The sequence below is a fragment of the Dokdonella aquatica genome (assembly GCF_051987395.1).
Classification (GTDB): domain Bacteria; phylum Pseudomonadota; class Gammaproteobacteria; order Xanthomonadales; family Rhodanobacteraceae; genus Dokdonella.
On the sequence record NZ_CP197094.1, the window covers coordinates 3,587,515 to 3,811,999 of the forward strand.

The 224,485-nt window shown below is 69.3% G+C and carries 200 protein-coding genes, 5 tRNA genes, 1 other RNA gene and 2 pseudogenes (1 of these 208 cut by a window edge); 112 read left to right on the plus strand and 96 right to left on the minus strand.

The window, feature by feature from the left end:
• Positions 1-13: 13 nt before the first annotated feature.
• Positions 14-271 (minus strand): acyl-CoA-binding protein, encoded by a 258-nt coding sequence (locus tag ACQQ2N_RS15920; RefSeq protein ID WP_440222558.1) that lies wholly within the window; start codon positions 269-271, stop codon positions 14-16.
• Positions 272-465: 194 nt separating this feature from the next.
• On the opposite strand from ACQQ2N_RS15920, the gene ACQQ2N_RS15925 reads away from it, so the two are divergent.
• Positions 466-2,457 (plus strand): SDR family oxidoreductase, encoded by a 1,992-nt coding sequence (locus ACQQ2N_RS15925; protein ID WP_440222559.1) that lies wholly within the window; start codon positions 466-468, stop codon positions 2,455-2,457.
• A gap of 47 nt (positions 2,458-2,504) precedes the next feature.
• Here ACQQ2N_RS15925 and ACQQ2N_RS15930 read toward each other — a convergent pair whose 3' ends face one another.
• The 3 genes from ACQQ2N_RS15930 to ACQQ2N_RS15940 all read right to left on the minus strand — a co-directional run bounded on the left by ACQQ2N_RS15930 (position 2,505) and on the right by ACQQ2N_RS15940 (position 4,782).
• Positions 2,505-3,134 carry a phasin family protein gene (locus tag ACQQ2N_RS15930; protein WP_440222560.1) on the minus strand — a complete coding sequence of 210 codons (630 nt, stop codon included), beginning with the start codon at positions 3,132-3,134 and terminating at the stop codon, positions 2,505-2,507.
• Positions 3,135-3,213: 79 nt separating this feature from the next.
• Entirely contained in the window at positions 3,214-4,503 is a 1,290-nt protein-coding gene (locus ACQQ2N_RS15935; RefSeq protein ID WP_440222561.1) for a patatin-like phospholipase family protein, read from the minus strand.
• 3 nt (positions 4,504-4,506) lie between these two features.
• Positions 4,507-4,782, minus strand: a complete 276-nt coding sequence (locus ACQQ2N_RS15940; RefSeq protein WP_440222562.1) for a polyhydroxyalkanoic acid system family protein — start codon at positions 4,780-4,782, stop codon at positions 4,507-4,509.
• A gap of 105 nt (positions 4,783-4,887) precedes the next feature.
• Between ACQQ2N_RS15940 and ACQQ2N_RS15945 the strand changes: the two genes are divergently transcribed.
• Positions 4,888-5,769: an FHA domain-containing protein gene (locus ACQQ2N_RS15945; RefSeq protein WP_440222563.1), complete on the plus strand. Its 882-nt coding sequence runs from the start codon at positions 4,888-4,890 to the stop codon at positions 5,767-5,769.
• 7 nt (positions 5,770-5,776) lie between these two features.
• Here ACQQ2N_RS15945 and ACQQ2N_RS15950 read toward each other — a convergent pair whose 3' ends face one another.
• Positions 5,777-6,394: a sulfite oxidase heme-binding subunit YedZ gene (locus tag ACQQ2N_RS15950; RefSeq protein ID WP_440222564.1), complete on the minus strand. Its 618-nt coding sequence runs from the start codon at positions 6,392-6,394 to the stop codon at positions 5,777-5,779.
• A complete protein-coding gene (gene msrP / locus ACQQ2N_RS15955; RefSeq protein ID WP_440222565.1) occupies positions 6,394-7,386 on the minus strand; it encodes a protein-methionine-sulfoxide reductase catalytic subunit MsrP in 993 nt (330 codons plus the stop codon). Before msrP ends, ACQQ2N_RS15950 begins: the two co-directional genes overlap by 1 nt.
• Positions 7,387-7,615: 229 nt before the next feature.
• Here msrP and serC point away from each other — a divergent pair, with 229 nt between their 5' ends.
• Genes serC through aroA form a run of 4 tightly spaced genes read left to right on the plus strand, consistent with a single transcriptional unit; the run spans position 7,616 to position 12,242 of the window.
• Positions 7,616-8,701 (plus strand): 3-phosphoserine/phosphohydroxythreonine transaminase, encoded by a 1,086-nt coding sequence (gene serC, locus ACQQ2N_RS15960; RefSeq protein ID WP_440222566.1) that lies wholly within the window; start codon positions 7,616-7,618, stop codon positions 8,699-8,701.
• Positions 8,702-8,731: 30 nt separating this feature from the next.
• The gene (gene pheA / locus ACQQ2N_RS15965) at positions 8,732-9,838 is read left to right on the plus strand and encodes a prephenate dehydratase (RefSeq protein WP_440222567.1); all 1,107 of its coding nucleotides are present in this window, start codon (positions 8,732-8,734) and stop codon (positions 9,836-9,838) included.
• Entirely contained in the window at positions 9,835-10,938 is a 1,104-nt protein-coding gene (gene hisC / locus ACQQ2N_RS15970) for a histidinol-phosphate transaminase (protein WP_440222568.1), read from the plus strand. The genes pheA and hisC overlap by 4 nt, the downstream gene beginning before the upstream one ends.
• Complete coding sequence (gene aroA, locus ACQQ2N_RS15975) at positions 10,935-12,242, plus strand: 3-phosphoshikimate 1-carboxyvinyltransferase (RefSeq protein ID WP_440222569.1); 1,308 nt, start codon at positions 10,935-10,937, stop codon at positions 12,240-12,242. The genes hisC and aroA overlap by 4 nt, the downstream gene beginning before the upstream one ends.
• Positions 12,243-12,273: 31 nt before the next feature.
• On the opposite strand, the gene ACQQ2N_RS15980 is transcribed toward aroA, so the two are convergent.
• Positions 12,274-12,705 (minus strand): universal stress protein, encoded by a 432-nt coding sequence (locus ACQQ2N_RS15980; RefSeq protein ID WP_440222570.1) that lies wholly within the window; start codon positions 12,703-12,705, stop codon positions 12,274-12,276.
• Positions 12,706-12,880: 175 nt separating this feature from the next.
• Here ACQQ2N_RS15980 and cmk point away from each other — a divergent pair, with 175 nt between their 5' ends.
• From cmk to ACQQ2N_RS16030, 10 genes and pseudogenes are all read left to right on the plus strand, one after another.
• Positions 12,881-13,567 carry a (d)CMP kinase gene (gene cmk / locus ACQQ2N_RS15985; RefSeq protein WP_440225783.1) on the plus strand — a complete coding sequence of 229 codons (687 nt, stop codon included), beginning with the start codon at positions 12,881-12,883 and terminating at the stop codon, positions 13,565-13,567.
• Positions 13,568-13,733: 166 nt separating this feature from the next.
• Positions 13,734-15,416 (plus strand): annotated as a pseudogene (gene rpsA, locus ACQQ2N_RS15990) (30S ribosomal protein S1); the annotation flags it as partial.
• Positions 15,417-15,513: 97 nt separating this feature from the next.
• The gene (locus ACQQ2N_RS15995) at positions 15,514-15,825 is read left to right on the plus strand and encodes an integration host factor subunit beta (protein WP_440222571.1); all 312 of its coding nucleotides are present in this window, start codon (positions 15,514-15,516) and stop codon (positions 15,823-15,825) included.
• Between the two features lie 43 nt (positions 15,826-15,868).
• Positions 15,869-16,159, plus strand: coding sequence for a lipopolysaccharide assembly protein LapA domain-containing protein (locus ACQQ2N_RS16000; protein ID WP_440222572.1), 291 nt, complete (start codon positions 15,869-15,871; stop codon positions 16,157-16,159).
• Positions 16,156-17,325 (plus strand): lipopolysaccharide assembly protein LapB, encoded by a 1,170-nt coding sequence (lapB, locus tag ACQQ2N_RS16005; RefSeq protein ID WP_440222573.1) that lies wholly within the window; start codon positions 16,156-16,158, stop codon positions 17,323-17,325. The genes ACQQ2N_RS16000 and lapB overlap by 4 nt, the downstream gene beginning before the upstream one ends.
• Positions 17,326-17,334: 9 nt before the next feature.
• On the plus strand, positions 17,335-18,429 hold the full coding sequence (locus ACQQ2N_RS16010; protein ID WP_440222574.1) for an MraY family glycosyltransferase: 1,095 nt from the start codon (positions 17,335-17,337) through the stop codon (positions 18,427-18,429).
• Between the two features lie 62 nt (positions 18,430-18,491).
• A complete protein-coding gene (locus ACQQ2N_RS16015) occupies positions 18,492-20,315 on the plus strand; it encodes a polysaccharide biosynthesis protein (protein WP_440225784.1) in 1,824 nt (607 codons plus the stop codon).
• Between the two features lie 25 nt (positions 20,316-20,340).
• Positions 20,341-21,219 carry a UTP--glucose-1-phosphate uridylyltransferase GalU gene (galU, locus tag ACQQ2N_RS16020; protein WP_440222575.1) on the plus strand — a complete coding sequence of 293 codons (879 nt, stop codon included), beginning with the start codon at positions 20,341-20,343 and terminating at the stop codon, positions 21,217-21,219.
• A complete protein-coding gene (locus ACQQ2N_RS16025) occupies positions 21,216-21,698 on the plus strand; it encodes a hypothetical protein (protein WP_440222576.1) in 483 nt (160 codons plus the stop codon). Before galU ends, ACQQ2N_RS16025 begins: the two co-directional genes overlap by 4 nt.
• 2 nt (positions 21,699-21,700) lie before the next feature.
• On the plus strand, positions 21,701-22,867 hold the full coding sequence (locus ACQQ2N_RS16030; protein ID WP_440222577.1) for a trans-sulfuration enzyme family protein: 1,167 nt from the start codon (positions 21,701-21,703) through the stop codon (positions 22,865-22,867).
• Between the two features lie 15 nt (positions 22,868-22,882).
• On the opposite strand, the gene ACQQ2N_RS16035 is transcribed toward ACQQ2N_RS16030, so the two are convergent.
• A complete protein-coding gene (locus ACQQ2N_RS16035; RefSeq protein ID WP_440222578.1) occupies positions 22,883-23,389 on the minus strand; it encodes a pyridoxamine 5'-phosphate oxidase family protein in 507 nt (168 codons plus the stop codon).
• Between the two features lie 127 nt (positions 23,390-23,516).
• Between ACQQ2N_RS16035 and ACQQ2N_RS16040 the strand changes: the two genes are divergently transcribed.
• The 3 genes from ACQQ2N_RS16040 (at position 23,517) to ACQQ2N_RS16050 (ending at position 26,677) form a co-directional block, all read left to right on the plus strand.
• Positions 23,517-24,755 carry an FAD-dependent oxidoreductase gene (locus ACQQ2N_RS16040; protein WP_440222579.1) on the plus strand — a complete coding sequence of 413 codons (1,239 nt, stop codon included), beginning with the start codon at positions 23,517-23,519 and terminating at the stop codon, positions 24,753-24,755.
• Positions 24,756-24,796: 41 nt separating this feature from the next.
• Positions 24,797-25,921 carry a pyridoxal-phosphate-dependent aminotransferase family protein gene (locus ACQQ2N_RS16045; protein WP_440222580.1) on the plus strand — a complete coding sequence of 375 codons (1,125 nt, stop codon included), beginning with the start codon at positions 24,797-24,799 and terminating at the stop codon, positions 25,919-25,921.
• Between the two features lie 90 nt (positions 25,922-26,011).
• A complete protein-coding gene (locus ACQQ2N_RS16050; protein WP_440222581.1) occupies positions 26,012-26,677 on the plus strand; it encodes a hypothetical protein in 666 nt (221 codons plus the stop codon).
• A 178-nt stretch (positions 26,678-26,855) separates the two neighbouring features.
• Here the strand turns inward: ACQQ2N_RS16050 and ACQQ2N_RS16055 are convergent, their stop codons facing one another.
• From ACQQ2N_RS16055 to ACQQ2N_RS16070, 4 genes are all read right to left on the minus strand, one after another.
• Positions 26,856-27,134, minus strand: a complete 279-nt coding sequence (locus tag ACQQ2N_RS16055; RefSeq protein ID WP_440222582.1) for a DUF1161 domain-containing protein — start codon at positions 27,132-27,134, stop codon at positions 26,856-26,858.
• A gap of 152 nt (positions 27,135-27,286) precedes the next feature.
• Positions 27,287-30,454: an error-prone DNA polymerase gene (locus ACQQ2N_RS16060; protein WP_440225785.1), complete on the minus strand. Its 3,168-nt coding sequence runs from the start codon at positions 30,452-30,454 to the stop codon at positions 27,287-27,289.
• Positions 30,455-30,540: 86 nt separating this feature from the next.
• A complete protein-coding gene (locus ACQQ2N_RS16065; RefSeq protein ID WP_440222583.1) occupies positions 30,541-31,974 on the minus strand; it encodes a Y-family DNA polymerase in 1,434 nt (477 codons plus the stop codon).
• A 199-nt stretch (positions 31,975-32,173) separates the two neighbouring features.
• The gene (locus tag ACQQ2N_RS16070; RefSeq protein ID WP_440222584.1) at positions 32,174-33,874 is read right to left on the minus strand and encodes a PQQ-dependent sugar dehydrogenase; all 1,701 of its coding nucleotides are present in this window, start codon (positions 33,872-33,874) and stop codon (positions 32,174-32,176) included.
• Between the two features lie 239 nt (positions 33,875-34,113).
• On the opposite strand from ACQQ2N_RS16070, the gene ACQQ2N_RS16075 reads away from it, so the two are divergent.
• Both ACQQ2N_RS16075 and ACQQ2N_RS16080 read left to right on the plus strand, forming a co-directional pair.
• Positions 34,114-34,473, plus strand: coding sequence for a hypothetical protein (locus ACQQ2N_RS16075; protein WP_440222585.1), 360 nt, complete (start codon positions 34,114-34,116; stop codon positions 34,471-34,473).
• Between the two features lie 90 nt (positions 34,474-34,563).
• Positions 34,564-35,247 carry a hypothetical protein gene (locus tag ACQQ2N_RS16080; RefSeq protein ID WP_440222586.1) on the plus strand — a complete coding sequence of 228 codons (684 nt, stop codon included), beginning with the start codon at positions 34,564-34,566 and terminating at the stop codon, positions 35,245-35,247.
• A gap of 72 nt (positions 35,248-35,319) precedes the next feature.
• On the opposite strand, the gene ACQQ2N_RS16085 is transcribed toward ACQQ2N_RS16080, so the two are convergent.
• Entirely contained in the window at positions 35,320-36,225 is a 906-nt protein-coding gene (locus ACQQ2N_RS16085) for an NAD(P)/FAD-dependent oxidoreductase (protein ID WP_440222587.1), read from the minus strand.
• Positions 36,212-36,679, minus strand: coding sequence for an Rrf2 family transcriptional regulator (locus tag ACQQ2N_RS16090; RefSeq protein ID WP_440225786.1), 468 nt, complete (start codon positions 36,677-36,679; stop codon positions 36,212-36,214). Before ACQQ2N_RS16090 ends, ACQQ2N_RS16085 begins: the two co-directional genes overlap by 14 nt.
• A 439-nt stretch (positions 36,680-37,118) precedes the next feature.
• Here ACQQ2N_RS16090 and ACQQ2N_RS16095 point away from each other — a divergent pair, with 439 nt between their 5' ends.
• The 6 genes from ACQQ2N_RS16095 (at position 37,119) to ACQQ2N_RS16120 (ending at position 42,643) form a co-directional block, all read left to right on the plus strand.
• On the plus strand, positions 37,119-37,487 hold the full coding sequence (locus ACQQ2N_RS16095; RefSeq protein WP_440222588.1) for a hypothetical protein: 369 nt from the start codon (positions 37,119-37,121) through the stop codon (positions 37,485-37,487).
• Between the two features lie 211 nt (positions 37,488-37,698).
• Positions 37,699-38,190 (plus strand): RNA polymerase sigma factor, encoded by a 492-nt coding sequence (locus tag ACQQ2N_RS16100; RefSeq protein ID WP_440222589.1) that lies wholly within the window; start codon positions 37,699-37,701, stop codon positions 38,188-38,190.
• Complete coding sequence (locus ACQQ2N_RS16105; protein ID WP_440222590.1) at positions 38,187-38,747, plus strand: hypothetical protein; 561 nt, start codon at positions 38,187-38,189, stop codon at positions 38,745-38,747. The genes ACQQ2N_RS16100 and ACQQ2N_RS16105 overlap by 4 nt, the downstream gene beginning before the upstream one ends.
• Before the next feature lie 130 nt (positions 38,748-38,877).
• Complete coding sequence (locus ACQQ2N_RS16110) at positions 38,878-40,773, plus strand: transglutaminase-like domain-containing protein (protein ID WP_440222591.1); 1,896 nt, start codon at positions 38,878-38,880, stop codon at positions 40,771-40,773.
• Between the two features lie 216 nt (positions 40,774-40,989).
• Positions 40,990-42,060: an RDD family protein gene (locus tag ACQQ2N_RS16115; protein WP_440222592.1), complete on the plus strand. Its 1,071-nt coding sequence runs from the start codon at positions 40,990-40,992 to the stop codon at positions 42,058-42,060.
• Between the two features lie 64 nt (positions 42,061-42,124).
• Positions 42,125-42,643 (plus strand): hypothetical protein, encoded by a 519-nt coding sequence (locus ACQQ2N_RS16120; protein ID WP_440222593.1) that lies wholly within the window; start codon positions 42,125-42,127, stop codon positions 42,641-42,643.
• A 98-nt stretch (positions 42,644-42,741) separates the two neighbouring features.
• Here ACQQ2N_RS16120 and ACQQ2N_RS16125 read toward each other — a convergent pair whose 3' ends face one another.
• Complete coding sequence (locus tag ACQQ2N_RS16125; protein WP_440222594.1) at positions 42,742-44,484, minus strand: hypothetical protein; 1,743 nt, start codon at positions 44,482-44,484, stop codon at positions 42,742-42,744.
• Between ACQQ2N_RS16125 and ACQQ2N_RS16130 the strand changes: the two genes are divergently transcribed.
• Positions 44,471-44,644 (plus strand): hypothetical protein, encoded by a 174-nt coding sequence (locus ACQQ2N_RS16130; protein ID WP_440222595.1) that lies wholly within the window; start codon positions 44,471-44,473, stop codon positions 44,642-44,644. The two genes, ACQQ2N_RS16125 and ACQQ2N_RS16130, sit on opposite strands and share 14 nt — an antisense overlap.
• Positions 44,645-44,809: 165 nt before the next feature.
• On the opposite strand, the gene ACQQ2N_RS16135 is transcribed toward ACQQ2N_RS16130, so the two are convergent.
• A complete protein-coding gene (locus ACQQ2N_RS16135; RefSeq protein ID WP_440222596.1) occupies positions 44,810-47,707 on the minus strand; it encodes a ligand-binding sensor domain-containing diguanylate cyclase in 2,898 nt (965 codons plus the stop codon).
• Between the two features lie 140 nt (positions 47,708-47,847).
• Between ACQQ2N_RS16135 and ACQQ2N_RS16140 the strand changes: the two genes are divergently transcribed.
• Both ACQQ2N_RS16140 and ACQQ2N_RS16145 read left to right on the plus strand, forming a co-directional pair.
• Positions 47,848-48,780: a M14 family metallopeptidase gene (locus ACQQ2N_RS16140; RefSeq protein ID WP_440222597.1), complete on the plus strand. Its 933-nt coding sequence runs from the start codon at positions 47,848-47,850 to the stop codon at positions 48,778-48,780.
• A 186-nt stretch (positions 48,781-48,966) separates the two neighbouring features.
• Positions 48,967-49,950, plus strand: coding sequence for a DUF1028 domain-containing protein (locus ACQQ2N_RS16145; RefSeq protein WP_440222598.1), 984 nt, complete (start codon positions 48,967-48,969; stop codon positions 49,948-49,950).
• 9 nt (positions 49,951-49,959) lie between these two features.
• On the opposite strand, the gene ACQQ2N_RS16150 is transcribed toward ACQQ2N_RS16145, so the two are convergent.
• A complete protein-coding gene (locus tag ACQQ2N_RS16150; protein WP_440222599.1) occupies positions 49,960-51,477 on the minus strand; it encodes a M20/M25/M40 family metallo-hydrolase in 1,518 nt (505 codons plus the stop codon).
• A 175-nt stretch (positions 51,478-51,652) separates the two neighbouring features.
• Between ACQQ2N_RS16150 and pip the strand changes: the two genes are divergently transcribed.
• The 3 genes from pip (at position 51,653) to ACQQ2N_RS16165 (ending at position 55,733) form a co-directional block, all read left to right on the plus strand.
• On the plus strand, positions 51,653-52,606 hold the full coding sequence (pip, locus tag ACQQ2N_RS16155; protein WP_440222600.1) for a prolyl aminopeptidase: 954 nt from the start codon (positions 51,653-51,655) through the stop codon (positions 52,604-52,606).
• Positions 52,607-52,798: 192 nt separating this feature from the next.
• Positions 52,799-54,745: a reprolysin-like metallopeptidase gene (locus ACQQ2N_RS16160; RefSeq protein WP_440222601.1), complete on the plus strand. Its 1,947-nt coding sequence runs from the start codon at positions 52,799-52,801 to the stop codon at positions 54,743-54,745.
• A 70-nt stretch (positions 54,746-54,815) separates the two neighbouring features.
• A complete protein-coding gene (locus tag ACQQ2N_RS16165) occupies positions 54,816-55,733 on the plus strand; it encodes a GNAT family N-acetyltransferase (RefSeq protein WP_440222602.1) in 918 nt (305 codons plus the stop codon).
• Between the two features lie 190 nt (positions 55,734-55,923).
• Here ACQQ2N_RS16165 and ACQQ2N_RS16170 read toward each other — a convergent pair whose 3' ends face one another.
• A complete protein-coding gene (locus ACQQ2N_RS16170) occupies positions 55,924-56,778 on the minus strand; it encodes a class I SAM-dependent methyltransferase (RefSeq protein ID WP_440222603.1) in 855 nt (284 codons plus the stop codon).
• Between the two features lie 117 nt (positions 56,779-56,895).
• Between ACQQ2N_RS16170 and ACQQ2N_RS16175 the strand changes: the two genes are divergently transcribed.
• A complete protein-coding gene (locus ACQQ2N_RS16175; RefSeq protein ID WP_440222604.1) occupies positions 56,896-58,731 on the plus strand; it encodes an ABC transporter ATP-binding protein in 1,836 nt (611 codons plus the stop codon).
• 148 nt (positions 58,732-58,879) lie between these two features.
• The gene (locus ACQQ2N_RS16180; RefSeq protein ID WP_440222605.1) at positions 58,880-59,788 is read left to right on the plus strand and encodes a dienelactone hydrolase family protein; all 909 of its coding nucleotides are present in this window, start codon (positions 58,880-58,882) and stop codon (positions 59,786-59,788) included.
• A 130-nt stretch (positions 59,789-59,918) separates the two neighbouring features.
• Here the strand turns inward: ACQQ2N_RS16180 and ACQQ2N_RS16185 are convergent, their stop codons facing one another.
• Positions 59,919-63,521 carry a S8 family serine peptidase gene (locus ACQQ2N_RS16185; protein WP_440222606.1) on the minus strand — a complete coding sequence of 1,201 codons (3,603 nt, stop codon included), beginning with the start codon at positions 63,519-63,521 and terminating at the stop codon, positions 59,919-59,921.
• Positions 63,522-63,783: 262 nt separating this feature from the next.
• Here ACQQ2N_RS16185 and ACQQ2N_RS16190 point away from each other — a divergent pair, with 262 nt between their 5' ends.
• A complete protein-coding gene (locus tag ACQQ2N_RS16190) occupies positions 63,784-64,815 on the plus strand; it encodes an aldo/keto reductase (RefSeq protein ID WP_440222607.1) in 1,032 nt (343 codons plus the stop codon).
• Between the two features lie 165 nt (positions 64,816-64,980).
• Here ACQQ2N_RS16190 and ACQQ2N_RS16195 read toward each other — a convergent pair whose 3' ends face one another.
• A complete protein-coding gene (locus tag ACQQ2N_RS16195; RefSeq protein WP_440222608.1) occupies positions 64,981-65,442 on the minus strand; it encodes a DUF4410 domain-containing protein in 462 nt (153 codons plus the stop codon).
• A 294-nt stretch (positions 65,443-65,736) separates the two neighbouring features.
• On the opposite strand from ACQQ2N_RS16195, the gene ACQQ2N_RS16200 reads away from it, so the two are divergent.
• On the plus strand, positions 65,737-66,264 hold the full coding sequence (locus tag ACQQ2N_RS16200) for a hypothetical protein (RefSeq protein ID WP_440222609.1): 528 nt from the start codon (positions 65,737-65,739) through the stop codon (positions 66,262-66,264).
• Between the two features lie 569 nt (positions 66,265-66,833).
• Here ACQQ2N_RS16200 and ACQQ2N_RS16205 read toward each other — a convergent pair.
• Positions 66,834-67,343 carry a hypothetical protein gene (locus ACQQ2N_RS16205; protein WP_440222610.1) on the minus strand — a complete coding sequence of 170 codons (510 nt, stop codon included), beginning with the start codon at positions 67,341-67,343 and terminating at the stop codon, positions 66,834-66,836.
• 219 nt (positions 67,344-67,562) lie between these two features.
• The gene (gene ppsA / locus ACQQ2N_RS16210) at positions 67,563-69,935 is read right to left on the minus strand and encodes a phosphoenolpyruvate synthase (protein ID WP_440222611.1); all 2,373 of its coding nucleotides are present in this window, start codon (positions 69,933-69,935) and stop codon (positions 67,563-67,565) included.
• Between the two features lie 288 nt (positions 69,936-70,223).
• Between ppsA and ACQQ2N_RS16215 the strand changes: the two genes are divergently transcribed.
• The 5 genes from ACQQ2N_RS16215 (at position 70,224) to ACQQ2N_RS16235 (ending at position 77,875) form a co-directional block, all read left to right on the plus strand.
• On the plus strand, positions 70,224-72,596 hold the full coding sequence (locus ACQQ2N_RS16215; RefSeq protein ID WP_440222612.1) for a winged helix-turn-helix domain-containing protein: 2,373 nt from the start codon (positions 70,224-70,226) through the stop codon (positions 72,594-72,596).
• Between the two features lie 186 nt (positions 72,597-72,782).
• Entirely contained in the window at positions 72,783-75,362 is a 2,580-nt protein-coding gene (locus ACQQ2N_RS16220; protein WP_440222613.1) for an LVIVD repeat-containing protein, read from the plus strand.
• A gap of 16 nt (positions 75,363-75,378) precedes the next feature.
• Positions 75,379-76,323 carry a hypothetical protein gene (locus ACQQ2N_RS16225; protein WP_440222614.1) on the plus strand — a complete coding sequence of 315 codons (945 nt, stop codon included), beginning with the start codon at positions 75,379-75,381 and terminating at the stop codon, positions 76,321-76,323.
• 179 nt (positions 76,324-76,502) lie between these two features.
• Positions 76,503-77,318 (plus strand): posphoenolpyruvate synthetase regulatory kinase/phosphorylase PpsR, encoded by an 816-nt coding sequence (gene ppsR, locus ACQQ2N_RS16230; protein WP_440222615.1) that lies wholly within the window; start codon positions 76,503-76,505, stop codon positions 77,316-77,318.
• 62 nt (positions 77,319-77,380) lie between these two features.
• Positions 77,381-77,875, plus strand: a complete 495-nt coding sequence (locus ACQQ2N_RS16235) for a DUF1249 domain-containing protein (protein ID WP_440222616.1) — start codon at positions 77,381-77,383, stop codon at positions 77,873-77,875.
• A gap of 6 nt (positions 77,876-77,881) precedes the next feature.
• On the opposite strand, the gene ACQQ2N_RS16240 is transcribed toward ACQQ2N_RS16235, so the two are convergent.
• The 8 genes from ACQQ2N_RS16240 to ACQQ2N_RS16275 form a co-directional block, all read right to left on the minus strand.
• On the minus strand, positions 77,882-78,592 hold the full coding sequence (locus tag ACQQ2N_RS16240; protein WP_440222617.1) for an alpha/beta hydrolase: 711 nt from the start codon (positions 78,590-78,592) through the stop codon (positions 77,882-77,884).
• A gap of 174 nt (positions 78,593-78,766) precedes the next feature.
• A tRNA-Asp gene (locus tag ACQQ2N_RS16245) sits at positions 78,767-78,843 on the minus strand.
• Positions 78,844-78,975: 132 nt separating this feature from the next.
• Positions 78,976-79,052: transfer RNA gene (locus tag ACQQ2N_RS16250), tRNA-Asp, on the minus strand.
• A gap of 74 nt (positions 79,053-79,126) precedes the next feature.
• Positions 79,127-79,202 (minus strand) — tRNA-Glu (locus tag ACQQ2N_RS16255).
• A 21-nt stretch (positions 79,203-79,223) separates the two neighbouring features.
• A tRNA-Ala gene (locus ACQQ2N_RS16260) sits at positions 79,224-79,299 on the minus strand.
• Between the two features lie 108 nt (positions 79,300-79,407).
• On the minus strand, positions 79,408-81,222 hold the full coding sequence (locus tag ACQQ2N_RS16265) for an ABCB family ABC transporter ATP-binding protein/permease (protein WP_440222618.1): 1,815 nt from the start codon (positions 81,220-81,222) through the stop codon (positions 79,408-79,410).
• 50 nt (positions 81,223-81,272) lie between these two features.
• A complete protein-coding gene (locus tag ACQQ2N_RS16270) occupies positions 81,273-82,781 on the minus strand; it encodes a choice-of-anchor Q domain-containing protein (protein WP_440222619.1) in 1,509 nt (502 codons plus the stop codon).
• Positions 82,782-82,895: 114 nt separating this feature from the next.
• The gene (locus ACQQ2N_RS16275; protein ID WP_440222620.1) at positions 82,896-84,899 is read right to left on the minus strand and encodes a bifunctional 2',3'-cyclic-nucleotide 2'-phosphodiesterase/3'-nucleotidase; all 2,004 of its coding nucleotides are present in this window, start codon (positions 84,897-84,899) and stop codon (positions 82,896-82,898) included.
• Between the two features lie 228 nt (positions 84,900-85,127).
• Here ACQQ2N_RS16275 and gltX point away from each other — a divergent pair, with 228 nt between their 5' ends.
• From gltX to ACQQ2N_RS16290, 3 genes are read left to right on the plus strand one after another with little or no spacing between them, the layout of a single operon-like run.
• Positions 85,128-86,531 carry a glutamate--tRNA ligase gene (gene gltX / locus ACQQ2N_RS16280; protein ID WP_440222621.1) on the plus strand — a complete coding sequence of 468 codons (1,404 nt, stop codon included), beginning with the start codon at positions 85,128-85,130 and terminating at the stop codon, positions 86,529-86,531.
• A gap of 2 nt (positions 86,532-86,533) precedes the next feature.
• On the plus strand, positions 86,534-86,896 hold the full coding sequence (locus ACQQ2N_RS16285; RefSeq protein ID WP_440222622.1) for a hypothetical protein: 363 nt from the start codon (positions 86,534-86,536) through the stop codon (positions 86,894-86,896).
• Between the two features lie 49 nt (positions 86,897-86,945).
• Complete coding sequence (locus ACQQ2N_RS16290) at positions 86,946-87,422, plus strand: transcriptional repressor (protein WP_440222623.1); 477 nt, start codon at positions 86,946-86,948, stop codon at positions 87,420-87,422.
• Between the two features lie 37 nt (positions 87,423-87,459).
• Here ACQQ2N_RS16290 and ACQQ2N_RS16295 read toward each other — a convergent pair whose 3' ends face one another.
• Positions 87,460-88,206 carry a class I SAM-dependent methyltransferase gene (locus ACQQ2N_RS16295; RefSeq protein WP_440222624.1) on the minus strand — a complete coding sequence of 249 codons (747 nt, stop codon included), beginning with the start codon at positions 88,204-88,206 and terminating at the stop codon, positions 87,460-87,462.
• Positions 88,207-88,210: 4 nt separating this feature from the next.
• Positions 88,211-90,334 (minus strand): TonB-dependent receptor domain-containing protein, encoded by a 2,124-nt coding sequence (locus ACQQ2N_RS16300; protein ID WP_440222625.1) that lies wholly within the window; start codon positions 90,332-90,334, stop codon positions 88,211-88,213.
• A gap of 174 nt (positions 90,335-90,508) precedes the next feature.
• Between ACQQ2N_RS16300 and ACQQ2N_RS16305 the strand changes: the two genes are divergently transcribed.
• The 3 genes from ACQQ2N_RS16305 to ACQQ2N_RS16315 all read left to right on the plus strand — a co-directional run bounded on the left by ACQQ2N_RS16305 (position 90,509) and on the right by ACQQ2N_RS16315 (position 92,272).
• Positions 90,509-90,925 (plus strand): MerC domain-containing protein, encoded by a 417-nt coding sequence (locus ACQQ2N_RS16305; RefSeq protein ID WP_440222626.1) that lies wholly within the window; start codon positions 90,509-90,511, stop codon positions 90,923-90,925.
• A gap of 63 nt (positions 90,926-90,988) precedes the next feature.
• Positions 90,989-91,969 (plus strand): cation diffusion facilitator family transporter, encoded by a 981-nt coding sequence (locus ACQQ2N_RS16310; protein ID WP_440222627.1) that lies wholly within the window; start codon positions 90,989-90,991, stop codon positions 91,967-91,969.
• A gap of 117 nt (positions 91,970-92,086) precedes the next feature.
• Positions 92,087-92,272 carry a 30S ribosomal protein THX gene (locus tag ACQQ2N_RS16315; protein ID WP_440222628.1) on the plus strand — a complete coding sequence of 62 codons (186 nt, stop codon included), beginning with the start codon at positions 92,087-92,089 and terminating at the stop codon, positions 92,270-92,272.
• A 122-nt stretch (positions 92,273-92,394) separates the two neighbouring features.
• Here the strand turns inward: ACQQ2N_RS16315 and ACQQ2N_RS16320 are convergent, their stop codons facing one another.
• Complete coding sequence (locus tag ACQQ2N_RS16320) at positions 92,395-93,402, minus strand: patatin-like phospholipase family protein (protein ID WP_440222629.1); 1,008 nt, start codon at positions 93,400-93,402, stop codon at positions 92,395-92,397.
• The gene (gene hutI, locus ACQQ2N_RS16325; protein ID WP_440222630.1) at positions 93,399-94,646 is read right to left on the minus strand and encodes an imidazolonepropionase; all 1,248 of its coding nucleotides are present in this window, start codon (positions 94,644-94,646) and stop codon (positions 93,399-93,401) included. The genes ACQQ2N_RS16320 and hutI overlap by 4 nt, the downstream gene beginning before the upstream one ends.
• 81 nt (positions 94,647-94,727) lie before the next feature.
• On the opposite strand from hutI, the gene ACQQ2N_RS16330 reads away from it, so the two are divergent.
• Positions 94,728-96,167 carry a formimidoylglutamate deiminase gene (locus ACQQ2N_RS16330; protein WP_440222631.1) on the plus strand — a complete coding sequence of 480 codons (1,440 nt, stop codon included), beginning with the start codon at positions 94,728-94,730 and terminating at the stop codon, positions 96,165-96,167.
• Here ACQQ2N_RS16330 and ACQQ2N_RS16335 read toward each other — a convergent pair.
• Positions 96,128-97,435 (minus strand): alkaline phosphatase family protein, encoded by a 1,308-nt coding sequence (locus ACQQ2N_RS16335; protein ID WP_440222632.1) that lies wholly within the window; start codon positions 97,433-97,435, stop codon positions 96,128-96,130. The genes ACQQ2N_RS16330 and ACQQ2N_RS16335 overlap by 40 nt on opposite strands.
• A 481-nt stretch (positions 97,436-97,916) precedes the next feature.
• Between ACQQ2N_RS16335 and ACQQ2N_RS16340 the strand changes: the two genes are divergently transcribed.
• The 4 genes from ACQQ2N_RS16340 to hutU all read left to right on the plus strand — a co-directional run bounded on the left by ACQQ2N_RS16340 (position 97,917) and on the right by hutU (position 101,998).
• Positions 97,917-98,321: a protease inhibitor I42 family protein gene (locus tag ACQQ2N_RS16340; protein ID WP_440222633.1), complete on the plus strand. Its 405-nt coding sequence runs from the start codon at positions 97,917-97,919 to the stop codon at positions 98,319-98,321.
• A gap of 217 nt (positions 98,322-98,538) precedes the next feature.
• Positions 98,539-99,357, plus strand: coding sequence for a DUF2167 domain-containing protein (locus ACQQ2N_RS16345; RefSeq protein WP_440222634.1), 819 nt, complete (start codon positions 98,539-98,541; stop codon positions 99,355-99,357).
• A gap of 2 nt (positions 99,358-99,359) precedes the next feature.
• On the plus strand, positions 99,360-100,106 hold the full coding sequence (locus ACQQ2N_RS16350) for a hypothetical protein (RefSeq protein WP_440222635.1): 747 nt from the start codon (positions 99,360-99,362) through the stop codon (positions 100,104-100,106).
• A gap of 215 nt (positions 100,107-100,321) precedes the next feature.
• Entirely contained in the window at positions 100,322-101,998 is a 1,677-nt protein-coding gene (hutU, locus tag ACQQ2N_RS16355) for a urocanate hydratase (RefSeq protein WP_440225787.1), read from the plus strand.
• A 14-nt stretch (positions 101,999-102,012) separates the two neighbouring features.
• On the opposite strand, the gene ACQQ2N_RS16360 is transcribed toward hutU, so the two are convergent.
• From ACQQ2N_RS16360 to ACQQ2N_RS16380, 5 genes are all read right to left on the minus strand, one after another.
• Positions 102,013-103,044 carry a hypothetical protein gene (locus tag ACQQ2N_RS16360; RefSeq protein ID WP_440222636.1) on the minus strand — a complete coding sequence of 344 codons (1,032 nt, stop codon included), beginning with the start codon at positions 103,042-103,044 and terminating at the stop codon, positions 102,013-102,015.
• Between the two features lie 119 nt (positions 103,045-103,163).
• The gene (nth, locus tag ACQQ2N_RS16365) at positions 103,164-103,799 is read right to left on the minus strand and encodes an endonuclease III (protein WP_440222637.1); all 636 of its coding nucleotides are present in this window, start codon (positions 103,797-103,799) and stop codon (positions 103,164-103,166) included.
• Entirely contained in the window at positions 103,796-104,431 is a 636-nt protein-coding gene (locus tag ACQQ2N_RS16370; RefSeq protein WP_440222638.1) for an RnfABCDGE type electron transport complex subunit B, read from the minus strand. Before ACQQ2N_RS16370 ends, nth begins: the two co-directional genes overlap by 4 nt.
• A 28-nt stretch (positions 104,432-104,459) precedes the next feature.
• Positions 104,460-106,616, minus strand: coding sequence for a methionine--tRNA ligase (metG, locus tag ACQQ2N_RS16375; RefSeq protein ID WP_440222639.1), 2,157 nt, complete (start codon positions 106,614-106,616; stop codon positions 104,460-104,462).
• A gap of 76 nt (positions 106,617-106,692) precedes the next feature.
• Entirely contained in the window at positions 106,693-107,154 is a 462-nt protein-coding gene (locus ACQQ2N_RS16380; protein ID WP_440222640.1) for a hypothetical protein, read from the minus strand.
• A 142-nt stretch (positions 107,155-107,296) separates the two neighbouring features.
• On the opposite strand from ACQQ2N_RS16380, the gene apbC reads away from it, so the two are divergent.
• Positions 107,297-108,388: an iron-sulfur cluster carrier protein ApbC gene (apbC, locus tag ACQQ2N_RS16385; RefSeq protein WP_440222641.1), complete on the plus strand. Its 1,092-nt coding sequence runs from the start codon at positions 107,297-107,299 to the stop codon at positions 108,386-108,388.
• Positions 108,389-108,418: 30 nt separating this feature from the next.
• On the opposite strand, the gene ACQQ2N_RS16390 is transcribed toward apbC, so the two are convergent.
• Positions 108,419-109,219, minus strand: coding sequence for an SDR family oxidoreductase (locus ACQQ2N_RS16390; RefSeq protein WP_440222642.1), 801 nt, complete (start codon positions 109,217-109,219; stop codon positions 108,419-108,421).
• 59 nt (positions 109,220-109,278) lie between these two features.
• A complete protein-coding gene (locus tag ACQQ2N_RS16395) occupies positions 109,279-110,271 on the minus strand; it encodes an SDR family NAD(P)-dependent oxidoreductase (protein ID WP_440222643.1) in 993 nt (330 codons plus the stop codon).
• 355 nt (positions 110,272-110,626) lie between these two features.
• Between ACQQ2N_RS16395 and ACQQ2N_RS16400 the strand changes: the two genes are divergently transcribed.
• Together ACQQ2N_RS16400 and ACQQ2N_RS16405 are read left to right on the plus strand one after the other, a co-directional pair.
• Complete coding sequence (locus ACQQ2N_RS16400) at positions 110,627-111,751, plus strand: PQQ-dependent sugar dehydrogenase (protein WP_440222644.1); 1,125 nt, start codon at positions 110,627-110,629, stop codon at positions 111,749-111,751.
• Positions 111,748-112,236 carry a putative toxin-antitoxin system toxin component, PIN family gene (locus ACQQ2N_RS16405; protein WP_440222645.1) on the plus strand — a complete coding sequence of 163 codons (489 nt, stop codon included), beginning with the start codon at positions 111,748-111,750 and terminating at the stop codon, positions 112,234-112,236. Before ACQQ2N_RS16400 ends, ACQQ2N_RS16405 begins: the two co-directional genes overlap by 4 nt.
• A gap of 36 nt (positions 112,237-112,272) precedes the next feature.
• On the opposite strand, the gene ACQQ2N_RS16410 is transcribed toward ACQQ2N_RS16405, so the two are convergent.
• The 4 genes from ACQQ2N_RS16410 to ACQQ2N_RS16425 all read right to left on the minus strand — a co-directional run bounded on the left by ACQQ2N_RS16410 (position 112,273) and on the right by ACQQ2N_RS16425 (position 118,275).
• Entirely contained in the window at positions 112,273-113,406 is a 1,134-nt protein-coding gene (locus tag ACQQ2N_RS16410; RefSeq protein WP_440222646.1) for a Kelch repeat-containing protein, read from the minus strand.
• Positions 113,407-113,523: 117 nt separating this feature from the next.
• Positions 113,524-115,005 (minus strand): delta-60 repeat domain-containing protein, encoded by a 1,482-nt coding sequence (locus ACQQ2N_RS16415; RefSeq protein WP_440222647.1) that lies wholly within the window; start codon positions 115,003-115,005, stop codon positions 113,524-113,526.
• A 262-nt stretch (positions 115,006-115,267) separates the two neighbouring features.
• Complete coding sequence (locus ACQQ2N_RS16420) at positions 115,268-117,130, minus strand: N-acetylmuramoyl-L-alanine amidase (RefSeq protein ID WP_440222648.1); 1,863 nt, start codon at positions 117,128-117,130, stop codon at positions 115,268-115,270.
• Positions 117,131-117,294: 164 nt separating this feature from the next.
• Positions 117,295-118,275, minus strand: a complete 981-nt coding sequence (locus ACQQ2N_RS16425) for an NAD-dependent epimerase/dehydratase family protein (protein ID WP_440222649.1) — start codon at positions 118,273-118,275, stop codon at positions 117,295-117,297.
• A 122-nt stretch (positions 118,276-118,397) separates the two neighbouring features.
• Between ACQQ2N_RS16425 and ACQQ2N_RS16430 the strand changes: the two genes are divergently transcribed.
• From ACQQ2N_RS16430 to ACQQ2N_RS16440, 3 genes are all read left to right on the plus strand, one after another.
• The gene (locus ACQQ2N_RS16430; RefSeq protein WP_440222650.1) at positions 118,398-118,934 is read left to right on the plus strand and encodes a DUF2058 domain-containing protein; all 537 of its coding nucleotides are present in this window, start codon (positions 118,398-118,400) and stop codon (positions 118,932-118,934) included.
• Between the two features lie 40 nt (positions 118,935-118,974).
• Positions 118,975-121,116, plus strand: coding sequence for an ATP-dependent DNA helicase DinG (gene dinG, locus ACQQ2N_RS16435; RefSeq protein WP_440222651.1), 2,142 nt, complete (start codon positions 118,975-118,977; stop codon positions 121,114-121,116).
• A gap of 200 nt (positions 121,117-121,316) precedes the next feature.
• Positions 121,317-121,637 (plus strand): energy transducer TonB, encoded by a 321-nt coding sequence (locus ACQQ2N_RS16440; RefSeq protein ID WP_440222652.1) that lies wholly within the window; start codon positions 121,317-121,319, stop codon positions 121,635-121,637.
• Between the two features lie 28 nt (positions 121,638-121,665).
• Here ACQQ2N_RS16440 and ACQQ2N_RS16445 read toward each other — a convergent pair whose 3' ends face one another.
• Positions 121,666-121,938 (minus strand): hypothetical protein, encoded by a 273-nt coding sequence (locus ACQQ2N_RS16445; RefSeq protein WP_440222653.1) that lies wholly within the window; start codon positions 121,936-121,938, stop codon positions 121,666-121,668.
• 207 nt (positions 121,939-122,145) lie between these two features.
• On the opposite strand from ACQQ2N_RS16445, the gene ACQQ2N_RS16450 reads away from it, so the two are divergent.
• Positions 122,146-124,749 (plus strand): DUF3857 domain-containing protein, encoded by a 2,604-nt coding sequence (locus ACQQ2N_RS16450; protein ID WP_440222654.1) that lies wholly within the window; start codon positions 122,146-122,148, stop codon positions 124,747-124,749.
• Positions 124,750-124,755: 6 nt separating this feature from the next.
• On the opposite strand, the gene ACQQ2N_RS16455 is transcribed toward ACQQ2N_RS16450, so the two are convergent.
• The 3 genes from ACQQ2N_RS16455 to ACQQ2N_RS16465 all read right to left on the minus strand — a co-directional run bounded on the left by ACQQ2N_RS16455 (position 124,756) and on the right by ACQQ2N_RS16465 (position 129,495).
• Positions 124,756-125,262, minus strand: a complete 507-nt coding sequence (locus ACQQ2N_RS16455) for a DUF1697 domain-containing protein (RefSeq protein ID WP_440222655.1) — start codon at positions 125,260-125,262, stop codon at positions 124,756-124,758.
• A 116-nt stretch (positions 125,263-125,378) separates the two neighbouring features.
• Positions 125,379-128,747 carry a S8 family serine peptidase gene (locus ACQQ2N_RS16460; RefSeq protein WP_440222656.1) on the minus strand — a complete coding sequence of 1,123 codons (3,369 nt, stop codon included), beginning with the start codon at positions 128,745-128,747 and terminating at the stop codon, positions 125,379-125,381.
• 94 nt (positions 128,748-128,841) lie between these two features.
• The gene (locus tag ACQQ2N_RS16465; protein WP_440222657.1) at positions 128,842-129,495 is read right to left on the minus strand and encodes a glutathione S-transferase family protein; all 654 of its coding nucleotides are present in this window, start codon (positions 129,493-129,495) and stop codon (positions 128,842-128,844) included.
• A 253-nt stretch (positions 129,496-129,748) separates the two neighbouring features.
• On the opposite strand from ACQQ2N_RS16465, the gene ACQQ2N_RS16470 reads away from it, so the two are divergent.
• The gene (locus ACQQ2N_RS16470) at positions 129,749-131,914 is read left to right on the plus strand and encodes a CotH kinase family protein (RefSeq protein ID WP_440222658.1); all 2,166 of its coding nucleotides are present in this window, start codon (positions 129,749-129,751) and stop codon (positions 131,912-131,914) included.
• 167 nt (positions 131,915-132,081) lie between these two features.
• On the opposite strand, the gene ACQQ2N_RS16475 is transcribed toward ACQQ2N_RS16470, so the two are convergent.
• The 4 genes from ACQQ2N_RS16475 to ACQQ2N_RS16490 all read right to left on the minus strand — a co-directional run bounded on the left by ACQQ2N_RS16475 (position 132,082) and on the right by ACQQ2N_RS16490 (position 137,108).
• On the minus strand, positions 132,082-133,317 hold the full coding sequence (locus tag ACQQ2N_RS16475) for an alpha/beta hydrolase family protein (RefSeq protein ID WP_440222659.1): 1,236 nt from the start codon (positions 133,315-133,317) through the stop codon (positions 132,082-132,084).
• Positions 133,318-133,562: 245 nt separating this feature from the next.
• A complete protein-coding gene (locus ACQQ2N_RS16480) occupies positions 133,563-134,996 on the minus strand; it encodes a M56 family metallopeptidase (RefSeq protein WP_440222660.1) in 1,434 nt (477 codons plus the stop codon).
• Positions 134,996-135,382, minus strand: coding sequence for a BlaI/MecI/CopY family transcriptional regulator (locus ACQQ2N_RS16485; RefSeq protein WP_440222661.1), 387 nt, complete (start codon positions 135,380-135,382; stop codon positions 134,996-134,998). The genes ACQQ2N_RS16480 and ACQQ2N_RS16485 overlap by 1 nt, the downstream gene beginning before the upstream one ends.
• A gap of 259 nt (positions 135,383-135,641) precedes the next feature.
• Complete coding sequence (locus ACQQ2N_RS16490; RefSeq protein ID WP_440222662.1) at positions 135,642-137,108, minus strand: right-handed parallel beta-helix repeat-containing protein; 1,467 nt, start codon at positions 137,106-137,108, stop codon at positions 135,642-135,644.
• 203 nt (positions 137,109-137,311) lie between these two features.
• Between ACQQ2N_RS16490 and ACQQ2N_RS16495 the strand changes: the two genes are divergently transcribed.
• Positions 137,312-137,578 carry a DksA/TraR family C4-type zinc finger protein gene (locus tag ACQQ2N_RS16495; protein ID WP_440222663.1) on the plus strand — a complete coding sequence of 89 codons (267 nt, stop codon included), beginning with the start codon at positions 137,312-137,314 and terminating at the stop codon, positions 137,576-137,578.
• A 21-nt stretch (positions 137,579-137,599) separates the two neighbouring features.
• Here the strand turns inward: ACQQ2N_RS16495 and ACQQ2N_RS16500 are convergent, their stop codons facing one another.
• Positions 137,600-137,959, minus strand: coding sequence for a YkgJ family cysteine cluster protein (locus tag ACQQ2N_RS16500; RefSeq protein ID WP_440222664.1), 360 nt, complete (start codon positions 137,957-137,959; stop codon positions 137,600-137,602).
• 200 nt (positions 137,960-138,159) lie between these two features.
• On the opposite strand from ACQQ2N_RS16500, the gene ACQQ2N_RS16505 reads away from it, so the two are divergent.
• Positions 138,160-138,924, plus strand: a complete 765-nt coding sequence (locus tag ACQQ2N_RS16505; RefSeq protein WP_440222665.1) for a ThuA domain-containing protein — start codon at positions 138,160-138,162, stop codon at positions 138,922-138,924.
• A 33-nt stretch (positions 138,925-138,957) separates the two neighbouring features.
• Here ACQQ2N_RS16505 and ACQQ2N_RS16510 read toward each other — a convergent pair whose 3' ends face one another.
• Positions 138,958-139,530, minus strand: coding sequence for a mechanosensitive ion channel domain-containing protein (locus tag ACQQ2N_RS16510; RefSeq protein ID WP_440222666.1), 573 nt, complete (start codon positions 139,528-139,530; stop codon positions 138,958-138,960).
• 155 nt (positions 139,531-139,685) lie between these two features.
• On the opposite strand from ACQQ2N_RS16510, the gene ACQQ2N_RS16515 reads away from it, so the two are divergent.
• Entirely contained in the window at positions 139,686-140,030 is a 345-nt protein-coding gene (locus ACQQ2N_RS16515; protein ID WP_440225788.1) for a RidA family protein, read from the plus strand.
• 12 nt (positions 140,031-140,042) lie between these two features.
• Here ACQQ2N_RS16515 and ACQQ2N_RS16520 read toward each other — a convergent pair whose 3' ends face one another.
• Complete coding sequence (locus tag ACQQ2N_RS16520) at positions 140,043-140,537, minus strand: hypothetical protein (RefSeq protein WP_440222667.1); 495 nt, start codon at positions 140,535-140,537, stop codon at positions 140,043-140,045.
• Between the two features lie 128 nt (positions 140,538-140,665).
• Here ACQQ2N_RS16520 and ACQQ2N_RS16525 point away from each other — a divergent pair, with 128 nt between their 5' ends.
• Complete coding sequence (locus ACQQ2N_RS16525) at positions 140,666-140,935, plus strand: DUF3297 family protein (protein WP_440222668.1); 270 nt, start codon at positions 140,666-140,668, stop codon at positions 140,933-140,935.
• A 10-nt stretch (positions 140,936-140,945) separates the two neighbouring features.
• Here the strand turns inward: ACQQ2N_RS16525 and ACQQ2N_RS16530 are convergent, their stop codons facing one another.
• Positions 140,946-143,288 (minus strand): GH92 family glycosyl hydrolase, encoded by a 2,343-nt coding sequence (locus ACQQ2N_RS16530; protein ID WP_440222669.1) that lies wholly within the window; start codon positions 143,286-143,288, stop codon positions 140,946-140,948.
• A gap of 186 nt (positions 143,289-143,474) precedes the next feature.
• Between ACQQ2N_RS16530 and ACQQ2N_RS16535 the strand changes: the two genes are divergently transcribed.
• On the plus strand, positions 143,475-143,828 hold the full coding sequence (locus ACQQ2N_RS16535) for a hypothetical protein (protein WP_440222670.1): 354 nt from the start codon (positions 143,475-143,477) through the stop codon (positions 143,826-143,828).
• 99 nt (positions 143,829-143,927) lie between these two features.
• Positions 143,928-145,049, plus strand: coding sequence for a GGDEF domain-containing protein (locus ACQQ2N_RS16540; protein ID WP_440222671.1), 1,122 nt, complete (start codon positions 143,928-143,930; stop codon positions 145,047-145,049).
• A gap of 4 nt (positions 145,050-145,053) precedes the next feature.
• Here ACQQ2N_RS16540 and ACQQ2N_RS16545 read toward each other — a convergent pair whose 3' ends face one another.
• Positions 145,054-145,482 (minus strand): YkgJ family cysteine cluster protein, encoded by a 429-nt coding sequence (locus tag ACQQ2N_RS16545; protein WP_440222672.1) that lies wholly within the window; start codon positions 145,480-145,482, stop codon positions 145,054-145,056.
• Between the two features lie 5 nt (positions 145,483-145,487).
• On the opposite strand from ACQQ2N_RS16545, the gene ACQQ2N_RS16550 reads away from it, so the two are divergent.
• A complete protein-coding gene (locus tag ACQQ2N_RS16550) occupies positions 145,488-146,090 on the plus strand; it encodes a 2'-5' RNA ligase family protein (protein WP_440222673.1) in 603 nt (200 codons plus the stop codon).
• A gap of 17 nt (positions 146,091-146,107) precedes the next feature.
• On the opposite strand, the gene ACQQ2N_RS16555 is transcribed toward ACQQ2N_RS16550, so the two are convergent.
• From ACQQ2N_RS16555 to ACQQ2N_RS16570, 4 genes are all read right to left on the minus strand, one after another.
• Entirely contained in the window at positions 146,108-146,674 is a 567-nt protein-coding gene (locus tag ACQQ2N_RS16555; RefSeq protein WP_440222674.1) for a gamma-glutamylcyclotransferase, read from the minus strand.
• Positions 146,675-146,735: 61 nt separating this feature from the next.
• Positions 146,736-147,059: a DUF2218 domain-containing protein gene (locus ACQQ2N_RS16560; RefSeq protein WP_440222675.1), complete on the minus strand. Its 324-nt coding sequence runs from the start codon at positions 147,057-147,059 to the stop codon at positions 146,736-146,738.
• 116 nt (positions 147,060-147,175) lie between these two features.
• Positions 147,176-149,029 (minus strand): choice-of-anchor Q domain-containing protein, encoded by a 1,854-nt coding sequence (locus ACQQ2N_RS16565; RefSeq protein ID WP_440222676.1) that lies wholly within the window; start codon positions 149,027-149,029, stop codon positions 147,176-147,178.
• A gap of 67 nt (positions 149,030-149,096) precedes the next feature.
• A complete protein-coding gene (locus ACQQ2N_RS16570; RefSeq protein ID WP_440222677.1) occupies positions 149,097-151,583 on the minus strand; it encodes a winged helix-turn-helix domain-containing protein in 2,487 nt (828 codons plus the stop codon).
• 101 nt (positions 151,584-151,684) lie between these two features.
• Here ACQQ2N_RS16570 and ACQQ2N_RS16575 point away from each other — a divergent pair, with 101 nt between their 5' ends.
• A complete protein-coding gene (locus tag ACQQ2N_RS16575) occupies positions 151,685-152,131 on the plus strand; it encodes a hypothetical protein (protein ID WP_440222678.1) in 447 nt (148 codons plus the stop codon).
• Positions 152,132-152,143: 12 nt separating this feature from the next.
• On the opposite strand, the gene ACQQ2N_RS16580 is transcribed toward ACQQ2N_RS16575, so the two are convergent.
• Positions 152,144-153,058 carry a DUF808 domain-containing protein gene (locus ACQQ2N_RS16580; protein WP_440222679.1) on the minus strand — a complete coding sequence of 305 codons (915 nt, stop codon included), beginning with the start codon at positions 153,056-153,058 and terminating at the stop codon, positions 152,144-152,146.
• A 150-nt stretch (positions 153,059-153,208) separates the two neighbouring features.
• Here ACQQ2N_RS16580 and ACQQ2N_RS16585 point away from each other — a divergent pair, with 150 nt between their 5' ends.
• Both ACQQ2N_RS16585 and ACQQ2N_RS16590 read left to right on the plus strand, forming a co-directional pair.
• Entirely contained in the window at positions 153,209-154,402 is a 1,194-nt protein-coding gene (locus ACQQ2N_RS16585; RefSeq protein WP_440222680.1) for a DUF1624 domain-containing protein, read from the plus strand.
• A gap of 91 nt (positions 154,403-154,493) precedes the next feature.
• Positions 154,494-157,757: a S41 family peptidase gene (locus ACQQ2N_RS16590; RefSeq protein ID WP_440222681.1), complete on the plus strand. Its 3,264-nt coding sequence runs from the start codon at positions 154,494-154,496 to the stop codon at positions 157,755-157,757.
• A gap of 51 nt (positions 157,758-157,808) precedes the next feature.
• Here ACQQ2N_RS16590 and ACQQ2N_RS16595 read toward each other — a convergent pair whose 3' ends face one another.
• On the minus strand, positions 157,809-158,198 hold the full coding sequence (locus tag ACQQ2N_RS16595) for an MAPEG family protein (protein ID WP_440222682.1): 390 nt from the start codon (positions 158,196-158,198) through the stop codon (positions 157,809-157,811).
• A gap of 59 nt (positions 158,199-158,257) precedes the next feature.
• Positions 158,258-159,100, minus strand: a complete 843-nt coding sequence (locus ACQQ2N_RS16600) for a glutaminyl-peptide cyclotransferase (RefSeq protein ID WP_440222683.1) — start codon at positions 159,098-159,100, stop codon at positions 158,258-158,260.
• Positions 159,101-159,249: 149 nt separating this feature from the next.
• Between ACQQ2N_RS16600 and ACQQ2N_RS16605 the strand changes: the two genes are divergently transcribed.
• Positions 159,250-161,967: a S8 family serine peptidase gene (locus tag ACQQ2N_RS16605; protein WP_440225789.1), complete on the plus strand. Its 2,718-nt coding sequence runs from the start codon at positions 159,250-159,252 to the stop codon at positions 161,965-161,967.
• Positions 161,968-162,014: 47 nt separating this feature from the next.
• On the plus strand, positions 162,015-162,737 hold the full coding sequence (trhO, locus tag ACQQ2N_RS16610; protein ID WP_440222684.1) for an oxygen-dependent tRNA uridine(34) hydroxylase TrhO: 723 nt from the start codon (positions 162,015-162,017) through the stop codon (positions 162,735-162,737).
• Here the strand turns inward: trhO and ACQQ2N_RS16615 are convergent, their stop codons facing one another.
• A complete protein-coding gene (locus tag ACQQ2N_RS16615) occupies positions 162,738-162,917 on the minus strand; it encodes a hypothetical protein (protein WP_440222685.1) in 180 nt (59 codons plus the stop codon).
• Between the two features lie 209 nt (positions 162,918-163,126).
• Between ACQQ2N_RS16615 and ACQQ2N_RS16620 the strand changes: the two are divergent.
• From ACQQ2N_RS16620 to ACQQ2N_RS16665, 10 genes and pseudogenes are all read left to right on the plus strand, one after another.
• A pseudogene (locus tag ACQQ2N_RS16620) lies at positions 163,127-163,474 on the plus strand (histone H1-like repetitive region-containing protein); the annotation flags it as partial.
• A gap of 303 nt (positions 163,475-163,777) precedes the next feature.
• Positions 163,778-164,032 carry a hypothetical protein gene (locus ACQQ2N_RS16625; RefSeq protein ID WP_440225822.1) on the plus strand — a complete coding sequence of 85 codons (255 nt, stop codon included), beginning with the start codon at positions 163,778-163,780 and terminating at the stop codon, positions 164,030-164,032.
• 83 nt (positions 164,033-164,115) lie between these two features.
• The gene (locus tag ACQQ2N_RS16630; protein ID WP_440222686.1) at positions 164,116-165,153 is read left to right on the plus strand and encodes a YncE family protein; all 1,038 of its coding nucleotides are present in this window, start codon (positions 164,116-164,118) and stop codon (positions 165,151-165,153) included.
• Complete coding sequence (locus ACQQ2N_RS16635) at positions 165,153-165,926, plus strand: dimethylarginine dimethylaminohydrolase family protein (protein WP_440222687.1); 774 nt, start codon at positions 165,153-165,155, stop codon at positions 165,924-165,926. Before ACQQ2N_RS16630 ends, ACQQ2N_RS16635 begins: the two co-directional genes overlap by 1 nt.
• A gap of 63 nt (positions 165,927-165,989) precedes the next feature.
• Positions 165,990-166,970 carry an LLM class flavin-dependent oxidoreductase gene (locus ACQQ2N_RS16640; protein ID WP_440222688.1) on the plus strand — a complete coding sequence of 327 codons (981 nt, stop codon included), beginning with the start codon at positions 165,990-165,992 and terminating at the stop codon, positions 166,968-166,970.
• Between the two features lie 100 nt (positions 166,971-167,070).
• Positions 167,071-167,778, plus strand: coding sequence for a hypothetical protein (locus ACQQ2N_RS16645; RefSeq protein WP_440222689.1), 708 nt, complete (start codon positions 167,071-167,073; stop codon positions 167,776-167,778).
• Positions 167,779-167,938: 160 nt separating this feature from the next.
• A complete protein-coding gene (locus ACQQ2N_RS16650; protein ID WP_440222690.1) occupies positions 167,939-168,589 on the plus strand; it encodes an EscF/YscF/HrpA family type III secretion system needle major subunit in 651 nt (216 codons plus the stop codon).
• Positions 168,590-168,595: 6 nt separating this feature from the next.
• Positions 168,596-169,588 carry a hypothetical protein gene (locus ACQQ2N_RS16655; RefSeq protein WP_440222691.1) on the plus strand — a complete coding sequence of 331 codons (993 nt, stop codon included), beginning with the start codon at positions 168,596-168,598 and terminating at the stop codon, positions 169,586-169,588.
• Between the two features lies 1 nt (position 169,589).
• A complete protein-coding gene (locus ACQQ2N_RS16660; protein WP_440222692.1) occupies positions 169,590-170,252 on the plus strand; it encodes a GNAT family N-acetyltransferase in 663 nt (220 codons plus the stop codon).
• On the plus strand, positions 170,249-170,794 hold the full coding sequence (locus tag ACQQ2N_RS16665) for a hypothetical protein (RefSeq protein ID WP_440222693.1): 546 nt from the start codon (positions 170,249-170,251) through the stop codon (positions 170,792-170,794). The genes ACQQ2N_RS16660 and ACQQ2N_RS16665 overlap by 4 nt, the downstream gene beginning before the upstream one ends.
• A 35-nt stretch (positions 170,795-170,829) precedes the next feature.
• Here the strand turns inward: ACQQ2N_RS16665 and ACQQ2N_RS16670 are convergent, their stop codons facing one another.
• Positions 170,830-171,519 (minus strand): hypothetical protein, encoded by a 690-nt coding sequence (locus ACQQ2N_RS16670; protein WP_440222694.1) that lies wholly within the window; start codon positions 171,517-171,519, stop codon positions 170,830-170,832.
• Positions 171,520-171,530: 11 nt separating this feature from the next.
• Positions 171,531-171,842, minus strand: coding sequence for a hypothetical protein (locus ACQQ2N_RS16675; protein WP_440222695.1), 312 nt, complete (start codon positions 171,840-171,842; stop codon positions 171,531-171,533).
• 150 nt (positions 171,843-171,992) lie between these two features.
• Here ACQQ2N_RS16675 and sctU point away from each other — a divergent pair, with 150 nt between their 5' ends.
• The gene (gene sctU / locus ACQQ2N_RS16680) at positions 171,993-173,066 is read left to right on the plus strand and encodes a type III secretion system export apparatus subunit SctU (RefSeq protein WP_440222696.1); all 1,074 of its coding nucleotides are present in this window, start codon (positions 171,993-171,995) and stop codon (positions 173,064-173,066) included.
• 16 nt (positions 173,067-173,082) lie between these two features.
• Here the strand turns inward: sctU and sctT are convergent, their stop codons facing one another.
• Genes sctT through ACQQ2N_RS16710 form a run of 6 tightly spaced genes read right to left on the minus strand, consistent with a single transcriptional unit; the run spans position 173,083 to position 177,604 of the window.
• Positions 173,083-173,865: a type III secretion system export apparatus subunit SctT gene (sctT, locus tag ACQQ2N_RS16685; protein WP_440222697.1), complete on the minus strand. Its 783-nt coding sequence runs from the start codon at positions 173,863-173,865 to the stop codon at positions 173,083-173,085.
• Positions 173,865-174,134, minus strand: a complete 270-nt coding sequence (sctS, locus tag ACQQ2N_RS16690; protein ID WP_440222698.1) for a type III secretion system export apparatus subunit SctS — start codon at positions 174,132-174,134, stop codon at positions 173,865-173,867. Before sctS ends, sctT begins: the two co-directional genes overlap by 1 nt.
• A gap of 7 nt (positions 174,135-174,141) precedes the next feature.
• Complete coding sequence (gene sctR / locus ACQQ2N_RS16695) at positions 174,142-174,807, minus strand: type III secretion system export apparatus subunit SctR (protein ID WP_440222699.1); 666 nt, start codon at positions 174,805-174,807, stop codon at positions 174,142-174,144.
• Positions 174,794-175,879 (minus strand): FliM/FliN family flagellar motor switch protein, encoded by a 1,086-nt coding sequence (locus tag ACQQ2N_RS16700; protein ID WP_440222700.1) that lies wholly within the window; start codon positions 175,877-175,879, stop codon positions 174,794-174,796. The genes sctR and ACQQ2N_RS16700 overlap by 14 nt, the downstream gene beginning before the upstream one ends.
• Positions 175,876-176,481, minus strand: a complete 606-nt coding sequence (locus tag ACQQ2N_RS16705; RefSeq protein ID WP_440222701.1) for a response regulator transcription factor — start codon at positions 176,479-176,481, stop codon at positions 175,876-175,878. Before ACQQ2N_RS16705 ends, ACQQ2N_RS16700 begins: the two co-directional genes overlap by 4 nt.
• A 13-nt stretch (positions 176,482-176,494) precedes the next feature.
• On the minus strand, positions 176,495-177,604 hold the full coding sequence (locus ACQQ2N_RS16710; protein WP_440222702.1) for a sensor histidine kinase: 1,110 nt from the start codon (positions 177,602-177,604) through the stop codon (positions 176,495-176,497).
• Positions 177,605-177,813: 209 nt separating this feature from the next.
• Here ACQQ2N_RS16710 and ACQQ2N_RS16715 point away from each other — a divergent pair, with 209 nt between their 5' ends.
• The 12 genes from ACQQ2N_RS16715 to ACQQ2N_RS16770 all read left to right on the plus strand — a co-directional run bounded on the left by ACQQ2N_RS16715 (position 177,814) and on the right by ACQQ2N_RS16770 (position 189,155).
• Entirely contained in the window at positions 177,814-178,092 is a 279-nt protein-coding gene (locus ACQQ2N_RS16715; RefSeq protein WP_440222703.1) for a FliO/MopB family protein, read from the plus strand.
• A 338-nt stretch (positions 178,093-178,430) separates the two neighbouring features.
• A complete protein-coding gene (sctV, locus tag ACQQ2N_RS16720; protein WP_440222704.1) occupies positions 178,431-180,515 on the plus strand; it encodes a type III secretion system export apparatus subunit SctV in 2,085 nt (694 codons plus the stop codon).
• A 142-nt stretch (positions 180,516-180,657) separates the two neighbouring features.
• Positions 180,658-182,529: a type III secretion system outer membrane ring subunit SctC gene (gene sctC, locus ACQQ2N_RS16725; protein WP_440222705.1), complete on the plus strand. Its 1,872-nt coding sequence runs from the start codon at positions 180,658-180,660 to the stop codon at positions 182,527-182,529.
• A gap of 73 nt (positions 182,530-182,602) precedes the next feature.
• Positions 182,603-183,835, plus strand: coding sequence for an FHA domain-containing protein (locus ACQQ2N_RS16730; protein WP_440222706.1), 1,233 nt, complete (start codon positions 182,603-182,605; stop codon positions 183,833-183,835).
• Between the two features lie 50 nt (positions 183,836-183,885).
• Entirely contained in the window at positions 183,886-184,224 is a 339-nt protein-coding gene (locus tag ACQQ2N_RS16735) for a hypothetical protein (RefSeq protein WP_440222707.1), read from the plus strand.
• A 69-nt stretch (positions 184,225-184,293) separates the two neighbouring features.
• Positions 184,294-184,698, plus strand: coding sequence for a hypothetical protein (locus tag ACQQ2N_RS16740; protein ID WP_440222708.1), 405 nt, complete (start codon positions 184,294-184,296; stop codon positions 184,696-184,698).
• Between the two features lie 13 nt (positions 184,699-184,711).
• Positions 184,712-185,494: a type III secretion system inner membrane ring lipoprotein SctJ gene (gene sctJ, locus ACQQ2N_RS16745; RefSeq protein WP_440222709.1), complete on the plus strand. Its 783-nt coding sequence runs from the start codon at positions 184,712-184,714 to the stop codon at positions 185,492-185,494.
• Positions 185,487-186,140 (plus strand): hypothetical protein, encoded by a 654-nt coding sequence (locus ACQQ2N_RS16750; protein ID WP_440222710.1) that lies wholly within the window; start codon positions 185,487-185,489, stop codon positions 186,138-186,140. The genes sctJ and ACQQ2N_RS16750 overlap by 8 nt, the downstream gene beginning before the upstream one ends.
• Complete coding sequence (locus ACQQ2N_RS16755; RefSeq protein WP_440222711.1) at positions 186,115-186,744, plus strand: FliH/SctL family protein; 630 nt, start codon at positions 186,115-186,117, stop codon at positions 186,742-186,744. Before ACQQ2N_RS16750 ends, ACQQ2N_RS16755 begins: the two co-directional genes overlap by 26 nt.
• A 5-nt stretch (positions 186,745-186,749) precedes the next feature.
• Positions 186,750-188,084, plus strand: coding sequence for a FliI/YscN family ATPase (locus ACQQ2N_RS16760; protein WP_440225791.1), 1,335 nt, complete (start codon positions 186,750-186,752; stop codon positions 188,082-188,084).
• Entirely contained in the window at positions 188,081-188,563 is a 483-nt protein-coding gene (locus ACQQ2N_RS16765) for a hypothetical protein (protein WP_440222712.1), read from the plus strand. The genes ACQQ2N_RS16760 and ACQQ2N_RS16765 overlap by 4 nt, the downstream gene beginning before the upstream one ends.
• Positions 188,564-188,567: 4 nt before the next feature.
• Positions 188,568-189,155, plus strand: a complete 588-nt coding sequence (locus ACQQ2N_RS16770; RefSeq protein ID WP_440222713.1) for a hypothetical protein — start codon at positions 188,568-188,570, stop codon at positions 189,153-189,155.
• 205 nt (positions 189,156-189,360) lie between these two features.
• Here ACQQ2N_RS16770 and ACQQ2N_RS16775 read toward each other — a convergent pair whose 3' ends face one another.
• Both ACQQ2N_RS16775 and ACQQ2N_RS16780 read right to left on the minus strand, forming a co-directional pair.
• Entirely contained in the window at positions 189,361-191,196 is a 1,836-nt protein-coding gene (locus ACQQ2N_RS16775; RefSeq protein ID WP_440222714.1) for a hypothetical protein, read from the minus strand.
• A gap of 178 nt (positions 191,197-191,374) precedes the next feature.
• Entirely contained in the window at positions 191,375-192,565 is a 1,191-nt protein-coding gene (locus tag ACQQ2N_RS16780; RefSeq protein ID WP_440222715.1) for a DUF1521 domain-containing protein, read from the minus strand.
• Positions 192,566-192,810: 245 nt separating this feature from the next.
• Here ACQQ2N_RS16780 and ACQQ2N_RS16785 point away from each other — a divergent pair, with 245 nt between their 5' ends.
• Positions 192,811-194,478, plus strand: a complete 1,668-nt coding sequence (locus ACQQ2N_RS16785; protein WP_440222716.1) for a LysM peptidoglycan-binding domain-containing protein — start codon at positions 192,811-192,813, stop codon at positions 194,476-194,478.
• 267 nt (positions 194,479-194,745) lie between these two features.
• Here the strand turns inward: ACQQ2N_RS16785 and ACQQ2N_RS16790 are convergent, their stop codons facing one another.
• Complete coding sequence (locus ACQQ2N_RS16790; protein WP_440222717.1) at positions 194,746-195,174, minus strand: hypothetical protein; 429 nt, start codon at positions 195,172-195,174, stop codon at positions 194,746-194,748.
• Positions 195,175-195,344: 170 nt separating this feature from the next.
• Between ACQQ2N_RS16790 and ACQQ2N_RS16795 the strand changes: the two genes are divergently transcribed.
• Positions 195,345-196,379, plus strand: coding sequence for a metal-dependent hydrolase (locus tag ACQQ2N_RS16795; protein WP_440222718.1), 1,035 nt, complete (start codon positions 195,345-195,347; stop codon positions 196,377-196,379).
• Between the two features lie 6 nt (positions 196,380-196,385).
• Here ACQQ2N_RS16795 and ACQQ2N_RS16800 read toward each other — a convergent pair whose 3' ends face one another.
• From ACQQ2N_RS16800 to ACQQ2N_RS16835, 8 genes are all read right to left on the minus strand, one after another.
• A complete protein-coding gene (locus ACQQ2N_RS16800) occupies positions 196,386-196,685 on the minus strand; it encodes a PepSY domain-containing protein (RefSeq protein ID WP_440222719.1) in 300 nt (99 codons plus the stop codon).
• Between the two features lie 97 nt (positions 196,686-196,782).
• The gene (locus ACQQ2N_RS16805) at positions 196,783-197,490 is read right to left on the minus strand and encodes a YbaY family lipoprotein (RefSeq protein WP_440222720.1); all 708 of its coding nucleotides are present in this window, start codon (positions 197,488-197,490) and stop codon (positions 196,783-196,785) included.
• Between the two features lie 30 nt (positions 197,491-197,520).
• Positions 197,521-200,988: a transcription-repair coupling factor gene (mfd, locus tag ACQQ2N_RS16810; protein WP_440222721.1), complete on the minus strand. Its 3,468-nt coding sequence runs from the start codon at positions 200,986-200,988 to the stop codon at positions 197,521-197,523.
• Positions 200,989-201,081: 93 nt separating this feature from the next.
• Positions 201,082-202,215 (minus strand): TIGR03032 family protein, encoded by a 1,134-nt coding sequence (locus ACQQ2N_RS16815; RefSeq protein ID WP_440222722.1) that lies wholly within the window; start codon positions 202,213-202,215, stop codon positions 201,082-201,084.
• A gap of 134 nt (positions 202,216-202,349) precedes the next feature.
• Complete coding sequence (locus ACQQ2N_RS16820) at positions 202,350-203,909, minus strand: IPTL-CTERM sorting domain-containing protein (protein WP_440222723.1); 1,560 nt, start codon at positions 203,907-203,909, stop codon at positions 202,350-202,352.
• A 159-nt stretch (positions 203,910-204,068) separates the two neighbouring features.
• Complete coding sequence (locus ACQQ2N_RS16825) at positions 204,069-204,629, minus strand: hypothetical protein (protein WP_440222724.1); 561 nt, start codon at positions 204,627-204,629, stop codon at positions 204,069-204,071.
• 65 nt (positions 204,630-204,694) lie between these two features.
• Positions 204,695-205,303: an N-acetyltransferase family protein gene (locus ACQQ2N_RS16830; protein WP_440222725.1), complete on the minus strand. Its 609-nt coding sequence runs from the start codon at positions 205,301-205,303 to the stop codon at positions 204,695-204,697.
• Between the two features lie 61 nt (positions 205,304-205,364).
• A complete protein-coding gene (locus tag ACQQ2N_RS16835) occupies positions 205,365-206,447 on the minus strand; it encodes a glycosyltransferase family 9 protein (protein WP_440222726.1) in 1,083 nt (360 codons plus the stop codon).
• A 56-nt stretch (positions 206,448-206,503) separates the two neighbouring features.
• Here ACQQ2N_RS16835 and ACQQ2N_RS16840 point away from each other — a divergent pair, with 56 nt between their 5' ends.
• From ACQQ2N_RS16840 to moaA, 3 genes are read left to right on the plus strand one after another with little or no spacing between them, the layout of a single operon-like run.
• Positions 206,504-207,256 carry a 3-deoxy-D-manno-octulosonic acid kinase gene (locus ACQQ2N_RS16840; protein WP_440222727.1) on the plus strand — a complete coding sequence of 251 codons (753 nt, stop codon included), beginning with the start codon at positions 206,504-206,506 and terminating at the stop codon, positions 207,254-207,256.
• Entirely contained in the window at positions 207,253-208,023 is a 771-nt protein-coding gene (locus ACQQ2N_RS16845) for an MBL fold metallo-hydrolase (protein WP_440222728.1), read from the plus strand. Before ACQQ2N_RS16840 ends, ACQQ2N_RS16845 begins: the two co-directional genes overlap by 4 nt.
• On the plus strand, positions 208,020-209,066 hold the full coding sequence (moaA, locus tag ACQQ2N_RS16850) for a GTP 3',8-cyclase MoaA (RefSeq protein ID WP_440222729.1): 1,047 nt from the start codon (positions 208,020-208,022) through the stop codon (positions 209,064-209,066). Before ACQQ2N_RS16845 ends, moaA begins: the two co-directional genes overlap by 4 nt.
• 24 nt (positions 209,067-209,090) lie before the next feature.
• Here moaA and ACQQ2N_RS16855 read toward each other — a convergent pair whose 3' ends face one another.
• Both ACQQ2N_RS16855 and ACQQ2N_RS16860 read right to left on the minus strand, forming a co-directional pair.
• A complete protein-coding gene (locus ACQQ2N_RS16855) occupies positions 209,091-210,095 on the minus strand; it encodes a hypothetical protein (RefSeq protein ID WP_440222730.1) in 1,005 nt (334 codons plus the stop codon).
• On the minus strand, positions 210,095-211,162 hold the full coding sequence (locus ACQQ2N_RS16860; protein WP_440222731.1) for a hypothetical protein: 1,068 nt from the start codon (positions 211,160-211,162) through the stop codon (positions 210,095-210,097). The genes ACQQ2N_RS16855 and ACQQ2N_RS16860 overlap by 1 nt, the downstream gene beginning before the upstream one ends.
• Between ACQQ2N_RS16860 and moaC the strand changes: the two genes are divergently transcribed.
• The 3 genes from moaC to ACQQ2N_RS16875 are packed head-to-tail and all read left to right on the plus strand — an operon-like array spanning position 211,142 to position 212,309.
• Entirely contained in the window at positions 211,142-211,633 is a 492-nt protein-coding gene (gene moaC, locus ACQQ2N_RS16865; RefSeq protein WP_440222732.1) for a cyclic pyranopterin monophosphate synthase MoaC, read from the plus strand. The genes ACQQ2N_RS16860 and moaC overlap by 21 nt on opposite strands.
• A complete protein-coding gene (locus tag ACQQ2N_RS16870; protein ID WP_440222733.1) occupies positions 211,630-211,869 on the plus strand; it encodes a MoaD/ThiS family protein in 240 nt (79 codons plus the stop codon). The genes moaC and ACQQ2N_RS16870 overlap by 4 nt, the downstream gene beginning before the upstream one ends.
• Positions 211,866-212,309, plus strand: coding sequence for a molybdenum cofactor biosynthesis protein MoaE (locus tag ACQQ2N_RS16875; protein ID WP_440222734.1), 444 nt, complete (start codon positions 211,866-211,868; stop codon positions 212,307-212,309). Before ACQQ2N_RS16870 ends, ACQQ2N_RS16875 begins: the two co-directional genes overlap by 4 nt.
• Before the next feature lie 31 nt (positions 212,310-212,340).
• Here ACQQ2N_RS16875 and ffs read toward each other — a convergent pair.
• Together ffs and ACQQ2N_RS16885 are read right to left on the minus strand one after the other, a co-directional pair.
• Positions 212,341-212,437, minus strand: an RNA gene (ffs, locus tag ACQQ2N_RS16880) — signal recognition particle sRNA small type.
• A gap of 77 nt (positions 212,438-212,514) precedes the next feature.
• Positions 212,515-212,607: transfer RNA gene (locus ACQQ2N_RS16885), tRNA-Ser, on the minus strand.
• A gap of 170 nt (positions 212,608-212,777) precedes the next feature.
• On the opposite strand from ACQQ2N_RS16885, the gene dnaX reads away from it, so the two are divergent.
• The 4 genes from dnaX (at position 212,778) to ACQQ2N_RS16905 (ending at position 215,823) form a co-directional block, all read left to right on the plus strand.
• Positions 212,778-214,475 carry a DNA polymerase III subunit gamma/tau gene (gene dnaX / locus ACQQ2N_RS16890; protein ID WP_440222735.1) on the plus strand — a complete coding sequence of 566 codons (1,698 nt, stop codon included), beginning with the start codon at positions 212,778-212,780 and terminating at the stop codon, positions 214,473-214,475.
• Position 214,476: 1 nt separating this feature from the next.
• The gene (locus ACQQ2N_RS16895; protein WP_440222736.1) at positions 214,477-214,800 is read left to right on the plus strand and encodes a YbaB/EbfC family nucleoid-associated protein; all 324 of its coding nucleotides are present in this window, start codon (positions 214,477-214,479) and stop codon (positions 214,798-214,800) included.
• A gap of 70 nt (positions 214,801-214,870) precedes the next feature.
• Positions 214,871-215,482, plus strand: a complete 612-nt coding sequence (gene recR, locus ACQQ2N_RS16900) for a recombination mediator RecR (protein ID WP_440222737.1) — start codon at positions 214,871-214,873, stop codon at positions 215,480-215,482.
• Entirely contained in the window at positions 215,479-215,823 is a 345-nt protein-coding gene (locus ACQQ2N_RS16905; RefSeq protein WP_440222738.1) for a histidine triad nucleotide-binding protein, read from the plus strand. The genes recR and ACQQ2N_RS16905 overlap by 4 nt, the downstream gene beginning before the upstream one ends.
• A 7-nt stretch (positions 215,824-215,830) precedes the next feature.
• Here the strand turns inward: ACQQ2N_RS16905 and ACQQ2N_RS16910 are convergent, their stop codons facing one another.
• The 4 genes from ACQQ2N_RS16910 to ACQQ2N_RS16925 form a co-directional block, all read right to left on the minus strand.
• Complete coding sequence (locus tag ACQQ2N_RS16910) at positions 215,831-216,424, minus strand: Slp family lipoprotein (RefSeq protein ID WP_440222739.1); 594 nt, start codon at positions 216,422-216,424, stop codon at positions 215,831-215,833.
• A 74-nt stretch (positions 216,425-216,498) separates the two neighbouring features.
• Positions 216,499-218,460 (minus strand): transglutaminase TgpA family protein, encoded by a 1,962-nt coding sequence (locus tag ACQQ2N_RS16915; RefSeq protein ID WP_440222740.1) that lies wholly within the window; start codon positions 218,458-218,460, stop codon positions 216,499-216,501.
• Complete coding sequence (locus ACQQ2N_RS16920) at positions 218,447-219,430, minus strand: DUF58 domain-containing protein (RefSeq protein WP_440222741.1); 984 nt, start codon at positions 219,428-219,430, stop codon at positions 218,447-218,449. The genes ACQQ2N_RS16915 and ACQQ2N_RS16920 overlap by 14 nt, the downstream gene beginning before the upstream one ends.
• Entirely contained in the window at positions 219,427-220,386 is a 960-nt protein-coding gene (locus ACQQ2N_RS16925; protein WP_440222742.1) for an AAA family ATPase, read from the minus strand. The genes ACQQ2N_RS16920 and ACQQ2N_RS16925 overlap by 4 nt, the downstream gene beginning before the upstream one ends.
• A 69-nt stretch (positions 220,387-220,455) precedes the next feature.
• Between ACQQ2N_RS16925 and ACQQ2N_RS16930 the strand changes: the two genes are divergently transcribed.
• A complete protein-coding gene (locus tag ACQQ2N_RS16930) occupies positions 220,456-222,033 on the plus strand; it encodes an ArnT family glycosyltransferase (RefSeq protein ID WP_440222743.1) in 1,578 nt (525 codons plus the stop codon).
• On the opposite strand, the gene ACQQ2N_RS16935 is transcribed toward ACQQ2N_RS16930, so the two are convergent.
• Positions 222,010-222,597, minus strand: coding sequence for a Maf family protein (locus tag ACQQ2N_RS16935; RefSeq protein ID WP_440222744.1), 588 nt, complete (start codon positions 222,595-222,597; stop codon positions 222,010-222,012). The genes ACQQ2N_RS16930 and ACQQ2N_RS16935 overlap by 24 nt on opposite strands.
• Positions 222,594-223,025 carry a hypothetical protein gene (locus tag ACQQ2N_RS16940; RefSeq protein WP_440222745.1) on the minus strand — a complete coding sequence of 144 codons (432 nt, stop codon included), beginning with the start codon at positions 223,023-223,025 and terminating at the stop codon, positions 222,594-222,596. The genes ACQQ2N_RS16935 and ACQQ2N_RS16940 overlap by 4 nt, the downstream gene beginning before the upstream one ends.
• Positions 223,026-223,180: 155 nt before the next feature.
• On the opposite strand from ACQQ2N_RS16940, the gene ACQQ2N_RS16945 reads away from it, so the two are divergent.
• From ACQQ2N_RS16945 to ACQQ2N_RS16955, 3 genes are all read left to right on the plus strand, one after another.
• The gene (locus ACQQ2N_RS16945) at positions 223,181-223,702 is read left to right on the plus strand and encodes a YceD family protein (RefSeq protein WP_440222746.1); all 522 of its coding nucleotides are present in this window, start codon (positions 223,181-223,183) and stop codon (positions 223,700-223,702) included.
• Between the two features lie 103 nt (positions 223,703-223,805).
• Positions 223,806-224,000 carry a 50S ribosomal protein L32 gene (rpmF, locus tag ACQQ2N_RS16950; protein WP_440222747.1) on the plus strand — a complete coding sequence of 65 codons (195 nt, stop codon included), beginning with the start codon at positions 223,806-223,808 and terminating at the stop codon, positions 223,998-224,000.
• 54 nt (positions 224,001-224,054) lie between these two features.
• Positions 224,055-224,485, plus strand: the start of a protein-coding gene (locus ACQQ2N_RS16955; protein ID WP_440222748.1) for a beta-ketoacyl-ACP synthase III. Its footprint extends 553 nt past the window's final position; the window shows 431 of its 984 coding nt (coding positions 1-431); the start codon lies at positions 224,055-224,057; the stop codon falls past the right edge of the window.

Consider the following 224,485-nt stretch of genomic DNA (forward strand, 5'->3'; position numbering starts at 1 on the left):
CGTCGCTGCGCGGTCAGGCGCGCAGCTTGGCGACGAGGTCGATGTACTTCTGCATCGCGTCCTCGGCCTTGGTGCCCTTGAGCTTGGTCCAGGCCTCGTACTTGGCCGTGCCGACGAAGTCGAAGAAGCCCGGCTTGGGGCCCGAGACGTCGCCTTCGGCACCTTGCTTGTACAGCGCGTAGAGCTTGAGCAGCGTGTCGTTGTCGGGACGCTCGGACAGCTGCTTGACGTCTTCGGCGGCCTTCTCGAAACGGGCTTTCAGGTCGGACATGGTGCCCTCGTTCTCATGATCCGCGTCCCCACGCGTCCGGGCGTTCTATCACGCGCCGACGACGAGGGTCAACGCGATCCATGGCGTGCATGGAAACCGCGAGGGCGGACGACTATGCTCGACCGCACAAGGTGCGTCGCCGACCTGCCGACGGCAGGCGAGCGGCGCGATGCAACACCCACGGGAGGGATCACATGACGTACTTCGTGACCGGCGCGACCGGTTTCATCGGGCGCCGCCTCATCGAGCGCCTGCTCGCGCGCAAGGGCAGGATCCACTGCCTCGTGCGCAAGGAATCGCTCGCGCGCTTCGAGGCGCTGCGCGAGCAGCTCGGCGTCGGCGAGGACCGCCTCGCCGCGGTCGTCGGCGATCTCGCCAAGCCGAAGCTCGGCATCGCGCCGGCGACGCTGCGCGCACTCTCCGGCAAGGTCACGCATTTCTTCCATCTCGCCGCACTGTACGACCTCGCCGCCGACGAACAGGCGCAGGTCGCCGCGAACGTCGAAGGCACGCGCCACGCGCTCGAGCTCGCCGCCGCGATCAAGGCCGGCTGCTTCCACCACACCAGTTCGATCGCCGCGGCCGGCCTGTACCCGGGCGTGTTCCGCGAGGACATGTTCGACGAGGCCGAAGGGCTCGACAACCCGTACTTCCGCACCAAGCACGATTCCGAAGGCCTCGTGCGCAAGGAGTGCACGGTGCCGTTCCGCATCTATCGACCGGGCATCGTCATCGGCGATTCGCAGACCGGCGAGACCGACAAGATCGACGGTCCGTACTACTTCTTCCGTCTCATCAAGAAGATGCGCCAGGTGCTGCCGCCGTGGATGCCGACCATCGGCCTCGAGGGCGGGCGCATCAACCTCGTGCCGGTCGACTGGGTCGCCGCCGCGATGGACCACATCGCGCACAAGCCCAAGCTCGACGGCCACACCTTCCACCTGACCGATCCCGCGCCGCGGCGCATCGGCGAGGTGCTCAACATCTTCGCGCGTGCAGGCCATGCACCCGAGATGACCATGCGCCTGGACGCGCGCATGTTCGCGTTCGTGCCCGGCGCGGTGCGCCAGGCGCTGTCGAGCCTGCCGCCGGTGCGGCGCATGGTCGGCATGTTCCTGCGCGATTTCGGCATCCCCGCGCAGGTCATGAAGTTCGTCAACTACCCGACGCGCTTCGACTCGCGCGAGACCGAGCGTGCGCTGCGCGGCTCGAAGATCGTGCTGCCCAAGCTCGAGACCTACGCGTGGCGCCTGTGGGACTACTGGGAGCGCCACCTCGATCCGGACCTGTTCGTCGACCACTCGCTGTCGGGCAAGGTGCGTCGCAAGGTCGTCGTGATCACCGGCGGTACGTCCGGCATCGGCCGTGCGGTCGCGCTCAAGGTCGCCGCGGCGGGCGCCAAGGTGGTCGTCTGCGCGCGTGGCGAGGAAGAGCTCGAGGCCACGCAGAAGGAGATCACCGAGGCCGGCGGCACCTGCCATATCTACAAGGTCGACCTCGCCGACCTCGCCTCGTGCGACGCGTTCGTCGCCAAGGTGCACGAGGAGCACGGCGGGGTCGACATCCTCGTCAACAACGCGGGGCGCTCGATCCGCCGCGCGATCGCGTCGAGCTACGACCGCTTCCACGACTTCGAGCGCACGATGCAGCTCAACTACTTCGGCTCGCTGCGCCTGATCATGGGCGTGCTGCCGAAGATGGCCGAGCGCCACCGCGGCCACATCATCAACATCTCGTCGATCGGCGTGCTGACCAATGCACCGCGCTTCTCGGCGTACGTCGCCTCGAAGGCCGCGCTCGACGCGTTCTCGCGCTGCGCGCAGGCCGAGTTCTCCGACCAGGGCATCAACTTCACGACGATCAACATGCCGCTCGTGAAGACGCCGATGATCGCGCCGACCAAGATGTACGACTCGGTGCCGACGCTGACGCCGGACGAGGCCGCCGACCTCGTCGTCGAGGCGATCATCGAGCGCCCGGTCCGCGTGGCGACGCGCACGGGCATCTTCGCGCAGCTGTTCTACGCGGTGTCGCCGCGCGCCTACGAGATCGTCATGAACACGGCGTTCCGGCTGTTCCCGGACTCGGCCGCGTCGAAGGGCATCAAGGGCGTGCGCGAGGAAGCGCAGGGACCGTCGAGCGAGCAGGTCGCATTCGCCGCGCTCATGCGCGGCGTGCACTGGTAAGCGTGCATCGCACGGGGACGCCGTCGGCGTCCCCGTGCGGGAAGGCCTCAGGCCTTCTTCGCGGCCTTGGCGGCCGGCTTGCGCGCCGCCTTCTTGAGGACGGGCTTCTTCGCCGGCGTGACCGTCGCCTTGCTGAGCTGGGCGGTTTCGAGTTCGCGTGCGACATCGGCGAGCTCGTCCTTCACGCGCGACACCGAGCGCGCCGCGGCGGCCTTGGCCGTGGCCGGCTTGGCCGCGGCCTTGCGCGTCGAGCCGCCGTTGAGGGCGTGGACTTCGCGCGCGAGCTCCTCGACGCGCGCCGTCAGCGCCTTGATCTCGCCGCTGCCCGGCACGCCGAGGCGCGACAGGGCACGCGACACGCGCGTCTCGAACACCTTCTCGAGCTTGTCCCAGGTCTCCTGGCTGCGCTCGCGCACCTGGCCGACCGCCGCCTCGACGGCGCTGCGCGCCTCGTCGGACTTGCCTGCGGTGAACTTGCGCGTCTTCTGCTCGAGCGCCGAGCCTTCGCGCACGAGCGCCTCGAACATGCGCGTGCCTTCCTCCTGCGCCTTGGCGAACGCGCCGAGGCCGGCCAGCCAGATGTGCTGGGCCGATTCGACGAGCTTGCCGCCGCCGCGGCCGGACTTCGGGGCGGGCGCTTCGGACGTGGCGCGCGACTTCAACTTCGGCTTGCTCATGCTTCCCTCCATCAAGGACTTCGCGTGCGGGTGCACCCGAAAGTGAAAAAGACTAGCGCTTGCGCCTAGAGTTTCGTGCCTAGGCGGCCGGCTCCGGTCGCCGTGCCTTGCGCCCGGGGCGCTTCGCGGCACGCGCACGGTCCGGTGCGAGCGCGCGGTCGAGGTCGTCGAGGGCACGATGCAGGCTCGTCGTGGCCGGCGTGCGACGGGCCGGCTTGTCGCGCAGGCCCGACAGCAGCGTGCGGCTGTCGTCGGCGAGCACGTCCTCGCGCAGGCGCAGTCCGTGCCGCGCGAGCAGCGGGGCGAGGCGCGCGGCGTCGCGGCGCAGGTCGGCGCGCGTCGTGCGGTAGGCGTTCTCGGCCAGGCGCTCGCGATGCGCGAAGCTGAAGACGTTGGTGAAGAACATGTCGGCGTCGTCACGATCGGGCTGCAGCAGCACGAGGTCGGCGTGGGCGTACTCGCGCTCGTAGCGCGGCAGGCCGGCCTGCATGCGCGACTGCAGCAGCGTGCGGAAGGTCTGCGACATCACCGCGGGCAGGCCACCGTCGACGAGGCTCGCGCTGGCCGCCTTGCCGAGCGTGTGCGCGTGCGCGGCGTCGATCGGCACGAGCGGGTTGATCGCGAAGAGGAGATCGGCGCCCGCGTCGAGCGCGACGGAGGCGTGCAGGGTGTGGCGCAGCGCGCCGTCGACGTAATACGTGCCGTCGATCTTCACGGGCGGGTAGACGCCCGGCAGCGCCGCACTGGCCTCGATCGCGCGCGAGATCGGCACGTGGTCGTGGCCGGGCGCGCCGAAGTGCACGGCGCGGCCGCTGTCGAGCTCGACCGCGACCACGTAGAGCTTGCGTGCCAGCGTGCGGAAATCGTTGCTGCGCCCGTGCGAGGTGAACACCTCGCGCAGGAAGCGCTCGATTGCCTCGTTGTCGAACAGGCCGGTCGGCAGCATGCCGCCGAGGCGCATGAGCTGGTCGGACAGGCGCAGCTGCAGGGGATGGCGCGCGGCGTCGACGAGCCACTCGAGCACGAGGCGCGGCACGCCCGCGGCACGGCGCAGGTACTCGAACAGGGCAGGGCGCACGAACGCCTCGGGGGCGAAGCGGAACTGGTCCGAATCACCCGTGATGAAGGCGCGGCACATGTCGGCCGTGTCGAGCCGGTTGGCCAGCGCGGCGGCGACGAAGGCACCCGAGCTCACGCCGACGTAGACGTCGAGCGCGTTCATGTCGAGGCCGTCGATGGCCTCGTCGAGCGCACGCAGCGCGCCGACTTCATAGATGCCGCCGATCGGGCCGCCGCCGGCGACGGCGAGGCCGATGCGCGGCGGGCGCGAGGCTTTGCCCGGTGCGCGGGCCGTGCGCAGGTCCAGCATCGGTCAGTCGATGTGCTCGTCGAGGTATTCGTTGATCTCGGCCTCGATCTGCGGCTTGAGCATGCCCATGAGGAAACCGAGTTCGGCGAACACGTGGATCTCGCCCTTGGTCAGCGCGATGTGGCCCTTGACGCCGCTGCGCGAGAATTCGAGGGTGTTGTCCTGCCAGGCACAGTCGAGGCTGTGCTCCCTGGCGAGCTTCTTGGCGAGGGCGTCGACCGCCTTCTTCGCGTCCTTGAGGGTGTAGCCGTGCTTGCGGCGGATGTCGATGCGCGCCATGGGGGTCTCCTGTGGGTCTGCCGGCGCCGCGCGCGGCAGCGACCGCTATGATGCCCGACTCGCGGGGCGGCCCGACAGGGGCCTGCGCGAGCACGTCGCGCCCGGATGTCAGTCCTGTCACATCCTGATAGAGTGCGCCGACTTTCTGGAACTGGTGCATCGATGCGCCTGAGTTTTCCCAACGGCGAGCATGCCGACGTGACGGTCGGCGAGGGCGTCGTCAGCATCGGAAGCGCGGAAGGCAACTCGATCGTGCTCGCATCGGGCGCGTTGCAGCCGCGCCATGCACGCATCCTCGTCGATCCGCGCGGCCTCATCCTCGAGGTGACCGACGCCGCCGCGCGCACCCACGTCAACGCACGTCCCATTGTGGAGAAGGCGTTGTTGCGGCTCGGTGACGTCGTGAACGTCGGCTCGGCCGCGATCCTGCTCAAGCCCGACCGCGACGAAAGCATCGTCACCACGCTGCCTTCCGGTTCGCGCGCCGCACCGCGGCAGGGGCCGGTCTCCGTCGTGCTTCGCGGCGTCTCCGGCGCGCATTTCGGCAAGACCATCGCGATCACGGATGCCCTCGTCATCGGCCATGGGCGTGCTGCCGGGCTCGACATCGACGAGGCCGACGTGGCCGAGCGCCATGTCGCGATCGAACTGAGCGGCGACGCGATCCACCTGCGCCGCCTCGACGCACGGTCCGGCGTGACCGTCAACGGCGTCGACGTGCTCGATGCCGTTCTGCACCCTGGCGACCAGATCGCGTTCGGCCGGAACCGCTTCGTCCTCGAGGCACCGGGTTACCCGCAGCGCGGCCAGGTCGCGCTCACGCCGGCGCACGCTGCCCCCGCGATCACGCAGACCATGCAGGCGATCACGCTGCCGTCCGACGCCGTCGATACCGACGACGGCGGCAACGGCGTGTGGTGGCTGATCGCGGTCGCGGGCCTGATCGGCCTCGGCATCGCCGGGCTGATCTGGTTCGGCAGCCGCTGATACCCGATCAGGCCGCCACGCGCCGCGTGCGCAGCCATGCCGGCACGCGTGCCGCCATGAGCGCGAGGAACACGCCGGCGTAGACCAGCGGCTCGACGACCGCGATCGTCTCGCCCCACTTGACCTGCCACAGGTAGTGCAGCACGGCGGCGAGCCCGGACACATAGACGAGTTTGTGCAGGGACTGCCAGCGTCGGCCGAGGCGCCGCATCATCCCGCGCGTCGAAGTCACCGCGAGCGGCACGAGGATCAGCCAGGCCAGCACGCCGGCCGTGATGTAGGGCTTCTTCGCGATCTCGCCGAGCAGCTGCGACCAGAAGCCACCGAGATCGACGACGACGTACACGACGAGGTGCAGCGTCGCGTAGAAGAATGCGAACAGGCCGAGCATGCGCCGGTAGCGGATCCAGCCGGGCCAGCCGGTCGCGCGCCTCAGCGGGGTCATCGCGAGCGTCGCGAGCAGGAAGCGCAGCGCCCACGCACCAGTGGCGTGCTCGAGCTGGGCGACCGGGTCGGGGCCGAGCGTGCCGCGCACGCTGTCGAGCACGAGCAGCGCGAGCGGCACGAGTGCCGCCGCGAACACGAACGGCTTGCTCCAGGCGATCGCGTCGCGACGTGCGGTCATCAGTAGTTCCGGCGCAGGTCGAGGTCGGTGTACAGCGAACCGACCTGCTCGGCGTAGCCGTTGAACGGCAGGGTCTTGAGGCGGTTGCCGAACAGGTTGAAGCCGTCGCCGGCGATGCGCCGTTCGGTGGCCTGGCTCCAGCGCGGATGGCTCACGTCCGGATTGACGTTGGCGTAGAAGCCGTATTCCTCTCTCGCCGAGAGGTTCCACGAGGTCGCCGGCTGCTTCTCGGTGAAGTCGATGCGCACGATCGACTTGATGCTCTTGAACCCGTACTTCCACGGCACGACGAGGCGCAGCGGCGCGCCGTTCTGCGGCGGCAGCGTGCGGCCGTACAGGCCGACCGCGAGGATCGCGAGCGGATGCACGGCCTCGTCGATGCGCAGGCCTTCGCGGTACGGCCAGTCCAGTACGGGATAGCGCAGGCCCGGCATCTCGCCGCGGCGTTCGACGGTCGTGAAGGCGACGTATCGGGCCTTCGAGGTCGGCTTGAAGCGCTTGAGCAGCTCGCCAAGCGGGATGCCGATCCACGGGATCACCATCGACCAGGCCTCGACGCAGCGCAGCCGGTAGATGCGTTCCTCGAGCGCGTGCGGTTTGAGGATGTCCTCGAGCGTGAACGTGCCGGTGACCTCGGCCTCGCCGGCGATCTCGACACTCCAGGGCTCGGATTTGAACTTGCCGCTCGTGCGCGCGGGATCGGCCTTGTCGGTGCCGAACTCGTAGTAGTTGTTGTAGGTGGTCGCGTCGCGTGCACGCGTCGGTGCCTCGCGCGTGCTGTACGGGCTGCCGGTGGTCGCCGACAACGGACGCCCCCATTCGGGCTCGGCTTCCGGTGCCGCCGCCGCGGCTTCGGCCTCCGAATCACGCGAGCAGCCGGCGAGCAGGGCCGGCGCGAGCAGCATGCTCTTGAGCAGCTCGCGGCGCCGAGTCCAGACGGCCTCGGGCGTGATCTCGGATGACGGGATGCGGGGCGGGCGGTAAGCGGGCATGGGCGACTCCGGCAGGCGTCGGGGTTGGAACGCAGGGTACGACGCCGGTTCCCCTCCTGCGCGCACGTGATCGCAAAACCTTCATGTGTACGTCAGGCGGCGCGCCACGGATGCGGCGTCGGACCGCCCCGCGCCGGCTTGCCGCGATGCATCATGCGGCATACGCTTCCGCGTCCTCCGGCACGTGCCGGTTCGCGGCCCCGCCGCACGCCTGCCGGCGGGAGTGATCGTGAGTCGAGCCTACAACTTCAGTCCAGGTCCCGCGGCGCTGCCCGAGGAGGTCCTGCGCCAGGCGCAGGCCGAACTGCTCGAGTGGAACGGCGAGCGCGCCTCGGTCATGGAAGTGAGCCACCGCGGCAAGGCCTTCATGGCGCTGGCCGAGGAGTCCGAGGCCGACCTTCGCGACCTCGTCGGCATCCCGGCCGATTACGCGGTGCTGTTCCTGCAGGGCGGCGCGACCCAGCATTTCGCGCAGATCCCGATGAACCTCGCCGCGCCTGACCGTTCGGCCGACTACATCGTGTCGGGCGCCTGGGGCGAGAAGGCCGTGCGCGAGGCCGCGCCGTACGTCGGCGTGCGCGTCGCCGCGACGTCGGAGGCGAGCGGCTTCACCGACCTGCCGCCGCGTGCCGACTGGCAGCTCGATCCCGGCGCGGCCTATGTGCACGTGACGAGCAACGAGACCATCCACGGCGTGCAGTTCCACGCCGATCCCGACGTCGGCGACGTGCCGCTGGTCGCCGACATGTCCTCGGACATCCTGTCCAAGCCGCTCGACATCACGCGCTACGGCCTCGTCTATGCCGGCGCGCAGAAGAACATCGCCGCGGCCGGACTCGTCGTCATGATCGTGCGGCGCGACCTGCTCGCGCGGCGTCCGGTAGGGCTGGCCAAGATCCTCGACTACGCCGAGCACGCCGCGCAGGGTTCGTTGCTCAACACGCCGAACACGTTCGGTTGGTACCTCGCCGGGCTCGTGTTCAAGTGGCTCAAGGTGCAGGGCGGCCTCGCCGCGATGGGCGAGCGCAATCATGCCAAGGCGACGCTGCTGTACGACGCGATCGACGGCTCGGGCGGCTTCTACACGAATCGTGTCGCGCCCGCGGCGCGCTCGTGGATGAACGTGCCTTTCACGCTGCCGCGTGCCGAACTCGATGCCGCGTTCCTCGCCGAGTCGAAGGATGCCGGCCTGCTCGCGCTCAAGGGCCACAAGGCCGTCGGGGGCATGCGCGCCTCGCTCTACAATGCGATGCCGGTCGAGGGCGTGCGCGTGCTCGTCGATTTCATGCGCGACTTCGCGCGCCGCCACGGCTGAGCCGTCGCTTCCCACGTTTTCCGGATCCCCATGAGCCAAGAACCCGAATCCAGCGCCACGCCCTCGCTCGCCGAAGTGCGCGCGCGCATCGACGGCATCGACCGCAGCATCCAGTCGCTGATCGCCGAGCGTGCGCGCTTCGCGCACCAGGTCGGCCTCGCCAAGGGCCCGCTGGCCGCCGCGATCGACTACTACCGGCCCGAGCGCGAGGCGCAGGTGCTGCGCATGGTCGTCGACCGCAACGAGGGCCCGCTCAGCGACGAGGTGCTCGTGCACCTGTTCCGCGAGATCATGTCGGCCTGCCTCGCCCAGCAGGAACCGCTCAAGATCGGCTTCCTCGGTCCCGAGGGCACCTTCAGCCAGCAGGCCGTGCTCAAGCACTTCGGCCGTTCCGCGCACGGCATGCCGATGGCGAGCATCGAGGAGGTCTTCCAGGAGGTCGAGAACGGCAACGCCGATTTCGGCGTGGTGCCGGTCGAGAACTCGGGGCAGGGCACGATCCAGGTCACGCTCGACATGTTCCTGACCTCGAACCTCAAGATCTGCGGCGAAGTCGAGCTGCGCGTGCACCAGTTCCTGCTGTCGCGCTCGGGACGCATCGAGGACATCGAGCGGATCTACTCGCATCCGCAATCGTTCGCGCAGACCCAGGGCTGGCTGCGCGGCAATCTGCCGAAGGTCGAGAAGGTGCCCGTATCGAGCAACGCCGAAGGCGCGCGCCGCGCGCGTGCCGCCGACGACGCCGCGGCGATCGCGGGCGAGGCCGCGGCCAATGTCTACGGCCTGCGCAAGGTCATCATGAGTCCGATCGAGGACAACAAGGACAACACCACGCGCTTCCTCGTGATCGGCCGCCAGCTGTTTCCCGCCTCGGGCCACGACCGCACCTCGGTGCTGGTCTTCATCAAGGACCAGCCCGGTGCGCTGTTCAACGTGCTGAGCCCGTTCGCGCGCCACGGCGTCAGCATGAGCCGCATCGAGTCGCGGCCGTCGCACCAGGCCAAGTGGGAGTACGCGTTCTTCATCGATCTCGCCGGCCACGTCGAGGATGAGCCGATGCGCCAGGCGTTCGCCGAACTCGAGGAGCACGCCGCGCAGGTCAAGGTGCTCGGTTCCTACCCGGTGGCGGTGCCGTGAGTTTCGACGCGCTCGCGCGGGCGATGCCCGCGATCGCCAGGCTGCGCGCCTACGACACAGGTTCGGACAAGCAGGGCGCGCGCGAGCGCACCCGGCCGCCGGCCGAACTCGGCTCGAACGAGAATCCGTACGGCCCGTCGCCGCGCGCGGTCGAGGCGATGACGGCGGTGCTCGCGAACGCGCACCGTTATCCCGATCCCGACGGCAGTGCGCTCAAGCGCACGCTCGAACGCCGCTTCGGCGTCGCGCCGGCCGGCATCACGCTCGGCAACGGGTCGAACGAACTGCTCGTGCTGCTCGCGCAATGCTTCGCCGGTCCGGGGCGTTCGGTGGTGTTCTCGCAGTACGCATTCGCGGTCTACGCGATCGCGACGGCTGCGGTCGGCGCCGAGGCGATCGTCGTGCCGGCGCTGCCGCGCGACCACGCGACGATGCCGCTCGGCCACGATCTCGAGGCGCTCGCCGCCGCGGTGCGCGAGGACACGAGCCTCGTGTTCCTCGCCAACCCGAACAACCCGACCGGCACCTGGTTCGACGACGCGGCACTGGCCGCGTTCCTCGCCAGGGTGCCGCGCGAGGTCATCGTCGTGCTCGACGAGGCCTACCTCGAATTCGCGACCGCACCGGGCCTCGGCCCCGCGACCGCGTTGCTCGCGCGTCATCCCAATCTCGTCGTGGCGCGCACGTTCTCGAAGGCCTACGGGCTCGCCGCGCTGCGCCTCGGCTATGCGGTCAGTGACCCGTCGGTCGCCGGCGTGCTCGCGCGGCTGCGCCAGCCGTTCAACGGCAACGCGCTCGCACTCGCCGCGGCGACCGCCGCGCTCGAGGACACGGACTACCTCGACGACACCGTCGCCCGTGTCGTCGCCGACCGCGACGGGCTTGCCGATGCATTGCGTGCGCGCGGCTTCGGCGTGCTGCCGTCGCAGGGCAACTTCCTCATGCTCGACGCGGGCGACCGTGCCGCGGCGATCGCGCAGACCTGGTACGACGCCGGCATCATCGTGCGCCCGATGGGCGCGTACGGCCTGCCGCAGATGCTGCGCATCAGCATCGGCACGCGTGCCGAGAACGAGCGCCTGCTCGAGGCCCTCGCATGAGCGCGCTGCGCTGGACCAGTCGCCGCGGACGCGCGCTGGCGGGCGAGATCCGCGTGCCGGGCGACAAGTCCGTCTCGCACCGCGCGGTGATGTTCGCCGCGCTCGCCGAAGGCACGTCGCAGGTCGACGGCTTCCTTGAAGGCGAGGACACGCGTGCGACCGCCGCCGCGTTCGCGCGCATGGGGGTACGCGTCGAGACACCGTCGCCGTCGCGCCGCATCGTGCACGGCGTCGGCCTGCACGGGCTGCGCGCGGCCGATGGCGCGATCGACTGCGGCAACGCGGGCACCGGCATGCGCCTGCTCGCGGGCGTGCTCGCCGCGCAGGCCTTCGACAGCGTGCTCGTCGGCGACGCCTCGCTGTCGAAGCGCCCGATGGGGCGCGTCATCGATCCGCTCGCGGCGATGGGGGCGTCGATCACGGCGGGCGACGGCGGTCGTCCGCCGCTGCATGTCGCCGGCGGTCGTGCACTGCGTGGCATCGCGTACACGCCGCCGGTCGCGAGTGCCCAGATCAAGTCCGCGGTACTGCTCGCCGGTCTCTACGCCGAAGGCGAGACCGAGGTGCGCGAAGTGCACCCGACGCGCGACTACACCGAGCGCATGCTCGCCGCGTTCGGCTGGCCGATCGCGTTCGGCGACGGCTGGGCGAAGCTCACGGGCGGCCACCGCCTGCACGCGACCGACGTCGTCGTGCCGGCCGACTTCTCGTCGGCGGCGTTCTTTCTCGTCGCGGCGACGCTGGTGCCGGGTTCCGACCTCGTGCTGCGCGCGGTCGGCCTCAACCCGCGCCGCACCGGCCTGCTTGAGGCACTGCGCCTCATGGGCGCCGACATCACCGAGGAAGGCCGCAGCACGCAGGGAGGCGAGGTCGTCGCCGACCTGCGCGTGCGCCATGCGCGCCTGCGTGGCATCGACGTGCCGGTCGAGCTCGTGCCCGACATGATCGACGAGTTCCCGGTGCTGTTCGTCGCCGCGGCCGCCGCGAGCGGGACCACGCGCGTGACCGGCGCGGCCGAGCTGCGCGTCAAGGAATCGGACCGCATCGCGGTCATGGCCGACGGCCTGCGGGCGCTAGGCGTGCGCATCGACGAGACGCCCGACGGAGCGGTCATCGAAGGCGGCAGGCTCGGCGCGGGCGAGGTCGAGAGCCACGGCGACCATCGCATCGCGATGAGCTTCGCGGTCGCCGGGCTGGTCGCCGAAGGCACGATCGGCATCGGCGACTGCGCCAACGTGGCGACCTCGTTCCCGGGCTTCGTCGCGCTCGCCAACGGCTGCGGATTCGCGATCGACGCACCGTGATGCCACCACGGCGCGCCGCGCGCGCCGTGGTTCAGCGGTAGACCAGCACCGGCACCTTCGAGTGCGTGAGCACCTTCTGGGTCTCGCTGCCGAGCAGCACGGCCGACAAGCCCTTGCGGCCGTGCGAGGCCATGAGCACGAGGTCGCAGCCTTCGCGTGCCGCCGCGTCGACGATGCCGCGCCAGACCGCCTCGCAGTCCTCGGCGACACCTTCGCAGGGCACGCCGGCCGCCCTGGCGCGCTCGACGACGGCCTGCACGCGCCGCTTCGCGCCGGCCAGCGCCTGTTCGCGGAAGGCAGCCTGATCCACGAACGCACCTTCGGCGTAGGTCATCGCATAGACCTCGGCACCGGCCCAGGCGGTGAGGCGCGCGCCGAGCGCGGTGGCGAGGCGGATCGCGTTGTCGACGGCGAGGTCGGACAGTTCGCTGCCGTCGGTCGGAACGAGCAGATGCGTGTACATCGCGGAATCTCCGGGGGGGACGATGCCCGCAGTCTCGCCGTGCGTGGATGACTGTGCGTTGACGCCGGTCAAGCCAGGGCCCCAGGCGCTACAATGACGGTTTGCGCGGCAGCACACGCGCGGCACCCCACGCGTGCCGTGCGCCGCCGCGCCCGAGACCCGAGGTCGCGACCCGATGCCCAAGAGCGCCACGCCGATTCCCGTCCTCACGATCGACGGCCCGTCCGGGTCCGGCAAGGGCACGATCAGCCGGCTCGTCGCCGACCGGCTCGGCTGGCACCTGCTCGATTCGGGGGCGCTGTATCGCGCGGTCGGCTACGCGGCCGGGATGTCGGGTGTGGACCTGACCGACGAGGCCGCGGTCACGCGCAGCGCCGAGGCGACCCGCATCGTGTTCCGCGATCCCGGCGACGGCGGCGAGACCCGCGTGGTCGTCAACGGCCACGACGCCACCGACGAACTGCGCACCGAGACGGCCGGTGCCGCGGCGTCCGCGATCGCGGCGTTCCCGGGCGTGCGCGCGGCGCTGTTCGACAAGCAGCGCGGCTTCCGCAAGGGACCCGGACTGGTCGCCGACGGCCGTGACATGGGCACCGTGATCTTCCCCGATGCACCGTTCAAGGTGTTCCTCACCGCGAGTGCCGACGAGCGTGCGCGCAGGCGGTATAAGCAGTTGAAGGATAAGGGGTTGAATGTTACCCTCTCCGCCCTCCTGCGCGAGATCCAGGCGCGCGACGAGCGCGATGCCGCCCGAGTGGTGGCGCCGCTACGCCCGGCAGACGACGCCCTGACGATCGATACCACAGGTATCCCGGTCGACGGCGTGGTCGCTGCCGTGCTTTCCGTCGTTCGTCCCGCCTGATCGCGGGCAGGAGGAAAACCGTCCCGGCGCACGTCGTGCTCCGGTTTCAACCCATGGCATGCCTGCATGCCCCTGACAGGTGGACCGAACCCGTTTTCGTGCGCCAGCGTGCCACACCGGTGTTGCGGTCTGTTGTCTCCCACTGGAATCCAACATGAATGCAAGTCTCGCCGAAACCATGACCGAAAGCTTTGCCGAACTCTTCGAGCAGAGCCAGCAGTCGATCGCCAAGCTCAAGCCTGGCTCGATCGTGCTCGGTACGGTCGTGGAAATCCGCTCCGACGTGGTCGTGATCAATGCCGGCCTCAAGTCCGAGGGCGTCGTTCCGATCGAGCAGTTCCGCAACGATCAGGGCGAACTCGAAATCAACGTCGGTGACGAGGTCAAGGTCGCCCTCGACTCGATCGAAAACGGCTTCGGCGAGACGGTCCTCTCGCGCGAGAAGGCCAAGCGCTCGCTCGTGTGGGACGAGCTCGAGGAGATCCACTCGAAGAACGAGAGCGTCGTCGGCCGCATCTCCGGCAAGGTCAAGGGCGGCTTCACGGTCGACATCAAGGACGTCCGCGCGTTCCTGCCGGGTTCGCTCGTCGACGTGCGCCCGGTGCGCGACCCGTCGTACCTCGAGGGCAAGGAACTCGAGTTCAAGATCATCAAGCTCGACCGCAAGCGCAACAACGTCGTCGTCTCGCGCCGCGCGGTCGTCGAGAGCGAGTTCAGCGTCGAGCGCGAGCAGCTGCTCGACCGCCTGCAGGAAGGCGCGGTCGTCAAGGGCGTCGTCAAGAACCTCACCGACTACGGCGCGTTCGTCGACCTCGGCGGCATCGACGGCCTGCTGCACATCACCGACATGGCGTGGAAGCGCGTCCGTCACCCGAGCGAAGTCGTCAACGTCGGCGACGAGCTCGACGTGCGCGTCCTCAAGTTCGACCGCGAGCGCAACCGCGTCAGCCTCGGCCTCAAGCAGCTCGGCGAGGATCCGTGGGTCGCGATCAGCCGCCGCTACCCGAGCGGCACGCGCATCATCGGCAAGGTCTCCAACGTCACCGACTACGGCTGCTTCGTCGAGCTCGAGCCGGGCGTCGAGGGCCTCGTCCACGTGTCCGAGATGGACTGGACGAACAAGAACGTCAACCCGTCCAAGGTCGTGCAGGTCGGCGACGAGGTCGAGGTCATGGTGCTCGACGTCGACGAAGAGCGTCGTCGCATCTCGCTCGGCATCAAGCAGACCCGCGCCAACCCGTGGGAAGCGTTCGCGGCCATCTACAAGAAGAACGACAAGGTCGTCGGCAGCATCAAGTCGATCACCGACTTCGGCATCTTCATCGGTCTCGACGGCGGCATCGACGGTCTCGTCCACCTGTCCGACATCTCGTGGCAGGCCTCGGGCGAAGACCTCGTTCGCAACTTCAAGAAGGGCGACGAGATCGAGGCGGTCGTGCTCGCGGTCGATCCGGAGCGCGAGCGCATCTCGCTCGGCATCAAGCAGCTCGAGCAGGATCCGTTCGGCCAGTTCATGGCGAACCACCCGCGTGGCAGCATCCTCAACGGCACCGTGAAGGAAGTCGACGCGCGCGGCGCGACGATCGAGATCGCGGACGGCATCGAGGGCTACCTGCGTGCGAACGACATCGCCAAGGAGCGCATCGAGGACGCCACGCTGCACCTGAAGGTCGGCGATGCGGTCGAGGCCAAGTTCATCGGCATGGACCGCAAGGGCCGCACGCTGCAGCTGTCGATCCGCGCGAAGGACGAGGAAGAGCTGCAGTCGGTGCTCGACGAGTACTCGGGCAGCACCGGTGCGACGACCCAGCTCGGCGCGCTGCTCAAAGAGAAGTTCAACCGCGATTGATCGCGGTCCGGTGCCGCCCGCGAGGGCGGCACCTGCTGGATACGTGGCGCCCACCTCGCGGTGGGCGCTTTTTTGAACCCCGCCATTCCGTACCGCGATGACCAAATCGGAACTGATCGAAGCCCTGTCCGCACGCCAGCAGCACCTCGCTGCGAACGACGTCGAACTCGCGGTCAAGAGCCTGCTCGAGCAGATGACGCATGCGCTCGCGGAAGGCGACCGCATCGAGATCCGCGGTTTCGGCAGTTTCTCCCTCCATTTCCGCCCGCCGCGCATGGGCCGCAACCCGAAGACGGGTGATGCGGTCGCGTTGCCGGGCAAGCATGTGCCACACTTCAAGCCGGGCAAGGAACTGCGCGAGCGCGTCAACGGCAGCACGGCGCCGATCGTCGAGTCCGAGGACGAGTAAGCCGCTCCGACCCCGTCCCGCGGCCTCTCCGGAGATCCTCCCCATGCGCCTGGGCGCCGTCGTGCTGGTCCTGCTGTTCGCCGTGTTCGGCGCCACGTTCGGTGCGCTGAACGCCGAACGCATCGCGCTCGATCTCTACCTCGTCGATGTCGAGGTGCCCAAGGGCGCTGCTCTGCTCGCCGCGCTGCTCGCCGGCTGGGTGCTCGGCGGCCTCGTCGTGTGGACGTTGCGCGTGCCGCGCCTCAAGCGCGAGGTGCGTGCGGCCCGTCGCAGCGCGGCCGAACTGCGCACGCGCCTGGAGTCCTCCGAAGGCACCGCCACCGACCGCGCATGACCACGCTGCTGCTGGTCCTCCTGCTCCCGGTCGCCGCATTGTCCGGCTGGTATGTCGCGCGTCGCGGCAGCGAGCGCACCTCGGGCGCGCGCGTCAGCGAGCTGTCGACCAACTACTTCCGCGGCCTCAACTACCTGCTCAACGAGCAGCAGGACAAGGCGATCGAGGTGTTCCTCAAGGTCGCCGAGTACAACCGCGACACGATCGAGACCCACCTCGCGCTCGGCAACCTGTTCCGCCGCCGCGGCGAGGTCGATCGCGCAATCCGCGTGCACCAGAACCTCATCGCGCGCCCCGGCCTGAGCGGCGAGGAGAAGACCGTCGCGCTGCTCGAGCTCGGCGAGGACTACATGCGCGCCGGCCTTCTCGACCGCGCCGAGACCCTGTTCACCGATCTCGTCGCGATGGACGCGCTCGCGCCGCCGGCACTGCGCCACCTCGTGTCGATCTATCAGCACGAACGCGACTGGGCCAAGGCGATCGACCATGCGCGCAAGCTCGAGCAGCTGACCGGCGAGTCGCAGGGCACGCTCATCGCGCAGTTCCAGTGCGAGCTCGCCGAGCAGGCGCGTGCGCGCGGAGCCTGCGACGAGGCGCGCGCCGCGCTCGACGCGGCGTTCGAGGCGCAACCCGACAGCGTGCGCGCGAGCATCGTGCTCGGCCATCTCGAGGCCGCGCAGGGCAATGTCGATGGAGCGATCGCGGCCTTCGAACGTGTCGCCGTGCGCGACCTCGACTACGTGCCCGAGATCCTCTCGCCGCTGCTCGACTGTTACGCCCGTGCGGGCCGCATGCAGCGCGCCGAGGAGTTCCTGCTGCAGATCAACGAGCGCTACCAGGGTGTCTCGCCCGTGCTCGCGCTGGCCAAGCTCTACGCGCGCACGCAGGGCGAACCGGTCGCGATCGAGTTCCTCACGCGCCAGCTGCGCCAGCGCCCGTCGGTGCGCGCGCTCATGGCGCTCATCGACGTCAACCTGCATACCGCGCAGGGCGAGGCACGCGAGGGCTTCCTGATCCAGCGCGACCTCGTGCGCAAGCTGCTCGAGGGCCAGGCCATGTACCGCTGCTCGCGCTGCGGCTTCGGCGCGCGCGCGCACCACTGGCAATGCCCGAGCTGCAAGAGCTGGGCGTCGGTGCGCCCGATCCACGGCGTGGTCGGCGAGTAGGCGGGCAGGGTGGAGGCCTGGTCGATCGCGGCCTGGGGCATCGTCGCGCTGTGCGTGCTCGCCGCGTCGGCCGGCGTGACCGCATGGAGCCTCGCCTACGCGCGGCGCCGCAACCTGCTCGACCAGCCTGGCCAGCGTCGTTCGCACACGATGCCGACGCCACGCGGTGGCGGCATCGGCATCGTCGCGGGCGTGCTCGTCGCCAGTCTGCTCGTGCTCGTGGCGAGCCACGGCGTGGATGTGCCCGCGCTGCTCGCGATTTCGGTCGCGACGCTGCTCGTCGCGGCGGTCGGCTGGATCGACGACCACCGCGGGCTCGGCGCACGGCCACGCCTGCTCGCACACCTCGCCGCGGCGATCGTGCTGCTCGTGGCGACGCCGCTCGCCGGTCTCGTGGTCGCGGGAAGCGCACTGTGGATCGCGTTGTCGGTGATGCTCGTGGTCGCGATCGCCTGGTCGGTCAACCTGCACAACTTCATGGACGGCATCGACGGCTTGCTCGCGACCCAGGCGCTGTTCGTGTTCACCGTGCTCGCGGCGCTCTGCGCGATGGCCGGACGTGTCGTCGAGGCCGAGCGCATCGGCCTTTTCGCGGCCGCGACGCTGGGCTTCCTGCCGTTCAATTTCCCGCGCGCGCGCATCTTCATGGGTGACGTCGGCAGTGGCGTGCTCGGGCTGCTCGTCGCGGTCGCGATCGGCTGGCAGATGCTCGCGCCTCCGGTCGCCGTGGCGAGCGGGCTGGTCGCGTGCTCGGTGTTCGTCGTCGATGCCACGGCCACATTGCTGTGGCGCATGGTGAACGGGCGTCGTTGGTATAGTGCGCACCGCGAACACCTCTACCAGTGGCTCGTGCGCGGCGGTCGTTCGCACAGGCGGGTGACCGGCATGTACATGGCGTGGAACCTCGTGGTGGTGGTGCCTGTCCTTGCATGGATGAACCACGGGTTGGCCATGCCTGCGACGAACGCTCCCGTCACGGCGTCGTCGTACACCGGCCTGGGCGTCGAGGGTCTCGTCGTCGCCTACGGGCTGGCGACGCTGGCCTGGCTCATCGGCAAGCGTCATTGCATCCGTGCGGCGCGTCACCGTCTCCCGAGGTCGTAGTGCCCAATCCGCTCATCGCCAAGATCCACCCGCGCTTCGCCGTCGTGCTGCACGACCTCGCGATGGTGTGGCTCGCGTGGGCGGCGATCACCTCGTTCCGCTGGTCGTTCGAGTCCTGGCGGCCCGACGTGCCGATGTTCGGGCCCGAGATGGCGCTCGTGCTCGCCGCGCAGGGCGCGGTGTTCTGGGTGACGGGTCTGTACAAGGGGTTGTGGCGCTTCGCGAGCCTGCCGGATCTCTGGAACATCCTGCGCGCGACCATCCTCGGCGCGCTCGCGATCGCGGTCACGCTGTTCCTCTACAACCGCCTCGCCACGGTCCCTCGCACGGTGCTGCTCGTGTATCCGGTCGCGCTTGCCGTACTGCTCGGTGTACCGCGCCTGGCGTACCGATACTGGAAGGACAGCCGGCTCGATTTCCTGTCGCGCTCGCCTGCTCTGCGCGTGCTCGTGCTCGGCGCCGGTCGGGCCGGCGAGACGCTCGTGCGCGACCTGCTGCGCGAGAACCGATACCGTCCGGTCGGCGTGCTCGACGACAACACCCAGGTGCGCGGTGCGCGCCTGCACGGCGTGCCGGTGCTCGGCACGCTCGAGCAGCTGCCCGAGCTCGCGCGCGAGACGGCTGCGCAAACCGTGCTGATCGCGATGCCGTCGGCCAACAACGCGCAGATGCGCCGGGTCGTCGCGCTGTGCGAGGCCAGCGGACTGCCGTTCCGCACGATGCCGCGACTCGCCGATGTCGTCGCCGGGCGCTCGACGTTCGGCGAACTCAAGGAGGTCGCGATCGAGGACCTGCTCGGTCGCGAAGAGGTCCAGCTCGACTGGACCTCGATCCGTGGCGGCATCTCGGGCAAGCGCGTGCTCGTCACGGGCGGTGGTGGCTCGATCGGCTCGGAGCTGTGCCGCCAGGTCGCGCGCCTCGGCGCGTCGTCGCTGACCATCTACGAGATCTCCGAGTACAACCTCTACCGCATCGAGCAGGAGCTGCACCGTGAGTTCCCGGACCTGATCCTCGAGGCACGCATCGGCGACTGCGGTGACGCGATCGCCTGCGAACGCGCGTTCGCGACGGCACGCCCGCAGGTCGTGTTCCACGCGGCCGCGTACAAGCACGTGCCGCTGCTGCAGGATCAGGTGCGCGAGGCGTTCCGCAACAACGTGCTCGGCACGCAGATCGTCGCCGAAGCGGCCGACCGCCACGGCACCGAATGCTTCGTGCTGATCTCGACCGACAAGGCCGTCAACCCGAGCAGCACGATGGGCGCGTGCAAGCGTGCCGCCGAGATCTTCTGCCAGAACTTCGCCGCGCAGTCGCACACGCGCTTCATCACGGTGCGCTTCGGCAACGTGCTCGATTCGGCAGGATCGGTGGTGCCGCTGTTCCGCGAGCAGATCCGCGCGGGCGGTCCCGTCACGGTCACGCACCCCGAGATCACGCGCTACTTCATGACGATCCCCGAGGCCTGCCAGCTGATCCTGCAGGCCGGCGTGCTCGGCAAGGGCGGCGAGATCTTCGCGCTCGACATGGGCGAGCCGGTCAAGATCACCTACCTCGCCGAGCAGATGATCAAGCTCGCCGGCAAGCAGCCTGGTCGCGACATCGCGATCGCCTTCACCGGCCTGCGCTCGGGCGAGAAGCTGTTCGAGGAACTGTTCCATCCGCTCGAGAACTACCAGGCCACGACGCACGCGAAGATCTTCCTCGCCCAGCCGCGCAGCATGGGCTGGAGCCTGCTCGGCACGCTGTTGCGCCAGGCCGAGCTCGCCGTGCGCGACTATGACGAGGACATGCTGAGGCGCGTGCTCGTCCAGCTGCTGCCCGAATTCGACGCGCGTCCCGCCGACACGGAAGCCACCGTGCTGCCGTTCGCCGCGCGCCCCTCCTGAATCCCTTCGACACAAGGACTCCCCGATGTCCAACGGACCCCTGCGCAAGGTAGTGTTCCCGGTCGCCGGCCTCGGCACGCGCTTCCTTCCCGCGACCAAGGTCGTGGCCAAGGAAATGCTGCCCGTGCTCGATCGCCCGCTGATCCAGTACGCGGTCGACGAGGCCGTCGATGCCGGTGCCGACACGCTGATCTTCGTCACCAACCGCTACAAGCACGCGATCGCCGACTACTTCGACAAGGCCTACGAGCTCGAGAGCAAGCTCGCGCAGTCGGGCAAGGACGAGCTGCTCGCACTCGTGCAGGGCACGCTGCCGCGCCACGTGCGCTGCGTGTTCGTGACCCAGCCCGAAGCGCTCGGCCTCGGCCATGCCGTGCTGTGCGCGAAGCCCGTCGTCGGTGACGAGCCGTTCGGCGTGGTACTCGCCGACGACCTCATCTGGAACGCCGGCGCGGGTGCGCTGCGCCAGATGGCCGAGGTCGCGCAGCGCGAGAACGCCGGCGTGCTCGCGGTCGAGGAGGTGCCGCGCGAGCAGACCAACAAGTACGGCATCGTCGATGCCGAGCCCGTGTCGGAGCGCGCGGCGCGCGTGCGTCTCGTCGTCGAGAAGCCCAAGCCCGAGGTCGCGCCGTCGAACCTCGCGATCGTCGGCCGCTACGTGCTGCCGGGCCGCATCTTCTCGCTGCTCGAGAACACGAAGCCCGGCGCAGGCGGCGAGATCCAGCTCACCGACGCGATCGAGGAACTCCTCAAGGAAAGCCCCGTACTCGCCTACCGGTTCGAGGGCGAGCGCTTCGACTGCGGCAACAAGCTCGGCCTGGTGCAGGCGACGCTGCACATGGCTCTCAAGGACCCGCAGATCGCCGGCCACACGGCCGAACTCGTGCGCAAGCTCGCCAAGTGAAGGCCCTCGTCGCGATGCTCGCGCTGGCCTGCGCGGGTGACGCGCAGGCCGCCGGTGCCGACGCGCTCGATCGCCTCGGCGAGGCGATCGGGGGTCGCTGGACCTCGTCCGTCGATGGGGCAGCCGGCGTGCGCATCGACTACGCGGCGATCTCGCGCGGCTCCGCGCTGACCGAAGCCTGGCAGCCCGGCACCCCGGGCGAGACCTTGTCGGTGTTCCATCGCGACGGCGCACGCGTGCTCGCCACGCACTACTGCGCGCAGGGCAACCAGCCACGCCTCGCGTTGCGCGAAGGGCAGGGCTTCGTGTTCGAGTTCGCCGACGCGACCAACCTCGCCGACGCCTCGCGTTCCCACCTGCATCGCCTCGAGTTCGTGCCGAACGCCGACGGCAGCCTCGATCGCATCGAGACCTACCGCGAGCAAGGTCGCGACGGGACCTCGCGCCTGCACCTCGTGCGCGTCGCAGGTACGCGCTGACCATGGACCTGAGTTACATCCTCAACCATCTCGGCGAGGAGCGCGCGCGTTACGACGGCGCCGTCGCGCCACCGCTCGTGCAGTCGTCGATCTTCGCATTCCCGACCGTCGCGGCGATGCGCGAGGGCTTCCGCGACGAGTACGCCGAGCACCTCTACACGCGCGGCAACAACCCGACCGTCGCGATCCTGCGCAGGAAGATCGCCGCGCTCGAAGGCGCCGAGGATTGCCTCGCCTTCGGTAGCGGCGCGGCCGCGGTCGCCGCGGGCGTGGTCGCCTGCGTCAAGGCCGGCGACCACGTCGTCTGCGTAGCGAAACCCTACAGCTGGACGCGCGGCCTGCTGCGCGACCTGCTCGCGAAGTTCGGGGTGACCACGACGTTCGTCGACGGCACGGATGCGGCGAACTTCGAGGCCGCGATCACGCCGGCGACGACGCTGATCGTGCTCGAGAGCCCGAACTCGATGACCTACGAGCAGCAGGATCTCGCCGCCGTCGCCGCGATCGCGCGGCGGCGCGGGATCCGCACGCTCTGCGACAACAGCCACGCGACGCCGCTCAACCAGTCGCCGATCGCGCTCGGCATCGACCTCGTCGCGCATTCGGCGACCAAATACCTCAACGGGCACAGCGACGTCGTCGCGGGCGTGCTGTGCGGCAGCGAGGCGCTGCTGCGCGAGGTGTTCAAGGGACCCTACATGACGTTCGGCGCGATGCTGTCGCCGCACGATGCCTGGCTCATGCTGCGCGGCCTGCGCACGCTTGGCGTGCGCATGGAACGCATCGCCGCGACGACGCGCGAAGTGCTCGCGTTCCTCGAGACGCATCCGCGCGTTCGCCACGTGCACGCACCGCACGCGAGCGCGAATCCGCAGCTCGGCCTCAGCGAGCGCCAGCTCAAGGGCGCCAGCGGCCTCGTCACGATCGAGCTCGATGCCGTCGACGTCGCCGCGGTCGAGCGCTTCTGCGACGGGCTCGAGCGTTTCCTCATGACCGTATCGTGGGGCGGCTACGAGTCGCTCGCGTTCCCGGTCTGCGCGGTGTTCCCCTCGGACGCGCCGCTGCGTGCAGCGGGCACGTCGTCGCTCGCCCTGGTACGCCTGTCGATCGGACTCGAGGAGCCTGCCGTGCTGATCGCCGATCTCGAGCAGGCGCTGGCACGGCTCTGAGCGCGACGTCGGGTTTCAGGGCAGGCCGGCCACGCGCCCATGCGTGCCGAGATCGGCCGGTTCGTCGCTGACGATCGCGCGCGTGAAATCGAGCGCGCGACTCACGAAGTTGCTCGGTGCCTCCCAGTAGTCGGCATCGCGTACCCGCACGCTGAGCACGACGAGGTTCGGATCGTCCTTGCCGTCCGGGAAAAAGGGTTTCTGGGCGAACGACCACAGCGCGTCGATGCGCGCGCGATCGCGCGTCACGAAAGCGGTGCCGCGCACCGACACGTAGCGCTGCGTGCCCGGATGCGCGTAGGCGAGGTTGACCTCGGGGTCGCGCAGCAACTGCTCGATCTTCGCGCTGTCTGCGGCCGTGAAGAAGTGCAGGTCACCCTTGCGGTCGAACTGCAGCGTCTGCAGTGGACGGCTGACGAGGCTGCCGTCGGCTGCGCGAGTCGTCAGCATCGCGATCTCGATGCCGTCGATGAGTTCGCCGAGCGTGTTGAGGTCGTCGCTCGGTGTCGTTTCGGTCTTCATCGTGGCTCCTCGTCGTCGTCGATCGGGCGACCCTCGCACCACCGCGATTAATCCGTGGTGACCATGGTGATTGCCGTGCGGCGATGGCTGTGGTCGACTCCACCGCCTCGCTGCCTGCGGAACGCCCTTGGCCGCCACGCCGCTCCACATCGCCATCGTCGGCTACGGCACGGCCGGCCAGGCCCTCGCGTTGCTGCTCGCGCGCGACGGTCATCGCGTCGAGGTGTTCGAGCAGGCCGAACGTCCTGGGCCGGTCGGCGCCGGTGTGCTCGTGCAGCCGACCGGACTGTCGGTGCTCTGGGAGATGGGCCTGCTCGATGCGGCGCTCGCGCACGGGCGGCGCATCGATCGCCTGCACGGCGACAATCCCTGCGGTCGGCGCGTCATGGACATGCGCTACGCCGATCTCGATACGCGCCTGTACGGGCTCGCGATGCAGCGTGGCGCCCTGTTCGCGATCCTCGCCGGTGCGAACGGCATGCCCGACACGCTGCATGCGGGGTGCCGCATCACCGCGATCGAGGACGACGACCGCTGGCTGCGCGACGCGGGCGGCCGGCGCCACGGGCCGTTCGACCTCGTCGTTGCGGCCGATGGCGCGCAGTCCTGCCTGCGCGCGCGGCTCGGCCCGCCGCGGCTCGACCGTCCGTATCCGTGGGGGGCCTTGTGGTGCCTCGTGCCCGAGGCTGACTGGTCGTTCCCGAACGAGTTGCGCCAGCGCTACCGGCTCGCCAACCGCATGATCGGCATGCTGCCGGTCGGCACGCGCCCCGGTGACGCGACGCCGAAGGTGAGCTTCTTCTGGAGCCTCCCGTCCGCTTCGACCGTGGCCGGCACGCGCGAGGCGATGGCGGCCTGGCGTGACGAGGTCGGCGCCCTGTGGCCCGAGCTGGTGCCCTACGTGGCCGATCTCGTCGAACCCGTGCAGCTCGCGCGCGCGGCCTACCGCGACAGCCTGCCGGCGCGCTGGCACCACGGGCGCGTCGTGCTCGCCGGCGATGCCGCACACGCGATGAGTCCGCAGCTCGGGCAGGGCGTCAACATGGCCTTGCTCGACGCGCTCGCGCTGCGCGACGCGTTGCGCGCGCAGGACGATGTCGGTGCAGCGCTCGCGGCCTACGCCGACGTGCGGCGCCGCCATGTCGCGATCTACCACCGCTGGAGCCGCTGGCTGACGCCGCTGTTCCAGTCGGATCGCGGTCTGGCCGCGCGCCTGCGTGACCTCGCGTTCCTGCCGATGGGCCGCCTGCCGCCGGGCCGGACCCAGATGCTGCGCGTGCTCAGCGGCACCCAGCATGGATTCTTCGGCCAGCTGCGGCTTGCTGACGCATTCCTCGAGACGCTCGCCGGGGCCCGCCGCGGCTGACGTAGACTGGCCCGATCCGTCCCCCGGCGAAGGTGCCCGCGATGCCCCGTTTCGATCCGCCCGACGTGCTCCTCCTCGGCCCCGGCCCGTCGCCGGTGCCGCGCCGCATCCTCGATGCACTCGCGCGCCCGACCATCGGCCATCTCGATCCGCGCTTCGTGGGCATGATGGACGAGCTCAAGGAACTGCTGCGTTTCGCGTTCCAGACTGGCAACGCGCTCACGCTGCCCGTGTCCGCGCCCGGTTCGGCCGGCATGGAGACCGCATTCGTCAACCTGATCGAACCCGGCGACACGGTCGTGGTCTGCCGCAACGGCGTGTTCGGTGCGCGCATGCGCGAGAACGTCGTGCGTGCCGGCGCGACCGCCGTCATGGTCGAGGACGCCTTCGGCACCGCGATCGACCTCGACAAGGTCGAGGCCGCGCTGCGCGCGAACCCGGGCGCGAAGGCGCTCGCGTTCGTGCACGCGGAAACCTCGACCGGCGTGCAGTCCGACGCGGCGGCGCTGTGCCGGCTCGCGCGCGAGCACGGCGCGCTCGCGATCGTCGACGCCGTCACGAGCCTCGGCGGCATCCCGGTGCTGGCCGACGCCTGGGGCGCCGACGCGATCTACTCGGGCTCGCAGAAATGCCTGTCGGCACCGCCGGGCCTGTCGCCGGTGACGTTCAGCGCGCGCGCGGTCGAGGTCATCACCTCGCGCAAGACGCCCGTGCAGAGCTGGTTCCTCGATCTCGGCCTCGTCATGGGCTACTGGCAGGGCAGCGGTGCGCGTGCGTATCACCACACCGCGCCGATCAACATGCTCTACGCGCTGCACGAAGCCCTGCTGGGCCTGCAGGAAGAAGGCCTCGAGGCTGCGTTCGCGCGCCATCGCGACAACCACCTGCGCCTGCGCGACGGCCTCGCCGCGATCGGCCTGGACCTGCTCGTCGCGGAAGCCGCGCGCCTGCCGCAGCTCAACGCGGTCAAGGTGCCCGACGGCGTCGACGAGGCCGGCGTGCGCCGTCGCCTGCTCAGCGATTTCTCGATCGAGATCGGCGCCGGTCTCGGCGAACTCGCCGGCAAGATCTGGCGCATCGGCCTCATGGGCGCAGGCAGCACGCCGGGCAACGTCGATCGCGTGGTCGGCGCGCTCGCCGAGTGCCTCGGCCGCAAGGCGGCCTGAACCGGCACGCGCCCGGATCGGCCGTGTTCACGGCGGGTTCGCGCGGCATCGGCGACAACGGCCCGGTCATCGCCGTTCGAGGATCCGACCATGCCGACCCTGTCGACCAGCACGCGCTTCGCTTCGCGCGTCCCGCCCGAGCAGACCCCGTACACCGAACAGATCCTGGAGCTCGTCGGGAGCGTGCCGCCGAGCCGTGAGGCGGTGCACGAGGATCCGGCTTCGCGGTCGCGCATCATCGCCTCGCGCGCCTCGATCGCGACCGCCTCGCTGGCCGGTGCGCTGTCGCTGCCGCCCGGCGCGCTCGGCTGGCTCACGATCGGACCCGAGCTCGTCTCGGTGTGGCGCATGCAGCGCCAGATGGTCGCCGACATCGCCGGTGCCTACGGCCGCACGGACCTGCTGACGCGCGAACACATACTGTACTGCCTGTTCGGCCACACGGCCGCGGGCGCGTTCCGCGACATCGTGATCCGCGCCGGTGAACGCTACCTGGTACGTCGCGCACCGCTGTCGGTGCTGTACGCGATCGCCAACAAGATCGCGCTGCGCATCGCCCAGCGCGGCGCGAGCCGCATCGTCACGCGCTGGTTCCCTATCCTCGGCTCGGTCGGCATCGCCGGTTACGTCTATCTCGACACGGCCAAGGTCGCCGACGCGGCGATCGCGATGTGCGATGCCCGCGAGGTCGTCGACGACGGGGCCTGGGAAGAGGCGCGCCGCATGACGCGCCGAGGACGCTCCGCGCTCAACTGAGCGCGGGCGTGGACCGCCGTCCGGGCGGTGTCGGGCCTTCCTTGGCGATGCGGATCGGTGATGGCCATGGCGTCCAAGGCATGGGGTCAGAGTCATTTTCCCTGGCGGTTCGCGGCGATGCGGAGAGGCGCCAAGGGGGAAATGACTCTGACCCCGGTCTTGGTCGAGCGTCGTCGCGTCAGTCGCGCGTGGCCTGCACCGCGGCGAGCGCGCGCGGCGCCTCGACAGCCTGGCGCACATATGTGATGCGGCGCGTGCCACCGTCGCAGCTGCCGACCACGCGTGCCTCGCCGACCGCGTCGGGCGTCACGACCTCGAGCGTGTAGGCGGCGACGCCTCGTGCGTCGATCTTCGCGGCGATCTCGCGTTGCAGGTCCTCGCACGGCTTGCGCTGGCCGGCGGCATGCGCTTCGAGGCTCGCGAGCATGAGCAGGGACAGCAGGCACGACGTCTTCATGGAATCCTCTCCGTTGGGTGATGCGGCCGCCGTTGCGGCCGACGGAGATCAGGATCGCGTGCGCAGATGGCGCGGCGGCGCGCGTTTGTGGCGGATCGCGGGCGGGTTCGTGGAAAGCTCGTGGAGCACGCGGCGTGTGCGGGCGTGCATCCTCAATGGAAATCGCGCGAAGCCGATCCGACGCCGGGCAGCAGCGCGCCGAGGTCGAGCAGGCGATGCGCGACGACGTGGCGCACGCCCTGACTCGCCTGCATGACGCCTTCCACGCCGAGCACGACGCTGTCGAGCAGCACGCGACGCTGCTCGCGCGCGACATCCTGCCAGACGATCACGTTGACGACGCCGGTCTCGTCTTCGAGCGTCACGAAGGTCACGCCTTTCGCGGTGCCGGGGCGCTGCCGCACCGTGACGAGGCCCGCGCAGCGCACGTGGCGCCCGTGCGGGGTGGTCTGGATCTCGCGTGCACGCAGCATGCGCTGCCGCGCCAATGCCTCGCGCACGAACGCGAGCGGATGGCGGCGCAGCGAGAAGCCCTGCGCGGCCCAGTCGGCGTGCACGTCGTCGCGCAGCGTCGGTGCGACGAGGTCGACCGCGTCCTCGTGCACGGCGGCGCCGTCGAGCACGGGCGGAGGTGGTTCCGCGCCGCCGACGGCCCAGCGCGCCTGATGGCGGTGCGTGCCGAAACCGCGCAGCGCATCGGCATCGGCGAGCAGGCCGCGTTCGCGTACCGACAGGCGTGCGCGCCGCACGAGGTCGGCGACGTCGCGGAACGGGGCATCGGCGCGTGCTTCGACGATGCGCCGCGCGAGCGGCTCGCCGCAGCCGGTCAGGCGCGAGAAGCCGAGCCTCAGCATCAGCGCGCCATCGGCTTGCGGATCGCCCTCGCGCGACCTGGCGCGCTCGAGCGTGCAGTCCCATTCGCTCGCCGTGACGTCGACCGGCAGCACGCGCACGCCGTGGCGCTGCACGTCGCGCACGAGCTGCGCAGGCGCGTAGAAGCCCATCGGCAGCGAGTTGAGCAACGCGCAGGTGAAGATCGCCGGATGGTGGCACTTGATCCACGACGAGGCGTAGGCGAGGTACGCGAAGCTGGCCGAATGCGATTCGGGAAAGCCGTATTCGCCGAAGCCGAGGATCTGCTGGAAGATGCGCTCGAAGTAGTCCTCGTCGTAGCCGTTCGCGAGCATGCCTTCGCGGATCTCGTCGCGGAACGGTTCGAGGCCGCCCTTGCGCTTCCATGCGGCCATCGCGCGGCGCAGCGCGTCGGCGCGGCCCGGCGTGAAACCGGCGATGACCTGGATCAGCTTCATGACCTGCTCCTGGAAGATCGGCACGCCGAGCGTGCGCCCGAGCACTTTCATCACCTCGGGATTGACGACGCCACGCTCGCGCTCTTCGCGCGACTGCGGGTATTCGGCATCTTCACCCTGCCGGCGGCGCAGGTACGGATGCACCATGCCGCCCTGGATCGGGCCGGGCCGCACGATCGCGATCTGCACGACGAGGTCGTAGAACTCGCGCGGACGCAGGCGCGGCAGCATCGACATCTGCGCGCGCGACTCGATCTGGAACACGCCGATCGTATCGGCGCGGCAGATCATGGCGTACGTCGCCTTGTCGTCGTCCGGGATCCTGTAGAGCTCCAGTTCCAGCGCCTCGTGGCGACGCAGCAGGTCGAAGCAGCGGCGCAGGCAGCTCAGCATGCCGAGCGCGAGGCAGTCGACCTTGAGCAGCTTCATCGATTCGAGGTCGTCCTTGTCCCACTGGATGATCGTGCGTTCGGCCATCGCCGCGTTCTCGACCGGCACGAGCGTGTGCAGCGCGTGCTCGGAAATGACGAAGCCGCCAACGTGCTGCGACAGGTGGCGCGGAAATCCACGCAGTTCGCCGACGAGCACGGCGAAGCGCCGGATCGCCTCCGACGAGGGATCGAAGCCGCGCTCGGCGAGCAGTTCGCCGAGCGGCGCCTCGCCGTTCGCGTAGGCGTAGGCCTCGCTGAGCGGACCGAGTTCGTCCTCGCCGAAACCGAGGGCACGGCCGACGTCGCGCGCGGCGCTCTTGCCGCGGTAGCGGATCACGGTCGCGGCGATCGCGGCACGCTCGCGGCCGTACTTGCCGAACACGTACTGGATCACTTCCTCTCGACGATCGTGCTCGAAGTCGACGTCGATGTCGGGTGGTTCGTTGCGCTCGTTGGAGAGAAAGCGTTCGAACAGCGTGTTGCCGTTCTCGGGATTGACGGCCGTGATGCCGAGCGCATAGCAGACCGCTGAATTCGCCGACGACCCACGTCCTTGGCACAGGATGGGATGTGGCTGCGATCGCGCCCATTGCACGATGTCCGCAACGGTCAGGAAGAAGTGTTCGTATTCCTTCAGCTTGATAAGCGCGAGTTCGTGCTCGAGCTGTGCGGCGACATTCTCGGGCACGCCTCCAGGCCACCGCTTTGCGGCACCTTTGCAGGTCAACGTACGAAGATGATCGATGGCGCTCAGGTCTTCCGGCACGAGTTCGCTCGGATAGACGTAGTTGATTCCCCTGAGCCGGAACGCGATGCACCGCTCCGCAATCCGCACGCTCTCGTCCAGAAGCTCCTGCGGATACAGCGCAGCGAGGTCACGACGCCGGCGCAGATGGCGCTCGCCGTTCGGGAACAGCGCATGGCCGGCTTCGGCGACCGTGCAGCCGAGGCGGATCGCGGTCATGACGTCCTGCAGCGCGCGCCGGCCGCGTGCGTGCATGTGCACGTCGCCGCTCGCGACGAGCGGCAGCGCGTGGTGTTCGCCGAGTGCGCGCAGGCGCGCGAGTCGGGCCGCGTCGTCGCCGTCGCGGTGGAGCTCGACCGCGATCCATGCGCGCGTCGCGAAACGCGTCGCGAGCCACGCGGCTTCCGCATCGGCATCGTCGAGTCCGTCGCGTGGCGGCCACAGCACGAGTACGCCGTCGCCGAGCAGGGCGAGATCGTCGCGCACGAGCCGGTACTCGCCTTTGGCGCTGCGCCGGCGCGCCAGTGTGATGAGGCGGCAGAGGTCGCTGTAGCCGTCGTGGCTCGTCGCGAGCAGCACGAGCTTCGGTCCGTCGGCGAGCCGGATCTCGGTGCCGACGACGAGCGGAAGACGGTGCTCTTCCGACGCATCGAGCGCGCGCACGATGCCCGCCATCGAGCACTCGTCGGTGATCGCGAGCGCCCGGTAGCCGAGTACCGCGGCGCGTTCGAACAGCTCGTCGGCGTCCGAGGCGCCACGCTGGAAGCTGAAGTTGCTGAGCGCGTGCAGCTCGGCATAGGCGGGTTCGTCGGGCGGCGCCGGCACGCGGGGCATCGGCACCGCGCCGGGCGGCAGCAGGCGCGGCATGTGGGCATCCCGGATGCGCCGGACGCCACGCCGCGCGGGATGCGGCAGCGTGCTCAGGCGAACCATCCGTGCAGCATCCAGCCCTGCGTCGCACCGGCTGCGACGTAGGCCCATGCACGCTGGCCGTCGCGCGTGCGCACGACGTAGTAGTCGCGCCGTTCGTCGCCGCCGTCCCACCAGCCGCTTTCGATGCGCTCGGGCCCGGCGAGGATCGCCTGCGGCGCCGGCACGAGCGGGATCTCGCGCGCGAGCAGCCACAGCGGACGTGCGCCGCCCGGAGCCGCGATGCCGTCCCGCTTCCCGGGTGTCGTCGATGGCATGCGCGTCGTCCACGCGAGGGCGGGGCGATGGTCGGCGACGAGGGCGAGGCCTTGCAGCGCCTCGTCGCCGAGCCGCGCGCGCAGGCGCTCGGCGAGCGACGGCCAGTCGAGCGCTTCGCGGCGCGTGTCGTCGAACAGGTCGACGTGCAGCGGCGCGAGCGTTGGCAGGTCGTCGGCGCGCAGCACGAGCGCCTCGACCGGCGCGACGAGGTCGAGGCGTTCGAGACGGCCGCGCGCGAACTCGAGCAGGCGATCCGGATCGCGTTGCGCGACGAGCAGGCCGACCTGTACGCGCGTACGCGCACCGCGCTCGTGTTCGAGCACGAGTTCGAAGCGTTGCACGCCACCGTCGCGTGCGAAGAGGAAACGCGCGAACTCGCGCACGAGGCGCTGCAGCGGGAACGCGAGCGCCTGCACCGATTCGACGCGGTGGTCGAACTCGAAGCGGCGCTCGTAGCGCACGGCCGGGTGATGGCGCGCATGGGTTTCCGGCGCGGCACCGCGCAGGCGGTCGAGATGGAGCAGGGCCTCCTTGCCGATGCGGCGTGCGAGCTCGGCACGCGGCAACGCGAACACCGGACCGAGCGTGGTCAGGCCCATGCCGGCGAGCGCACGTGCGGTCGTCGCCTCGAGTCCCGACCGGCCGATTGGCAGGCCTGCGAGTTCACGCAGCATGGGTTCCGGCGCGGGTAGGGCGAGGCGATCGCGACCGGCCGCGGCGAGCACCTGCGCGGCACGCGCGACCGGCGCGAGCACGAAGCGCATGTTCACGCCGAGCGTCGCGAGTTCCACGCCCAGGCGTCGCTCGAGTGCGGGCCAGCCGCCGAACAGCGACAGGCTCGCGCCGACCTCGACGAGCAGCGCATCGGGCGGTGCGAGGCAGACTTCGCCGCTGAAGCGGTAGGCCCAGTCGGCGAGCGTGGCGAGCAGGCGCTTCTCGGCGACCGTGTCGCGGCGCAGCGCGATCAGCGCGGGAAGGCGTGCACGTGCCGCCGCGAGCGGCATGCCGGCGCGCAGGCCATGCGCCGCCGCCACCGCATCGACCGCGACGACGCGCGGCTGTCTGGCCGATCCGTCGACGAGCACCGTCGCCGCCGTGTCCGCCGCGTCATGCGGGCGGACCGCGGCGAGCGGCAGGTCGGGGCAGTGCAGGCAGAGCCAGAGCATGGCGGTATGAGTGACGTACGTATGTACGTATCATAATCCGCTGCCGATGTTCCTGCGAGAACCCTGCTCGGCGGAATGGCCAGGGCATCTGCGGGGCCTGCGCCAAGCATCACCCCGGCGGCAAAGGCAGCACGCCCGGCATGTTTGGCCCGTCACGGCGGCAGGCTCGCCACCGCCGCGACGAGGGCTGCGCGACGTCTCAGTCGAAGCCGTTGCGGAAGATCAGGTCGCCCGGTACGTTGAGATCGAGCACGGTAATGCGGATCGGCACGGTCGCGAGGCCGGCGGACGACACCGAGATCGTCGCCACGTCGTCGCTGCTGTCGGCATCGACCGCGGCCGCGAAGCGCACGGCCTGCGGACGGTTCCAGTTCGACGGCGTGAACGTGAGCGTGGCTCCCGCGACGACGCTGACGTCGCTGTCGCCGGCCGTGCGTGCCACGGACACCTGCACGTTCGACGTCGGCGCGACGGCGAGGCTGATCGCGGTCGCGCCCTGGCCGCCTTCGTCGAGGCGCAGGTTCTGGTTCGCGACGACGATGCCCTGGCTCGTCGCGTTGTAGGCGGCGCGATAGATCGTGTTCGTGCCGGTGCCGGTGTAGTAGAGCGCACCGTCGGGCCCCGTGGCGACGTCGACCTGGGTCGTCACGCCGATCGCCCAGTGGTCGATCGCCTGCACTTCGTTGGTCGCCGTGTCGATGCGCGCACGCATGATGCGGCCCGAGTTGCAGTCACCGTAGAAGAAATTGCCACGGTACTCGGCCGGTGCCAGCGTGGCGTCGTAGAACGCGCCGCCGGTCAGGCAGCCGCCCTGGTTGAGCGTGACGGCCTGTCCACCCGTGCTCGAGGCGTCGGCGGCGGTCTGGCGTACCGTGAACGTCGTCGCCGACGGTACCGATGCGATGTACTGGTTGGCACCGTTGAACGTGCTGTTGCCGACGTTGGCGATCGAGAGGTTGCCGCCCGTGCGGAAGCCGTGCGCGCCGCTCGTCGTGAACGTGGCGATATTGCCGTTGCGCACGGCGGTGGTGATCGTGCGCGTGTCGCTGCCGTTCGTGCGGTAGCTGATCTTCGGCGGCAAGAAGCCCGCCGGCTGGTTGTTCTCGTAATCGTTGTAGCCGGCATGGTCGCCACGACCGATCACGAAGATCTGTTCGTAGCCGGTACCGACGACGTTGAGCCAGATCTGCCCGGTCGACGGCTGGATCTGCATCGTGAACGGGTTGCGCACGCCTCGGGCGAAGATGTAGTCGTTGTTCGGACCGGCGCCGTCGGCAAACGGATTGTCGGGCGGCAGCGAGCCGTCGCGGTTGGCGCGGCCGACCTTGGCTGCGAGCGAGGTCAGGTCCCCGTCGACGCCCGTTGCACTGCCGAGGTCGCCGATGCCCCAGTACAGCTTGCCGTCGGCCGCGAAACCGATGCCGCCGCCGTCGTGGTTGGCACCGTTGGTCGGCAGGTTGGCCATGATCACGGTGCGCTCGACGCCGACGTTGCCGTCGGCCCGGTAGCGGATGATCTGCTGTTCCGAGCCACTGACGGTCACGAAGAAGTAGACGTAGCCGTTGCTCGTGAAGTTCGGGTCGAAGGCCATGCCGATCAGGCCGCACTCGCTGCTCGTGACGATCGGCGACATCGTCGCGAACGTCGTCCACTCGGGCGTCGTCGTGGTCAGCGAGCCCGACAGCACGCGCACGCGCCCGTTCTTCTCGAGCACGAACAGGCGGTCGCTGCCGTCGGTCGCCCAGGCCATGCCCGTGTGCTGCTTGCCCGAGGTATCGGTCGGCGAGTTGCGGTTGATCGAGAACGCGGTCTCGGTCCAGTTCGGATCGCTGACCGTCGCATGGGCGAGCGGGCTCGCCGAGCATGCGGCCAGCAGGATGAGGGTGGCATTGCGACGCATCGGGCGTTCCTGTGGAGAGGGCGGCGCGATGATAGCGGCCTCTCCGCGCATCAAAGTGTCGGCGGGCCACGATTCGTGTGCCTGCATGCCCGATCCTGCCTTCGCGTTGGCGTGCGTTCATGCGCGAGCGTCCGACCGCGTGCACGAGCGCTCGGCGGCATCCTTAAGAGGCCTTCCCGTCGTTCGGGTTTCCTCCGCGTTCGCGCGTAAAGATCGGACCGGATCAGGAAGGACGAAACATGGACAAGGTCGTGGCCGCCATCCTGGCGGGGTTGTTCTCGGTCGCGTGGGCAGCGCCAAAGGCTTTCGCGGCGACCTGGTGCGTGCGTGACCACAACGAGTTCCAGCAGGCACTGACGGCAGCTGCCGCGTCGCCGCAGGACGACGAGATCAAGGTGCGTGAGGGCATCTACACGACCTTCAGCAACACGTTCACCTACTCGTCGCAGAACGCGGGATGGCTGACGATCTCGGGCGGCTGGTACACGGTCGACGGCAACGACTGCGCGCAGATGCGTCTGGACGCGCGCCGCACGATCCTCGACGGTGCCGGCCAGCGCAGCGTGCTGCGCATCATCCAGGCCCCTCCGCAGGGCTAGACGACCGCAACGCAGCTCACGGTCTACAACCTCACGATCGCCAACGGCTTCGTCGACCCGGCCACGTCCGGACGTGGCGGCGGGCTCTCGATGAGCACGTACAACGACGGCTTCACCGCGCTGGTCGTCGAGAACACGATCATGTCGAACAACGAGGGCGAGTACGGCGGTGGTGCGAGCTTCTACGTGAAGAAGGGTTCGCTGCGCATCGTCAACAGCCTGTTCGAGCGCAACCGGGCTTCTACGACAGTGGCGGCGCAGGCCGACATCACGATCCTGGCAACCGGCGAGAACGTCACGCATGCCGCCGTCATCGCGAACAGCACGTTCGTGGGCGGTCGCTGCGCGGGGAACGGTGGGCGAGGGTGCGGGATCGTGGCGGGCCTCGGCGGTGGCGTCCACCTCGGCGTCGTCAACTCGCTGTTCCACGACAACGCGATCAACGACCTGACCCTCGAGGGGCTGTCCGTGGTGGGGCTCGGCAACGGCACGGCGAGTGCCGATTCCAGCCTCGTCGAGAACACGTCCGGCAACCTTCCGCTGGTCGCCACGAATATCCTGACCGGCAACCCGCGCTTCGTCGATCCGGCGACGTTCGACTGGCGACTGCGCGACGACTCTCCGTTCCTCGATCGTGGCCGTGCCGCGGTCCCCTACTACGCGCCGTCCGTGCTCGACGTGCACGCCCAGCTTCGCACGCGCTACGCTGCGATGGACCCTGGCGCGTTCGAGAACCAGACCTGGGACACGCTGTTCGCCAACGGCTTCAACTGATCGTGCCGCTGCACGGGACCTGCGCGCCGGTCACCTGCACGACGCTTCAGAGATGCAACATGCCGAAGACGATCAGATCGGCAGCAACGAGCGATGCGTCATCGCCCCGGCCCAGGCACCGTCGCCGACCGCCAGCGCGACGCTGTGCGCGGTGCGCGCCGCGTCGCCGCAGGCGAACACGCCGGCCACCGTCGTGGCCTTGAACTCGTCGGTCCTGATGAACTCGCCCGAGAAGCCCGTTTCGAACGCGCAGCCGAGCTGCTGTGCGAGCGGGCTCGACACGCGTGTGCGCGTGGCCACGAACAGTCCGTCGAAGACGAGCCCGCGACCGTCCAGCAGCGCGACGGTCGCGACGTCCTTCACCGAGCGGATACGCGTGGTCTCGACGGTCACGCCACGCGCGTCCAGCGAGGCGAGCTGCGCCTCGTCGGGATCGAAGGCCGCGTCGACGAGCAGTGTCGTGGTGCCCCAGTCGGGCAGCATGAGCGCATGGTGCATCGACAGTTCGCTCGTCGCGACGACGCCGATGCGGCCGCGATCGAGTTCGTAGCCGTGGCAGTAAGGGCAGTGGAACACGCTGCGCCCCCAGCGCTCGGCGAGGCCTTCGATCGTCGGCAGTTCGTCGACGACGCCGGTTGCCAGCACGATGCGGCGTCCCTGCCACCGATGACCGGTGTCGTCGATCACGACGAAGCGATCGCGTTCGCCTGAAGCCTGCGTCGCGACGGCATGGACCCAGTGCACGTTCGGATACGCCATGACCTGGGACCGTCCTTCCGCGGCGATCGCCTCGGGAGCGCGTCCGTCCTGGCCGAGGAAGCCGTGCGACGCCTTCGCGAAACGGTTGCGGCGCATGCCGGCATCGAGCACGAGCACGCGCTGGCGGGCACGCGCGAGCTGCATCGCGGCGGACTGGCCTGCGTAGCTGCCGCCGATGACGATGGCGTCGCAGGGAAGAGTGGAATCAGCGGTGTCCATGACGGGTCGCCTTGCGTGCGAGCGCGCCGGCATTCGCGGCGCGGCGGCTGAAGGAGGCGGCGAGATCCGCGAGCGTGACCTCGCCGAGGCGGGTGGCGAGCAGCGCTTCGGCTGCGCGGAAGGCGTCGTCGAGCGCTTCGTCGACAGCCTGCTCGACGAGGCATTGCGGACGCTCGGTGCGATGTCCGACAGCGAAGGCCTCGGGCGTGCCGACCGCCCTGTGGACATCGAGCAGCGTGACGTCCTCGAGCCTGCACGCGAGCGACCAGCCACCGCCATGACCTTTCACGGAGGTGACATAACCGAGTTCGCGCAGGCTCCCGAGGACCTTCCTGACGAGGACGGGATGCGTGCCGAGGAAGCCGGCGAGGGTTTCGGAGGTGAGCGGTCCGTCGTGATGCGCCATGTGGAGCAGCACGTGCAGGACCGACGAGAGCCTGCTGTCCTGTTTCATGTAACTAAAAATATTACATGATTGCGATGAGGTCAACACAGGGGTTTCCCCGCAGCGCGGCCGCGTTGCATGATCGGTCTTGCCGCCGCATCGCCATGCGGGCAAGGACATGCAGGCGCGATGGCATCGGCGAGCCGGTCGCGTATGTCGCCAGGGAGATCGGTCATGCGTGCATCGCGTCGCGGGATCCTCTTTGCATCGGTCGTGCTCGCGCTCGGCGTCGCGTGGTGGCTGTTGCGTTCAGTCGGCCCGGATCCGGATCGTCGGGAACACGCCACCACGGCCGTCGCTTCCGCACCTGTGGAGTTGCCTCGCGAGGCAGCGCACGACGTACGCCCGGCGTCGATCGGTGGCGTCGCGCGAGCGTGATGCCGCGCCGGCGCCCATGCCGAACCTGCAGCCCTTGAGCGAAGCGGACCGTGCGATCCTGGACCGTTTCATGGCGCAGACGGAGCAGGGTTTCCAGTCGCCGGCGCGCGAGCTGCATCGCCGCCTGCGCGACGAACCGGCCGATCCCGCGTGGTCGCCGTTCGCGACCGGCACGATCGAAGCGTCGATGCAGGCACGACTGCCCGAGCTCGCCAACCTGCGCTTCGACCAACCGGTGTGCCGTACCTCGATCTGCATGCTGCGCGCCGTCTCGGTCGCAGGCACCGACGACCACGGCATGCGCTGGCAGATGGTCATGCAGGGCCTCATGAACGAGCCATGGTGGCGCGAGCACTTCGACGATGCGCAGACCTCGATGGGCATGGTCGAAGGGCAACATGTGCATCTGACGTACTTCTTCGTGCGCGACGGACAGTAGTCGAGGCGGCTGGTGATCGCCGTGTGGCGTGGTCGATCTCCGGCACGGCCTGCGGAACCTGCGCTGACGTCGGCGCCGTATCCCCAGGGGGATGGCATGGCGATGTAAGGTTTCGCGCCATGCTCCCGTCCCATGGGACATGTCGATCCCTTGTCCGCAGCATTCCGTCATCGCCCATTCCGCCGCCACCGCCGACACCCGAGCCGACGCCTTGCCCGCGATCGACGAGGTCGTGCGCCGCTACGGCGGGGCGCTCGCGCGCATCGCCGGGAGCTACGAGCGCACGCCGGCCGGACGCGAGGACCTCGTTCAGGACATCGTCGTCGCGCTCATGCAGGCCTTGCCGAAGTTCCGTGGCGACAGCGCGCTCGGCACGTTCGTGTACCGGGTCGCGACGAACCAGGCGATCGACCGCATGGCGCGACGATCGCCAGCGATGATCGACATCGTCGATGCCGCCGATGTGCCCGATCCGGATCCGGGACCCGATGCACGCTACGGCGAGCATGCCCGCCGCGAGCACCTTCTCGCCGCGATACGCTCGCTGCCGCTGTCGTTGCGCCAGGTCATCACGCTCGTCCTCGAAGGGCTGAGCCACGCCGAGATCGCGTCGATCCTCGGCATCACCGAGAACAACGTGGCCGTGCGCGCGAACCGTGCGCGTGCGGCCCTGCGCGAACGACTCCAGGGAGACGCCCGATGAGCGACGACGAGCTGCGCGAATGGCAGGCGCAATGGCATGACCAGGCGCCCGGTGATACCGCGCACATCCATGTCCGGGCCGTGCGCGAGAACCGGCGTCATCGGGTGCTTGCGATCGCCGAGTACGCGATGCTGACCGCACTTCTCTTCGTCAGCCTCGTCTTCGCCGCCTGGCGCGACGAGCCGGCGTTGTGGTGGGGCATGGCGGCGATCTGGATCCTCGGTGTTCCGGCCCTCGTCTTCGCGTGGTGGAACCGGCGCGGCCTGTGGGGCAGCGCAGGGGCGAGCGCGCACGAGCACGTCGCGCTGTCGTTGCAGCGCAGCCGGCACGGCTTGCGCGCGCTGCGTGTGGGCTACGTCCTTCTCGCGGCGAGCACGTTCGCCGTGCTGGCGATCGCGCTGGCCTTCGGAGACGGTGCGCGCTTGTCGATGCTCGGCGTGCTCGTGATCGTGGTGGCCGCGCATCTCGTCGTGATGCTTCTCATGCACGTGCGCCTGCGTCGCCGCGTACGCGTGTTCGAGTCGTTGATGCGCGACGCCGGCGACGATACGCCGTAAGGTTCCGAGGCCCACGACGGACTCATGTCCTCGAGCCCCGCATCGCGGGAGCATGACGAGGATGGACATGAGGGTTGTTTCGAACGAAAGGCGTACGCACGGCGTGTTCCGGGTGTGGAGAGCGGCGGCCATGTGTTCATCGGTGCTTGTCGCGATCACCGGCATCGCGCTCGCGGCATCGGTGGCGAAGGCCTCGGATGCGCGGTCATGGTGGATGGAGACACGCCTCGGCGGCGTGCCGACCGGTTTCCTCCACGAGAAGGTCGACATCGTCGACGGCGTGCGACGCACGGAGCAGGTGTCGCAGTTCGTGCTCAACCGCATGGGCTCGCGTGTCGAGGTGCGCTCGCAGGCGCGCTACCGCGAGGATGCGCAGGGCCTGCTCGACGAGGTCGTCGCCGAAGTCGGCAGCTCGGCCGAGACGACGACCAGCGAAGGCAAGGTCGTCGACGGCGTGCTGCGCGTGCGTACGCGTGCCGGCGGGCGCGACTACACGACCGACACGCCGCTCGCCGGGCCCCTGCTGGGCCCGCAAGGCCTGCGCGAGCGCAGTCGCGACGCGTTGCGCAAGCCGGGCGACAGGCTGCGCTACCTGACCTATGCCGGCGATTACGCGTCGCTCGCGACGGTCGAGCGCACCGTCACGGGCATCGAGACGATCGAGGTCGACGGGCGCCGTGTCGAGTCGGTCGTCGTGCGCGAGACCACGGACGTGATGCCGGTACCGATGCAACTGTGGCTCGACGGCGACGGGCGCGCGCTGCGCACGCAGCAGGAAAGCCCGTTCGGCACGGTCGACAACCTGCGCGCCGACGAGGGCGTACGCGAACGCGTCGCGGCAGGCGCCGAGCTGCCCGAGAGCACCTACGAGAATGCGGTCGCGAAGTCCAATGTCCGCCTGCCGAAGCCACGATCGCTCGAGGCCGTGCGCGTGCGCATCGAACTCAAGCGCGACGACGTGGCCATGCCCGTGTTCGACGGTCCCGAGCAGCGCGTGGTCGAGCGCAGTGACCGCCACGCCGTGCTCGAGATGCGGCGCGGAGCGGAACCGAAGCCCTCCGCGACGGACGCGGACGGCGGAGAGGGCAGGGAGTGGCTGGTTCCGAACGCCTACCTGCAGTCCGATCATCCCGAGGTCGTCGCGTTGGCGCGCTCCCTGCGCAAGCCGGGGCTCGACACCTACCGCCAGGCGCGCGTGCTGCAGGACTGGGTCGCCACGCAGATGACGTTCGACGCCGGCATCGCACTGGTGTCGGCGTCGGAAGCCGTTCGCGACCGCCGCGGAACATGTCTCGCCTACGCGGTCGTGCTGTCCACGCTTGCACGTGCACTCGACATTCCGTCGCGCGTCGTCATGGGACATGTCTACGCAGCCAACATGTGGGGCGGTCACGCCTGGAGCGAGGTGCTCGTCGACGGACGCTGGATCGCGCTCGACGCCGCGGTATGGCGCGACGGGCCCGCGGATCCGGCGCGCATCGGCGTGATCCGCACGTCGCTCGAGCACGGGACGTCGAGCGGCCTCGCCTCGCTCGCGAGCCTCTACGGCAACGAGCGCGTGCGCGTGCTTTCCTACACGCTCGACGGCACGACGACCACGGTCGCCGCCGACGCGGCGCCGTACGTCGTGGCGGGACGCGATTACCGCAACGATGCGCTCGGCCTGCGCTTCCGTGCGCCGGAAGGATTCGACTTCACCGAGCTCGATATCATGTACCCGCGCAGCGACGTCGCGGTACTGCGTGGGGCCGACGGCACAACGCTCAAGGTCCAGCAGCGTTCGGTGCGGCCGGGCGAGGCGCAGGCACCGCTGGATGCGCTGCGCTCGTTGCTCGACGGTGCCGAGGACATGAAGCAGACGCCTGCGATCGATATCGGCGGAACACACGCAGAGGTGCTCGAAGCCGGGAGCTCGGCTGCGGCGGTCTGGCTCGACGACAGCGACCTGTGGGTCGTGCGCGGCGAGGGCAAGGCTGCGGCATCGGCCGTTCGCGAATTCGTGGCCGGCTTTCGTCACGGAGGGTGAGGAGCCCCCCCGAGCTGAAGCACGCATGTCGAGGCCGTGATCCTCGACATGGGGCATCGCCGTTTGCGCACGCCTGCGTGGGGGTGAGGCATGCGTGCATGACAAGCGATGGGCAGCACGCTAAGGTGACTGCGGTGCGCGGAGCCGGATCACCGGACGTCCGCTCACCGTGCAGACGCGCCGGCAAGCGGCGCCGCCCAGGGGAGCAGGATGCAGATGTCATCGGAACACGCCGGCGCGGAGTCCGGCCGGGCAAGTGCGCCGCAGGTCTTCGCGGCACGGTGGCGGAGGGTCGCGGCGTTCGTGATCGACACGTCGATCCTCGCCGTGTTCGGTGCCATCACGGGCTGGCTCATGTACGAGCCGATGAGTGCACTCGGCACACTGGGGCGCGGTTTCGGCCTGTGCGTCGCGCTGCTCTACTTCGGCATCATGGACAGCTGGTTCTGCGACGGCAGGACGCTCGGCAAGGCATGCCTCGGCATACGCGTGGCGGGACGCGACGGGCTCCCGCTCTCGATGCCGCGTGCGTTCGCGCGCACGGCGACGTGGAGCATCCCGTGGTACCTCGGCGACGCGCTGGCGGCGATGTTTCCCGGCATGCCGTTCCTGGTGATGCAGCTCACGAACGTGTTCACCGTGGTGATGATCGCGATGCTCTACCTGTTCGCGTTCAACAGGCGGACTCGCCAATCGCTCCATGATCTCGTCACCGGTGCGTTCGTGCTGCGTGCCGAAGCCGACACCACCTCGTGGCAGCCGCGGCCGGTGTGGCGATGGCACGCCGTGCTGCTCGGCGCCGTCGTATCGGTACTCTTCGCATCGCTCACCATGCTGGTGCGCACTCCGACGGCTGCCGACGCGCAGCGCCTGCAGACGTCGCTGGGCGCCATCGTCTCCATGCGCGAGGTGCAGGCGCTGGAATGGAGGATCATGACGACATGGGCGACCGGGCAGGACACCCGCACCGAGCTCATCCTCACCTCGAGGGTGCATTCGGATCGCCACATGGATGCCGCCTTCGCGGGACGCGTGTTCGCCAGGATCATCGAAGACCTGTGTCCCGGAGCCCCGTACGATCATGTCCGCATCGTGCTCGTCCGCGGGTTCGACCTCGGCATCGTGTCGTGGAAGAGGCAGCAGTACTTCCTGTATCCGGTCGTTGCACATGCACGCATGCGATCGCGCTGCGAGGGCGATCGTGGTGAGACAGTCGTTCACGCTGAATCGACGCTGGACGCGTCGCCCCACCTCGGGTCGACCCCAGGCCGCCTACAGGCCCCGTGACGATAAGGTTCCCGTGATGGTGTCGATGGTCGATGCCACGATGCATACACGGGAATACGTTCGCATGACGGATGCTTCATCGGGTGTTTCGGGTTCTTCGGGTGGTTCATCGGCGGCCGATGCCGCACAGGCCGCGGGCTCGGCGAACGAGGCCGCGGCCCAGGCCGAGACGGCCGTCAGCGCCGGTTTCGATGCCGACCAGGCGGCGGCCGATGCGGCTGCAGCGGCACAGGCCTGCGACCCCGCTGCCGCGCAGGCCGCGGCGGATCGGGCCGAGCAGGCGGCCGAAACGGCTCAGCAGGCGGCGGCTGCAGCCGCTGCGGCAGTGGCCGAGCATCCTGCTGCGCCGTACGCGGCCGAGTCGGTGAATGCCGCGAACGTCGCGGCGGCCGGCGCCGTCGAGGCTGCGGCTGCGGCACGCAACGCCGCCAACGAGGCGACCGGCTGCCTCATGTCCGAAGCACCTGCGCCATCGGGTGTGTCCGTGTCGCCGGGCATCGTGGGGCAGCTCGACGCGATCGCGGTGGATCGTGGCGTGGCGTCGTCGTACTCGACTTACGCGCAGGTCGCGCTGGCATCGTGACGGTGCCGGCACGCCAGCGTCGGCACATCGCGTGACATCGCTCGATGACCCCGGATCCGGCGCGTGCCGGATCCGGGGACGTGCGTGGCTCGGTGGAATCAGTGCGTGATCGCGTCGCTCTTCGCCTTGTGCAGTCCGCCCGCGACGGCGCCGGCGCGGCAATCGAGGTTCACGAGCGCATCGAGATCGGCCTGGCGATGCAGCAGGTCGCCGTAGACGCGCGGCACGCTCGACACCGGATCCGGCATCGTGAACGTTCCCGGGCTCGTGACGCTGCCGGGGCTGCCCGTCAGGAACCGCGACAACGCGGCCTGCGTCCCCATCGACCGCGGGAACACGTGCAGGAACCTCGTCGCGGTTTCACTGCCGTGGCAGGCGTCGCAGGTGTTGAGCGAGAAGTGGTGGCGTGCGTCGTTGTCGAAGATCGCCGGATGGATCCATGCCGCCGCGGGCGCGGTGCTCGGGTTGAGCGAGGCGCCGGTGAGGAACGGCTGGCCGAGGAACGTCGCCGGTACGTCGTGGCCGTCGAGCAGGATGGTCGGCGCGTTGCCGTTGACGAAGTCGGCCTGCAGCGTCGAGGTGTGCGGCGCCGGGAACGGGTTGTAGGTCTCGCGATGCGGCGTGAGCTTCGTCGACACCGTCTCGAGATGCTGGCTCGATGCCCCGACATTGAACTCGCGCAGTTCCCACAGGCGGTCGAGTGCGTTCTCGTTCGTGCGGATCTGGTTGATCGCACTGCCGTTGGGCTTGCCGGGCGCGGCATCGGCCGAGGTGAAGACGTCGGTGAGATCCTGCAGCGCGGCGTTGTACGTCGACGAGCCGAGCACGAAGCCGTCCAGGTCGTGCCACTTCCGGCCCCAGGCCTGCACGTCCCGACAGCCCTCGAGCGGCACACCGTACTCGAGGATCACGGTGAACGGCATCTCCGAGCAGTTGCCGTCCCTGTCGCGCTGCATGACGCCGAACACGAAGCGGCCTTCACCGGCATCTCCGCCACCGCCGTAGACGAGGTTGCCGCGCAGGTCGACGCGGTTGACGATCGCGAGCAGGCGCATCGGCGACTGTTCGAGGTCGAGGCGGCCGGCGCCGTCGCGTGGCCAGACATCGAGCACGAGGTCGGCCATGAGCGGCCGCTTCACGATGTCGAACGTGTTGACGTTCTGGTCGACCGTCCAGCCCTTGAGCCAGCGTTCGACGAACTCCGCGGCATTGACGCCGGTGGCGGGTTCGTTGGCCATGTTCGTCATGAGCGCGTTGAACGTCCATGCACCACGCGGGTTGCCGCGGCGCGTGCACGCGTCGAACGTGCGGTCGCGATCCTCGACCACGCGTGGATGCACGACCATGAGCGAGCGCTCGGCCGATGTGAGCGCGGCGATGCCTGCGCCCGCCTCGGCGGGGATCTCGAACGGCGTGCCGGTATCGATGTCGCGACGCAGGCGGTCGGGGTCGATGAAGGCCACCGGGCGCTCGCCGAGGATCTCGCGCCCGCGGAACACCGGCGTCTTCGCGATGCCGGCGGCGAGCTGCTTGCGTCGCGCCTGCTCCTCGACGAAGCGTGCGAAGTCGAACGGAATCGTGCCCGAGAACGTCTCGGGCGCCTTCGGGTCGCGCTTGACGACGACGTGGCGTCCGTCGACCTGCAACGTCACGTCGGCCGGAAGTTCATGCCCCTTGGGGTAGCGCACCTGCAGCAGGGCGTTGTTGCCGCCGGGCGGGCTGTCGCGGAGCGCCGTGATCGTCACCGACTGCGCGTCCGGCAACGCGACGGGCGCGGGGTCCGCCGCGTGGGCGCCCGATCCGGCGAGCAGGCTCGCGATCGCGGCCGTGAACAGCGGCATCCATCGGATCGCGCGTCGACGGGGCGTCGAAGGGGTGGTGTTGCGCGTGGTCATCCTTTTCTCCTGGCTGATGGCTGGAGCACGCGACGGCGCGGTGCTGCATGGCGTGCAGCCCGGCGGTGTCGCGCGTGGTTCCCTGCTCGGATTCCCCTTCGGGTGACGCTATCAGCGCGGCGTGGCCACATAACGTGAAGCACCACGCGGAACGGTCGTGGCGGTGTTCACGATTCCACAATGGTGGCGTCGGCGTTCGCGCGATGCCTCCCGTGAAGGCAGGCGGGCTGCGCCGCACCGCCGTGCATGCAGCGGGTCGCGCGTGACGGCTTCAGTGCGCGGACACCACGCGGTTGCGACCCTCGGCCTTGGCGCGGTACAGCGCCTCGTCGGCGCGCTGCAGCAGCGTGTCGGGTGACGCGGCGCCATCGGGCACGATGCTCGCGGCGCCGATGCTGACGGTCACGTGCATGGCGACGCTCGATGCGTCGTGCCCGATCCCGAGCGATCGCACGGCGGCGAGGATCACGTTGGCCATGCGGGTGGCCTCGACGCCGTCGCAGCGCGCCAGCATCACCGCGAACTCCTCGCCGCCGTAACGAGCGGCGAGATCGTCCTCGCCGCGCAGCGAGGACGACAGGGCTCCGGCGACGGTGGTCAACGCGGCATCTCCGGCGAGGTGACCGTAGGTATCGTTGTAGGCCTTGAACGCATCGATGTCGCAGAGGAGGACGGCGAGTGGCTCGTCTCGCCCGGCGTGTTCGCGCCAGGCTTCCGCGAGCCTGCGGTCGAAGGCGCCGCGGTTGGCGATACGCGTGAGCCCGTCGAGCGAGGCGAGGCGCTGCAGCTCGGCGTTGGCCTCGCGCAGGGCTTCGGTGCGCTGCGCGACTTCGCGCGTGAGTTCGCGCTCGCGCTCGCGCAGTCGCCATACGCGCACGCGATGCAGTGCGGCGAGCACGCCGGCCGCGCACAGGATCGCCGCGATGCGGAACCACCATGTCTCGTACCAGCCCGGTGCGATCGCGAAAGGCACGCGCACGCCCTCGGTGTTCCATACGCCGTCGTTGTTGCTGGCGATCGCCCGGAAGACGTAGTCGCCGGGTGGAAGGTTCGTGTACGCCGCGACGCGGCTCGTGCCGGCGTCGATCCAGTCGCGGTCGAAGCCTTCGATGCGGTAGCGGTAACGTACCGCCGCCGGCGCGACGTAGCTCATCGCCGCGTAGTGCCACTCGATGCGCTCGGGGTGCGGGCCGAGTCGCGCCGGCGCCCGTGGTGCGACGTCCTTGCCGTCGACCACGAGGCGCTCGACGTCGACCGGGGGAGGCAGCGTGTTCACGAGCAGGTGCGCGGGGTCGACGATCACGACGCCGTTGGCGGTACCGAACCACAGCCGACCGTCGCGCGTGCGCGCGGCGGGTGTCTGCGAGGCACCGTTGGCCTGCGAGGACAGCATGCCGTCGGACTTGCCGTACCACACCGGTTCGAGCCGTTCGATCCCGCCCCGCGCGAGCTCCGCGAGCGCTGCACGCTCCACACGGGCGATGCCACGGTTGGAGCTGATCCAGAAATGGCCTTCGCCGTCGTCGAGGATCGCGAACGCCGCATCGCCGTAGAAGCCCGCGCGTTGCGTGAACACGTCGACGCGTTCGCCGGTCACGCGCATCGGGCCGAGGCTCGTGCCGAGCCACAGCGTACCGTCGTTGCCGGGATGGAACGCGAACACGCTCATGCCGGGGAGGCCGTCGGTGCCGCAGGCGTCGACGGCACCGTCACGCAGGCAGCGCAGGCCGCTGCGCAGGCCGATCCAGAGGCGGCCATCGGGTGCTTCGTGGAGTGCGCGCGTGTCGTCCCCGGCGGTGCCCGCGACGACCTCCACCTTGTCGCCGGTGATGCGGGCGACGCCTTGCAGCGTGCCGACCCACATGCCGCCGTCGCGGCTGCGTGCGAACGCGAACACGATCGTGCCGGGCATGCCCTGGCGCAACCCGAACCCGGTCGCGGAGCCGTCACGCGCGATGCGTGTGACGCCCTCGGTTCCGCCGATCCACAGGTTGCCGCGGTCGTCGGTGTCGATCGCGCGGATCAGCTGGCTCGGCAGTTTCGCGTTGACGTCGTCCGCGGGCACGAGGATCTGACCTTCGTAGCGTGCCAGTCCGGCGCCGTCGGTGCCGACCCAGAGCGTGCCTTCGCGATCCTCGTGCACGGCGCGCACGGCATTCGAGGCCATCGCGCCGGTGGCGGTGACGAGCTTCGAGTCGCTGAAGCGGTGCACGCCGCTCGAGGTCGTGCCCATCCAGAGGTTGCCTTCGCGATCCTCGAACATCGAGCGCACGGTCTCGCCGCCCATGCCCGACAGCGTGTCGTCGCAGTCGAAGCGGGCCGCGGTGAGACGGCAGATGCCGACGCCGAGCGGGGCGAACCAGAGGTTGCCGTCACGGTCGCCGAACAGCGAATAGATGCGCTTGTCGTCGAGCGTGGCGAGCCTCGGCTCGCGCTCGAAGCGGCCGCCGCGATGGCGAGCGGGGCCGGCCTGGGTACCCGCCCAGACGACGCCGTCGCGATCGATGGCGAGGCTGTAGACCGCGTTGGTCGGCAGTCCGCGCGACGCATCGAGGATCTCGACACGGCCGTCGGACCAGTGCACCACGCCGAGGCCGTCAGCCGCGATCCACACGCCACCGGCCGCATCGGCCACGATCGCACGATAGAAACCGCGCGGCGGGAAGCCGCTCTCCGTGCCGAGCAGGCGCATGCCGGCGTCGTCCTTGCGGACCACGCCGGCATTCGTGGTCATCCACAATGCACCGGAGCGGTCCTGCACGATGCCGAACACGCTCTCCGCGCCTTCCGGGAGTGCGACCGCCTGCAGGTCGCGCCCGTCGGCACGATAGAGGCCGCCGTTGAGCGTGCCTACCCACAGCGTGCCGTCGCGGTCGGTCCCCACGGCGGTGATCGCCGAGCTGCGCAATGCGGGCGCGATGCGCTGGTCGATGCTGTCGAAACCCGCGCCGCTGTGATGCACGAGGCCACCGTAGGTGGCCAGCCACATCGAGCCGTTGCGATGCTGCGCGATCGACAGCACGGTGCCCTGCGGCAGCTGGTTCTCGTACCACACATGCACGAGCTGCCCGATCGCGCGGTCCGGATCGAGCGCGAGCGCGGGCAGGCTGGCGAGCCAGCCGCATGCGACAACGATGAGCGAGCGCCAGGCTCCTGCATGACGATCCACGTGTTTCCGACCCGTCGTCCCCACGACCCGCCAGATGATCGAGCGATCCTAGCAGCCACGATCGCCCGCGCGCAGCGTGCCGAAGGTCCTTGCGCGCCGGGTGCTAGAGTGTGCGGCTCGGAACCCGAGGACAGCCCGCCATGAGCACGCCACCGAATCCGTATCCGATCGGCACGCCCGGCATACCCTGGGGCGACGCCGAGAAGCGCGAGTGGCGCTCGCGCCAGGTCCGCCGCCGAAGCCATGCCGACGATGTCGTCGCGGCGATCGAGCCGTTGCGCGCGCACTGGGACGTCGTCGACTACGGACGCGTCGAGTACGCTCCCGACGCGTACCCGCTGCTCGCCCTGCGCAGCCGCGACTGGCGCGACGACCTTCCGTGCGTGCTCGTCACGGGTGGCGTCCACGGTTACGAGACCAGCGGCGTGCATGGTGCACTCCAGTTCGCGGCGCATGCCGCGTCCGACTACGCAGGACGCGTGAACCTGCTCGTCGTGCCGTGCGTGAGTCCGTGGGCGTACGAGCGCATCCATCGCTGGAACGCCGACGCGATCGACCCGAACCGGTCGTTCCGCGAGCCGAGTCCCGCCGCGGAGTCGGCGGCGCTCATGCGCCTCGTCGCGCCGCTGCGCGGCCGCTTCCTGGTTCATGTGGACCTGCACGAGACGACCGACACCGACGAGACCGAATTCCGTCCCGCACTCGCCGCGCGCGACGGCAAGGACCACGAGCCCGACGTGATCCCGGACGGTTTCTACCTCGTCGACGACAGCGCCAATCCGCGGCGCGACTTCCAGAACGCGATCATCGCCGCCGTCGCGAATGTCACGCACATCGCACCCGCCGACCCGGACGGCAACATCATCGGTTCGCCCGTGGTCGCCCATGGCGTGATCGAGTACCCGCTCGAACGCCTCGGCCTGTGCGCGGGGATCACCGGGGCCACGTACACGACCACGACCGAGGTCTATCCCGACAGCCCGATGGCCACGCCCGAGCAGTGCAACGCGGCGCAGGTCGCCGCGGTGCGTGCCGCGATCGACTACGCGCTCGCGGTGCCTCGACCGGGCTGAGGGTCCGTCTCGTACGCGTCTCTCCTTGGCAGGAGGGACAGCGTGGGCCACGCACACCCGGGGATCGCCGGCATGTCGCGGAGCGACGTGTGCGTCGACGTCGAAGCGCGCGTCGCGAGCCCTGCATGCAACCTTTCGCGCGCGATGCGCATCGAACGGCGTCTCGCACTCGATCGGGCGCTTCGCATGCCGCGACTTCTTCCTGCCATCCTGCGTCGCGTCCCGATGTTCGCATGCGCGTTCGCCGCCCTCGCCACCACGCCGGCGATGGCGACGTATTCGATCATCGCGTGTGACGACGACGGTGCCTGCGGCGTCGCGGTGGCGACGCACAACCTCGCGGTCGGCGCGAGCGTGCCGTACGCGAAGGCGCGTGTCGGTGCACTCGCCGTGCAGTTCGAGACCGATCCCGTCTACGGGACGAAGGGGCTCACCCTGCTCGCCGAAGGCGTCGCGCCGGCGGCCGCGCTGGCGGCGTTGCTCGCCGCGGATCGCAGCCTCGACGGCACCGGCATCGGCGAGCGCCAGGTCGGCATCGTCGATGCGCGTGGCGCTTCGGCGATCCACACAGGGGGCGTTGCGAAGCGATCGACCTGGGCCGGTGGCGTCGAGGGCAGGGGATTCGCCGTGCAGGGCAACGGCCTCGCCGGAGCACGCGTCGTCGAGGCGATGGCCGAGCGCTATCGCGGCGCGCGCGGTGCGTTCGGCGAACGCCTCCTCGCGGCGCTCGAAGCCGGGCACGCTGCAGGCGGACAGACCATCGGCGCGATGTCGGCCGCCCTGCTCGTGCGTACGCCCGAGGGTGACTGGCAGGACATCGACCTGCGCGTCGACGGCTCGACGCGTCCGCTGCAGGACCTGCGTCGCCTGCTCGACCAGCGCACGGGTTTCGACCTCATGCTGCGTGCCGAACGCGAGCAGCGTGCGGGACGCGGTGCCGACGCGAAGGCCTCGCGCGACGCGGCACTCGCGCGTGCCCACGACTGGGATCGCCTCTGGCGCCGCGCCGCGCGACTGTCGATGGGTCTCGGCGACAGCGACGCCGTGCTGCGCAGCCTCGCGCGCTTCCATGCGATCAATCCCGGCTGGGCCGAGGTCGAGATGCAGGACGTCGTCTACGATGCCCTGCGTGACGATGCGCGCTTCATCGCACTGCGTTCCAGGCAGTGACTTTCGATCTCATCGGTTCTTCGCGAGCGCGTACAGGTAATCGACGAACGACATCACCGCGTCGTCGTAGCCTGCGATCTGCGGATTCGTCGAGGTGATCAGGTAGTACTCGTCCGGCGCGTGCGCACCGCTGCCGTGGCCGAGGCCGAAGTGGCCCGCGGCGAGGTTCAGCGGCGGACCCGTGAACACGAAGCCCGGGTAGGAGCCTGCGCCGCGCGGCCAGATCGTCGGCGCGAGTCCGCCGCGCTCGTACGTGGCGAGCTGGGCCTGGATCAGCCGCGTGTCGAGGCGCGTGCTGGTCGAATCGTAGCCACCGGTCACGTCGACGGCGATGTCGCCGTAGCCGCGTGCCTGCAGGTGTTTGCGCAGCGCGGCCACCGCAGCGTCCTTCGACATGCCGGGCACGAGGCGCAGGTCGAGCTTGGCCACCGCGCGATGCGGCAGCACGGTCTTGCCGCCGGGCCCCGTGTAGCCGCCGACGAGGCCTTCGATGTTGACGGTGGGCTGCGAGACGAAGCGTTCGAGCGCGGCCTGCCATGTCGCGTCGCCGATCCAGCGCTGGATGCCGAACTGCTTCTTGAAGGTCGCCTCGTCGAGCGCGTGCATGCCCTTGGCGACCATCTCGCGCTCGGCGGCGCTGATCGGCGGCGGCACCGGATAGCCGTCGATCGTGATCGTGTTGCCGTCGTCGCCGACCAGCGTGTCGAGCGCCTTGACAAGATGCCAGGCCGGGCTGTCGACCATCGCCTTGAGCGAGGAGTGCACGTCGCGCGCGGGTCCGCGGCCCCAGGCTTCGCCGCTCGCGACGAGCTCGAGCTCGACGACGCCCTTCGCGCCGAGGCTTACGGTGACCGCGCCGTTCGCGGCCTGCGACGCCGACGGCATGAACACGCCGATCGTGCGCGCGAGCGCGGCGCGCACCTCCGGTTCGAGCGCGAGTTTCGTGATGTTCGGCGAGCCGATCTCCTCCTCGCCTTCGGCGACGAGCACGAGGTTCACCGGCACGCGTTTGCCGGCACCGCGGATCGCATGCAGCGCGGCGAGCATCGCCGCCTGCGGCCCCTTCTGGTTCACCGCGCCGCGGCCCATCATGACCGTGCCGAGGCCGGGCTTGTCGACGAGCCGCCCCTCGAGCGGTGGCGAGCTCCATTCGGCGGCGTCGTACTGTTTCACGTCGTACATGAAGTACAGGCCGACCGTCGTCTTCGCGCCCGCGTCGAGCGTGGCGAACACGCCGGGCTGACCGCCGGTCTCGACGATGCGCACCTTCTGGAAGCCCGCGTCGCGCGCGAGCGCGGCCATGTGCTCGGCGCCTTCGCGCATGCGCAGGTTCTCGGCCGCGATGGCCGGCTTCGCGATCCATTCGCGCAGGCGCGTCACGGCTTCGTCGTGGCGTGTGGCGACTTCGCGTCGTATCGCGGCGTGGTCGGAATCCTTCGCGCGCGCGTCGCCATGGGCCGACGCAGCGGTGGCCACGAGCGAGACGAACAGCAGGGAAAGGGCGGGGCGTTGTGGAATGGCACGCATGTCGAACATCCTGTCGAGGCCGATGCGGCGGTGTGCCGAGTCTAGTCTCCACGCGGCGGCGCGTTGTCGCCCCGGTCACACGAACGCGACGACGGCACCACGCCTGCGGCATGGGACCTTGCCCGCGGCGCGCGCATGCGCGAACGTGAGGCTCCTCTCTTCGCGATGCACACCCATGCGTACCCTCTACCCGCCGATCACGCCGTACGCGAACGAGCGCCTCGCCATCGATGCGCGCCATGTCCTGCACATCGAGCAGTGCGGAAATCCGGACGGCATTCCGGTCGTGTTCCTGCACGGCGGTCCGGGCGGCGGCTGCGTCGACCGCCACCGCCAGTTCTTCGATCCGCAGCGCTGGCGCATCGTGTTGTTCGACCAGCGCGGCGCCGGTCGTTCGACGCCGCTCGCCGACGTCGTCGACAACACCACGTCGCATCTCGTCGCCGACATCGAGGCGATCCGCGAACACCTCGGCATCGAGCGCTGGGCGGTGTTCGGCGGTTCGTGGGGTTCCACGCTCGCGCTCGCCTATGCGCAGGCGCACGCCTCGGTCGTGACGGGGCTCGTCGTGCGCGGGATCTTCCTCGGCCGTCGCGAGGAGCTCGACTGGTTCAACGAGTGCGGCGGCGGTGGCGCGATGGTGTTTCCCGAGCGCTTCGCACGCTACATCGGCCACATCCCGCTTGCCGAGCGCGATGCGATGGTCGAGGCCTACTGGCGTCGCCTCGACAGCGACGATGCGGTCGTTCGCGAAGCCGCGGCGCGCGCGTGGGCGGTCTGGGAGGACGCGTGCTCGACGCTCGAGCACGATGCCGTCCACGATCCCGAACCCGATCCGATCGACCAGACGCTCGCCGTCGCGCGCATCGAGGCGCACTACTTCCGCCACGACGTGTTCCTCGAACAAGGTCAGCTGCTGCGCGACATCGACCGCATCCGGCACATACCGGGCACGATCGTCCAGGGCCGCTACGACATGTTGTGCCCGCCGAAGGCCGCCTGGGATCTCGCCCAGGCCTGGCCCGAGGCCGCGTTCGAGGTGGTCCTCGCCGGCCACAGTGCCTTCGATCCGGCCATCACCGACGCGCTCGTGCGTGCCACGGACGCGCTGGCGCAACGACTGGCCTGATCGGTCCCGCGAACCGTCGGCGCTGCCGAGGTTCCCGGTGGCCTCGGCGCGAGCGGTTCGACGTGGACATGCACGAATCCGGCACGGAGGGCACGCGCACATCGGCGTGGCCCGGCGCGCCTATACTGCGCCGATCGCCACGCGTGCCCACCGACACGTGACGGTATCCACCCGGGAAACGGAGGTTTCGCGATGACGGGCAAGGCATGGAAGGCCGGAGTCGTCCTGTTCTGCATGGCGTCCGGCGTGATGGCGCAGCAGGAGGTCTGGAATGACGCGACGGTCGACCGGCACGTCGACGCCACCACCTCGCGCACGTTGCAGGTCGACGAGGGCATGCTTGCCGCGCGGGTCGAGGAGAGCCTGCGCGAAGGCGTTCCGTTCGCGTTGCCGCATCCCGAGGGCGGTTTCATCGAGGTCGTGCTCGAGGATTCGGGCGTCATGCCGCCCGAGCTCGCGGCACGGTTTCCTCAGATCCGCAGCCTGCGCGGCCGCGATGCGCGTGGCGCCGAGGTGCGTATCGACCTCTCTCCACGCGGATTCAGTGCACTCGTGTTCGATCGCGCCGGCCGCTGGATCGTGCAGCCTGTGCAGGCATCGCCATCCGGGACGTACACGAGCGTCTCGTACGCGGATCTCGACCCTCCCGACGGTGCCTCGCGCACGTGCAAGGTCGATGCGCCGGTCCACGAGGATGTGCCGCAGGTGCTCGCCTCGTACGGTGCGCAACGCCGCACGTACCGGCTCGCGGTGGCGGCGACGGGCGAGTTCACGCAGTTCCACGGCGGCACCGTCGCCGCGACCATGGCGGCTATCACGGAGGCGGTCAACCGCGTCAACGGCATCTACGAGCGCGAGCTCAACATCCGCCTGCAGCTCGTCGCCAACACGTCATCGCTGATCTACACCAACGCGACGACGGACCCGTACACGAACAACAGCGGCGTCACGATGCTCGCCCAGAACCAGAGCACCATCGATTCGGTCATCGGCAGCGCCAACTACGACGTCGGCCATGTATTCGGCCTCGGCAGCGGCGGTGTCTCGGGAACCGGTGTCGTCTGCATGTCGGCGACCAAGGCGCGCGGCGTCAGCGGGCCGACCAGTCCGATCGGCGACCCGTTCCACGTGGACTTCTTCGCCCACGAGCTGGGCCACCAGTTCGGTGCCCAGCACACGTTCAATTCGTCGCTCGGCGACTGCTTCGGAAGCCGCGTCGCGGCGTCGGCGTACGAGCCTGGCAGCGGCTCGACGATCATGGGCTTCGCGGGGATCTGCGGTGCCGACAACCTGCAGGCGAACGCCGATGCCTACTTCCATGCGCGCAGCCTGGCGTCGATCGCCGACTACACGACGACGGGCAGCGGGGCGTCCTGCGCCATCGTGGCCGAGAACCCGAATGCCGCGCCCGTGATCGACGCCGTGCCGGCGGCGAGCGCGATTCCCGCGCGCACGCCGTTCATGCTGTCGGGCTCCGCATCCTCGTCGGCGGGTGCGTTGCTCTCGTACGCATGGGAGCAGGTCGATCTCGGTCCCGCAGCGTCGCTCGCGGCCGGCGACAACGGCAGCAGTCCGCTGTTCCGGTCGTGGATGCCCGAATCTAACGGCACGCGCGTGTTTCCACGCCTGTCGAGCATCCTGGCGGGCACCGCGACGCCCGGCGAGACCTTGCCGACGACGACGCGCACGCTGCGTTTCCGCTTCGTCGTGCGCGACGGACGTCCCGGCAACGCGCGTGTCACGACCACCGACACCGGTGGTGCGGTGCCCGATGTCGCCCTCAGCGTGGTCGGTACTGCAGGGCCTTTCGCGGTCACGGCGCCCGTCGCGTCGGCGGCATGGAGCTCGGGCACCGTGCAGCGCGTCGCCTGGAACGTCGCCGGCACGCAGGCCGCTCCGATCAGCTGCCCCACGGTCACGCTCGCACTGTCGGCCGATGGTGGCACGACGTTCGCGCACGTCCTCGGTGACGTGCCCAACAACGGCCTCGCGGCCGTGCTCGTTCCGCGTCTGGCTTCGACGCAGGCGCGTGTGCGTGCCTGGTGCTCGAACAACGTGTTCTTCAACATCTCGCCGGGGAATTTCACGATCGCGGTCGATCCCGATCGCATCTTCCGCTTCGGATTCGAGGTGCCGTAGCGGGGGCATTCGTTCCGGCGTGTGCCGGTCCTCGCTTGCGCGCCGTCCATTGCCTGACTAAAGTCAGGTAATGGAACGTGTCGCGATCGAGCTTGTCAGGCGCTTCAACCGCACCGTCACCGCGCATGTCGGTGCACTCGATGCGGACTATCTCGGTCGCGGGCGTCCCCTGGCCGAGTCACGCGTGCTCTACGAGATCGGCCGCGAGGGAATCGACGTGCGCGAGCTGCGCATACGTCTCGGTGTCGACTCGGGCTACCTGAGCCGCCTGCTGCGCGCGCTCGAGACGCAGGGTTTCGTCGCGATGCAGTCCTCGCACCAGGATGCACGCGTACGGCGCGCCGCGCTGACGCGCCAGGGACGGCGCGAATTCGACGAGCTCGACCGACGTTCGGATGCCGCAGCCTCGCGTCTGCTCGAGGCCCTTGCACCGTCGCAACGCGAGCGCCTCGTCGCCGCAATGGCGGACGTGGAGCGCCTGCTGCGCGCCGTCGCGGTCACGATCGATGTGGCCGATCCACGTGATGCGTCGTCACGCGCCTGCATCGACGCCTACCTCGCCGAACTCGCCGTGCGCTTCGACGGCGGTTTCGACCCGGCCCGCAGCGTGTCGGCCGATCCTGACGAACTCGTCCTGCCTGCCGGCGTGTTCCTCGTCGCGAACCTCGCAGGCGCGGCGGTCGGCTGCGGCGGCCTCAAGGTGCTCGCGCCCGGCGTCGGCGAACTCAAGCGCATGTGGGTCGCGCCGTCGGCACGCGGCCTCGGTATCGCACGTCGCATGATCGCGGCGCTCGAGAAGCGGGCCGCCGCGATGGGACTCGATACGCTGCGCCTCGACACCAACCGCACCCTCGTCGAGGCGCGCGCGCTCTATCTCGATGCGGGCTACGTCGAGATTCCGGCCTACAACGACAATCCGTATGCCGACCACTGGTTCGAGAAGCGGATCGCAGGCCCGCCACGCAGGCGTCGATCCCGCACGCGATGATCCGCCGCTTACGCGCGTGATGCCCGATGATCAAGCTGCCCGATGCCACTGGCCCACGCATCGAACGGCAGGCCATGCATGGGCGTCGCCGCGATCACGGCGTTGCTCGCACGGGGCGTCGGCGTGTTCGTGCCTCGCAGAGCCTGCGCGACGTGCGTGACGGGGTCACATCATGCGCACGCGGCGTGTTTCAGCGCGCGCGCTTCACCGCGAGCACGCCGTCGAGTGCGCGCTCGGCCTTGAAGCCGGCACGCTCGAGTCGACGCATGACTTCGGCAGGCACGTCGCGTCCGCTGGTCAGGCGGTTCGGCGTGCCCGTGTAGTGGAACAGGCGGCCGCCGCGGCGCAGTACGCGCGCGAGCTCGTCGTAGAACGCCTGCGCGTAGAGCTCGCCGGCGATGCCGAAGCGCGGCGGGTCGTGCAGGATCGCGTCGAACGACGCATCGCCGAGGCCGCTGATCGCGACGGCGACGTCGGCATGCTCGAGGTGCAGGCGACCGCGAGCACCCGCGTCGTCGGGATCGGGCGACCACGGATTGAGCGTGCGCAGCCACAGCACCTCGTCGCTCTTCTCGAACGAGCGGATGCGCGCGGCGCCGGCTTCGAGGCAGGCCGCGGCGAAGTAGCCGAGGCCGCCGCAGGTATCGAGCACCTCGCGGCCACGTGGCTGCACGAGCGCGACCTTGGTGCGTGCGTCCTCGAAAGGCGAGACCTGCGCGGTCGGCAGCATCTTGATGCCGTCGATCTCGAACGTCGGCGCACCCCACGGCGTCGCGACGAGCTTGTAGAGTGCGCGACCGAAACGTGCGGCGACGACGAAGTCCTCGCCGTCCCACCAGTGGATGCTGCGTTCCTTGAGCGCGCCCGGGTACGGATAGGCGATGCCGTCCAGTGACCACGCATCGGCCGTGAGCGCCGCGTCGGCACGCGTGCGGCCGAGGTCGAACGAGCCGTTCCAGCTCGCCACGCCAGCCGCACGCGCGGCCTCGAGCGCCTCGGCGACATGGTGCGTCAGCAGGGGGCCTGGGTGGCGCGCCACGGTCATGCTCGCGGTTCGGAAGGGCGCGCATCGTAACGCACGGACGCGCGCCGCGATGTCGCGCCTTGGCGTTCGACGGGGCGACGGTGGGATAATCGCGGGCTGCCGTATCGGTTGACGCCCATGTTCCGCTGGTTCGAATCGCTCATCGACGTGTTCCCGCCGACGGAACGCGCGATGCCGCCGCGCTCGCTGTGGCGCTTCTACGTGCACTACCTCGCACCGATCCGGCTGCTGCTGGCCGGCACGGTGGTGGCCGGCCTGCTGCTCGCGCTGGTCGAGGTCGCGATGTTCAGCTACCTCGCGCGCATCGTCGATCTCGTCAGCGAGAAGCCCGACGCCGACTTCTTCCGGCGCCATGCCGACGTGCTGCTGTGGATGGCCGGCATCACGCTGATCGCGCGGCCGCTGCTCGTGCTGCTGCACAACCTGTTCGTGAACCAGGCGATCGTGCCGGGCCTGAGCAACCGCACGCGCTGGCTCACGCACAGCTACGTGGTGCGGCAGAGCCTGTCGTTCTTCCAGAACGACTTCGCCGGACGCATCGCCAACCGCGTCATGCAGACCGGCACCTCGCTGCGCGAATCGGCCGTGCACATGGTCGATGCGATCTGGTACATCCTCGTCTACACGGGCAGCGCGCTGTGGCTGTTCGCGCAGGCCGATCCGTGGCTCATGCTGCCGCTCGCGATCTGGCTGGTCGGCTACGTCGGCCTCATGGCGTACTTCGTGCCGCGCATGAAGGAGAAGGCCTGGGCTGCCTCGGATGCGCGCTCTGCCGCGATGGGTCGCATCGTCGACGGCTATACCAACATCTCGACGCTCAAGCTGTTCTCGCACGGCGGGCGCGAGCAGGCCTACGTGCGCGACGCGATCGAGGAACTGGTCGTCAAGCACCAGGGCCAGACGCGGGTGACCACCGCGATGGACACCGCGATCGCGTTCCTCAACGGTTTCCTGATCGTCGGCACCTGCGGGCTCGCGCTGTGGCTGTGGAGCCGTGGCGAGGTGACGGTCGGCGCGATCACGCTCGCGACCGGCCTCGTCATCCGCATCCACAACATGTCCGGCTGGATCATGTGGACCGTCAACGGCATCTTCGAGGACATCGGCACCGTCGAGGACGGCATCGAGTCGATCGCGCAGCCGGCTTCCGTGCAGGATCGCGACGACGCGAAGCCGCTGGTCGTGACGCACGGCGACGTGCGCTTCGAGGGCATCCACTTCCATTACGGCAAGCGCGGCGGCGTCATCGAGGGTCTCGACCTGCACGTGCGCGCAGGCGAGAAGATCGGCCTCGTCGGTCCGTCCGGCGCGGGCAAGTCGACCCTCGTCAACGTGTTGCTGCGGCTCTACGACCTCGAGGCCGGGCGCATCCTTGTCGATGGCCAAGATATCGCGCTCGCCACGCAGGAAAGCCTGCGCGGGCAGATCGGCGTGGTCACGCAGGACACCTCGCTGCTGCACCGTTCGATCCGCGAGAACCTGTTGTACGGGCGTCCCGACGCGACCGAGGAGCAGCTCCACGCCGCCGTGCGCAAGGCGCGCGCGGACACGTTCATCGAGAACCTCGTCGACGGCGAAGGCCGTCGCGGCTACGACGCCCATGTCGGCGAGCGCGGCGTGAAACTCTCGGGGGGCCAGCGCCAGCGCATCGCGATCGCGCGCGTGCTGCTCAAGGACGCCCCGGTCCTCGTGCTCGACGAGGCGACCTCGGCGCTCGATTCCGAGGTCGAGGCGGCGATCCAGGAAAGCCTCGACGAGCTCATGGCCGGCAAGACCGTCATCGCGATCGCGCATCGCCTCTCGACGATCGCGCGCATGGACCGCCTCGTCGGCATGGAGCGTGGCGCGATCGTCGAGAGCGGCTCGCACGCCGAGCTCGTCGCGCAGGGCGGCCTCTACGCGCGCCTGTGGGCACGCCAGACCGGTGGCTTCGTCGCGGCCGACGAGGGCTGACACGCTCCACAACGTGGGGTCAGGTTCATTTTTCCCGTACGGTGCTTCGTTTCCGAGGTGCAATTGCAAGGAAAAATGAACCTGACCCCAGGCTTCGAGGCGGCGCTATGCTCGGCCTCCCATCGACACGTTCCGCGGAGGCATGCCCATGACCGACACCCCACGCCGCACGGCCAAGGACTTCGATCCCGAGGTCATGCGCCTGTTCGACCAGTACGTGCATGGCGCGATCGATCGCCGCGGTTTCCTCGCCGGTGCGGCGCGCTTCGCGATCGGTGGCACGACGGCGGCGGCGCTGCTCGCCGCGCTGAGCCCGCAGTTCGCCGCGGCACAGAAGATCAAGCCCGACGACGCGCGACTCGTCACGCGCACGCTCGCGTTCGATTCGCCGAAGGGCAATGGCAAGGCCAGCGGTTACCTTGCGCGTCCGGCCGATGCGAAAGGGCCGTTGCCGACCGTGCTCGTCGTGCACGAGAACCGCGGCCTCAATCCGCACATCGAGGATGTCACGCGGCGCATCGCGCTCGAGGGCTATCTCGCGTTCGCACCCGACGCCCTGTTCACGCTCGGCGGTTACCCCGGCAACGAGGACGATGCGCGCACGCTGTTCGGCAAGCTCGATCAGCCCAAGACGCGTGAGGACTTCGTCGCCGCGGCGGCGCTGCTGAAAGGCATCGAGGGTGGCAACGGCAAGGTCGGCGTGGTCGGCTTCTGCTACGGCGGTGCGATCGCGAACCTGCTCGCGACGCGGATTCCAGATCTCGCTGCGGCGGTGCCGTTCTACGGCGTCGCACCCGCGCTCGAGGACGTGCCCGCGATCAAGGCTGAACTGCTCGTCGTGCTCGCGGCCGAGGACGAGCGCGTCAACGCGACATGGCCGCCGTACAAGGAGGCGCTCGAGAAGGCTGGCGTGAAGCATGCGCTGTACCAGCCGGCCGGCACGCAGCACGGCTTCAACAACGACACCACGCCGCGTTACGACGAAGCGGCTGCGGCCGAGGCGTGGAAGCGCATGCTCGCGGTGTTTGCGCGCACGCTGCGCAGCGCATCGGCCTGACCGGGAGCGACGGCCGGCCCATCGCGCGTCGAGCGCGGCCTTTGAAACCTGCCAGAAACGAAAAGGCCCGCATGTGCGGGCCTTTTCGCGTCAACGACCGGTCCCGTCGGGGGGCGACGGGACCGCCTGATCACGGTGTCGACGCTTCGAAGCCGTCCGCGAAGATCAGGTCCTGCGTCGGCGCGGCCGTGCAGGTCTGCACGCTGACGTCGTCGAGGTAGAACCCGTCGGGCATCCGGCCAACCGACCCGTCGGTGCCGAGTCGCCAGCGGAAGCGCACGGTCTGGCCCGCGTAGCTCGCGAGATCGACGACGTAGCGCGTCCAGTCCTGCGGATCGCCGCACCAGGCCTGCAGGCCCGTGATCGGGTTGTTCGTGCCGATCGGGCCCTGGTACGGACCGACCAGCAGCTGCGAGGCCGGCACCTGCGTCCACGTCGTTCCGTCGTTGCTGCTGACCTCGAGCAGGACGCCGTCGTAGCAGCCACCGGTGCGGTCCTCGAGGGTCTGGTGGTTCCAGAACAGCAGGTTCATCGGCAGCTGGCCCGAGGGCAGGGCGATCGCCGGCGAGACGAGGCGCTGGTCGGAACGCACGATGACGTCCTGGCCCAGGAAGGCCTTCGTGCCGCTGTGCGTGCGCGTACCGCTGATCGCCCACAGCGCGGACCCTTCACCTGCTGTGCTCGTCCAGCCCGAGTTGTCGTTTTCGAAGTCGGTCGTGTAGACCGCGTTCGGTGTCGTGCCGAGCGGGCAGTCGCCGGGCAGGGGCAGCGTCGTGAACGTGTACGTCGCGCTCGACATCGTCTCGCCGCAGCTGTTCGCGGCCCTGACGCGCCAGTAGTACCGCAGCGAGCTCGACAGCGCCGTACCCACCGTGTGCGTGGTGGTCGAGCTCGTGCCCGTGTAGACGATGTTCGCGAACGCGGCGTCGGTGGCGATCTCGACGGTGTACTGCGCTGCCTGCGTCGCCGCAGCCCACGACAACACCGGGCTCAGCGCGACGCTGCCCGCGCCGTCGGCCGGAGCCGTCAGCGTGAAGGTCGCCGGATTGGCGTTGAACACCGTCACGCCGACGTCGCGCGCCTTCGTCTCGGTGCCGGCGGTGCCGGTGATCGTGACCGTGTGCGTGCCGGCCGCCGCCGCGGCGAGATTGCCGAGCGTGAACGTGCTGCTGCCGGGCAGGCCGACGGGATTCGTGCTGAACGCCGTCGTCGTGCCGGCGGGCTGGCCAACGGCCGACAGGGTCACCGGCGTCGTGAAGCCGAGGATCGAGCCGAACTGCATCGCGTACTGGACGGACGGCGTCGTCGACGAACACACCGAGACGTTCGCGGGCGGCTCGACCTGCATCGTGAATGACGGCGTCTGCGCGCAGTTGTTGCAGACGAGGGCGAAGTCCTGGTCGGTCGTGTCGGCGTTGCCGGGCACGCCGTCGCCGGCGATGTTGAAGGCCTTGACGCGGATCGTGATCGAGTCGCCGGTGCCGGCGGGCAGGAACACGGCTTCGTAGTTGTTGCGCGTGTCGGGCGTGCCGCCGGTCGTGCTCCAGCGTCCCGTGAAGCGGTTGCCGAGATAGGTCGCACCGGCGACGTCCACTTCGAGATCGAGGTTGTTGACCTGCGGACTCGTGCCGACCGCGCCGGCGGCGTCGGTGTAGGCGAGCGTGATGCGCAGCGGCCTGGACGGATCCGCGACCGCACCCTGGAACGTGTAGACCTCGCCGCTCTGTCCGAACACGCGGGTCTGGTCGAGCACGAACTTGGGCGTCTCCGAGAACATGTCCTCGAGGTTGGGCATGCCGTAGCCCTGCACGTTGCTCGGCAACGTGTCGTTCGCGCTGACACCGGTGAGGTAGGTCGGGTGCGCGGTCATCCATGCCTTCATGAGCGCGGGCGAGGGCACGGCCGGCGAACCGCCGTCGAACGCGAGTGCGCCGCGGCCGTTGGCGATCCACCAGTAGGCCAGCGACGCCACACCGGATACTGCGGGTGTCGAGTGGCTGGTTCCCGACGATGCCGCGTACGTGAGGTTGCCGAGCGGGCGTGCCGCGTCGCAGGTCGAGTTGCCGGCGGTGGGGTTCGCGCGCGTTCCGGTGACATGCGTGCCCGGTGCGATCACCTCGGGCTTGACGCGCTGGCCCGGCGACGGGCCGCGCGAGGAGAAGCCGATCACGTCCATCGCGTTGTCGGCGCCGGTCGGTCCCGTGCCGCAGCCGTCGGTCCAGTTGCCGTTCTCGTCGACCGGGCGCTGGTTCTCCGAAGCACCGACCGTCAGCATGTTCTTGCCGTTGCCGGGCGTACCGACCGTGCCGGCGCTCGAGCCGCTGTTGCCGGCCGCGAAGATCGTGATGAGCTGCTGGTTGCCAGTGGTCTGCGCGTCGGCATCGCGCGTGCCGACGTCATAGGCCTGCGAGCTCGCGTTGTACTGCGAGGCGCAGCCGCTGCAGCCCCACGAGTTCGACGAGATGCGCGCGCCGGCGACGTAGCTCGCGCGGATCACGCCGATGTCCGATCCACCGCAGGTGCTCTGGTCGAAACTGCCGCTCGAATTGAAGATGCGCGTGCTGGCGATGCGTCCATAGGGATTCATGCCGAGGCCGCGCTGGTACTCGTTCGGGAAACGCGCGCCCGGCGTCGTCGCGTTCGCACGCAGGTCGTAGCCGAGCGCGATGTTCGCGTTGATGTGGCCGTGGCCGCCGACAACGCCGTTGAGCGCGGCGGAGCCGCAGGTCTGGTTGAACACGACACGCGAAGGGCTGCCCGCGACGCCGAGTTCGTGCAGGGTCGGATCGCCGGTTTCGGTCGTGCGGTTGCCGACCCCGTCGTCGGTGATGTCGACGACCGGATAGCTCGAGGCCGTGTTCGGGAAGCCGAGCGCGTCGAGCCAGGGCAGGTAGCCTTCGGCCTGCGGCCCGCTCTGGTTCGCATTGAAATAGCCTCGGATGATCTGGGCCTGCACCTCGTCGTTGAGCGAACGCGGATGCTCCTCGCCGATCCAGAACACGTCGGGGAACTCGATGATCCGGCGGACCTGGTCGAGCGTGGCCTCGTACACGGCATTCTCGTAGCCGAGTACCGGCGTCCAGGGCGATTTCGGATGGATGCCGAGCTCTTCGAGCCGCTTCCTGGTCGCCTCGGTGTCGGCGTGGCGCACGATCTGGATCAGCACCGGTACGCGCGTCGTTCCCGACTCGGCGCGCTGCAGTCGCTCGAACAGCGAGTCGCCGAGCTTCACGAACGACGGCAGCGGCTGGCTGAACTGCAGCACCGACTTCGCGTCCGCCATGCGGCCGAGCGCGTCGCGCGCGGCCGCATCGGCCCAGACGAGGTAGCCGTTGCTCTCGATGTAGTGGATGGGCATCGCACCCGTCGCGCTCACCTCATCGAGCCACTCGGGTTTGAGCGGGCCGACGAACTGCACGATCTGCAAGGTCTTGCCGATCGGCGCGACGAGCGTGAAGCCACGCGGCGCCTCGATCGTCGACTGCTGCGTGTCCAGGCGCAGGCGGTCGAACTGCAGCACGTCGGCTTCGGTCAACGCGTACGCACCCTGGACGCCGCGCGGCATCGCCGCGGGATGGCCGCGATAGAGCGAGTAGGAGCCGTAATCGGCGATCCGCTCGTAACCGGCGGGTGCCTGCACCCCCGCGGGGAGCACGATCTTTTCGATCTCGGCAGCGTGGGCGAACGACAACGAGGCCGCGACCGCCGCGGCCAGCAACGACATTCTGCGCATCAGCTTGAATCCCCGGGAGTGATCTGGAAGGCCCGCGGTCACGGGCCGCCATGCAACGCCCGGTGACGCTAGCATGCGTCCTGCGGGGCTCCAAGGCGCGCGTGGGAAGCCTTTGAAGCGTGTCACGCATCGCCGATGCCGGAGCGCGTCGGCGGCATGGCGTCGCACGTCCCTTGAGGCGATGCGAAGGCGTGACCACGTCGGCGCGAAGCGCCTCGCGGCGCTCTTGCACCCGCATTCACGTCACGACGAAGGATTTCCCATGGAACACAGGCAACTCGGCCGCTCCGGCCTCAAGGTCCCCGTCCTGAGCCTCGGCACCGGCACCTTCGGTGGCGTCGGCAACATGTTCAGCAAATGGGGCAGCACCGACGTCGCCGAGGCGACGCGCCTCGTCGACGTCTGCCTCGAGGCCGGTCTCAACTTCTTCGACACGGCCGACGTGTACTCGTCCGGTGCATCGGAGGAGATCCTCGGCCAGGCGATCAAGGGCCGCCGCGACGATGTGCTGATATCGACCAAGGGCAGCTTCACGACGGGCAAGGGACCGAACGACAAGGGCTCGTCGCGCTACCACATCGTCAAGGCGGTCGAGGCGAGCCTGCGCCGGCTCGGCACCGACCACATCGACCTGTACTTCCTGCACGGCTACGACGCGCTGACCCCGGCCGAGGAAGTGCTCGGCGCCCTCGACGACCTCGTGCGCGCGGGCAAGATCCTCTACATCGGCTGCTCGAACTTCTCGGGCTGGCACGTCATGAAGGCGCTCGCGACCTCCGAGCGCCATGGCCTCGCACGTTATGTCGCCTACCAGGGCTACTACTCGTTGATCGGCCGCGATTACGAGTGGGAGCTCATGCCGCTCGCGCTCGATCAGGGCTTCGGCACGATGGTGTGGAGTCCGCTCGGTTGGGGGCGCCTCACCGGACGCATCCGCCGTGGCGAGGCCGCGTCGAACGGGCGCATCGGCAGCGGTGGCGCGCAGGGCGGCCCGATCGTCGACGACGAGCATCTCTACACGGTGGTCGACGCGCTCGAAGCGGTTGCGAAGGACACCGGCAAGAGCGTGCCGCAGATCGCGCTCAACTGGCTGCTGCAGCGCCCGAGCGTCGCCAACATCGTGATCGGCGCGCGCAACGAGGAACAGCTCAGGCAGAACCTCGGTGCACTCGGCTGGACACTCGATCCCGCCCACGTCGCCGCGCTCGACGCCGCGAGCCAGCGTACGCCGATCTACCCGTACTGGCACCAGCGCGACTTCAACGAGCGCAATCCCAAGCCTACGGCGTGGTGAGGTCGGTGTGGCGCGCGACGTGGTGTCGCGCGTCACCTCAAAGGTGGGGGCAACCTCAAATCTGGGGTCAGGTTCATTTTTTCCCGAGTCGGCACGCGAACGCCTGTCGCATGCATGAAAAAATGAACCTGACCCCGTGTTGGACCCGTATCGGACCGCGCGTCGTCAGCGCTTCGTGCCGGTCACGAACGCCGCGATCTCCTCGGCATGGCCCTCGATGAGGCCGCCCGAGGTGCCCCAGGCCGTGCTGTTCTTCGAGTCGATGTCGATCTGGCCGAGCACGAGGCCCTTGTCGTCGGTCACGACGACCGTGCTCTCGATGCTGTCGCGGCCGGCCATGATGCCGACCATCGCGCGCGTCGCGCCGTGGCGCATGCGATACGTGCGCACGTCGATCTTGACCTGCTTGATGCCGGCACCTGCACCGGTGGCGAGCTTGCCGGCCGCGGTCAGCGAGGCATCGAGCTGCTTGCGGAAGATGCCGAGCGCCTCGTCGGTCATGCCGCCGGTGTTGACGATCTCGTAGGTGAAGCGGTCGTTCGAGGTCGAGGCGTAGCTCTGTCGAACCTGGCCCGAGGTGCCACAGGCGACGAGGGTGAGGGCGAGCAGGGCAGTGATCCATCTCATGCGGGTTCTCCGAAGGCGACAGTGGGGCCAGCCTAGGATGCCCGTGCACGTGCCGCCAGAGGGATCAGGGAAAACCCGCGTGGGCGTTCAGCACGCCGACGGATTCGCCGCAACCCGTGCGCTTCGGTGCATGACACGGGATCGTCGGACATGGTGAGATGGCACGCGGGGCCCGCCGTGCAACGCACGTAGCGCGTGCCTCGACAAGAAGCGCAGTGCCGATGGTACGACGAGCAGACAGGGAGGTTCGACGACATGATCCCGTTCAGACCTGCGCGATGCCTTCTGGTCGCCGTGTCGGCCAGCGTCCTTGCAGCGTGCAGCGGCGTGGGATCGAGGCCGGAGCGAGCGCACGGTCAACATTCGAGCGTCCAGGCGCACGAACTCGCCGCGCCTGCGGACGAGCGCTATCGGCATTCAGGCGATGTGACCTACACCAAGCCCATGCCGGCCGGCGAGAATCCGATGCCTGCGTATCCTGCAGAATTGCTGGCGCAGCGCCTTCCTCCACGCACGATCGCTGCAAGGCTCATTTTCGATGCGCAAGGCGAGGTCGCCGAGGTCCGCCCGCTCGCCGACGACGACTCACTCGAGACCGAAGCGTTCATGCGCAGCATCCGGACCGCTGCCGACTCGTGGCACTACACCACGCTCGTCGAGCGACGCCGCGTGACGGGAGCGGGCAGTGCGTTCGCCGCGATGGAAGTGGAGATCGTCGAGACGCCGATGCCGTTCCGACTCGATTTCGCGTTCACGTTCACGCAGTCGGACGGGCGTGGCACTGTCGAACTTGAGCTGTCCCCGGGCGAGGATGATAAGTAGTGAAGATTTGATCGTGATTGTTTACGAGCGATCCTCATGTGCTGTTGACATGAGATTGGATTTGCCGATAGAACGCACATGCCGACTGGGGCCATGTCTCCCGGTGTAGTGCCTGACTCAGCTCATGGCTGCAGGTGCCCGACGCATTCTGACCATCAGATGTCCGGGAACTCACCTCAACCATGGAGCCAGTATGGCCACTATCAGAAATGCCCGGGACGCTGCTTTCTCCACTCAGGACGGGCGTTGCTACTACTGCAATCTACCCATGTGGAGACTGTCGCCCGAAGAATTGGGTGTTGCGTCTTCCCGCTTTCGCTGTTTCTCGGTCTTGAGATGCAGTGCCGAGCATCTGCTTGCTCGCGTGGATGGTGGCGGCAACGCGCGTGCGAATATCGTTGCAGCATGTGTGGTCTGCAACTCCCGAAGGCACAAGCGCAAGAATCCCCCGGCTCCAACACAGCATCGCTTGAGGGTCATGCAAAGGATGGCCGCGGGTCGTTGGCATTCGCCCAGCCTAGTAGCGTTGATTGAATCCGGTGTCCGTCGCCTTGCGCAGCGCGCAAACGTCACTCCACCAGGTAAACCCGCGCGCTCGGCAGGTTCTCGTCGACCTGCAGGAACCAGCGGCCCGCGATCGAGGGGATCACGAGGATCTCGGGGTTCTCGCGCGGTGCCTTGAGCGTGACCTTGCCCTTGAGCACGACCCAGCGCTGGCCGTTGTCGAGCGTGAACACGGTGCCGGGTTCCCAGCCTGCGATCGTGCCCATAGCGCGCGCGGCGATCGGTTCGTCGTCGAGGCCGATGCGCGGGCCGGTGCCGCGGGCGGCGGGAGGCGGCGCGCCGGCCGGCAGCGTGGTGGCCGACGGGGAGGCGACGGCATTCGCGGTGACCGACGCATCGGCCTCGCCGCGCAGGATCGCGTCGAGCGCGGCGCGTTGTGCGGCGGTCAGCGAAGACAGGCCGGTTTCGTCCATCTGCTGCGGCGTCAGGCGCTGTTCGAGCGGCACGTAGGACGCGGCGTGCGCGATCGGCGCGCATGCGAACAGGCAGGCGAGGGCGAGCAGGACGTTGCGCATGGCGTCTCCGGGCGGCGTGGCGCACGGCGACGTCGCCGCGCGGACGCGCAGGCTGGCGTGCGCGTGTTGCATCGGCATGAAGATCGCGTGACGGAGCGATGACGATCCCGCGGCCGGGCCATTCACGGCGGGATGTGTGTCACGTGGTGCGGTCGCCTGCCTCTGCGACGCGAGGCAGGCGATGCGTCGCGCGGCACGATGCCGCGCGACGCCGGTTCGTCAGCCGGCCTTGTGCTTGGCGAGCTTGAGCCAGGTGTCGACGACCGTGTCGGGGTTGAGCGACACCGACTCGATGCCTTCGTCCATGAGCCATTCGGCGAGGTCCGGGTGGTCGCTGGGGCCCTGGCCGCAGATGCCGACGTACTTGCCCTTCTTCTTCGCGGTCTGGATCGCGAGCGAGAGCAGCTTCTTGACCGCCGGATCGCGCTCGTCGAACAGGTGGGCGACGATGCTGGAATCGCGGTCGAGGCCGAGCGTGAGCTGGGTGAGGTCGTTGGAGCCGATCGAGAAGCCGTCGAAGATGTCGAGGAACTCGTCGGCGAGCAGCGCGTTCGACGGCACCTCGCACATCATGATGATCTTGAGGTCGTCCTTGCCCTGCTCGAGGCCGTACTTCGCCAGGACCTCGACCACCTTGCGTCCCTCGGAGAGCGTGCGCACGAACGGGATCATGACCCACGCGTTGCGCAGGCCCATCGTCTCGCGCACCTTCTTCATCGCTCGGCATTCGAGCTCGAACGCGGGCTCGAAGCTCGGATCGACGTAACGGCTGGCGCCGCGGAAGCCGATCATCGGGTTCTCCTCGTGCGGCTCGTACTTGGTGCCGCCGATGAGGTTGGCGTATTCGTTGGACTTGAAGTCCGACAGGCGCACGATCACGGGCTGCGGCGCGAACGCCGCGGTGATCGTCGCGATGCCTTCGGCGAGGCGGTCGACGTAGAACGCGACGGGATCCGCGTAGCCGGCCATGCGCTCGTCGATGCGCTTCTTCGTCTCGGCATCCTGCTTGTCGTACTCGAGCAGCGCCTTCGGATGCACGCCGATGTGGCTGGCGATGATCATCTCCAGGCGCGCGAGGCCGACGCCCGCGTGCGGCAGCATCGCGAAATCGAACGCGCGCTCGGGGTTGGCCACGTTCATCATGACCTTGAGCGGGGCGGGCGGCATCGAGCCGAGGTCGGCGGTGATGCGCTCGAACTCGAGCTGGCCTTCGTAGACGAAGCCGGTGTCGCCCTCGGCACACGACACCGTCACGACGGTGCCGTCGGGGATCGACTCGAGGCCGTTGCCCGAACCGACGATCGCCGGCACGCCGAGCTCGCGCGCGATGATCGCGGCGTGGCAGGTGCGGCCGCCGCGGTTGGTGACGATCGCCGCGGCGCGCTTCATCACCGGCTCCCAGTCGGGATCGGTCATGTCGGCGACGAGCACGTCACCGGGTTGCACGCGGTCCATGTCCTTGATCGAGCGGATCACCTTCGCGACGCCGCTGCCGATCTTCTGGCCGACCGAGCGGCCCTCGACGAGCACGGGACCGCGCTGCTTGAGCTGGAAGCGCTCGATCTGGGTCGCCTTGGCGCGCGACTTCACGGTCTCCGGGCGCGCCTGCACGATGTAGAGCTTGCCGGTGGCGCCGTCCTTCGCCCACTCGATGTCCATCGGGCGGCCGTAATGCTTCTCGATGACGAGCGACTGGCGCGCGAGCTCGTGCACGTCGTCGTCGCTGATGCAGAACGTCGCGCGGTCGGCGGCCGGCGTCTCCTCGATGCGCACGCGCTCGCCGGGCTTGTCCGAATAGACCATGCGCTGCTGCTTGGCGCCGATCTGGCGGCGCAGGATCGCCGGCTTGCCGGCCTCGAGCGTCGGCTTGTAGACGTAGAACTCGTCCGGGTTGACCGCGCCCTGCACGACCATCTCGCCGAGGCCGAAGCTGCCGGTCACGAACACCGCGTCACGGAAGCCCGACTCGGTGTCGAGCGTGAAGAGCACGCCCGAGGCGCCGATGTCCGAGCGCACCATGAGCTGCACGCCGGCGGACAGGAACACGTCCTCGTGCTTGAAGCCGTGGTGCACGCGGTAGGCGATCGCGCGGTCGTTGTAGAGCGAGGCGAAGACTTCCTTGACCTTGTGGATCACGTCGTCGGCGCCGGTGACGTTGAGGAACGTCTCCTGCTGGCCCGCGAACGAGGCGTCGGGAAGATCCTCGGCGGTCGCCGAGGAGCGCACCGCGACGGCGACGTCGGTGCCGCCGGCCTTCGTGCACAGCTCCGCGTAGGCCGCGCGCACGGCCGCGTCGAACTCGGGGATGAGCGGCGTGTCGATGACCCACTGGCGGATCTCGGTGCCGGCCGCGGTCAGCGCGGCGACGTCCTCGACGTCGAGCGTGGCGAGGCGCTGCTGGATGCGCTCGGCGAGACCGCTCTGCGCGATGAACTGCTGGAAGGCGTGGGCCGTGGTCGCGAAACCGCCCGGCACCGAGACGCCGAGCTTGGCGAGGTTGCCGATCATCTCGCCGAGCGAGGAATTCTTGCCGCCGACCTTGCCGAGGTCGGACAAACGCAAGGCATCGAGCCACAGGACCAGTTCGCTCAAGACAGTCTCCGGAAGCGGGGTAGGCGGGCGCGGCGCGGGCTGCCGCGTCATCCACGGGATTTTCGGTGTTTGCGCCGTGGGGGGCAAGCGAAGCGTGGTCGCGGCTGCGGCTGCGCAGCATCGGTCCCGAGTGGTGTCGTGGCAGGTCGGGACGCCACCAGGCGGCGTCGCGTCGGCGTTTCGCGGCAGGCCTGCGAAAGGCGGGGTGCCCTGCGTGCGTGGGTTGCGCGGCATCGCGGCAACGAATGGCCGGGGTCGGCGCACGGTAGCGCCTGCTACGCTTGCCGGATGGCGACACGGCATTACTTCTTCCGCACGTTCCGGCTCGATCCGGCTGCACGCGAGCTGCACGATGGCGACGAGCTCGTCGTGCTGCCGGCAAGCGCACTCGATTGCCTGGTCTACCTCGTCGAGCATCGCGAGCGCGCGGTCGGCCGCGACGAGCTGATTTCCGCGGTGTGGGGCCGTACCGACGTTGCCGACACCTTGCTCGCCCAGACCATCCTGCGCGTGCGCCGCGCGCTTGGCGACAGTGGCAGCGACGGCGCGATCCGCACGATCGCGCGGTTCGGCTACCGCTGGATCGAGGACACGCGCGAGGTCGTCGAGGCGAACGTCGCCGCCTCGCCGGAACCTGTCGCTGCACCTGTCGAAGGCGAGGCCGACGAAGCGTCTTTTGCAGCGGGTCCGGTGGCGGAGGCTTCCGACCCGGGCGATGCGCGTGTGCGCGCGCGGCGGCGCCATCGCGGCATGCCCGTCGCGGTCATCCTCGTGCTGGTGGTCGCGATCGTCACCGCGACATGGTGGTCGGGGCGCGACGCGATGCCGCAGGGCGATGTCGCGACACCCGCTGCCGACGCGCAGGATGCACCGGCGCTCGTGTTGCCGGCGGATGTCCCCGGCTCGTCGGACTGGAGCTGGCTGCGCGTCGGCCTCATCGACGTGGTCGGCCACCGTCTGCGTGAAGCCGGCGTGCCGGCCGCGCCGAGCGAAAGCGTGTTCGCGATGCTCGGCGCCGACGGCAACGCGCGCGACCTGCCGACCGGCACGCTGCGCATCGCGCCGAGCGCGCGCGTGCGCGACGGGCAATGGACGGTGCGCCTGCACGTGCAGCGTGACGGCCAGGTCTCGGATGTCGAGGCGTCGTCCGGCGACGTGCTGCAGGCGACGCGTGCCGCGACCGACCTGCTGCTCGTGCGCCTCGGTCGCGAGCCGCCGCGCAACGGCGAGCAGCCGCGTCCGATCGCGCTCGAGGAGCTGCTGCAGCGCACGCGGGCGGCGTTGCTGGCCGACCAGTTCGATCTCGCCCTGCACCTGATCACGCAAGCGCCGGACGAGGTGAGGGCGCATCCCGAGATCGCGCTGCGCCTGGCCCAGATCGATCAGGGGCGCGGTGACTATGCCGCCGCCGAGGTGCGGCTGGTCGCGCTCGTCGATGCCTTGCCTGCGGATGCGTCGGCTGCGCTTCGCGGCCGCGTGCTCGGCTCGCTCGGTGCGGTGCGCTTCCGTCGTGGGCACGCCGCGGGCGCCGCGGACAGTTATGCCGAGGCGGTGCGCGTACTCGAGCCCGCACACGATCCGCTCGCGCTGGCTGCCGCCTATTCCGGGCGGGCCGCCATCGCCTCGCAACAGGAGCGCCTCGACGAGGCGGCTGCGGACCTCGGTCGTGCACGCGTCGAGATGGAGGCGGCCGGCGACGCGCTCGGGCTCGCCCAGGTCGACATGAACCTCGGGCTCGTCGAATCACGCAACTACCGTCCCGCGCAGGCCCTGCCGATCCTCGCCGGTGCCGAGGCGCGCATCGCCTCGCTCGGTGCGCGCGAGGAACTGGCCTATGTGCGCTTCGCGCTGGTCGGCGTGCGCCTGCAGATGCTCGACCTCGCCGAAGCGCTCGAGACGATCCAGAGCTGCTGGCCGCCCGAGACCCACACCGGCAATCCGCGCATGCGCTGGCGCCTCGTGCTGTCCAAGGCCTTCGTGCTGATCGGCATGGGCCGGCTCGGTGAGGCCGAGGTGCTGCTCTCGCGCATCTCCATCGAAGCGGATCCGAAGGACGATGCCGACATCCGCGCCCGTGCCGGCGCACTGGCGGGCATCGCGCTGGCCGCTCGCGGTCGTCACGAGGACGCCGTCGCGCGTACCGAGGCCTCCCTCGCGCCGACGTTCGCCGACGACAGCCCCGATCTCTACGTGAGCACCTGGACCGTGCGCCTGCGCAGCCTGCGCCAGCTCGGTCGCCTCGATGCGGCGGAAGCCGAAACGGCCGCGCTCGTCGCGTGGATCGAGGCCCATCCGAATCCCTGGCGTCGCGTGCACGCGGCGCTCGCGCAGGCCGAGCAGGCCTGGGCACGATCACCCGACGAGGCCGCGCTCGCGCAGTTCGCTTCGGCCTTCATGCTCGCGGGTTCGCTCGGCATCCCCGACGATCTCGTCGAGGTCGCCGAGCGCTATGTGGCCGCGCTGCTCGAACGCGGCGAGATCGACCAGGCCAGTGCCGTTGTCGGCCGCATCGCGCCGTGGGCGGACCGCGACCTGCGCGCGGCCTGGGCGCAGGCCCAGCTCTACCGCGCGCAGGACCGCGTCGACGCCTGGCAGCGCTCGACCGAGCGCGTCCTGCAACTGGCCGGCGAGCGGGCCTTGCCGGCGCCGCGCATCGATTGAGCATCGACGCCGCATCGATCGCCAGGCCCTTGTCGCACAAAGGGAATCACCGGACGAATCGTCCCCGCATCGATCGCGAATCGATCCCGAATGCGTCTTCGTGACGTCCGCGCGACAGTCGGATGGCAACGGCCGGTCCCGCCGGCCCGGCATCCCGCTCCCCGACATCCGAGGTCGCCCGACACCATGAAGAAGCTTCTCCCGCTCCTGATCACGGCCATGCTCGGTGCCGTGCCCGCCGCCCAGGCGGCGCCTGTTGGCACGGGCGAGCTCCCGTTCGCGGGTGTCCACGGCGGCGCGCTGCAGGATCCCGTGGTCGACGGCACGCGCGTGCATGTCCCGAGCGGACGCATCGTCAGCACGTGGGACTACACCGATCCTGCGGCTCCTGTGCTCCTCGGCAGCACGGCGATGACGCCGGCAGACGGCCAGATCCGCGGTCTGACGAAGTGGGGCGACCATCTCTACGCGAGCTGGCAGGCCGGCGACGACACCGGCGGCGTCGCGGTCTACACGCTCGGCAGCGACGGCGTGCCGGTGCTCGCGAACCAGTTTTCCGACTACACGTTCTCGTCCTACAAGAACCTCTGGACGCTCGCGGCCGCGAACGGCTATCTCTATATCTTCGACGCCGAAAATGGCATCTACTTCGGCGATCTTGCCGCCAATCCGCTGCATCCTACCTTCACGAGGCTGCTCCGCACGCCGGTGCCGTATGCGCGCAGCCAGGTGGCCGGCAACCGGATCTTCGTGACCGGCAAGACCGTGTCCTCGGAACCCGTGCACGTGTGCACGATGCTCGACGTGACAACGCCGTCGGCACCCCAGTTCATCCTGGCCAGCGACTGCGGCAACGGCGATCAGATCGACAACTTCCGCAGCCGCGTGCAGTTGCCTTACGTGGCCGCCTTCGGCGCCAAGTTCAGCCTCTACGACGTCACCGACCCGCAGGCGACGCAGGCGCTCGGCCGCATCGATACCGACGCCGCGACCGACGGCTTCCTGTTCGGCAACTACGCCTACGGCCTCGGTTTCGCCGAGATCGCGATCCACGACATCGGCAATCCCATGGTGCCGGTGACGGTCGGCTACTCGCCGATCATGACGCTCGGCGCCGATTCGGTGACGCCGGTCGAGGACGGCGCGCTCGTGCTCACCAGCACCGACCGCTTCGTGCGTCTGGACGTGAGCAAGGACCCACTGTCGCCGATGGAGACCAGCGTCGCCACGCCGACGGGCGGCGCGGTCGCGCGCGACATCGTCCTGCGCGGCAACAAGGCGCTGATCCTGCAGGAGAACTACGGCATCGGCGTGGCCGACAAGGTCACGTTCGCGCCGCTCGAGCGCTTCGATGCAGCCCTGCCGATGGCCCTCAACCAGCGCGATTTCGAGCAGTTCGCGGTCGACGGCGATCGCGCCTACCTCGCGGCCTGGGGCTACGGCCTCATCGTCACGCACATCGCCTCGGAGCGTCCGTATGAACTGGGACGCATCGAGTTTCCGTACGCTTCCGCGATCGCCGCGAAAGGCAACTTCGTCTACCTCGGCACGATGACCAACGGCGGCATCCTGCAGGTCGTCGACGTGTCGATTCCCGAGAAGCCGACGCTGCGCGGCTCGCTCGCGGTGCCGGGCGTGAACCGCGTGCAGGTGCACGGCCACCACGTCTACATCGCCGACGAACTCGCTGGCGTGCACGTCGTCGACGTGAGCGATCCCGACGCACCCACGCGCGTGACGACGTGGAACGACGGCTGCGCCGATCCCGGTGGCTACTCCGCGCGCGACATCGAGCTGGACGCGCAGGGCGCGATCGCGGCGGTCGGCTGCCCGACCGGCCTGTACCTGCTCGATCTTTCGCGTCCGGACAGTCCGACACGCCTCGGCGGCCATGCGGCCGAGTGGGCGGATGCGCGCGTCGCGATCCACGGCGACCGTGCGTGGTACGCCGACGCGGCCGGCGGTCTCAAGGCGTTCGACATCTCCTCGCCCGCGACACCCGTGCTGGTCGGCGAAGCGAGCCTGGCCGGCTTCGTGCCGCGTCGCCTGCGCGCGACCGGTGACGGCCGTGTCGTCGCATTCGGCACGCTGAGCGGGATGCACGTGTTCGGCACGATCGTGCCCGAGGTGCCGACCGACCGCATCTTCGCGGACGGCTTCGACGAGATCGTGCCTGTCGGCGACGTCAGCACCTACGACGACCTCGTCGAGGGCTTCCAGGGCGCGAGCTTCCAGTACGGCGGCGTCGGCTACCGCGAGGTCAACGAGGTCTCGGGCGTGTACCCGGACGGCGAGGTGTTCGGTCCCGGCACCGGCAACAATGCGCTCGGCAACCAGTTCATCGTCGAGGATGCGACCGCGCTGTTCGCGGACTTCCCGCAGTTCGGCAGCTCGCCGAACACGCTGACCTTCGGCGACTCGTTCGTCGAGGGGCCCAACCTCTCGATCGGCGCACTGTCGAGCGCGTGGCTCGATCTCGACGCTCCGGCGACCTCGGCGAGCCTGCAGATGCTCTATTACGAGTGGGGTCCGTGGGAGGGCATCGTGCTGCACGTCGATGCGCTGCTCGACGGCGTGGTCGTCGCGAGCGATTCGCTCACGATCGCGGGCAGCGGCAATCCGCTCGACCGCGATCGCCTCGCCACGACGACGTTCACGGTCGATGGCGCGACCTTCGACACGCTGCACATCTACGCGCGCTGGGGCAACGAGTACACGGCACCGCGCGTGATGATCGACAACCTCGTCATCGCGCCCGCACGTTGAGGGCAGCACGATGAGGATGAAGGTTTCCCGCCGCCCGTGCGGCGGCATGATCGGCGCCGCGCTGCTGGCCTCCTTCGGTCTGCACGCATCGGCCCAGACCGACCCGATCGTGATGTTCGACGGCTTCGACGGCTGCGCACCCGTGCAGGCCACGATCGACGCACAAGGCGGCAGCGTGCGCCTGTGCGGTGCGCAACTCGACGTACCAGCCGGCGCGGTCGATGCACCGACCGTGTTCGGCATCGAGCGCCTCGACGTCGCGCCGCCGGCACCGTTCGACATGGAGGTGGCCGGCCCGGCGTTCCGCTTCACTCCCGACGATGTCGCGTTCGCGCAGGCGCCGAGCGTGCGCATACCGCGCGAGGACGACCGTCGCGGCGGCTTCGCCGTGCTCGTGCCACACGAGGACAGCCTCGTGCTCATCGAGGCCTGCCGGCACAGCGCAGGCGGCGTGCAGCAGTTCGTCGACCGGCTCGGCACGTTCGCGGCCGTGCGCTGGCAGGGCGTGCTGCCCGTCAACACGCAAGGCCTGGGCGACGGTCAGGTCCATGCCACCGCCGGTGGCGTCACGACCGACTACGACCTCGACGCGCCCGGCAACAACTGGGCGATCCACCAGGACCGCCCGGATGGTGGCCGCAGCATCACGATCAGCGCGATGCGCGAAGGCGATGCCTTCGAGTTCCTGCGCCTGGATATCGGTGTCGACGCCTCGGGCATCGGCGGCGACATCGTGCAGATCTCGCAGCTCGGTTCGGTCAGCGGCAGCTTCATCGCGGGCCTGCTCGGCCAGGCCTCGATCACGTTCGGTGACCTGTCCGACGGTCGCGTGCGCGCCACCGTCACCGCGACGCTCGCGAACGGCTCCGCGAGCGTGCCGTTCGAGGCCACGTTCGACATCGCCAGCGAGCGTTACGTGTTCCCCCCGGCGCTGAGCTGTCCGGGATTCCCGCCCGGATGACGTCGGGTGCCTGCATCGCCGGCGGGATGCCGGCACGGTGAGGGGGCTGCACGGTCGGTACGACGAGCGTGCAGCGACCATCGCACCGGGGGCGATGCAGGCGTTTTCTTCCGCGCGGCAGGCGTGTCGCGCCGGCCGCGATTGCATAGACTGTGCGCCGACATCCCGTGGGAGTGCCCATGCGCCGCACCGTCTTCTTCATCTCCGATGGCACCGGCATCACCGCCGAGACGATCGGCCACAGCGTGCTGACGCAATTCGAAGGCGTGGAGCTCGACACCTACCGCATCCCGTTCGTCGACGCCGAGGACAAGGCCGAGCAGGCCGCGCGGCGCATCCGGATCGCCCAGGCACAGGACGGCCTGCGGCCGATCGTCGTGAACACGATCATGGACCAGCGCCTCAGCGACATCGTCGCGACCAGCGGCGCGCTCATGCTCGACGTGTTCGCGCCGTTCATCGCGCCGCTCGAGGAGGAGCTCGGCACCTCGCGCTCGCCTCGCGTCGGAAAGGCCCACGGCCTGACCAACTTCGACGAGTACGAGGCGCGCATCAACGCGACCAACTACGCGCTCACCCACGACGACGGCATCGACGTGCGGTACGACGACGCGGACGTGATCCTGGTCGGCGTCTCGCGCGTCGGCAAGACGCCGACCTGCCTGTACATGGCGCTGCATTACGGCGTGAAGGCCGCGAACTACCCGCTCACCGAAGAGGACCTCGAGAACCTCGAGTTCCCGAAGCGCCTCGTGCCGCACAAGAAGAAGCTCTACGGCCTCAGTATCGATCCCCAGCGCCTCGCCCAGGTGCGCGAGGCGCGCCGGCCGGGCAGCCGCTACGCGAAGCTCGAGCAGTGCAAGCGCGAACTCGAGCTTGCCGACAAGCTGTTCCGCCGCGACGGCATCCCCGTGCAGAGCACCACGCACACCTCGATCGAGGAGATCGCGAGCAAGATCCTGTCGCAGCTCGGCATCGACAAGCACATGTTCTGAGCCTTCCCGCGCCACGTCGCGGCAAGGGCAGGGTGCGCGCGTCGCGATGCTATGATCGATCCATGTCGAGCCCGTTCAACGATCGCGACACGCTGCTCCCGAGCCGCTTCGCCTGGCTCATGGGCATGTACGCGGAGAATTACCACCGCCTCGCGAAGCTGTTCGCGCCGCAGCGCCTCGCCGCGGGGCGTTACGTGTCGTCGGTCGACGACCAGCTCGACGTCTGTGTCGAAGTCATCGAGCACCACCGCTACACGCTCGACCTGCACATGACCTACGCGTTCGTCGACGGCGAGACCGGCCAGCCGGCACCATCGGCCTACCTGCGCATGTACCGCGATGCCCACGTCGCCGAGGTGCTGCGCTACCACGCCGACCCATATCTTTCGCGCGTGCTCGGTCCGCTGCCGCCCGCGCGCAACGTGTTCCAGCGTCGCGTGCGCATGAACTCGTTCCTCAACCGCTGGCTCGAGTACCTCGCCGGCCAGGGGCATTCGATCGGCACGCTCGAGCCGGCTCCCGCATCGCTCGACAGCAGCGTGCGCGAGGCGGTCTGAGGCGTTTCACGCGGCCGCGCGGCGCGCCGGCAGCACGAGGTCGAGCCAGGCCAGCAGGTCGTCGCGCATCGCGGCGTCGATGCCGTGGCCGCCGGGGTACAGATGGGTTTCATGTGTCACGCCGAGCGTGTCGAGCTGCGCTGCGGCACGCTGCGCCCACGCGACGGGCAGCTTGGTGTCCTCGCGGCCGTGGCCCACGAACGCACGCAGGCCGACGAGGTCCTCGCGTGATGCGATCCGCGGTGCGAGTTCGGGCAGGATGCGTCCGCACAGCAGGCCGAAGCCGGCCACGCGTTCCGGCGCCGACAAGGCCACGCTCGCCGAGAGGATGCCGCCCTGGCTGAAGCCGGCGACGACGGTGTCGCGCGCGGCGAGGCCATGCTGTGACTGGAACGCCGCGATCGCCTCGACGAGCAGCCGCCGGCTGGCCTCGGCCTCGTCGGCGTCGATCTGCGGGCCGCTCGGCGTGAAGCCGACGCGGAACCAGCCGAACTGGTCCGGACCGAGCGCGCGCGGACCGCGTGCGTGCACGACGACGATGGCCTCGTCGACCTCGCCGCCGAGCGCGGCGAGGTTGGTCTCGTTGCCGCCGACACCGTGCAGCAGCACGAGCAGGCCGCGCGGCTGCGTCGGCAGCGGAAGGCGCAGGCGCATCGAAAGGCCTTGCCCGCCGAACGGTTGCAGGGGACCGGACGTGTAACGCATCGGGAGGGACATGGCGTGATCGCGAAGGCCCGACGGGAGTGCGGGCGTCAGGATGACGATAGACCGCCGAGCGGCGCACATCGACGTGCGCGGGCGCGATGCTGTGTCGTCCCCGTCGAAACAGTCGGGACGGAGTGCGCGGCCCTGAAACGCGAAACCCCGCCGTGGCGGGGTCCGGTATAGCGATGGCGGAGCGGACGGGACTCGAACCCGCGACCTCCGGCGTGACAGGCCAGCATTCTAACCAACTGAACTACCGCTCCACGCGTTTCGCAGCGTCCTGCGTGTGTCGCTCCATGTCGTCGGCGCGCCGTGACGCGCCCACAAAAAACCCCGCGAGGGCGGGGCTTGTCGGTGACCGATGGCATCGGGCACCGCGTGCAACCTTGGAAAAGTGGCGGAGCGGACGGGACTCGAACCCGCGACCTCCGGCGTGACAGGCCAGCATTCTAACCAACTGAACTACCGCTCCGCATTTTCCTCTTTGCGCATCCTGCGCCAACCGCTTCAGTCTCTCCAGAGAGCCTCGCCGAAGCGAGGTTTCCCTGGCGTCCCCAAGGGGATTCGAACCCCTGTTACTGCCGTGAAAGGGCGGTGTCCTGGGCCTCTAGACGATGGGGACGTATAGAGAAACCTTTGAATCTGGTGGAGCCAGGCGGGATCGAACCGCCGACCTCTACAATGCCATTGTAGCGCTCTCCCAGCTGAGCTATGGCCCCGGGAGGCGCAAGAGAATAGTGAGTAGCGGGGAGGTCGTCAACACTTTCCGCGAACATTCTTCGCGAAGCATCGCGTGATGCGCACGACGACGTCATCGTCGCACGTGATCACGCGGGCTGCAGCACCTCGTTCGCGCCCGCATCTTCGCGTCGCTGCATCGTCCAGAGCTGTGCGTAACGGCCTTCGTGCGCGAGCAGCTGCGCGTGCGTGCCGCGTTCGACGATGCGGCCGTGCTCGAGCACGATGATCTCGTCGGCGTGCACGATCGTCGACAGGCGATGCGCGATCACGAGCGTCGTGCGCTGGCGCGCGATGTCGGCGAGCTCGGCCTGGATGATCTTCTCGGTGCGCGTGTCGAGCGCCGAGGTGGCCTCGTCGAAGACGAGGATCGCCGGATCCTTGAGCAGCGTGCGCGCGATCGCGACGCGCTGCTTCTCGCCGCCCGACAGCTTGAGGCCGCGCTCGCCGACCTTGGTGTCGTAGCCGTCGGGCAGCGACTCGATGAACGCGTGCACGTGCGCCGCGCGCGCCGCCTCGACGATCTCGTCCTGCGTCGCGCCGGGACGGCCGTAGGCGATGTTGTAGCGGATCGTGTCGTTGAACAGCACCGTGTCCTGCGGAACGATGCCGATCGCGTCGCGCAGCGAGCGCTGGGTCACGTCGCGCAGGTCCTGGCCGTCGATCGTGATGCGTCCGCCGCTGACGTCGTAGAAGCGGAACAGCAGCCGCGCGAGCGTCGACTTGCCCGCGCCGGTCGTGCCGACGACCGCGAGCGTGCGGCCGGCCGGGATCATCACGTCGACGTCGTGCAGGATCGCGCGGTTGGCGTCGTAGCCGAAGTCGACGTGCTCGAAGCGCACTTCGCCGCCGCGTACCGCGAGCGCACGCGCGTCTGGACGATCGGCGACGTCCTGGTGCTCGTCGAGCAGGCCGAACATGCGCTCGAGGTTGGTCAGCGCCTGCTTGATCTCGCGGTAGACCATGCCGAGGTAGTTGAGCGGCATCGCGAGCTGGATCAGGAACGCGTTGACGAGCACGAGGTCGCCCAGCGTCATCGTGCCCGCGACCACGCCTTCCGCGGCGCGCCACAGCAGCAACGCGAGCCCGGTCGAGACGATCGTGGCCTGGCCGACGTTGAGCACGGCCAGCGTCTTGAGGCTCTTGACGGTGGCTTCCTCGTAGCGCACGAGGCTCGCGTCGTAGCGACGCTGCTCGTGGCCTTCGTTGCCGAAGTACTTGACCGTCTCGTAGTTGAGCAGCGAGTCGACCGCATGGGTGTTGGCCTGGCTGTCGGCTTCGTTGGCCGCGCGGTAGTAGCGCAGGCGCCATTCGGTGATCGCGAAAGTGAACGCGATGAACGCCGCGAGCGTGGCCAGCGTGATGATCGCGAAGCCCCAGTCGTAGCGCACGACGAGGATCGTGCAGACCACGGTCACTTCGAGCAGCGTCGGCAGGATCGTGTAGATGGTCCAGTCGAGCAGGTCCGACACGGCCGTCATGCCGCGCTCGACGTCGCGTGCTACTCCACCGGTGCGGCGGTCGAGGTGGAAGCGCAGGCTCAGCGCGTGCAGGTGCTCGAACACGCGCAGCGTGATGCGCCGCGACGTGCGCGCGAGCACGCGCGCGAACACGACGCCGCGCAATTCCTGGAACAGCGTCGTCGACAGCCGCAGCGCGCCATAGGCGACCAGCAGCATGAGCGGCGCGGCGACGGGCAGGGGATCCACGTCGAGCGCGTCGACGAGCTCCTTGAGCACGAGCGGCACGCCGATCGTCGCGAGCTTGGCGACCACGAGGAACACGAGGGCGAGACCGATGCGCCAGCGGTACGTCCACAGGTCCGGCGCCATGCGCCGGAACGCCTCGACGAGCGTGGTCCGGCGTTCGGGCGTGGTGGCTTCGGGCGTGGGCACGGACGGCATATGGGGATGGTTCTCGATCGTGCAATCGCGGCGCGTCGCCGCGCGTGGCCTCAGCCGGAGCGTGTGCGCCTTCGCAGGCCAAGCCCGCCGAGCATGCCGAGTGCGATCGCAAGCCATGTCGCGGTTGCGGCGCCGAGTGCGGGCAGCGCCACGACGTCACCCACCGGCGCGGCGCCCTGGCGCTCGAATGCGCCGATGTCGGGCGCCGCCCCGGCGACGCGCGTGAAGCCGAAGCCGCGCTGGTCGCTCGCGAGTTCGCCGGCATTCGTGCCGGCGTCGAGGGCCGGGCTGTCCGCGGCGAGCGCGTGGGTGCGTGTACGCCCGCCGTTGTCGGCCAGGGGCAGCAGGCGCGGATCGCCCGTGAGGGTGTCCGCAGGCAGCCCGACCGTGGCCTGCGCGTTGCCGACGAGGTTGTGCGAGCCGGTCAGCGCCAGCTCGGTCTCGGCGGCGAGGTCGCTGCCGTCGCCCGAGGTGTTGCCCGCGATGATCGTGCTCGACAGTCCTTGCGAGGTCGCGAAGAAACGGAACGACACGCCACCGCCGAAACGGCCCGCATGGTTGGCGGTGATCGTCGTGTTCTCGAACGTCGCGGCGGTCGTCTGGCGGATGCGTACGCCACCACCGTCGTCGTCGCGCGCGACGTTGCCCGAGATCGTGCTGTTGCGCACGACCAGTGCGTCCTCCTGGGCGATGCCACCACCGTAGCGCATCGCATAGTTGCCGGCGATCGTGGAGCGTTCGACGAGGCCGCCGCTGCGTGCGACGAACAGTCCACCGCCGATCTCCCAGTGCGACATCGGCGGATTGTGCGTGCCGATCGCGCGGTTGCCGCTGATCGTGCTGTCGACCATGTCGATGCCGTAGACGAACGCACCGCCACCGTAGGCCGCCGTCCCGTTGGTTGCATGGTCTCCGAAGGCGGTATTGCCCGAGATCGTGCTGCCCTTCATGACGAGGCCACCCGACAGGATCGCGCCGCCGTAGGCGCCGACGCCGCGCGCCTCGCAGTCGCGCATGACGGCGCCGACGAGCTTGACGTAACCCGCCGCGGCGATGCAGCCGCCGTAGGCGATGTCGGTGCCTTCGGCGACGACGCGGCCGTTCGCGAAGGTGAGGTTCTCGATCGTGAGCGTGCCGACGCCGCGCTGGAACAGGATGCGGTCCGCGCCGCCACCGTCGATCACGAGCGCATCGGCACCGGGGCCGCGCAGCCACAGGTCGTCGGCGGTCGATTCGAGCTGGTCACCGATCGTGATCGTGCTGCAGGCGAGTTCGCCGAGATCGACGAGATCGCCGCTCATCGCGTTCGCGACCGCGTGACGCAGGCTGCCGGGCTGGTCGTCGTCGTCGCAGCGCGTCACCGCGATGCGCGCGGCGCGATGCTCCCGGTGTGCCGGCTTCGTGCTGCGCATCGCTTCCATCGCGGCGCGCAACGGGGTTGGCGCGCTGCGATCCTCGCCGGGCAGCGGCCACGACAGCGGCACCGCCACGGCCTCCGCCGCGAGCGGTGCGCCGGCCAGCGCGAGCGCCAGGGCGACGGCGAGTCGTTGCTTGCGCATCATGCGCATCGTCATGAGAAGGCCTCGCGCCGGGCGACCGTGCCTGGCCGGTCGCGCAGTCTGTGCCGTCCGCGAGCGCTCGGCAACCGCGGGTTCACCCGTGCGTGCGCGCCGTCACGGCGCGCCGAGGTCGACCTCGTAGGTGGCCATGCCGTCGGCGTCGCGCGAGCGTTCGCGGAGGCCGCGCAGGCCCGCGCCCTGCGCAAGCTCGAGCTTTCCGGCGGCCGAACGGAACGTCACCGGACCCGCCGTGCGTACGCTCGCGAAGCGCCAAGGCCGATCGGAGGCATCGTTTGCGCGCGTGAGGTTTCCCCTGGCGCGGATCCAGTCGATCAGCACCTGCCGGTTCATGTCCGGCGCATCGATGACCGTGCTCGAACCGTCGACGCCAGGGAATCCCCCACCACCGCTGGCGCGGTAGTTGTTGGTGACGACGAGGAACGTCTGCTTCGGATCGACCGGCTTGCCGGCGTGCACGAGTTCGACGATGCGCTCGCCGCGCGGGCGGGTGATGTCGACGACGTAGCGCAGGTCGCCCTGCAGAACGTCGAAGTTGTAGCCCGCGAACGTGCGGTCGACGAGTTCCTGCGGCTCGCGGCGCGCCGGATCGATGCGGTTGAAATAGCCCGCGGCATGCTCGAGCCAGGCGCGCAGGCCGGTGCCGTCGGTCTTCACCACGGCGACCGTGTTCGGATAGAGGTAGAGGTCGGCCGCGTTGCGGATCGCGAGCGTGCCGGCCGGGATCTCCGTGAAATCGGTGGCGCCGCCGAAACCGAGCTTGAACGGTGCCGCGGCCGAGAGGATCGGGATGCCGGCGAGTTCCGGATGACTCGCGTCGACGAGCGCCTTCACGTAGGCGCGCTGGGCCGAGTTGACCGGTTGCAGTGCGCTCACGTCGCCGACCGAGGCGAAATGGCTGGTCATCGCGAAATCGCTGGTGCCGATCGGTGCCGACACGTAGCGGATCGTGGCCTCGTGCTCGGTGCGTACGACTTCGGCGATCGCCGGATCGGGTGGCACGCTGCGGCCATCCGCGGTGCGGATGCTGCGCACCTGCGAGTGCGTGGCGGCCGTGTCGATCGTCCAGCGTCCGTCGCGCCGTTCGAGTGCGAGTTCGACGACGCCGAGGCTCTTGCCCCAGAAACCGCCCATCACGGCGGGCTTGCCGTGGATGAAGCCGCGCGTGTTGTCGACGCCGGGCATGGCCGCGAAGCGCGAGTTCGCGTTGCCCGGATCGGGGAAGGCCTGGTGCGAATGGCCGAGCAGCAGCACGTCGATGCCGGGCTCCTGGGCGAGATGCCAGTTCGCGTTCTCCATGTCGGCCGTGTACGGACCGGGATCGATGCCGCCGTGCGAGATCGCGACGACGAGATCGGCACCTTGCGCGCGCAACTGCGGCACGTATTCGCGCGCGGCCTCGACGAGGCCTTTCACGGTGACCTTGCCGGTCAGGTTGGACTTGTCCCAGACCATGATCGGCGGCGGCGTGAAGCCGATGATGCCGACCTTGATCGGCAGCTCGACCGTACGGCCCTGCGCGTCCCGCGCCTCGATCGTGCGCGTAAGCAGCGCGGTCGGCGCGAACAGCGGCGTGCCATCGCGCGCATCGAACACGTTCGAGAGCACGAGCGGGAAGTCGGGGCCGTGGCAACGACGTGCACCGTCGGCGGCGGCCGCGCGCGGCGTCGCGGTGACCTGGGCGAGGAACGGCAGGCCGTAGTTGAACTCGTGGTTGCCGATCGTCGCGCCGTCGTAGCCGAGCGCGTCCATCGCCTTGTACATCGCGAGCTTCTCGTCGCAGGCGAGCGGTTCGCCGCGTGCCTGCCAGTCGGCCAGCGCGGTGCCCTGGATCGTGTCGCCGCCGTCGAACAGCAGCGTGTTCGGGAATTCGCGGCGCGCCTCGCGCACGAGCGTGGCGAGGCGCTCGAAGCCGAGCGAGTCGTCCGCGGCGAGCTTGTAATAGTCGTAGCCGAGCACGTTGCTGTGCACGTCGGTCGATTCGAGGATCGCGAGCGTCGCGCGCGCGCCGTCGTCGCGTCGCGGCGAGCCGGTCGACGCGCAGGACGCAAGCAGGAGGGACGTCGCGATGAGGGTGAGTCGCGGAAGCATCGGAGGCATGCCGTTCCAGCATCATGGGGTGTGTCGAGCGGATTATTCTGGCACGCCCGAATGACAGCGCGCCTCGCGTGCGGTCGCGGGAGGTACACGGTCCGTGTCCCCCAGACGGGGTTCTCTCCGTCGCCATGTGCAGACCGCGCCACGCATGTCCCGAGGGGGGGGCTCGTTCACGGCCGCAGGGGCGCCTCTGGTACTCTCGCGCGCCTCGTTTTCCCGCCGTACGCGCCCATGACCGTCAGAACCCGCTTCGCCCCGAGTCCCACCGGCTACCTCCACATCGGTGGCGCGCGCACCGCGCTCTACTGCTGGCTCGAGTCGCGCCATCGCGGTGGCGAGTTCATCCTGCGCATCGAGGACACCGACCGCGAGCGCTCCACGCAGGAAGCCGTGCAGGCGATCCTCGACGGCATGGCGTGGCTCGGCCTCGAGCACGACGAGGGTCCGTACTACCAGACCCTGCGCATGGACCGCTACCGCCAGGTCGCCGAGGACCTGCTCAAGGCCGGCAAGGCGTACTACGCCTACGAGACCAAGGACGAGATCGAGGCGATGCGCGCCGACGCGATGGCCAAGGGCCTCAAGCCCCGCTACAACGGCTACTACCGTGACCGCAACGAGCCGTACCGCGACGATCCGAACCGCGTGATCCGCTTCAAGAACCCGGCCGCGGGCAGTGTCGTGTTCGACGACAAGGTCAAGGGTCGCATCGAGTGGAGCAACGAGGAGCTCGACGACCTCGTGCTGTTCCGCTCCGACGGTTACCCGACCTACAACTTCGCGGTCGTCGTCGACGACATCGACATGCGCATCAACGAGGTGATCCGCGGCGACGACCACGTCAACAACACGCCGCGCCAGATCAACGTCTACCAGGCACTCGGCGCCGAGGTGCCGGTGTTCGCGCACCTGCCGATGATCCTCGGCCCGGATGGCCAGAAGCTCAGCAAGCGCCACGGCGCGGTCAGCGTCATGCAGTACCGCGACGACGGCTTCCTGCCGCACGCGCTGCTCAACTACCTCGTGCGGCTTGGCTGGTCGCACGGCGACCAGGAGATCTTCTCGCGCGAGCAGATGATCGAGCTGTTCGACATCGCCGACGTCAACCGCGCGGCCTCGCGCTTCGACCTCGAGAAGCTGTCCTGGCTCAACCAGCAATACCTCAAGAGCGACGATCCGCTCGAGCTCGTGCCGCATTTCACCTGGCATCTGCGCGCCGCCGGCATCGATCCGGATACCGGCCCCGAGCCGGCCGACGTGATCGTCGCGCTGCGCGAGCGCGCGCAGACGCTCAAGGAGATGGCCGAGAAGGCGCGCGTCTGGTACGCGCCGCTGCAGGGTTACGACGAGGCCGCGGCCGCCAAGCACTTCGGTGCGGCGACCGCGCTGCCGGCACTCAAGGCCGTGCACGCGCAGCTCGCGGAACTCCCTGAATGGAGCGTCGCCTCGGTGCATGGCGCGATCGAAGCCGCGGCGGCCGCGATCGGCGAAGGCATGGGCAAGGTCGCGCAGCCGCTGCGCGTCGCCATCACGGGCACCCAGGTGTCGCCGTCGATCGACCACACGGTGTTCCTCGCGGGGCGTGACGAGGCGCTGCGCCGCGTCGACGCGGCGATCGCGAAAGCCGGGGGATGACCATGGCGTTGTCCTGCGACCTCGCGACGATCCTGCGCTTCGACGCAGGCGATCCCGAGGCCTTGCAGGTCGCGTTGTGGGGGTGCATCCACTTCCTGCTCAGCCCGATGGTGTGGTTGTGGGCGACCGGGCTCACGCTGCTGTGCGTGGCGGTCGGCGCGCTGATCGGCTGGTGGCGCGGCCGCTGGCTCGCCGGCGTGCTGTGGGGCACGCTGCTCGGGCCGATCGGCTGGATCGTCGTCGCCTTGCAGAAGCCGCGGCCGCCCGCATGTCCGCGGTGCGCGACGCCGAATCCACTCGGGCGCAGGCGTTGCCCGCATTGCGGCCTCGACATCGACGCGCCGACGCCGCCACCGCCACCCTGAGCGTTCGCGGGCCGATGTTATGATCGATGCCCGCGCCACGCACGCCGAGATGTCCTTGTCCGCCACGAAGCCGCACGACGACCACGCCCATCACCACGATGCCCACGGCTTCGTGAGCAGCGTGACGCGTGCCTGCGACGAGCGCGGCCTGCGCCTGACGCCGCTGCGCCTGCGCGTGCTCGAGCTCGTCGCCGAGTCGGAGAAGCCGGTCAAGGCCTACGATCTGCTCGACCGCATCAAGGACGGTCCGGGTACCGCGGCGCCGCCCACGGTCTACCGCACGCTCGATTTCCTGCTCGAGAACGGCTTCATCCACAAGCTCGAGTCGATCAATGCCTTCGTCGGCTGCCACCATCCCGGCGAGGCGCACCAGGTGCCGTTCCTGATCTGCGACAAGTGTTCGTCCGCGATCGAGATCTGCGACCAGCGTGTCTCCAGGCTGCTCAACACGCAGGCCCGCGAGCACGGTTTCCATCCGGTCGGCCAGACGCTCGAAGTGCACGGCCTCTGCGCCGACTGCCGCTGAGCACTCCCGGCGCGGCATCGCCGCGCCTGTCATCGCTTCAGGGTTCCGCCGCGATCACGTAGTCGTGGCCGTGGCGCAGGCCGCCTTCACGATTCACCACGGCGAGCGCATGCGCGCGAAGGTCGGCGATGCGGCCCTGCAGCGCGGCCGCGAGTGCGCGGTCGGGCAGGGCGTCGATCGCTAGCGAGGCGAGGTCGAGCTGGCTGGTGACGAAGCGCTCGCCGTAGCGGATCGGCACACGCTGTACGTCGCGCACGCGAAAACCGGCGAGGTCGAGCTGGCGCAGCACCCAGTCGAGCGGGTACTCGCGGTAGGGGCGATCGCCACCGAGAAGCAGGCAGCTGTCGCGCAGGCGGCCGATCGCGTGGACGAGGCGCCCGGCCTCGTCGTCGGGACGCCAGACCACGTAGGGCTCGAGTCCGATCACGTAGAGGCGCCTGCCGACGTGCGGGCGCAGGCGTGCGAAAAGGCGATCCTGCCAATACGGCGCGAAGCCTTCGACCGCGCCGAGCAGGTAGTCGGCGACGACCACATCGAATCGCTCGCCGGCGAGCAGCTCCGGATCCATCCAGTTGCCGACCACGACGCGATCCTGCTCGCGGGCGCGATCGCCGATCTCGGTCTGCGTGGCCTCGGCCATCGCATGCGAGCCGGTCACCGCGGTCCAGCGTTCGGTCGGGCGATCGAGCAGCCAGCGCATCGAGGCGCGGCCGGTGCCGGCATCGAGCACCGCGCCCCACGGCAGGTCGCCGTGGAGCGCGGTCAGGCGGTCGTACAGCGACACCGGGTCAGAAACCGACGCGGAAGCCGGCGCTGATGCTGCGGCCCGGCATCGGCACCACGCTGGCGAGAAACGAGGTGTGGTTCCACACCTTCTCGTCGAGCAGGTTGCTGCCACGCAGGTACACGCTGCTGTTGCCCGACTCGCCGAGCGCGTAGCTCAGCGTGAGGTTGACCATGTCGTAAGCCGGCGAGACCGTCTCGAAATCGGCGATATCGTCCTGCTTGGCCACGTGATAGGCCTCGAGCTCGGCACCGAACGCGTTCCAGCTTCCGTTGAGGCGCGTGCCGACGCGCATGGCCGGGATGCGCGGCAGATTACCGCTGCCGTCGGTGAACTTGGCACGCACGCTGTCGCCGAACAGCGTTGCCGAGAAGTTGCCGGTGAACTGGTAGGTCGCCTCGGCCTCGAGGCCGATGAACTCGGCATCATTCTGCGTGTACTTGATGAGGCGGAAATCCTCGTACTGGTCCAGCGTGCGCGCGTAGATGTAGTGGTCGACGTCGTTGTGGAACGCGCCGACGCTGAAGGTGAGGTCGCCCGCGGTCTTGCGCAGCGACAGTTCGACGTTGCGCGAGGTCTCGGTCTTGATCGAGGCGTCGTTGGCCGCGCCGCCGCAGGTCAGTGCGCTCGGCAGCAGGCCGCACTCGTAGGTGTTGGTGGCGAGGTGGATGCCGCGCGCGTAGAGCTCCTGTGCGTGCGGCAGGCGTTCGGAGCGTGCCGCCGACAGCGTCAGCGCGTAGCCCGGCGTGAACTCCCAGATCGCCGCGCCCGAGAACGAGGTCGCGGTGTCGTCGAATGCGGTGCGTGCACGCGGGTCGTCGACGGGCTTGTGCTCGAGCCACTCGTGGCGCGCACCGGCCTCGAAGTGCCAGGCGTCGTTGAGCTGGTAGTGCTCGACGAGAAAGAGGCCGGTCGAGCGCGTGTCGACCTTGGGCATGAACGATTCCTCGCCCTCGGCGCTGAACGTCGTGTCCGAATGCTGCAGGCCGATCACGCCGGTCCAGTTGCCGAGCGGCACGTGCTCGATCTCGACGCGGCCTTCCTGGCCGCGGTTGATGAACGTGGTCGCGGTTTCGCCGTCCTCGATCTCGCGATGGCGGTAGTCGGTGTCGCTCATGCGGAAGCGGATGCGGCTCGCGCCCGCGAACGGATCGCGATACTCGCCGCGCACGTCGACGCGCTTGCTGACCAGGTCGATCGTCGGCGGCGGTTCGTCGCCGTGTTCGTGGTCGTGATCGTGGCCGTCGTCGCCACCGCCCTCGTGGTCGCCGCAGTGCAGGGCACTGCCGTGCGGATGGCAGCCTTCGTATTCGTGGTTGTGGCCGGGCAGGCCGTAGTCGTCGTTGCGGTACGAATAGGCGATGCCGACATGGCCGTTCGGCGTGATCCACGACAGGCCGACGCTCGAGTTCGACGACGCGGCCGCGGTGCCGGCGACGCGCGGGTCCTCCCAGCCCGGCGCCTTGTAGTCGTCGGCGTCGCGCGTGGAGTGCTCGAGGTGGAAGGCGAGCTGCGAACCGAGCTGCGCGGTCAGGTCGACCGCGGCGGCGCGCTCGTTGGCGACGCTGTTGCCGCGCACGGCCAGCGAGGCGTCGATGCCGCCCTCGGGCATCGCCGACGGGATCTTGTTGTCGAGGATGTTGACCACGCCGCCCACCGCGCCATTGCCGTACAGCAGCGTGGCCGGGCCACGCAGCACCTCGACGCGCTGCGCGAGCAGCGGATCGACGGTGGTCGCGTGGTCGGGCGAGATGTCGGAGGCGTCGAGGATCGACGCGCCGTCCGAGAGCACCTTCGTGCGCGGGGCGGTCTGGCCACGGATCACGGGTCGGCTCGCGCCACCGCCGAACGAGTCCGAATGCACGCCGGGCAGGCCGTTGAGCGCGTCGCCGATCGTGCCCTGGCCGTTCTTCAGCAGCGTGTCGCGGTCGACGATGCTGTAAGGCACCGCGATCGTGTCGGGGTCTTCGCCGAGCGCGAGCGCGGAGACGGTGACGACGGGAAGGGCGTCGTCCTTGCCACTGTCGCCGTCCTGCACGAGGGCCTGCGCGAAGGCGGGGCCGCAGGCGAGCGACGAGATCAGGGCGACATGGACGGACCAGGTCAGGGAGCGGAGCTTGGGACGCATTCGGGATCCTTGGGGCTTGCAACGGGAGGCGTTCGTCGTCGCGCTCGGCGACGTGCGATTAACGTTATGGTATAACGTATCTAGATGGCAAGCCGGATGCCGGAAGTCACGCCCCTTGAGGTGCGACCCCGGTGCCCCAGATGACGGGTGAGGTATTCTTCGATGTTCATGGACATGCCACGTTCCGCATCGCGCTGGAGCCGGTTCGTCGACCGCTTCGGCGCGACGGCGTCGTTCCTCTGCGCGATCCACTGCGCGCTCCTGCCGGTCGTGTTCGGCGTGCTGCCAGCCCTCGGTCTCGCGTTCCTTGCCGATCACGCGTTCGAGCGCGCATTCGTCGGCTTTGCGATCGTGCTCGCCTCGCTGAGCCTCGCGGTGGGCTGGCGCCAGCACGGCAGCCTGCGTGCGCTGTGGTTCCTCGCACCGGGCATCGCGCTGCTGGTCTGCGGGCTCGTCATCGACGGCGACCACGCCAGTCCGACCGGCCACGCGATCCTCGTCAGCATCGGCGGCACGCTCGTCGCGCTCGCGCATCTCGTGAACCTGCGCCTCGCGCAGGCGCACGTGCACGGTCCCGCCTGCAACCACTGACCGTCATTGTGTAACGGCGTCGCCGGCACCTAGCATCGTCGGCAGCCATCGCCAGCACGCCGCATGCACCACCATCATCCTCACGACCACGCGCATGGCCATGGCCATGAGGGTCATGCCCATCACGGCCACGACCATGGCCACGCGCACGACGGATCGCCGCGCAGCGAGCGCAAGCTGCTGTGGGCGTTCGCGCTCACGCTCGTCATGCTGGTCGCCGAGGCGGTCGGCGGCATCGTCTCGGGCTCGCTCGCGCTGCTGGCCGATGCGGCCCACATGCTGGTCGACGCGGCCGCGCTGCTGTTCGCGTGGCTAGGCGCGCACTTCGCGCGCAAGCCGGCCGACGCGCGCCGCAGCTTCGGCTACCAGCGCCTCGAGGTGCTGGTCGGCTACACGAATGCGCTGACCCAGGTGTTCCTCGTCGCGTGGATCGCGTTCGAGGCGGTCATGCGCGTGCTCGAGCCGGTGCCGATCCTGTCGGGCACGATGTTCTTCGTCGCGCTGGCCGGCCTCGTGGTCAACGTCATCGTGCTCAACGTGCTCGGCGGCCATCACCACGACGACGTCAACACGGCCGGTGCGCGCCTGCACGTGATCGGCGACCTGCTCGGTTCGATCGGCGCGGTCACGGCCGCGCTGCTCGTGCGCTGGCTCGACTGGCTGTGGGCCGATCCCGCGATCTCGATCTTCGTGTCGCTGCTGATCCTCAACAGTGCGATCCGATTGCTGCGGCGCTGTGCCCACATCCTGCTCGAAGGCGTGCCTGACGACGTCGAGATCGACGCCGTCACCAAGGCGCTGGTCGAGGGCGTGGCGGACGTGCGTGGCGTCCACCACGTGCACGTCTGGCAGCTCTCGGGCGGCTCCCGTGTCGCCACGCTGCACGTGATCCTGCGCGAAGGCGCCGTGCACGGTGCCGCGCTGGCTGCGGTGCAGAAACTGCTGCGCGACCGTTTCCGCATCGAGCACGCGACGGTGCAGATCGAGGACGACGGCGAATGCGTGCATCGCGGCTGCGCCGGTGCTGCCGCTCCCGCCACCTGAAGCGAGCCGCTCGGCGGCATTCCCGGGGCAGGGGCACCTCCACGCCGGCGGCTTGCGCTTTGCCGCCGCGCTGCTATCCTGCGCGACCTTCGTTGTTCGACCCGTATTGGAGAAACCATGGGCAGTGGTGACCGCAAGACCCGCAAGGGCAAGATCGCAATCCGCAGCTACGGCAACACGCGTCCGCACGCGGCCAAGAAGGCCACGGGTGCGAAGCCGGCCGGCGCGGCGCCCGTGAAGGCGGCCGCGGCCAAGAAGCCTGCTGCTCCCGCGAAGAAGACGGCGGCCAAGAAGAGCGCCTGATCCACGCCACCGGCGTGATCCCGGAAAGCCCCGCCTCGGCGGGGCTTTTTCGTTGGTGGATGGACGATGGCTCGTCACGCGGCGCCCGAGGGTGCCGCACTGGAGCAGGCACCTTGGTCCGTTCAGGCAGGAGCGCTCGTCGCCAGGTCGAGCAGGTCCACGGGCTCGCCGTGCGCGGCCGCGTCCAGCCATGCCGAGGCGCGCTCGCGGCCGAGGTCGCGCAGGTCGTGAAGGAACGCTTCGCGCGTGTCCATGCGCGTCTTCGCGTGGTGCGCATCGAGCGAGTCGCCGGGCTCGATCGCGTGCACGCGCAGGCGGCGGATGCGGCGGCCGAGGCCGCTCAGCGTGAGCACGCCTTCGAGCGAGCGCCGCGTCAGGGCGAGCGTGCGCAGCTCGCGCAGGAACGCCGCCGAGAAGCCGAGCTCGGCGACGCGTTCGAGGATCGCGCCGGCGCTCTCGGGAATCGGTCGCTGGAAGCCCTGCACGAGCACGCACAGCACGCGCGTCGCGCGGCCCTCGTGCACGAGCGGCTCGAGCACCGGATTGCCGGCCCAACCGCCGTCCCAGTAGACCTCGCCGTCGATCATCACCGGCGCGAACACCTGCGGCAGGCAGGTCGAGGCGAGCAGGGCGTCGAGGCTCAGGTGATCCGGGCCGAACATCACGAGCGCGCCGTCGCGAACGCGCGTCGCGGCCAGGTGCAGCGGGAAGGGCGTGTCCGTGCGCAGGCGCTCGAAGTCGAACAGCTCCTCGGCGATGCGCCGCACCGGATTGAGGCCGAGCGGGTTCATCTGGCGCGGCGTGAAGTAGCGGTGCAGGCCGAGCAGCGTCTCGCGGCCGCCCGGGAATGTCGCAGCATCGACGATCCAGCGTGCCGCACCCGACGATGCCGCGATGCGCGACCACAGCGTCGCGAGGGCCTCGCGCGCGCCGTCGTGGCCGCCGTCCATCCATCCCTGCGCGAGCGCCAGCGCGTTCATCGCGCCGCTGCTCGTCGCGCTGACCGCTTCGAACGCCGGTACGCCGGCTTCGAGCAGGCGATCGAGTACGCCCCAGGTGAACGCGCCGTGCGCACCGCCGCCCTGCAGCGCGAGGCCGCATGGCTCGCGCAAGGCGGCAGGAAGGCTCACGCCGGCAACACGTCGCGACCGCCCGCGACCACGCGCCGCGCGAGCGTGCCGCCGATCCAGTAGGCGAGATCGGCGGGATGGTCGGCGTCCCAGACCGTGAAGTCGGCGCGCAGGCCGGTTTCGAGGCGGCCGCGGTCGTCGAGGCCGAGGGCGCGGGCAGCGTGCGTTGTCGCGCCGCGCAGGGCCTCTTCCGGCGTGAGCCGGAACAGCGTGCACGCCATGTTCATCGCGAGGCGCAACGACAGCAGCGGCGAGGTGCCCGGGTTGAGGTCGGTCGCGACGGCCATCGGCACGCCGTGCTCGCGCAGGGCCGCGATCGGTGGCAGATGGGTGTCGCGCAACGCATAGAACGCCCCGGGCAGCAGCACGGCGACGGTGCCGGCCGCGGCCATCGCGCGCACGCCTTCGACGCTGGTGTGTTCGATGTGGTCGGCCGAGAGTCCGTCGAACGCGGCGCTCAGCGCGCCGCCGCCGAGGTCGGACAACTGGTCCGCGTGCAACTTGACGCGCAGGCCGTGTGCGCGTGCGACCTCGAACACGCGGCGCGTCTGCGCGGGCGAGAACGCGATCGACTCGCAGAACGCGTCGACGGCGTCGGCGAGCCCGCTGCGCGCGAGCTCGGGCAGCATCGTGTCGCAGAGATGGTCGACGTAGGCGTCCTGGCGCCCCGCGTACTCGGGCGGCAGCGCGTGCGCGCCGAGGAAGGTCGTGCGCACGCCGATGCCGAGCACCTCGCCGATGCGTCGCGCGACGCGCAGCATGCGCAGCTCGCTGTCGAGGTCGAGGCCGTAGCCGGACTTGATCTCGATCGTCGTGACGCCGTCGCGCACGAGTGCGCGTGCGCGTGGCAGGGCCTGGGCGAGCAGGCCATCGTCGTCGAGAGCGCGCGTCGCGCGCACGGTCGAGGCGATGCCGCCGCCCGCTCGTGCGATCTCCTCGTAGGTCGCGCCGTTGAGGCGAAGGTCGAACTCGCGCGCGCGGTGGCCGCCGAATACGAGGTGCGTATGGCAGTCGACGAGGCCGGGCGTGATCCAGGCACCGCCGGCGTGGTCGACGTGGCGCGCGAGCGTCGCAGGATCGCCGGGAAGGTCGGCGGCACGTCCCGCGAACACGATGCGGCCGTCGTGCCAACCGAGCGCGGCATCCTCGATGGTGCCGAACGGTGTGTCGCCCGCCTGCATCGTGGCGAGGCGGCAATCGAGCAGGAGGCCGTCCCAGCGGCCGTCGGGAGTCGGATCGGTCATGCCCGGAGTATCGCAGAACGCCGTGCTTCCGCCGCCGCGGCGGGAACGGGGATAATCACGGATCGACTTCCGGAGCCGCGCATGCCGAACCGACTCTTCCACGCCGAACACGCCTGGCTGCCGCAGGGTTGGGCACGCGACGTGCGCTTCGAGATCGACCAAGGCGACCTGCTGCGCGGTGCGCTGCTCGAGGCCGCGCCGTCGTCGCCGCGCGACGGCGCCGAGCCGCTCGGACGCTGGGTCGTGCCGGGCATGCCGAACCTGCATTCGCACGCGTTCCAGCGTGCGATGGCCGGTCTCGCCGAACGCCGTGGCGATGCGCAGGACAGTTTCTGGACCTGGCGCGAGGTCATGTACGCGTTCGCGGGTCGGGTCGGCCCCGACGACCTGCGCGCGATCGCGAGCCAGCTCTACGTCGAGATGCTCGCGGCCGGCTACACGCACGTCTGCGAGTTCCACTACCTGCATCATCAGCCCGACGGTCGGCCCTACGCCGATCCGGCCGCGATGGCGCTTGCGATCATCGACGCCGCGCAGGAGGCCGGTATCGGCCTCACGCTGCTGCCGACGCTGTACATGACCGGCGGCTTCGACGGCCGTCCGCTCGGCGAACGCCAGCGTCGCTTCGCGCACGACGTCGACGGCTTCCTGCGTCTCGTCGAGCGCCTGCGCATGGCCGAAAGTCCACGCGTGCGCGTCGGCATCGCGCTGCACTCGCTGCGCGCGGTGCCGCCGTCGGCGATGCGTGCCGTGCTCGACGGCATCGCCGCGATGGCGCCGTCGCGCGACGGCACGCCAGCCGTCGACATGCCGATCCACATCCACATCGCCGAACAGATCGGCGAAGTGCAGGACTGCCTCGCCGTGCGCGACGCACGCCCGGTCGAATGGCTGCTCGACAACGCTCCCGTCGACCGGCGCTGGTGCCTCGTGCACGCGACCCATCTCGACGAGGGCGAGACCACGCGCCTCGCCGCGACCGGCGCGGTCGCCGGACTGTGCCCGACCACCGAGGCCAACCTCGGCGACGGCCTGTTCCCGCTGCGGGCCTACCTCGACGAGGGCGGCGTGATCGGCATCGGTTCGGACAGCCACATCTCGGTGTCGCCGGTCGAGGACCTGCGCTGGCTCGAGTACGGGCAGCGTCTCGTCACGCGGCATCGCAACGTCTCGGCCGACCTGCGCACCCCGAGCACGGGCGAGAAGCTGTTCGCGGCGGCGCTTGCGGGAGGTGCCCAGGCGGCCGGCGTGGCGACCGGGTGGTTCGAAGGCGGCGACCGCGCGACGCGCACGTTGGGTCCTCGCGCGGACCTGCTCGTGCTCGACGACAGCTCGCCGCTGCTCGCGGGACGCGATGCCGCGCACCTCGTCGATACCTGGCTGTTCGCGGGCAACACGAACCTCGTGCGCGACGTCTACGTCGAAGGCGAGAAGGTCGTCGCCGACGGCGTGCACCGGGATGCGACGCGCATCGCGCGCCGCTACAAGGCGGTCGTCGAACGCCTCGCTGCAGCGGTCTGACGCGCGGCGTCCGGCGGTACCGCGAGCGCGTCGGCGACCTCGGCGAGGTCGCCGTCGTTCGGCTCCGGTGTCACGCCGAGCACGCGTGCGAGCAACGGGTAGACGTCGACGTTGTCGAAAGGCGCGATCACGCGCCGTTTCGCGAACGCGGGACCCGAGGCCATGAAGATCGCGCGCATGTCCGGGTGGTCGGTCGCGTAGCCGTGCTCGCCGAGCGAGAAGTGATCTTTGCGCGCCATGATCGCGTGGCTGAAGATGATCCAGCCGTGATCGGCGATGCATAGCAGCGGCGGCACGCGTGGATGCCGGCCGTAGTGCAGTTCGGGTGGCAGTTCGGACTTGCGCCTGCAGGTCATGTGCTCGTGCGGGGCGAGCAGGCGGCGCTCGACCAGCGTCTCGCTGCCGACCTTCGGCACGAGCCCGGTGAGCACGCCCCACATCACCACGTGGACGTCGTCGAGCGGCACGACGTCGTCGAGGCGGATCACGCGCTCGGGCGACGTGGAGGCCATGCCATGGTCGGACACGACGACGAGATTGGCGCGTTCGCGCAGGCCGCGCGCCGCGAGGCCGTCAAGCAGGCGCGAGACTGCGGCGTCGACGCGGCGCAGCTCGGCGTCGACTTCGGGCGAGCCCGGTCCGTAGTGATGGCCGGCCTTGTCGATGCCGTCGAAGTACAGCGTCATGAAGCGCGGACGACGCTCGACCGGCACGTCGAGCCAGGCCAGCAGCGTGTCGACGCGCGCATCGGGCGTCATCGTCGGATCGAACGGCAGCCACTGGTCCGGATGCGCGCCGTGCACGGGCGCCTCGGACGCCGGCCAGAACACCGTCGCGGTGCGCAGGCCGGCGCGCTGCGCCGTCGTCCACAGCGGCGTCGCGCCGTCCCACCAGCGCGCGTCGCCGATGGCTTCGCGGTTGGTCGCCCGGAAAGTCTGACCCGGGATCGAGGCGTCCTCCATCATGTTCGCGACGATGCCGTTGCGGTCCGGCCGCAGGCCCGTGATCAGCGTGTAGTGGTTCGGGAACGTCAGCGACGGGAACGAGGGACGCATGAAGCCTGCGCGCACGCCCTCCGCACCGAGATGCGCGAGCGTCGGCGTGAAGCCGCGATCGAGGTAGTCGGCACGGAAACCGTCGATCGAGACGAGGATGAGCGGCGCGTCCGAGGCGAGCAGCGACGACGGCGGGGCCTCGCGGCAAACGATGGACGTGCAGGCCGTGGCGAGCACGGCGAGCAGGCTGGCGAACAGGCGGAAGAGGGTCATGGAGGCAACGCGCAAGGCAGGTCGCGATTGTCGCGCAGCCGTGTTGCACTTCGCCAATGCCGGAGGCCATGCGCGCCAAGTTCCACTGCTGTCCCGGGAAAACCTGCGGACCGCGTCGCGCCGGCAGCGGAGTTGCCGCGTCGTCGTTCCCCGCGCTCGGCATCGTGCGACTTCACAGGCTCGACGCGTCCTCCCGCAATGGCGTTGCGCTCGAGCCCCTCGCCCTCCGGGAGAGGGGGCGGGATCGAGACTACGTCTGATCATCGTCACGATTCCGGACCCTCATCCGGCCCTTCGGGCCACCTTCTCCCGGAGGGAGAAGGGAAGAACGTGCGCGATGCGGTGTTGCCGCGAGAACGAGTCGGCATGCCGGCATTCTTTGCCGGAAAGCTGACGTGGCAACGTTTTCGAGCGTTCGCTTCGAACTTTCCCCGGACAGCAGTGCGCTAAGCTCGGCGCTCGCCGCGACAGGGAGCCGCGCATGTTCCGACACCTGACGTACGCCATTCTCGTGTGGAGCGCGATCCCGTTCGCACGGGCTGCCGAGGTCGATCTCGTCGCCGGCCCCGCGGACGCGATCGTCGAGGTCGCGGCCGGCGACGTGCTCGTCGTGCGCGTGCAGGGCAACGCATCGACCGGCTACGCGTGGCAGCGCGTCGACGACGGCCGCGGCGTGCTCGTGATGGATCGCCTCGCAAGCCCCGAGGGGGGCGTGACGCCGGTGCCGGTGCCGCCGGCCGATCGCCGCATCGGCAGCCCGACCACGGCGACGTACCGCTACCGTGCGGTCAAGGCGGGCGAGACCGAACTGCGCCTGCAGTACCGTCGGCCCTGGGAAAAGGGTGCGCCGGCACACGAACTCGTCTGGCGCGTGCGCGTGGAGTGACGCGCTGCGCATCGTGTCGGGGCCGTGCCCCTCGTGGCCTGTCGCGGTACCACGTCGCGTGGATCACGTGATCGTGCGCTCACCGTGCGATTGGCCGCGCTGATATCCTGCGCGTCGGGGACAACACGAGCGCGACGTTCGCGGGCCGAAGGCCGGCGCGGATGTCGTCGTGTCCCCTCAACCCACGTCCCGGATGGCACCAGGAAGGAGTTTCCCGATGAAGTCGTTGCTGCTGGCTCTCGCCGTCGCGCTGTCGAGCGCACCCGTCCTCGCCCAGGACACCCAGGCCGAAGAGGCCAGCCCGTTCGCCTCGCTCGACTGGCACAAGGGGCCTGCCGCCGAGGACATCGCCTCGAAGGCCGTCATCAAGACCACCGAGTCGCTTTCCTTCCTCGACGAGGCCAACAGCAAGCGCTTCCTCGAGATGACCGGCAACATCCCGGAGGAAGGCAACTACATCGTCGTGGCGACCGAAGAGAACTGGTGGGCGACCTTCACGTTCGATCCGGTCGGCTACGTCAAGGACGACGAGAAGATCGACGCCGATGCGCTGCTCGCGACGATGAAGGAGAACGACGGCCCGTCCAACGAGTACCGTCGCCAGCTCGGCCTCGGCGAGCTGCACACCGAAGGCTGGGCGGTCGCGCCGCATTACGACGAGCAGACGCGTCGCCTCGAGTGGGCGCTCAAGCTGCGCAGCGCCGACGGCGAATCGGTCAACTACACGGTGCGCCTGCTCGGCCGCACGGGCGTCATGAATGCGACGCTGGTCAGCGATCCCGAGACGCTGCAGCGTGACGTCGCCTCGTTCAAGACCTCGCTGGCCGGTTTCGCGTTCAAGCCCGGCGAAGGCTATGCCGAGTACCGCGAAGGCGACCGCGTCGCCGAGTACGGCCTCGCTGCGCTCGTGGTCGGCGGTGCCGCCGCGGTGGCCGCCAAGACCGGCTTCCTCGCCAAGTTCTGGAAGCTCATCGTCGGCGGCGCGGTCGGCCTGTTCGCGTTGCTCGGCAAGCTGTTCAACCGCAACAAGACCTGAGCATGGGGATGTCCGCGGAGATCCAGTTCGCCGCGGCGGTCGTCCTGATCTTCCTGATCGATGGCGTGCTGCTGCTGCACGTCAACGAGGCCGTGGTCGAACGCGGGCGCCGCGTGCGCATCGCGTTCGGCTCGTCGCAGCCGTGGGTGGCCGGCAGGCGCGTGCTCATGCTCGCGCCGTGGTGGCCGTTCACGAGTGCGTGGCGCGTGACCTGGCGCGTGCGCGACACACTCGATCCGCCCGAAGGCGCGGACACCGCGCGTGCGCGCATCGACGCCTTGCATGCGCGGCTCGCACGGCTGTCGCCTTGGATCGCGCTGTCCGGCCTGCTCGTGATCGTCGCGACGCCGGTCGCGCTGATCGTCGCGACCACGCCCGTGTTCGTGCTCGTCGCACTGCTCGCATGGCTGTCGGTGTGGCTGCTGATCGTGCGGCTCGCGATGCTGCGGCGTGCGCTCGGCCTCGGCTGGGGCGCGTACGCGCTCGTCGCGTTCGAGTGCGTGGTCTGCCCGCCGGTCGCGCCGAACCTGATCCGCAAGCTGTCGCTGAAACTGTCGCCCGCCGACGATCTCGCCGCGTTCCTCGACGCGCCGACGCGTGCCGTGGCACATGCGCACATGGCCGCCGATCTCGATGCGCGCCTTGTCTTCCACGAGCCGGGCAGCGACACCTTCGAGCGCGTGCGCGCCTACCGCGACCTCCTGCGCGGCGATGCCCCGCTTGCCACCGTTTCCGGAGATACGCCGTGAGCTTCGCCGAACTCGCCGTCATCGTCGGCTGCCTCGCCGGCGGCTACTGGCTCATGCGCAAGTACCTCGAGGGCTGGACGCCGGGGCACGGCGGTCGGTCGGCGCCACCCGGCGAGGAGGGTGTCTGGCGCGATCGCGACGTCGCGGAACCCCCGCGGTCGCCGCCGGCGCGCGAGCCGGCGATAATCGCCGCCTTGCCTTCCCCGGAGACCCGCATGTCCGCTCCCGCCTCGCGCCACGATGCCTCGCGTTCGATCCGCGCCCCGCGCGGTGCCGAACTGAACTGCCGCAGCTGGCTGACCGAGGCGCCGTACCGCATGCTGCAGAACAACCTCGATGCCGAGGTCGCCGAGAACCCGGCCGAACTCGTCGTCTACGGCGGCATCGGCCGCGCCGCGCGCGACTGGGCCAGCTACGACGCGATCCTCGCCACGCTGCGCACGCTCGGCGACGACGAGACGCTGCTCGTGCAGTCGGGCAAGCCGGTCGGCGTGTTCCGCACGCATGCCGACGCGCCGCGCGTGCTCATCGCGAACTCGAACCTCGTGCCGCACTGGGCCACGTGGGAGCACTTCCACGAGCTCGACCGCAAGGGCCTCATGATGTACGGCCAGATGACGGCCGGTTCGTGGATCTACATCGGCTCCCAGGGCATCGTGCAGGGCACCTACGAGACATTCGTCGAGCTCGGCCGCCAGCACTACGGCGGCAGCCTCAAGGGGCGCTGGATCCTCACCGCCGGCCTCGGCGGCATGGGCGGCGCGCAGCCGCTAGCGGCCTCGCTCGCGGGCGCGTGCTCGCTCACGATCGAATGCCGCCAGAGCAGCATCGACTTCCGCCTGCGCACGCGCTACGTCGACGAACAGGCCAGCGACATCGACGACGCGCTCGCACGCCTCGCACGCTACACGCAGGCCGGCGAGGCGAAGTCGATCGCGCTGCTCGGCAACGCCGCCGAGGTGCTGCCCGAACTCGTGCGCCGCGGCGTGCGTCCCGATGCGGTGACCGACCAGACCAGCGCGCACGATCCCGTGCACGGCTACCTGCCGGTCCGCTGGAGCGTCGAGCAGTGGCTCGAGGCCCAGAAGAGCGATCCGCAAGGCGTGCGCGACGCGGCCAAGCGCTCGATGCGCGTGCACGTCGAGGCGATGCTCGCATTCCACGCACAGGGCATCCCGACCGTCGACTACGGCAACAACATCCGCCAGATGGCCCAGGACGAAGGCTGCACGAACGCGTTCGATTTCCCGGGCTTCGTTCCGGCCTATGTGCGCCCGCTGTTCTGCCGCGGCGTCGGCCCGTTCCGCTGGGTCGCGCTGTCGGGCGATCCCGAGGACATCTACAGGACCGATGCGAAGGTCAAGGAGCTGATCCCCGACGATGCGCACCTGCACCGCTGGCTCGACATGGCGCGCGAGCGCATCAGCTTCCAGGGCCTGCCGGCGCGCATCTGCTGGGTCGGCCTCGGCCTGCGCCACAAGCTTGGCCTCGCGTTCAACGAGATGGTGCGCAACGGCGAGCTCAAGGCGCCGGTCGTGATCGGCCGCGACCACCTCGATTCGGGCAGCGTGGCGAGCCCCAACCGCGAGACCGAGGCGATGCGCGACGGCAGCGATGCGGTCAGCGACTGGCCTCTGCTCAACGCGATGCTCAACGTCGCCGGCGGCGCGACCTGGGTCAGCCTGCACCACGGCGGTGGCGTCGGCATGGGCTACTCGCAGCACTCGGGCGTGGTCATCGTCTGCGACGGTACCGAAGCTGCCGATGCGCGCATCGCACGCGTGCTGTGGAACGATCCGGGCACCGGCGTCATGCGCCATGCGGACGCGGGCTACGAGATCGCCCAGGCCTGCGCGAGGGAGCAGGGGCTGGTGTTGCCGATGCTTCGCTGACTCCGCATGAGGACTCAGGGATCGAATCCGCCGCGGAACAGGGATGTCGTCGGTACGGAGAACAAGGCTCCCGAGTACTCGAACGGCGCCAGTGCGATCTCGAGGTTCTGGCGTGGTGGGACATCGCCTTGCGCATCCAGATCGAACGATTTCACGGTGAGTCCCATCGTCGCAATGGACGGGCCGATGGCGACGACGAGCCTGCCATCCCAGCGGTCCACGGCGATCTTCGCGCTGGCATGGTGGAGGCCGACGAGTCCGGTCGTCGGTCCTGCGATGCGCCTTACGGGCGTGATGTCGCCGGGCGTGACCGCGAAGACATCGATCACCCCCTCGTACGTGGGCGAGCCCGGCACGAGGGAGAGGACGTGGAGCAGGCCTGTCTCGTCATCCCAGGCCATCGATACCGCGCCGTCGATGCGCGGATCGCGGAACACGCGTGTGGGTGTGGCGTTGCTCTGGGCGGTACGTGCGTGGAACACGATCTTGGAGCGTGCTTCCGGCCCCGCGTCGTCGTTGATGCCGGCGATCTCGTCGGAAGCCGTGATGTGGACGGGATCCATCGACCACGTCAGCTCGGTGGGGCCACCCCACGCGACGACCCGCAAGGGAGCTACCTGTCCATCCGCGCGCAGCGGGTAGGTGGCGAATCCGAAGCTGGACCCGTACACGGCGAGCTCGTCGTGATCGGCCACCGGTACCGAGGCATAGGTCTGCATGTTCGTCAGGAGCACGCGCACGGGCGCGGTGTTTCCACTGGCCGACGCGGAAAACGCGAGCACGGTCCTGCGGTTGAATCCCGGCACGTAGAACACGTCTTCGGTGGGCTCGTAGGCACCGTGCAACGGGTCTCCGAGTAGGGTTGCGTCGCCCTGCAGCACGCTCGTAAGGGGGCTCTGTTGCGTACTGAAACGATCGAAGCGAAGGAGCCGGTGCGTCGTATCGTCGGAAACGAGTCCGATCCAGAATGCAGCGTCGGCACGCATGGGCGCCCACGCGAGAAATACGGCAATCCATCCGCTTATGACGACGCGCATCGCATGCACTCCCTGAGGCGATGCAGGAGATACGCAGCGAGGCGGTCGATCCCTCAACGCGGAGGCGATCGCACGGCTGTGCAGGGAAGGTCCTCGCCAGCCGGGCGCCGTCCCGCCATGCCGCCCTGTCAGGCCGCGGTCTTGTCCCGGAATGCGCAGAGGTCGCGGATCACGCAGTGCGGGCAGTCGGGCTTGCGCGCCTTGCACACGTAGCGCCCGTGCAGGATGAGCCAGTGGTGCGCATCCTGGCGGAACTCCGCCGGCACGACCTTGAGCAACCTGTCTTCGACCGCACGCACGTCCTTGCCGGGCGCGAGTCCGGTTCGATTGGCGACGCGGAAGATGTGCGTGTCGACCGCGATGGTCGGTTCGCCGAACGCGGTGTTGAGCACGACGTTGGCGGTCTTGCGGCCGACGCCGGGCAGCGCCTCGAGCGCCTCGCGGTCGCGTGGCACCTCGCCGTCGAACTGCTCCACGAGGATGCGGCAGGTCGCGATCACGTTCTTCGCCTTGGCGTTGAACAGGCCGATCGTGCTGATGTGGCGCTTGAGCGCATCCTCGCCGAGCGCGAGGATCGCCGCGGGCGTGTTCGCGACCGGGTAGAGCCGTCGCGTGGCCTTGTTCACGCCGACGTCGGTGGCCTGCGCCGACAGGATCACCGCGACGAGCAGCTCGAACGGCGTCGTGTAGGCGAGCTCGGTGGTCGGGTGCGGATTGAGCTCGCGCAGGCGCGAGAACATCTCGACGACATCGGCACGCTTCACGTCGACGGTCCCTGCTGGCGACGTGCGCGGCCGCGCGCGATCGCCTCGAGTACGGCGTTGCGGCTGATCGGTGTGGCGACCGGTTGCGCGACGACATCGGGTGCCTTGTCGGCGATGCGCTGCAGGCTGTCGTCGTCGCCCGTGTCGAGGCGTCCACGGCGCGCCTCGTAGCGCTTTCGTGCATGCGCGGCACGCGCGAGCACGCGGTTGCGCGGCAGCGGCGCCACCGCAACGGGAACCATCGCGATGCAGTCGACCGGACACGGCGCGATGCACAGCTCGCAGCCGGTGCATTCGTCGGCGACGATCGTGTGCATGCGCCTGGCTGCACCGACGATCGCATCGACGGGACAGGCCTGGATGCATTTGGTGCAGCCGATGCAGACGGCTTCGTCGATCACCGCGACGGTCGGCGGTGCCTCGAGGCCGTAGGCGGGATCGAGCGGCTTGGCGGCGCGGCCGAGCAGCGTCGCGAGCGCGACGACGCCTTCCTCGCCACCGGGCGGGCAGCGGTCGATGTCGGCTTCGCCGCGATCGATCGCCTCGGCGTAGGGACGGCACGCCGGGAAGCCGCAGCGCGTGCATTGCGTCTGCGGCAGCAAGGCGTCGATCAGCGTCGCGCGATCGGCCATGGTGGACCCGTCGTCGTGGAGGGCGTGCTCAGCGCACCGTCGCGCCGGCCACGGCGCCATCGTCGACGTCGAGCAGCTTGAGGTCTGCGCCGCCGGTGCCGGCCGACAGGATCATGCCCTCGGACAAGCCGAAGCGCATCTTGCGTGGCGCGAGGTTGGCGACGAACACGACGTTGCGGCCGACCAGCACCTCGGGATCGGCATAGGCGCTGCGGATGCCCGAGAAGATCTGGCGTTCGCCGAGTTCGCCCGCGTCGAGGCGGAAGCGCAGCAGCTTGTCCGAGCCTTCGACGAATCCGCACTCGAGCACGCGACCGATGCGCAGATCGACCCTGGCGAACTCGTCGATCGACAGCACCGCCGTGGTGGAATCGTCGGTCTTCGGCATCGCCGCGTCGGCAGGCTTCGCGGTCGTGGCGGCCTTCGCCGGTGCTGCGGACGGGGCGACCGGTGCAAGCGATTCCTTCGAGGCCTCGACCATGGCCGCGACCTGCTTGGGATCGACGCGCGTGGCGAGCGGCTCGTAAGGCTTGAGCGCGTGGTCGCCGAGGTGCGTGGCGATGTCCTCGAAGCCCGCGAACGTGCCGGACGGCAGTGCGAGGTAACGCTCGGCCGCGGCGACCGTCGCGGGCAGGATCGGCTTGAGCGCGCAGGCGAGCGCACGGAACAGGTTGAGGCCGGTCGACAGGATCACGTGCAGTTCGTGGCGGCGTGCCTCGTCCTTGGCGACCGCCCACGGCGCGGCATCGGCGATGTAGGCGTTGGCCGCGTCGGCGACCTGCATGATCGCACTGATCGCCTTGTTGAAGTCGTCGCTGGCGTAGTACGCCACGGCGTCGCGCAGCTTGGTCGTGCTCGCGGCGAGCGCGGCGACGGCGGTCGCTTCGTACGGCTGCGGCGGCTGCGGCGCGCCGGGGCTCGACAGCCAGAACGGTGCGATCAGGCGGTTGTCGAAGTGCGTCTCGAGCAGCTTCGCGCAGCGGCTCGCGATGTTGACGAACTTGCCGACGATGTCGGCGTTGACGCGCTGCGCGAAATCCTCGAGGTTGAGATCGAGGTCGACCACGCCACCCGACGATTTCGTCGCGAAGTAGTAGCGCAGGTACTCGGGATTGAGGCCGGCATCGAGGTAGGTGCGCGCCATGATGAACGTGCCGCGCGACTTCGACATCTTCTCGCCGTTGACGGTGAGGTAGCCGTTGACGTGCAGCGCGGTCGGCACACGCAGGCCTGCGCCATGCAGCATCGCCGGCCAGAACAGGCCGTGGAAGTTGACGATGTCCTTGCCGATGAAGTGGTGCATCTCGGCGGTGCTGCCGGCGCCGAGGAACGCGTCGAAATCGAGGCCTTCGCGCGCGCACAGCGCCTTGAAGCTCGCGAGGTAGCCGATCGGTGCGTCGAGCCAGACGTAGAAGTACTTGCCGGCCGCGTCGGGAATGGCGAAGCCGAAGTAGGGCGCGTCGCGCGAGATGTCCCAGTCGCGCAGGCCGCCGTCGGCATCGAGCCATTCGCCGAGCTTGGCGACGACGCCGGGATGCGCCACCGGCGCGCCCGTCAGCCTGCCGCCGAGCCAGTCGCGCAGCACGCCTTCGAACGCACCGACCGCGAAGAACAGGTGCTCGGAATCACGCAGCTCCGGCGTCGCGCCCGACACGACCGAACGCGGGTCGACGAGATCGGTCGGTGCATACGTCGCACCGCAGTTCTCGCAGTTGTCGCCGTACTGGTCCGGCGTGCCGCACTTCGGGCAGATGCCCTTGATGTAGCGGTCGGGCAGGAACATCTGCTTGGCCGGATCGAACAGCTGCTGGATCGCGCGGCGGCGGATGTGGCCGGCATCGCGCAGGCTCGCGTAGATGCGCTCGGCGAGCTCGCGGTTCTCGTCCGAGTGCGTGGAGTGGTAATGGTCGAACGCGACGCCGAAAGCGGCGAAGTCGCGCTCGTGCGAAGCCTTCACCGGCGCGATGAACGCCTCGGGCGTGAGCCCGGCCTTCTCGGCCGCGAGCATGATCGGCGTGCCGTGCGCATCGTCCGCGCAGACGAAGTGCACCGTATCGCCGGCCATACGCCGCGCGCGGACCCAGATGTCGCCCTGGATGTAGCCGACGAGATGGCCGATGTGCAGCGGGCCGTTGGCGTACGGCAGCGCGTTGGTGACGAGGATGTTCCTGCGCGAAGGCGACATTGCGGACGTGTTCCACCGGATGCAAGCGTGGAATTATGGCACGCGCGTCCCTGCGCGTCGGTAGTCCAGGGCGTCGTCAGATCGCCGCGCAGCCCTTGTCGGCGAGCTTGCGCTGCGCGAGCACGCGCAGGCGCTTGCAGGTCTGCTCGATGCGCTCGGGCTTGCTGTCGCGCTTGATGCTGTCGCTGACGAGCTGGACGGACTTGCGCAGCTCGGGGCCTTGCACGCTGCGCTCGTCGGGCGAGATGCGCGTGTTGATGCACTGGCGCGCGTTCTCGAAGAATTCGTCGCAGACCGGGTAACCCGTGGGTTCGAACGCGGCGAGCTGTTCGTCGAGCGGGGGCGGCGGTGCTTCCGCAACCTGCGGCGCCGGTTCCGCAACGGGAGCGGGTAGCGGTGGCGGCGGTGGTGCTGCTGCGGGGGCCGGCGTGGTGGCAGGCTGCTGGGCCTGGCCGGGCAATGCGGGGGGCTGTTCGCGGCTGCAGGCGGCGGCGCCGAGCGCGAGAAGCGAGATCAGGACGGTGTGGCGGAAAGCCATTCGGAACTCCTTGGGGGATTCGCCGCGCCGGACGCGGCGGCGCGGACTGTGACCATGCCGCGGCCATTCGGTTCAACGCCATGCGACGGTCCGCGGGCTGGGCTCGGGCATAATAGTGGACTTTCAACGACCCGAACGTTCCATGAGCGAGATCACCGAAGCGCGCGTGCGCGACATCCTGGCCGGCATCGTCGATGTGAACACCGGCGAAGGCCTCGTTGCATCGGGCGCCGTGCGCGGCGTCGGCATCGCCGCGCCGAACGTCTCGATCGACCTGCAGCTCGGCTACCCTGCCGCGACATGGCAGGCCGAGCTGGCGACGCAGGTGCGTGCGGCGCTCGAAGCCGATCCCGCGATCGCCTCGGCGGCGGTCGGCGTGTCGTGGCGCGTCGGTTCGCACCGCGTGCAGGAAGGCCTGTCGCCGCTGCCGTCGATCCGCAATGTCATCGCTATCGCGTCGGGCAAGGGCGGTGTCGGCAAGTCGACCGTGACCGCGAATCTCGCGCTCGCGCTGCATGCCGAGGGCGCCAGCGTCGGCATCCTCGATGCCGACATCTACGGACCGAGCCAGCCGCGCATGATGGGGCTTGCCGGCAAGCCCGATTCGAAGGACGGCCAGCGCATCGAGCCCAAGCGCGGCCACGGTATCCAGGTCATGTCGATCGGTTTCCTGATCGAGGAAGACACGCCGATGATCTGGCGTGGCCCGATGGTCACGCAAGCACTGCAGCAGCTGCTGTCGGACACCAACTGGGTCGACCTCGACTATCTGCTCATCGACCTGCCGCCCGGCACGGGCGACATCCAGCTCACGCTGAGCCAGCGCGTGCCGCTGTCGGGCGCGATCATCGTCACGACGCCGCAGGACATCGCGCTGCTCGACGCGCGCAAGGCACTGCGCATGTTCGAGAAGGTCAACGTGCCCGTGCTCGGTATCGTCGAGAACATGGCCACGCACGTGTGCTCGAACTGCGGCCACGAGGAAGCGATCTTCGGCACCGGCGGCGGCGCGGGCATGGCGGCGCAGTACGACGTGCCGTTGCTCGGTTCGCTGCCGCTCGACATCCGCATCCGCGAGCAGGCCGACGGCGGCACGCCGACCGTCGCCGCCGATCCCGCGTCGGATCTCGCCGCGCGCTACCGCGCGATCGCGCGCGGTGCGGCAGGCAGGCTTTCGCGACACGCGCGCAACAAGTCGATCCCGTTCCCGAAGATCGTCGTGCAGGACACCTGAGCGGCCTTCCCGACGGGTTCGCACCGCGCGTCAGACGTAGTGCATCGCCTTGCCGATGCCGCCGTCGACGACGAGGTTCTGGCCCGTCACGAAGCCCGCGCGCGCCGACAGCAGGTAGACAGCCAGTTCACCGATGTCCTCGGGCGTGCCGACGCGGCCGGCCGGATGCTGCGCGTGGTCGCGTCGCGACAGCTTCGGCGTGCGGCGTGCCGACGGCTTGCGCCAGGCGTCCGTCGCGATCCAGCCCGGGCTGATCGCGTTGACGCGAACGGCCGGGCCTTCGCTGACCGCGAGTGCGTGCGTGAACGCGACGATGCCGCCTTTCGCGGCCGCGTAGGCTTCGGTATGCGGTTCGGACTGCGCCGCGCGCGTCGATGCAAGGTTGACGATCGCGCCGCGTGCCTCGCGCAGCGCGGGCAGGGCGTGCTTGCTGCACAGGAAGGTGCCGGTCAGGTGGCTGTCGAGGAAGCGCCTCCATTGAGCGAGCTCGAGCGAGGCGAGGTCGCCGACGTGCGGCGCGGCGAGCCCCGCATTGTTGACGAGGCCGTCGAGCCGACCGAATCGAGCGAGCACGCGGGAGATGCCGCGCCTGACCTGGGCTTCACGTGTCACGTCGAGCTGCACGAACAACGCGCGCGTGCCCAGGTTCCATTCGTCGAGGCAGGCTTCACCGGCCTCGCGATCGAGATCGGCGATCGCGACGCGGCCGCCGGCCGCGAGCACGGCCTGGGCGATGCCGCGCCCGATGCCTTGCGCGCCGCCGGTGACGAGCACGACACGGTCGTGCAACGGCAGCGCGTCGGGTGACGCGATCGTCGGCGTGAGCGTCATTGCTCTATCTCCATGAAGATGGATGCAGGATTGGTGCGCAACGCAGCGGGTTCCTTCGCTCAGGCCAGGTGGTCGCGTACCAGATCCTCGGACACCTGCCACAGGCGTCGCGCCATCGCGGCATCGCGCTGCATCGGATCCGGCGCCACGGCCTGGCCGTCGCGGAAGTACAGGCCGTTCGCGGTCGCGAGCGTGGGCGAGGTCGCGACATGGCACGGCGTCGCGGCGGCCTGCGCCGGCGTGCGCGCGTCGTCACGGTACTTCGAGCCGACGTTGCGCAGGATGTTCGTGCGCGCGTGGCCGGGTGTCACGCAGTTGGACGTCGCGCGCGTGCCCTGCAGTCGGCGTGCGAGTTCGAGCGAGAACAGGCCATTGGCGAGTTTCGAATGACTGTAGCCGCGCGCGTACCAGCCCTTGCCCGACAGGTCGTCGAACTGGATGCCGCCGGGCGGTGCCCGGCCGTGGTCGCCGCTGCCGAGTACGACCACGCGGCCTTGCGGCGCCGCCGTCACGCGATCGAGCACGCGGTTGACCAGCAGGAAATGGCCGAGGTGGTTGACGACGAACTGCTTCTCGAGCCCGCGCACCTGCTCGTGCGTATCGAGCACGATGCCGGCGTTGCAGATCAGCATGTCGACGGGCAGTTCGAGCGCACGCACGGCCTCGGCACACGCGACGACCGAATCGAAGTCCGACAGTTCGAGGGCCACGGGCGTCGTCATGCCGGCCACGCCCGAACACGCTTCACGCGCCTTGTCCTGCGTGCGTGCCGTGCCGATCACGTGCGCACCGCGCATCGCGAGCACGCGCATCGTCTCCAGGCCGATGCCCGAGCTGCAGCCCGTGACGAGTGCCGTGCGACCGCGAAGATCGAAGCCGGTCGTGACCGCCTCGGCCGTCGTACCTGGCGCGAAAGGCACATCGGAAGCGCCGGCCGCCCCGCGTGCGAGCAGCGGCGCGAGCAGCGGCAGCAGCAAGGAACCGAGAACGCGGCGACGTGCGCCGTCGCAGATGTCGTGTGCCGTCGGAAGCGTCGGGTCGTGGGGTGTCATGCGTCGCATGTCGGAGGGAAGGGCGACGAGGATAGTCGCGCCGGACGCGCATCGGTACGGCATGCATCGCGCGAGCTCTGGTTTGGGGTCAGGTTCATTTCCCCGCGTGAGCTTGGCGTGGTGGTCGCTCGGCGCGCGGAAAATGAACCTGACCCCATGCCGTAGACCCCATGCCGTACCCCGTGCCGTACAGTGGCCTGACCGCTCCACGGCGCGTTCCGGCAGAATGGCCTTCGCCCTGCCGGACTCCGCGATGCGTGGCCTCCGCCTGTGGCGGAAAAATGAACCTGACCCCATGCTCCAACGGACCCCATGCTCCAACGGACCTTCTACCAACCCTGACGAGGTGTCGCCGATGATCCGCATGTCGCTCGTGATCGCCTGCGCCGTCGCAGGGTTCGCCGGTTGCTCCCAGGCCGCTTCGCCCCCCGCGTTCGACAACGCACCGTTCAAGGCGAGCACGCTCGCGACGTTCGAACGGCCGTGGGCGATGACGTTCCTGCCGGACGGCCATCTGCTCGTGACCGGCAAGACCGGCACGCTCACCGAGTTCGATGCGGCCACGCGCAAGACCTGGCCGATCCGCGGCGTTCCGGAGGTCGCCTACGGCGGGCAGGGCGGCCTCGGCGACGTCGTGCTGCATCCGAAGTTCGCGGACAATGGCTGGATCTACCTCAGTTACGCCGAAGCGGGCGAGGGCGACACGAGTGGCGCAGCCGTCGCGCGCGCGAAGCTCGTGCGCGACGCCGGTGGCGGTGGAAGGCTCGAGGACCTCACCGTCATCTGGCGCCAGGTGCCCAAGCTCGCCGGCAACGGCCATTACGGCCATCGCCTCGCGTTCTCGCCCGACGGTCATCTCTTCATCAGCTCGGGTGAGCGCCAGGCCTTCGATCCCGCGCAGGACATGGGCTCCAACCTCGGCAAGATCGTGCGCCTCAACGACGACGGCAGCGTGCCGGCCGACAATCCGTTCGCGGGCAAGGGCAACGTCGCCGCACAGGTCTGGAGCCTCGGTCATCGCAATCCGCTCGGCCTCGCGTTCGACGCCCGCGGGCAGCTCTGGAACCACGAAATGGGACCGAAAGGCGGCGACGAGCTCAACCGCGTGAGGCGCGGCGCGAACTACGGCTATCCGGTCGTCTCGAACGGCGACCATTACGACGGCCGCGACATTCCCGACCATGTCACACGACCCGAATTCGAGGCGCCCGCAGTCACCTGGAACCCGGTCATCTCGCCGGCAGGTCTCGTGTTCTATTCGGGCGATCGCTATGCGGGCTGGAACGGCAACGCGCTGATCGGCGGCCTGTCCTCGTCGTCGCTCGTGCGCGTCGCGTTCGACGGCGACACCGCGAAGGAGGTCGCGCGCTACGACATGCGCGAACGCGTACGCGAGGTCGAGCAGGCGCCGGACGGCTCGGTCTGGGTGCTGCAGGACGGCGGACCGCTGCTGCGCCTCGATCCCGTCGACGGCCGATGATCGATCCGTCCGCAGCGGCACCGCGCATCGTCCTCGACACGAACGTCTGCCTCGATCTGTTCGTGTTCCGCGATCCGGCCTGCCGGGATCTCGAGGCCGCGATCCGTGAGGGGCACCTGGTCTGCGTGACGCGCGTCGACTGTCGCGAGGAGTGGCATCGCGTGCTGCGCTACCCCGTGCTCGGTCTCGACGACGAGGTTCGCGTCGCGCACGAGCATGCCTTCGATGCCTGCGTCACGATCGTCGACGCGCCTGCGGACGAACGCGCATTGCCGCGCTGCAAGGATCCCGACGACCAGAAGTTCCTCGAACTCGCGCGCGATGCGCGTGCCGTCGCCGTGCTCACGCGTGACGCCGCCGTGCTCGCGCTCGCGAACCGCGTGCGCCGCGCGGGTATGTTCGACATCGTGGAGCCGCGCCGGCTTGCAGGCGCCGATGCGCCCGCGTGGTGGCGTTCGGCTGCCGCAGGGCCACATGCGGCCTGACCCCGCCGCGACGCGAATCACGTCGCGGCGCGCACGTCAGTCGAAGCCGGAGCGGAACACCGGATCCACCGCGAACAGTTCGGCAGCCGCGACCGCGGCGTAATCCGGTGCCGGTCCCTGGCCACCGACCACGAGCACCTTGCCGTTTTCGAGCCAGGTCATCGTGTGCTGCGCGCGCGCGACGGCCATCGCGCCGGTCGCCGACCAGGCGTTGACGGCAGGATCGTAGACCGCGGCGCTCGCGAGTGCGGTGTTCGAGGCGTCGATACCGCCGCTGGCGAGCACCTTGCCCGAGCCGAGCAGGCTTGCGGCATGCGAGGCACGAGGTGTCGACATCGCCGCCACTCCGGTCCACTGGTTGGTCGCCGGGTCGTAGCGTTCGACGCCCGCGAGTGCCGCCGTCGCGTAGCCGCCGATCGCGAGCACCTTGCCGTCGGCCAGCAGGGTGAGCGGGAAGGCGAGTCGCGGTGTCGCCATTGCGCCGATCGGCCCGATCCACGATCCCGAGGCCTGCGCGTAGGCGGTGCTGCTCGACAGCGGCGCGTTGCCGGCGCCGAGGCCGCCGCTCGCGAGCAGGTTGCCGTTCGGCAGCCGCAGGATCGCGTGGTACGAGCGTGCGGAAGAGGCATTGGAGCCGGCCGACCAGGTGTTCGTCGGTGGGTCGTAGACCATCGTCGTCGTGAGCGGGTTCGTGCCGTTGGCGCCGCTGGTGCCGAAGGCAACCAGCACCTTGCCCGAATCGAGCGTGATCGCGGTATGGCGCGTGCGTGGCGTGCCGATCGAGCCGGCCGAGGTCCACGTGTTGGCGACCGGATCGTAGAGTTCGGCCGACGCCAGCGGCGACGGCCCGTTCACGCCGCCGACGACCAGCACCTTGCCCGAGGCGAGCAGGGTCGCCGTATGGTAGGTGCGCGGCTGCGCGAGCGGTCCGGCGGCGCTCCAGGCGTTGCGGGCCGGGTCGTAGATCTCGGCGCTGGCAAGGATCGTGTCGAGCGTGCCGCCACCGACGACGAGGACCTTGCCCGACGACAGCAGCGTCGCCGTATGGCCGAAACGGCCCTGGGCGAGCGTGCCCGCGGACGAGAAGCCGTCGGCGTGCACCGTGGCGGAGGCCAGGCCGAGCGCGAGCGCGCAGCAGAGGCGGGAGAGCGAGCGGGTGAAGCGTGGCATGGTCGGCGACTCCGTCGGGTTCCGGAGTTGCATGGCGCAAGACGGCGTCGCCGCGTCTCACGACGACGTGAAGATCGTGCGGCGGCAGGCACCGTGGCCTGCCGCCGAATCTTCACCTCAGTCGGTCGCGTCCTCCGGTGCAGCCGCCGGTGCGGACGACGGGCGCACGCGCAGTACGGCGGGATAGAGTTCGCTCGTGGAGCCGCCACTCCAGGCGTCGCCCGCGATGAGGAAGCGGTCGCCGTCGTCGGCGATGATCCCGTAACCGCGAGCCGCGGCGCTGGTGCCCGGGCGGCGGTAGAGCGTGAGCACCTGCTGCAAGCTCGTCGCGGCGCCCACCGGCGCGGTCAGCGAGAAGATCGGCCCTGTCGTGCCGGTGAGGCCCGTCGCCTCCTGCTTCTGCCCCGTCACCGTGACGAAGCCGCCGTGGACGGTCATTCGGCCCACGACATAATCACGCGAGAAGCGGCACGTCGCGGCCGTGCCTGCGCATCCACCGATGTTGGCGCCGCCCCAGCCCGGAATCGAATTGCCGGCCTGGTCGAACGCGAGCGTGCGCAGCGCACGGCTCCACGCGGTCTTCTGTGTGCCCGCCACGTAGACCTCGTGCCGCATCGTGAGGCCGGTGCCGAGGATGCCGCGCACCGCGATCGACTGGGCGTCGGCGTCGCGGTACTCGTTGCCGTTGCCGCCGAAGCCCATGAACACGAACCCGTTCGAGGCGAACGCCGTGTTCGGCGTGCCGTTCGCACGCATGCGTGCCACCAGCCACTTTTTGCTCGCCGTCGCGATGCCGGGATTGAGGATCGAACCGACGACGTAGAAGCCCGGTTCCAGGCCCCAGGCGAGGGTCGGCTCGAACGCGACGTCACGCGCCGAGGTGATGCATCTTCCATTGCAGTACATGCCCTGGTAATCGATGACCACCTTGCCGCCGTTGCCGAACGTGACGTCGGGCGAGCCGTCGGCGTTGAAGCGCGCGGCGCCGATCGCGGTGCGTCCGCCGCCCGTGTCGACCGTGCCGATCGCGATCAGCTTGCCGGTGGGCGAGATGCGCAGGCGTTCGGGGACGTCGCGCGAGGCATACCCGTTGCGCTCGAACCACGCCGCGCTCGAGCGCAGGTACTGGCCTGTGCGGTCGAACGTGTAGAGATCGAAGCCGCGCTTGCCGCCGACCAGATCCGCTTCGGCGAGCACGTGGATGCGCTGGCCGTCGGAACTGATCGCGAGATCCTTGATCGTCGCGATGCGGCTCAGTGCGTTGACGGGATCGTAGAGCGTGTAGGTGTCGTGGCCATCGTGCGGATCGCCCCACGCGGTCTGGTTGCCGGCCGCGTCGAGCTCGGCGAGGCCGATCATCACATAGCCGTCGCTGCGACGGACCATGTCGGCGGCGACGATGGTGCGACCGTCCGGCGTCTTCGCGATCGCGCGGCCGCGCCGCGCCGAGAACTCGGGGTACGTGTAGAAGCGCAGGATGTTCGTGGTGTAGCCGCCTTCGGCGAACGTGGGGTCGAGCTCCCACGCGGTGGCCTGGGCGTGCGCGCCCTCGACGGCGACGCCGGCCAGCAATGCGGTCGACAGCAACAGGGATCGCATCGAACCTTCTCCTCGATCGGATGCCGGGACATTCCGGACACCGCTCGATACGCGCGCCGAGAGCGTCCTCGGACATGCGTGTTCAGATCACGGACAGGTGCATGAACGAGCCCGCGAGTCGATGCAGGGGTTATCCCTGATGGCGTGAATCGCCATGGCGTGACTCACGATGCGGTGAAGCGTGTTGCGCGATGGTGCAGTGGTCGTGGGGCGTGCGCGGCGTGCGATGGCATTGCGCCATCGCACGCCCTTCACGGAGACCTCAGTTCGCGATGCGCACGTCGTCGACGTACAGGTAGACCGGGTAGCTGGTCTGCGCGCGGTAGAACCAGATCGCATCGAGGGTGACGGTCGAGGCGGTGATCGCTCCGTTGCCGCCCACCCATGCATCCCATTGCGCGGCGTCGGTGAGGTTCCACTCGAGGAAGGTCCACGTCGAGGCCGGAATCGCGCGGCTGATCGAACGCTCGGTGCCGTCGCTGTCGTCGATGCCGATCGCGGCGCTCATGCCGGTCGCGCTCGTGAAAACCCAGAAGCCGACGCGGCCGTTCGCGCGCGTGAGCGTCGCATTGGCCGACGGCACGCCGCTGCCCGAGAGCAGGCGCACGGCCCAGTTCGCCGAACTCGCGGCGTTGTCGACCAGATACACCTGCAGCGAACACGCGCCCCCGTGCGCCATCGTGCAGGTACGCTGCGCGCTCGACGAGGCCGCGATACCGGTCGTGCTGCCCGAATACGCGGGACTCGTGTTGAAACGGCCGACCGAACTCTCGAACGTGTCGAGCAGCGTCGTCGAACCACCACTGCCCGGATTGAGCAGGCCGTAGTAGGTCGACCAGTTCCAGTTGATGCCCGGATCGGTGTGGGTCTGGCCGCTGAAGTGCTGGTGGCCCTTGACCTTGACGCTCGTCGCGAGGACGTTGATGCCGCTCGACGGCGCACCGCTGTACGCGGACGCGCAGCTCACCGCGGCGTAGTTCGAGCAGAAGCTGCGCACGAGCGCGGCCGAGGCCGTATACATCGCCGAGGTGTACCAGGCGGCGTTGTCGACGTAGCCCTCGTGCTCGATGCCGAGCGTCGAGCTGTTGTGGCTGCGCACGTGCCAGGCCGTGTGCGCGTTGCGCACCATCTGCGTGACCTGGCCATCGGAGCTGCGGATCACGTAGTGCGCGCTGACGCCCGCGGTCGCGTTCTTGAACCACGAGATCGTGCCGGCGTACGAGCCCTGCGCGGTATGGATCGTGACGGCGTCGATCGCGGCGCTGCGCGAGGCGTTGTAGTTCGAGCTGCTCGCGGGATCCCAGATCGCCGGGCCGTAGTCGGTGCTGGTCGTGACGGGACCCGCAGCGCTCGTCGAGGCCGCGTCGGGCACGAGCAGGCCGCTGACCGGATCGACCACGTGGCCATCGGCTTCGATGCGGTCGCCGTCGAGGTCGATGCGCACGAACGGCGCCTGCACCCTGGCCAGCGTGGCCGCGTCGAACGCGCGCTCCCAGCGCACCGCGCGCTCGGGCACGCGTGCACCTTCGTCGTCGATGCCGCGGTCGAGCGTGAGCAGCACGTCGAACGCGAAGCTCGCACGCGCGAACGCATCGACCTCGCGCGCGCCGGGCGTGAAGCCCGCATAGGTCTGCAGCGCGGGTGCGAGCGCTTCGAGATCGGCGACACGCCTGCCGGCGAGCGCGCGTTCGAGCAGTGCGGCCGCGGCCAGGACATTGGTGCGCGGGTCGGCCATCACGGCGTCGGGTGTCGTGCCGAGCAGCACGGCGGCTTCACCGACCTGGTCGGCGAAGCCGTCGCCCGCGTACAGGCCCATGAGGCCGTGCGCGACCGGAATGCCGTGATGGCCCGCGTTCGCGGCGGCTGTGTCGACGCCGCGATGCTGCCAGCGGCTCTGCACCCACGCGATCGCCTCGAGCGATCCGGCAGGCAAGGCGGGATGGCGTGCGTACGCTTCGGCGAAGTACGCCGGGAATGCCGCACGCGCGTCGCGCAGGCGTGTCTGTGCGACGGCCGCTTCGGCGGCATCGATCGTGGTGTCGCGGGACTCGGCCGCCCGCAGGTCGGACGGCGAGGCGAGGGCGAAGCAGAACAGGGTGGCGAAGCAGATCGCGCGTGATCGCATGATGGTCTCCCCAAGGCACGAACGGATCTCCGCGGATCGCGGAGTGACGTGCCGCACGCGTTGCGCGTGCCCCTGCCGGCACGATCGAGACTAGGTGAAGCCGTGGCGCGCCCGGAAGCCCGCTGCGTCACAGTTTCGCGCCTGCGCGAACGCAGCGACGAGGATCAGGTCGGGTAGAGCCCGTCGCGCCAGGACTCGCCGTGGTAGCCCTTCGCGCCGACCGCGATCGCGAGTGGACTGCGCGCATCCTCGCCGCGCGCGAGGCAGGCCACGGCGTGCGCGAAATCGTGGCGTGGCTGCCAGCCGAGTTGTTCGCGGGCTCGTGTGTTGTCGTAGACGCGGTCGATGCGGGCGGGCAGGCGCCAGCCTGCACGCTCGAACAGCGCTGCTGCTTCGGGGAAGCGTCGCGCGACGACGCCGGCGGCATCGATGTTGAGCGTCCCGAGATCCTCGCGCGTGAACGGTGTCGTCGCGCTGACGATGTAACGCCCGAAGCGCAGCACCGGCGCACGTCCGATCGCGAGCAGGTGCGCGTCGACGATGTCCTGCAGGTCGGCACGCCGATACAGCAGTTCGTTGGCCTTGAGGTTGGCGTCCGGGTACGCGTCGCGGCGCGCGCGGTCGTCGTCGGGCTCGGGAAAGAAGCGCGAGGTGCGCAGCACGATGCAGGGCAGGCCGTGTGCGCGATGGACGAGCGTGCACAGGTCCTCGGCGGCGAGCTTGGTCGCGCCGTAGATGTTCTTGACGCGCGGCACGACGTCCTCGTCGATCCATGCAGCCGGTGCGCCCGCAGGCGGCGCGAGCGCGTCACCGAACGTGCTCGTCGTGCTCGTGAACACGAACGCGCCGACGCCGCGCTCGGCCGCGGCGTCGAGCAGTGCCAGCGTGCCGGTCACGTTGGTGTCGACGAAGGCCTGGCGCGCGTGTGTGGCGACGTGCGGTTTGTGCAGCGTGGCCGTGTGCAGCACGGCGCCGACGCCGTCCATCGCGGCCTCGACGACGCTGCGGTCGGTGATCGAGCCGGTGACATCGGTGAACGGCGAGGCGAGCAGGTCGAGGCCGACGACGTCCCGTCCGAGCGCGCGCAACTGCCGCACGAGGGCTTCGCCGAGGTGACCGGCGCTGCCGGTGACGAGGATGCGCATGGGGAGCCCGCCGAAAAGCGCGATTGTAGGCGGACGGCACGCCGCCACGCCGCCACGCGTTCTCCGCCCGGTGTCCGTCGGCACGCTACAATGCGCACCCGCTCCACCCGCCATCCAGAGTCATGCGCAATCCCCTGCAGGACCAGTTGCTCAAGGCCGGCCTCGTCAAGAAGGCCCAGGTCGACAAGGTCGCGCGCGAACAGGTCAAGCACCGCGACGGCAAGGCGCCGCCCGCGCCGACCGACTCGCAGCGCGAGGCCGAGCGCATGCTCGCCGAACGCGCCGAGCGCGATCGTGCCCTCGCGGCGGAGCGCAACGCGCAGTCGCGCGAAGCCGAGCGCCGCGCTCAGGCGCGCCAGATCGTCGCGACGCACCAGGTGCCGCGGAAGGGCGACCTCGAGTACCGCTTCACCGACGGCGAGCGCATCACGAGCCTGCTCGTCGACGCGACGCTGCGTACGCATCTCGCGAGCGGCCTGCTCGTGATCGCGAAGCACGGCGACGGCTACGCGCTGCTGCCTCGCGTCGCGGCGCAGAAGGTGCGCGAGCGCGATGCTTCGCTGATCGTGCTCGACCACGGTGCCGGCAAGGCGGCCGACATCGACGACGCCGACGATCCGTACAAGGATTTCGTCGTGCCGGACGACCTGATCTGGTGAGGCCGCGCACGCGGCCGGACGCCATGCGGTACCTGCAGGCATGAACGACGAAGCGGCTTCCGGCGCGGCGGGTACGCCATCGCCTCCGCCACCGCCGCGCGTGCTCGACGAGTCCCTCAAGGTGCGCATCCGCGAGGTCTACAAGGCCTTGCAGGCCAACACGCCGGGTTTCACGACGCGGCGTGCGCAGAGCCAGATGATCGGCGTGGTCTCGCGCGCGCTCGCGACGACGGGCGGCGTCGCCGTCGCCGAGGCGCCGACCGGCGTCGGCAAGAGCCTCGGTTACCTCACCGCCGGCGTGCCGATCGCGCTCGCCGCGAAGAAGAAGCTCGTCATCAGCACGGGCACGGTCGCGCTGCAGTCGCAGCTGGTCGAGCGCGACATCCCGGCCTTCCTCAAGGCCACGGGCCTCGAGGCGACCGTCGCGCTGGCCAAGGGCCGCACGCGCTACCTGTGCACGCGCAACGCATTCGAGATGCGTGGCGACGCCGCCCAGGACGCGCTGTTCGAAGGCGAGCAACCGCTGTTCGACCGCCCGCTCGCGCCGGCCGATGCCGACATGGCGAAACGCCTCGTGCAGGCCTTCGCCGACGATGCCTGGGACGGCGACCTCGACCGTGCGCCCGAGACCGTGCCGCCGTCGCTGCGCATGCGCATCACGACGCCGGCCTCGGGCTGCGCAGGCCGGCGTTGTGCGCACGCGGCCCGTTGTCCCGTGCTCAAGGCACGCCTCGACGTGCGCGAGGCACAGGTCGTCGTGACCAACCACGCGCTGCTGCTGTCGGCGCTCGCACTCGGCGATTCCGACCAGGGCCAGCCGCTCATCGCGCCGCCCTCGGACATGCTGCTCGTGCTCGACGAAGGCCACCACGTCGCCGGCGTCGCGATCGACCAGGGCGCCGCGAACCTGCCGCTCGCCGCAATGGCGACGCGCAACGGCAAGCTGCAGTTCCTCATCGCATCGACGTATCGCATCGTCGGCAAGGACACGATCGGAAAGCGCCTGCCGACCGAGGCGATCGAACTCGCCACGCGCGTGTCGACGCTGCTGCGCGCGTTCCACGCGACGATGTCACAGGCCTGGACTCCCGCGCCGGACGAGCGCGAGCCGATGTGGCGCGCGCCGAACGGACGCCTGCCCGCGGACTGGATGCCGCACATCGAGGAGCTCGGCGACACCACGCACGACCTCGTCGACTGGCTCACCGCTGCGCATGGCGCGGTCACCAAGGCGCGCCAGGACGATGCCGCCAAGGAACGCCTCGTGCGCGGCCTCGGCATGGTGATGGACACGCTCGCGCAGCAGCATGCGCTGTGGACCGGCTGGCGCCGCGAGGACGCCGAAGGCCAGCCGCCGATCGCGCGCTGGATGACGCGTGACGACGACGGCGACATCGTCTGCCACTGCTCGCCCGTTTCGGCCGCGCAGGTCCTGCGCGCGCTGCTGTGGGATGCCGTGGATTCGGTCGTCATGACCTCGGCGACGCTGACCGGCGGTGGCGGGTTCCGCGCGCTCGCGGTCGACAACGGCATGCCGCAGCACGCCGAAATGGTCGCGCTGGATTCGCCGTTCGACCTGCCCAGCCAGGCCGAGCTCGTGGTGCCGGCCTTCCCGGTCGCGCCCGATGATCGTGAAGGCCATCCGCGCGAGGTCGCACTGTGGCTCGAGCGCGAACTCGACTGGAAGCGCGGTTCGATGGTGCTGTTCACGTCGCGCTGGAAGATGGAGAAGGTCGCTTCGCTGCTGCCGCCGCCGCTGCGCATCCGCGTGCTCGCGCAGGGCGACGGGCACACCGCCGATCTCGTCACCGAGCACGTGCGTCGCGTCGCGGCGGGGCAGGGCTCGGTGCTGTTCGGGCTCAACTCGTTCGGCGAAGGCCTCGACCTGCCGGGCGAAGCCTGCACCACCGTCGTCATCACCCAGGTGCCGTTCGCGGTGCCGACCGATCCGCAGACCGCGACGCTGGGCGAATGGCTCGAAAGCCGCGGCCTCAATCCGTTCAACCTCATCGCGGTGCCGCATGCGATGCGCATGCTCACCCAGTTCGCGGGGCGCCTCGTGCGCAGCTCGACCGACACGGGGCGCGTCGTGATCCTCGATTCGCGACTGCTCACGCGCGCCTACGGGCGACGCATCCTCGATGCCCTGCCTCCTTTCCGTCGTGTGATCGGCCAGCGCTGACGCGCCCGCGTGCCGCCGCCGACGCCCGTTGCGCGCACCACGGCGCGCGCCGCACGGTGGTCGCCGACACGATGAAGTCGGTCCTGTCGCGGGGATGGTCAGGCGACGAATGCGCACGCCTGCGTCGATCCGGCATTGTCGTCACGCGGAAACCTCGGCATGATCGGGGTGGGGGAACGCTTTTTCAGGGGAATCGCGACGTGCTTCTGTCCTCTCTGGTCGCCGCCGCTGCGCTCGCGCAGCCTGCGGAAGAGCCCGTGCGCATCTGCGTGCAGGCAACCGTCAAGCGCAACGGAACGGTGGCGCAGCCGAGCGTCGTGACGAGTTCGGGGGACAAGGTCGCCGATCGCCGTGCGCTGCGCTACGTGCGCATGCTCAATCTCGCACCGTTCGCGGGCTACGGCGGCGTGGAACCGCACACGGGCTACACCGTGGTCACGCTCAAGGGCACGGACGCGTTCGTGCTGTCGCTCGAGGGCGGGCGCAAGCTGTTCGCATCGTGCGAGGCTGCAGCGGAGTAGTTCACCGCATCGCGGCGCCGGCATGCCTTCAGTCGCCGGCCTGATGTTCCTGCACCTGCACCACCTTGCCGTCGACCAGCCACACCGAGACCTTGCCGCCGCGGCGATCGTAGGTCCACACCTCCATCGCAGGCGATTGCGCATCGCCTTCGATGTGTTCGAGCCGATCGGGCTTGCCTCCCGCCGAACGCACGCGCGCGGCATCGTCGCCGCGCGAAATGAGCCGCTTGCCGACCATCGCGCTCTGCGCGTGCACGGTGCCGGCCATGAACAGGATCATCGCGATCCACCCGATCTTCATCGTGTTGCCCCCTGACATCGCGGCATCATGACGCGACGATGTTGCGTGGCGATGGCGCATGTCTCCCGCGTTCGATCGCGCCTCTTGCGCGATGCGCGGGCGGCGGCGACGATGGACGCAGCCGTGCATGGGGACGCGGCGCTCACGATGGAGTGGTACGTGTCAGGGAGTCATCGGTTCGGCAGATGGGCCCGCGCGATGGCGCGGTTGGCATGGTCCGGTTTCGCGGTGGTGGCGTTCGGCGCCGCCGCCGATGCCAGGGGCGATACGCAGGGTTTTTCCACGGGACCTGCACCGGGCTGGGTGGTGCCGGTGGAGCCGGGGCGCGCCGATGCAGCGATGCTTGCCGCGATCAGTCGCGGCAACGCGTACCTGCTCGTCGACACGCAGGTGCGCAGCGTGCCTGCGCAACGCAGCACCTACCAGCGGTTCGCGATGCAGGCCGTCGCGCCCGAGGGGATCGACGCGGTCGCCAACATCGAGATGGACTTCGATCCCTCGTACCAGACGATCGTGGTGCACGCGATCGATGTCGTGCGCGACGGCAACAGGACATCGCGGCTCGCGACGGCCGATTTCAAGATCCTGCAGCGCGAGACGGCGCTCGAGCGCCGCATCTACGACGGCGGCAGGACCGTCAGCGTGTTCCTCGAGGACGTCCGTGTCGGCGACGTGGTCGACTACGCCTTCAGCGTGGTCGGGCGCAACCCGGTGTTCGCGGGGCGCGACTACGGCACGTTCATGTTCCAGTACGGCGTACCGGTCGCGAGGTTGCACGTGCACCTGCTCGAGGCACGCGGGTCCGGCATCGTCGTCGGCGCGCGCAACGCCGTTCCCGAAGCGGTCGAGGGCGTGCGCGACGGCCTGCGCAGCCGCCGATGGTCGATCGACGCTGTTCCGGCGCGGCTCGCCGACGCGGACGAACCCGGCTGGTTCCATCCCGAACCGATGCTGCAGTGGGGAGCGTTCGCCGACTGGTCCGATGTCGCCCGCTGGGCCGTGCCGTTGTACGCCGTGCCGAAGGACGTGGCTCCGTCGGTGGCGGCGGAGATCGCGCGCATCGCCGCCGCGGAGCCGACCGAATCGGGTCGCCTGCTCGCTGCGCTGCGCTTCGTGCAGGGCGAGATCCGCTACCTGGGCATCGCGATCGGCGCGCATTCGCATGCGCCATCGTCGCCCGCGAGGACGCTCGAGCGCCGTTTCGGCGACTGCAAGGACAAGACGCTGCTGATGCTGGCATTGCTCGACGGGCTGGGTGTCGAGGCGCGGGCAGCGCTCGTGGACACGCGCTTGCGGCGCGGCCTGGGCGATCGTTTCGCGTCACCGGGTCAGTTCGACCATGTGCTCGTGCGCGCGGTGGTCGACGGGCGCGTGTACTGGCTCGATCCGACCAAGGCGCTGCAGCGTGCGGATCTCGCCCACGTCGTGCAGGCCGATTTCGACCTCGCGTTGACGATCGATCCCGGCACCCGAGGACTCGAGTCGATGCGCTCGCCGCACGCCCCCGCGCCCCGCAAGACCGTGCGCGTGACGATCGACGCGACGGAAGGCCTCGATCTCCCCGTCACCTACACCGTCGTGACCGAGGCCGAGGGAGCTTCGGCCGAGCAGCTCCGCGCCGAGTTCGCCACGTCGAGCGTCGAGGAGATCGGCAAGCGCTACCTGAACTTCTACGCGAGCTACCACCCGGGCATGTCGATCGTGGCGCCCGTCGCGATCGAGGACGATGCGCCGTCGAACCGCGTGACCGTCACCGAGCGTTATCGCGTGGAGGACTTTGCCGAGGAGGGTAACGAAGAGGGGCGTCGCGTCGCCTCGATCTGGATGCCCGACATGGCGCCGCTGCTGCGCGCGCCGGCATCCGCCGTGCGCGACGCGCCGCTGCGGATCGCGCATCCGACCGATCTCACCGTGGTCACGCGCGTGCTGCTCGACGGGGACTGGTCGATCAAGGACGAGACGGACGAGGTCGAGGGCGACGCGTTCACGTACCGTCGCGAGATCGCGTATGCCCAGCGCGTGCTCATGATCACGAGCACGTTCCGCTCCCGCGTCGACGAGATCGCGGCGGCGGCCACGTCACGCCACGCCGGCCAGCTCTCCCGTGCGCGCGACAGGACCGGCTACGAGCTGAGCTGGCGGCCGCAGTCGCACGCCGTGGCGCAGGGCGGCTTCGTCGATCGCGTGAACTGGACGCTGGCGGGATTCGGGATCATGGTGCTGATCGGAAGCATCGCGGTCGCCGTGCGCCTGTACCGCTACGATCCACCCGCCACACCGGTCGCGCCCGGCGCGCCCGAGGGATTCGCGGGCTGGCTGGTCCTGCCGACGATCGGTGTCTGCCTCGCACCGCTGCGCATGGCCTTCGACTGCTGGAAGGAGCTCGGTGCGCTGTCGGCGGAGCACTGGTCCTCGCTGACGACGTTCGGCTCCGAGAGCTACCACGCATTGTGGGCACCTTTCCTCATGTTCTCCGCAGCGGGTTCGATCGCGCTGCTGGTGCTGTGGTCGCTGATCCTCGTGCTGTACCTGCAGAAGCGCACGAGCACGCCGAGGATCTACATCGCGGCGATGCTGTCGGCGATCGTGATGAACGGCGTGCTGTTCTCGATCATGCCCTTGCTCCCGGGCGTGGAGATCGAGCGGTCGGAATGGACGGCGGCGATTCGCAACGTCGTCTCGGCCGTCATCTGGACGAGCTACTTCCTGGTGTCGGTGCGCGTGCGTGCGACGTTCACGCGCCGCCTCGGCGGGCAGCGGCCGGCCACGCACCCGCCGGTGCTGCAGGCGACCGCTCCCGTGCTGTCGTGAGCCCGCTCACTCCGAGGCCATCTCCGCGAGGCGTGCCACCGTATTGAGATTCCGGCCGGTGCCTTCGCGCGCCGCGGGGATCACGAGCTTCGATTCGGCCATGCGCTCGCCGTAGTCGACGTAGATCTCGCGTGCGCCGAGGGCGAGCCGCTCGGCGGCATGGTGGCGCACCGTGGCGAGCGCGTCACCGGGAGGGGGGATGTCGAGGAACACCACGACGACGCGATTCGGGGCGGCGTCGCGGAACGGGTTCGCATCGAGGACGGCGTGCAGTTGCGCGGCATCCCTCATCACCACGCCGACGCGTTTCCCGAGGTGATGCGCGAGCGCCGCCTCGAGCACGGCCTTCGCGTCGGTCGCCGTGGCATCGCTTTCGAACACGACGTTGCCGCTGGCGATCCAGGTGCGCACGTCGCGGAAGCCCGACGCGACGCAGAGCGCGCGCAGGTCGGCCATCGGCAGCTTGCCGGTGCCGCCGACGTTGACCGCACGCAGCAGGGCGACATGTTTCATGGACGGTTCCGTCGTATCGCGCACCGGCGTGGCGACGAACGGCCGTCGTCGCAGGTGCCGGCAAAGAAGACGGGGCGCCGAAGCGCCCCGTCGGGTGGATCAGGTCGCGTGTACGGTCACGGGATCGGCGGGTCGAAGCCGTCCGCGAAGATCGCATCGGTCATGATCGCGCAGCCCGTGACCTTGATGTCGTCGACGTACCAGCCCTCCTTGGCCTGCGAGGAGTCCGTGCCGAGGCGGAAGCGCACCTGCATGGTCTGCCCGGCGTAGGCGGCGAGGTCCACGAGCACGGGGCCCGTGGTGTAGGGACGGGCGGGATCGTCGCACCATGCGTTCAGGCCACCGAGCGGATTCGCGAAGCTCGTGCTGATCGCACCACGGTAGCTGCCGCCACCGACGATGCTCGAACCCGGCACCTGCGTGAACGTCGTGCCGCCATCGATCGAGACCTCGAGGATGCCGCCGTCGTAGCAGCCGGTCGCACCGTTCTGCTCGACCTGGCGCCAGTTCTGGAAGCTCAACGTGAGCGGGCTCTGGTTCGACGGCAACGTGATCGCCGGCGAGATCAGGCGCTGGTCGCTGACGGTCGCGATATCCACGGCGAGCCAGGCATGCGTGCCCGAGTTCGGTCGGACCGTGCTGCGCGTCCACGTGCTCGCGCCGGTGCTGCCGGTCGTCGTCCAGCCGTTGGTACCGCTGTCGACGTCGTCGCTGAAGATCGTCGTCTGCACCTGGCCGATGTCGGTATCGCACTGGCCCGGCGCGACCGCCGTCCGGAAACTGCGCACCGCCGAAGCCGTGCCGCCGCCGCAGATGTTGTCGGGCGTGACGCGCCAGTAGTACGTCGTTCCCGATGCGAGTGCAGTGGTCGGCGTGAACGTGGTCCCTTCGAGCGTCGTGTCGATCACGGTCGTCGCGAACGTGTTGCTGGTCGACACCTCGAGGCGGTAGTTGGTCGCCTGCGCGCTGGCCGCCCAGGTGAACACCGGCGTCGTGGCCTGGCCGACGGCCTGGTCGGCCGGCAGCGTGAGCGTCGGCGCGGCGGGCGTGGCGGTGGCGATCGTCAGTCGGCGTTCGATCGAGCTGGTCCTGTCGGCGTTGGTGCCCGTGATCGTCAGCGTCGACGTGCCCGCGGCCGCGGCGGACGTGTTGGCGACCGTCAGCGTGCTAGAGCCGGGCGGCGTCACCGTCGGGCTGCTGAAGCTCGCCGTCGTGCCGCTCGGCTGTCCCGTCACGGAGAGGTTGACCGGCGTGGTGTAGCCGAGGATGTTGCCGACGTTGACCGTGTACTGCGCCGTCGCGGGCGCACACACCGCCAGCGAGACCGGAGTGGCCGCGAGCGTGAAGCCGGGCTCGTTGGCGCAGTTGCGGCAGACCAGTGCGAAATCCTGGTCCGTCGCGGAGCCGCCCGGGACGCCGTCACCGGGCAGGTTCGTCGCACGCACGCGCACGGTGACGCTGCCACCCGGGTTCGGGATGATGACGCCTTCCGTGTTGTTGCGCGCGTCGGCCGTGCCGCCCGTGGTCGAGGCGTTGTTCGTGATGACGTTGCCACGGTACAGCTGGCCGCCGGTCTCGACCTCGAGATCGAGGTTGTTGACGAGGGCGGGATTGGCACCGGTTGCGGCCGCGGCGTCGGTCCAGGCGAGCGAGACCTTGAGCGGACGTCCGGTATCCGGCACGCCGTAGGTCGCTTCCCAGGTCTGGCCGACGGTCGAGAGCACCTGCGTCTGGTCGACGTAGGTCGACGAGATCTGGTCGAGTCCCATGCTGCCCGGGAGGTCGACGCGGCCCCAGCCGTAGTTCGTGTTGGGGATGCTCGTCGCACCGACGGCCTTGGCACCGTTGATCAGCAGCGCCTTGATCATCGCGGGGCTCGGCGTCGCGCCCGAGTTGTTGTCGCGCCACCACGAGGTCAGCAACGCCGCTGCGCCCGCCGCGTGCGGCGAGGCCATGCTGGTGCCCGAGCACAGCGCATAGTTGTTGCTCGTGCCGGCGATCGCGGTGCCGCACTGCGACGCACCGGCCACGCGACGGGACGAGGCGATGGTTTCGCCCGGTGCCGCGATCGTCGGACCGAAGCGCCCGTCGTTGGTCGGACCTCGGCTCGAGAAGCCCGAGATCGTGTCGATCGCGCCGCCGGAACGGTAGTTCTGCGTGCTCGCGGTGATGATCGGGTTCTTCGCGGCCTTCGGCGCCGTCAGCGTGCCGGCGCTCGGGCCGCTGTTGCCGGCCGAGAACACCATGATGAAGGGTTCGGCGGCCGGCGTGTCGAAGTTGCCGTCGCGGATGATCTGGTCCCAGGTGCGTGCGGCAGCGGTGTAGCTCGTGCCGCCACTCTCGCCCGAGGTCCAGCTGCCGTTGCCGCCGGATGCGCCGCCGAGCAGCGCGTCCTTGGACAGGACCTGCCAGCCACCCGCGGGCGGCCACGGCACGGCGCCGACGCAGATCGGGTTCTGGGCGAAGATGCGCACGCCCGGCGCGACGCCCTGGCCGTAGAGGAAGCCGTTCGTGTCGAGGATCCCGGTCGCCGCGGTACCGGCGATGATGCCTGCCACGTGCGTGCCGTGGCCACCGCTGGCGTTGTCGTCGCCCGGGCCGCCACCGGCCGGGCAACCCGGATACGTGACGCCGCCGACGATGCGGCTGGCGAGGTCGGGATGGGTGAGGTCGACGCCACTGTCGATGACGGCCCAGGTCACGCCCGTGCCGGTGTAGCCGAGCGTGCCGAGCCACGGCACGTAGCCCGGCGACGGCACGTTGGTCGCGCTGTAGTTGCGCGCGAGGACCTGCGAGGAGATCTCGTCGTCGAGGATCGGCTTGGGGCTCTGGTGCTCGAGCCACACGACCTGCGGCAGCGCGGCGAGGTCGGCGAGTCGGCCGGCATCGACCTCGACCCAGGCATTCTGGAACACGCCGTCGGCCTGTGCCGCGCCGTGGTTGAGCACGCGCGCGCCGGCCTGATCGAGCGCCGCGAGCAGGCCGTCGACGTCGCCGTCGTTGTAGAAGAACACGCCCACGTTGCGGATCATGCCCGTGTGCTTGCCGAGGTCGGGTGCGATCTTCCAGTCGGGCAGGTACTCGCCCTGCCAGCGCACGTTCGGATGCGCCTCGAGGCTTTCACTCGCCTGTCCCGTGGACCAGACGAGGAACGTGTTGTCGGGGTAATACTGCAGCGGCTCCACGCCGGCGGACTTGAGGTCCTGCAGCCAGTCGCCTTCGATGGCGCCGTTGAACTGGACGAAGCGCAGGCCACGACCGTTCGCCTCGGTACGATAGGCGGCGAGGTCGCCGGGCACGCGGCTGCGCGGATCGAAACGCAGGTCGCCGAAACTGATGAAACCGCCACCGGCGGCGGCGAGTGCCACGGCGATCGAGCCGTGTGCGGTGGCGACGGCGCCGACGGGCGTCGCGTTGAGGTGGCCTCCCGCGGCCAACGTCAGCGCGAGCGCGGCGGCGAGCCGCGTCGTGATGAGCTTCTGCATGGTGTATCCCCGATAGTGTGGTACGAGCACGCACGGCCCCCTGAAGCCATGCGAACCCCAACCCTACCATCGGTCGCCGGGCAGGGCGAGGGCGTCAGTCGCGATCGGGGGCGCCGAGGGGAAAGTAGCTCCGGTACCGGCGCGCCTCGTCGACCGCGCGGGCGAACGACGGCCTCGCGAGCAGGCGCCGGCGGTAGGCGTGGACGTTGGCGAACGCTTCGGGAATGCGGTGCGACCAGTCGGCGTAGAACAGGGCCGGCGCCGCGGAGCAGTCGGCGAGGCTGAACCCGTCGCCGGCCGCCCACTCGCGCCCGTCCATGTAGCGCTCGAGCCAGGCGTAGGCGTCGTCGAGCATGCAGCGCGCCTCGGCGACCCCGTGGATGTCGCGCACGTCCTCGTCGCGCAGGGCGTCGGCGACGATCTTCTGCATGGGCGTGGAGACGTAATTGTCGAAGAAGCGGTCGAGTGCACGCACCTCGAGCGCCGCCTTCGCGTCGTCGGGCAGCAGTCGCGCCGGGCCCCGGTGGTACAGGTGCAGGTATTCGATGATGGTCGTGGCCTCCACGACCATGCGGCCCGCGTCGACCAGCACGGGGAACTTCTTCATGGGCCACAGCGCTGCCAGCGTCGCGCGGCTCTCGTTCGACTCGAGCAGGCGCCACTCGAACGGCGTCGCGTTCTCGTAGAACGCGACGAGGACCTTCTGGCAGTACGACGAGAACGGGTGGGCGTGCAGCTCGAGACTCATGGCGTTTCCTTGTCGATGGAATGTCGTACGACGAACGGGGAGGACGCGGATCGACACGGTCGCATGGATACGGCCACCCGTACCGCGCCATCCGCCGGCGCGCCGATTCTGCGGCGCCGATCCTAGATTTCTGCAACGTTGCGGTCGATCGTGACGGTATCGTGACAGCGGGGTTCCGGCCAGCCATCGCCGCCGGACGACACATGAACGGGCTGCCTGTCCTGGACGAGCGGTCCCTGCAGGAGGGAACACCATGGCTTCGATCCACCGGATGGCCGCACTCGCCACGCTCGCGTGCGCACTGGCCGCACCGATGTCCGGCGCGCTCGCGCAGGACCTCTACGACACGACCACGCTGCGCACGTTCAACCTCACGTTCCACGACGCGAACTGGCTGCAGCTGCTGCGCAACAACTACGTCTCGGGCACCAACATCCTCGCCGACCTCGAGGTCGACGGCACGGTGTATCCGAACGTCGGCGTGCGCATCCGCGGCAACACCTCGTACACGGGCCTGCCGAGCGGCTCGGAAAAGTTCTCGCTCAAGATCAACGTCGACCACGTCGATCCTGACCAGAAGGTGCTCGGCTACGACAACCTCAACCTCAACAACGGCTTCCACGACCCGACGTTCACGCGCGAGGTCGTCTACAACAACTACGTCGCGCAGTTCATCCCGAACCCGCGCGCGAACCACGTGCTGGTCACGCTCAACGGCCAGAACTGGGGCGTCTACATCAACGTGCAGCAGCCCAACAAGCGCATGCTGCGCGACTACTTCACCAACGCCGACGGCGTGCGCATCAGCTGCTCGAACAACCCGAACGGCCCCGGACTCGCCTACAACGGCGCCAATGCCTCGGGCTATTCGGTCTACGAGGTCGACAGCGACGGCGGCTTCGCGAACCCGATCGTCGAGGCCTTGATCCCTGTCACCCATGCGCTGTCGAACGAGCCGCTGGCGACCTGGCAGAACATCGACGCCAGGTTCGCGATCGATCCCTCGATCTGGTCCGTGGCGCTCGAGAACGCGCTGACCGACGACGACAGCTACGTCAACAAGGGCTGCGACTTCACCACCTACCGCAACCCGATCGACGGGCGCATGCACCTCACGCAGCGCGACGCGAACGAGTCGTTCACGGCCTCGAACTGGTCGATCACCCGGAACTTCACGGCGACCAACAAGCCCGTGCTGAGTCGCGTGCTCGCCGTGCCCGAGATGCGCCAGCGCTACATGGCGCACTACCGCACGATCAAGCGCGACCTCAACTGGACCGCGCTGCAGCCCGTGTTCACGGCGCACCGCAACCTCATCGACGCGGCCGTGCAGGCCGATCCGAAGAAGCTGTACTCGTACCAGCTGTTCCAGAACAACTTCACGAGCACGGTGACCTTGCCGTACTCCGGTCCTGCAGGCGGCACGCTGGTCGGCCTGCAGCAGTTCCTGACCGAGCGCAACACGGTGTTCAACCAGAGTGCCGAGCTGTCGGCTTCCGGGCCCGTGATCGCCTCGGCCCAGGCGTCCACCGACACACCCGCCGCGAACGGCCAGGTCTGGATCACCGCGAACGTGACGGCGGCGGCCGGCGCCGGCATCTCGAAGGTCGAGCTGTTCTACCGTTCGACGCCGGCACTCGGCTACCAGCGCGTGACGATGCTCGACGACGGCAACTCGGGGGATGGCGCTGCCGGCGACGGCGTCTACGGCGCGCTGCTGCCGGTCACGGGCAGCTCGGGCCAGCGCGTGGCCTGGTACGTCGGCGCGACCTCGACCAACAGCTACGCCTCGTCGGCGTTCTCGCCGGATCGTGCCGAGCGCGGACCGCGCTACGTCGAGTACGCGGTCGTACCGACCGGCGGCATGCGCATCACCGAGTGGATGTACTCGGGTACGAGCGGCGAGTTCATCGAGTTCACGAACGTCTCCGGCGCGCCGGTCGACATGACCGGCTGGAGCTACGACGACGACCACGCGCGCGCCGGCACGTTCGACCTCAGTGCGTTCGGCACCGTGCAGCCCGGCGAATCGGTCGTGCTGACCGAGAGCACCGCGGCGGCGTTCCGCACGGCCTGGGGCCTCGACGCGAGCGTCAAGGTGATCGGCGAGCTCGGTCTCGCGAGTGGCGAGAACCTCGGCCGCAACGACCAGATCCATCTCTACAACGTGCTCGGCGAGATCGAGGACCGCCTCTATTACGGCGACCAGACCTACACGGGCACGATCCGCACGCAGAACCGCAGCGGCCAGGCGGCATGCAGTGCGCTCGGCCAGAACACGGTCGCCGCCTGGCAGCTCGCCACCGTGGGCGACGCGTTCGGTTCGGTCACCGCGACCTCGGGCGACGTCGGCACGCCGGGCCGCTACGTCACCTCGACCTGCTCGACGGACGTGATCTTCGCCGACGGCTTCGACTGATCACGCGGTGACCGTCCGATGCACGAAGGGCCGGGATCATCCCGGCCCTTCGTGTTTTCGGCGGTGTGGATCCTGATGGCACGCCCCGATCAGGGCATCCGGTAGCGCAAGCTTGCCGCTGGGTGCAGCAGGCCGTTCCACACACGCGTGGTGCTTGCGCGGTGGCGCTACTCCTGCTTCCGGCGACCTGTCACGTCCTTCAACCAGGTCGACATCGCAGCCAGTACCGAAGGTGCGACGGTCTCTTCGATCAGGAAGTATTCGCTGGCCTTGCCGGTCCGGGCGGTCTGCAGGTTGTGGTTGATGCCCGGGAGCTGGCGCACCGAGGTGCGCGGGTGGACGCGGTGCGCCAGCGAGCCGGTGATCGCTGCGAGGTTCTCGGCGGGCGGCACCTGCAGGTCCTTTTCTCCCACCAGCGCGAGCACGGGGCACCTCAGCTTCTCGAGATGCACGCGCGGATCGAGCTGCAGGAATCGCCTGAACCACGGCGTGAGCAACCCCTCGAAGGCCTCGTCGGGGAATCCCTCCTCGGGAATCTCGAGCTTGGCTTTCGTCTCCGCGGGCAGCTCGCGGGTGGTCCTGGCCATGGCCGCCAGTGCGTCCCGATGGCTCAGCGTGCCCGCCGCGATCTCGTACAGGCCGCGCTCCTGCGCCTGGTTGAGCAGCACGAGCGATTCCGGCATCCCGTCCGCACGCCTCGCCGCCGCGTCCTGAAGACTCTTGATGTCCATGCCGGGCAACCCGGTACCTGTGAGCATCACGATGAACGACACGTCGCGCGGCGCTGCGGCGGCCGCCATGGCCGCGACGATCCCGCCCTCGGAGTGTCCGGCGATGCCGACCCGTTCCGGGTCGATGTTCGGCAGCATCTTCAGGTAGCGCACGGCAGCGAGCGCATCGGCGGCGTAGTCGTCCGTGGTCGAGCCCGGATGGGCTTCGCCGCCGGTGAGGCCGACGCCGCGCTTGTCGTACCGCAACACCGCGAACCCCTGCCGGGTCAGATGATCGGCCAAGACCCACAGCGTCTTGTGCAGGGACAGGCCGCCGTCGCGATCGTGAGGGCCGCTTCCGGCAACCAGGACGACGGCCGGAAAGGAGCGGCCCGACGCCGGATAGGTGAGCGTGCCGACCGGCGACACGCCGGGGTCGGGCGTGTCGAACACGACGTCCTGCGAGACATACGGATACGGCGCCACGGGCGTCTGGGGGCGAGGGCGCTCGGCATGGACGAGAAAGCGGCCATGGACGTGATCGATCCGGTACGAGGTGGGAAAGCCGCTCGGGCCTGTCCCGGTGATCCATGTTGTTTTGCCCGCAGAGGGCGTCGCGGGAGGGGATGTGAAAACGACCTGGCGTTCGGCGAACGCCGCGCTGACGGCATCGAAGGATTCGGCCGAGAACATGAAGCGATGGATCGTGTGCGCGTGGGCTGGAGGACGCTCCTGCGGAGCGGCGGGTGCGGTCCCGGGAAAGGCGAGCCCGCACACGAGCAGAGGCGCCCACGCCACCGAACGCGTGGTACGTGCGGGGAGGTGCGCGGTCGGAGCGTATCTGCGGGAAGGTCGGAGGCTGATCATCGGTGCACCGGTGGCAGTGGTAAGAATCGGGTCATGAACTACTAATTCCTTAGTAGATGGTGGCAAAAAAATCAGCTGTCGTGAGGGTTCACCTTCAGCGCCGTCATGGCGATCGCGTCGCGCATCAGGGCGCCCCGAACGCCGGTCCGGGCGACGACTCCGGCGTCGCCTGCGACGAGACGCGGGATCATCTCGAGCTCGCTCGCATCCGCGATGGGCGATGGCGGCGATCGTGGGGACGCCGGTGATGGTGGCGACGTCGGCGACGTCGGCGACGCGGGTGATGGTGGTGACGGAGGCGACGGTGGCGATGCCTGCGGTGCCGCGCTGACCTGCGGGACGTCCTCGATCGCGTGCCTCGCGACGTGTCCGCCGAACGACGGCCTGACCTCGCGGCGCACGTCGACACCTGCATGAAGGCGGTGCGAGGCTCGCGGGCCGGCGAGCGCGACGCTGCGGTCGTCGTCAGGACGCAACGTACCCTCGGTGGGCGATGCGCTCGCCGGTCCCGGCACGGGATGCCACAACGGCTCCACCTCGCTTGCGATCAGCAGTGCCGAACCGAGCAGCATGGCGATGCCGATCGGCATGCGCTGCTGCCTGTGTACAGAGGGCGAAAGAAGTCGGGTGATCCTGCACACGAGCGCACCTCCACGAGCAGCGAGCACGAGGCGCGGGAGCACCGGCCGGTGGCGTTCGAGTTCCGCGAGCGCCTCGGCCAGGGCGATCGCGTCGCCACAGGCGGCTACCGCCAGATCGTCACAGGCATGCTCGCGTTCCTGCCGGATGCGCCGCCCCAGCCACCATGCGGCAGGATGGAAGAACAGCAACGACTCGGCCACGCACTGCAGCCCGTTCCACAACCAGTCGAGGCGACGGACATGCGCGAGTTCGTGGGCGAGCAAGGCCTCGACCTGCTCGCTCGGCAACCTTGTCAGCAACGACAGCGGCAACCAGATCACCGGCCGCAGCAGGCGCGCGGTGAACGGTGTCAGGACATCGTCTGCAAGCCGCACGGTGACCTTGCGCGAAATGCCCAGTGCACGCTGCAGCACCTCCACACGCCGTTGCCACTCGGGCGGCAGGGGACGGAACGCGCGGCGCTCGAGCATCCCGATCAGATGCCAGCCACCCCATTGTTTCAGCAGCATCGCCGCGACCCCGATCAGCCACGACAGGCTCACGGCGAACGCGAGGCCGTGGGATGGCGGCGGCACGGAGAAGGGCGCGATCGCATCGACCGTCATGACCGTGGCCGACGCCAGCGTTCCGAAGCTCGTGGTATCAGCCGGCGGTGCCAGGAAGTGCGCGAACGTCGCCGCCGGCATCGCGACCATCGCGAACAGGAACATCAGCCCCGCCACATGACGCGCCGCTGCACCGTGGCGGGCCAGCGCCCGCAGCACGAGGGCTGCCATGAGCGCCAGCAGCGTGACCTGCCACAGCGCGTGCAGCAGCGTCGAGGCGAGTGCGGGCGCGAACGTGGCATGCCAGGGCGTATCCATCACGGTGTCCTTCTGGCCTTGGCCTGCGCGATCAGCTTCGAGATCGCGTCGAGATCCGCAGCGCTCGCGGCATCGTCATCGAGCGCGCGCTGCACGAGCTTCACCGCCGAGCCGGAAAAGGCGCGCTGCATGAGATCGTGCAGCAGCGAGGACTGCACGTCGCCTTCGCCATGCACCGGCACGTAGGTATGGCTGCGCTCGGATTCGTCACGGCGCACCAGCCCCTTGTCGGCCATGATCGTCAGCATCTTCAGCACCGTGGTGTAGGCCGTGTCCTTGCTGCGGCTCAACTCGCCATGGACGTCGCGCACGGTGCACGGCGCCCGGCGGCTCCAGAGCACGCGCAGGATCGCGAGCTCGCCCTCGGTGGGGTGTGGTGAAGGCATCGACGATCCCTGCTGCAATCTACGCCTTTATTAGTACTAATTGGTTAGTAGATGTCAAGCGGGCGCAATGCCGGTCTGCGGGTCGCAGTGTGCTCACGCGGCGTGTGGTGGCTCCCGTCGTCGGGGCAGCCGTCTGGCCGCGCCTCTCGATGCCTGCATGTGCTGTCGCCGAAGTCGGGCGCTTCGATGGACGCGTCGCACGAACGCACGAAGGGCCGGGTATCGACCCGGCCCTTCGTCCTTTCCAGCAGTGAGTCGATCAGTTCGGATCGAAGCCGTGACGGAAGATGCCGTCGCCGTAGCGCTCGTAGGCACCGATGTCGGCGATGCCGTTTCGGTTGGACGGATCGCTCCACGTGCGCACGAAGCCCTGGCCGCGCTGGTCGGTGGTGAGGCCGCCCGGGTTGATGCCCTTGTCGATGACCGGGCTGTTCGCGGCGATCGGGTGCACGGGCACAAAGCCTCCCTGCATCGTCAGCGGTTGCACGCGGGCGTCCGTGGCGAACAGGTTGGTGTCGTTGCTGCCGTTGATGACGCCGGCATCGGTGAGCGTCGCGAACGCGTTGTGGCTCGTGTCGAGCTGGCTGGTCGGCGTGCCCTGCGAGCGCGTGACGTCGATCGGCACGTTCTGGTTGCCGTGCGTGTTGTCGGCGAACAGCGAGCTCTGCAGCGTCACGCGCGTGGTGCCGCCGTTGTTCACCCACACGGCACCGCCCGCGTTTTCGGAAGGCCCGCGCTCGGGGGAGGTACGGTTGCCGACGAAGCTGCTGTTGCGCACGGTCAGGTTGCCCTGCCAGATCGCGAGCGCGCCGCCACGGCCGGACGGATGCAGCGAACGGTTGGCCGAGAACGTCGTGTTCTCGACGATGTTGACCGGCGCACCGGTGTTGATCGTGCCGGCGAAGTACAGCGCACCGCCGAACGGCTCGCCGGCGGTGTTGCCGACGAACGCGCTGCGCGAGACGAGCAGGTTGCCGATGCCGTCCGCGGCCATCGCGCCGCCGTTGTAGATCGCCTCGTTGTCCTGGAACAGCGTGTCGGTGACGATCGCGCTCGAGGCCGATGCGTAGAGCTTGATGCCGCCGCCGCTGAGTTCGGCGGTGTTGCCGATCACGCGCGAGCGCTCGAGGCGCAGCACGCCGCGGTCCATGTAGATGCCGCCGCCCTGTGGCTGGAAGCCGTCGGCGACGGCGTTGCCGATGATCGTGCTGTCGGTGATCGTGAGGTCGGCGCCGCTGACGCTGATCGCGCCGCCCTTGCGGCCGGCGACGTTGTCGCGCAGGACCATGCCGGCGAGCGTGATGCGGTCGCCGCGCGAGGACAGCTCGTAGAACACCGCACCGCCGCTGTCGTCGTTGCCCGAGCGCATGAGGCCGCGCGTGAGGGTGAGCCCCGACAGCGCGAACGTCTTGTTCTGCGTGGTGTTGCTGAAGGCGAAGATGCGGTTCGCCTGGTTGCCGTCGATCGTCAGCACGCCCGCGCCGGGTCCGGTGATCGTGAGGCTGTCGGTCACCGACAGCTGGCCGCTGGTCAGCACGATCGTGCCGGCGAGACCGGCCTGGAACTGGATCGTGTCGGCGCCTGCGGCGGCATTGGCCTGCGTGATCGCGGCGCGCAGGCTGCCTGCGCCGCTGTCGGCGAGGGTGGTGACCGTGAGCGTGGCGGCACCGGCGCACGGCGCGACGGCGATCAGCGCGGCGCTCAGGAAGGGACGGATCAGTGTCATGGCGGCAGTCCTTGGGTAGTCGTCGGTCCACGTCGCGAACGCAGCGCGGCGTGGTCGACCTCCATGACGAGGCGGCGGGACGTTTCCTATCAGGCTGTCGTGCGCCGCTGTCGCCCGCACCGTGCCCATGCTTGCAGCGCCGCCACGATGGCCCCATAACGGCGGCTCGAAGATCGCAAGGGGCGACGCCCCGGGAGGTCGCGATGGCGACGGGTTGGGCCGGTGATGGCGCGGTGCAGGATCAGATCGACGCGACGGTCGGCGACGCAGTGCAGCGTGCGCGCGCACGCCTCGGCAAGGGCCCGGGCCGCACGAGGTGCGAGGAATGCGATGCCGCGATCCCGGCCGCGCGACGTGAAGCCGTGCCGGGCGTGCGCCTGTGCGTGGCGTGCCAGGAGGAGCACGACCGTGACGAGGTCGTCAGCAGCGGCTACAACCGCCGCGGCAGCAAGGACAGCCAGTTGCGTTGACGGTACCGATGCGCGTGCGCGTCACGACGCGCGCGGCGTCGCCCACTCGGCCAGCGTGAGCGGCGCGAGGCCGTGTCGGAGGCGCGCCTTGTCGCATTGCGGGCTGACCGTGCCGTCCTCGTACGAGGCCATCACGGCCCGGCACGGTGACGGACGTCGCGGGTAGATCGTGCACGCGGTTTCGATGCCGACGTCGCCATGCAACGCGACGCAGCGTGGTGTCTTCGCGTTCGTGCCACGCATCGCGAGGCGGTGCGGATCGAGCGTCTCGGCGAGCGCTTCGGGAACGCCGATGTCGGAGTCGTCCGTGGTCTCCATCCAGTGGAACGCGACGCGATAGGTCGCGCAACAGGCGCCGCAGCGTTGGCAGGGATGCAGCATGGGACGGGCAGGCGCCGGCAGCCGGGAGAAGGCGCGGATTCTAGCGCCGTATGGCATGGGTCGTGACGGCGCGATCACGCGACCAACCTGAACGCCGTGCCGCCGGCGGGAGGGCTCCGGATTGCCGGTTCCGAAGGTCTTGTCTACCGTGCCGATGTCTCGTGAGGAGCTTCGTCATGCACTGGATGCCGGCCGTTATCGTGTCCGCCTCGCTCTTCGCCGCGACGTGCACGCCGCCATGCGCAGCGGCGGTCGGAGGCGACGGCTTCCGCGTGCTGGCTTTCAGCAAGACGGCAGGTTTCCGTCATGACTCGATCGACACGGGGCACGCGGCGCTCGCGTCGCTGGGGACGCAGTACGGCTTCGAGGTCGTGCGCAGCGAGGACGCGTCGGCATTCAACGCAGCGAATCTCGCCACGTTCGAGGTCGTCGTGTTCCTCAACACGACCGGCGACGTGCTCGATGCCACGCAGCAGTCCGCGCTCGAGGCATGGGTGCGGGGCGGCGGAGGCTGGCTCGGCGTGCACGCGGCCGCCGATACCGAGTACGACTGGCCGTTCTACGGCACGTTGCTCGGCAACGGGGCGTGGTTCCTGTCGCACCCGGCGATCCAGTCGGCCGGCGTACTGCGCGAGATCGCCACGCATCCGGCCACGGTCGTGTTCGAGGGTCGACAGGTGATCGAGGACGAGTGGTACAACTTCCGAGCGAATCCGCGTCCGGTCGTCGACGTGCTGCTGCGCATCGACGAGTCGAGCTACTCGCCGGGTGGCGGCGCGATGGGGGCGGACCATCCGATCGCGTGGTCGCACGCGGTCGACTCGGGGCGTGCGTTCTACACGGGCATCGGCCACCGCTCCGAGGTCTACGCGCGGGACGACGTGCGCGCGCATCTCGCCGGCGCGGTGTTCTGGTGTGCGGGACGGCCGTTCGACCGGCTGTTTCGAGCAAGCTTCGACGGCTGAAGCCGTTGCGGCGGGGCTTCAGCGTGCTTCGCGCTACGGCTGCCACGTGGCCGGCACGTCGCCCGAACCCCAGCAGCGCGTCGTGCGCTGGAAGAACAGGCTGTTGGGGATCTGCAGCACGGCGCCGTCGTGCGCGGGATCGACCTCGCGCAGCGTCGTGTAGATGAGGTTGATGTCGATGACGCGGCCCTTGAGGCCGGGCTTCTCGCCGTTCTCGAGCAGCTCGATGTGGTCGTGCAGGCGGAACGGGCGCGTCGTGAAGATCAGCATCGCGCAGAAGATGTTCGACAGCACACTCCATGCCGCGAAGAACGCCACCGCACCGACCGCCGCGAAGCCCGTGAACGCGGTCCACAGCACCGTGCCCGACACACCGAGCACCTGCAGGGCGAGCAGCAGCGCGCCGATGTTGATGATCGTCGAGGCGACGCGGCGGCCGCTGATCGCGAGCTCGGCCGGCATCGCGTAACGCTCGCGGACGCGCTCGAGCGCGGTGCGTACGATCGTGCGCAGCAGCCAGGCCGCGGCGAGGATCAGCAGCACCTGGGCCAGTGGCGTGATCACGCCGAGCCATTCGTGCAGGAACAGGGGGAGATGGTCTTTCATCGGATCGCGTGCGTTCGTGGACTGCGGGGCCTCGCAGGCGCGGGGCGTCGTCCACTGTGCGCAAGCCTCCCCGTCGATGCAACCCGCGCTTGCGTCGCTGCGCGCGAACGCCGAGCATGCGCGCCTCCCTCCCGTTGCCAGGAATCACCGTGACGATCCAGCGCTTCGACACCGGCCCGCGCATGTCGGAAATGACCGTCCACAACGGTGTGGCCTATCTCGCCGGACAGGTCGCCGAGGACGTGTCGCTGGACATCGAGGGCCAGACCCGTGAAGTGCTCGCGGCGATCGACGCTCTGCTGGCACGCGCGGGCTCGCACAAGTCGAAGGTCCTGCGCGCGCAGATCTTCCTGCCCGACCTCGCCGATTTCGCCGGCATGAATGCGGTATGGGAAGCCTGGGTCGAACCCGGCCACACGCCGGCGCGTGCGACCGTCCAGGCCGCGCTCGCCAATTCGGGCTGGAAGGTCGAGATCGTCGTGACGGCCGCGGTCGGCTGACCGCGGCGGGCGTCAGAGCTGGCGGTCCTCGGCCTTGAAGCGGCCGTTGCGGATCGCCATGCGCTTGCCGTCCTTGCCGACGAGGTCGAACGCGAACGTGCCTTCGATGGCCTTGCCCTTCGAGGCGGTGATCTCGAAGCGGTTGGTCGCGCTCTTCTTGTCGAGCGCGTACTCGACCGCGTCGGCGTCACGGCCGACTTCGAAGCGCACGTCGCAGCTGCTGCGCCCGAACGCGTCACTGCCGAACACGATCGGCGTGCCCGGCACGTAGGCCTCGCAGGTGATCGCGAGGCGGTCGATGCGCGTCTTCGGCGGCGGCCACGCCATGGCGCCGGCGGTCATCGCGCCGAGACTGAAGCTCTTGTCCAGCGGCACCAGCGTGATGCCGTCGTCGTCGCTCGTGAACGCAACGCCGTCGACCTCGGCCGTCAGCGACTGGGTCTCTGCGGCGGCGGCCAGGGGCAGGGCGAGCGTGAGCAGGGCGGGTACGAGGTGCGTCAGGCGCATGGGCGGATCTCCTTCGGGTGGCAGGGCAATACGCACGAGGGCAACGGTTCGGGACATCGGCCCGGGTTGACGCGACCGGCGCACTGGGCCAGATTGCGCGCCCCCGCATGCCGCCAGGCCGTTCCGCCATGACCGACACCTTGCCCGATCGCCTCTCCGTCGACCCGAAGAGCAAGTTCTACGACGAGGCCCTGCTCGCGCGCGGCATCGGCATCCGCTTCAACGGCCAGGAAAAGACCACGGTCGAGGAATACTGCATCAGCGAAGGCTGGGTGCGCATGGCGGTCGGCAAGGCGCTCGACCGCCGCGGCCAGCCGATGACGATGAAGTTCCAGGGCAAGGTCGAGGCCTATTTCCTCGAGACGCCCGCGCAGGACGACGCGCCCGCGCAGGGCTGAACCACGCGCCTCAGCGGCGCGCGGTCGATTGCGAGTAGGGTAGCGCGTCACGCCCGCGCAACGCACGCCTGTCGGGCGTGGCCTGCATCGTGAAACGCAGTTCGCCACCGGCCATGATCTCCTCGTGGCGGATGAACGTGCGCGCGAGCGGCTTGCCGTCGAGGGTGACGCGACCGACGTAGGTGTGCGCATCGTCGAGGCCGTCGGCGACCACCGTGAAGCGCTTGCCGTTCGGCAGGTGCAGCGTCGCGCGCGGCACGAACGGGCGGCCGAGCACGTACTCGTTGCTGGCCGGCGCAACCGGATAGAAGCCGAGCGCCGTGAACACGTACCAGGCCGACATCTGGCCGAGGTCGTCGTTGCCGGCGAGGCCGTCCGGCCGCGGCGCGTACTGCGTGCGCATGATCGTGGCGAGGCGTTCCTGGGTGCGCCAAGGCTGGCCTGCGTGCGCGTACAGGTAGGCGACGTGGTGGCTCGGCTCGTTGCCGTGCGCGTACCAGCCGATCAGGCCGGTGATGTCCTCCATGTGGGCGAAGATCGACGCATCGACCTTGGCGTCGAACACCGCGTCGAGCCGTGCGAGCAGGCGGTCGACGCCGCCGTGTGCCTTGGCGAGGCCGGCGACATCCTGCGGCACGTACCACGAGTACTGCCACGCATTGCCTTCGGTGTAGTCGGTACCGTAGCCGCTCGCGCTCGGGTCGAACGGTTCGCGGAAGCTTCCGTCGCGGTTGCGCGCACGCATGAAGCCGGTCTTCGCGTCGAACGCGTGGCGCCAGTTGGCGGCATGGCGCGTGAAGCGCTTCGCGATGTCGTCGCGGCCCATCGCCGCGGCCATGCGCGCGATCGTCCAGTCGCCATAGGCGTACTCGAGGGTCTTCGAGGCGGCTTCGCCTTCCTCGTCGATCGGCACCCAGCCGAGCTCGCGGTAGGCGCCGATGCCGTCGTACGGTGCGTAGTCTGCGCTCGCGACCATGGCCTCGAGCGCAGCACCTGCATCGAAGCCGCGGATGCCTTTCATGTAGGCGTCGGCGATCACGGGCACGGCGTGGTAGCCGATCATGCACCACGTCTCGAGGCCGTGGAACGACCATACGGGCAGGATGCCGTAAGGACTCTGCCTGCGGTGCGCGACCAGTGAATTGACGAAGTCGCTCGTGCGTTCCGGCGGCTGCACGATCGTCAGCAGCGGATGCAGCGCGCGGTAGGTGTCCCAGAGCGAGAACGTCGAGTAGTGCGTGAAGCCGTCGGCGACGTGCACGTCCTGGTCGGGGCCACGGTAGCGGCGGTCGACGTCCATGAACAGCGTCGGCCCGAGCAGGCTGTGGTAGAGCGCGGTGTACAGCGCACGGCGCGCGTCGTCGGGGGCATCGACTTCGAGCACGGCCAGCGCCTGGGTCCATTGCTCGCGCGCGGCGGCGCGCACACGGTCGAAATCCCAGTCGGGCACTTCGGCGTCGAGGTTGGCGATCGCACCGTGCTCGCTGACCGGCGACAGTGCGACCTTGGCGACGAGCGGAGCGGCATCGGCGGTGCCGAAGTCGAACGTCGCGACGAGCTGGCGGCCTTCGATCTGCGCGCGCCGGGCCGGATCCTCGGCGGCCGGCGGCGCGAAACCCTTGTACGGGATGTCCTGCTCGGTGTTGTGCAGCGCATGTCCGGCGAGCGGGCGCGAGAAGCGCATCGCGAAGTAGAGCTGGCGTCCCGGCGCCCAGCCACGCGTCTCGCGGAAGCCGGTCACGGTGCCGTCCGGCTGCACGCGCACGCGCGACCACGAGATCTTGCCCGGGTAGTCGTACAGGCTCGTGCGCAGGTCGAGCAGCACGTGGGCGGGCTTGCCGGCCGGGAAGGTGTAGCGGTGCACGCCGACGCGCGCGGTCGCGGTCAGCTCGGCACGTACGGCGTAGTCGTCGAGCGTCACCGCGTAGTAGCCGGGTTCGGCGCGCTCGCCCTTGTGGGAGAAGCGCGAGGTATAGCCGCTGAGCGGTGTCGAGACGTCGCCACGTTCGAGGCGCACGTCGCCGCTGATCGGCATGAGCAGCACGTCGCCGAGGTCGGAATGACCGGTTCCGGAGAAATGCGTGTGCGAGAAGCCGACGATCGTGGTGTCGTCGTAGCGGTAGCCGGCGGCCCACCCGTAGGCGTCCTTGCGCGGCTTGATCTGCGTGTCGGGGCTCAGTTGCACCATGCCGAACGGCACCGTCGCGCCCGGGTAGGTGTGGCCTTCGCCGCCGGTGCCGATGAATGGGTCGACCGATGCGTAGGCGCCCGATGCGTGCGGCAGCGCGGCTGCGTGTGCTGCGCCCGCCAGGCTGGCGGCGAGCAGCGAAGCGAGATGGGGCAGGCGGCGCATCGGTGGTCCTCGGTCGGGCGACCGGAGAACCTAGCATCTCGAGGGGGTGGACGTTCAGCTGGGTGCAAGGGTCGACTATCGATGGTTTCGCTTGATGTTCATTTTCCGTTCGGGGAAGCGGCGATCCACGGGAGTAGGCTCGGCACGCGCCACTGGGAGGCGCATCGGAGGGCAATGAACATGACCGTGTTCTGGATCTCTTTCGACATCAGTTCCGAACAGGCTGCGGGCCTCAGTTACGCGACGCGTTTCGAAGCGTTCAACGACGCGATGATCGCCTTGAGCACCTCGATCTGGAGCGAGACCACGTCGTTCCACGTGCTCGAGACCAGCCTCAGCATCGACGAAGTCGCCACGCGCTGCCGCGATACGATCGCGCCATCGGTGGACGTGTGCCTCGTCGCCGACGTGCAGGGTCAGCAGAGTCGCATCGTCGGCCGCTGGAGCGAGGATCAGGTGTTTCGCCTCATGCCGAGGTTGCGCGACGCGACGACGGCTTTGCCCGGCCACGACGGCAGGTCGCTGCGCGCCGTACGCTGATAGCGTACGGCGATGCGCCGCCCCCGGCGCAGGGTTGAGGCAGAGGCGGTACGCGACAGTCGAGCGTGGCCCTGACGGGCGCAGCGTCGAGGGGAAGGCGTGGGCAAGGCCGACGAGACGACCGGCATGGCGCTGCCCGCCGTTGCGACACGTGACGGCGACACCTTCGCGCGCGCCGAGATCCTCGCCGAAGTGTCGGGCGAGGCGCTGCAGGGCGACGATCTCGAGGCCGTGCTCCAGGCGATCGTGACCTGTCTGCACCGCCGCCTGCCGGTCGCGATCGCGAGCATCATCCTGCTCGACGAGTCCGGCACCCACTTCATGCAGGAAGTCTGGGCCGGATCGGTCGATCTCGATCTTCCTGCCGGATTGCCGTGGCCGGTCGAGATCGGCGTCGCCGGCCGTTGCGCGCGCAGCGGTCTCGCCCAGCATGTGCCGGACGTGGCGGCCGATGCCGACTATGTCGCCGGCAACGGTGCCGTGCGCTGCGAGTACCTCGTGCCGATCCGTCATCGCGGCCGCCTGCACGGCGTGCTGAATCTCGAGAGCACGCGGGAAGGCTTCTTCTGCGCATCGACGCGCGCGATGTTCGATGCGGTCGCGCTGCAGATCGCCGGCGCGATCCATCTCGCCCGCATCGTGCGCGAACTCGAACACGCCAATCGCGCACTGCGCGAACTTTCGATGCGTGACGGCTTGACCGGTGTCGCGAACCGGCGTTCGCTGGACGCGCGGCTCGCCGAGGCGTGGGCGGGTGCCGCCCTGCGTGGCGATGCCGTCGCGCTGCTGCTCGTCGACGTCGACCGCTTCAAGGCCCTCAACGACGCCTGCGGCCATCTTCGCGGCGACGAATGCCTGCGCGAGCTCGCCGGCCTGTGCGTCGCCGCGCTCGGCACGACACCGGGACTCGTCGCGCGCTATGGGGGCGAGGAGTTCGCGGTGTTGCTGCCCGGAGCCGACCTGCGCTCGGCGAGGCGTTGCGCCGAGCGCCTTCGGCGTCGCGTGGCGTCGCGCGCGATGCCGCATCCGGCGTCGCCGGTCGCGGCGCACGTGACCGTCAGCATCGGTGTCGGTGCGGCTTTCGCGGATGCCGCGATCCATCCCGAGTCACTGATCGCGGCCGCCGACACCGCGCTCTACGCGGCCAAGGCGGCCGGTCGCGACCGTGTGGTCGCGCAACCCGTCGGCAGCGTGAGGGCGCGTCGCCCGCCACGCTCGTGAGCCGTCATTCGAGGACGATCGGGATGCCGCGCAGGCGCTGCTCACGGTAGGTTTCGCGCACCTCGACGCACTGCGCGCCGCCCATCGCGAACGCGCGGCAGATGGTCGGCCGCCGCGAATAGATCGAGCAGTGCAGATGCAGCGGATCGATCGCGGCGCACCAGCCGTCCTCGTCGCGGGCCATCACCTCGAGGCCGTGCTCGGACCGCGTGGTCAGGTGGTCCGGCACGTGGTCGTCGGGCATCAGCACGACGGTGAGCCGACAGCACACCGCCTCGCAGCGCGTGCAGGCGACGCGTGGATCGATCGCTTCACCGGACATCGGATCGATCATGCCGGCGAGGTTCCTGCACAGGCAGGGGCAACCGCGAGGCTGGACGTGCGAACCGTGCTGCGGTGATATCGACGCTCGACGTCGCGACGACAGGAACACCCGCCATGGTGCGCAGGAACACCTCGCATCCCGCCCAGTCCGGGTTCGACACCTTCGAGCCGCCGCATCCGACCGACCGCCTGTTCTTCGCGGTGCATCCGGATGCCGCGACCGCGGCGGTGATCGCGGACCTCGCCGCGGACCTGCGCGAGCGTCACGGCCTGCACGGCATGCCGTTGCCCGGCGCGCGCCTGCACGTGACCTTGCATCACCTCGGTGATTTCGCGGGCCTGCCCGCCGATCTCGTCGCCGCCGCGCGTGGTGCCGCCGATGGACTCGAGGTTGCGCCGTTCGACGTCGGCTTCGATCGTGCCGCGAGCTTCGCGTCGTCGCGTGGCAAGCGTCCGTTCGTGTTGCAGGGAGGCGAGGAGCTCGACGGCATCGTCGCGCTGCATCGCGGTCTGCTCGAGGCGCTTGCGCGCCGCGGTGTCGGCATCGCGGGCACACAGGCGTTCACGCCGCACGTCACCCTGTTGTACGACGAGGCGGTCGTCGCGCCGGTCCGCATCGAGCCGATACGCTGGCGTGTCGGATCGTTCGCGCTCGTGCACAGCCTGCTCGGCCGCTCGCGCCATGTGGAACTCGCGCGCTGGCCGCTTCGCGACTGAAGCTCCCTGCACGCCGCTCATGCGTCGACCCCGCGCAGGCGGCGCTCGAGCGACGACACGTGGGCATCCTGTTCCCCGAGCGCGTGCAGCGCGTCGGCGAGCGCGAGCACGTAGTCGCGGTTGCTGCCACTGGGCCCGCGCGCGGTCGCGATCTGCCTGGCGATCGCGTCGTCGTCACCGGGACCCAGCCATGCGGCGTTGTCCTCGCGGGCCACGTAGACGAGCCCCTCGACCTCGCGGCCGTCGAGCAGGTCAAGCGTGAGCGCATGGCGCAGGTAGCCGTTCTTTTCGCGGTGGTCGAGATGGGCGAATACGTCGGGCGTGATGCGATAGGCCATGCCGAGGCAGGAGGCCGTCGCGTCGGTGACGAGCGTCGCGACGCGACCGGGCCGTGCCGGCGTCCCGCGATGGTCGTGCGAGCCCTGCCAGAAGCGCCGCGACCAGCCGTGCAGCCTTGCCGGCCGTCGCTCGAGGAACGCGAAATCGGCCTTGTAGATCAGCGAGCCGTAGCCGAACAGCCACACCTCGTCGTGGCCTGCGAAAAGGTTCGCCTCGCGGTTGATCGCGGTGGTGTCGATGCTCACGGGTGCTTCGCCGGACGCCGGACCCTACACTGTCGGGTCGCGGGGCCCGGCGCGCAAGAGGTCAGGCCGCGTCGCGCCACTCGAATGCGAGGGCCTCGTTGCGCTCGAAGCGGCGCAGGTGGTTCTCGATGACGCCACGCAGGGCTTCGAGGCGCCTGGCGTCGGCCGTCTCCACGTCGATCGCGAGCACGTCGCCGGCGACCGCGAAGCTCGCACGCTCCTCCTCGCCGAAGGGGATGCGCGCCGCGACATCGCCGTCGCGCTCGATCGTGAAGCGGTGGCGCCAGTGGTTGCACAGCGTGCGCAGCAGTCGTGTCGCGTCGGCTGGCTGCACGTCGGCGTGGGAACGCCAGGATGCGAACAGGGGATGGCGGTTATCGGTCATCGACGGACTCCGTTTCTTTAGCCCGTCATGATGGACCCGTGTGCCGCGCGCAGCGATGGCCGTGGCGGCGACACACTGTTGCGGCAGGCGCGACAAGCGCCCGCCATGACGGTCGTTCAGTCCTCGAAGCCGTCGGCGAAGATCACGTCGGGCACCGGTTGAGTCTCGAACGCGCCGATGTCGGCCGCCGCGCCGTGCTCGCGCATCCAGTTCGCGCCGCGCTGGTCGAACACGAGACCGATCGCGTTGTTGCCGGCGTCGATCGCGGGGCTGCCTTCGCCGAGCGCATGCGTGTGTGTCGGGCCGCCGTTGTCGGCGAGCGGCTGCAGCAGGGGATCGGAGGTGATCGTGCCGGACGGCATCGGCGCGGGGCCGACGCCGCCGTGCACGAGGTTGTTGGCACCCGCGATCGACTTCGGGAAGGCCCACACGTTCGCCGCGTTGCCGTTGAGCGTGTTGCCCGCGACCAGCGTGCTCTGCAGGTCGATCAGGTAGGTGGCCGATGTACCACTGAGGCCGCCGCCGCGGAAGCCGCCCTGGTTGAACGCGATCGTGCTGTTGCTGAAGCGGAAGCGACCGCCGTCGAGCAGCATGCCGCCGCCTTCGTCGCCGGTGTTGCCCGAGATCGTGCTGTTGATGATCAGGGAATCCTGCGGCGCGTACTCGCCGTAGCGGACCGCGACGCCGCCACCGTCCGAACCGGCGGTGTTGCCGGTGACGCTGCTCGCGACGAGTTCGAGCGTACCGCCCGAGATCAGGATGCCGCCGCCGCCCTCATCGGTGCCGCCTTCGTTGCCGGCCGAGTTGCCCGAGATCGTCGTGCGTTCGATGTGCAGGATGCCCGACGTCGGCCCGAACACGCCGCCGCCGGCGGCGGCCGCCGCATTGCCGCTGATCGTGCTGTCGAGGATCTCGACGCTGCCACCACCGGTGAAACGCAGGCCGCCGCCACCGCCGTAGTGGCTGCTCGAGCCGACCGTGTTGTCGAGCACGTCGACGTTGCGCACCGTTGCATGCGCGCGCAACCAGGCGCCACCGCCCTGCGGGGCGCACACCGGGCAGTCGCTCGAGGCGACGTTGTCGCGGAGTGCGCCGCCCTGCATCGAGAACGTGGTCGTACTGCCGGTCGAGCCGCGCACGCCGACCGCGATGCCGCCACCGAACACCTCGTAGGTGTCCGAATGCGCGGTGTTGCCGCTGACCGTGCTGTCGACCAGGCGGGCCTCGCCGAGCGCGCGGATGCCGCCGCCCTCGGCGATGTTGTTCATGATCGTGCCGCCGCCGATCGAATGGCTGTGGGCGGTGTTGCCGGTGAACGTCGAGCCGGTCGCGGTGAGGTTGCCGCCGGTCGCGATCGCGCCGCCACGGACGAGCAGGTTGCCGTCCGCACGATTGCCGCGGAACGTGGTCGCGGTGAGCACGGCGTGGCCGGCGACGACCGCGCCGCCGCCTTGCGTGTTCTCGACCGCAGCCGCGCCGGCCACGCAGTCGGCGATGGTGACGCCGTCGAGGACGAGCTCGCCGTTCGCCTGCAGGCAGCCACCGTTGCCGTCGGCACGCCCGTGGGCCAGGGTCAGGCCGCGCAGCGTGAGCGTGCCGCCACCGGCGTGCACCAGCACGCGGTGGGCGTCGGCACCGCTGATCGAGAGCGTGGTGGCGCCGGGTCCTTCGATCGTCAGGTTGCCGTTGCCGGCCGACAACGCACTGGCGAGCGTGATCGTGCCGCAGGTCAGTCCGGTCGCATCGATCACACCGCCCGAGGTGGCGGTCGCGAGCGCGTCGCGCAGGCTGCCTGGGCCGGCGTCGGCGCACGTGGTGACGGCGACGACTCCGGCGGGACGTGAGGAGTCGCCCGAAGCCGAGGCGGCACCGGCCGCGGCTGGAGCCGAGAGCGCGACCGCGAGACAGACCGCCAGGGGATCGAGGGCGAGCGGGCGGCGGGGAACGGAACGGCGGTACGCGGGATTCATCGTGGACTCCGGACGGGGGTGGCGGGGGCCGGTCCTCGATCGGACCAGCGGGCTCGCCGCAAGCGTGTCAGTCGGCGCCGCCTGCGCCATGCCGGAGCTGTTCCCGACCTGTTCCGGAATCGTTCCGGATCGATGCGAACGGCGACGCGGCGCCGTTTCCGATGCGTGCCGGTGTCATCGGACTCTGCTCCAGTCCTTCCGGGATGCGGCGCTCGCCGGCGAGCTGGCGCACCCTCGCGAGGGCGCTGCGCCAGGCTTCGACGTGTCCGAGCGCATGCGAGAGGCGGGCTTCCAAGACAGCGCTCGTGAAGTCGCGGTCCGCGAAGGGCGCGACCCTGCCGACGACCACGGCTGCGCCGGCCAGGTCACCGTGCGCGATCAGAAGGCCACCGCAGGACTCTGCTGCGTCGCGCACCCCGTCCGCGGTCCCACGTCGGGTGGCTGTCGCCAACGCGGCGTCGCAGGCCCGCCGGAACGAGGCTTCGTCGTGGTCCGCGGCAGCCTGCTCGGCCTCGGCCAGGCGTGCCTGCAGCAGGATGATGTCGGCACTGCGGGTGTCGGCCCACGTCGCGAGGGCGTGGACTTCGCGAGCCGCGTCGTCCCGCCGGTCGTCCCGGCGCAAGGCGCGCGTCAGCGTGAGCCATGCGCGCGCACGCGCGCGTTCCTCGCGATCCAGCGCCGGCTCGGCCATGGCCTGGCCGGTGAGCACGATGGCCAGGCGCGGCTGGTCGCCGGCCAGGTCGAGGCGCGCCAGCGCCGCACGCGCCAGTGCGCGCGGCACCGGCAAGGCCTCCGCGACGAGCTCGTCGAGCAGCACGCGCGCTTCGGCGAGCCGTCCGTTGGCATGCAGCACGTCGGCGCGTTGCAGCGCGAGCATCTGCCTGAGGAACGGCTCGGTGATGCGATCGCGCAGCGTCCAACCCGCGTCGCTCGCGGCCAGGGCGGCCTGGGGTTCGACCAGCATCATGCGGGCATCGATCTGGTTGAACACCGTGGTCGCCTGCTCGTTGATCATGCCGAAGCGACCGAAACGGGCAGCGATGCGTTCGAGCGGCTGCAGCGCTTCCGCAGGACGGCCGCGTGCCATCTCGACCGCACTCTCGTTGCCGTCGATCTGCGCCATGAGAAGTGGATCGCCCGCCAGGCGGATCGCCACGCGCGAGCGCGCGAAATCGGCCATGGCCTCTTCGTAGCGTTGCAGGTGCGTGTAGGCGACGCCGCGGTTGTTGTAGGCACGGCCGAGCGCCTCGGGCTGGTCGCGTGAATCGAGCAGGTCGATCGAGCGCGAACAGAGGCCGACGGCGTCCTCGAGGTCGCCCAGACGCATGCGCGCCACGCAGAGGTTCTCGAGCAGGCGCGCATGGGTGACCGGGTCGGCTTCCGCGGTGACGTCGCGCAGCAACGCCTCGGTGGCCTCCCTTGCCCTGGAGAACTCGCCCTTGCGCAGGTCGATGCGGATCGCACGCATGCGCACTTCGGGCAGCGCGCGCAGCACCGGCGGGGCTTCGTCGATGATGGATCGAGCGAGTTCCAGGTTTTCCGAGAGGCGCGCCGCGTCGGTACGGCGCAGCAGTTCCTCGAGACCGGCGGCGCCGGCGGTGACCGGCATGGCGGCGCCGCGCCCGAGCAGGGCGAGGACCTGGTCCGAGGCCGTCCTTGCCGCCGCGAGCGCGTCGTCGGCCTCGGCCTGGGTCTCGCGCCGGCGTCCGTCCGCATCGACGAGGGCGACGCGGACGACCCAGCCGGAGGCGCTGCGACGGGCCGCGAGGGCGACGGTTTCGCGTGGCGCGAGGGCGTGTTGCAGCGTGCTGCGCGCGGCTTCGCCATCCTTCGCATCGGCCACGAGGCGTACCACGGTGTCGCTCGATACGACGACGAGACCGGCTTCGCGCAGGCGCGTCGCCACGAGATCCATGAGACCCAGGCGCAGCCAGGCATCGGAGGGTTCGGCGAGCACGTCGACGGGCAGCACGGCGACGGCCGCGCTGCCGGTGTCGTCGAATCCGGTCGGTTCGGCGGCCTCCCGTGCAGACGGTGCGCGTGACAGCCATGCGGTGTAGGCCAGGCCCGAGATGAGCAGCATCACGAGCAACGCGGCGATCACGGCACGCACGCGATGCACCGAACCCGATGCCGGGGACGGTATTGTCGGCGGGATCGTCGACGCCGGTTCGGCACGCCGGGACGGTGCTGCGCCGGGCGTGGCCTCGGTCGGGCCGGTCGTGTCGTCGTCTTCGACGACCCGCGTGTCCGCGACCCAGTGATAGCCGAACCGCGGCACCGTGCGCAGGAAGGCCTGCGCCTCGGCGGTATCGCCGATCGCACGCCTGGCTCCGAGGATCGCCTTGCCGACGACGGTGTCGCTGACGGCGGTCTTTCCCCATACGGCCGCGACGAGCTCGTCGCGACCGACCGCGCGCGCGCGATGCTCGACGAGGTAGGCGATGGCATCGAAAAGGGTGGGCGAGAGATCGATGCGCTGCCCGCCACGACGCAGCTCGCGTGCGGCGACATCGAGGCTGCAGTCACCGAAGAGGTACAGGCGGCGGGTCATGGCCGTCCAGCGTAGCGGCCCCGCTGCACTCGTGAAAGGGCGGCTGAACGTCGCGGGCAGGGGTGCGGACCGATTCAGCAGGGTGTTTCGACAATGGAGGCATGAACCTTCTGCGCCCTGTCGTGATGATCGCGATGTTGTTCGCCCTCGCCGGGTGCGGCGAGCGCATGCGTCTCGTCGAAGTGGCGCGCTCGCCGACCGTCGACGGCACGCTCGATGCCGTGCTCACCGAATCCGCGTCGCGGGACGGTGACGACACGGCGTACAACGTCCACGTCGTGAGGACTGGCGGCGCGGTGTCGGGTGATCCGGTCGCGCGGCTCGTGGGCGCACGCCGGGGTGCCGCCGCATTCGGGGTCAACCTCGCCTGGACGTCGCCACGCGTCCTTGAGGTGCGTTACCTGGATGCCACGGAAGCCCGCATCGACCCGTCGGCGGTGCGCGACGCGGGCGCGGGGGTCGAGGTCAGTCTCGTCCCGGGCATCGTCGATGCCGACGCACCGCGTGGCGTCATGCGTGCGGCGGCCGGCGCCCAGGCATCACGCTGAGCGCCGCGTCGGTCAGTGTGCGGCTGCCGGCGTGCCGCGCAGGCGCTTGAATCCCGCAACGACCGCGAGCACGACGAGTCCCGCGAGGATGCCGAGCACCGCGTCGATGCCCATCGAGGCGAGCGTGCCGAGCAAGCCGGCGGGCACGATGCCGACGATGGCATGGTGCAGGGCGGCCACGTTGTGGGTGAGGATGCCGCCGCCGACGAGGAACATCGCCGCGGTACCGACGACCGACAGCGTCTTCATGAGCCAGGGAGCGGTGTAGAGGATGCCGCGGCCGAACGCGCGCGCCGCTTTCGTGCCGGCGCCTTCCCCCTCGCGTCGGCTCAGCCACAGCCCGGCGTCGTCGAGCTTGACGATGCCGGCGACGAGTCCGTACACGCCGATCGTCATGAGCAGCGCGATCGCGACCAGCGTGGCCACGCGCAGCATGAACTCGGCTTCGGCGACCGTACCGAGCGTGATCACGATGATCTCGGCCGAAAGGATGAAGTCGGTGCGTATCGCGCCCTTGATCTTCTCCTTCTCGACGGCGACGAGGTCGACGTTCTCGTCCGCGACCGCCTGCAGGTGTCCGTCGTCGCCGCCGCGGTGGAACAGGGAATGGACGAGCTTCTCGACGCCTTCGTAGCAGAGGAACGCGCCGCCGATCATCAGCAGCGGGATCACCGCCCACGGCGCGAACGCACTGATCAGGAGGGCGGCGGGAACGAGGATGAGCTTGTTGAGCAGTGATCCCTTGGCGACCGCCCAGACCACAGGGATCTCGCGCTCCGCGCGCACGCCGGAGACCTGCTGGGCATTCAGCGCGAGATCGTCGCCGAGCACGCCTGCGGTCTTGCGCGCGGCGACCTTGGTCATGACCGACACGTCGTCGAGCACGGTGGCGATGTCGTCGAGCAGGACGAACAGGCTGGAGGCCATGGGCGGTGATCGCAGGGGAGGTGGCTGATTCTTGCATCGCCGGGGCGCGCGCGGGAAGCGCCCTCGCCGGACACGGCGTCGCGCCCCGCACGGTGCGCGCATCGCGCCGGAATGGCATGCTGCGCGGGCCGCCCCGACCCGGATCCGCGCATGCCGACGCCGACCGACGCCACGCCCGCCGAGGGTCGCACGCGAGCCGGTTCACCGCGCCTCGACGCGATCGACGCACTGCGCGGACTCGTGATCGTGCTCATGGTGCTCGACCATGTGCGCGACTTCTTTCATGCCGACGCGTTCCGTTTCGATCCGACCGACCTCGACAAGACCACGCCGGCGTTGTTCCTGACGCGCTGGATCACCCACCTGTGCGCGCCGACGTTCGTGTTCCTCGCCGGTGTGTCGATCCATCTGCAGCGCGCGGCAGTGCGGCCGGGGCTGTCACGTCACCTTGCCACGCGAGGGCTGTGGCTGATCGCCCTCGAACTCACGGTGATCTCGTTCGGCTTCAACTTCGCGATGCCGTTCGTGATGCTGCAGGTGATCTGGGCAATCGGCATCGGCATGCTCGCGATGGCCGTGCTCGTGCACGTCCCGGTACGCGTCGTGCTGGGGCTCGGCCTCGCGATCGTCGCGTTGCAGGGGCTCGTGCCCGCGCCGCCGGCCGATATGCCGACGTGGGCGCGGTTCGCTTGGTCGCTGCTCATGCGTCCGGGCGGCATCCCCGGCACGCCCGGCCTGATTGCGTATCCGGCGCTGACCTGGTTCGGCATCCTCTGCCTCGGCTACGGACTGGGAGGGGTGTTCCTGCACTCGCCTGCCGCTCGGCGGCGTGCGCTGCTCGTGTTGGCGGCGGCCGCGCTCGCGTCGTTCGCCGTCCTGCGTGCGACCACGGCATTCGGCGATCCGTCGCCGTGGGTGCCGCGAGCCGACGTGGTTGGCTCCGCGCTGGCCTTCATCGACGTCTCGAAGTACCCGCCATCGCTGCTCTACGTGCTGCTCACGCTGGGCGTGGCAATGCTTCTGCTCGTCGCGCTCGAGCACCTGCGCGGTCCCTTGCTGCGCGTGCTGCTCGCGTTCGGCCGCACGCCGCTGTTCACGTATCTGCTGCACATTTACGTCGCGCACGGCCTCGCGGTGCTCGTCGCCTGGGCGACGGGCACGCCGCCGTCGGTGCTCGTGAACCTGCTCGTCGATCCGTCGCGCGCGGTCGCCGCAGGCTGGGGCTACGAGCTGGGCGTGACGTACCTCGCCACGTTCGTCGTGCTGGCGCTGCTCGCACCGCTCGCGTTCTGGTTCGCCGACGTCAAGCGACGGCGTCGCGATGCCTGGCTGGGATACCTCTGAGCGGTCTTGCCACGCGTCCCCCGACGCATGGCACATGCAGCGCGACCGCACGCGAAGCACCTTGTCCACACGATCACCGGGAGGGATACGCATGGGGATGCTGACGAGGCTCGCGATCGTCGCGGCCGTCGCGAGTTCGGGCGCGCACGCGATCGATCGGCAGGACACGCGCATGCTCGCGTGGCCGGCCGTGCACGGTGACCGGCTCGCCTTCACCTACGACAACGACCTCTGGCTCGCACCGCGCGCGGGCGGTGTCGCGAGGCGACTGACCCAGGCCGCGGGTCAGGAGTCGAACGCGCGTTTCTCGCCGGATGGCCGCTGGCTCGCGTTCACGGCCGACTACGGCGACAACCTCGATGTCTACGTCATGCCGGCCGACGGCGGCGAGGCGCGACGGCTGACCTGGCATCCCGGCAACGACATCGTCCGCGGCTTCACGCCATCGGGCGACGTGCTGTTCCAGTCGGACGAATCCCGCCACACGCGGCGCCTGAGTTCGCTCTACACCGTGCCCGTGACGGGCGGAGTGCCGAAGCGCCTGCCGGTGCCTTCGGGCTTCAAGGCGGCGCTGTCGCCTGACGGCCGCATCCTCGCGTACTCGCCGAACGAGGAAGCGTTCCGGCAGTGGAAGAACTACCGCGGCGGCACCCAGAGCCGCATCTGGCTGCTCGACATGGCCACGCTCGCGGTCAAGGAAGTCGCCAAGCCGGACGCCGGCAGCAACGACACCGATCCGATGTGGATCGGTTCGACGCTGTACTTCAATTCTGACCGTGACGGCGAGTTCAACCTCTACCGCCACGACGCGGCGACGAACCGGTCGACCGCATTGACGACGCTCGCCGACTTCCCGGTCACCGCACCGGTGGCCGACGCCGACGGCGCCATCGTGTTCGAGCATGGCGGCCGCCTGCACACGCTCGACACGCGCACGGGCAACGTGACGCCGCTGCGCATCTCGGCCGTGTCGGACCTCGCCGAGACGCGCCCGCGCCTGGCCAGCGACATGAAATGGGTGCGCGAAGCGGCCGGCGCGCCCGACCTCAAGCGCATCGCGTTCAACTACCGCGGCGAGATCGTGACCGTGCCCGCGGAGAAGGGCGATCCGCGCCAGCTCACGCGCTCGCCGGGCGCCAACGACCATTCGCCGGCATGGTCGCGCGACGGCCGCCGCATTGCCTGGTTTTCCGACGCCGGCGGCGAGTACGCGCTGCTCGTCTCCGACCAGGACGGCAAGGGCGCGCCGCGCCGCTACGCGCTCGACGGCGCGGGCTACTACGACACGCCGCTGTTCTCGCCGGACGGCAAGCGCATCACCTATCAGGACAACAGCCAGTCGCTGTACGTGATCGACCTCGCGAGCGGACGCTCGACGAAGATCGCGTCCGAACCCGTGTACTCGCCGCTCGACCTCATGAGCGCGAACTGGTCGCCCGATTCGCGCTGGCTCGCCTACACGGTGCAGAACGCGGGTCTGATCCAGACCGTCCACGCGTGGTCGGTCGAGAGCGGAAAGTCGATCGCACTCACCGATGGCCTGAGCGAGATGATGCAGCCGGTGTTCGATCCCGACGGCGAGTTCCTCTATGTGCTCGCGTCGACCGATGCCGGCCCGCTCAAGGACTGGTTCTCGCAGATCAGCATCGACAACGGCATGCGCCACGGCCTGTACGCGATCACGCTGCGTCGCGACGGCCCGAATCCCGTGCCGCCGCAGAGCGACGAGACCGAGTTCCCGAAGCCCGCCGACGGCAAGAAGGACGAAGGCAAGGACGACAAGAAGCAGCCCGCCGCGCCGAAGCCCGTGCGCATCGACGTCGACGGCATCGGCGACCGCATCGTCGCGCTGCCGGCCGGCGAGGGCACGCGACGTGGCCTGCGCGTCGGCGCCCCCGGCGAGATCTACTGGCTCGAGACGACCGGACGCACGTCGTTCGACGCGTTCGGCGGGCCTTCCGAACTCAAGCGCTTCACGCTCGAGAAGCGCGAGGCGAAGACGATCGCGAAGAACGTCGAGGACTTCATGCTCTCGGCCGACGGCAAGCGCATCGCCTGGCGCGTCGGCCGCGACTGGTTCGCCGGCGAGGCCAAGGACGAGTTGCCCGAGGGCAAGGGCAAGCTCGCGCTCGACAAGGTGTCGGTTGCAGTCGAGCCGCGTGCCGAGTGGGCGCAGATCCTCGAGGATGCGTGGCGCATCAACCGCGACTACTTCTACGCGACCAACTATCACGGCGCCGACTGGCCGAAGATGCGCGAGAAGTACCGCGCCTTCCTGCCGCATCTCGCCACGCGCAGCGATCTCGACCGCGTGATCCGCATGATGCTCAGCGAGCTCGCGGTCGGCCACAGCTACCTCGGCCCGGGCGACTACCCGTTCGCACCGAAGGAGATCAAGGTCGGCCTGCTCGGCGCCGACTACGCGGTCGATGCCGGGCGCTGGCGTTTCACGAAGGTGCTCGGCGGCCTCAACTGGAATCCCGACCTGCGCTCGCCGCTGCGCACGCCGGGCGTCGAGGTCAAGGCCGGCGACTACCTGCTCGCCGTCGACGGTGTGCCGTTGCGCGCGCCCGACAGCGTGTACGCGGCATTCGAGGACAAGGCCGACCGCCAGGTCCGCCTCACCATCGGGCCGAAGGCCGACGGTTCGGGTTCGCGCGACGTCGTCGTCGTGCCCGTCGCGGACGAGACCGGCTTGCGCTACCTCGACTGGGTCGAGGCCAACCAGCGCTACGTGACGCAGAAGAGCGACGGCCGGCTCGCTTACGTGCATGTGCCCAATACCGCCGAGGACGGCCACCGGAGTTTCAAGCGCTGGTTCTATCCGCAGTCCGACCGCGACGGCATCATCCTCGACGAGCGCTACAACGGCGGCGGCCTCATCGCCGATTACTACATCGACATCCTGCGCCGCCAGCCGATCGCGAACTGGACCCTGCGCTACGGCGAGGAACTCGTCAGTCCGCGTGGTGCGATCTTCGGCCCGAAAGTCATGATCGCCGACGAGACCGCAGGTTCGGGCGGCGACCTGCTGCCGTGGATGTTCCAGCGCTTCAAGCTCGGTCCGGTGATCGGCAAGCGCACCTGGGGCGGACTCGTCGGCATCCTCGGCTTTCCGTCGTTCATCGATGGCGGCAGCGTCACCGCACCGAACCTCGCGATCTGGACCGAGGACGGCTACGCCGTCGAGAACGTCGGCGTGCCGCCCGACATCGAGGTCGAACAGTGGCCGGCCGAGGTTGCGAAGGGCCGCGATCCGCAGCTCGATCGTGCGATCGAGGTTGCTTTGGAGGCATTGCGCACGCATCCGGTCGCCAAGCCGCAGCGACCGCCGTTCCCGACGCGCACGCGCTGAGTCACCGGTGCACGATGCACGCCCGGCTCGCCACGGCGACCGGGCGTGCCCTCAGAGCAGCGGATACAGCAGCTGCAGCAGGCCCCACACCGACACGCCGAACACGAGCGTGCGCAGGTACGGCACGCCGGCCGCGTAGAGCGGCAGGTAGGCGACGCGCGCCCACACGTAGACCTGCGCAGCGAGCGTCGTGGTCGCGTCGGCGCGATCGGCTGCGACGACCGCGAGCACGAGCGCGGCGAAGAACGGAAACGTCTCGAGGAAATTGGCCTGCGCACGTTCGAGGCGTGCGGCGAGCCGTCCCGGCGGCGGTGGCGTGCCGTCGCGTGCGCCGACGTTCCAGCCGAGGCCGCGCTCGTGCGTCTTGACCGCGACGGTCGCCGCGACATGCACGAGGCCGAGCACGATGCTCCACGCGAGCCAGGTCAGTTCGGGACGCATCTCCGTACCTCGTGGTCAGGGGTGATCCGTACGCGTGCGCAGGCGGCGCGGTGGCATCATCATGGCTTGCGCGGGGTGAGGCGGATCTCGAACAGGTTGGGCCACAGCTTGCCCGTCACGAACAGGCGATCGTTCTTCGCGTCCCAGGCGATGCCGTTGAGCACGTCGACGGGCTGCGAGCGGTCGATGCGCTGCGCCAGCGGGCCGAGGTCGGCGAGGCCCGTCACGCGACCGCTCTTCGGGTCGATCATGACGATGTGGTTGTCGCCCCACACATTGGCGTAGATCTCGCCCTTGACGACCTCGAGCTCGTTGAGGCCGCGCACGGGCTTGCCGTTGAAGGTGACCGCGAGGCGGCCCGTTTCGGCGAGCGTCTTCGGATCCAGGAAGCGCAGCTGGTCGCTGCCGTCGCTCATGATGATGCGGGTGTCGTCGCGGGCCAGGCCCCAGCCCTCGCCCGTATAGGTGAACGTCGACACCTGCCTGAACGTGGCGAGGTCGTACACGAAACCGGTCTGGGTCTGCCACGTGATCTGGATGAGGCGATCGCCCCAGTCGGTCAGGCCTTCGCCGAAATGGCGTGCGTCGACGTCGTGCCGGCGCAGGACCTTGCCGGTCTCGAGCTCGACCTTGCGCACGCTGGAGCGGCCGTTGAGGCCGGTGCTCTCGTAGAGTGCGCCGTCCCGCCACAGCAGGCCCTGCGTGAACGCGCCGCGGTCGTGCGGGTAGGTCGCCACGATCTCGACATCGTGCATGCGCGGTGGCCGCGCGGCTTCGGTGACGAGGGCCGCTTCCGCCGCGTGCAGTACCGGCGCAGCGGCGACCAGGGCGATGCCGAGTACCTGGCTTGCGGGTCTGCGTGCGCGAACGGCGCTGCGCGCGAGGGGATGGCTGGACGGCATGTGGCGGCGAGGCAGTGGCGAACGCCTGCGATGGTAGCGCGCCGGGGCGATACGGTGGCGTACGCGCGGTCTGGCCTGACAACCCCGCCGTGAAACGTCTACCATCGACGGTTCGTCGTATCGCTCGGGGAGAGATGTCCTTGAATCGCATGTCCGTCGCTGCGCTCGCCGCAGCCATCGCCGGTGTGGCCGGCTTCGCCCATGTACCGCATGTCGTCGTCGCCAGCGCGTTCGCGCAGTCGCAGGCCACCGCAGGATCGTGGCTGCGCGTCGAAGCGACGCGTGCGCAACTCGCAGGTTCGCTGGGCCGTGATGCCGGCGCGATCGACTACGGTCGCTTCCAGTGGGTGTCCGCCGCGTCGGTCGATGCCGTCGCGCTGCGTGCGGCGGGTTTTGCGGTGACCGACGTCGTCGATCCGTTCGTGCTCGACCTCGGTGGCCTGCGCTTCGACCCGATCCAGTCGGCACCTGCATCGACGCGCGATGCATCGGGCGGTCATGACTGGCAGATCGTGCAGTTCGACGGCCCGGCCAAGCCCGAATGGCTGGACGGCTTGCGCGGGGCAGGCCTCGAGGTCGCCCAGTACGTGCATCCTTATGCCTACGTCGTGTGGGGCGATGCCACGCAGCGCGCAGCGGCGTCGGCCGGCGCGCACGTGCGCTGGGCAGGCGCGTTCGCCGCGGAGTTCAGGCTGCATCCCGACCAGCGTGCGCTCGGTCCGGCCGTGCGGCAGACCATGGCGCTCGTGAGCCGGCATGCCGATGCGGCCGTCTGGCAGGCCGATCTCGCTGCACGTGGCGGCACGCTCAAGAGCGCGACGCCGCTCGACACGCACTTCGTCGTCGTCGAGTTCGACGCGCCCGGCAGTGCGTACGCGGACATCGCCGCGATCCCCGGCGTGTACACCGTGCAGGCCGTCCCGACCGACGGCGGACCGCGTGGCGAGATGAACGGACAGTCGATCGTGGGCGGATATGGTGCAGGCCCCGCCTACACGGTCGTTCCGGGTTATCCGGCCTGGCTCGCGGCCCTCGGCTACAACGGAGCCGGCGTCATCGCCGCCGTCGTCGACGGCGGCGTACGCACGACCCACCAGGATCTGGCATCCCAGATGAGCCCCTGCGTGTCCGCGGGCGGCACGCCGACGACGTGCACCACCAGCAACGACAGTCACGGCACGCACGTCGCCAGCGCGATCGCCGGCATCGGCACGCCGACCGCACTGCTGAACGGCTTCATCCGCGGGCAGGGCATCGCACCGGGCGCGAAGGTCGTGCAGCAGCGCTACAACGCGTTCCTCGGCGGCGGCTCGGGCGGCATGATCACGAACGGCATGCTGACGATCTACAAGGAATCCTCGCTGAGCAGCGCGGTGCTCACGAACAATTCGTGGGGGCCGGGGGGAAGCCCGGTGGGCTACAACATCCCGACCCAGCAGGTCGACATCGTCGCCCGCGACGCGAATCCCGACGTGCCGGGCAACCAGCAGATCCTCAACGTCTGGTCGGTCATGAACGGCAACGGCGACGGCAGCGGCGCATGCGCCCCGAGTGCGCTGGGCTCGCCGGACGAAGCCAAGAACCTGTTCGCGGTCGGCTCGACGAAGATGCAGAACAATTCGGGCGCCCAGTTGAGCTCGATCTTCGACATCTCGAGCAATTCGGCGCACGGCAACGCCTGTGACGGACGTCGCCGTCCCGATATCGTCGCTCCGGGCTGCAGCACCGACAGCGCCACCGGCACGAGCAACACCTCGTACGGTTTCATGTGCGGCACATCGATGGCCTCCCCGGTCGTGACCGGCGCGGCATCGGTGTTCATCGAGAAGTACCGTGCGGAACACGCGGGTGCCACGCCGAGTCCTGCGCTCGTGAAGGCCGCGTTCACGGCGGTCGCGACGAATCTCGAGGGCTTCCGCGACGCCGACAACCGCGTGATGGGACATCGCCCCGATCGTTTCCAGGGCTACGGTCGCATCGATCTCGACGCGACCGTCAATGCCGCCGAGCCGATGTTCTCGATCGACCAGAGCGAACTGTTCACGACGACCGGCCAGGCCTGGACGCGCTCGCTGACGGCGGCCGACCCGTCCAGGCCCATCCGCGTCATGCTCGCGTGGACCGATGCCAAGGGCCATGGCCTCGGTGGCACGACGCCGGCGTGGGTCAACAACCTCGACCTCGCCGTCACCACCTCGTCGGGGACGTTCCTCGGCAACGTGGTCGGTACCGACGGCTGGTCCGCGACCGGCGGCACGGCTGACGACAAGAACAATCTCGAGGGCGTGTTCCTCTCGCCGGCACAGCATGGCGGCTCGGTACAGCTCACCGTCACCGCCGCGAACATCGCCGGCGATGCGCTGAATCCCTACACGCCCGGTACGCCGGCGCAGGATTTCGCGCTCGTCTGCTACAACTGCCAGGAGCAGGCCATCCTCGGAACCGCGGATCTTGGCCTTTCGCTCGCTGCGTCGCCGTCGACGGTCACGGTCGGTGACACGCTCACGTTCACGGCGAGCATCGTCAACTTCGGTCCCGACGATGCTTCGGGCGTGCGCTTCACGCTCGACCTGCCGGAAGGCCTTGCGTACGCCTCGTCGCGCGTCGTCCAGGGAGCCACGGCGTGGGCATGCCAGGCCGTGGCGCAGGAGGTCACGTGCGACCTGACGGGCGGTGCCCTGGCGTCGGGCGAGTTCGCGACGGTGCTGCAGGTTGCGACGACGGTGGAATCGGGTGCAGGCGCATCGCTCGTGGCCACGGGCAACGTGTCGGCGACGCAGTTCACCGATACGCGACCGTCGAACAACACGGTGGTCACGCCGGTGCGCATCGGTGACGACCTGTTCGCGGACGGCTTCGATCCCTGATCGGAACATGCCTGTCCCGCCCCGGCGGGGCAGGCGTCCCCTCGACGATGTTCACGCATGTTGCCGGCTACCGGTTCGTCGAGATCGACGATCCGGACACGCTCGTCGGGATCCTGCACGCGCGAGCCGATGCGCTCGCGTTGCGCGGCACGATCCTCGTCGCCCGCGAAGGGCTGAACCTGTTCCTCGCCGGTGCGCCCGCGTCGGTCGATGCTTTCCTGCGCGAACTGCGCGATGACGTGCGCTTCGCCGGCCTTCCGGTGCACGTGACCGGCGCCGAGACGCTGCCGTACGCGCGCCTCAAGGTGTGCCACAAGCGCGAGATCATCACGTTCCGCGATGACGACACCAGCCCGCTGCACCGGCGCGCGCCCGGCGTGACGCCTGCCGCGCTCGCCCGCTGGATCGCGCAGGGCTGCGACGACGGCGGGCGTCGTGTCGTGCTTCTCGACACGCGCAACCGCGAGGAGGTGGCGCACGGTACGTTCGCGGGGGCGGTGACCTTGCCGATCGACCGTTTCACCGAGCTTCCGACGGCCATCGACGCGTTGCGGGACGGACTGCGCGACGCGACCGTCGTGAGCTTCTGCACGGGTGGCATCCGCTGCGAGAAGGCGGCACTGTGGATGGGCGACCACGGCATCGGCGATGTCGTGCAACTCGAGGGTGGCATCCTCGGCTACTTCGCGCAGGTCGGCGGCTACGGCTACGAAGGCGAGTGCTTCGTGTTCGACGGGCGCGTCGCGCTCGCGCCGCCCGCGACGGACTGATCATCCACGGTCGAGGGGACCGTCGCGCAGGCTCGGCGTGCGATCGTCGCCATCGAACGCGTCGAGTGCGGCGGCCACGTGGCAGGCAGGGCACATGACGATGTCGTCACTGCGCAGTTCGGGTCGTGCATCGACGAAGTCGGTGCCACAGTGGGTGCAATGCAGGCGAACGACGGACATCGGAACCTCCGCGGGCGTGGGGGCGATGTGGCGCGTTGGAGCCGATGCAGTGTGGACAAGCCGGCCTTAATTTTCCGCAAATCCGGCGTAGGCAACGGCGCATCGCGACGCGTCGCGCCCGAGCGCGCTAACGGTCGGTAAAGGTAAGGCCTGCTACGTACGCGGCATCCGGCGTCCTGCCGGTTTGTCCGCAGTGAGGAGTCATCCGCATGAGCCCGACCGCAACGCGCAAGTCCGCATCCGCGAAGAAGACCGCGTCGAAGAAGACCGCCGTGAAGAAGGTCTCGGCCCGCAAGGCCGCCACCAGGAAGAGCGCCACCAAGCGCGCATCGAGCGCCGCACGCAAGACGGCACCGGCGCGTGCAACCGCGAAGAAGGCCACTCCGCGTCGCGCGGCGTCGGCGGGCAAGGGTGTCGCCGTCAAGAAGCGCGCAGTGGGCAAGGCTGCAGCGACGAAGCGCGCTTCGTCGAAGGCTCCCGCGAAGAACGCCGTCGCAAGGAAGGCCGTCACGAAGAAGGCGATCGCGAGGAAGTCCGTCGCGAAGAAGACGATCGCGAAGAAGTCTGTCCCGAAGAAGTCTGTCGCGAAGAAGGCTGCCGTGAAGAAGGTCGTGGCCAGCGCGAAGAAGGTCGCGGCGAAGAAGGTGGCAGCGAAGAAGGTCGCGCCGGCGAAGAAGCCCGTCTCGCGCGTCGCGGCGCCGCGCGAGGCCCGCGCTGCGGCAAGCGCGTCTCCCGCGAAGAAGGCGGTGCAGAAGCGTGAAGCCGGAGCGGCGCGCGTGACGCCGCTGCGTCGCACGCCGGTGCCGACGCCGCAGTTGGAACGTCCGCGCAGACCGCGCAAGGCGGCGAAGCCTCCAGTGGTGTCGCCCGAGGTCGCGCGCGAGCATTTCCTCGAGGTGCTCGAGGCGAAGAAGCAGCGCAATGCGGAAGGCCCTTCGTATCCCGCCGCCAACGCGTTCACGGGACGCCACGACGTCGATGCGCAGGCGGCCGGTCTGCCCTCGAGCGACGCGGCAGTGCCGAGTGTCCCGGGCACGGCGCATGCGCCGGAATCGACGTATGGCGCATCGCTCGTGCACGCGCGCGGCAATCAGGGCATGCGCAAGCAGCGTTGACGCCGAGCAGTCCGGGCCGAACGGCACGGTGGCTCGCGCGGTGGATGGGTTAAGGTCGTGGCGTACCCCTCGAGGAGATCGTCATGACCTTTCCCTCCATCGCGCGCAACGCCCTCGCGCTCGCACTCGGTTCGGTGTTGTCTGGTGCGGTACTCGCGGCCGATGTCCTGCTCGTCGGCAACAAGAGTGCGGCGTCGGTGCACGCGCTCGATCTGGCCAGTGGCGAGAAGGTCGCCGAGTTCGCGACACGCACCGGCCCGCACGAGATCGAGGTCTCGCCCGACCGTCGCTTCGCGGTCGTCTCCGACTACGGTGACGGCAAGAGCGCCGGCAACACGATCACGGTCATCGACTGGCCGGCCCGCAAGGTCGCGCGCACGATCGATCTGGGCGATGCGAAGCGTCCGCACGGCATGCGCTTCCTTCCCGACGGCCGTCGCCTCGTCGCGACGACGGAAGGCAGCGGACAGCTCACGGAAGTCGACATCGTCGACGGCAAGGTGCTGCGTCGCATCGACGTGGGCGAGGGCAAGCCGCACATGGTCGCGATCTCGCCCGACGGGCGCAAAGCCTATGTCACGCAGGTCGGCTCCGGCATGCTCAGCGTGGTCGACCTCGATACCGGGACCAAGACCGCCGACGTCGCCACCGGCAAGGGCGCCGAAGGCATCGCGATCACGCGCGACGGCAGCGAGGTCTGGGTCAGCAACCGCGAGGACGACACCGTCTCGATCGTCGATGCGGCGTCGCTGAAGATCGTCGCGACCTTGCCGAGCAAGGGCTTCCCGATCCGCATCGCGTTCTCGCCCGACGACCGCCACGCGCTCGTGACCAACGCGAAAGCCGCCGTGCTCGAGGTCTTCGATCGCCCGGCACGCCGCTCGATCGCACGCATCGCGCTCGACGAGCCCGGCGTGACCTATCAGCCGAGCATGCTCGGCGAGACGGCGCTGCCGATCGGCGCACGCGTCGATCCCGACGGCAAGCGTGCCTACGCGGCGGTCAGCGGTGGTGACGTGGTCGCCGTCATCGACACGGCGACGTGGAAAGTCGTCTCGCGCTGGCGTACGGGCCGCGAACCCGACGCGCTCGCGATCATCCGCGGCACCGGTACGGACTGATGCGCTTCACGCGTGCGATCGTGAGGCCGCCGGGTTCGACGTTCGCACGCGGTCTCGTGCGCGAACCGCTCGGCACGCCGAGCCTCGAACTCGCGCTGCTGCAGCATCAGCGTTACTGCGATGCGCTGCTCGAATGCGGGCTCGCGTTGACGAGGATGCCGGCATCCGACGAACTCGCCGATGCGCCGTTCGTCGAGGACACGGCGCTGATCGCGCGCGGGCGCGCGATCACGACGCGCCCCGGCGCACCGTCGCGCCTCGGCGAGGTGACCGACGTGCACGAGGCCCTCGTCGCACGCGGTTTCGAGCCCGATGCGATACGCGAGCCCGGCACGCTCGACGCGGGCGACATCTGCGAGGCCGGCGATGTCGTGTTCATCGGCGTGTCGGACCGGACCAACGACGAAGGCGCCCGTCAGCTCGCGACGTGGCTTCGCGCGCTCGGGCTCGAGACGCGCGTCGTCGACGTGCGCGGCCAGCGCTCGATCCTGCACCTCAAGAGCGGCGTGTCCTGGCTCGGCGACGGCCGCCTGCTCGTGATTCCCGAACTCGCCGGCCATGCGGCCTTCGAGGGTTTCGAGAAGGTCGTGGTCGATGCGAGCGAGGCGTACGCCGCGAACGCCGTGCGCGTCAACGATCGCGTGCTGCTCGCCGCAGGACATCCGCGCACCGAGGCGAGGCTGCGCGAACTCGGCCTTCTGCCGCTCGTGCTCGACATGTCCGAGTTCGCGAAGCTCGACGGCGGCCTGAGCTGCCTGTCGCTACGTTTCTGACGCGGCTCTGGGGTTCCGCCGACGCGTCCCCATCTGGGACGCGACGTTCCATCGAAGCCTGTCATGATCCCTTATTCCGTCCTCGACCTCGCGCCCGTCGCCGAGGGTTCCGATGTTGCCCGCGCCTTCGCGAACATGGTCTCGCTCGCGCAGCACGCCGAGTCGCTCGGCTACACGCGCTACTGGCTCGCCGAGCATCACAACATGCCGGGTATCGCGAGCGCCGCAACGGCCGTGCTGATCGGTCACGTGGCCGGCGCCACGCGCACGATCCGCGTCGGCTCGGGCGGCATCATGCTGCCCAACCATGCACCGCTGCAGGTCGCCGAGCAGTTCGGCACGCTCGCGAGCCTGTACCCGGGACGCATCGATCTCGGCCTCGGGCGTGCGCCCGGCACGGACCAGGCGACCGCGAGGGCCTTGCGCCGTTACCACGACAGTGCCGAAGCGTTTCCCGAGGATGTCGCGGAGCTGCTGCGTTACTTCGAGCCCGCGGGTCCGGGCCAGCCGGTGCGCGCGGTACCCGGTGCCGGTGTCGATGTGCCCGTGTGGCTGCTCGGATCGAGCCTGTTCAGTGCGCGCCTCGCCGCGATGCTCGGGCTGCCTTTCGCGTTCGCATCGCATTTCGCGCCCGACGCGATGACCCAGGCGCTGCAGCTCTACCGGCGCGACTTCCGCCCCTCGGCACGTCTCGCGGCACCGCACGCGATGCTCGCGGTCAACGTGGTCGCGGCCGATACCGACGCCGAGGCGCGTCGCCTGTTCACGACGCAGCAGCAGGCCTTCGTGAACCTGCGCCGCGGCCGCCTCGGCCTCGTGCCGCCGCCGATCGACGACATCGAGGCGTTCTGGACACCGATCGAGAAGGTCGGCGTCGAGCACGCACTGGCCTGCGCCGTGATCGGCGACGCGGCGCGCGTGCGCGAGGGCCTGCATGCGTTCGTCGATCGCCACGGTCTGGACGAACTCATGCTGACGGCGAACATCCACGACCACGATGCACGCCTGCGATCGTTCGAGATCGCCGCGCAGGCCTTCACCTGAACGCACGACACTCGACTATCCGCTGAACACGTGTCGCGCGCCGGGTTGTCGACGCGCGGCGACGATGCGAAGAATCGGCATTCCCACGATGGAGGTCGTCATGCCGATTCCGAGCCGTGTGCTGTTCCTGCCTTTCGCATTCCTCGCCGCATCGACATCCGGATTCGCTGCGACGTGCGCTTCGCCCGCGACGATCCTCGATCTTCGCGAGGATTCGCTCTCGGCCTACGACGATGCTCCCGCGGCCACGCGTGATCGCATCGTGCGCGACGTTCTCGGCGCAGCCGCCGATGGCGCGCGGGTCGGCAAGGGCGTGACCGGCGCATTTACCCAGCCGGGGCGTGCGCAGACCGTCCACCTCGTGCAGCGTGATCCGGCGGTCGCGGCGGATCCGCGGCAACCCGAGGCGATCCTTGCCGTCTACGAAGGCGAGCGCCTCGCCGCGAAACTTCCCACCTCGCTCGGCAGCACGATCCAGTCCGTCGTGAAGGGCGGTCCCTCGAGGGTCGACACGCTGGTGCTGCGCGTCGATTTCTACAACATGGGGCAGGGCAGCTCGAGCTTCGCCGCTGTCGATCTCGAGGGCGGTACCTTGCACGAGCGGCGTCGTTTCGATGCGGCCCTCGAGGATGCCTGCGGCGACGAGCGCTTCGGCGGGTTCGTCGAAGCGACCGTGATCACCTCGTGCGCTGGCGACGCACCGCCGACGTGGTCGATGGCGCGCTGGAAAGGGCGCTGCGTCGACGGCAAGGCGCCTGCCGCGAAAGCCTTCGAGTCGGTCTCCGCAGGCGATGCGGCCAAACCCTGATCGCGGCGCGCGGGATCCGTTCAGGGTAAACCCTAGTTAGGGTATGTCCCGGCTCACAACGCCGATCCGGCGGAGCAAGATGGCTCCACTGGCAGCGCAGGGAAATCTTTCCACGCACTGCTGTAGCGGGTAAACGATCCCAACCATTTGGAGGTGGAAAATGTCTATCGGTGGCGGCGGCAACTTTCTGAGCAGCATCGGTTCGATCGTCGGCGGCATCTTCGGTGGCCCGATTGGCGCCATGATCGGCCAGATGGCGGGGCAGCTGCTCTCCGGCATCGTCGACCAGGCGATCAACAACCTGCCGATCGATCAGCCGTTCAAGGAGCTCATCAGCGCCGGCTTCAAGGCGGGCATGGGCGACGTCGGCGGCGCGATCCAGGATGCCAACGAGTTCATCGAGCAGCTCGGCAAGGCCACGGGCGGTTCGCAGGCGGACATCGCCTCGCTGCAGCGTGACGTCAAGGAGCTGCAGGACTCCGTGACCGACCTGTTCACGAAGGCGATCGCGCAGCAGGGCCTCGAGCGTGAAGACGCCGGCGCCGACGGTGCGTGCTCGAAGACGGCTGGCAAGGGCGGCGCCGGTGGCGCGGCCGGCTGGATCCGTGCGATGGCCGAGGCGCTCGGCAAGCAGCTCGACGCGCTCGCCGACGAACTGCAGGACGCCGTCGACAACATCGACAAGGAAGATCCGAGCACGATGGCCGAGTTCCAGACCATCTCGCAGCAGTTCTCGACCCTGATGAACGCCGCGACGACCGCGATCAAGTCGATCGGTGAAGGCATGTCCTCGGCGGTTCGCAAGAACTGATCCGGCATGCAGGATGGGAAGACGGGCCGCTTGCGGCCCGTTTTCTTTGAAGCAGGCCACGTTTTTACCCTTGTTCCACGCGTCGCAATCGCCTTTCTTTCACGTTTTTCGAATCACGCAACGACTACAGTGATCGAGGTCGATCGCTTGGAAACGGCTCCGGAGGTCAACATGCTGAGGACTCGTCGCGTTCCAGGATTCGTCTTCGTCGTCGCATCGTTCGTACTCGCCCCTGGTGCCGTTTCGGCGCAGAGCATCGGCGGCGATTCGATGATGTTCGACGTCCCCAATTACGGCCAGTCGATCTTCTACGGCAGCGTCTTCACCGAGGACTACCGCAACAAGGTCTCGGGCAAGGCGCGCAAGGCCAAAGCGTCCGCACGTGCGGAGCAGCGCCTTGCGCGAGCCGAGGCGCGTGCGTCGTCCACACGCGACGTTCCCGTCGCGACAGTCGGCAGCGAAGCCGTCTACCCGCGCGACGCGTACCGCGTGAGCTACGACCCGTCGGTATCCGATGCGGTCAAGAGCGACTACATCCGTGGCATGGCGCAGTCGACCAACGAGAAGACCGCGCGCGAGCTCGATACGTACTACACGCGCAACGACGTGCGCGACCTCTTCAACACCGCGATCAAGCCCTACGGGCTGCGCGATGACGATCTCGCCGACATCACGTCGGCGCATCTCGTGGTCATGTGGATGACCGCGAACGACGCGCCGCTGCCGACGACCGACCAGGTCCACGGTGTCGTCGCGCAAATCCAGGAGCAGATGGCCGAGAGCGGCGCCAACCCTCCCGACGCGGCGACGCGCCAGCGCATCGCCGAGGCGATGATGTACCAGACCGTCACGCTGATCCGCGTGCGCGAGCAGGCGCAGGCGCAGAACGCCACGCAGTACCTCGCCACGCTCGCCGATTCGGCGCAGGACGTCATGGCCCGCCAGAACGTCGACCTGCGTGCCCTGTCGCTGACGTCGTCCGGCCTGGAGTTGCGCTGAGATGTCCGCACCCCAGGCACTGCCTTCCGCATCCACGGCATCCCACGCCCGCGATGCGGGCCGTCGCCGCGAACCGCGTCGCGATTATCCCGGCGCGACCCTGCTCGCGACGCATCGACTGACGCTGCGCGGTCTTCGCCTGTCCGACGTCGACGACCTCTCCGATCTGCACGCGCACGAACGCGTGCGTGCCTTGCTTCTCGAGAACGTGCCGATCGGTTTTCTCGAGACGGTCGGCCTGATCGTGCGTGCCAACCATCTCTACACCGATTCGCCGGGCCTCGGCATCTGGCACGCACGCGATGCGGCGGGTGCGTTCGTGGGGCTGTTTTCGCTCGTGCCGGTGCTCGGCGCCGAGCACGACATCGAGCTCGGCGCTCGCCTCATGCCGGCCGCGTTCGGCAAGCTCTACTCTCTCGAGGGCGCGAGGGCGCTGCGCGACCACGCGTTCGGTGCGCTTCAGTTGCCGCGCCTGCGCGGCTTCTGCCATCCCGACAACCATGCCGTCCCGGCGATCTTCCGTCGCCTCGGGTTCGGCGAGGCCGGTCCGACCGAGCACCTCGGGCGCGAGGCCTTGTCGTTCCAGCTCGAGCGCGCCGACTGGGTGCGGGCATCCCATCATTCCGGAGCCGTCCGACGCGACGGCCGAAGCGAGGTCGCATGAATGCACACCTGAAGGAAGCACCGTCGTCCTGGCCGATCGGCAACGACCCCGCGGTCTCGGCACAGGTGCGCGCCGAGCTCGTGGAGTCGATCGTGGCAAAGGGAGGCGTCTCGGCCGAGCAGGTCGAGCGCGAGCTCGCCGCGCGCGACGTCGGCGCCGCCTTCGATGCACGTTTCGCCTCGACGGGACTCGACCGGTTCGACCTCGCCGACATGCTCACTGCACAGATCGTCGGCCTCTGGAGCATCGTGCACGGTGCGGCGTTGCCGACGCCCGAGGTGTCCCGCGCCGTAAGCCGCCAGCTTGCCGGGTCGTTGAACGGTCGCGACGACGCGACCGATCCGCGCCGCCGCCAGCTGGTCGGCGAGGCACTCGTGTACGAAACCATGCTTGCGCTCGAGGCCTGGGACGACGTCAAGGCATCCGGCGATCGCGCCGCGCTGCAGCGCATGGCCGAGACGACGCAGAAGAACATGCTCAACCGCCAGGCGATCAACCTGAGGAAGACGCGCCTGAGCGTGCGGGGCATGCAACGCGTCTGAGCGCGCTGCCGGTGGCATCGATGCGCCGGGTTCGCTCAGAGATTGCGGACGAGCCAGCCTGGCGGCACGGCCACGGGCGGCTCGATGCCGCCCGCGATCGCCGCCTGTGCGACCGCGGATGCCTTGGCGCCTTGCGTCCACGCGGCCGCGATGGCGGCGAGGCGTTGCCTCGTCCCGCGCATGTAGACGCCTTCGAGTTCGGTCTGCGTGTCGGCCTCGAGCTTGCGCGGGTAGAGCGTGCGCGCGTCGTCATCGGCGTTGACGAGGTCGACGAGGCGCTCGAGCACCTGCGCATAGACCTCCTCGCCGAGCCGCGTGCGTTGCGTGCCTTGCGCGTACCACGCGGTCAGGAACTCGATCGGTCCGTACTGGCGTCGCGGCGCCGACGAGCCGAACAGCGAGCCGGCAAGAGCACCGCTGACCTGCGTGCCGGCCTCCCAGAGTCGACTCGCACCCCACGCGGTGAGCTGGCCGCCGGGCAGGTCGTTGCGACGCAGGCCGACCCCGAGCGTCGCGGCGAGCGCACGGCGCGCCGTGTCGTCGTTGCCCTCGGCGATCGTCACGAGCAGCTTGAGGAAGGTCGGATAGCCTTCGTCGTCGCCGAGGCGGCGAGCGACGCGCTTGAGCAGGGCAAGGCGGAAATCGGCATCGCGGTTGAACACGAGCGCACCCGCGAGACGGCCCGCGGACGCCACGATCGGATGCCGCACGGCAGCCGTGTTCATCGGGGCGTGGTTCAGCGCAGGCCGGCGAGGATCGTGTCGACGGCGTGGTCGAGGTCGGCGGAGCTGCCGGTCTGCACGAACGTCGGCGCGCCGAGATCGAGGCGCGGAGCAGATCCCTGCCACACGTCGGTCGCGAGCAGGGCTTCGCCGGGATCACGCGATGCACCACGCGCGTCGACCTCGGAAACCTCGAGGCCTGCTTCGGACGCAACGCCGCCGTGCAGGCCGTCGAGGGCCAGGCGGGTGGGATCGAGCGCCGCCGCAAGCTCCGCGTCGAGCGGCTTGAGCAGCGAGGATCCGATGTTGTCCGAAGGAATCTTCATCATGGTTTCCAGAGGGCCATGGCCACAGGGCCGGATGACCGCATGCGCAGACTATAGCGTGACACGGTTCGCAGCATCTGGGGTTAACCCTTGCGCCTCCCCGGCGGCGACGGCCCGATACTACGGACATGCGCTTGGCGGACATCCTGAATGAGCGGCAAGAACAACGACAGCGGCGACCGCACCGAGAAACCGACACCCAAGAAGCTCAAGGATGCGCGCAAGGACGGCGACGTCCACAAGAGCAAGGAGCTCAGCAGCACCGTGCTCGTGCTGGTCTGGCTGATGGCGGTATGGCTGCTGACGCCTGCGTACTACCGTTATCTCGAGGGCCTGTTCGAGGGCATGTTCGACGCGATCGCTCGACCGGGCACGGTCGCGCTGCATCAGGCGATGGAGCAGGGCACGATGGCGCTGCTCGTGCTCACGGTGCCGGTCATGATGGTCGCCGGCATCCTCGGTCTTTTCACCGACTACATCCAGATCGGCACGGTGTTCGCGCCCAAGCGCGTCAAGCCCGACATCTCGCGCCTGAATCCGGCCGAGGGCATCAAGAACATGTTCTCTCGCGACAACCTCGTCGAGGTGGTCAAGTCGATCTTCAAGACCGCAGGGCTCACGGTCATCTTCCTCATCGTACTGTGGTCGCTGCTGCCACAGTACATCGAACTGCCCCTCGGGCAGGCCGGCAACATCGGCAGCGCGCATTGGGCCGGCATGCTGCGCATGGGCGCGTGGACGGTGTTCGTGTTCTTCTTCGTCTCCGCGCTCGATGCGTTCTACCAGCGCTTCTCGTTCATCAAGCGCCTGCGCATGAGCCGGCGCGACATCCGCCAGGAATCCAAGGAGAGCGAAGGTGATCCGCACATCAAGGGCCGCAGGCGCCAGCTGCACCAGGAGTGGTCGCAGCAGAACATGCTGCACTCCGTGCGCAAGTCGAGCGTGGTCGTGACGAACCCGACCCACGTAGCGGTGGCGCTGCACTACGAGCCCGGAGAGACCGAGCTGCCGGTCGTCGTCGCCAAGGGCGAGGACCACGAGGCCGCGATGATCCGCAAGGCCGCCGAGGAGGCCGGCGTGCCGATCATGCAGAACGTCGCGCTGGCGCGCGGACTCAACGAGAACGTCGAGGTCGACGACTACGTCACGTCGGAGTTCTTCCAGGCTGTCGCCGAGGTGCTGCGCTGGGCCGAGGACATCCGCAACGCGCGCGACGGCAAGTGACGCGCGCGGCGCCCCTTCAGCCGATCATGCTCTTGAGGATGCCGAGCAGTGCCTTGTTCTCGGCGATGTGCTGCAGCACGACCTGCACGAGCACGCCGAGCATGAGCAGCACGATCCACGTCGCGATCCACGACTTGATCGGCAGAGCGAGCTGGAACACGTTGAGCTGCTGCGCATAGCGGTTGATCAGGCCGAAGCCGATGTCGACCAGCGACATGATCACGAGCGCGGGAGCCGCGATGAGCAGCGCGATCGTCATCATCGTGCTGAACTGGTTGATGAAGAAGGCCTCGCCGGCCGCGTGCAGCTTGGGCAGGAACTCGTTGACGGGCCACACGCCGTAACTCGTGAGCAGCACGTCGAGGAAGATCGTGAACGCGCCGCTGGCCATGAACAGCCACGCGGCGAACTGCGTGAGGAACGCGCCGGTCAGCGAGGTCTGGTGACCGGCCAGCGGATCCACGACGCTCGCCATCGTCGTGCCGACCTTGGCATCGATGAGGTTGCCCGCCGCGCCGATCGCCCAGAACACGATGCCGAACGTGAAGCCGATCGCGAGGCCCACGAACAGCTCCTTGACGATCACCATGGGCCAGTTGCCGTCGCCCATCGCGGTGTAGGGAGCCGCCGCCGATGCGAGCGGGAACACCAGGATCGCGAGGCTCACGAAGAAGCTGTTGCGCACGAGCGGCGGCATCGAGGAGCTGCTGAGCAACGGCAGCGCGAGGAACGCCGCCGTGATGCGCGGCAACGTGAGCGCGATGCCGAGAACGTTGTTGCCGAAGTACTCGAACGGCATCAGTGCCGGGCCATGTTCGGGAAGTCGGTGAACAGGCGATCGGAGAAGTGGTACAGCGTGCCGCCGAGCATCGACATCGTCGCGAACAGCACGATGACGATGACGACGAACTTCACCGTGTAGCTGAACGTCTGCTCCTGCAGCTGCGTGGCGGCCTGCAGGAACGCGATGAGCAGTCCCACGATCGACGCCGCGATGATCGGCGGCGCCGACAGCACGAGCACGATCCAGAGCGCGTCCTGGGTGAGCCGGATGATGTCGTATCCCATGCCGGCCTCAGCGATAGGTCAGGATGAGGCCGTGCACGAGCTTCGCCCAGCCGTCGAGGAAGACGAACAGCAGCAGCTTGAACGGCAACGACACGGTCGTCGGTGACAGCATCATCATGCCCATCGCGAGCAGGATGTTGGACACCACGAGATCGATGATCAGGAACGGCAGGAAGATCAGGAAGCCGATCTGGAACGCCGCGGTGAGCTCGCCGACCGTGTACGCGGGCACGACGACGATGTAGTCGTTGGCCGTCACGCTAGCGCGCCGCTCTTCCGGCAACAGGCGCTGGGCGCTGTTGAGGAAGAACGCTCGCTCGGTCTCGCTCGAGTGCCTGACGAGGAAGTCGCGCAACGGCTCCTTGCCTGCCTCGACGAGGTCGAGCATGCGCTCGACGTTCATCGTCGCCTCGGGCTGCTCCTGCATCTTGGCGTTGACGGCATCGTAGGTGCTCAGGATCACCGGGTTCATCACGTAGATCGACAGGATGATCGCGAGGCCGTTGATGACCACGTTCGGCGGAACCTGCTGCAGGCCGAGCGCGTTGCGAAGCAGGCTCAGCACGACGACGATCTTCGTGAACGATGTCACCATGACGGCCACGAACGGCGCCATCGCCAGCCCGACGACCGTGACGATGACGAGCGCCGGGCTGAAACTACTGAATTCCATCGATGTCCCATCCCTCCAGCTGGACGCCGAGCGTGTCGCCGACGGCGACGAGCCTTCCCGTGCCGACACGCTTGCCGTTGGCGCGGATGCCGATGCGCGCCTGGTCGAGGTGTTCGCCGAGCGCGAACACGTAGCCGGGCTCGAGCTCGGCCAGCTTGGCCAGTGGCACGCTCAGCTCGCCTAGCAGGAAATCGACACGCAGGGGCAGGGCGCCGAGCGGATCGGGAGGTGCAGCGGCGTCGGTGCCGTCGGTGATCGGTTCAGCGGAGTCTTGCATGGGTTCGCTCCCGTCGTGGAGGGTCCAGGGGACGCGCGCGTCGATACGGACACGTTCGTTCTCCCACGTGGCCGACCAGCCGCCCGAATCGCGGCCGTCGGAGGGCATCACTCGAAGTCTGGAAAAGGCACGCTGGCGCGTGCCGAGCACGATCACGTCGCCGGGTTCGAGCGCACGCATCTCGGCGACGCCGAGGCTCGGTCCCTCGGCGCCGACGCGCAGGCCGACAGGCAGGCGCGAGAGGCCGTCGCGGCGCGAGGTGCGCGCCACCGCATCGTCGTCGCGTGACAGCAGGCGAGCGACGAGTGCCGGGTCGATCCGCAGCACGCCTTCGTCGAGCGCCTCGTCACCCTCGCCGATCCGGAACCCGACCGGGAGCAGGCCGTCGGCGACCGGTGAGCGTGCGTCGCCTAGCGACTGCGGCAACACGATGCCCTTGAACACGCGCGACAGGCGCATCATCGGCCGCTGGTGGGCGAGGGTCCACGCGGTCAGCCGCGCGGTGCCCGCGTAGTCGCTCCAGTCGAGTTCGCCGATGCTCGCGGGTGTCGCTGCGGTCAGCACGAGTTCGCCTGCGCGACCGTCGACGACGATGCCGATGCGCTCGCCGACCGGGTCGACCGGCGCCGCGAAGACCTCGAACCAGTAGGGGTGTTCGCCGGAAAGGGTCCAGCGTCGCCGGCGTGCGAACAGCGACGAGAGTGCGTCGGCGACGACCGGCGCGATGGCGGGCAGGTGGCCGCGCACGGATGCCGGCGAAGGCGATTCGGATCGGGTGGCGAGTACGGCGTTCATGGTTGCCCCATCGTCAGGCGCACGAGGTCGGGAAGATTGCGCACGCCGAGCTTGTTCATCATGTTCGCGCGGTGCAGCTCGACGGTCTTGATGCTGATGCCGAGCTCGTCGGCGACGAGCTTGTTGAGCTTGCCGGCGACGACGAGCTCCATGACCTGGCGCTCGCGTGGCGTGAGCGTCGCGAGCTTCCTGTCGGCGTCCGGCGAGCGCGCCGGGGCTTCCTGGTGCTGCTCGAGCGCGCCGCGGATCGCGTGCACGAGACGCTCCTCGCTGAAGGGCTTCTCGAGGAAGTCGCTCGCCCCCTTGCGCATGGCCTCGACCGCGAGCGGCACGTCGCCGTGCGCGGTGATGAACACGATCGGAAGCGTGCATTCGCGCTTGCGCAGCTCGTCGTGGAGTTCCACGCCGCTCATGCCAGGCATGCGGATGTCGCTGACGATGCAGGCCTCGCCCGCGGCATTTCCGTTGGCGCGATCGAGCGCGACGAGGAACTCGCGCGCGCCGGGGTAATCGCGCACGCTGAAGTCGGCTGCCTCGAGCAGCCATGCCGTGGAACGCCTGAATGCCTCGTTGTCGTCGACGAGATAGACCACCGGGCGCATGATCGATCCTCCTTCAGTCTCGTGACGGCGGCAGCGTGAAGACGAACACGCTGCCGCCGGCGGGGTTGTTCTCGAAGTACAGGCGTCCCTCGTGGTACTCCACGATCGACCTGCAGATCGCGAGGCCGATGCCCATGCCGTCGTTCTTCGTCGTGAAGAACGGCGTGAACAGGCGTTCGGCAGCGCTCTCGGTCAAGCCGCATCCGCGATCGGTGATGCGGAACTCGACCTGATCGTCGAGGTTGAGCAACGCTCGCACGTTGAGCCCTCGGGTTCGTTGACTCGCTTCACGCATCGACTCGATGCCGTTCTTCATGAGGTTGAGAAGAACCTGCTCGACCATGACGCGATCGACGTGCACGTCGGGCAATGTTTCGGGAACGTCGACCTCGATGCGTACGCGATGGCGCTCGGCTTCGAGCGCGAGCAGGCGCAGCACGGTGTCGACGAGTCGTGCCGGGGCATACGCCTCGCGGCGCGGCTCGCGTGCGCGCACGAACTCGCGAAGGCGTCCGATGACCTGGCTGGCGTGCTCGGCCTGCGCACGCGCGTACCGCAGCGCTTCGCCGAGCCGCGTGCGATCGCCGTCGCGCTCGAGCAGGCGCATGCCCACGCTGAGGTAGTTCACGATCGCGGCTAGCGGCTGGTTGAGCTCGTGCGCGAGCGTGGTGGCCATTTCGCCGACCGACATCGAACGGGACGTGAAGAGGAGTCGCTCGTGCTGGGTCTTGTGCTCGCTCAGCGCCTGCTGGCGTTCGGTGATGTCGATCGCCGTGAGTACCGAGCACGGCTCGCCCGCGTGCACGAACGCCGACCACGTGAGCTCGTGCCAGCGTCGCGTGGCCGGATGGAATGCCTCGCTGCGCGCGCGTTCGTCGCCGCCGGCTTCCACGGCGTTCTCGAACTGCGCGTCGAACGCCGCGCGCCCCGCGATCGACGCATCCGGATCGAATGCCGCGCGGAACGCCGCGTTGGACGCGACGAGCTTGCCGTCGCGCTCACGGAACATCGCGCATGCCATCGGCAAGGCGTCGATGATGAGCGTGTCGGTACCGCGGGAAAGGCTCGCGTCACGACGAGTCGTCGTGGCACGCTTGGAGCGTGTGTCTGCCGTCACAACCATGCCGCGTCGCTCTCTTGTCGGAGGGTACGGAGGTGGCGCCGCTTCGCAAGGCGTCGCCGATGGCTCGCGTAAGAGCTTTACACAAACGAGGGTCGTTTATGCAATCGCTATTTCGTTATCGCTTTCTTCACGTGCACGTCGCACTTGCGTTCTCGTCGCTCGCGTCGGCCTCCGCGTGCGCGCAGGAAACCGCGTCACAGGTGCCGTCGATGCAGTCGACGCTGCTGTCGATGGTCGTGCCGCTCGTGCTCGTCGTCGGGACGATGATCCTCGCGCTCGTCATCGTGCGCAGGCGCTACGGACTCGTGTCCAGCGATGGGCCGTTGCGGGTGAAACAGATCCTCGCGGTGGGACCGCGCGAGCGCGTCGTGCTGCTCGAAGGGGATTCGCACACGATCGTGATCGGCGTGACGAGCGCGCAGGTCTCGCGCATCGCCGTGCTCGCACGCGACGGATCGCCTTCGCGCGACGAACGCGAAGACGCGTGACGCATGCAACAAAATGTTCACGCGTCGATCACGAAACTGGACTTGTTCAAAAAAAAATGCGTGTGCTAGGCTGATTTCAACGTCGATCACGTGACGCGTGAATCGACGTGATGGCCTCCACCATCGCAAACAAAAACTCTCGGCGACGTACAGGGGCGAAGCCGGGACACAACAAGAGATGAACGCGTGAACGCTGCGATTCCCGCGAACGTCCATACAACTCTGCACGTGCCCGCAACGCGGGCCGTCGAAGCTTCGACACGGAGTTGGCTGGGCCAGATCGTCCCCTGCAAGGTAGGGTATACCCCAGCCTGCCAACGGCGCGCGGAGGCTCTAGCATGAGCGCCGTGGCGTCCTCCATAGCTGGCAAACGCACCTACAGCGACGTCGTCCTCGCATTCGGTGTGGTCGCGATCGTCGCGTTGATGATCCTTCCGCTGCCGATCCTGCTGATCGACATGCTCGTCGCGCTGAACATCCTCATCGGTGTCGGCCTGCTCCTGCTCGCGATCTACATACCGTCGCCGGTCGCGTTCTCGAGTTTCCCGAGCGTGCTGCTGATCACGACGCTGTTCCGCCTGTCGCTGTCGATCGCGATCACGCGCCTGATCCTGCTCGAGGCCAACGGCGGCCACATCATCGACACGTTCGGCAACATGGTGGTCGGCGGCAACCTCGTCGTCGGCATCGTGATCTTCCTGATCATCACGGTGGTGCAGTTCATCGTCGTCGCCAAGGGTGCGGAGCGCGTGGCCGAAGTCGCAGCACGCTTCACACTGGACGCGATGCCCGGCAAGCAGCTGTCGATCGACTCCGACCTGCGCTCGGGTCTCATCGACAAGGACGAGGCGCGTCGCCGCCGTCGCCTGCTCGAGACGGAAAGCCAGCTGCACGGCAGCCTCGACGGCGCGATGAAGTTCGTGAAGGGCGACGCCGTGGCCGGCATCGTCATCATCATCGTCAACCTGCTCGGCGGCCTCGCGGTCGGCGTCATGCAGATGGGCATGCCGATCGGCGAAGCGGTGCACACGTACAGCATCCTGACGATCGGCGACGGCCTGGTCTCGCAGATCCCGGCGCTGCTCGCGTCGATCTCGGCGGGCCTCATCGTCACGCGCACGACGGGCGAGGAGGATCACAGGCATCTCGGTGAGGCGATCTCCAAGCAGATCGCCAAGGAACCGCGCGTCGCCATCATCGCGGGCCTCGTCGCATTGCTCCTGCTGTTCGTGCCGGGTTTCCCGAAGCCCGCGTTCTTCGTGCTCGCGGCGGGACTCCTCGGCTTCTCCGCGTGGCGCATGCGCGACCGCGTCGGCGTACTGCGCAAGCTGTTCAAGGTGCCGGAACCCAACAGTGAGCTGGCCACGCGCCCGCAGTCGCTGATCGAAGGCGATTTCGTGCCGGTGCCGGGCCTGCTGCTCGAAGTCGAGCGTGGCGTCGGCAATGCCCTCGGCCCGGCACGCGTGCGCGACGGACTGTTCGCGCTCGCGGGTGACCTGCGCGAGGAGTTCGGTGTTCCGATCCCGGTGCCGAGCATCCGCTCCAACGAACGCCTGCAGCCGGGTGGCTATCGCCTCTACGCCTTCGGCGTGCGCATCGGCGCGGGCGTGCTGCGTACCGATGCGCGCTTCCTGCGCGGCGCGGCGCTCGCGGCCCGGCAGGAAGCCGACGGGCAGCAGCTCGTCGCGCCGCAGGTCGGTTTCGTGCCTGCCTTCGATGGTGCATGGCTCGTCGGCTCCGACATCCCCGTCGACGGCAAGGTGCCCGCGACGTCGCAGCCTCTCGATGCGGTGGACACGCTGCTCGCGCACGCGCGTCTCGCCATCGAACGCCACCTGAGCCTGTTCATCGGCATCCAGGAAGCCTCCAACCTGTTCACGCGCATGACGCGCGATTACCCCGACCTCGTCAAGGAGATGCTGCGCGTGCTCGCGCCGCAGCGCGTCGCCGACGTGCTCAAGCGCCTCGTCGACGAGGGGGTGCCGATCCGCAACCTGCGCGACGTGTTCGAGGCGATCACCGACGCGGGCAGCCGCGAGAAGGACATCGTCATGCTGACGGAGTACGTGCGCGTCGCGCTGCGTCGTCACATCAGTGACCGCCACGCAGCGGAAGATCGCACGCTCAAGGTGCTCGTCGTGCATCCCGAGCTCGAGGACAAGCTGCGCAACTCGGTGCGCGTCAGCAACGCGGGCAGTCAGCTCGCGGTGGATCCGGAACTCGCCGCGCGCGTGCTCGCGCAGATCGGCGACTGGCGTCGCAACGAAGGCGGCTTCGCCGGCACGGCGCTGCTCGGTTCGCTCGATGTGAGACGCCACCTGCGCAAGCTCACCGAAGTGGAATTCTTCGAACTCCCGGTGCTGTCGTTCCAGGAGCTCGTGCCGGACATCAAGCTGGTGCCGCTGGGCCAGATCACGGGTTGAGGAAGAGCGTCACCGGCGGCCCGGCAGCCGCCGATAACCATAAGAACAGATCACAACAACTGAAACGGGGTGAACAATGCGGCTTGGAAGGACACGCGCGCTGTCGTGCTGGCTGGCACTGGTGTTGGGGGCTTGTGTGGGGATGCCGGCGTGGGCAGCGCCGATCCCGTTCCAGCGGGGTCAGGTCAGCTACGACCTCAAGGGCGAGCCGCTCAAGGAGTTCCTCACGCGTTTCTTCGCGGAGCAGGGCATGCAGGTCGTGCTCAGCCCGCTCGTCGAGAGCCAGGCCGGTACGCTGAACGGCCCGCGCGCAGGCAGTCCGGAACAGGTGTTCCGCAGCATCGCGAGCGCGAACCAGCTCAGCGCCTACTACGACGGTTCGGCCGTCTACGTCTACAAGCTCAACGAGCGCATCACGCGCTACTTTGCGGTGCCGACCAACCGCGTCGAGGATTTCGTGCGTGCATTCCACGAGATGCGTCTCGGCGATTCGGCCAACACGTTCAATGCGAGAGCCGAGAGCGGCCTCGTGGTCGTGACCGGCGCACCGCGCTTCATCGAACAGGCCAAGGAACTCACCGACACGCTCAAGCACCAGCAGCTGACCACGTCGGCGACGATGCGCGTGTTCACGCTCAAGTATGCGTGGGCGTCCGACACGACGTTCACCGCCGGCAGCCGCGAGATCACCGTCCCGGGTGTCGCGAGCATCCTGCAGCAGCTCATGTATTCGCAGGAGCAGATGCCCGACTTCGCCGGTGCGCGTGATCGCGCGCGGAGCACCACGCAGGCCTCGCTCAAGGGGCGTGGACTCGCCGCGGGAGCCGCCACCTCGACGCGCGTCGCGGGCGAGCTGCCGCCTCCGGCACGACCGCCCGGCGAAGAGATCGTGTTCGAGGACGAGGTCACGACGCCGTCGTTCGGCAGTTACCAGGCGCAGCGTTCGCGCGACGTGCGCATCGTCGCCGACCGCTACCGCAACGCCGTCATCGTGCGCGACTCGCCCGAGTCGATGAACCTGTACGCGGACCTGATCCGCCAGCTCGACATCGAACCGCAGATCGTCCAGCTCGAGGCCACGATCATCGACGTCGACAAGCGCAAGCTGCGCGACATCGGCATCGACTGGCGCTGGCGCAATGGCCGCAGCGAGGTGCTGTTCGGCGGCGACGATACCGTCAAGCAGCAGTTCCTCAATGCGCTCGGCGCCAACAACATCGACTACCTGCCGCAGCGCAGCGCCGGCCTGCAGCTCGGCGCGATCATCGGCGACTCGTACAACTTCATCGCGCGCGTCAACGCGCTCGCCGACCAGGGCGTCACCCACGTCGTGTCGCGACCGCAGGTGCTGACGCTCAACGACGTCGAGGCGGTGATCGAGAACACGCGCACGCTTTACGTGCCGGTCAACGGCGCCTACGAGGTCGACCTGTTCAACGTCGTCGCGGGCACGATCCTGCGCGTGACGCCGCATATCGTGGTCGACGGCGACCGCCAGCGCATCCGGCTGCTGGTGGGCATCGAGGACGGCGACGTGACGCTCAGCGCGACCAACACGCGCGGCCAGATCGTCAACTACCCGAGCGTCACGCGCGCAGCCGTCAACACGCAGGCCCTCATCAACGAGAACGAGAGCCTGCTGCTCGGCGGTCTCGTGCGCAACCTCAGCGGCAAGGACGTCGACAAGATCCCGGGGCTCGGCGACATCCCCGTGCTCGGTGCGCTGTTCCGCCGCGAGGCCAAGCGCATGGAGCGCGTCGAGCGCCTGTTCCTCATCACGCCGCGCCTGGTGCCGCTCAACACGATCGTCGGGCAGACGCCGCAGCCGCGCGCGAACGAGGAGATCAGCGTGGATACGCTGCACATCGACGATGCCGAGCGCGAAGCCGCGGAGAAGCGCGAGCGCAAGGCGAAAAAGGATGCGGGCGTTCCGAGTGCGTCGGTGACGCCGCTGCCCGCACCCGTACAACCGGTCGCCGCGGCGACGCCGGCCGTGACGACGCCGGCGCCGTGACGTGAACCGCGACGAAGCCCGCGCGACCGGACAGACGTAGGAGGCCGAGATGACGGCGACAACGACTGAGCGGATGGTCCAGCAACCCGTGGTATGCCTGCGCATCGTGCGCGGGCTGCACCTGCGTGCCGAGCGCAGGTGCGTGCCCGGCGACATGGTGCTCGTCGGCACGGCCGACGACTGCGATCTCATCCTGTCCGATGCGGACGTGAAACCGCACCATTGCTTCCTGAGCCTCGGCGAGACGTGGACGGCGCGCGCACTCGAGGGTGCACTCGAACTCGACGGACGCTCGATCCCGCCGGGCGATTCGACCGTGCTGCGCCCGTTCGACGTGCTCGGCTTCGGTGGTGCGGCTCTGGCCGTGGGCGAGAACACCGATCCACGCTGGGACGACCTCGTCGCACCGCCGGTCGCCGAGCCCGTGCGCGCCGCCGCGTTGCGTGGCCGCTCGCGCGTGCTGCTCGTCGCGCTAGGCCTTTCGGTGTGCGTCGCGACGGCGATCGCCGCGGCGACGCTGCAACCGACCACCGAGGTCGCGCCACCCTCGCCGCGCGCCGTGCTCGAGACCAGCGTGCGCGACGTGGCGCTCGAGCACGCCGAGATCGCCCAGGACGCGAAGGGCAAGCTGCGCGTGGTCGGCCTGGCCGACGATGAGCACAGCATCCAGCGCCTGCGCAACGACCTCGAGGCCCGCGGCGTCGTCGCCGACGTCGACGTGCGCAGCGGCAAGGATCTCGCCAACGACGTCGGCGAGGTGCTGCGCCTGTCCGACCTGCGTGCCGACACCGAGTACCGCGGCAACGGCGAAGTCGGCATCAGCGGCCATTTCGGAGACGGCAAGCAGCTCGACGCCGTGCTCGCCTCGCGTGCGCTGCGCGACGTGAAGGGCCTCACCAAGGTCGCCGTCGTGAACCTCGACGGCGGACGCAAGGTCGAGCCTGCGCCGACGCTCGCCGAGGACGCGCGACGCATCGTCGTCGCGGTCGGTGGCACGGATCCCTACATCGTCATGGGCGACGGCTCGCGTTACTTCGCCGGAGCGGAACTGCCATGCGGCGGCCGCTTGCACGCGGTCGACGGTCAGGACGTCTACGTCATGACCGGAGAGACCGTACGTGCGCTCGATTGCACGGGCGCGATCGCCTCCCGCGCGATCACCGAAGACATGCGTGTCGAGCCGTCACCCGCCGCAGGCGATGCCGCGGAAGGCGAGCGCGACGAGGCGCAGCAGGGCAAGACGGATGCGGGCGGGCAGGCCGCCGCCGCATCCGCGCAACGCACGGTGCCACCCGAAGAGGGTTGATGCCGTTCAATCCCGCCGGGTCGCTACCGGCGTCTACTGGAGGAAGACACATGTCCACGATCACCAATCCCAACGCCCGCATGCTCGGCATCGATGCGATCACGCAGGCTGCGAGCTCCGGCATCGGTTCGAGCGGCAAGCGCAGTGTCAGCGAAGGAGAGGCATCGAGCTGGTTCGAAGCCATGGCCGGTGCGTGGGGCAAGGCGCTCGACGACCAGGCCGCGACGATCGCGACCATGTCCGAAGGACTGACCAGCGGCGGCGACCAGCCGTCGATGATGGTCAAGATCAGCGCCGAGAGCATGCGCATGCAGTTCATGTCCAACAGCGCGTCGACGTCGAACAACAGCGTCGGCCAGGCCCTCGAGACCCTCGGCCGCAAGCAGTGACGTGACCGGATGCCGTCGCCGGCGCTCGCGCCGGCGTGGTACCGACCCGACGTACAAGGAGACGATGCGATGAGTCTTGAGATTGCTCCGGTGATGGTCGACATCTCCGCGGTCACGGCAGCGGCGACACCCGCCGCCAACGCGCCGCGCTCGGTGATCGACGTCGCGCAGTTCCAGCAGGCCTATGCCGATGCCCAGCGCGGCACGGCGCAGACCGACCCGGTGGCCGCTGCGGCGGGTTCCGATTCCGAAGGGTTCCGTGCGCTGCTCGGCACGCTGAACTCGCTCAACGGCCAGGTGAGCCAGCTCGGCGACCTGTCGCAGACCGCGACCGGATCGGCCGACCTGACGCCTGGCGACATGCTCATGCTGTCGGTGCGCTGCCATGAATTCCTGTTCCACTGCGAACTCACGTCCAATGTCGCCAACCGCACGTCCGACGGTGTGCAGCAGCTGTTCCGCCAGCAGTCCTGACGAGGAATCCGCCATGATCTCCACCATGCTGCGTGGTATCGGAGTCGTGTTGCTCGCGCTGTCGCTCGCCGCCTGCGGGCGCACGATGCTCTATGCGAACCTCGACGAGCAGCAGGCCAACCAGGTCCAGGGCGCGCTGCTCGCGGCGGGCATCGACGCCGACAAGCGCCCCGCGGACAACAAGAAGGGCTGGACGGTCGAGGTCTCCAAGCAGGATTTCCCGCTGGCGATCCAGCTGCTCCAGTCCAAGGGACTTCCCGGTGCGCCGTTCGAGTCGATGGGCGTCGTGTTCAAGAAGGAAGGCTTCGTCTCGTCGCCGCTCGAGGAACGTGCGCGCTACCTCTATGCGATCGCGCAGGAGCTCGAGCACACGATCGAGCAGATCGACGGCGTCGTGCGCGCACGCGTGCACATCGCGCTGCCCGAACCCGATCCGATCGGCGACAAGGGCAAGTCGGCTTCGGCCTCGGTGGTGATCATCGAGAACGCAGGCGCCAAGCTGCGTGACCGCGAGACCGACATCAAGGCGATCGTGACCGATGCGGTCGAGGGACTCGACAACGTCAACAAGGTGACCGTGAAGTTCTTCACTCGTGCGCCGGGCGAGATGCTGTCGGCGGCGTCGACCACGCCGCCGGTGCCGACGACGTCGCTCAAGGCCGTGCCGACCGCCGCGGCGGTCGGTATCCCGCTGCTGCTCGTGGCGGGTGCCGCGTTCGCCGCCTGGGCATGGCGCGGTGCGCGTCGTCGTGATCCGGCGGTCGTCCAGAACGATGCGCGGGGTCGTCGTGGCTGAGATGTCGTGGGCCTTGCTGCAACGCGCCGCGCTCGACGGCGCGCATGCCGCGTGGTTCGACGGGCTGCAGCCCTCGCTGGTCGAGGAGGCCCGGCGCTCGGCCGCGGGACGTCGACTGCTCGCGCGCTCGCTCGCGGTGTCGGCGGCACCGGTGCTGTTCGGCAGCGTGCCGGCGGTGCTTCCGCAGGTGCTGCGCAATGGCCGCTGGATGCTTTTGCCGGGCGCGACACTCGAGACGCTCGCGCTCGACATCGGTGCGTTCGCATTCGCACCGGCGATCCGCACGCGCGTGGACCGCAACGACGTCCTGCGCCTGCGTCGCGTCCTCGGCGCGCGGCGCTACACCGAGGCGCTCGCGCGCCATACGGCGGCGACGGATCGTGCCGACGCGGCCGACGGCGCACTCGACGCCGTCATCGGTTGCGACGATCGCCTCCTCGACGCGGTGCGCCGTCGTGGCCTCGCGGAGTGGATCGCGTTCGTCGCGGCTTCGCACCCCGTTGCCGTGGAGCGGCTCAGGCTGAGTGCGCCGCCGGGCGTGGCGGTCGCCGCGGTCGATCCCTGGCTCACCGACGTCGGTGTCGCCAACCTCGTTTCCATCGTCGATACGGAGGCCGCCAATGACCGCGCAACCGGCAGTCCTTGACCTCGACATCCCGTCGCTGTCGATCAGCGGCGGCATCATCAAGCGCGACGCCTGGAACGCGTTGCGCGATGCGTCCAACCTGCTCGAGCGCGCGGAGTCGATCCGCAAGGGTGCCCGCGACGAGCTCGACCGTCGGCTCGAGGATGCGCACCGGCAAGGTCTCGAAGCGGGCCGCGTCGAGGGCCTCGCCCAGATCGCCTCGGAGCTGCTGCGCGTGCAGAACGAGACGCGTGCGCTGCTCGCCCGCGAGCGTGCACGCATCGCCGACCTCGCCTGCGCGGTCGTGTCGCGTGTCGCGCCGAGGCTTTCGGCCGCCGACCTCGTGCCGGCGCTCGTGCTCGAGGCGGTGCGCGAGATGCAGGCTGAGCAGTTCCTCCAGGTACGCGTGCATCCGGATGCCCTGTCGCATGTCGAGTCGACCGTCGGCGCGATGCGTGAACTGCATCCCGGCGTGACCCAGATCCAGGTGGTCGGCGACGCCGACCTGGCCCCTCTCGGTTGCGTGCTCGTCTCCGAAGGCGGCAAGGTCGAGGCGGGCCTCGACGAACAGCTCGCGGCGCTCGGTGCGGCACTGCGCCGAGCGGCGTCCGGGGATGAGGCGTGAACGTGCTGCAGGCGCCGATCGTCACGCCGCAGGACGCGGAGGCCGATCCGCTTCTGGCCGCGCTCGCGCGCAGCACGGCGGTGCGCCACGTCGGACGCGTCGCCGAGGCCTACGGCACGTTGATCCGCGTCACCGGCATCCATGCCTCGATCGGCGAGTTGTGCGAGCTGCGCACGCCCGGTGCAGGCAAGCGCCTCGCGGCCGAAGTGGTCGGCCTGTCGGGCAACCAGACATTGTTGACGCCGCTCGGTCCTCTCGAAGGCATCTCGACCGCGACCGAAGTGATCGCGGTCGGCAGTCAGGCGACGGTGGGCGTCGGTCCCGGGGTGCTCGGGCGCATCCTCGATCCGCTTGGCGAGCCGATGGATGGCAAGCCCGCGTTCGAGCGCGAGACGCACGTGCCGATCCATCGCGAGGCACCGAACCCGCTCGGACGGCGCCTCATCGGCCAGCCTTTCGCGAGTGGCGTGCGCGCGATCGACGCGGCGCTGACGGTCGGCGAGGGCCAGCGCGTCGGCATCTTCGCGGTCGCCGGCGGCGGCAAGAGCACCTTGCTCGGCATGCTCGCGCGTGGCGCGGACGCCGACGTCAACGTGATCGTGCTGGTCGGCGAGCGCGGTCGCGAGGTCAACGAGTTCATCCACGACAACCTCGGCGAGGAAGGCCTCGCGCGCAGCGTGCTCGTGGTCGCCACGTCGGATCGTCCGGCGTCGGAGCGCGCGCGCGCCGCGCACCTCGGCACCGCGATCGCGGAGTACTTCCGCGACGAGGGCAAGCGCGTACTGCTCATGATGGATTCGGCGACGCGTTATGCACGTGCGCTGCGCGACGTCGGTCTCGCGGTCGGCGAACCGCCCGCACGGCGCGGCTATCCGCCGTCGGTGTTCTCGGAGATGCCGCGGCTGTTCGAGCGCTCCGGCATGAACGAGCGCGGCTCGATCACGGCGTTCTACACCGTGCTCATGGAGGAAGAGGACGGTTCGGACCCGGTTGCCGAGGAAGTCCGCTCGATCCTCGACGGCCACATCATCCTGTCGCGCAAGCTCGCCGCGAGCTACCACTATCCGGCGATCGACATCCTGTCGAGCGCGAGCCGCGTCATGTCGCGTGTCGTCGACGCCGACCACGAGCGTGGTGCCGGCATGTTGCGCAAGTACATCGCCAAGCACCAGGAGATCGAGCTGCTGCTGCAGCTCGGCGAGTACAAACCCGGCTCCGACCAGGATGCCGATTTCGCGATCGCGCGCATCGAGGCCATGCGGGCCTTGCTGCGGCAGCCACCGTCCTACCTCTCGCCCTTCAGCGAGGCGGTCGACGGCCTGCGGAGACTGTTCCCATGAGCAAGCGCTGCCCGTTCGAACCGCTGATCGTCGCGCGCCGTGCGCGTCGCGATGGTGCCATGGCCGAAGTCGTGCGACGCCGCGAGCGCGTCGCCCACTGCGAGGCCGCCCGCGATGCCGTGCGCACGCGACTCGACGAGCTCGTGCACGAGCGCAAGGCCTGCGGCGAGCGCCTGTGTGCTCTCGTCACGGAAGGTGCTTCACCGCTCGAGCCCGGTCGCCTGCACGAGCGTCGCGCCCTGCTCGCGATCCGCATCGGCGAGACGACGGCGGAACTCAACGCCGCCGAACGCACGCTCGAGGCTGCCCGCAACGACCTGTCCGAGGCCGTCGCGGAGTTCTTCCGCGCCGAAGCGAAACTCGACGCGCTCGAGAAGCAGAAGCAGCAGTGGTTGCGTGACCGCGACCTGCGTCGCGAATCGATCGACGAAGCGATGGTCGAGGATCTCGTCGTCCACCGCGTCGCCAACGGGAGGTGATGGCATGCGCACGTCGTCGTCGAGCGAGGCAAGGCCCGAGGTCCGTCGCGAGAAGCACGACGGCGATGCACGTGCGCGTGCCCCGGTACCCAAGGAAGAGGTAGACCAGTTCCGTCAGATGTTCGAGAGGCGCGACGAGCGTACGGCGCACGCCGAGGATCCCGCACGGCAGGTGCGGCCGCGCGCGCAGGAGAACGAACTCGAGCGCCGTCGCGAGGACGTGCTTCCTCCCGAGATGATGGCCCTGTTGCAGAGCCATCGCATGACGCTCGAGGTGCCGGCGCCAGCGCCCACCTTGCCGCCGCCCGCTCCCGGGCTCGCCGACCTCATCGAGAAGCACGTTCGCCAGATGCTCGTGTCGGAGTCCGGGCTGGACCAGCGCGATGCGCGCGTCATGATGCGCATGGCCGATACCTTGATGCCGGGAACCGATCTCACGCTGACGCGTGACGAAAACGGCTGGGCGCTGCGCGCCGACGTCACCTCGGTGGAAGCGCGCGATGCACTGCGCGAGTGCGCCCCGGATCTCGTCAAGCGCTTCGGTTCGAGCGGCCTGGGCGAGATCCGCTTCGAGGCCGTGCTGCGCGGGTGATGGCGGGAGGTGGCTTGCGCTTCGAGCGGAGCCTCACACGCCGGCGAGCCTCGGTCACGCGGCGGGTCCGGCGTTCCACGCCCGCTTATCCGTCATCGCGTCATGCGGGAGGCTGCCGGCACCTCGAGTGCGGATGATGCTGCGGATGCGCGCGGTGGCATCGCAGGCGACGTTCCGCAGCCTCGCACGGAACGTCGCGCGTGGCTCAGATCAGCAGAAGCGCGAGTGACGCCAGGCTGCCGACCGATTGCGAACCCGCAGCTACCCAGTGCGTACGCGCGGCGGGATTGTCGAGCGGCCTGATCGACGCGCCCTCGTCGGACATCTCGCGCAGGTTCGAGATCGCGCGGACGGCGCCGTAGCCGAGTATCGAGGCTGCCGCGACGAGCAGGAACGTTCCGCCCATGCCGGTCGAGCCGGCCGCGATGCCGGCACCTGCCGTCGCACCGCCGAGCAGTGCGCCCATGCCGACGAATGCGGGAGCGACGACCTTCCACAGGATATCGTGCGTGGACAGTTCGCCGTGGTTGGCGGCCGAGTCGGCATCGATCGCATCGGTCCTGGATTCCTCGATCGCCTCGATGCCCATGCGCTCCTGCGCACGGGTGACGAGCTTGCCGTCGGCGCTGAACACGTAGCTGCGGCCGAGGATGTCGCGAACCGCTTCCTGGCCATCCGCAGTCTGTCCGCGGAACAGCGCGGTGTGCGTGATGCTGCCGTCCTCGGCACCGATCTGTGCGTGCGGTGCGAGCATCAAGGTCAACACGTTGTTCGGGTTGGCGAGCGGCTGGACCGCATTGAGTCCGCCCTGGCGCGCCGCGGCATGTGCGTTCGAGGTGTTCGTCGTGTTGGTCGCCGCGTGCGTATCGAGTGTCGGAACGCCCTGGCGTGCGGCGGCGACGTGGGGAAGATCGGTGACCGAGCCGCGCGTCACACTGGCTGCGGCACTGGGATGCGCAGGCTCGGCCACCGATCCAGGCGTCGCCGGCCTCGGCGACGCAGCCTGCGTCGGAGGAGCCGGCATGGAGTTCGCATTCGCGGACGTCGCGGAACCGGCTTGCGATGTCGTCGTCGGACGCGGTGCGTTGGGATGAGTCGTCGAGCCCGCCGCCTGGGCCGTGGGCGCATTCGGATTGGCGTGCTGCTGCGGGGGCGCGTTCGACGCCGGGTTCTGTGTCTGGGACGGGGCATTCGGGTTCGCGGCATGGGGATTGCCCTGCGCGTTGCCGTTGCCCTGTGCCTGCCCGGCGACGTACGCGACGGTGTTGCCGACCGCCTGGCCCACCGCGAGCGGGATCGAACCCGCCGCGGAGAGGACGCTGCCCATGCCGCCGAACGAGCCTCCGGAGAGGATCGAGAGAGGCGCGGCCAGCACGCCGCCACTGCCGAGCAGTCCACCGGTGAGCGAGCTGACGGTACCCCCCACGGCATTCAGCGTGCCGCCGATGATGCCGTTGCCCTGCATGCCGGTCGTCGTGGACGGGGTGCCGGCATTCGCGCCGGGATTCATTCCTGCATTGCCGTTGTTGCCGCCGATGGTCTGACCCGTGCCGGGGGTACCCGGGTTGCCGCCATTGGCGCCGCCGGTGTTCTGGCCGTTGCCCGTGGCGGGCGTGTTGGCACCGTTCGTCGGGCCGCCCTGGTTCTGCTGACCACCGTTGGCGCCGCCCGCAGGCTGCCCGTTGGCCCCTCCGGCCTGGCCGGGGAACGGTGACGCATTCGGGTTGCCGGGGTTTTGCCAGGGAGGATTCGGCTGGCTCGCGGCATTGGGCGTCGTGATTTCGCCGAAACGGCCGCTCTGTCCGCCCGCGACGAGACCGAGGCCGGACTGTGCGCTGTCGCGGAAGTCGCCGAGGAGGCCTCCGCCACCTCCGCCGTTCTTGAAGCCACCGCCGCGTGGACCCTCCGCCAGCGGATCGCCCGCATCGCCGCCATCACCACCGTCGGTGGTCTGGCCTTGCGTGGCGGCCTCTGGCAGATCTTCGGGAAGGCCGGCCGGGAAGCCGTATCCGGACGACGAGGAAATCGGCGCTGTGCTCATGGGGCGACCTCGCTACAACCTGTTATGAGCCCCTGTTTGACGCGTCCCGAAAGTATCACCCGCGTCGATGCGCGGGTATCTGGGGAAGTCCCTAGTGGACGATTCGCATGTCCCGAAACGGAAGGAACCCGCACGCGGGGCGTGCGGGTTCCGTGGTGAAGCATGCGTTCGTTCCGGCTCAGACGATCTGCGACAGGAAGTTGCCGTCGATCGCCTGCATCCAGCCGCCGGCGTTGAGGCGCAGCCAGGGGCCGTCCTCGGTGTTCTCGTAGATGTTCACGCCGTCGTCGACGAACGCGTCGACGAGGCCGCCGAAGCTGTTGGTCTGCGAGATCTGCAGGTCGCCGAGCTTGTTCTGGTCGAGGCCCGTGACGAGCATCGCGCGATCACCCTGGGTGATCGTGAGCGTGCTCGACAGCGTCGCGCCGTTGCCACCCGCCTCGTAAGGCGTGGTGTTGATCGTGATCTTGGTGCCGTCGGCGAGGTTGAGCGTCGTCGTGCCGTAGAAGTCGCCGACATGCGAGCCGTTGTGCTCGAAGTGCGGGTCGCCCCAGATGCGCGTCTGTTCGCCGGTTTCCTTGTTCGTGACGATGAACTCGGAGTTGCCCTCGTTGAGCTGGATCGTGTAGTTGCCGATGTCGATGTTGGCCTTGCCGCCTTCCTGCTTCACGGTCCACTCGCCCGACGCGCAACCGCAGTTCTTGCCCTGCGCGGCGTCGAGGTAATCGCAGATCGCGCGCGATTCCATGAGGCTGATGCGCCCGTCGGCGGCGGCGAAGCCGATCATCGACAGCACCTTGGCGCGTTCCTGCGGGTTGAGCTTGGACAGGTCGGCGTTGTCGAGCGCCGCGGCAACCTTGTCTCCGCCGTAGGTCGACTTCGCGCATCCGTCGATCATGCTGTTCGCGGCGCCGAGGAACAGGCCGTCCTTGAACGACTGCACGACCTTGTCGATCAGCGAACCGAGCAGATTGCCGAACAGCTGGCTGCCCGGGAATGCCGAGGCGAGGCTCGACGGCGAGAACGGCAGGAACGACTGCGAGCTGCCGAGGAAGGTGCCGTTGTTGCCGCCCGTGAGCGTGTCGATGAACTGGCCGGTCGACTCGAAGCGGTCGATCATGCCGGTGAGCACCTCGGCGTCCGCCTGGCTGATCTCGCCGTCGGCGCCGAGCACGTCGAGCGCCGCGACGAGCGTGTTCTTTTCCTGCGTGGAGAGGTTGCGGCCGTCGACGTTGTCGAGCGCGGCACGCACCTGGATCGTGCCGATGCTCGGATCGACGCCCGAAAGCGACTGGTTGACCGCGGCGCGGAACTGGATGTTCTCGAAAAGATTGCCGCCGAACGGATTGCTGTTGCCGAGAATGCTCATGTGGGTCCTCCTCCTTCCTTCCATCAAGGGTTGTCGACGGGGCGAGTCTGCATTCACGTCGCGGACAGCGACATACGGATGAACCCTTTCTCGGGTTAACCCTGAACGCGCTGCGCGACCTCGGGTAAACCCGAGCTGGGGAAATGCCGGATGGGCACGAGCGTGCGTGCCTGCTGCAATCGGGCATCGTCCATGTCGGGCTGCGCCGGCACGGGATCCGCCCACAGAGTCCTGCGAGGTCCAGCATGTCCCAGGTCAATGCCGTCGCGAGTTCCCCCACCAGCACCGCGAGCCTCGGCTCGCAGGACAGCGGTTACACGGTGCAAAGCGGCGATACGCTCTCGTCGATCGCCCGCGAGACCGGCACCACGGTCGCCGACCTGCTCGAGGCGAATCCGCAGATCCGCAACCCCGACGTCATCTACCGCGGCCAGCACATCAACGTGCCTTCGTCGGGCACGGGTGGGGGCAACGAGGCGGCTGCCGTGTCGGCCGACGTCAACGCCGCGGCGTCGACGGGCAGCTTCGACTACAACCGCATCGCCGGCGTGAAGGGCAACCCGAACGTGACGCCCGAGTTCATCGCCGGCGTCGAGGCGATGGCTTCAAGACTCGGCACCAAGCCCGAGTACATCATGGCGACGATGAGCTTCGAGACCGGAGGCACGTTCTCGCCGAGCGTCAAGAACCCGACCAGCTCGGCGACGGGTCTCATCCAGTTCCTGGACAGCACCGCGAAGGGTCTCGGCACGTCCACGTCGCAGCTCTCGCAGATGTCGTCGGTGGAGCAGCTCAAGTACGTCGAGAAGTACTTCCAGCCGTTCACGGGACGCCTCGGTACGCTCGAGGCGGTCTATACGTCCGTGCTCTCGGGCAGCCCGAAGCCCGATGCGAACACGACGCTGTTCAGTGCCGGATCCAAGGCCTACGAGGCCAACAAGGGGCTCGACCTCAATCGCGACGGCCGCATCACCGCGGGCGAGGCGACGAGCAAGGTGCGCGACCGCATCAGTGGCGAGATCTCCGATTCGCCCGCGCCGAAGCCGCAGCCGGGTGGCGGTGCGGACACACCGTCGACGCAGCCGTCACGTGGCGACTACACGGTCAAGCGCGGCGACACGCTCTCGGCGATCGCGCAGCAGCATGGTGTCTCGCTGTCGTCGCTGATCGCGGCGAACCCGCAGATTTCCAATCCGAACCTCATCCACGCAGGCCAGCAGGTGCACCTGCCGTCGGGCGCGCAGGCGCAGGCCTCGAGCCACACGGTGCAGCGCGGCGACACCTTGTCGGCGATCGCGCAGGAGCACGGCGTTTCGCTGTCGTCGCTGATCTCGGCAAACCCGCAGATCTCCAACCCGAACCTGATCTACCCGGGCCAGGAGATCCGCATCCCGAGTGGCGGCACGAGCACGGAACGCGGCGGTGGCGGCGGGCGCGTCGACGGACCCAGCGGCCCGTCGGATTCGACGCCGGTCTCGGGCAGCAACCCGGCACGCATCGCCGAGCAGTTCCTCGACCGCAACGCGTCGGAGCTCAAGCGCAGTGGCGACCTGCCGATGAACCCGAACGTGCCCAGCAACGTCTGCTGCGCGAACTTCGTCTCCGCGGTACTCGAGAAGGCCGGGCTGATCACGCACGGCCAGCGCAGCGACAGCGTGTCGCAGCTCAACACCAATCTTCGCAATGACGGCTGGACCCCCACGAGCCTCGCCAACGCCAAGCCGGGTGATGTCGTGATCATCAAGGGTGGCGGCATGTCGCACACCGAGATCGTCGCCAGCAACGACAACGGCAAGGTGACCTTCATCGGCTCGAACAACCGCAATGCCGACGGCACCCAGCGCATCACCTACGACAACGGCAACTGGTTCACCAAGACCTCGCACTACACGATCCTCACGCCGCCGCGCTGACGGTGACGCGAGCGGAGCGTGCGTGACCCGTCACGCACGCTCCGGACATGCCGGTTCAAAGCCTGCGCACAGGGCCAGGCGGGATCGGGAGGCGGATTTCCCCTGGTCCGCCTCCCGATCTTTTATGCACAAGCGATGCGTCCACGCCTCGCCGCGACTCCGGTGCTTCCTCGGCGCCGCCGCGATTCTCCCGACGTGATCGATCTTCCGCACATGGCGGAACGCCGCGAACCCGAGGCGCGCGGCATCGTCGAGCGAAGGCCGTGATCAGTCGGTCGCGAACAGCGACGTCGGCGCGCCGTACTTCTGCGGCCAGTCTTCCCAGGCGAGGTCGGTCGGACCGATCGCCTGCGTGACGACGCTCCACGCACCGTCGCGATGCTTGAGCAGGCCAGCATAGAGGTTCGATACGCCGCCGGCGGCCGCAGCCTCCTCAAGTGGCGTGCCCGTGTAGCGGTAGGCGCCACCGCTCGCGTCGAGGAGGTTCGCGGTCGCGAAAGCCCAGTCGCCCGCGATGTTCACGACATCGAGATCGATCGTGACATCCTGCTTGAGTTCGCGCGCGACGGCCGAACGCACGGTCGTCGCGATGGCCTTGGCCTCGGTGGAATCGGGAGCGGGCGAGTGGGGCGGCGTCTGGGCGTTCGTCGTCATGGTCACCAGCGAAAGGCAGAGGAGAAAGGGAAGGGTCTTCATCACGTCCGTGCTCCGGAAGCGTCGTTCGATGGTCACCGATTTATGGCCACGCATGTGTGCAATGGACGTCAGAAAAGCATTGCGATGACGTGAAGCGCGCGGGCATCCCGCGCAAGGCATGCCGATCGTGCACGACCTCGCGACGACGGGGGCTCGGCTATGATCGCGGGATGGATTCGCTGACCCAGATCGTTCTCGGCGGTGCGCTGGCCGCCGCCGTCGTACCCGCCTCCCATCGTCGTCGTGCCCTCGTTGCCGGCGCCGTGTTGGGTACCTTGCCGGATCTCGACGTCGTGCCGCTCGCGCTGTCGGGCGTCGACGCGGTCACCAACATGACCTGGCACCGTGGCCCCTCGCACTCGGTGTTCGTGCTCGCGCTGCTCGGCTGGCTGATCTGGCTGCTCGCGAGGCGTGTCTGGACGCCGGTGCGCGAGCATCCGCGACGATGGTTCGCCGCGATCCAGCTCGCGCTGCTGACGCATCCGATGCTCGATGCGATGACGAGCTACGGCACGCAGCTGTTCTGGCCGATCCCGATGTCGCCGGTCATGGTCAGCAGCATCTTCATCATCGACCCGCTCTACACGCTGCCGCTGCTCGCCGCGTGCGTCGCGGTCGCGATCGTCGGTGCACGCCCCTCGGCACGCGCGTGGCTCGCATTCGGCATCGTCGCATCGAGTGCCTACCTCGCCTGGAGCGTCGCCGCCAAGCACCTCGTCGAACACGCGGCGCGCGAAACCCTCGCGGCCCAGGGCGTGCACGATGCGCGGCTGTACAGCGCGCCGACACCGTTCAACACGCTGCTGTGGCAGGTCGTCGTGCTCACGCCCGACGGTTATCTCACCGCGCAACGCTCGCTCGTCGTCGACGAGGGGCCGCTCGTGTTCTCGCGGCACGCGAGCGATGCCGCGGCGTTCGCCGCCAACGGACACCTCGCGTCGGTCGAGCGCCTGGTGTGGTTCTCGAGCGGCTTCCTGAAGGCGGATGTCCGCGACGGCGTGCTCGTGCTGTCGGACCTGCGCATGGGCGTGGAGCCCGATTACAGCTTCCGTTTCGAAGTCGCGCGGCAGGTGGGAACGGGCTGGGAGGCGATTCCGGTACGCCAACTTCAATGGCCCTGGGACGCACGCGCCAGGCTGGGCGCGTTGTGGGAGCGCATCTGGAGCGTCCCGGCGCCCGCCGCGGAGGCCGCGGCGGCGCCTTGAGCGCGGTCAGTCCATCTCGATCTTGATGATCCTGCCGTTGGTCGCGTCGACTTCGATGTCCCACTCGTCGCCGTTGGCGTCGGTTACCTCGACTTCGTAGACGTAGCCACGGCGGTGCTTCTCGACTTCGCCGTCCTCGAGCTTGCCGCCCGGGTACTTGGCGAGCACGGCGGCTTCGAGCTTGTCGACCGACCACACCGTGCCGGCCTTGACCAGCGCGTCGAGCTCGGCCTTGGGGATGTCCTTGGCGGAGGCCGTGCCGATGCAGGCGAAGGCCAGGGCGACCGCGATCATCGTCTTCTTCATCTCGGCATTCCTGTGCAGGGAAGGGCGCCGCACATGCGGCGTGCCGATTAGAGCGCGACCATGGGGCCCGCGCCTGAATCGTGACGAACCGCGTGGCTCAGGTCCCGCCGGCCGGCGCCGGTGCCGCGGCTGGCGGAACGCGTGTGCACGCGACCGCGGTGGCGCCGTCGAGCGTGAGCTTCGCGGTGTCGCCGGTGGCCTCGAATGCATTGCCGGACGCGTCGGCATGCCGGCCCGCACCTGCGGGAGCGAGTGTCAGCGATCGTTCGCCGACGCTGACGCCGAGTGCGTCGCCGCTGGCCACGGTGCTGACGCGGCGATCGCCACACTGCCACTCCTCGAGACGCGCATCGGCGGTCGGCTCCTCGGCCGACACGCGGATCATGCGGAACGTGACGACATCCTGGCTGGCCGGATCGACGTCCACGCGTGTGTCGGTGACGAACGCGACGCGGCCGTCGGCATCGCGCAGGCTCGCGTGCAGCGAGTAGCTTCCGTCGGCACGGACACGCAGGGGATCGAACGACAGCGAGAACGCGTACGGCGGACCTTGCAGGTCGGTGAAGGCCTTGTCGGCGATGACCGCGCCAGGGTCGTCGGCGAGCAGGTTGTCGACCAGTTCGACCTGCAGTACCGCGCCGGGGACCGCGATGCGCTCGAGGTAGGTGGCCTCGCCACGCAGCACACCGGTCGACGAGGCTATCGCGATCGCCTCGTCCTCCTCGGCGGCAGCGGCCGGCTCCTCGGGACCACGGCAGCCGCCGAGGGTGAGGGTGAGCAGGACGGCGAGGGTCACATGGCGCATGGGCATTCCTCGGGCGACGGGTCGCCCCGATTATGCCGGTTGTTTGCGTGACAACGCAGTCAGGATCTCGCCCGCCGTGCGCAGGCGTTCCGTCGCACCCTCCAGCGGCAGCTTGATGCGCAGCTTGTCCTGTCCGTCGAGCGCGTAGACCTTGGGCAGCGTCTGCACCATGCGGATCACGGTCATCGGATCGACCGCGGGCTTGGGCACGAACACGATGCGGCCCCCGTTCGCTCCGAGCTCGAACTTGCGGATGCCGAGCGGCGTCGCGCGCAGCTTCAGATCGGTCACCGCGAACAGGTGCTTGACCGGATCGGGCAGCAGACCGAAGCGGTCGACCATCTCGACCTGCAGCTCCTGCAAGGCATCCTCGTCGCGCGCGCTCGCGATGCGCTTGTACAGCGTGAGGCGTGCGTTGACGTCGGCGAGGTAGTCGTCGGGGATCAGCGCGGGCAGGTGCAGTTCGATCTCGGCCTCGTGGTCGCTGGTGAGGTCGAAATCCGGCACCTTGCCCGACTTGAGCGCGCGCACGGCGCGATCGAGCATGTCCTGGTACATCGTGAAGCCGACTTCCTCGATCTGGCCCGACTGGCCCTCGCCGAGGAGTTCGCCGGCACCGCGGATCTCGAGGTCATGCGTGGCCAGCGTGAAGCCGGCACCGAGTTCCTCGAGCGAGGCGATCGCCTCGAGGCGCTTCTCGGCATCGGCCGTGATCGCACGGCCTTCCGGCACGATCAGGTAGGCGTAGGCGCGGTGGTGCGAACGCCCGACGCGGCCGCGCAGCTGATGCAGCTGGGCGAGGCCGAAGCGGTCGGCGCGGTTGATGATGATCGTGTTCGCGCTCGGCACGTCGATGCCGGACTCGATGATCGTCGTGCAGACGAGCACGTTGTAGCGCTGGCGGTAGAAGTCGAGCATGGCCTGTTCGAGTTCGCGCTCGGGCATCTGGCCGTGGGCGACGCGCACGCGCGCGTCGGGCACGAGCGCCTCGAGTTCGCGCGCGGTCTTCTCGATCGTGTCGACCTCGTTGTGCAGGAAGTAGACCTGTCCGCCGCGCTGCAGCTCGCGCTGGAAAGCCTCGCGCACGAGCGCGACATCCCAGGTGCCGACGAACGTCTTCACGGCCAGGCGGTGGGCCGGTGGCGTGGCGATGATCGAGAGGTCGCGCAGGCCGGCCATGGCCATGTTGAGCGTGCGCGGGATCGGCGTCGCGGTCAGCGTGAGCAGGTCGACCTCGGCGCGCAGCTTCTTGAGCTGCTCCTTCTGACGCACGCCGAAGCGCTGTTCCTCGTCGACGATGACCAGGCCGAGCTGCTTGAAGCGCACGTCGGGCTGCAGCAGCTTGTGGGTGCCGATCATGATGTCGATCTGCCCGTCGCGCAGCTTGTCGAGCGCAGCGTCGGTCTCCTTCTTCGACTTGAAGCGCGACAGCACCTCGACGCGGATCGGCCAGTCGGCGAGGCGGTCGCGGAAGTTCTGGTAGTGCTGCTGAGCGAGCAGCGTGGTCGGCGCGAGCAGGGCGACCTGCTTGCCGGCGATCGCGGCGACGAATGCGGCGCGCAGCGCGACCTCGGTCTTGCCGAAGCCGACGTCGCCGCAGACCACGCGGTCCATCGGGCGCGCCGCGCGCAGGTCGGCGATGACCGCCTCGATCGCCTGCAGCTGGTCGGGCGTCTCCTCGAACGGAAATGCGGCGGCGAACTGGTCGTACATGAGGCGATCGGCCTCGATCGACGTGCCCTGGCGCGCCTCGCGCTGTGCATAGATCGCGAGCAGCTCGGCGGCAACGTCGCGTACCTTTTCTGCCGCCTTGCGCTTGGCGCGTTCCCAGGCTTCGCCACCGAGCGAATGCAGCGGCGCGAGTTCGGGCGCCGTGCCCGAGTAGCGGCTGACCAAATGCAGCTGCGACACCGGCACGTAGAGGCGGTCGCCCTTGGCGTACTCGATCGCGAGGAACTCGCCGTCCTGGCCGCCGACGTCGAGCTTGAGCAGGCCCTGGTAGCGGCCGACGCCGTGATCGACATGCACGATCGGCGCGCCGATCGCGAGTTCGGTGAGGTCGCGGATGATCGCTTCGGGATCGCGCGCCGCGCGCTTGCGGCGGCGGCTCTGCTGGACGCGCTCGCCGAGCAGTTCGCGCTCGGTCAGCACGGTCAGCGCGGGGTCGGTCAGCGCGAAGCCCTGCTCGAGCGAGGCGACCGTGATCGCGAGGCGTGCGTCGCCGGCGGCGAAGTCGCGCCACGACGGCACGGTGACGGGACGCGTGCCCGCGCCGGCGAGCAGCTCGATCAGCGCTTCGCGGCGGCCGGCCGAGTCGGTCGCGAGCAGCACGCGGCCGCGGTAAGCCTCGAGGAAGCGCTGCAGGTCCTCGGCGGGCGCTTCGTGCTTGCGGTTGAGCGGTACCGACGGTGCGGGTTGCGTGCCGAGATCGGCGGCGTGATCGTCCTCGCCGCGTGCGAGCACGTCGACGCGACGCTGCCGGTTGAGCTCTTCGCGCAGCTGCTGCGGCGGCAGGTACAGCTCCGCGACCGGCAGGATCGGACGCTCGACGTCGTGTGCGCGTTGCTCGTAGCGGTCGGACGCCTGGGTCCAGAAGCCTTCGGCGGCGTCGAGCGCTCCGGGGCCGAGCACGAACAGCGCATCGTCGTCGAGGTAGTCGAACAGGGTTCCGGGCGGACCGAACGTGCTGCCCTCGAAGAACAGCGGCAGGTAGTACTCGATGCCGGCCGGCGCCGTGCCTTCCTTGATGTCCTGATAGAGCGGGCAGCGTCGCGGATCGATCGGGAAGCGCTCGCGCAGCGTGTTGCGGAACGCGCGCGCGGTCTCCTCGGTCAGCGGGAATTCGCGCGCCGGCAGCAGCTGCACGCGTTCGACCTTCGCGTCGGAGCGCTGGGTTTCCGGATCGAACGTGCGGATCGAGTCGATCTCGTCGTCGAACAGCTCGATGCGGTACGGCACCGCGCTGCCCATCGGGTAGATGTCGAGGATCGCGCCGCGGATCGCGAAATCGCCCGGCTCCTGCACCTGCGGCACGTTGCGGTAGCCGGCGGCCGAGAGGCGGCGCTGTTCGTCGCCGAGGTCGATGCGCTCGCCGGCCGCGATGACGAGACCCGAACCGGCGATGTAGCTGCGTGGCGCGAGCCGCTGCATGAGCGTGCCGACGGGGACCACGAGCACGCCGCGCGACAGCGCGGGCAGGCGGTACAGCGTCGCGACGCGCTGCGAAACGATGTCCGGGTGCGGTGCGAACAGGTCGTAGGGCAGGGTTTCCCAGTCCGGGAACTGCAGCACCTCGAGTTGCGGGTCGGCGAACACGCCGAGTTCGGCTTCGAGCGTGTGCGCGGCATGCGTGTCGCGCGTGACGACGACGACGAGGCCTTCATGGCGCCGCGCGGCGTCGGCGATCGCGAGCGCGAGCGCGGACCCGTCCGGCGTGATCCATTGGCGGCGCTGGCGGGCGTTGGGGGGAAGCGGCGTGGTGATCAGGGCAGTCGACATCGGGGCGTGGCAAAAGGACGGCATCGCCGGGGCGTTCGCCGCCAGCGTGAAGTCCCGCAGTCTAGCGCGTGGCGGTCGCCGTCGCCCGCGCCGTCAGCGCGCGCCGTATCCCGCCGCAGGCGTGGCCGGCTTCGCATCGTCGGCTTTCGGCGGCGAGAGCTGCACCTCGCGCAAGGCCGCATCGGGCAGCGAATACGCGCTCGCGAGCAGATCGCCTTCGTGCACGATCTCGGGAAACAGCACGCCCTGGATCGCCTGCACGGCGAAGATCTCCTGCACGCCGCCCGTGAACTTGAGCAGGGCGACCGTGCGGCCGGTGTGGATGTGCACGGCCCAGACGCCGCTGAGGCGGTCGCTGTTGTCCTCGGTGATCGGGATGTCGGTAAACGCATTGGTCTCGCGCAGCTGCGAGAGGCCGATGAAGGCGATCGGGCCGAGGAAGTCGATGCCGCGTGCAAAGCCCGGCACGCGGGCGACGTCGGTGCGCTCCCCGGTCTTCGGATCGACCGTCACCAGTGCGCCACGGCCCGACTCGAGCACCCACAGGCGACCGTCGTACCAGCGTGGCGAATGCGGCATCGACAGGCCTCGGGTGACCACCTCGTCGCTCTCGATGTCGACCAGCAGGCCACCATCGCGCTTGTTGACGCGCCAGCCCTGCGGTGTGTTCGTCTCGCCGAGCGCGGTGACGTAGCGCGGCTTGCCGTCGCGCATCGCGAGGCCGTTGAGGTGGCAACGGTCCTCGGGCGCATAGTGGCTCACGAAGCGCGGACGCCAGCGCGGCACGAAGCTCGAGCGCTCGTCGAGCGTGCACAGGCACGAGAACAGCGTGTTGACGTACCAGGTGTCGCCGTTCGCGTCCCAGGCCATCTCGTGGATGTCGATGGCGCCCGTGATGTGGCCCGAGCGCGCCATGTAGACCGCGTCGTGGCGCGGCGGATCCTGCAGGCGCTTCGCCACGTCGGGCATGTTGCGGAACGTCGCGATCTCCACGCGCGCGCCCAGCACGAGGCGCTCGCGATCGGCCACGAGACCCATCGGCCGGTTGAACGAGCGGAAGTGCGTGTTGATGCTGGCACCGTCGGGACGCAGGATCACGAGCTTGCCGGCCTGGTACGTCGTCACGAGCAGGCAACCGCCGAGCTGGCGCAGCAGCTCGGGGAAATTCGTCGTGTGGACGCTCGCGAGCACTTGCTGGGCGGGGGCTTCGGCGTTCGTGTCGGTCATGCGTGGCACCTTCGTCGTTCGTCCGGGGCCGCTTCGCGCATCGTCGGACCCGGCAAGAAAAAGGGCGACCGACGGTGATCGGTCGCCCTCGAAAGAAAGGTCACGGGCGCACGCGAGCGCCCGCGACGTGACACTCAGCGCGGTGCGCGTTCCTCACGCTGCCGGCGCCAGCCGAACAGGCCGAGCAGGCCTGCCATGAGCGCGAGCGCCCATGTGGACATCGTCGGCAACGCGACCGCTTCGGGCTCGGGCCCGCCGCCGCCCGCCTGTGTCTCGTACGCGCCGATGTCGGCCGCCGTTCCGGAGACGCGCGGGAAACCCTCGCCACGCTGGTCGGTTTCCAGGGCTGCCGCGTTGTTTCCTGCATCGATCGCCGGGCTTCCCGTGCCGAGCGCATGCGTCTGCGTCGGTCCGCCGTTGTTGGCGAGCGGGGCAAGCAGCGGATTGCCGCTGAGCGTGCCGGGCGGCAACGTCAGCGTCGAGGAGCCGACGAGTGCGTTCGCGCCGGTGACGGCTGCCCCCGTGGTGCCGCCGAGATCGGCGCCGAACAGCGTGCCGCCGCCCGAATTGCCGAACAGGATCGAACTGCCGATGTTGGCCGCGCCGACACCCTGCGGCGCGCTGTCCTTGCCTCCCTTGCCGATCAGGATCACCACGCCGCCGCCCTCGGCGCCGTAGGTGCCGGAGCTGTTGGAGGCGTTGGCCGTGTTCAGCGTGATGGTGCTGTTGGTCAGCGAGCCGATCGCGCCCGCCGCGACGCCGCCACCGTAGCTCGCCGCGTTGCCGCTGATCGTCGAGTTGGAAATGGTGAGCACGCCACCGGCCGACACGCCGCCGCCGAAACCGGCGCCGTAGTACGTGTAGCCACCGTAGGTGTAGCTGCCGTTCGAGCGCGCGGTGTTGCCCGAGATCGTGCTGCTCGTGATCGAGACGTTGCCGTTGGCGTACACGCCGCCGCCGATGCCGTCGTACTTGCTGCTGTCGGCGAGATTGCCGCTGATCGTCGAGTTGACGATCGTGACATTGCCGTCGGCGAAGATGCCGCCGCCGCTGGCGTACTTGCCGTTGGAGGTCGAGTTGGTCACCGCGGAATCGGTGAGGACGACGCTGCCGCCGTTGGCAGTCCAGATGGCGCCGCCGGCGGCATCTAGATAGTAACCGTTGGTCAGCGTGAGGCCGGTCACGGAGAGGGTTCCGTAACCACCGTACTCCGCACCGAAGAAGTCGAACGCGGTGCCGCCGCCCGCCGCGTCGATCGTGAGCGCCGCGGCACCCGGACCGATCACGCTGAGGTTGTCGACGTTGACCGCGAGGCCGCCCGTGGTCAGGGTGATCGAGCTGCACGTCAGCGCGCTGAGGTCGACGACGTCGCCATCGACCGCATTGGCGATGACGTCGCGCAGCGTGCCGGCACTGCCGTCATCCGCGCACGACGTGACCGGGGTGGTTCCCGCGGGACGCGGCGCGACGGTGCGGGCCTTCTCCCAGCCGGCTTCGAGGCGCGCACGCTGGATCTGCTCGAATCCGTCACCGGTACGGCGCAGGCGCTCGAAGAGCGGCTTGGGTTCGGCGCGGTTGCCCTTCTCGCGGGCGACGGTCTCGGTCGAGGCGGTCGTGCCGACCGCGAAGGCGAGTGCGACGCAGGCAGCCAGCGGCGTGAGGCGCAGGCCGGCCGTGCGGAACGTATCGTTCATCAGGTTTTTCCCCAGGGTGATCGCGTGGAGGAGCGGTCGCCGCCGCCCCGAGACTGCATGCACCCGGACATCTCCCTCCGGGACCATGCGTTTCATGACACCGTCATCGAGCTTAACACCCGTTTCCGGGCAGACCAACCCGTACGTTCGCGAATGGCATCAGCGGCTGATCACGGGATCCGCGGGTACGGCACGGCGGCGCAGCGACGCGCCACGGAAGTACTGCAACCGCACATCGAGTCCGCGGGCACTGCGACCGACGTACACGAGCCGCACGCCCGGGCCGCGCCACACCGGCACGTCGGCCAGGGCATGGCGGAAGCGCGGATTCTCGAGCTCGACGACGATGCCGACGCAGGGGTAGTCGTTCGCGACCGCGTAGTCCTCCAGGCAGCGCACGGCCTCGATGATCAACGCGCGCACGACGAGGCTCGATCGCCACGCTTCGGCGACGAACGACCGGTAGTGGTACATCGGTTGGCCGGTCTGGGCGAGCGTGTCGGCGTACACGGTGCACACGCCGACCACGGCACCGTCAGCGTCGCGTGCGTGCGCGACGACCTGGCCGAGGCGCTCCCGCGCGCGCGGTTCGTCGCCGAGCGCGCCTTCGCGCAGCCACAACTGGACGATCGCCTCGCCGTCGGCGTCGGCGAGGCACTGCCAGTCACGGACGACGCTGAACGAACGTTCCTCGCCGGTGGATTCCCCGGGTACCAGCATGCGTGCCCCCTCGACATCGTGGACGCGAGACTGTGCGCGAAAGCGGTGGGGATATCCAGCCGGCGTCAGAGATCCAGTGTCAGTCGCAGCACGCCGGGGTCGCCCGGCGTCGGCGTACGCGCGAAGGCGAGCCGGTCGGTCAGCGCGAGCATCGGCGTGTTCTCGACGAGCACGTCACCCCACATTCCGAGCATGCCGCGGGCACGGCTCGCATCGACGAGTTCGAGCATGAGCGCGAGGCCGAGTCCCTGGCCGATGAAGGCCGGATCGACCGCGATGCCGAACTCGGCCGTTGCCGATACCGGATCGAAATGCACGCGTGCCTCGGCACGGATCTCGCCGCCGTCCGCGTCGGTGACCACGAACGCCGCCGTCTTCTCGGGGTCGGCGTTGCACATGTAGCGCGCGACCGGCTCGGGAAGTTCGTTGAGCGCGTGGAACACGCGCATGCGCACCTGTTCGGGGGTCATGCGCGAGAAGGCACGCCGCAGTGCGTCCACGTCATCGGGGCGGATGGGTCTCAGGACCAGAGGTCGCCCATCACGTGCGGCGAGGGCGCGACCCCGTGATGTCGCGTCCTGGCGCGGCAGGCTCGCACTCTCGGAGCGCCGCGGTGGACGCAATGCGGAGCGGTAGGACGAATCGGGGGGCTCGGGCAGCATGGGCATCATCATGCAATGATGCGGTGCACAATTCGAGCCAGCCACCTAGTGCCGGCCCGGGATTCAGCTCCCGTCAAGTTCGCTGAATGCGTGGCGGCACCGTCGCCGCGAACGTCTCGAGACGCTCGATCACGTCCTCGACCGTGATGAGGTCCATGACGCCCACGTGTTCGAGCTTGGTGCCCCAAGGCAGTGCACTGGCCGGTTTGCGGCGGTACTTGCGCGCGGCGTCGTCGTAACGGTTCACGCACCACTGGCGGTCCGAATAAGGCCCCGAGCGGTCCGGATTGCTCGCCGCGTGCAGGCCCAGAACGGGCGTGCCGACCGCATTCGCCATGTGCATCGGTCCCGAATCGGGGCACAGCACGAGGTCGGCGCGGCGCAGCAGCGCAAGCAGCTGCTTGAGCGTGTCCTTGCCGATGAGGTCGACCGGACGCGTCTGCATGTGCGAAAGGATCTCGTCACCGAACTCGCGCTCGAACACGCTCGGGCCGCCGCACAGCACGACGCGCCAGCCCATCTCGTGGGCGGCATGGTCGGCAACCGCGGCGTAGCGCTCCGCGCGCCAGTTGCGCAGGCGGTGGCTCGAGGCCGGGCTGATCAGCAGCGTGCGCGGTCCCGCGGGCAACGCATGGGCGGCGAACGCTTCGGCCGCCTCCGGGATCGGTATGTCCCAGCGCACCGCGGTCTGCTGCAGGCCCAGCGGCTCGACGAAGCTCGCCATGGCATCGAGCACATGCTCGCCGCTGCGCGCCGGAATGCGGCAATTGATGAACAGGCCGTGCAGATCCTTGGAGCGCTTGCGGTCATAGCCGATGCGCAGCGGCGATTTCACGAGCACGCTGAGAAGGTTGGCGCGCAACGCGATCTGCATGTGCAGCAGGGCGTCGAAGCGTCGTCCGGCGAGCTTCTCGCGAACGGAGCGGAAACCTTCGCGGCGTGCGGCCTTGTCGAACACGATGAAGTCGACGCCGGGCAGATCGCCGACCAGCTTGTGCTCGAGTTTGCCGACCAGCCACGTGATCGTCGTGTCGGGCCAGTGTTCCTGCAGCGTGCGCACGAGCGGCACCACGTGGGTGACGTCGCCGATCGCCGAGGTGCGCAGGATGCACAGCGACCCGACCGGGGCGCTGCTGGAGGAAGGGGCGCGGGACATGCAGGCCTTGCTAGACTCCGGCCGGAAACGCCGAAAGGCGAGACCTTCGCAGAGCGATGATCCGAGCGCAAGTCCAGCCCACGCCGACCGGCGCGATCCTGTTCGACGCCACCGCGGTGCAGCACGTCGACGAGGCGTGGTTCGAGCCTGCGCACTGGCAGGCGTCGTCGACGGCGAGCACGCAGTCGGGTGGTCGCGGCGGCGTCGTGTTCTTCGAGGCGCCGTTCGGTGCCGGCGTGCTGCGCCATTACCGCCGCGGCGGCCTCGTCGGCAGACTCAACGCCGATCATTACCTGTGGACCGGTCGCCGCCGCACGCGCGGCTTCCGCGAGTTCACCTTGCTTGCCCAGCTGCACGATGCAGGGTTGCGCGTGCCCGCCCCGTTGTTCGCGCGATACGTGCGTGAGGGCCTGCGCTACCGCGCCGACCTGGTGACGCGACGCATCCCGGGTGCGCGGACGCTGGCCGAGCGCAGCCTGGCCGGCGATGTGGACGCCGCGCTCGCCGCCCGCGTTGGCCGCACGCTGGCGGGTTTCCACGTCCGAGGTGCCTGGCACGCCGATCTCAACGCGCACAATGTCGTCGTCGACGGCGCGGGGGAGATCTGGTTGCTCGACTTCGACCGCGGCCGCATGCGACCGCCGGCGATGCCGTGGCAGCAGGCCAACCTCGAACGGCTGCACCGTTCGCTGGCCAAGATCGGGGCGATCAAGCGCCTCGAAGGTTTCGATGCGCGTTTCTGGCATCCGCTGCTCGCGGCCTACCACCGCGTGCTCGCCGATCGCGCCGCGCGTGGCGACGCGCCATGAGCTTCGGCCTGCACATCCTCGGTGTCGGCAATGCGAGTGCGGTCGAGCTCGGGTCGTCGTCGGCGGTCGTCGAACGCGACGGCGCGCCGCTGCTCATGATCGACTGTGGTCCCGAGGCGCTGACCGGTTATCTCGATCATTACGGCGAACCGCCGCGCGCGATCTACCTCACGCATGCGCACATGGATCACGTCGGCGGTCTCGAGCGCCTGTTCTACACGGTGTTCTTCGATGCGGCGCGACGGGGCAGGGTCCGTCTCTATGTGCATGCCGCGCTCGTTCCCGTGCTGCAGGCGCGCGTCGCCGACTACCCCGAGGTGCTTGCCGAGGGCGGCGCGAATTTCTGGGACGGCTTCCAGCTCGTGCCGGTCTCGCGCGGCTTCTGGCACGAGCGCGTCTGGTTCGACGTGTTCCCGACGCGCCATCACGCGCCGATGACCTCGTTCGGCCTATCGCTGCTCGGCAGCCTGGTCTGGACCGGCGATACGCGGCCGATCCCCGAGATGCTCGCGGCCCACGCCGCACACGGCGAGATCGTCGCCCACGATTGTGTTCTGGAAGGCAACCCCTCACATAGCGGGATCGACGACCTCGAGCGCGAGTATCCACCCGCGTTGCTGGCGCGGCTGTTGCTGTACCACTATGGTTCGGTCGCCGAGGCCGAGGCGCTGGCCCGGCGTGGCCATCGCGTCGCGGTGCGCGGGGATCGCCTCGCGCTCGCCGATCCGCATGCCGATGTCGTCCTCGCCACAGGAGGCCCTGCGTGAGCCGTCCCGTCATCCCGATCCGCGTCGACACCGCGCCTCCGCGCGATCGCCGCGCGCGCGCGTTGACGGACCTGCGCATCTCGGTGATCGATCGCTGCAACTTCCGCTGCCCTTACTGCATGCCGGAAGAGGATTACCCGCGCGACCACGAATTCCTCAGCAAGGCGCAGCGCCTGCGTTTCGAGGAGGTCGAGCGCCTCGTCGGCGTGTTCGCCGGGCTCGGCGTGCGCAAGCTGCGCCTGACCGGCGGTGAGCCGCTGCTGCGGCGCGACCTTCCCGAACTCGTCCGCAGGCTGGCCGCGGTGCCGGGCATCGACGACATCGCGATGACGACCAACGGCGCGTTGCTGCCGATGCACGCGAAGGCACTGCGCGAGGCCGGCCTCGGTCGCATCACGCTGAGCGTGGACTCGCTCGACTCGAAGACCTACCGCGAGCTTTCCGGAGGCCGCGGCGAGGTCGACGACGTGTTCGCCGCGATCGAGTCCGCACGCGACGCCGGCTTCGGCCCGCTCAAGATCAACTGCGTGGTCATGCGTGGCATCAACGACCACGAGGTGCCCGACCTCGTCGCGCGCTTCCGCGGCACCGGCCACATCCTGCGCTTCATCGAGTACATGGACGTGGGCACCTGCAACGCCTGGCGCCACGAGCGCGTCGTGCCGAGCGCCGATCTGCGCACGTCAATCGCGGCACGCTGGCCGTTGCGCGCACTGTCCGCGAACTATGGGAGCGAAGTCGCGCAACGCTGGGCGCTCGCCGACGGCAGCGCCGAGATCGGCTTCATCAGCTCGGTCAGCGAGCCGTTCTGCGGCGACTGCACCCGCGCGCGCCTGTCGGCGGACGGGCGCCTCTACACCTGCCTGTTCGCCTCGAGCGGCCACGATCTCCGCGGTCCGCTGCGTGCCGGCGCGACCGATGCCGAGCTCGCCGGGCTCGTCGGCGCGGTCTGGACCGCGCGCGGCGACCGCTACAGCGAGATCCGCGGCGCCGCCGAGGCCATGCCGCGGCGGCATGTCGAGATGTACGAGATCGGCGGCTGAGTTTCGCGGATTCCCGGAGGAGGCTCAGTCTTCCGTGAGGGCCTGCCACGCGCGCCCGTCGAAGCCATCCGCGGGGAAACGCACGAGCTGGATCTCGCGCACGCCGGCGATGCCTTCGGCCGGTACGCGATACGCACGGACCAATATGCGGTCGTGCGCGGCGTGGACTTGCTGGGGCAGGCCGGCCGGCGGGTACAGCGTGTACCCCGACGCGGATTCGCCCGCATCGATCGTGAAGCCGCGTTCGGAGGCGTCGAGCCACAGCATCGTGAAGCTCTGTGCCGGCGAGGTGCTCGCACCCGGGAAGGCGAGGTCGAGTGTCCTGCAGGCCTCTTCGGGACCGATGCAGTTCACCCGGTAACGGCGCGCACCTGCGGGCGGAGCCGGGGGCGGCGGATCGACGTAGGGGGTCGAAGGAGGCACGATGTCGTACGCCTCCGGCCCCGCGAGCGCGTCGAGGCGCAGGTGGGTCACCGTTTCGAAGTGCCCGCCGTTCGCCCTGTCCTGCCGCGCGATCGCGAGCCAGTCACCCGCGTAGTCGCGCGGCGCACGCAGCGGCGCACCCTGCAGCCAGGCGACGAGCGGGATCGGCGTGCCGCCGTCGAGCGAGAACCGGGCCGTGCGGCTCGACGTGAACGTCACGCGCATCGTGCCGTGCGGCGTCCAGGTCGGTGCGAGATAGGCGCAGGTGAGGCAGGCGCCGCCGGTCAGTACCGCGTGCAGCGGCGTCTCGAGCGTCGCGATGACGGCGTCGTCGCGTACCTGCAGCGCCGAGGCGGGCTGGAGCCTGCCCTGGAAGTAGTACCAGACCGGGCGACCCGCTTCGAACGTCGACCACGTGCCCGCCGCGATGCCGTTGTCGGCGACATCGAGATTCAGGTTGCCGAACGCCGAACCGGGTTGGTACCAGCCGCCCGTCGCGGGAGTGGGCGACCATGCGGGTTCGAGCGCTTCACCGGCCTGGACCGAGGGAGTGGCCTTGATCGCGACGAGCATGAGGATCGCGGAAAGAACGTGGCGGGCAGGCATCACGGCGCATCCTCCGGCGTGGCGATCCTGAACAGGCCATCCGGCAGGCGGATCAGGCTCATGGCCAGCGACGTCGCGGCGGTCCTGCGGACGACGATGCGATCCTGGCTGCCGTAGGCCGCCGGATAGGGCTCCACGGTCCCCAAACCCAGATCGAATACGCGTTCCATGCGCCCGGATTCGTCGGCGTCGAACCACAGGTAGAGTTCGGAAGCGCAGAAATGGACGCACGGAACGCTTGCCCCGAGCGCGCCGTTCCACTGCGCGCAGGCCTGGACCGGGCGGATGCAGGACATTGCGTACTCGCGTCGTCCCAGGCCGTTCGCACGGGCTTGCAGGCGCATGGTCACGACGGACTGGTAGTCGACTCCTGTTTCCGAGGTGACGCGTGTCGCGGCGATCCAGTCGCCCGTGTAGTCACGCTGCGGAAGGAGGGGAGGACCCTGCATCCAGGCCACGAGGGGGATCCGCGTGGTCCCCGAGATGAACGTCGCGGCGCGCGTCGAGGTGAACTCGAGCCGCATCGAACGATCCGAGACCCATTGCGGCGGGACGTAGGGACAGGTCGGGCAGGCGCTGCCGGTCGCGGCTTCGTACAAGGGCGCCACGACCACCGCGACGATGCCGTCGGCCTCGGCGTCGGCGAAACTGCGATGGGTGACGGGGGCCTGGAAGTAGTACCAGACCGGGCGGCCGTCCCTGTAGGTCGACCATGTGCCCGCGACGAGGCCGTCGTCGCCGATGTCGAAGTTGAGGTTTCCGAAGTTGCTGCCCTGCTGGTACCAGCCGCCGGCGGCGGGACGGATGTCCGGCGCGGCGGACCGTGCATGGGCCGCGTTCCGGACGGGCATCAGGGCCCCGAGCAGGATCAGCAGGAGAGGCAGGAATGTCGGCAGGCGTGGCATAGTGCTTCCTTGCGTCAGGTCAAGGCGCGGCGCAGTCCCGGGTACCGTGCACGGGGCGTGCTTTCGGAAGCTACGCGAAATGGCTGCAGAAGTCCCAACGGTCGTGTCTTGTTGCCTTGGCGGGCCGACGCAGGCGCGCGCATGAGCGCGGGATTCACCCATCTCGACGCCGGGGGCCGTCCCGCGATGGTCGACGTCGGCGCCAAGCAGGCCACCGCGCGCACGGCCGTGGCCGAAGCCACGGTCGAGTTCCCCGTCGAGGTCGCGGAAGCCCTGCGCCAGGACGGGTTGCGTTCGGCGAAGGGCCCCGTCGTCGACACCGCGATCATCGCGGGCACGATGGCGGCCAAGCGCACGCACGAGCTGATTCCGTTCTGCCATCCGCTCGGCATCGAGAAGTGCCGCATCGAGGCCGACTTCGTCTCGCCGACCGAACTGCGCATCCGCTGCGAGGTCGCGGTGACCCACAAGACCGGTGTCGAGATGGAGGCGCTGACCGGCGCGAGCGTCGCCGCGCTGACCGTCTACGACATGTGCAAGGCGCTCAGCCACGCGATCGTGATCCGCGACGTGCGCCTCGTCGACAAGCACGGCGGCAAGCGCGACGTGGTTGCAGGCGAGGTCCAGCGATGACCTACCGCCTGCTGTACTTCGCGAGCCTCGCCGATGCGGCGCGGCGCGATGTGGAGACGGTCGAGTCTGCGGCCGTCGATCCGGCGGCGCTGTACGCCGAGGTCGCCGCGCGGCACGGCTTCGTGCTCGCGCGCGAACGCCTGCGCGTGGCCGTCAACGGCGCGATCGTCGGCTGGCACCATGCGCTCGCCGACGGCGACGAGATCGTGTTCCTGCCACCGGTGTCGGGAGGATGAAGCGCTTCGCCCTGTCCGATGCCGCGATCGACGCGGCGACCGAGAAGGCCGTGCTCGACCACGCCGCCGCAGGCGCGTGTGCGATCTTCGAAGGCTGGGTGCGCAACCACAACGAAGGCCGCGCCGTGCTGCGCCTCGACTACCAGGCCTATGCCGCGCTCGCCGATGCCGAGGGCGAGGCCATCCTCGCCGAGGCCGTCCAGCGTTTCGCGTTGCGCGCTGCACGCAGCGTGCACCGCACGGGCAGCCTCGCGATCGGCGACATGGCGGTGTGGGTCGGCGTGAGCGCGGACCACCGTGGAGCGGCGTTCGAGGCCTGCCGCTGGATCATCGACGAGGTCAAGCTGCGCGTGCCGATCTGGAAGCGCGAGCATTACGCGGACGGCGATTCCGGCTGGCTGCATCCGGACAACACGCCGGTCGCCGCGAAGCAGCGCTGAGGGAAAGGCATGGGGGAGATGAGGGTGGCGACCCCGCCAGCCACACCCCGGCACCCGAATCACTTGCTGCCGTTGCTTCCTTCCGGACCTGGCGGAGTTCACAAGCTATCGTCGCGAGGGGACCGACGGGGCCACCATAAGACGTGCGCGCTTCCGGCGCGTCTGCGGACGGTGCACGAGGCGTTCCATCCGGTACCACGGGAACTGGCGGAGAGAGCGGGATTCGAACCCGCGAAGCGGGGTTTAGCCGCTTACACACTTTCCAGGCGTGCTCCTTCAACCACTCGGACACCTCTCCGTCCACCGCGAGGCGTGCCGCGCGGTTCCCGCTGTCGCCGTTTCCCTTTCGGCCGCGCAACGGGCCGCGGAGGATACTAGGCCGGCACGGACCAGACAAGCGCGTGCGCGTTGCCTTGGTCAGGCCGGCGAGAAGTTGGCACAATCCACGTTCGTCCTGCGGAAGTCCCGATGTCCTACCAGGTTCTCGCGCGCAAGTGGCGACCACGCCGGTTCACCGAGCTGGTCGGCCAGGAACATGTCGTCCGCGCGCTCTCGCACGCCCTCGACGGCGGACGCATCCATCACGCGTTCCTGTTCACGGGCACGCGCGGCGTCGGCAAGACGACGATCGCGCGCATCTTCGCCAAGTCGCTCAACTGCGAGCGTGGCCCGACCTCGGATCCCTGCGGCACCTGCGGTGCCTGCACCGAGATCGATGCGGGCCGATTCGTCGACCTGCTCGAGATCGATGCCGCCAGCAACACCGGCATCGACAACGTGCGCGAGCTCATCGACAACGCGCAGTACGCCCCGGCACGCGGCGCGTACAAGGTGTACCTCATCGACGAGGTGCACATGCTGTCGAAGGCGGCGTTCAACGCGCTGCTCAAGACGCTCGAGGAGCCGCCGCCGCACGTCAAGTTCCTGCTCGCGACGACCGACCCGCAGCGCCTGCCGGTCACCGTGCTCTCGCGCTGCATCAAGTTCAACCTCAAGCGCCTCACGCCCGAGCAGATCGTCGGCCAGATGCGCCACATCCTCGGTGCCGAAGGCATCGCGTTCGAGGACGAGGCGATCGACGTGCTCTCGCGTGCAGCCGACGGCTCGCTGCGCGACGGCTTGTCCCTGCTCGACCAGGCGATCGCCCACGGCGGCGGCGCGCTGCGCGCCGGCGAGGTGCACGCGATGCTCGGCACGGTCGAGCGTGCGCGCGTGCGCGTGCTGCTCGATGCGCTGGTCGCGCACGATGCGGGCGCCTTGATCGCCGAGATCGAACGCATCGCCGAGTTCGCGCCCGATTTCGCCCAGGTGCTCGACGAGCTTGCGGGCCTCCTGCATCGCGTGCAGCTCGCCCAGCTCGTCGCCGGCACGGGGGACGAGTCCACGCAGGCACTCGCCGCGCGCATCGACGCGCGTGAAGTCCAGCTTTACTACCAGATGGCGATCACGGGCCGGCGCGACCTCGCGCTCGCGCCGACCGCGCGCGTCGGCTTCGAGATGGCCTTGCTGCGCATGCTCGCGTTCGCGCCGGCCGGCCCGGGTGGTGGTGCCAAGGTGGCTCCGTCGACGTCATCCGGTGCGGCCGCGGCAGCGGCCGCGTTCGCATCGCACGGTGCTCCTGCTCCTACATCGCCGCCGCCACGTGCGGCGAAGCCCGATGCCGCGCACGAATCGTCGCGGGTCGTGCCGTTCGCGCCGCCGCAGGCACCCCCGGCTGCTGCACCCGTGCATGCTGCTCCCGCCCAGCGCGTGGCCGCGCCGGCTGCGTCGTCGATGCCGCTTGAGGTCGGCGACTGGCCCGACCTCGTGCGCCGTGCCGATCTCGGCGGCCCGGTCGGCCAGCTCGCGATGCACGCGGTGCTCGTCGGCGTCGATGGCGACACGCTGCGCCTCGGCATCAAGGCGAGCCATGAGCATTTCGTGTCGCCGCCGATCACGGCCCAGCTCGAGAAGAGGCTCGGCGAGACATTCGGCCGACCGGTGAGGATCCGCATCGAGAAGGCCGATACCGCCGCGCAGACGCCGGCCGACCATCACGCGCGCCAGCAGGCCACGCGCCAGCAGGCCGCCCACGACGGCCTGCGCGACGATCCGCTCGTGCAGTCGCTGATCGACACCTTCGACGCGCGCATCGTGCGCGACTCGGTCCGTCCCCTGGAGAAATGACATGAAAGGTCCCCTCGCCGGTCTCATGCAGCAGGCGCAGCGCATGCAGGAGAGCATGCAGCGCGCGCAGGAAGAGCTCGCCCAGCTCGAAGTGACCGGGCAGGCCGGTGGCGGCCTCGTCAGCGTCGTCATGAGCGGTCGCCACGAAGTACGCCGCGTCACGATCGACCGCCAGCTGTTCGCCGACGATCCCGAAATGGCCGAGGACCTGGTCGCCGCCGCGACGAACGACGCCGTCAACAAGGTCGCCGCGATCAGCCAGGAACGAATGGGCGGTGTCACGGCCGGCATGAACCTGCCGCCGGGCTTCAAGCTGCCGTTCTGAGCGCCGCAGCCTTCGACCTTCCTCCGGGCGACGCCTTGCGCGTCGCCGACTCCGCACGCCACGACCTGCCATGTCCACCGGCTCCCCGCTGCTCGCCGACCTGATCGACGCCTTGCGCTGCCTGCCCGGCGTCGGCGCCAAGACCGCGCAGCGCATGGCCTTCCATGTGCTCGAGCGCGACCGGCCCGGCGCGCGGCGCCTGGCGGAGCGGCTGGCTGCCGCCGTGGACAAGGTCGGCAACTGCCGGCGTTGTCGCGGTTTCAGCGAGCAGGACATCTGCGGCTTGTGTGCGAACACGATGCGCGACGCACACCTGCTGTGCGTGGTCGAGACGCCGGTCGACCAGCTCGCGATCGAGCAGGCGACCGGGTATCGCGGGCACTACTTCGTGCTGCTCGGCCGCCTGTCGCCGCTCGACGGACTCGGCCCCAAGGAGCTCGGCCTCGATCTGCTCGCGCAACGCCTCGCCGAGGGCGAGGTGCAGGAACTCATCGTCGCGACCAATCCGACCGTCGAAGGCGAGGCGACCGCCCACATGCTCGCCCAGCTCGCTCGTGCCGCCGGCGTGCGCGCGAGCCGGCTCGCGCACGGCGTGCCGCTCGGCGGCGAGCTCGAATTCATCGATCGCGGCACGCTCGCCCATGCCTTCGGCGGGCGCCAGTCCATGCAGGAGGTTCCATGAGCGAGACGATTTTCAGCAAGATCATCCGGCGCGAGATCCCGGCCGAGATCGTGTACGAGGACGACGACATCCTCGCGTTCCGCGACATCAACGGCCAGGCGCCGACGCACGTGCTGTTCATCCCGAAGCGCCCTATCGCGACCCTCAACGACCTCGGCGAAGACGATGCGAACCTCGTCGGCCGGCTCGTGCTCGCGGCGACGCGCTACGCGAAAGCGCAGGGCTTCGCCGAGGACGGCTACCGCTGCGTCATCAATTGCAACCGTGACGGCGGCCAGTCGGTCTACCACATCCACCTGCACGTGCTGGCCGGGCGCCAGCTGAGCTGGCCGCCCGGCTGAGTCCTGCCTAGTGCTTGGCGTCGGGCTTCGGCTTGACGATGACGACCGGTGGCGGGCCCCACCAGCCCGCGCCGCCCCAGTACGGACCGAAGCGTGGCCCCCAGAACGGGTCGTACGGCCACGGATCGCGCTGCTGCACGACCAGCGGACGCTTCGGCCACAGGTAGACGACATCGGCCTCGACGCGCGGGTAGGTGTAGTCGAATTCGCCGACGCGTCCGCGCTGCGTACCGGCAAGCGTGCCGATCACGGTCATGCTGCGTCCCTTCACGAACACTTCGGGATCGTAGAAGCCGCTGCGGCAGGCGATGAAGCGCCCCGCGTTGGTGTCGCGCGCGAGCGGCCGCGCGGAGCCGTCGAGTTCGCGGCCGAGGATCTCGAAGCAGGTCGCATCGCGACCGGGTTCGACCTTGATGATCTCGCCGCCCCAGCGTACGCGTTCGCCTCGCGGCGCGGCGCCGGACGAGGCGCGGTCACCCCCTGCGCCGGCGACGGCCGATGGCGTCGTGGCCGTGAATTCGCCCTTCAGCGGTGCCGGAACCGTCGCGCACGCCGCGAGCGACAGCACTGCTGGAATCGCCAACCACCTTGCACACCGCATGATCGTCTCCGGGATTCGAAGGGCGTTTCCACGCCATGATGACAGGACGCGCGTCAGTGCCGGGGCGTCGCGCGTCAGCGAAGTATGACCGCGCGCGGCAGCTTCAATTCCCGTACCGCGCGAGCGAACGCGTCGACCTGTTCAGGTGGTGGTTCGGCATGCGCGTAACGCAGCGTGACGTAGTCGCGCACGATCGCGGCAAGCCTGTCCGCGGTGGTGGCGTCGACGATGCGCGCACGGGCGCGTTCGAGCCAGTCGAGAGGGCCTTCGCCATCACGTGCGTCGAGTCCGCGCCGCAGGGCGCGACGCTGCAGTCGCCGCCAGGCCGCGTCGAGCGCGTCTCCGCGAACGTCACGCGGGCTGCGCATCACCCACCATGTGGCCAGGCCCAGCACGACGGCCACCACGCACGCGAGCACGCGCAGGAGGTCGCCCTGATCGGCGTCGCGGACGCCGAACGGCGTCAGCAGGCTGCGCTGGCGCAGCGCATTGAACTGCACGATCGTGTCCGTCCACAGGCGGTTGACGACGTCGAGGCGGTTGCGCGCCTCGAGCCACCATTCCGAACCGAACCACCCCGCGTCGCGGTTGGCCGCCGGTGCGCCCCGTTCGATGCGCTCCGGACTCACGGCGGCGGTCGGATCCACGCGTACCCAGCCGCGGGACTCGAGCCAGACCTCCGACCATGCGTGCGCATCCGACTGGCGCACGAGCAGGTAGCCCGAGCCCTGGTTCATCCAGCCGCCCTGATAGCCCGTCACGACGCGCGCCGGGATGCCTGCGGCACGCATGAGCACGACGAAGGCGGCGCTGTAGTGTTCGCAGTAGCCGGCCTGCGTATCGAACAGGAAATCGTCGACGGAATGCCTGCCGAGCGGCGGCGGCGACAGCGTGTAGCTGAAGCTCGCGTTGAAGTTCGCGAGGGCCGCGCGCATGACCCCGTCGTCGCCGCCGGACTCGGCGCGCCAGCGCCTGGCGAGCTCGATCGCACGCGGATTGAAGCCATCCGGAAGGTGCAGCGCGCGCCGGCGCTCGTCGTCGCGCAACGTGGTCGAGAAGCGATAGTCGGTGACGGAAGAGGCCCGGAAGCGGCGCGGCGTCGACAAGGCACCGCGTGACGTGACCACGCGGTCGTTCGACAGGCGGGTGTTTTCGGGTGCCTCGACAGGGAGGTCGAGGACCGGGACCCATGGGCGGTCGGTCGGCTCGATCGTGATCTCGTAAGCGAGCGGGGCGGACAGCGCCTCGAGCGTGTCGGCGGCGGACTCGGGGAACTGCCTGTCGCGCGTCCACGTCGTGCCGTCGAAATCCGACAGCACGATCGCGCGGAAGTAGCGTTGCGCGGGCGTGGGGGCCGCGCCGTCGAAGCGCACGCGCAAGGCCGGCGAGTCGTCGACGAGCAGTTCGGTGAGTCCGCCCGGCGACATGCGGTCGTCGAGTCCCGTGCGACCGAGTTCGTCGCCGCCGGGTGAGCCCCAAAGCGGTGAACCGAGGCGCGGGATCAGCAGGAATGCCGCCGCCGCCAGCGGCAGGCCGAGCCCGACCAGGGCACCGCCGCTGCGCAGTCCCGAGCGCAGCGGACGTGACGGATCGAGCGGCGCGGGCTGCAGGGCGTGCAAGGCCGCCAGCAGCAGCACGAGCACCGCGCACAACGCCACGGTGAACGCCAGGGTCTGCGTGAACAGCAGCGCGCTCATGAGCACGAAGGCAGAGAAGCCGAGCGTCGCGCGCGCGTCGCGCAGCTTCTCCGTCTCGACCAGCTTGAGCATGAGCAGGCCGGCCGCGAGCGCGCTGCCGGGCTCGCGGCCGAACAGGTTGCCGTACTGAGAGACGACCGCGATCACGAGCAGTCCCACGAGGGGAACCCGCACCCATGCGGGCACGACGCGCGTGCTGCGTCGCCGCGCGACGACACGCAGTGCCGCCGCCACGACGATCGCGATGGCGAACCACAGCGGCAGGCGTGGCAGGTGCGGCGCGACCGCGGCGAACGCGGTCAGCGCGACGATGTCGTACTGGCGGTCAGACAGGCGCATGCGGGAGCAGGGCGAGCGCGCGCAGGCAGGCATGCCGATGCGCCGTGCCTTCGGACGGGCCGAGGCGCTCTTCGGGAAGCACGAGCGTGTAGGCGAGCGCCGCCGCGTCGGCTTCGACGACCCAGGCCGCGAGGCGGCGGATGCGCGCCTCGGCGTCGAGCGGCGCGAGTGCGGCGTAGTCGAACGTCACGACATCGCCGCTGCGTCGCTCACTCTCGCGTGACAGCAGCTTGTCCTGGCGTGCGGATGCCTTCCATGCGATGAGGCGGGGACGGTCGCCTACGCGGTAGTCGCGGAGTCCTGCGAATTCGCCGTCGCTGCCGACCTGCAAACGCGAGCCGTCCTCGCCCCCGGTGCGCGGCCATGCCGGCACGCCGGGTTCGAGTGCCGGGTAGACGAGGAATGTCACGTCGGGATGCACCCAGCTCCAGACCACGAAAAGCCCGAGGGGCTGGTCGCTCCAGAGCTTGATCCTGCCGGGACGGAACCAGCCGCGCGCGGACGCCGGGATGTCGATCGTCACGGCCCCCGGCGCGCCTGCGGGCAGGGCGAAGGCCTGCTCGACATCGTGCGAATGCCATCGCAGCGATGGCCTCGCGCGGCCCCCGGGGTCGAACGTGCAGGTCAGTCGCAGGTTGCCGCCCGCATGGCACGGCGCCGCGCCCGCATCCACGAGCGCGAGGCCGGAGAGTGTGCGGAATCCCGCGAACAGGCTCATCCAGGCGCCGCCCGCGAGGATGCAGGTGAGCAGCAGCGCGGGATTGTTCGCGTAGTTGAGCGATCCGAGCAGCATGATCGCCAGCAGGATCGCGAACGCGATGCCGAAGCGCGTCGGCAGCACGTAGATGCGCCGGCGGTGCAGCCGGATCGGCAGGGCCTCGGCGCGTCGGAGCCGCGTCAGGGCGGGCAGGCGCTTTTCGGCGAGCGCGAGGACGCGCTGCCGCCACGAAGGGACGCTCGTCGTCGTCATCGCACCGCGGTGGCGTCGAGCAGGCCCTTGGCGAGATCGCCGCGGTTGCCGCGGGACGTCGCGGACGGCGTGAGCCGGTGCGCGCTCACGAACGGGAATACGGCCTGCACGTCCTCGGGGACGCAGTAGCCGCGCCCGCCGAGCAAGGCATGTGCGCGCGCCGCGGCGAGGACCGCGAGACCGGCGCGCGGCGAGAGGCCGATCTCGATCTGCGCACTGCGTCGACTCGCATCGAGCAGATCCTGGACGTAGTCGAGCAGGGCGGGACTCGCGACGACCGCCTGCGCGGCGACGCGCAATGCGAGGATCTGCGCCGGGGCGAGGCAGGGCGCGAGGCCGTCGAGCAGCCGATTGCGGTCCGGTGAGGCGAGCATCGCGCGCTCGGCCTCGCGGTCCGGGTAGCCCAGGCTCATGCGCAGCATGAAGCGGTCGAGCTGCGAATCGGGCAGCGGATAGGTGCCGGAGAAATCGAGCGGGTTCTGCGTCGCGACGACGAAGAATGGCGAAGGCAGGGCGTGCGCATGACCGTCGACGGTGACCTGGCCCTCGGCCATCGCCTCGAGCAGCGCGCTCTGCGTCTTCGGCGTCGCGCGATTGATCTCGTCGGCGAGCAGCAGCTGCGTGAAGATGGGACCCGGGTGGAACTTGAAACTGCCCGGCTCGCGCTCGTAGACGCTGACGCCGATAATGTCCGACGGCAGCAGGTCGCTCGTGAACTGCACGCGCTGGAAGCCGAGGCCGAGCGTCGCGGCGAGTGCGTGCGCGAGCGTGGTCTTGCCGACGCCCGGCAGATCCTCGATGAGCAGGTGTCCCCCCGCGATGAGACAGACGAACGCGAGCCGCACCTCGGATTTCTTTCCGAGCAGGACCCGGTTGACCTGCGCGATGCCGCGCGCGAGTGCGTCGCGAAGATCACTGTCGAGGATGGGGGCGGGCGTGGACGGCGAATCGGGCATGGTCGGCGCGTGCGGATGAGGGAGCAGGACGACATGGCCGCGCGCGGCGCCGTCGACCCGAGTGTAGCCGTGCCCGTACACGCATGGCGAGACGGCGCGATCGCGTGGCGGCGTGCGTTCATCGTCGCATTCCTCGCATGCACGGCGTTGAAGCTGTGGATCGCGGCATCGCTTTCGCCGTTCGTCGACGAAGCGTTCTACTGGCAGGAAAGCCGCCGCCTCGCATGGTCGTACAGCGACGTGCCCGGCATGACCGCGTGGCTCATCCACCTCGGCGAGAGCGTGCTCGGCCACTCGGTGTTCGCGATGCGCCTGCCGTTCCTCGTGCTCGCCACCGCGACGGTCGTGCTGGTCGTCGTGCTCGCACGCAGGCTCGCCGGCGCGTGCGCAGGGTGGCAGGCGGGTCTCGGTGCGCTCGTGCTGCCGCTGCTCGGATCGCTCGGCGTGCTGGCCCTGCCTGACGTGCCGTTGCTGTTCGCGAGCGTGCTCGCGCTGGTCGCGCTCGAGCGCGCACTCGCGACACGCTCGACGGGGGCGTGGTGCCTCGTCGGCGTCTCACTCGCGCTCGCGTGGCTCAGTCATTACCGTGCCGCGATGCTCGTTGCGGCGGGGTTCGCCATCATGGTGGCCACGGCACGCGGCAGGTCATGCTGGCGCGAGCGCGGGTTCTGGATCGCGGTCGCGATCGGCGCACTGGGCATCCTGCCGCTGCTCGCGTTCAATGCCACGCAAGGCTGGTCCGCGGCAGGCTTCCAGTTCGTCGACCGGCATCCATGGTCGTTCCAGGCCGAGGCGCTGCTGCAACCGTTCGAGCAGGCGCTCGTGACGACGCCACTCCTCTATATGGTGTTCGTCGGCACCCTCGTCGCGGCGCTGCGTCGGCTGCGCCTCGGCGCGCCCTGGGATCTGCTCGCCTGGAGCGCGTGCGTGCCGATCCTCGGCTACTTCGTGCTGGGCCTGTTCGCCGACCACGAGCGCTTCCGCGTGCACTGGCCGCTCGCCGGGTACGTCCCGCTGCTCGTCGCGTTGCCTCTGCTGCTGCGCGAGGCTTGGCGAGGTCGCGCGTTGCGCATGACGATCCTCGCGGCGTTCATGCTCGCGGCAGCCGGCACGCTCGTCGTGCTCGGTTGGTTCGCGGCAGCGGCGCATCCCGCGTCGACGGCGTACCTCGCCGCGGGCAAGCTGTATCCGTCGCATTTCGCGGGATGGCGCGAAACGGCGTCGGCGGCGCGTGACCTCATGGCCTCTGCGGAGCATGCCGGCAAGCCGCTCGTCGCCGACAACTTCATGCTCGCGGCCGAGCTCGAGTTCGCACTCCAAGCTGGTGCGGTGCCGACGCTCGACAGCCCGCTCAACGCCAAGCACGGGCGGGCACGCCAGCTCGCGATCTGGCAACAGGACGAAGCCGGCGTGCGCGCGCTGGCGGGACGCGACGTCGTCGTCGCGATGGACGAGACCGCCTTGCGCGAACGCGATCGCGCGGCATGGCGCGATGCGGTGTGCGCGCGCTTCGATGCGCTGCAGGAGATCAGGCGACTCGACCTCCACGGTGGCCGCAAGCGCATCGTGTTCCTCGAGGGCGTGGTGCGTGCGGAGCCCGTTGCGGGAGGCCGCTGCGAGGCCTCAGGGCAGGGCGAGACCCGCTGAGCGCAGCATCGCGGCCAGCGCGACGAGCGGCAAGCCGACGAGGGCGGTCGGATCCTGCGTCTCGACGCGTTCGAACAGCGCGATGCCGAGGCCTTCGACCTTGAAGCTGCCCGCACAGTCGAGTGGTCGTTCACGCTCGACGTAGCGCGCGATGGTCGCGGCGTCGAGCGTGCGGAAGACGACGCGCGTTTCGTCGAGATGATCGCGGACGCCGCCACCGTGGCGTGTGTCGACGAGGCGCACGGCGGTCAGGAAGCGCACCGTGCGTCCCGAGCATGCCGCGAGCTGGGTGCAGGCCGTGGCGACATCGCCGGGCTTGCCGAGTACGCGACCGTCGAGATCGGCGACCTGATCCGAACCGATGACGAGGCTGTCGGGCCGGTCGCGTGCGACCGCATCGGCCTTGGCAGCGGCCAGTCGTGTCGCGAGATCGCGTGGCGATTCGTCGCAGCGTGCATCTTCGTCGACGCCCGGGGCGACTCGATCGAACCCGTCGACGAGGCGGCCGAGCAGCTCGGCCCGGTAGCGCGAGGTCGAGGCGAGCACGATCGGCGGAGCGCTCATGCCGGCCGCCCCGCCTCGTCGAGTTCGGCGCAGACCTCGGCCAGCCTCTGCATCTGCCCGGCCAGCCGTTCGCGTGACTGGCGCAGGGCGCTGCCGGCGTTGCGCAGATCGTCGAGCGAGGCGGTCGTGGCGTGGTCGCGCAGCCACAGGCGATGCTGCAGAAGGTCGTGCAGGGCGGCCTGGACCTGCGGTTCGGCGGTCAGCGTTGCGCGCGCCGACACGTCCAGAGAGCTCGGCATCTGGCTGACCCTGGCAGGCAGCTCGCGCATGCGGGCGCGGCATTCCTGCAGTTCGCGTTCGAGGGCGTCGGCATCGTCCAGGATCACGCGCAGGGTGCGCGTGCGCGTATTCCACCAGCGCTCGCGCAGGAACAGGCCCGCCGTGCCGAGGGCGAGCACCGTCGCGAGGATCACGAGTACGGTCGTCATCGCCCGAGTCTGCCGAATGCGCACGGGCACGGCAATTTCGGCGGTCGTGCCGCACCACACCGGGCATCCGTCGCACGCAGGGCCTTGTTTTGCCAAGGCTCCGCGGATGTCGCGCGGTTGACATGAACGGGGGGTCCACCTACCATCGCGCGCCCATGCCAGCCGCCTTGCCCGACAACGTAGACGCTTGGCGCATGGTGCAGGCGCGCCGCGAGTTCGATGGCACGCTGCCGCTGGCGAAGTTGCCCCGACTCGGCGCGAGCCTGGCAGGGCAGGAAGGCAGCGTACGCTACGCCATCGAATTCGGAACGGATGACTTCGGCATCGCGTTCCTCGAGCTCGATGTCGAGGCGGCGCTTCCGCTCGTGTGCCAGCGTACGCTGGACGTCTTCGAGCAGCCGGTGCGCATCCATCAGCGCCTCGGCCTCATCGATGACGAGTCGCGCGAAGCGTCGCTGCCCGAAGGCTACGAGCCGCTGCTCGTGACCGACGGCAACCTCGATCTCAAGGACGTGATCGAGGACGAGTTGATCCTGTCGCTGCCCGTCGTGGCGTTGGCGCCCGGCGTGCCGTTCGACGAGGTGCCGCTCGCGGTGGCACCTGCCATCGAGGTCGACGAGGCGCCTTCCAACCCGTTCGCGGTGCTCGGACGCCTCCGGGACACGCGCACGGACTGAACGTGTCAAGCGCCGGCCATGTGCCTGCGTCGTGCCAACCCTGTTCCATCCTTACAACACCGCTTGCCCAGCAAGCCACATCGCTACACCCTGGAGAGTTGTCATGGCAGTCGCCAAGAGCCGTAAAACCCCGTCCCGCCGCGGCATGCGCCGTTCGCACGACGCCCTCACCGCCAAGCAGCTGTCGACCGATCCGACGTCGGGCGAGGTGCACCTGCGCCACCACGTCACCAAGGACGGCTACTACCGCGGCAAGAAGGTCATCGAAACGAAGGGTTCGGTTCCCGAAGCGGACTGAGTCGACGGTGCGATCCACCGGCGAGCCGCCTGAGCGGCTCGCTGCCGGCCTGCCATGGGAGTAGAGACCCTGTTGTACTCACGCATCGCCGGCACCGGCAGCTACCTTCCCGACAAGGTCGTCACCAACGCGGATCTCGAGAAGTTCGTCGAGACCAGCGACGAATGGATCCGGACGCGCACGGGCATCCGTGAGCGGCGCATGGCCGCGGACGGCGAGACGACGGGCGATCTCGCCTTCCACGCGGCGACGCGTGCACTCGAGGCCGCGGGTGTGCAGGCGTCCGAGCTCGACCTCATCGTGCTCGGAACGACCACGCCGGACATCATCTTTCCGTCGACGGCCTGCCTGCTGCAGCACCGCCTCGGTGCCAACGGCTGCGCGGCGTTCGACGTCAACGCAGCGTGCTCGGGCTTCGTCTACGCGCTCGGCGTCGCCGATGCTTTCATCCGCAGTGGCCAGGCCCGCAAGGCGCTCGTGGTCGG

Excerpts from the sequence above, each read along its gene's own strand:
- ACQQ2N_RS15920 (WP_440222558.1), bottom strand. The coding sequence starts at position 271 with ATGTCCGACCTGAAAGCCCGTTTCGAGAAGGCCGCCGAAGACGTCAAG.
- ACQQ2N_RS15925 (WP_440222559.1), top strand. The coding sequence starts at position 466 with ATGACGTACTTCGTGACCGGCGCGACCGGTTTCATCGGGCGCCGCCTC.
- ACQQ2N_RS15930 (WP_440222560.1), bottom strand. The coding sequence starts at position 3,134 with ATGAGCAAGCCGAAGTTGAAGTCGCGCGCCACGTCCGAAGCGCCCGCC.
- ACQQ2N_RS15935 (WP_440222561.1), bottom strand. The coding sequence starts at position 4,503 with ATGCTGGACCTGCGCACGGCCCGCGCACCGGGCAAAGCCTCGCGCCCG.
- ACQQ2N_RS15940 (WP_440222562.1), bottom strand. The coding sequence starts at position 4,782 with ATGGCGCGCATCGACATCCGCCGCAAGCACGGCTACACCCTCAAGGAC.
- ACQQ2N_RS15945 (WP_440222563.1), top strand. The coding sequence starts at position 4,888 with ATGTCAGTCCTGTCACATCCTGATAGAGTGCGCCGACTTTCTGGAACT.
- ACQQ2N_RS15950 (WP_440222564.1), bottom strand. The coding sequence starts at position 6,394 with ATGACCGCACGTCGCGACGCGATCGCCTGGAGCAAGCCGTTCGTGTTC.
- msrP (WP_440222565.1), bottom strand. The coding sequence starts at position 7,386 with ATGCCCGCTTACCGCCCGCCCCGCATCCCGTCATCCGAGATCACGCCC.
- pheA (WP_440222567.1), top strand. The coding sequence starts at position 8,732 with ATGAGCCAAGAACCCGAATCCAGCGCCACGCCCTCGCTCGCCGAAGTG.
- aroA (WP_440222569.1), top strand. The coding sequence starts at position 10,935 with ATGAGCGCGCTGCGCTGGACCAGTCGCCGCGGACGCGCGCTGGCGGGC.
- ACQQ2N_RS15980 (WP_440222570.1), bottom strand. The coding sequence starts at position 12,705 with ATGTACACGCATCTGCTCGTTCCGACCGACGGCAGCGAACTGTCCGAC.
- cmk (WP_440225783.1), top strand. The coding sequence starts at position 12,881 with ATGCCCAAGAGCGCCACGCCGATTCCCGTCCTCACGATCGACGGCCCG.
- ACQQ2N_RS15995 (WP_440222571.1), top strand. The coding sequence starts at position 15,514 with ATGACCAAATCGGAACTGATCGAAGCCCTGTCCGCACGCCAGCAGCAC.
- ACQQ2N_RS16000 (WP_440222572.1), top strand. The coding sequence starts at position 15,869 with ATGCGCCTGGGCGCCGTCGTGCTGGTCCTGCTGTTCGCCGTGTTCGGC.
- lapB (WP_440222573.1), top strand. The coding sequence starts at position 16,156 with ATGACCACGCTGCTGCTGGTCCTCCTGCTCCCGGTCGCCGCATTGTCC.
- ACQQ2N_RS16015 (WP_440225784.1), top strand. The coding sequence starts at position 18,492 with ATGGTGTGGCTCGCGTGGGCGGCGATCACCTCGTTCCGCTGGTCGTTC.
- galU (WP_440222575.1), top strand. The coding sequence starts at position 20,341 with ATGTCCAACGGACCCCTGCGCAAGGTAGTGTTCCCGGTCGCCGGCCTC.
- ACQQ2N_RS16030 (WP_440222577.1), top strand. The coding sequence starts at position 21,701 with ATGGACCTGAGTTACATCCTCAACCATCTCGGCGAGGAGCGCGCGCGT.
- ACQQ2N_RS16035 (WP_440222578.1), bottom strand. The coding sequence starts at position 23,389 with ATGAAGACCGAAACGACACCGAGCGACGACCTCAACACGCTCGGCGAA.
- ACQQ2N_RS16045 (WP_440222580.1), top strand. The coding sequence starts at position 24,797 with ATGCCCCGTTTCGATCCGCCCGACGTGCTCCTCCTCGGCCCCGGCCCG.
- ACQQ2N_RS16050 (WP_440222581.1), top strand. The coding sequence starts at position 26,012 with ATGCCGACCCTGTCGACCAGCACGCGCTTCGCTTCGCGCGTCCCGCCC.
- ACQQ2N_RS16055 (WP_440222582.1), bottom strand. The coding sequence starts at position 27,134 with ATGAAGACGTCGTGCCTGCTGTCCCTGCTCATGCTCGCGAGCCTCGAA.
- ACQQ2N_RS16060 (WP_440225785.1), bottom strand. The coding sequence starts at position 30,454 with ATGCCCCGCGTGCCGGCGCCGCCCGACGAACCCGCCTATGCCGAGCTG.
- ACQQ2N_RS16065 (WP_440222583.1), bottom strand. The coding sequence starts at position 31,974 with ATGCTCTGGCTCTGCCTGCACTGCCCCGACCTGCCGCTCGCCGCGGTC.
- ACQQ2N_RS16070 (WP_440222584.1), bottom strand. The coding sequence starts at position 33,874 with ATGCGTCGCAATGCCACCCTCATCCTGCTGGCCGCATGCTCGGCGAGC.
- ACQQ2N_RS16075 (WP_440222585.1), top strand. The coding sequence starts at position 34,114 with ATGGACAAGGTCGTGGCCGCCATCCTGGCGGGGTTGTTCTCGGTCGCG.
- ACQQ2N_RS16080 (WP_440222586.1), top strand. The coding sequence starts at position 34,564 with ATGAGCACGTACAACGACGGCTTCACCGCGCTGGTCGTCGAGAACACG.
- ACQQ2N_RS16085 (WP_440222587.1), bottom strand. The coding sequence starts at position 36,225 with ATGGACACCGCTGATTCCACTCTTCCCTGCGACGCCATCGTCATCGGC.
- ACQQ2N_RS16090 (WP_440225786.1), bottom strand. The coding sequence starts at position 36,679 with ATGAAACAGGACAGCAGGCTCTCGTCGGTCCTGCACGTGCTGCTCCAC.
- ACQQ2N_RS16095 (WP_440222588.1), top strand. The coding sequence starts at position 37,119 with ATGGCGCAGACGGAGCAGGGTTTCCAGTCGCCGGCGCGCGAGCTGCAT.
- ACQQ2N_RS16105 (WP_440222590.1), top strand. The coding sequence starts at position 38,187 with ATGAGCGACGACGAGCTGCGCGAATGGCAGGCGCAATGGCATGACCAG.
- ACQQ2N_RS16110 (WP_440222591.1), top strand. The coding sequence starts at position 38,878 with ATGTGTTCATCGGTGCTTGTCGCGATCACCGGCATCGCGCTCGCGGCA.
- ACQQ2N_RS16115 (WP_440222592.1), top strand. The coding sequence starts at position 40,990 with ATGTCATCGGAACACGCCGGCGCGGAGTCCGGCCGGGCAAGTGCGCCG.
- ACQQ2N_RS16120 (WP_440222593.1), top strand. The coding sequence starts at position 42,125 with ATGACGGATGCTTCATCGGGTGTTTCGGGTTCTTCGGGTGGTTCATCG.
- ACQQ2N_RS16125 (WP_440222594.1), bottom strand. The coding sequence starts at position 44,484 with ATGCCGCTGTTCACGGCCGCGATCGCGAGCCTGCTCGCCGGATCGGGC.
- ACQQ2N_RS16140 (WP_440222597.1), top strand. The coding sequence starts at position 47,848 with ATGAGCACGCCACCGAATCCGTATCCGATCGGCACGCCCGGCATACCC.
- ACQQ2N_RS16145 (WP_440222598.1), top strand. The coding sequence starts at position 48,967 with ATGCCGCGACTTCTTCCTGCCATCCTGCGTCGCGTCCCGATGTTCGCA.
- ACQQ2N_RS16150 (WP_440222599.1), bottom strand. The coding sequence starts at position 51,477 with ATGCGTGCCATTCCACAACGCCCCGCCCTTTCCCTGCTGTTCGTCTCG.
- pip (WP_440222600.1), top strand. The coding sequence starts at position 51,653 with ATGCGTACCCTCTACCCGCCGATCACGCCGTACGCGAACGAGCGCCTC.
- ACQQ2N_RS16160 (WP_440222601.1), top strand. The coding sequence starts at position 52,799 with ATGACGGGCAAGGCATGGAAGGCCGGAGTCGTCCTGTTCTGCATGGCG.
- ACQQ2N_RS16165 (WP_440222602.1), top strand. The coding sequence starts at position 54,816 with ATGGAACGTGTCGCGATCGAGCTTGTCAGGCGCTTCAACCGCACCGTC.
- ACQQ2N_RS16170 (WP_440222603.1), bottom strand. The coding sequence starts at position 56,778 with ATGACCGTGGCGCGCCACCCAGGCCCCCTGCTGACGCACCATGTCGCC.
- ACQQ2N_RS16175 (WP_440222604.1), top strand. The coding sequence starts at position 56,896 with ATGTTCCGCTGGTTCGAATCGCTCATCGACGTGTTCCCGCCGACGGAA.
- ACQQ2N_RS16180 (WP_440222605.1), top strand. The coding sequence starts at position 58,880 with ATGACCGACACCCCACGCCGCACGGCCAAGGACTTCGATCCCGAGGTC.
- ACQQ2N_RS16185 (WP_440222606.1), bottom strand. The coding sequence starts at position 63,521 with ATGCGCAGAATGTCGTTGCTGGCCGCGGCGGTCGCGGCCTCGTTGTCG.
- ACQQ2N_RS16190 (WP_440222607.1), top strand. The coding sequence starts at position 63,784 with ATGGAACACAGGCAACTCGGCCGCTCCGGCCTCAAGGTCCCCGTCCTG.
- ACQQ2N_RS16195 (WP_440222608.1), bottom strand. The coding sequence starts at position 65,442 with ATGAGATGGATCACTGCCCTGCTCGCCCTCACCCTCGTCGCCTGTGGC.
- ACQQ2N_RS16205 (WP_440222610.1), bottom strand. The coding sequence starts at position 67,343 with ATGCGCAACGTCCTGCTCGCCCTCGCCTGCCTGTTCGCATGCGCGCCG.
- ACQQ2N_RS16215 (WP_440222612.1), top strand. The coding sequence starts at position 70,224 with ATGGCGACACGGCATTACTTCTTCCGCACGTTCCGGCTCGATCCGGCT.
- ACQQ2N_RS16220 (WP_440222613.1), top strand. The coding sequence starts at position 72,783 with ATGAAGAAGCTTCTCCCGCTCCTGATCACGGCCATGCTCGGTGCCGTG.
- ACQQ2N_RS16225 (WP_440222614.1), top strand. The coding sequence starts at position 75,379 with ATGAAGGTTTCCCGCCGCCCGTGCGGCGGCATGATCGGCGCCGCGCTG.
- ppsR (WP_440222615.1), top strand. The coding sequence starts at position 76,503 with ATGCGCCGCACCGTCTTCTTCATCTCCGATGGCACCGGCATCACCGCC.
- ACQQ2N_RS16235 (WP_440222616.1), top strand. The coding sequence starts at position 77,381 with ATGTCGAGCCCGTTCAACGATCGCGACACGCTGCTCCCGAGCCGCTTC.
- ACQQ2N_RS16240 (WP_440222617.1), bottom strand. The coding sequence starts at position 78,592 with ATGTCCCTCCCGATGCGTTACACGTCCGGTCCCCTGCAACCGTTCGGC.
- ACQQ2N_RS16265 (WP_440222618.1), bottom strand. The coding sequence starts at position 81,222 with ATGCCGTCCGTGCCCACGCCCGAAGCCACCACGCCCGAACGCCGGACC.
- ACQQ2N_RS16270 (WP_440222619.1), bottom strand. The coding sequence starts at position 82,781 with ATGCGCAAGCAACGACTCGCCGTCGCCCTGGCGCTCGCGCTGGCCGGC.
- ACQQ2N_RS16275 (WP_440222620.1), bottom strand. The coding sequence starts at position 84,899 with ATGCCTCCGATGCTTCCGCGACTCACCCTCATCGCGACGTCCCTCCTG.
- gltX (WP_440222621.1), top strand. The coding sequence starts at position 85,128 with ATGACCGTCAGAACCCGCTTCGCCCCGAGTCCCACCGGCTACCTCCAC.
- ACQQ2N_RS16285 (WP_440222622.1), top strand. The coding sequence starts at position 86,534 with ATGGCGTTGTCCTGCGACCTCGCGACGATCCTGCGCTTCGACGCAGGC.
- ACQQ2N_RS16290 (WP_440222623.1), top strand. The coding sequence starts at position 86,946 with ATGTCCTTGTCCGCCACGAAGCCGCACGACGACCACGCCCATCACCAC.
- ACQQ2N_RS16300 (WP_440222625.1), bottom strand. The coding sequence starts at position 90,334 with ATGCGTCCCAAGCTCCGCTCCCTGACCTGGTCCGTCCATGTCGCCCTG.
- ACQQ2N_RS16305 (WP_440222626.1), top strand. The coding sequence starts at position 90,509 with ATGCCACGTTCCGCATCGCGCTGGAGCCGGTTCGTCGACCGCTTCGGC.
- ACQQ2N_RS16310 (WP_440222627.1), top strand. The coding sequence starts at position 90,989 with ATGCACCACCATCATCCTCACGACCACGCGCATGGCCATGGCCATGAG.
- ACQQ2N_RS16315 (WP_440222628.1), top strand. The coding sequence starts at position 92,087 with ATGGGCAGTGGTGACCGCAAGACCCGCAAGGGCAAGATCGCAATCCGC.
- hutI (WP_440222630.1), bottom strand. The coding sequence starts at position 94,646 with ATGACCGATCCGACTCCCGACGGCCGCTGGGACGGCCTCCTGCTCGAT.
- ACQQ2N_RS16330 (WP_440222631.1), top strand. The coding sequence starts at position 94,728 with ATGCCGAACCGACTCTTCCACGCCGAACACGCCTGGCTGCCGCAGGGT.
- ACQQ2N_RS16335 (WP_440222632.1), bottom strand. The coding sequence starts at position 97,435 with ATGACCCTCTTCCGCCTGTTCGCCAGCCTGCTCGCCGTGCTCGCCACG.
- ACQQ2N_RS16340 (WP_440222633.1), top strand. The coding sequence starts at position 97,917 with ATGTTCCGACACCTGACGTACGCCATTCTCGTGTGGAGCGCGATCCCG.
- ACQQ2N_RS16345 (WP_440222634.1), top strand. The coding sequence starts at position 98,539 with ATGAAGTCGTTGCTGCTGGCTCTCGCCGTCGCGCTGTCGAGCGCACCC.
- ACQQ2N_RS16350 (WP_440222635.1), top strand. The coding sequence starts at position 99,360 with ATGGGGATGTCCGCGGAGATCCAGTTCGCCGCGGCGGTCGTCCTGATC.
- hutU (WP_440225787.1), top strand. The coding sequence starts at position 100,322 with ATGTCCGCTCCCGCCTCGCGCCACGATGCCTCGCGTTCGATCCGCGCC.
- ACQQ2N_RS16370 (WP_440222638.1), bottom strand. The coding sequence starts at position 104,431 with ATGGCCGATCGCGCGACGCTGATCGACGCCTTGCTGCCGCAGACGCAA.
- metG (WP_440222639.1), bottom strand. The coding sequence starts at position 106,616 with ATGTCGCCTTCGCGCAGGAACATCCTCGTCACCAACGCGCTGCCGTAC.
- ACQQ2N_RS16380 (WP_440222640.1), bottom strand. The coding sequence starts at position 107,154 with ATGGCTTTCCGCCACACCGTCCTGATCTCGCTTCTCGCGCTCGGCGCC.
- apbC (WP_440222641.1), top strand. The coding sequence starts at position 107,297 with ATGAGCGAGATCACCGAAGCGCGCGTGCGCGACATCCTGGCCGGCATC.
- ACQQ2N_RS16390 (WP_440222642.1), bottom strand. The coding sequence starts at position 109,219 with ATGACGCTCACGCCGACGATCGCGTCACCCGACGCGCTGCCGTTGCAC.
- ACQQ2N_RS16395 (WP_440222643.1), bottom strand. The coding sequence starts at position 110,271 with ATGACACCCCACGACCCGACGCTTCCGACGGCACACGACATCTGCGAC.
- ACQQ2N_RS16400 (WP_440222644.1), top strand. The coding sequence starts at position 110,627 with ATGATCCGCATGTCGCTCGTGATCGCCTGCGCCGTCGCAGGGTTCGCC.
- ACQQ2N_RS16405 (WP_440222645.1), top strand. The coding sequence starts at position 111,748 with ATGATCGATCCGTCCGCAGCGGCACCGCGCATCGTCCTCGACACGAAC.
- ACQQ2N_RS16410 (WP_440222646.1), bottom strand. The coding sequence starts at position 113,406 with ATGCCACGCTTCACCCGCTCGCTCTCCCGCCTCTGCTGCGCGCTCGCG.
- ACQQ2N_RS16415 (WP_440222647.1), bottom strand. The coding sequence starts at position 115,005 with ATGCGATCCCTGTTGCTGTCGACCGCATTGCTGGCCGGCGTCGCCGTC.
- ACQQ2N_RS16420 (WP_440222648.1), bottom strand. The coding sequence starts at position 117,130 with ATGCGATCACGCGCGATCTGCTTCGCCACCCTGTTCTGCTTCGCCCTC.
- ACQQ2N_RS16425 (WP_440222649.1), bottom strand. The coding sequence starts at position 118,275 with ATGCGCATCCTCGTCACCGGCAGCGCCGGTCACCTCGGCGAAGCCCTC.
- ACQQ2N_RS16430 (WP_440222650.1), top strand. The coding sequence starts at position 118,398 with ATGCGCAATCCCCTGCAGGACCAGTTGCTCAAGGCCGGCCTCGTCAAG.
- dinG (WP_440222651.1), top strand. The coding sequence starts at position 118,975 with ATGAACGACGAAGCGGCTTCCGGCGCGGCGGGTACGCCATCGCCTCCG.
- ACQQ2N_RS16445 (WP_440222653.1), bottom strand. The coding sequence starts at position 121,938 with ATGAAGATCGGGTGGATCGCGATGATCCTGTTCATGGCCGGCACCGTG.
- ACQQ2N_RS16455 (WP_440222655.1), bottom strand. The coding sequence starts at position 125,262 with ATGAAACATGTCGCCCTGCTGCGTGCGGTCAACGTCGGCGGCACCGGC.
- ACQQ2N_RS16460 (WP_440222656.1), bottom strand. The coding sequence starts at position 128,747 with ATGCAGAAGCTCATCACGACGCGGCTCGCCGCCGCGCTCGCGCTGACG.
- ACQQ2N_RS16465 (WP_440222657.1), bottom strand. The coding sequence starts at position 129,495 with ATGAGTCTCGAGCTGCACGCCCACCCGTTCTCGTCGTACTGCCAGAAG.
- ACQQ2N_RS16470 (WP_440222658.1), top strand. The coding sequence starts at position 129,749 with ATGGCTTCGATCCACCGGATGGCCGCACTCGCCACGCTCGCGTGCGCA.
- ACQQ2N_RS16475 (WP_440222659.1), bottom strand. The coding sequence starts at position 133,317 with ATGTTCTCGGCCGAATCCTTCGATGCCGTCAGCGCGGCGTTCGCCGAA.
- ACQQ2N_RS16480 (WP_440222660.1), bottom strand. The coding sequence starts at position 134,996 with ATGGATACGCCCTGGCATGCCACGTTCGCGCCCGCACTCGCCTCGACG.
- ACQQ2N_RS16485 (WP_440222661.1), bottom strand. The coding sequence starts at position 135,382 with ATGCCTTCACCACACCCCACCGAGGGCGAGCTCGCGATCCTGCGCGTG.
- ACQQ2N_RS16490 (WP_440222662.1), bottom strand. The coding sequence starts at position 137,108 with ATGACACTGATCCGTCCCTTCCTGAGCGCCGCGCTGATCGCCGTCGCG.
- ACQQ2N_RS16495 (WP_440222663.1), top strand. The coding sequence starts at position 137,312 with ATGGCGACGGGTTGGGCCGGTGATGGCGCGGTGCAGGATCAGATCGAC.
- ACQQ2N_RS16500 (WP_440222664.1), bottom strand. The coding sequence starts at position 137,959 with ATGCTGCATCCCTGCCAACGCTGCGGCGCCTGTTGCGCGACCTATCGC.
- ACQQ2N_RS16510 (WP_440222666.1), bottom strand. The coding sequence starts at position 139,530 with ATGAAAGACCATCTCCCCCTGTTCCTGCACGAATGGCTCGGCGTGATC.
- ACQQ2N_RS16520 (WP_440222667.1), bottom strand. The coding sequence starts at position 140,537 with ATGCGCCTGACGCACCTCGTACCCGCCCTGCTCACGCTCGCCCTGCCC.
- ACQQ2N_RS16525 (WP_440222668.1), top strand. The coding sequence starts at position 140,666 with ATGACCGACACCTTGCCCGATCGCCTCTCCGTCGACCCGAAGAGCAAG.
- ACQQ2N_RS16530 (WP_440222669.1), bottom strand. The coding sequence starts at position 143,288 with ATGCGCCGCCTGCCCCATCTCGCTTCGCTGCTCGCCGCCAGCCTGGCG.
- ACQQ2N_RS16550 (WP_440222673.1), top strand. The coding sequence starts at position 145,488 with ATGGTGCGCAGGAACACCTCGCATCCCGCCCAGTCCGGGTTCGACACC.
- ACQQ2N_RS16560 (WP_440222675.1), bottom strand. The coding sequence starts at position 147,059 with ATGACCGATAACCGCCATCCCCTGTTCGCATCCTGGCGTTCCCACGCC.
- ACQQ2N_RS16565 (WP_440222676.1), bottom strand. The coding sequence starts at position 149,029 with ATGAATCCCGCGTACCGCCGTTCCGTTCCCCGCCGCCCGCTCGCCCTC.
- ACQQ2N_RS16570 (WP_440222677.1), bottom strand. The coding sequence starts at position 151,583 with ATGACCCGCCGCCTGTACCTCTTCGGTGACTGCAGCCTCGATGTCGCC.
- ACQQ2N_RS16575 (WP_440222678.1), top strand. The coding sequence starts at position 151,685 with ATGAACCTTCTGCGCCCTGTCGTGATGATCGCGATGTTGTTCGCCCTC.
- ACQQ2N_RS16580 (WP_440222679.1), bottom strand. The coding sequence starts at position 153,058 with ATGGCCTCCAGCCTGTTCGTCCTGCTCGACGACATCGCCACCGTGCTC.
- ACQQ2N_RS16585 (WP_440222680.1), top strand. The coding sequence starts at position 153,209 with ATGCCGACGCCGACCGACGCCACGCCCGCCGAGGGTCGCACGCGAGCC.
- ACQQ2N_RS16590 (WP_440222681.1), top strand. The coding sequence starts at position 154,494 with ATGGGGATGCTGACGAGGCTCGCGATCGTCGCGGCCGTCGCGAGTTCG.
- ACQQ2N_RS16595 (WP_440222682.1), bottom strand. The coding sequence starts at position 158,198 with ATGCGTCCCGAACTGACCTGGCTCGCGTGGAGCATCGTGCTCGGCCTC.
- ACQQ2N_RS16600 (WP_440222683.1), bottom strand. The coding sequence starts at position 159,100 with ATGCCGTCCAGCCATCCCCTCGCGCGCAGCGCCGTTCGCGCACGCAGA.
- ACQQ2N_RS16605 (WP_440225789.1), top strand. The coding sequence starts at position 159,250 with ATGTCCGTCGCTGCGCTCGCCGCAGCCATCGCCGGTGTGGCCGGCTTC.
- trhO (WP_440222684.1), top strand. The coding sequence starts at position 162,015 with ATGTTCACGCATGTTGCCGGCTACCGGTTCGTCGAGATCGACGATCCG.
- ACQQ2N_RS16615 (WP_440222685.1), bottom strand. The coding sequence starts at position 162,917 with ATGTCCGTCGTTCGCCTGCATTGCACCCACTGTGGCACCGACTTCGTC.
- ACQQ2N_RS16630 (WP_440222686.1), top strand. The coding sequence starts at position 164,116 with ATGACCTTTCCCTCCATCGCGCGCAACGCCCTCGCGCTCGCACTCGGT.
- ACQQ2N_RS16635 (WP_440222687.1), top strand. The coding sequence starts at position 165,153 with ATGCGCTTCACGCGTGCGATCGTGAGGCCGCCGGGTTCGACGTTCGCA.
- ACQQ2N_RS16640 (WP_440222688.1), top strand. The coding sequence starts at position 165,990 with ATGATCCCTTATTCCGTCCTCGACCTCGCGCCCGTCGCCGAGGGTTCC.
- ACQQ2N_RS16645 (WP_440222689.1), top strand. The coding sequence starts at position 167,071 with ATGCCGATTCCGAGCCGTGTGCTGTTCCTGCCTTTCGCATTCCTCGCC.
- ACQQ2N_RS16650 (WP_440222690.1), top strand. The coding sequence starts at position 167,939 with ATGTCTATCGGTGGCGGCGGCAACTTTCTGAGCAGCATCGGTTCGATC.
- ACQQ2N_RS16655 (WP_440222691.1), top strand. The coding sequence starts at position 168,596 with ATGCAGGATGGGAAGACGGGCCGCTTGCGGCCCGTTTTCTTTGAAGCA.
- ACQQ2N_RS16660 (WP_440222692.1), top strand. The coding sequence starts at position 169,590 with ATGTCCGCACCCCAGGCACTGCCTTCCGCATCCACGGCATCCCACGCC.
- ACQQ2N_RS16665 (WP_440222693.1), top strand. The coding sequence starts at position 170,249 with ATGAATGCACACCTGAAGGAAGCACCGTCGTCCTGGCCGATCGGCAAC.
- ACQQ2N_RS16670 (WP_440222694.1), bottom strand. The coding sequence starts at position 171,519 with ATGAACACGGCTGCCGTGCGGCATCCGATCGTGGCGTCCGCGGGCCGT.
- ACQQ2N_RS16675 (WP_440222695.1), bottom strand. The coding sequence starts at position 171,842 with ATGAAGATTCCTTCGGACAACATCGGATCCTCGCTGCTCAAGCCGCTC.
- sctU (WP_440222696.1), top strand. The coding sequence starts at position 171,993 with ATGAGCGGCAAGAACAACGACAGCGGCGACCGCACCGAGAAACCGACA.
- sctT (WP_440222697.1), bottom strand. The coding sequence starts at position 173,865 with ATGCCGTTCGAGTACTTCGGCAACAACGTTCTCGGCATCGCGCTCACG.
- sctS (WP_440222698.1), bottom strand. The coding sequence starts at position 174,134 with ATGGGATACGACATCATCCGGCTCACCCAGGACGCGCTCTGGATCGTG.
- sctR (WP_440222699.1), bottom strand. The coding sequence starts at position 174,807 with ATGGAATTCAGTAGTTTCAGCCCGGCGCTCGTCATCGTCACGGTCGTC.
- ACQQ2N_RS16700 (WP_440222700.1), bottom strand. The coding sequence starts at position 175,879 with ATGAACGCCGTACTCGCCACCCGATCCGAATCGCCTTCGCCGGCATCC.
- ACQQ2N_RS16705 (WP_440222701.1), bottom strand. The coding sequence starts at position 176,481 with ATGCGCCCGGTGGTCTATCTCGTCGACGACAACGAGGCATTCAGGCGT.
- ACQQ2N_RS16710 (WP_440222702.1), bottom strand. The coding sequence starts at position 177,604 with ATGGTTGTGACGGCAGACACACGCTCCAAGCGTGCCACGACGACTCGT.
- ACQQ2N_RS16715 (WP_440222703.1), top strand. The coding sequence starts at position 177,814 with ATGCAGTCGACGCTGCTGTCGATGGTCGTGCCGCTCGTGCTCGTCGTC.
- sctV (WP_440222704.1), top strand. The coding sequence starts at position 178,431 with ATGAGCGCCGTGGCGTCCTCCATAGCTGGCAAACGCACCTACAGCGAC.
- sctC (WP_440222705.1), top strand. The coding sequence starts at position 180,658 with ATGCCGGCGTGGGCAGCGCCGATCCCGTTCCAGCGGGGTCAGGTCAGC.
- ACQQ2N_RS16730 (WP_440222706.1), top strand. The coding sequence starts at position 182,603 with ATGGTCCAGCAACCCGTGGTATGCCTGCGCATCGTGCGCGGGCTGCAC.
- ACQQ2N_RS16735 (WP_440222707.1), top strand. The coding sequence starts at position 183,886 with ATGTCCACGATCACCAATCCCAACGCCCGCATGCTCGGCATCGATGCG.
- ACQQ2N_RS16740 (WP_440222708.1), top strand. The coding sequence starts at position 184,294 with ATGAGTCTTGAGATTGCTCCGGTGATGGTCGACATCTCCGCGGTCACG.
- sctJ (WP_440222709.1), top strand. The coding sequence starts at position 184,712 with ATGATCTCCACCATGCTGCGTGGTATCGGAGTCGTGTTGCTCGCGCTG.
- ACQQ2N_RS16755 (WP_440222711.1), top strand. The coding sequence starts at position 186,115 with ATGACCGCGCAACCGGCAGTCCTTGACCTCGACATCCCGTCGCTGTCG.
- ACQQ2N_RS16765 (WP_440222712.1), top strand. The coding sequence starts at position 188,081 with ATGAGCAAGCGCTGCCCGTTCGAACCGCTGATCGTCGCGCGCCGTGCG.
- ACQQ2N_RS16770 (WP_440222713.1), top strand. The coding sequence starts at position 188,568 with ATGCGCACGTCGTCGTCGAGCGAGGCAAGGCCCGAGGTCCGTCGCGAG.
- ACQQ2N_RS16775 (WP_440222714.1), bottom strand. The coding sequence starts at position 191,196 with ATGAGCACAGCGCCGATTTCCTCGTCGTCCGGATACGGCTTCCCGGCC.
- ACQQ2N_RS16780 (WP_440222715.1), bottom strand. The coding sequence starts at position 192,565 with ATGAGCATTCTCGGCAACAGCAATCCGTTCGGCGGCAATCTTTTCGAG.
- ACQQ2N_RS16785 (WP_440222716.1), top strand. The coding sequence starts at position 192,811 with ATGTCCCAGGTCAATGCCGTCGCGAGTTCCCCCACCAGCACCGCGAGC.
- ACQQ2N_RS16790 (WP_440222717.1), bottom strand. The coding sequence starts at position 195,174 with ATGAAGACCCTTCCCTTTCTCCTCTGCCTTTCGCTGGTGACCATGACG.
- ACQQ2N_RS16795 (WP_440222718.1), top strand. The coding sequence starts at position 195,345 with ATGGATTCGCTGACCCAGATCGTTCTCGGCGGTGCGCTGGCCGCCGCC.
- ACQQ2N_RS16800 (WP_440222719.1), bottom strand. The coding sequence starts at position 196,685 with ATGAAGAAGACGATGATCGCGGTCGCCCTGGCCTTCGCCTGCATCGGC.
- ACQQ2N_RS16805 (WP_440222720.1), bottom strand. The coding sequence starts at position 197,490 with ATGCGCCATGTGACCCTCGCCGTCCTGCTCACCCTCACCCTCGGCGGC.
- mfd (WP_440222721.1), bottom strand. The coding sequence starts at position 200,988 with ATGTCGACTGCCCTGATCACCACGCCGCTTCCCCCCAACGCCCGCCAG.
- ACQQ2N_RS16815 (WP_440222722.1), bottom strand. The coding sequence starts at position 202,215 with ATGACCGACACGAACGCCGAAGCCCCCGCCCAGCAAGTGCTCGCGAGC.
- ACQQ2N_RS16820 (WP_440222723.1), bottom strand. The coding sequence starts at position 203,909 with ATGAACGATACGTTCCGCACGGCCGGCCTGCGCCTCACGCCGCTGGCT.
- ACQQ2N_RS16825 (WP_440222724.1), bottom strand. The coding sequence starts at position 204,629 with ATGCTGGTACCCGGGGAATCCACCGGCGAGGAACGTTCGTTCAGCGTC.
- ACQQ2N_RS16830 (WP_440222725.1), bottom strand. The coding sequence starts at position 205,303 with ATGATGATGCCCATGCTGCCCGAGCCCCCCGATTCGTCCTACCGCTCC.
- ACQQ2N_RS16835 (WP_440222726.1), bottom strand. The coding sequence starts at position 206,447 with ATGTCCCGCGCCCCTTCCTCCAGCAGCGCCCCGGTCGGGTCGCTGTGC.
- ACQQ2N_RS16840 (WP_440222727.1), top strand. The coding sequence starts at position 206,504 with ATGATCCGAGCGCAAGTCCAGCCCACGCCGACCGGCGCGATCCTGTTC.
- ACQQ2N_RS16845 (WP_440222728.1), top strand. The coding sequence starts at position 207,253 with ATGAGCTTCGGCCTGCACATCCTCGGTGTCGGCAATGCGAGTGCGGTC.
- ACQQ2N_RS16855 (WP_440222730.1), bottom strand. The coding sequence starts at position 210,095 with ATGCCTGCCCGCCACGTTCTTTCCGCGATCCTCATGCTCGTCGCGATC.
- moaC (WP_440222732.1), top strand. The coding sequence starts at position 211,142 with ATGAGCGCGGGATTCACCCATCTCGACGCCGGGGGCCGTCCCGCGATG.
- ACQQ2N_RS16860 (WP_440222731.1), bottom strand. The coding sequence starts at position 211,162 with ATGGGTGAATCCCGCGCTCATGCGCGCGCCTGCGTCGGCCCGCCAAGG.
- ACQQ2N_RS16870 (WP_440222733.1), top strand. The coding sequence starts at position 211,630 with ATGACCTACCGCCTGCTGTACTTCGCGAGCCTCGCCGATGCGGCGCGG.
- ACQQ2N_RS16875 (WP_440222734.1), top strand. The coding sequence starts at position 211,866 with ATGAAGCGCTTCGCCCTGTCCGATGCCGCGATCGACGCGGCGACCGAG.
- dnaX (WP_440222735.1), top strand. The coding sequence starts at position 212,778 with ATGTCCTACCAGGTTCTCGCGCGCAAGTGGCGACCACGCCGGTTCACC.
- ACQQ2N_RS16895 (WP_440222736.1), top strand. The coding sequence starts at position 214,477 with ATGAAAGGTCCCCTCGCCGGTCTCATGCAGCAGGCGCAGCGCATGCAG.
- recR (WP_440222737.1), top strand. The coding sequence starts at position 214,871 with ATGTCCACCGGCTCCCCGCTGCTCGCCGACCTGATCGACGCCTTGCGC.
- ACQQ2N_RS16905 (WP_440222738.1), top strand. The coding sequence starts at position 215,479 with ATGAGCGAGACGATTTTCAGCAAGATCATCCGGCGCGAGATCCCGGCC.
- ACQQ2N_RS16910 (WP_440222739.1), bottom strand. The coding sequence starts at position 216,424 with ATGCGGTGTGCAAGGTGGTTGGCGATTCCAGCAGTGCTGTCGCTCGCG.
- ACQQ2N_RS16915 (WP_440222740.1), bottom strand. The coding sequence starts at position 218,460 with ATGCGCCTGTCTGACCGCCAGTACGACATCGTCGCGCTGACCGCGTTC.
- ACQQ2N_RS16920 (WP_440222741.1), bottom strand. The coding sequence starts at position 219,430 with ATGACGACGACGAGCGTCCCTTCGTGGCGGCAGCGCGTCCTCGCGCTC.
- ACQQ2N_RS16925 (WP_440222742.1), bottom strand. The coding sequence starts at position 220,386 with ATGCCCGATTCGCCGTCCACGCCCGCCCCCATCCTCGACAGTGATCTT.
- ACQQ2N_RS16935 (WP_440222744.1), bottom strand. The coding sequence starts at position 222,597 with ATGAGCGCTCCGCCGATCGTGCTCGCCTCGACCTCGCGCTACCGGGCC.
- ACQQ2N_RS16940 (WP_440222745.1), bottom strand. The coding sequence starts at position 223,025 with ATGACGACCGTACTCGTGATCCTCGCGACGGTGCTCGCCCTCGGCACG.
- ACQQ2N_RS16945 (WP_440222746.1), top strand. The coding sequence starts at position 223,181 with ATGCCAGCCGCCTTGCCCGACAACGTAGACGCTTGGCGCATGGTGCAG.
- rpmF (WP_440222747.1), top strand. The coding sequence starts at position 223,806 with ATGGCAGTCGCCAAGAGCCGTAAAACCCCGTCCCGCCGCGGCATGCGC.